Below are 225161 nucleotides of genomic sequence, written 5' to 3'. Positions count from 1 at the left end.
GTTGTCGTTGATGCCGGGACCCGCCGCCACGCCGTCGAGGTGCGCGCCGAACATGTAGACGTTGTCCGCGTCGCCCTGCGGCCATTCGGCGATCAGGTTGTTGCCCGCGCCCGCGGAACAGCCGGAGGCGCAGCTCTGCTCGGTGACCTTGTACCCGGCGGCCTCCAGCTTGCCCTTGACGTACGCGAGGGAGTCGCGGTAACCGGCGCCGGTGGCCCGGCGGTTGCCGCCGTTCTGGGTGGCGATGGTGTTGAGCTGCGTCAGGTGCGCCCGCACCTTCTCCACGTCGATGTCCGGCGGCTGCGTCGGGTTGCCGCCGCCGCCCACGGTCAGCGTGTACTGCGCGGTGTGCGACTTGGTGCCCGCGGTGCCCGTGACGGTGATCGGGTAGGTGCCGGGCGTGGTGGACGCCGAGGTGGTGACCTTCATGGTGGCGTTGGAGCCGGAGGTGACGGTCTTCGGGTCGAACGTGACGCCCACGCCGGTCGGCGCGCCCGCGGCGGTCAGCGAGATCTGCTGGGCGCTGCCGGTGACGGTCGTGGTGTTGACCGTGGCGGTGGTCGAGGCGCCCGCCTCGACCTTGCCCGAGGCCGGGCTGAGCCCGAGGGAGAAGTCGTTCTGCTGCCCGGTGCAGGTCGGGTCACCGCTCTGGGCCGGGATGCTGATGGCGTCCCAGGCCGCCTTGGTGGCGTTGAACAGGTCGCAGCTCGCGTCCAGGTTCTTCGCCGAGGTGAGCGTGGCGGTGCGGTAGCGCTTGTACGTCATGCCGCTGGTCTTGAGCAGCATGGCACCGTAGAAGATCTTGCCCGCGTTCTTGTTGCCCACGCCGGTCACCTGCTGGTTGTTGCAGGTGGGGCTGGAGGGCTTGCCGCCGCCGGGGTTGGATCCCTCGGCCAGGAGGTAGAACCAGTGGTTCATGGGCCCGGCCGCCTTGTGCTCCTCCGTGTTGGGGATCGAGGCGGAGTAACAGTTGGGGTCGTTGTTGACCCGGCTCGGGTCGTACATGTTCCGGATCGGGCCGCGCCCCTGGAGGTTGATCATTTCCCCGACGGTGTAGTCGGGGGTGTCGTAGGGGGCGGGTTCGTTGACGTACGCCTCGGTCAGGGCGCCCATGATGTCGCCGGTCGCCTCGCCGAGGCCGCTCTCGTGGTTCGCGCCGCCGGGGGTGTTGGAGTCCAGGCCGTGGCCGAACTCGTGGGCGACGACGTCGACTCCGGCGATCCACTCGTTGGCGCTGTTGTGGCCGATGGTGACGGAGGAGCCGTCCCAGTACGCGTTGAGCTCGTTGAGGCCCACGCTCACCGGCCAGCTGCCGCCGTTGCCGTTGTGACCGTTGCGGCCGAACCACTCCTTGAGCATGTTCGACTGGTTCTGCGCGGCGAACATCACGTCGACGCAGCCGGTCTCCCTGCTGGTGGGGTTGCCGGTGCCCCAGTCGTCGGTCGCCTTGCTGAACACGCTGCCCTGGTAGCTGGAGCACTGCAGACCCGGACGCGTGGTGTCGCGCAGCACGTAGTTGCTGCCGGACCGTGAGGTGTCGATGGTCAGCGGGTCGGGGCCGTTCCACTTGCTGTGGCCGCTGCCCGCGCGCACGTCGTCGTAGGTGTCGATGACCTTGCCGGTGAGCGCGTTGACGAAGACGTGCAGCTTGCTGGGATCGCCCGCCTTGGTGCGGCCGGACAGCTTGGTCTCCCAGGCGAGGGCGGGGGCGTCCTTCTTGACCCGGACCACCAGGCGCTTGGAGTCGACCTTCTTGACCGACGCCAGCTTCGTACGGCTCGTCCTGACCGCCTGCGCGGCCGTCACCTTCGCCTTGTCCGTGACCGAGATCCGCGCGTCGCTCGCGGCCCTGACCGAGCGGATCTTTCCCTTCCCGTCGGCGAGGACCACCGCGTCCCCGCCCACCACCGGCAACCCGCGGTAGGTGCGCTCGTACGCGACCGAGTAGAGGCCCTTGACCCAGGGGGTGACCTGCTGTCGGTCGTACTGCTCCTCGGGCCCTACGGCGAGCGAGTCGAGGCCGCTGCGCACCGCTTTGTCGGCGGCGGCGACGGCTCTCGCGAGGGGGTCCGGCTTGCCCGCGGCGGGCGCGGACCGCGCCGCCGCCGAGGCGAAGGAGGCCGGTACCGTCACCCCCGCGAGTGCCAGGGCCAGGGTTATCCCGGCCGCTGCGGATCGTCTGAGCATCACGGCTCCTTGTGAGAGGTGTTGAGGCTCCATCGGGCCAGGGGGGAGCACGTTGTGCGTCAGGCCGTGCGGTCGCGCCCGCTGCCCCCCGTTCCGGACTGGCGGTGACATGACACCCTCGTGGCAGGCGGAACCCTCACACCGGCCCGGTTCCCCGGTCAATGGATTCCGGGCCCGCGGCACGCCCTGTCAAGAACTGGCAAGCGCGCCGGACCGGCGCCGCCTCACTCCGACACGGCCCGCAGCCGCTCCCGGTACTCCCGGACCTCCGGCAGATCGCCCCAGCGCCCGGCCAGCCTGCTGTGCAGTCCGCGCAACTCGACGGTGACCATGAACTCCCGCGCGCGCACGGCCTCTTCCAGGACCGGCTGCGCCAGGGCGACCGCCGCGACGGGATCACCGGCGCACGCCCAGCTGTCCGCCAGGCGCAGGGTGAGCAGCAGGCGCGTGGAGTGCATCACGGGCGGAAGGAGCGCGTACGACCGGGCGGTGGCCTCGATCGCGCGCCGGGCCACCGCGCGGTCTTCCGTCACCACGGCGAGGTCGCGCAGCGCCCCGCCGATCGCCGACTCCAGGCGCAGCAGCCCCTCCGCGCCCGCGAGCCACGGCGCTTCGAGGAGGTCCCTGTCATCGAGGCGGGCGAACCTGCGCCGCGCCAGGGAGATGTGCTGTCGGCACGCGGCGGCGTCGTGGCTCAGCGCGTGGGCGCGCGCCTGATACAGGTCGGCCAGGGTCGTCATCCAGCGCCGCTTGGCGTCCACCGCCCCGATGGCCTCCGCGTACACGAGCATCGACGCGGCGTCCCCGTCGAGCCGGACGAGGGTCGACATGTCGCTGAGGAGGGTCGCCCTGGCCTCGGCGTCCTGGGCGGCGTCGGCCCACCGCAGGCCGTGCCCGAACCAGGCCATGGCCACGCCGCTCTGCCCGCGCTCCATCCGCAGCCGACCGGCGACCTGGGCGTACTGAGCGGCGAGCCGCAGCTGTCCGTACGGCAGGCGGCCCGTGGAGTTGACCGCTTCGGCCCAGCGGGCCATGCCGCGCAGCAGCCGCTCCACGGTGGTCGCGCACGCGTCGTTGACCCGGACGAACGCCTCGCGGATCAGACAGGCCAGCGCGGCGGTCAGGCCGTGCAGCAGCTCCGCCTCCGCGCCGACCGGCTCGTCGACGCCGCCGCCGGGACCGGTCAGGCCGGTCAGCAGGTCCGCCACCGAGCTCCGGTCGGGCGTGGCGCAGCCCACCCTGCCGTGCAGCGGGCAGGCCAGGCCCTCGGCGGGCAGCCGCGCGGGCCACGGCTGCGTGGTCAGCAGGGCCTCGTCGCCGGGGGTGTCCGCGCCGGGGATCGGGGAGAACAGCGTGGGCGCCGTCAGGAGGAGGCCGGGACCTCGCGGTGACGGGGACGGCGAGGCGAGGGCGGCGGCGAGCCGACCTCCGCTCTCCAGGACGGCGTCGAGCCGGTTCACCAGGTCGAAGGGCGGTTCCCGCAGCCCGCCTTCGAGCCTGCTGATGAAGCTGTGGTGGTACCCCACCCGCCTGCCGAGCTGCAACTGGGTCAGTCCGGCCCGCCGCCGGTGGAAGCGCAGCTGCCGACCGAACTCCACCCACCCCGGGTCAACCGCCTGTGACATGCCGACGGACATGGCCCCTCCCTGGCGCCCCGCCCTGACCGGGCTTTTCCTGAGAGCAGGGTGGCAGGTGAGGTTGCCGCCTCCAACCCTCCTGTCGCACAGGGGTGTTGGCGATATGCAACAGCGCGTCGCCCCTAGGGCCTGTCCGGCGGATCAGGGCGCTGTCGCGGGGTCTGGCACGCGCTCCCCCAAGCTCTCGGCTCCGCTCGAGCAGGGAGGTACCCCCTCCGGCGTTGTCGTCGGTTGCCAACTTCCCCAAGCTCTCGGCTTCGCTCGAGCAGGGGAGGCCCCACTGCGTTGCCGCCCTCCTCCGCCGTGCAGCTGCACGCACCAGACCCCGCTCGTGCCCACCGGACGGGGGGACGCCACCCGAGCGCGCCCTGATCCGCCGGACAGGCCCTAGCCCGCCAGCGCGGGCCAGGCGTCGGCAAGCATCTTGCGGGTGTCGGCGAGCAGCTGCGGCAGCACCTTGGTGTGCCCCACGACCGGCATGAAGTTGGTGTCGCCGCCCCAGCGCGGGACGACGTGCTGGTGCAGGTGCGCGGCGATGCCCGCGCCCGCCACGGTCCCCTGGTTCATGCCGATGTTGAAGCCGTGCGCGCCGGACGCGGTGCGCAGCGCCGTCATGGCCTGCTTGGTGAGCTCGGCGAGCTCGGCCGTCTCCGGGGCCGTCAGGTCCGTGTAGTCGGCGACGTGCCGGTAGGGCACGACCATCAGGTGCCCGCCGTTGTACGGGTAGAGGTTGAGCACCGCGTAGACCTGCTCGCCGCGCGCGATCACCAGGCCGTCCTCGTCGGACTTGGCCGGGATGGAGCAGAAGGGACAGCCGTCGTCGGCTCCTGGTCCCGTGGGTTTGTTCTCGCCCTGGATGTAGGCCATCCGGTGGGGCGTCCACAGGCGCTGGAACGCGTCCTGCGTACCCACTCCGATCTGCTGCTCCGGCTCACTCGTCATGAGGTGCAGCATATGACTTCATCCGTTCGGAGCGAGCCGCCGGGGCGGATGTGCGCGACGGCGCGAGGCCCCCGGGGGAAACTCCCCGGGGGCCTCGGAAGGTCTCTCGGCGCGCGATCAGACCTGGGCGCGGTCCTCGACGGCCTTGGTGATCTTGGCGATCGCCTCGTCGACCGGGATGCCGTTCTCCTGCGAGCCGTCGCGGTAGCGGAAGGAGACGGCGCCGTTGGCCATGTCCTCGTCGCCCGCGATGATCATGAACGGGACCTTGGCCTTCTGGGCGTTGCGGATCTTCTTCTGCATGCGGTCCGACGACGCGTCGACCTCGACGCGCAGCCCCTGCTCCTTCGCCTTGGCGGCGAACTCCTGGAGGTAGGGCACGTGCGCGTCACCGATCGGGATGCAGGTCGCCTGCACCGGGGCAAGCCACACCGGGAAGGCGCCCGCGTAGTGCTCCAGGAGCACCGCGAAGAACCGCTCGATGGAGCCGAAGAGCGCCCGGTGGATCATGACGGGCTGCTGCTTGCTGCCGTCCGACGCGGTGTACTCCAGGCCGAACCGCTTGGGCTGCTGGAAGTCGACCTGGATGGTCGACATCTGCCACGAGCGGCCGATCGCGTCCTTGGCCTGGACGGAGATCTTCGGGCCGTAGTACGCGGCGCCGCCCGGGTCGGGCACCAGCGGCAGGTCCTGCTTGGCGGCCGCCTGGCGCAGCGCCTCGGTGGCCTCCTCCCACTCCGCGTCCTCGCCGATGAACTTGTCGGACTCGGGGTCGCGGGTGGAGAGCTCCAGCTCGAACTCGTTCAGGCCGTAGTCGCGCAGGAGGTCGAGGACGAAGGTGAGCAGCGAGTCGAGCTCGCCCGCCATCTGCTCCTTGGTGCAGTAGATGTGCGAGTCGTCCTGGGTGAAGCCGCGCGAGCGGGTCAGGCCGTGCACCACGCCGGACTTCTCGTAGCGGTAGACCGTGCCGAACTCGAAGAGCCGCAGCGGCAGTTCGCGGTAGGAGCGGCCGCGCGCCTTGAAGATGAGGTTGTGCATCGGGCAGTTCATCGCCTTGAGGCGGTAGTTCTGCTCGTCGAACTCGATGGCCGGGAACATGCCGTCCGCGTAGTTCGGCAGGTGGCCCGAGATCTCGAAGAGGCGCTCCTTGGAGATGTGCGGGGTGTTCACGAACTCGTAGTCCGTGTCCTCGTGCCGCTTGCGGGAGTAGGTCTCCATCTCCTTGCGGATCACGCCGCCCTTGGGGTGGAAGACCGCGAGACCCGGGCCCAGCTCCTCCGGGAAGGAGAAGAGGTCGAGCTCGGCGCCGAGCTTGCGGTGGTCGCGCTTCTCGGCCTCCGCGAGGAACTCCAGGTGCGCCTTCAGCTCGTCCTTCGACGGCCACGCGGTGCCGTAGATGCGCTGGAGCTGCGGGTTCTTCTCGCTGCCCCGCCAGTAGGCGGCGGCGGAGCGCATCAGCTTGAACGCCGGGATGTTCCGGGTGGTGGGCAGGTGGGGACCGCGGCAGAGGTCCTTCCAGCACAGCTCGCCGGTCTTGGCGTCGAGGTTGTCGTAGATCGTCAGCTCGCCGGCGCCCACCTCGGCGTCGGCGCCGTCGGCGGCCTGCGCGGCGTTGCCCTTGAGGCCGATCAGCTCCAGCTTGTACGGCTCGCCCGACAGCTCCTCGCGGGCGTCGTCGTCCGTGGTGACGCGGCGCGAGAACTTCTGGCCGCGCTTCTGGATCTCCTGCATCTTCTTCTCGACGCGCTTGAGGTCCTCGGGCGTGAACGGCTCCGCGACGTCGAAGTCGTAGTAGAAGCCGTCCCGGATGGGCGGGCCGATGCCGAGCTTGGCCTCGGGGAAGAGCTCCTGCACGGCCTGCGCCATGACGTGCGCGGTGGAGTGGCGCAGGATGTTCAGGCCGTCCTCGGAGGAGATCTCGACGGGCTCGATCTCCTCGCCGTCGGCCACGGCGTACGCGAGGTCCCTCAGCTCACCGGCCACGCGCGCGGCGACGATGGTGCGCTCACCGGCGAAGAGCTCGGCCGCCGTAGTGCCCGTCGTCACCACGCGCTCTTCCCGCTCGGAATCGCGTTGGATGATCACACGGACGTCTGACACCGGTCTCTCCTAGCTGAAGGGGGGTGCGGCGCTTCCTGATGCGCGCGCACTAGGGATCGTACCGAGCCGGAGGGGCCCGCCGCGAAACGGATGTCCCCCACCCACCGGAAGCACCCCCTCCGACCGGGCTCCCCTACGGACTGTGCGGCACGCCCTTCAGTCCGTGCCGCACGCCTCCTCGAAGAAGTCCAGGTTCTCCTGGAGCGACTTCATGAGCCGGTCCCGCTCCGCCTCGTCCACCTGCACCGGCACCACGCCGGTCGCCCCGGTGAGCCTGCGGAACCCGCCCCGGCTCTCCAGCCGCCCGTGCACCCGGATCGGCAGCCCGACCAGGTGCGCATGGCCCGCTATGCGGTACGACTCCTCGTCCAGCGTCATCCGTACGTGCGGGACCTCCGCGCCCGCGATCACCCGGACCCGCACCGCGCCGTCACCGCCCGGCGAGGAACGCCGCATCCGCACCACGGCCCCGGTGATCCGCACCGGCACCGACGGCTCGGCGCGCAGGTACCGGGCGCCCGCCGCACGCAGGACGGCCAGGTCGCCCGGCGAGAACTCCACGGGCTCCGCGGGTGCCGCGCACCCCTCGGGCACCCCGGCGCCCGGCGCCCACTCCACCGCGATCCGCGCCCCTTCGGTGCCCCGCACCAGCGCCACGATCGCCTCGGTCAGCTCGTGGCTGACCCCCGCCTCGACCGCTCCGTCGAAGGCGTCCATGCCACCGGTCGCGCGCTGGTAGTCGACGGCCTCCCTGGCGGCGTGAAGGGCTTGGTGCAGCCGGACCGCGAGCGGCCGCCCGGTCAGGACGGGCACGAACGCGGTGAGCTGCCGCCCGCCGGTCGCGGGCCCCACCAGGACGTGCTCCAGGGACGCGGTGGCGGGGCCCCGGTGCCGCGCCCCGTAGTACCCGGCGCGGCCGCGCGCGGCGAGCGCCCCGGCGAGCAGCATCTGCCGCGCGGCGGAGCGCAGTTGCTCCTCGACCGGCCAGGTCGCGGCGCCCGCGGGCCCGGCCGGGACGTCGCGCCACCAGCGGATCTCGTCGCTGGGCACGGCGAGCCCGACGAGCACGTCGCGCGCGGCGGGCGAGGCGCTGCGCGTCAGCGCGACGAGGGCCTCGGCGATCAGGTCCTCGCAGTCGGGGAAGGCCCGGCTCTCCGGTACGAGCAGGCTGACGCCGCCGCCACCGGGTCCCGGCGGCGTCCACCGGGCGTAGCGTCCCGCGGCTCCCCCGCGCCGCTGCCAGCCGTGCCGCAGCAGCAGCGCGCCGAGCACGGCGGGGTCGACGCGGGCGGGCTCGGGCGGGTCCGTCCAGTGGCCCGCGACGGGCGCGGGGTGCGGGCGGACGGGAGGTACCGGCTCGTCGGAGCCGAAGGGGCGGTGCATCACGGTCTCCCTCCCGTACCGACCCGCGTCATGATCTCGCAGAGGGCGCGGTCGTCGAAGATCCGCGAGGTCGGTACGCGCACGGTGGTCCTGCGCCTGCCGGTCACGGGGTGCCCGGCGAGATTGGTCCAGTAGCAGCAGTGCCGCAGGTCGAGCCGGTCGTGCCCGGCCCGCAGCCAGTCGTCCTGCGACCGGGGCACGAGCATCACGACCAGGATCTTGTGCACCGAGACCGGGGTGCGGGCGAGCTTCTCCAGATGCGCGTTGTCGAGCGTGAAGGAGAAGGCGGGCCCCGCCGGGTTCGGCGGTATCTGGTACGTGCACTTGAGCTGGACCTTGATGGTGACCTCGTCGTCGACCGTATGCCCGGGGGCGCTGTGGCTGACGTGCCAGTCGATGCCGTTGTCCGGAAAGGGCTGGGAGAGCGAGCACCCCGCCGCGGCGGCGACGGCGTGCAGATAGCCCACCTGAAGTGTCTCCATGCAGGCGGTGGTGGCGAGTGTGCCGCGCGGCGGTGCGATCCGCTCGGGCAGCAGCCCACCCTGTTCGGGCTGCGCGAGCGCCATGTCCAACAAGCCTTCCGAACCCGGTAGTTCCCCGCTCGGGCCGTCGATGTCAAGGCCCCGTACCTCTGTTGTCTCCGGGCCGCGTACAGCGCAAACGGCCCGGGTATCACCAGCGTGGGCAGTGACTGACGTCATCTGCCGGACATGAACGAGGAGTTGCGTCACCATGACGTGCTGGTACGAGGGCCCCTTGGCCGCATTCGACACGGAGACCACGGGCGTCGACGTCGAGACCGACCGCATCGTGTCGGCCGCCGTCGTCGTCCAGCAGGGCGCGGGAACCCGTCCGCGCATCACCCGCTGGCTGGTGAATCCGGGCGTTCCCGTGCCCGAAGGAGCCACGGCCATCCATGGACTGACGGAGGATCACCTGCAGCGCAACGGCCGCTGGCCCGCGCCGGTGATGGAGGAGATAGCCCGCGATCTGGCCGAGCAGGGCGCGGCGGGCCGGCCGATCGTGGTGATGAACGCGCCGTTCGACCTGACCATCCTGGACCGGGAGTTGCGCAGGCACCGCGCCTCGTCCCTGGGCCGCTACGTGGAGGGATCGCCGCTCTGCGTGGTCGATCCCCGGGTCCTCGACAAACACCTGGACCGCTACCGCAAGGGCCGCCGCACGCTCACGGACCTGTGCGCGCACTACGAGGTGGAGCTCTCGGACGCGCACGACGCGGCGGCGGACGCGCAGGCCGCACTGGACGTCGTACGCGCGGTGGGGCGGCGTTTCGCGTCCCGCCTCGAGCGGCTCTCACCGGCCGAACTGCACTCGCTGCAGGCCGTCTGGCACGCGGCCCAGGCGCGCGGCCTCCAGGCGTGGTTCGCCAAGAGCGGCACGCCCGAAGCGGTGGATCCGGCCTGGCCGCTGCGGCCCGAGCTCCCCGCGGCGGCGTGACCACCGGGCCGTACGAACTGATCGGGGCAAGAAAAAAGGGGCAAGAAAAAACCGGTCCGTCTGCTGACGGACCGGCATTCTCCGGGTGGGCGATACTGGGTTCGAACCAGTGACCTCTTCGGTGTGAACGAAGCGCTCTCCCACTGAGCTAATCGCCCGGGAACGCACTGAACAATACAGGTCCGATCGCCGTTCCTTCAAACCGCTCCCAGGTACGCCGTCAGACCTCGCCGGCCCGCCCTCATCATCAGCGCGTGGTTGAGCAGGAACACGGGTCTTCCGGGCACGGCGAGGCGCCGCATCAGCGGCCTGCGCACCTCGACCTCCTGGTCGTAGACGGCGCGCGTTCCGCCGGGCCCACCCCCGACCGTCCAGCGCGCCCAGCCGTCCAGATCCCCCGTCATGGCGATCTCCAGGACCCCGGCCCCGGGATCACGGCGCCGCTCCTCGGCGGTGACGACCAAGTCGTACGGCAGGAAGGACCGGAAGCGCGCGACGCCGCTGCGCCCGTCGACCGGCGTCACCTCGCGCACCTGCGGCCACCACAGCGGATACTCCTCTACCCGTTCGAGGACGGCATAGACGTCCGCGGGTGCGCGGGGCAGATCCCAGACGCTGCGGAAGCGGTAGCGGCACCAGTCCATGACAGCAGTCTGCCCGGATCTGAGTACGTCCTGAGTATCCGCACCGATGTCGTGCGGCGTGGCGCGGGCCACACTCACCTGACATGACGAACCTTCCGCCACCGGCCGAGGAGCTCCGCATCCTCGACTGGGAGTTGCGCCAACTGGAGGCGCGCAGGTCGCAGTTGCTGCAGCGCCGGGCCTGGTTGCTCGGCGCCCTGCGCGCGGCGGGCCCGGCCGGGGAGCCCCCTCACCCGGCCGGCCCGCCCGCATCCGAGGCCACCCCGCCGAGCGTGCAGAACGTGCTGCTCGCCCTCGGCGGCGTGCTCCTGACCATCGCGGCGATCGCCTTCACGGTGGTCAGCTGGGGTCACTTGGGCATCGGCGGCCGCAGTGCGGTGCTCGGCGCGGTGACCCTCACCGCGCTCGGCGTGCCCGCGGTGCTGCTGTCGAGGAAGCTTCGCTCGACGGCCGAGACGGTGGCCGCCCTCGGCATGGCCCTGACCGTGCTCGACGCGTACGCGCTGCGTCATCTGGCGCTGGCCGATGTGGACGCCCTCGGCTTCGCGGCGGTCACCTCCGCACTGCTCGCCGCGGTGTGGGCGGGGTACGGACTGCTCCTCGGCGCGCTGCGCCTGCCGCCGCCGACGGCCGTGGCCACGGCCCAACTCCCGCTGATCCTCTGGGCGGGGGCCGCGGGCGCGGGCACGCACACGATGACGGCCGCGCTCCTGGTGACGGCGGCCTTCGACACCGCGCTCGCGCTGTGGGCGTCCGCCAGGTCCGTGCGCGTCACCGCCGCGGTCGGCGCCTGCGCGCTCGGGCTGTGGGGTGCGGCGAGCGCGGGCTGGCTGTCCGCGCAGGCCACGGACCCGGCAGGGGCGGCGCGCGCGGGCCTGCTGCTGCTCTTCGCCGCGTCGATCGCCCTGGTGACGGCATGGCGCTCGGGCCGCGCGGAGGCCGCGACCGGCGCCGCGTGCGCGGCCGGTCTGCTCGTGGTGGCCGCGTCCGGCGGAGTGCTGCGGACGGCGCTGCCCGCCGCGTGGGCGGTTCCGGCCCATCTGGCGTGCGGCATCGCGTTGTTGGCGGTCCTGCGCACCGCTCTTCCGTGGCCCGTGCGGCGCGGAATCGCCGGGGCGTCGGCCGCGGTGCAGGCGATCGCGGTGCTGTGGGCGGTGCCCGTCGCCGCCCTCGCGCTGCTCGGCCCCGTCGGCTGGGCCACCAGGGCCTGGTCGGGCGCGCCTTCGGACGCCAGGGACGCCCTGCTCGTCGCACTCCCCACGGCCCATCCGCTCCTGGCCCCGCTGGTGCTTGCCTCCGTCGCCGCGGTGTGCGCGGTCTCGGCGGGCCGGATCGGCGGCGCGGGGCAGCGCGCGGCCCGGTACGGCGCGGGGATCCTCGCCTGGTCCGCCGCGCTCGCGCTGCCGCCCGCGCTCGCCCTTCCGTACGCGGCGGGGGTGTCGGTCCACCTCCTGCTGACGGCGGCCGCGCTGATTTTCGCCGTGCGCGCCCGCTCGGCCGTCACGGCGCTGGCCGCGTCGGCCCTGGCACTCGCGTCCTCGGTGAGCGTCGCGTTCCTCTCCCTGGCCACCACGGCGGCGACCCTGGGCACGCTCGCCTTCCTGACGACGGCGTTCCTCGCCGCCTGCGTGGGCCTGACGCGGCGCGCGGAGCCCGCCCCCGGCGCCGCGGCCCTCGCCGTCTGCGCCACCCTCACCCACGCCACGGCGCTCGCCTGCGCCGTGGGCGCCTCCTGGGGACTGCGCGCGGAGCACACCGGTCTGCTGGCCCTCGCCGTGCCCGCGCTCGCGGCGCTCGTCGCGGCCCGCGTCGGCAGCCATCCGCTGGCCCTGCCCGTCGAGATCATGGCGGCCGCGTCGGGCGCGCTCGCCATCAGCCTCACCGCGCCGCACGCCCCGACCCTGGCACTGGCCCTCGGGCTCGGCGGGCTCATCGCTTCGAGCACGGCGCTGCGCGCGGAGCGCCGCTCCGTCGGGTACGCGGCCGCGGTCCTGCTGGTCCTGGCTAGCTGGGTCCGCCTCGCCTCCTGGGACGTGGCGACACCGGAGGCGTACGCCCTGCCCGTCACCGTCCCCGCGCTGTTCATCGGCGCGCTGCGACGGCGCCGCGACCCGGAGGTCTCCTCCTGGGCGGCGTACGGTCCGGGGCTCGCCGCGACGCTGCTGCCGAGCCTCGCCGCGGCCTGGGGCGATCTCCACTGGCACCGCCCGCTGCTGCTCGGCCTCGCGGCGCTCGCGGTCACGCTCGTCGGCGCCCGGTACCGGCTGCGGGCACCGCTGGTCATCGGCGGCGCGGTCCTCGCGCTCGCCGCGCTGCACGAACTGGCGCCGTACCTCGTCCAGGCCGTGGGTGTCCTGCCCCGCTGGCTGCCGCCCGCCCTCGCGGGTCTGCTGCTGCTCGCGCTCGGCGCCACCTACGAGCAACGCCTGCGCGACGCACGACGGTTCCGGAATGTACTGAACCGAATGCACTGAATGCGCAGGGCGACTTCGCGCGGGACCGCCGCGGAACCGCGTATGTGGACCCGTCAATTCCCGTGAAAGGCAAGGGAATACGAGAACGGCCCGGAGGCTCTAAGGCCTCCGGGCCGTAATCCGGGGTGGGCGATACTGGGTTCGAACCAGTGACCTCTTCGGTGTGAACGAAGCGCTCTCCCACTGAGCTAATCGCCCCGGGCGCAGAGAGAACATTACCGCATGTCAGCGGGTGCCTCCGACCGCCTCGGAGTCACCCGCGGGTCACTCCTTGATCTTCCACGGCATGGTGATGCCGAACTTCCACACATAGATGCCGACGAGCACCGCCACGATGACGAGACCGATCGTCGTCAAGATGATGTTGCGGCGGCGCACCTTGGGGTCGAGCGCACGCTGCGCGGCCTCGGTGACCTTGCGCTTGGTCCAGCGGAGCACCAGCTGGGCCCAGACGAACTCGGTCGCCCAGATCGCCATGCCGCCGAAGATCACCAGCCATCCCGGACCCGGCAGCGGGAGCATGATGATGCCCGCGACGACCACCGCGAGACCCACGATGAAGACGCCGACCTGCCAGCTGAGGTGCAGCGCCCTGCGCGACTGGATGTACTGCGGCGCCCGCGATCCGAGCGGCTGCTCGGCCTTCGCGTCCAACTGCTCGCCCACTGACGCGACGGTCGGTTCCGCGACCTTCGCAGGCTCGTTACTCCCCGTATTCATGCAGCCAAACCTTACCGGACGGAAACCCATCACCGGAATGGGTGCACACCCGGAAGGGACAACCCGCCATACGAGCTACCTAAAGACACGCAAAACCCTCAGAGGGGTTTACAACGGCACCGTAGGTGGCATGTCGATTTCGCCGACGTGCGAATCCCCGAGCGCACACTGAGCGAAAGGCCCTGGCGCTTATGAACACCACGGTCAGCTGCGAGCTGCACCTGCGCCTCGTTGTGTCGAGCGAGTCCTCACTGCCTGTACCCGCAGGACTGCGGTATGACACGGCCGATCCCTATGCCGTGCACGCCACCTTCCACACCGGAGCCGAGGAAACCGTCGAGTGGGTGTTCGCCCGCGACCTCCTCGCCGAGGGCCTGCACCGGCCCACGGGTACCGGCGACGTCCGAGTCTGGCCGTCCCGGAGCCACGGTCAGGGCGTCGTCTGCATCGCCCTGAGCTCTCCGGAGGGTGAGGCTCTGCTCGAGGCCCCGGCGCGGGCCCTGGAGTCCTTCCTGAAGCGAACCGACGCGGCAGTGCCGCCCGGTACCGAACATCGTCACTTCGACCTCGACACGGAGCTCTCGCACATCCTGGCCGAAAGCTAGCGCCAGGCGCTGTCGGGAGCCGCTCGACGCCGTCCGACTCGGGGCGACGGCGCACGGGCGTGCGACGCGACACAACGACACAAGGCGAACAGAGCAGGTACCGGCGCCGTCGCCGCGGATCTTCCGCGACGGCGGCGTCGGTGCGTCCTGACCCGGTGCGTCCCGGGAGGAAGCCGCTAGCATCGGCCAGCACCGGCGGGCGCACGCCCGCCCCCAGGCCAGGGAGCGCATCGTGCTGATCACCCATGACACCCGGTGTTCGCTGGACGCCGTGGTCGATCTGGTGAACACCACACCGGAGGAGGACGGCGCCGACGGACTCGCCCACGTGGCAGCGCTGAGTGACTTCGTACGAACCCACAACGTGAGCGACGTCGGGGTGCTCTCGGAGCGTGACCTCGCCGATGTGCGCCAGGTGCGGGCCCGGTTCGCCGAGGTCTTCGCGGACCCCGAGCCTCGGGCCACCGCCGCGATCATCAACGAGCTGATCGCGGCGGCGGGCACCACGCCCCGGCTCACCGACCACGACGGCTACGACTGGCACGTCCACTACTTCGCGCCCGGCGCCTCCGTCGCCGACCACCTGGCGGCCGACTGCGGGATGGCGCTCGCCTTCTTCGTGGTCGCCGGGGAACAGGACCGGCTGCGGCGCTGCGAGGCGCCCGACTGCCGACGCGCCTTCGTCGACCTCTCCCGCAACCGGTCCCGGCGCTACTGCGACAGCCGCACCTGCGGAAACCGCCTGCACGTCGCCGCCTACCGGGCCCGCCGCAAGGAAGCCGCGGGCTAGCCACGGCGTAGCCGCCGCGGCGGCTACAGCAAGAACAGGTCGTGCAGCGAAGCCATCAGGATCAGAGTGCCGATCACCGCCAGAAAGATCATCAAAGGTGGTTGGGAGAGGGCGAAGAGACAGCCCTGCCGCTCTTCGTCGGTGGCCCGCCACTCATCGTCGGTGACTCGTCGCTCATGTGCCGAAGCCGATCGCCGTCCGTCGTCCGGCGGGGCGGCATCGCCCTGTGTGGTGTCCAGCATCTCGCGGTGATGATGACGCAGGTGGCGCACCCCCGCCGACCAACACGCCCGGATTGGACAGGAGTTCGCCCCAACCCGTGAACGGGCGAAAGTCCAGCGCCCGGTGCGTTCCGTCCATGGCTGCGGACCCCCGCGCCTCGCGAGACTCCCCGATATCGCCCGCACTCGAACGAGGGAGCCGACCATGGCCATGGAACGCAGACGGCTGTTGACGACCGCGCTCGGCACGGCCGCCGTGGCGGCCGTGCCGCTCGGACCCGCCGCGGCCGCCCCGGCCGCCCCGGCCGCCCCGAGGACCACGGGCTCCTGGACGACCGTCCAGCACCGCGGGATCCGCCCGGACGATCCGGAAGGACGCGCCCCGCTCGCCAATCCACGCCGGGGATTCCGCTACGAGATGTCGTACAACGCCCTTGATCTGACGAGCCCTTGGCCGAACGAACAGGACCACTCCCCCGACGTCACCAAGACGCTCGAACTCCTGGAGCGCGAGTACGGCGCGGGCGCGAACCTGACCCAGCTGTACTTCTACCTCTGGGACTTCGCGACCTCCGAGATCCCCGCGGGCGCGCTCGCCAACATCGAGCGCGTCCTGCGGGGACTGCGCAGCAAGGGGTACGCGGCGGTCCTGCGCTTCGTGTACGACGACGGGGTGCGCGAGAACCGGCGCTACACCGTGCGGGACATCCAGCGCCACATAGGGCAGTTGGCGCCGCTGGTCGCCCGCAACAGCGATGTCGTCGCGGTCTGGCAGGCGGGGTTCCTCGGCACCTGGGGCGAGTGGCACGGGAGCCACTACGGGCACGAGACCTACCCCGACGCCGTCACCGCCATCATGACCACACTGGTCGAGGCGCTGCCGCCCGGCATGCACACCCAGGTCAGATACGCCGAGAAGCGCGACATGATCACCAACAGGGCGATCCTTGACCGGGTCGGCTTCCACAACGACTACGTGACCCTGGGCGAGGGACTCTGGGACTACTACGTTCCCGACAACCCCGGCTGGCCGCGCTATCTCCAGGTCTCGCAGACGGGGATGATGGACGGCGAGATGCCCTGGGACAAGGGGCAGAGCGCCGATCCGTACGCGTGGAGCACCGTGATTCCCGGGATCCCCGCCGCGCGCCGCCTCCAGACGCTCCGCTTCGACAGCCTCTCCCTGGTGCACAACGCCACGGTGACCGTTCCCGGCTGGAAGGCGGCCGGGCTGACCGAGCGACAGGTGACCGAGGCCCAACTTCCCGTATCCGACGGGTACTTCAGGGACCGCGCGGGGCGCCCCGTGGCCCGCACCCAGTTCGAGTACCTGCGCGACCACCTCGGCTACCGGGTGGAGGTGCGCGAAGAGCGGCACGACGTGTCGGCGCTGCGGCGGAGCGGGCGGCTGCCGGTGGAGGTGGACGTGGTCAACCGCGGGTTCGCCGCGCCGAAGCACCCCCGTCCCGTACGTCTGGTGCTGCTCGACGCGGCGGGGCGGACGGTGGCCTCGGCCGACACCGGTGCCGACTGGCGCGGGTGGCAGCCGCAGGGGCGCGCGGAGACCGGCGACGACCACGCGGCGCCCGCCGTCACCACGGTGCGCGCGGCGCTCGACGTGCCGAAGGGAGCACGGGGCCCGCACCGCATCGCTCTCGCCCTGCCCGATCCGGCCTTTCCCGGGCGCGGGCGCGCCGTGCGGTGCGCGAACGCCTCGACGGCGTGGGTCGACGGGGTGAACGTCCTGGCGCAGGTGCGCATCGGCGCGCGCTGAGCCGTGACGCGGCTGGCGTGACTCAGTGGGCGTGGCTCGGTCGGCGTGACTCAGCTGGCGTGACTCGGTCGGCGCGGCTCAGCTGGCGTGACTCGGTCGGCGCGGCTCAGCTGGCGTGACTCGGTCGGCGTGACTCGGTCGGCGTGACTCAGCTGGCGTGACTCGGTCGGCGTGACTCAGCTGGCGTGACTCGGTCGGCGCGGCTCAGCTGGCGTGACTCGGTCGGCGCGGCTCAGCTGGCGTGACTCGGTCGGCGCGGCTCAGCTGGCGTGACTCGGTCGGCGCGGCTCAGCTGGCGTGACTCGGTCGGCGTGACTCAGCTGGCGTGACTCGGTCGGCGTGACTCGGTCGGCGTGACTCGGTCGGCGTGACTCAGCTGACGTGACTCGGTCAGCGTGACTCGGTCAGCGTGACTCGGTCAGCGCGGCTCAGCTGGCGTGACTCGGTCAGCGCGGCTCAGCCGGCGTGGCTCAGATGCCGTGCTTCTTCAGGATCGCCTCGATGTCGCTGAAATCCTCCCCGGCCCCGGCGGCCTTCGGCTTGACCGCGGGCTGGGCGGCCGGGCGGGCCGCGCCGCCGAGCGAGGGCGCGGACGCGGCGGGGGCCACCGCCTCGCGCTGGGCGGCCTTCGCGGCCTTCCGCTCCTTGCGGGTCCCTCCCGTGCGGCGCTCGATCGCACGGGTCGTCATGAAGCCGAGCCAGGCCACGCCGAGCACGCCGAAGCCCACCCACGCCTTCAGGCTGAACGCGGTGTCGGCCGCCCACCCCACGACACCCGTGAGCACCAGGCCCACCGGGACCAGGGAGTACGCGGCGAGCCGCGCCGCGGACAGGAAGCGCTTGCGGTAGGCCGTGACCGCGGCGATACCCAGCCCTGCCGCGGATACGGCGGAACAGACGGTCTCGGCAATCATCCGGTCCTCCAGGCATACAGGCGTACGTAGGGATATGACGCTGTCGTCCCTTCCATCCTGCACCGAGTGGCCCCCGCGGAGCCACGTCCGGGGCGGACCCGGGGAACATCTCCGGGTCATTTCCGGGTCGGGCCTCCTCCGCAGGTCCCGGTTGGGCGGCTCCCGCACGGGCTGGAAGACTGGGCCCCATGAGCGACTCCTCCCCCGCCCGCCCCGTCGTCATCGACGTCTGGTGCGAGCTGCAGTGCCCCGACTGCCGTACCGCCCTCGACGACGTGCGCGCCCTGCGCGCCCGCTACGGCGACCGCGTCGAGCTGCGCCTGCGCCACTTCCCCCTCGAGAAGCACAAGCACTCTTTCGCCGCGGCGCAGGCCGCCGAGGAGGCTCTTGAGCAGGGGAAGGGCTGGCCGTACGTCGAGGCGGTGCTCGACCGGGTCGAGGATCTTGACCGCGCGGGCGAGCCGATCCTGGTCGACGTCGCCCGTGAACTGGGCCTGGACGCCGAGGAGTTGGACACCGCCCTGGTCGACGGCAGGCACATCCTGATCGTCGACGCCGACCAGGCTGAGGGCAAGGCGATCGGCGTCACCGGCACCCCGACGTACGTCGTCGACGGCGAGCGCCTCGACGGCGGCAAGAGCCAGGAGGGGCTGCGCGAGCGCGTCGAGGAGATCGCCGACCGGCTGCTCGGCGACGCCTAGAGCAGGTGCTTGTAGAGGTAGTACGAGGTCGGTTCGTAGCCGAGTGACTCGTACAGCCGCAGGGCCGGGGTGTTGCCCGCGAAGACGTTGAGTTCGAGGCGGTCCCGGCCCGCCGCGCGGGTCCGCGCCTCGGCGCACAGCATCAGGGAGCGCCCGTGGCCCTGGCCCCTGTGCTCCTCCCCGACCTCGATGTTGCAGACGAACGGCTCGCCGTCGATCGTGCCGAGCCACAGCGTGCCCACCCTGACGCCCCGGTGGGTCAGGACGCCCAGCCAGGCGCCCGGTGTCGCCAGGCCCTCGGGAAGGTTGCGCGCGTGGTCGGCCGCGGCCTTGGCGCGGGCCTCCGTCTCGGGCACACCGCGCTCGACCCAGTCGCGCGTGTAGCCCGCCTCCTTGTGCGCGAGCCACGGCCCGTACTCGTCCTCGGTCATCGACCGCCACGCCACCCCGTCGGGCAGCGCGGGCACGTCGCCGGTCAGCGACTTCGCCATCTGACGGTTGCGCTCGACGTATCCGAGCGCCGTGGCGAGGCGCAGCGCCCCTACGGCATCGGCGGGGACCGTCGCCTCGATGCGGCGGCAGCCCCAGCCGCGCGCCACCTCCTCGGCGGCGAGCGCGGCGACGGTGGCGCGCCCGCGCCCACGGTCGGGCTCGTCGATCCGCAGGTCCTTGACCTGGCAGACCTCGGGTCCGAAGACCGGATGGGTGGCCAGGGCTATCGAGCCCACAGGGCGGCTGTTCACACAGACGTCGTACGTGCGCGATCGCGCGCCGTCGGCGCCTTGTTTGAGCGGCGCTGTGGGCCGCAGGGTCGTGGTCATCACAGAGGTTCTACCCACCCCGCGGCCCGGTCGTCACCGGGATTCGAGCGGGCTCACGGATCCAGGTCGTCCGCGGCCCGCTCGGCGAAGACGCGCATCGCCTTGGCGGTCACCGGTCCTGGGGCGCCGGGCAGTTGGCGCCCGTCCACGCGGTGCACGCCCTGCACGTCGCGCAGCGTCGAGGTCAGGAAGACCTCGTCGGCGCGCGCCAGGACGTCCAGCGGCAGCTCGGTCTCGCGCGCACCCGTCCACTGGACGGTCAGCTCGCGGGTGATGCCCGCCAGACACCCGGAGGCGAGCGACGGGGTGTGGATCTCGCCGTCGAGGACGACGAAGACGTTGGTGCCCGTGCCTTCGCACAGCTGCCCGACGGTGTTGCCGAACAGCGCTTCGGACGCGCCCTGTTCGCGGGCGCGGGCGAGAGCGACGACGTTCTCCGCGTACGACGTGGTCTTCAGGCCGGTCAGCGCGCCGCGTTCGTTGCGGGCCCACGGCACGGTGATCACCGCCGTGGAGGCGGCGGGTTCGGCGGCGTCGGCGAGGGCCACGACGAGGGTGGTGCCCTGGTCGCCGCGGTCCGAGCCGAGCGGCGAGATGCCTCCGGTGTAGGTGATCCGCAGCCGGCCGAGCGCCAGCGGGTTGGCCGCCAGGACGGCGGCGCAGGCGCGGCGCACCTCGTCGAGGTCAGGGGCGGGCAGCCCGAGGCCGCGCGCCGACCCGGCGAGCCTGGTCAGGTGCCGGGTCAGCGCGAAGGGCCGCCCCGCCACGGACTTCACCGTCTCGAAGACGCCGTCGCCCACCGTGAGCCCGTGGTCGAGCACGGAGACACGGGCGTCGTCGATGTCCTGCAGCCCGTCATTGAGCCAGATCTTCACGTCGGGGTTCCTCCACTCGCTTCGTACGCGCCCGACGCTACCGCCAGGAGCCGCTCGGCCTTCAGCTCGGTCTCCCGCCACTCCCCCTCGGGGTCCGAGCCCCAGGTGATCCCGGCTCCGGTGCCGAAGCGCAGGACGCCGTCGGCGCGGTCGATCCAGAAGGTGCGGATGCCGACCGCGAGCTCCCCGGTGCCCCGGTCGGCGTCGACCCAGCCGATGCCGCCGCAGTAGGGGCCGCGCGGCGCCGTCTCCAGCTCGTCGATGATCCGCAGGGCGCTGGACTTCGGGGCGCCGGTGACGGACCCGGGCGGAAACGTGGCGTCGAACAGCTCGGGCCAGCCCGCGCCGGGACGCAGCTCGCCGTGGACGGTGGAGACGAGATGGACGAGCCCGGGGTGCTTCTCGATCACGCAGAGGTCGGGGACGGTCACCGAACCCGTCGCGCAGACCCGCCCCAGATCGTTGCGGACCAGGTCCACGATCATGACGTTCTCCGCGTAGTCCTTCTCCAGGAGATCCGCCTCGGTACGCCCGGTGCCCTTGATCGGCCCCGACTCCACGGACCGTCCCGCGCGGCGCAGGAAGAGCTCGGGGGACGCGGTGGCTATCTCCACGCCGTGCTCCGGCAGCCGGATCGTTCCGGCGTACGGAGCGGGGTTCCCGCGCGCGAGGAGCGCCGTCAGGGCGTCCACGTCGGCGTCGGGGGCCACCGGCGCCGAGAGGACCCGGCAGAGGTTCGCCTGATAGACCTCACCGGCCGCGATGTACGCCCGCACCCGCCGCACGCCCTCCGTGTACGCGGCGCGGTCCAGGGACGACGTCCAGTCACCGGCCGCGGGGCCGTGCCAGGCGCCGGGGACCGGCGCGGGCACCGGCTCCCTGCGGACGTCGGCGAAGCGGGCGCAGACCAGCTCCCCCTCGAAATCCGCGGACACCGCCCAGAAGCCGGTGGAGTCCAGGGCCGCCGGGTCGCTGGTCACGTCGCGCAGACCGGTGGCCACGAGGGGGCCGAAGCGCGCCAGGGGAGGGAGCGCCGAAGACGATGTCAGAGGGGGGTTGTGCACGGCTGCGAGTCTATGACCGGCGTCCCGGCGGCGCCCTGGACCGGTGACAACGCAGCACGCTGCGCAAACGCGTTTTTGTACTGGCCCAGGAATCCGCTAGAGTTCAACACGTCGCCGGGACGCGCAAGCGGGCCGGGAAAGACAAGCGGACGTAGCTCAGTTGGTAGAGCGCAACCTTGCCAAGGTTGAGGTCGCCAGTTCGAACCTGGTCGTCCGCTCGCAGGAAAGTGGGGGATCTTCCCGAACCCCTACGCTCCTGGTGGAGTGGCCGAGAGGCGAGGCAACGGCCTGCAAAGCCGTCTACACGGGTTCAAATCCCGTCTCCACCTCCAAGGACGATTAGCTCAGCGGGAGAGCGCTTCCCTGACACGGAAGAGGTCACTGGTTCAATCCCAGTATCGTCCACTGGATCTTCTCGAAGGCTTGCCTTCCCGAGGTCTGACCCCGCGCGATTAGCTCAGCGGGAGAGCGCTTCCCTGACACGGAAGAGGTCACTGGTTCAATCCCAGTATCGCGCACGCAGTACGCAGCACACGCAGGTTCACCTGCGCGATTAGCTCAGCGGGAGAGCGCTTCCCTGACACGGAAGAGGTCACTGGTTCAATCCCAGTATCGCGCACCATCCCTACGAAGCCCCGGCCGTTCCCACGGCCGGGGCTTCGTCGTTCCTCAGGACGAGAAGAGCATGTGCCCGAAGCTCTTGTGCCGGCTGTGTCCGCCGTAGTGACCTCCGTGGCCGCCGTGGCCGCCGTGCGGGGCGCCCCACGCGGGAGCCTGGGCCGCGGGGTAGCCCTGGGGGGCCGGAGGCGCGGGGTAGGCCTGGGGGGCCGGGGGCGGCGGGGCCTGCTGGCCGCCCCACTGGGCCTCGAGCCGGGTCAGGGACTCCAGCTCGCCGTAGTCGAGGAATATCCCGCGGCAGCCGTTGCACTGCTCGATCTGGACGCCATTGCGGTTGTACGTGTGCATCGGTGCGTGACACTTGGGGCACTGCATGGACGGCTCAACTCCTCGCCGGTGGTAACTGCTTCGCCGGATTACTGCCCGGCTTCGGTGCGTTGCACCCTACTTCGTGGTCTCGGGCGCCAACTCCGCCGGGCGAGGCGGCATTCGGGACATCCGGTCGCAGGCGTCGACCAGAGCCTGCTCGATCTCGTCCAGGGGGCGGTCGGCCGCGACGGACTTGGTGATCGCCAGGGCCGCGGTCTGCACGGTGAGGGCGCGGGCCGGGACGTCGAGCGCGGGCCAGGGGTCGGCGCCGTCGGCGGGGACCGCGGCGCCGCCCGCCCCTCGGTAGGTGTCCAGGAAGCGCGTCCACTCGTCGGGGGCGAGCAGGCCGCAGGCGTACCAGGCGGCGGGTCTGGCCAGGTCCCACGCGGGGTTGCCGGTGCCCAGGTCGTCCACGTCGATCAGGCGCCAGTGGCCCTCCGGGGTCCGGACCAGCTGGCCGAGGTGGAAGTCGCCGTGGCACAGGAGGTGGGGGCCTGGGGGCGGGGTCTCGGCGCGGGCCCACGGCGGGAGCGCCGCCCAGGCGCGCAGTACCGGGGGTGCGGCGGGGTGCGGGCCTGCCGCGTGCAGCCTGGCCACGGCGTGGGCGGCCTTGGCGGGGCCTCGCATGGGCGGGAGCGGGTGGGGCAGCGTGGTCGGGGGCGGCACGGTGTGCAGGCGGGCCAGGAGGGTGGCAGCCGCTTCCCAAGGGGCCGCGTCGGGGTCGTCTCGGTCGACGGGGGTGCCGTAGGGCCAGAGGGTGACGGGGCGGCCTTGCAGTTCGGTGGGCGTCAGGTGCAGTGGGGGGAGCAGGGTGGTGGCGAGTGTGGGGTGGGCTGCGGTCTGCAGGCGTGCGGTCAGGTCCGTGGGGGGTGTGTCCGGGGCGTGCGCCTTGGCGACGATGGTGCCGTGGCGGATGACTGTGGCGTCGGGGCGGGCTGTGAGTACGGGGGTTGCGCAGTCGCACGGGGTATCGGGGCGGGGGTTGGGGTGGGGGTTGGGGTGGGCGGCGGCGCTGGCCTTCGCGGTCAGGGCGGGCAGGAAGGCGGCGGTCACTGGTCCCCCGGGGGTGGTGCGGTGTCGGGTGCTTTGAGTGAGCGTACGCAGCGGGTTCCTCTGGGCTGGTGTCGCCTTGGGTTCGTCTTGGGGGCGGGGCCGCGGGGGTATGTGCGTACTCGCCATCCCGGGGCGGGGGCTACTGGGCTTGCTTCCGTGCCCCGGTCTCCACTGTGCTCCGTTCGCACATACCCCCACGTCCCCTCGGGAGCGCGGGCGGCTGCGGGCCGGTGGGGGTGTCCCCACCCACACCCGCGCCGTGGCCTGCGCCCCCGTCCTCGCTCCTCGGCGACGGGGACTGTGCCCACCCTTCCCCAAGCTCTCGGCTTCGCTCGAGCAGGGGAGACCCCACTCGCCCAGCGGCACGATTGCCCACAGCGGGAGCGGCCCTGCCCACCGGGTCCGGCCCATCGGCGCGGTCGCCCACAGCGGTAGCCCACCGGCGCGCGGTCGCCCACAGAGGGAGGCGGGGGCGGGGGCGGCAGCGGCCCGCAGTCGCCATCCGGCCCGAGGGGACGTGGCGGTATGTTCGCCCGGAGCACTGGGGGCCTCGTTCCGAGGTGCCCGAAGTGTGGCGGTGCGCCTGGGACGGCGAGGACGGACATACCGCCGCGGCCCCGCCCCACAGCCGAAGCCGAGGCGGGTTGCTCCTACAGGGACGGTCCGTCGCGGAGATACAGGCGGGCAGGCACGGAGCCCGTGGGGAAAAGAAACAACCCGCGCAGCTCCCCAGCTGCGCGGGTTGTCGTGCCGTCCGCCGCACCCCCGTCCCCACGGGGTTTCATGGCCGGATGTCCCCGCCCGGACCGCTCTTCCGGGCCTGGGGCGCCGCTCAGCGCCCTAGCATCACGCCCACGGACGACGCTTGTGTGACCACTGCTTCCCAGCCGCCGAAGACGACTACGAGCAGGGCTGCCAGGGGAAGGACCATGGCCGTCGCCACCAAGGGGTGGCGCGTGCCGGACGGGCGGACGCCGAACGCCGAGAACCTGCGCCCTTGCGTGCGGAGCATCGTCCGCGGTGCCGTGTCCGCCATGGTTCCTCTCCTGACCGATCTCGATGTGAATTTGGCAGCGGCGAGTAACTGACCTCGGGGGACGAGTGCTGCCACCCGCCGCTTGACCTCAAATCTAGGTGCGCGGGGCTTCCCCCACGTCATGCCCTCGTACCGATTGCCGGGCCTCCCGGAGGATGACCGACCGGGGTGCGTGTACTCCCGTGGGTGGAGACGGAGTCCTAGGACTCAGGGTCTTCCCGCAGGGGTCGGGGCACTACTTCCGAGCTGTCCTCCCTCGGGACCGGCTGTTCGACCAGGGCCAGGACGCGGGTCGCCATGAAGCGCGCCGTACGCACCACGGAGCCGCTGCGGGTGACTTCGCTCACTTCCACCACTCCCCTGCGCACCGCCGTCTCCACCCGGCGGCCCGCCCGGCTCGCCACCACTTCGTACGTACGCGTCGTGTCCCCGGCGTCCACGACTATCTCCACGCGATCACCCTTCACGGGATCAATCCCCCTTCAGCGATGGATGGTTGGGGATCGGGGTGGTGCTGACGGCCCCTCGTCCCCCGTGTTCTGACCACTCTTCAAGTTTCCCATCCGGCACTGACAATCGATCGGGCCGCGAGGGCGCGGCCTCTGCACGTGCTCGCCCGCGGAAACGTAAGCTGTGGCTCGTCAGACGGACCGGGTAGCGGGGATGGACATGGCGATGATGCGGCTCCGGCGCGAGGACCCGCGTGTCGTCGGCTCGTTCAGGCTGCACAGGCGCCTGGGCGCCGGCGGCATGGGGGTTGTCTATCTGGGGTCGGACCGGCGGGGGCAGCGCGTCGCCCTGAAGGTGATCCGGCCCGATCTGGCGGAGGATCAGGAGTTCCGGTCGCGGTTCGCGCGGGAGGTCTCGGCCGCCCGCCGCATCAGGGGCGGCTGCACCGCGCGGCTCGTCGCCGCCGATCTCGACGCCGACCGGCCGTGGTTCGCCACCCAGTACGTTCCCGGGCCCTCGCTGCACGACAAGGTCGCCGCCGAGGGCCCGCTCTCGGCCGCCGACGTGGCCGTGGTGGGTTCCGCGCTCGCCGAGGGGCTCGTGGCCGTGCACGAGGCCGGTGTCGTCCACCGGGATCTGAAGCCGTCGAACATCCTGCTGTCCCCCAAGGGGCCGCGGATCATTGACTTCGGCATCGCCTGGGCCACGGGCGCCTCGACGCTCACCCACGTCGGTACCGCCGTCGGCTCGCCCGGATTCCTCGCGCCCGAACAGGTGCGCGGCGCCGCCGTCACGCCCGCCACCGACGTCTTCGCGCTGGGGGCCACCCTCGCGTACGCGGGCATGGCGGACTCGCCCTTCGGGCACGGCAGTTCCGAGGTCATGCTCTACCGCGTCGTACACGAGGAGGCGCAGCTGGGCGGGGTGCCGGACGCGCTCGCCCCGCTCATCAGGGCCTGTCTCGCCAAGGACCCAGAGGAGCGGCCCAGCACGCTCCAACTGTCGCTCAGGCTCAAGGAGATCGCCGCCCGCGAGGCCCAGGGGCTCGGCGACGTGCGGCCGCCCGCGCCGCGCCAGGACCACGACCGGCCGACGGGGCGGCTCGCCGAGGACTACGCGGAGCAGCGCACCCAGCGGCGTGCGGCGCCCGGCGCCACTCCCCCGCCGCGGACCGGCGGCTCGGCGCGGCCCCACACGTCGCGGCCGAGTGCGTCGCGGTCAGGATCGCGCCCCGGCGCGCCCAGGAACACCACGCGCTCCGGCAACAGGCAGCCGCCGCGCAGCGGCACCGGGCGGCAGGGGCCGCGCACCACGGGTACGGGGCGGCGGGGGCCCGCCAACCCCCGGCTGCTGCGCCAGCGGCTCTTCGTGTTCGTGGTCGTGACGCTGCTTGTGGCCCTCGGTATCGCCGCGGCGCAGGGGTGCCAGGGGCCCGCGCGCGGCCTCGGGGACACCGACGTACACCCGGGCCAGTCGCAGCAGTCGCACGGCCTGCGGGTCGATTCCGGGGACGGCGCCCCTCAGAGCTGAGGGCGGCCCGTCGCCACCGCGTAGAAGGCGACCGCGGCCGCCGCTCCCACGTTCAGCGAGTCCACGCCGTGCGCCATCGGGATGCGGACCCATTCGTCGGCCGCGACCAGGGCCTGGGTGGAGAGCCCGTCGCCCTCCGCGCCGAGCATCAGCGCCACGCGGTCCATCCGGTGCGGTGCCACCTCGTCCAGGGACTTGGCCTTCTCGTCCGGGGTGAGGGCGAGGAGGTTGAAGCCCGCCTCGCGGACGCCTTCGAGGCCCTTGGGCCAGGACTCCAGGCGGGCGTACGGGACGGAGAAGACGGCGCCCATCGAGACCTTGACCGAGCGGCGGTAGAGCGGGTCGGCGCAGTCCGGCGAGAGCAGGACCGCGTCCATGCCGAGGGCCGCGGCGGAGCGGAAGATCGCGCCGATGTTGGTGTGGTCGTTCACCGCCTCCATGACGACCACGCGGCGGGTGGTGGCGAGGAGTTCGTCGGCGGTGGGCAGCGGCTTGCGCTGCATGGAGGCGAGGGCGCCACGGTGCACGTGGTAGCCGGTGACGCGCTCGGCGAGGTCCGGGCTCACCGCGTACACGGGGGCCGGGAGTTCGTCGATGACGTCGCGCATGACGTCGACCCACTTGGCCGAGAGCAGCATCGAGCGCATCTCGTACCCGGCGTCCTTGGCCCGTCTGATGACCTTCTCGCCCTCCGCGATGAACAGTCCCTCGGCCGGTTCGCGCTTGCGGCGCAGTTCGACGTCGGTCAGTCCGGTGTAGTCGCGCAGGCGCGGGTCGTCGGGATCGTCGACGGTGATGAGATCAGCCACAGGGTGATACTGCCTTGTCCTGGGTGTGGTGCCAACGGCTGGGGGCGGGTCGCGTTACCGCTGGTTACGTTCGGGGGCTTCCGGGCCTGTCGGGCGACGGCGCGGGGCCGGTCAGGCGGCGGGCGCCGGGCCGACCTTCACGACCTCGCCGACGACGATGACCGCGGGGGGCTTCACCTCGTGGGTGCGCACGGCGTCGGCGACCGTGCCGAGCGTCGCGTCGACGCGGCGCTGGGCCGCCGTCGTGCCCTCCTGGATCAGGGCGAGCGGGGTATCGGCCGCCTTGCCGTGGGCGATCAGGGCCTCGGCGATCTTGCCGATCTTGTCGACGCCCATGAGGATCACGAGGGTGCCGCGCAGCTTGGCCAGGGACTGCCAGTCGACCAGGGAGCGCTCGTCGTCCGGGGCCACGTGGCCGCTGACCACCGTGAACTCGTGGGCGACGCCGCGGTGGGTGACGGGAATGCCGGCGGCCGAGGGAACCGAGATCGAGCTGGAGATGCCGGGTACGACGGTGCAGGTGATGCCCGCCTCCGCGAGTGCCTGGAGCTCCTCCATGCCGCGGCCGTAGACGTAGGGGTCGCCGCCCTTCAGGCGGACGACGGCCTTGCCCTGCTTGGCGTGCTCGATCAGGGCGTTGTTGATCGCCTCCTGGGCCATGTAGCGGCCGTACGGGATCTTCGCCGCGTCGATCACCTCGACGTGCGGCGGGAGCTCGTCGAGGAGGTCGCGGGGGCCGAGGCGGTCGGCGATGACGACGTCCGCCGCGGCGAGCAGGCGGCGCCCTCGGACCGTGATCAGGTCGGGGTCGCCGGGGCCGCCGCCGACGAGCGCGACGCCCGGAGTGCGCACGCGCAGGTGCGGGGCGACGAGGCTGCCGTCGCGCAGGCCCTCGACGACCGCGTCGCGGATCGCCGCGGTGCGGCGCGGGTCGCGGTCGTGCAGGTCGCTGCTGAGTACGGCGACGGTCACGCCCTCGGAGCGGCCCGTGGCCGGGGTCCACGCGGTGGCCGCCTCCGCGTCGTCCGAGCGCACGCACCAGACGCGGTGCGCCTCCGCCTCCGCCGACGCCTGGGTGTTCGCCTCGGCGTCGCTGGTGGCGATCAGGGCGTACCAGGCGTTGTGCAGGTCACCGCTCTCGTAGCGGCGGCGCTCCCAGGTGAGCTCGCCCGCGTCGGCCATCGCCTCCACTGAGGGCGTCGCCGACGGGGATACGAGGAGGACGTCGGCGCCCGCGTTGAGCAGGGCGGGGAGGCGGCGCTGGGCGACCTGGCCGCCGCCGAGGACGACGACGCGGCGGCCGGTGAGGCGGAGGCCTACGGGGTAGGCGGGGTTTTCGGCCGTGGACATGGCTGGGGGCTCCTCGTGCGGGGCGTTCGGTGCGGCTGCCGCTGCGACGGTGGGGCGGCTCTTTGACGTGCGGGTTTCAGTATGGCGGCAGTCTCACGTCGCGGTCATGGTGCCCGACGACGGAGCGTTGTGCCCATCCGTGCCGCCCGTCATGGACGGGCGGCACGGATGGGGACCGCGAAACTACTTCTCCGTGACGCCCGCCGAGTCGAACGTCGCCACCTCGTGCATCGCACGGGCCGCGCTCTGGACCACCGGGAGGGCGAGCAGGGCGCCGGTGCCCTCGCCGAGACGGAGGTCGAGGTCGACCAGGGGGCGCAGGCCCAGCTTGTTCAGGGCCGCCACGTGGCCCGGCTCCGCGCTGCGGTGGCCCGCGATGCAGGCCGCGAGGACCTCGGGGGCGATGGCGCGGGCCACCAGGGCCGCGGCGCCCGCGCTGACGCCGTCCAGGATGACCGGGGTGCGCAGCGAAGCGCCGCCGAGCAGCAGGCCGACCATCGCCGCGTGCTCCAGGCCGCCGATCGCCGAGAGAACGCCGATCGGGTCCGCGGGGTCGGGCTTGTGGAGGTCCAGGGCGCGGCGGACCACCTCGACCTTGCGGGTGTGCATCTCGTCGTTGATGCCGGTGCCGCGGCCGGTGACCTCGGACGGGTCGGTGTCCGTGTAGACCGAGATGAGGGCCGCGGACGCCGTGGTGTTGGCGATGCCCATCTCGCCGGTGAGCAGCGCCTTGTTGCCCGCCGCCACCAGGTCGCGGGCGGTCTCGATGCCGACCTCGATGGCCGCCTTGACCTCTTCGCGGGTCAGCGCGGGTCCGGTCGTCATGTCGGCCGTGCCCGCGCGCACCTTGCGGGGCAACAGGCCCGGCGTGGCCGGGAGTTCACTGGCCACGCCCACGTCGATGACGCAGACCTCGGCGCCCACCTGGTTGGCGAAGGCGTTGCAGACCGCGCCGCCGCCGAGGAAGTTGGCGACCATCTGCGCGGTCACCTCCTGCGGCCAGGCGGTGACGCCCTGGGCGTGCACGCCGTGGTCGCCCGCGAAGATCGCGACGGCCGCGGGCTCCGGGATGGGCGGCGGGCACATCCGGGACAGGCCTGAGAGCTGGGCGGAGATGATCTCCAGCATGCCGAGCGCGCCCGGCGGCTTCGTCATCCGCTTCTGGCGCTCCCACGCCTCGCCGAGCGCCTTGGCGTCCAGCGGGCGGATGTTGGAGACGGTCTCGGCGAGCAGGTCGTGCGGGTCCTCGCCGGGCAGCGCGCGGCGGCCGTACGTCTCCTCGTGGACGACCCAGGAGAGCGGGCGGCGCTTGGACCAGCCCGCCTGCATCAGCTCGGGCTCGTCCGGGAACTCGTCGACATATCCGACGCAGAGGTAGGCGACGACCTCCAGGTGCTCGGGCAGGCCGAGGGCGCGGACCATCTCGCGCTCGTCGAAGAAGCTGACCCAGCCGACGCCGAGGCCCTCGGCGCGGGCGGCGAGCCAGAGGTTCTCGACGGCGAGCGCCGAGGAGTACGGGGCCATCTGCGGCTGGGTGTGCCGACCGAGGGTGTGGCGGCCGCCGCGGGTGGGGTCGGCGGTGACGACGATGTTCACCGGGGTGTCGAGGATCGCCTCGATCTTCAGTTCCTTGAACTGCTTCGCGCGGCCCTTGGGGAGCGACTTGGCGTACGCGTCGCGCTGGCGCATGGCCAGTTCGTGCATCGTGCGCCGGGTCTCCGCGGACTTGATGACGACGAAGTCCCAGGGCTGGGAGTGGCCGACCGACGGGGCGGTGTGCGCCGCCTCCAGGACGCGGAGCAGCACCTCGTGCGGGATGGCGTCGCTGCGGAAGCCGTTGCGGATGTCGCGGCGCTCGCGCATGACGCGCAGGACGGCCTCGCGCTCGGCGTCCTCGTAGGCCGGGGCGGGGGCGCCCACGGCGACGGGGGGCTCGGCGGCGGCCGGGTCGCCGGATTCGTCGACGGGTTCCTCGGCAGGCTGTTCGGCGACGGGCTGCTCATCGGCACCGAAGGTCTCAGGGACCTCGGGGGCCTCAGGGACCTCGAACACCTCGGCCGCGTCCGGGGTTCCTGCGGGCACGGGAGCCTCGGGGGCCGCGGGGGCATCGGCGATCTCGGTCGCCTCCTGCGCCGCGAGGGCCTCGGGTCCTTCCGGGGCTGCCGGTGCCGCGAAGGCTTCGGGCCCCTCGGGTGCTTCGGGGGCACCGAGCATCTCGGGTACTGCGGGCGCTTCCGGTACTGCGGGCGCTACGGGTGCTGCGGGCGCTACGGCCATCTCAGGTGCTTCGGCCACTTCCGTCACTTCGTTCGCATCGATCGGCTCGAACGAGATGACTTCGTCGGCCTCGTCCAACTCCTCGGCCAGGTCGGCCGTCTCGGGCGCCGCGGGGAACTCCGCCGGGGCGACCGGCGTGACCGGCGCCGCCTCGACGGTTCCCACGGCTTCGCCCGTGGTCTCGCTCTCCGGGGCCACGCTCCGCGGCGCGGCGGCCGCGTCGGGGCCCTCGGCGGTGGGTGCCGCCGCGGCATCGCCGCCTTCGCGCGGCGCGGGCACGGCTGCGGGGGCCTCTTCCGGCTCTCCCGACTCTTCCCGCTGTTCCGGCTGTCCCTGCTGCCCCGGCTGTTCCACCGGCGGTACGGCGATGGGGGTGGCGACCGCTTCGGCGGGTGCGCCCTGAACCGGGGCCTGCTCGGCGTCCACGGCGACTGCTTCGGCCTCGGCCGGCGGGTCCTCCTGGGGGACGAAGAGGGGGTGCGGCGGCGTCGGCGCCAGGTGCGGCGTCGTCGGGACCATGCCGTCCACCGGCACGAACTGGCCGATGGGCGTGGGTGCTTGGTGCGCACCGTGTGCCCCGTGCTGGCCGGGGAGCGACGTGGGCATGGGTGCCGCGACGTCCTGGGGGTCGGGAACGTGCGGGCCCTGGGCGGCGTGCCGGGCCTCCGCGGGGTGGCCGCCGTCGGCCGCGCGCATGCGCTGGGCGCCGACCGCGCCGATCCCGACGGGCACGCCCTGCGCGGCGTCGGGGGCGAAGACGGGCTGCTGACCCGACTCGTCGGCGTGCGGCATGCGCGCGCCGTCCCACGGCTGCGCGGACGCGACGGCGAACGGCGCCTGCGCGACGGCGGCGGCAGGCACGGCCTGGGCGAAGGCGGGCTGCTCGGCGTGGGCGCCGGGGGCGGCCTGCGCGTGGGCGGCGGCCCGTGCCATGGCGTCCGCCTGCGCGGCGGAGACGGCCTGGGCCTCGGCCATGGCCCTGGCCTCTTCGTCGGCGATGTCCGCGGCCTCCGCGGCATCGGCTGCCTGCGGGAAGGCGGCGTGCTCGGGCATGCCGGGGAGTACGGCGCCGGGAGCCGGGGTGCCGTGGGCGGGAGTGGACGGAGTGGTCTGGGAGACCGGAGAGACCGGCGCGGCCGGAATGCCCTGCGCGACATCCGCGCCCTGTGCGGCGTACTGCTCCTGCCCGTTCAGCACCTGCTCGGGCAGCGCTTGCTCGGACAGCCCCTGCTCAGGCGCCGCCACGGGCCGCTCGAAGGCGGACACCTCCGGTGCCTCTGTGGTCTGCGGTGCGGATGTGTCATCCGAGACCTCCGAGATCCCCGAGACCTCCGAGATCCCCGGGACCCCCGAGGCCCCCGAGGCCCCCGTGTCACCTGGGACGACCGTTTCTGCTGGTGCGGCGTATGCCCCCTGCGGCCCGGACGGCTGCGCCGTCCACGGCGTAGCCCCCTGCGAGGGCATCCCCGCCTCATCGCGCGGGATGTCGAGGTACTCGGGTCCCGTGGTCGGCGGACCGGCGTGACGTACGGGCACGGCGTGCTGCGGCGGCGTCGCCCCGGCGGGGCCGCGGTCGGCGAGCGAGCGCACGGGGCTGCCCGCGCCGTCGGGCACGGCGGGACCGGAGGGGCCGCGGTGCAGCGGGCGGCGGGCGGGGCCCGAGTGGGGCGAGGCGGGCGGGGAGCCGGGCATGCGGATGCCGTTCAGGTCGAAGGAGCCGCTGTCCCGGCCCGCGGTCTCGTGCGGACCGGGCTGGTGCACGGCCCCCGGACGGGCGTGCCCCGGAACCTGCACGTGGCCGGAGGCCTGGGCCTGCCCCGGGGCCTGCGCGTGGCCGGGAGCCTGGGCGTAGCCCTGGGCCTGCGCGTGACCGGGGGCCTGGGCGTGGCCCGGCGCCGGGGTGTGGCCCTGCTGCTGCGCCGACTGTGCCTCGCTCCACGCGCCCTGGGCGCCCGGCATCAGCAGCAGGTCGTCGTCATCGGCGGGGCTGTCGGAGGGGTCGAGGAAGGTGTACGCACCCGGCGCGGGGACGCCCGGCTGTTCCACCATGCCTGCGTTCTCCGGCAGCCCCTCGGCCGGGACCTGGCCGGTGTCGGTCATGCGTAACCCCTCGCCCATCGGTTAGTGCGTCTTCGACCGCCCCTCAGCCTTCGGCCGGGGAGGCCCCATTGCCCGGAGCGGCGCACCAACCGCCCGTCATCCTCAACGAGCGTGCGCGCCGCGCGGCACGAACCGCTTACCGGACAACAGGCATTGTCCCGGTCGGCCCGCCGCCGCGGCAGCTTGATCGGCCACGGCCCACTGTGGACTGCGCCACGTTGCGCGTCCTCCGGTCCTGCCGTACCACACACACCCCTCAAAACGGGCGAGCTTTCCGGACATTGGCCAACGAACTGCTGGACACCCGGGTGCGGTACAACGATCGGCCAGCCTACCCCGCGCCGTACGCCGACCGGGTCACGGGGAACGGTCCTGCAGCCGCCCGGAGAGCAGGAATACCACCGTCCGCTTCTCCTCGCGCCAGGCGCGTGTGTCGAGCTCCACGGACTGCAGGAGGGCACATTCGACGGCGTATCCGTGCTCGGTCAGATCCCTGCCGATGAGCTCGGCGGCGTGGCGTGTCGCGGCGTGCGTCACGATGCGCTCGGGGCGCCGGTCGGCGACCGCGGAGACCACCGCGACTCCCCCGCCGCCGACCCGTACGACGTCGGGTTCGGGCAGGTCCTCCAGGACGTGCGGGGCGACGCCGTGCACGGTCTGCGCCTGGACCCCGAAGCGGCGCACCGCCGCCGTGGTGCGGCCCAGGGCGTCGGGGTCGCGGTCGACGGCGATCACCGCGGCGCCGAACCTGGCCGCCTCCGCGGTGAAGGCGCCGCTGCCGCAGCCGATGTCCCAGACCAGGTCGCCCACGCGCGGGCCGAGGCGGGCGAGTTGGGCGGAGCGCAGCCGGTCGGTCTCGCCCTCGCCGAGCCAGATGTCGCCGCCGTACTCCGCGGCGGGCAGCGCCCAGCCGCGCGGCCCGGTGCCCGGCTCGCGTCCGGTGATCCAGCCGGTGTCCCGGGAGGCCGCGGCGCCGGGTCCCGAACCGCCGATGACGATGACGACGTTCGGGTCGCGCCAGGCGTGGTCGGCGGCCTTGTCGGAGGTGACCACGGAGACCTGCTCGCGGTCGGTGCCGAGCTCCTCGCAGATCACGAAGGTGCGGTGGACGCCGTCGAGCAGCAGTCCGAGCTCGGCGGGGCCCGCGCCCGGCGAGGTGAGGACGGCGACCTTGGGGTGGGCGCGGCAGACGTTCACGGCGCGGCGCAGGGTGCGGCGGTGGGCGACCACGACCTCGGCGTCGTCCCAGGGCATCCCGGCGCGGGCGAAGGCCTGGGCGACGGAGGAGACGGCGGGCACCACTTCGACCTCGAGGCCGAATTCGGGAGCGCGCAGGGTGCGTACGACGCCGAAGAAGCCGGGGTCGCCGTCGGCGAGGACCACGGCGGTGCCGCGGTGGGCGGCGATGCGGCGGGCGGCGAGCGAGACGCTGCCGAGGCGGATCCGTTCGGCGCGGGCGGGGACCTCACCCAGGGCCAGGTGGTGGGCGGCGCCCGCCACGAGCGTGGCCGCGCCGAGCGCGGAGCGGGCGGCGGCGGTCAGTGGCGTGCCGTCCCAGCCGATCACCGTGACCCGGTCGGCCATCGTCGTCTGTCTCCTGTTGGTCTCGCGGGGCGTCCGTGCGGGGCGGCGGTGGCAGGGGTGACCGCGCACGCGGCCAGGGGCGAGCGTACCTGGTGGCGCCCCGGCGGCGCCCCGGTGCTGCGGGGCGGGGGCCCCGACGGACCCGGCCCGGGCGGGCCCGGCTCAGTTCCAGTCGGAGTAGGCGGAGAAGCCGCTGTCGGCGAGGCTCTCGGAGACGCCTTCGATGTCCTCGGGGAGCAGGCTCCACACGATGAGGTCGGTGCGCGTGTCGAGCCAGCCGCCGAACGGGTCGCCGCCGTTTCTCGTACGCGCTATCCAGGCGCCGCGCAGGACGCCCTCGCTGATGCAGCCGATCTTCTGCGCGACCTGCTGGGCCGCGGTGTTGTCGGCGGCGGTGCGCAGCTCTATGCGTTCGAACTTCTGGTCGTGGAAGAGCCATTGGGCGGTGGCGAGCGCGGCCTCTGACGCGTAGCCCTCGCCGCGGGCCCAGGGCGCGACGACGTAGCTCAGCTCGCTGGAACGCACCCGCCAGTCGGTGGCGCGCAGTTGGATGATGCCGACAAGGCGCTGGGTGAGGAACTCGGTGACGGCGAGGACGATGCCGCGGCCCTCGGCGCGCTCGGCGGGGGCGAGGCGGGTGATCCAGGTGCGGGCGTCGGTTTCGGTGTAGGGCTCGGGCACGGAGGTCCAGGCCGTGACGAGTTCGTCGTTCATCATCTCCGTGTACGCGGAGACGTCCGCCTCTTCGAGGGGGCGCAGCACCAACCTCTCCGTGCTGATGGAGATGTCAGGAAACTCCGGGGACCCTGAGGAGGCCGTAGTCATGCGCCGCTCCATAACCTTCATAGAAACCTGAAGAGCCTTCACCTTCAGGCCTTCTGAAGTGACCAGCATGCAACATGTGCGGGCGCGGACGCACCACGGGGTCCTCTCCCGTCTCAGGAGAGGACCCCGTCGGTGTCTTGTTATGTGTCCCGCGCGCGGGAGGCCGTTCAGCCCGCCGCGACGGGCAGCACGGACCCCTTGTACGTGTCCTCGATGAACTTCTTCACCTCGGGCGACGTCAGCAGTTTCGCCAGCTTCTTGATCCGCGGGTCGTCCTCGTCGCCCTTCTTGGCGGCGAGGATGTTGTTGTAGGGATTGCCCTTCGCGGACTCCAGGAGGATCGCGTCCTTCTTGGGGCTGAGTCCGGCGTCGAGCGCGTAGTTGTTGTTGATGACCGCCGCGTCGAGGTCGTCGAGCGAGCGCGGCAGCTGTGCCGGGTCGATCGGCTTGACCGTGAGCTTCTTCGGGTTGGACGTGATGTCCTCGGGCGTCGCGGTGCCGCCGACGCCCTTCTTGAGCCCGATGACGCCCTTGGCGGCGAGCAGTTGGAGTGCCCGGCCCTCGTTGGTCGTGTCGCTGGGAACGCCCACGGTCGCGCCCGCCGGGAGGTCGGCGACGTCCTTGGTCTTCTTCGCGTACACGCCCATCGGCGGCAGGTACACCTCGGTGACCGGCACCAGGTCCGTCTTCTTGGACTTGTTGAAGTCCGTCAGGTACGGGGTGTGCTGGTAGAGGTTGGCGTCCAGGGAGCCTTCCTGGAGCGCGGTGTTCGGCGTGACGTAGTCCGTGAACTCCGTGATCTGGAGGTCGAGGCCCGCCTTCTTCGCGAGGTTCTTCTGGACGTACGCGAGGACTTCACCGGCCGGGGTCGGGGTGGCTCCGACGACGAGCTTGTCGCCGGAACCTCCCGAGCCGCTGTCGGAGCCCGCGCCGCAGGCGGTGAGGCCGAGCGCGAGGGCCAGGGTCCCCGCGGCAGCCGCTATGACGGACGTACGCATGATCAGAACGCGGCGACGACGGCGCCGTCGTACTTGTCGTCGATGAACTTCTTGACCTCGGGCGAGGTGAGGAGCTTGGCGAGCTTCTTCACGCGCGGGTCGTTCTCGTCGCCCTTCTTGACGGCGAGGAAGTTGCCGTAGGGGTTGCCCTTGGCCTTCTCGGCGACGAGGGCGTCCTTGGCGGGGCTGAGGGCGGGCTTGGCCTCGAGCGCGTAGTTGCCGTTGATCACCGCGGCGTCGACGTCACCCAGGCTGCGCGGCAGCGTGGGGGCCTCGAGCTCCTTGAACGTGAGGTTCTTGGGGTTCTTGGCGATGTCCTTGGGGGTGGCCTCGTAGCCGACGCCCTTCTTGAGCTCGATGAGGCCGTTGTCCGCGAGGAGCTTGAGCGCGCGGGCCTCGTTCGTGGTGTCGTTCGGGACGGCGACGGTGGCGCCGTCCTTCAGGTCACCGAGCTTCTTGAGGCTCTTGGAGTAGACGCCGAGCGGCTCCAGGTGAACCGTGGCCCCGGGGACGGGCACGATGTCCGTGCCGTTCTTCTTGTTGAAGTCGTCCAGGTACGGCTTGTGCTGGAAGTAGTTCGCGAAGACCTCGCCCTGCTGAACAGCGGTGTTCGGCGTGACGTAGTCGGTGAACTCCTTGACCTCGAGGTCGAGTCCGGCCTTCTTGGCGAGGTTCTTCTGGACGTAGTCCAGGATCTCGCCCTGCGGCATCGGGGTGGCGGCGACGATGAGCTTGCCGTCCTTGTCGCCTGCGGAGTCCTTGTCGGAGCCGCAGGCGGAGAGCCCGAGGGTGAGGGCGCCGGTGGCGAGGACAGCGGTGGTGATCTTGGCGGTGTTACGCACGAAAAGTGCCTTTCTCCATGGGTGGTGCAGCCCCGCTCAGATACACGGGGAAGTCTGCGGGTGGGGCCCTGGGCGGGCCCCGGTCAGCCGGTCTTGCTGGTCGTCTCGGCGGCGACGGTGCCGGGCAGCACGCCGCGCAGCGGCCGGAAAAGCAGCAGCGGGCCGGAGCCGCCGCCGCGCTTGTGCAGCCTGCGGGCGGCGTAGTCGCCCACGAACTGGATGATCGAGATGACCACGGCGAGGATCGCCACGGTGATCCACATCAGCTCGGTCTCGAAGCGCTGGTAGCCGTAGCGCAGCGCGAGGTCGCCGAGGCCGCCGCCGCCGACGGTGCCCGCCATCGCGGAGTAGCCGATGAGGGCGACGATCGTGGTGGTGGCGCCGGAGATCAGCGAGGGCAGCGACTCGGGGACGAGGACCTTGCGTACGACGGTCCAGGTGGAGCCGCCCATGGACTGCACGGCCTCGACGAGTCCGCCGTCGACCTCGCGGACCGAGGTCTCCACCAGGCGCGCGAAGAACGGGATGGCGCCGATGGCGAGCGGCACGAGGGCGGCCTCGCGGCCGATCGTGGTGCCGACGATCCAGCGCGTGAAGCCCATCAGGGCGACCATCAAGATGATGAAGGGCATCGAGCGCGCGATGTTCACGATCTGCCCGAGCACCTTGTTGAGCAGGGTGTTCTGCAGGAGTCCGCCGCGCTCGGTGAGGATGAGCAGGATGCCGATGGGCAGTCCGGCGACGATGGCTATCAGCGTCGCCCAGCCCACCATGTAGAGGGTGTCCCAACACGCCTGCTCCAGCAGGGGCTGCATCTCCGACCAGGTCACTTGGCACCTTCCTTGACCAGCGTGGCGTCCTGCGGGGCAGGCACGTCATGTCCCGCGATGTCGACCTGAAGGCCCTGCTCCCGCAGGAAGCCGATCGGGACGACGTTCTCCTCGAAGCGGCCGGGCAGTTCGATGCGCATGCGGCCGACCTGCTTGCCCGCGACGGTGTCCATCGCGGCGCCGAGGATCGAGATGTCGATGTTGTAGGTGCGCGACAGCTGGGAGATGACCGGCTGGGTGGCGGCCTCGCCGTGGAAGGTCACGTCGACGACGGTGCGGTCGGCGCCCGTGGCCTCGCCGCTGACGGGGAAGAGCGCGGCGGCGAGCTCGGATCCCGGCGTCGCGAGCAGCTCGCTGACGGTGCCGGACTCGATGATCCGCCCGCGCTCCATGAGGGCGGCGGAGTCGCAGACGCTCTTGACGACGTCCATCTCGTGCGTGATCAGCAGGACGGTCAGGCCGAGCTGCTGGTTGAGGTCGCGCAGGAGCTGGAGGATGGAGCGGGTGGTCTCGGGGTCGAGCGCGCTGGTCGCCTCGTCCGAGAGCAGCACCTTCGGGTCACCGGCCAGGGCGCGGGCGATGCCGACGCGCTGCTTCTGGCCGCCGGAGAGCTGACTCGGGTAGCTCTTGGCCTTGTCGGAGAGGCCGACCAGGTCGAGGAGTTCGAGGGCCTTGCGGGAGCGCTCCTGGCCGGAGAGGCCGAGGATCTCCAGGGGCAGCTCGATGTTGCCCTGCACGGTCCGCGAGGACAGCAGGTTGAAGTGCTGGAAGACCATGCCGATGCGGTTGCGGGCCTGCCGCAGTTCCCTGCCCGCGCGCGGGCCGCGTCCGGCCAGGGCGGTGAGGTCCTGGCCCGCGACGGTCACGGTGCCGGAGGTGGGGCGCTCAAGGAGGTTGACGCAGCGGATCAGGGAGGATTTGCCGGCGCCGGACTGGCCGATGACGCCGTACACCTCGCCCTCGCGGACGTGCAGGTCGACTCCGTCGAGGGCGGTTACTTCACGACCGCGTGAGCGGTAGACCTTGGTGAGGCCGGAAGTGGTGATCACAGGGGTTTCCGTCACTGTCGAGTGCGCGGCGGGATGAAGCCGGGCACGGGGCATTCGTTCGGAACGCGGCACGGTTCTCGCGGTGGTGGGGCGGTGGAACCGGAGGACGTGTGCGCGGGGCGGGCTCGCTTCCTGCGTCGACTTGTCGACTTCGTCGAGTACGTCGGTCAGGAGCGCGGCGCGGCGGCTTCGCTTCGGGGCGCGAGGCTCGGGGGTGGTGCGGGGGCCCTCAGAAGGCGCACATTCGACACATACAACGAGCACCGGGCGTCATCATCGCCTCGGTCGCAAGGGTGCGGCTGCTCGTCGTGGTCATGGGCCCAAGTAAAACACGCGTGAGGTGGCTGTCCACCATCGCTGTCCGTATAGCGGACAGCGGTGGGACAGTCACGGCGGTACGGAGCCGCTGGCTCACTCGGCGCAGGTGATCTCCACGCCACCCGCTGTGGCCTGCGCGGACACGGCGGAGAGGTCCGTGACGACGACGTCGGCGGAGAGCTCGGCGGCGGTGTGGGTTGTGGTCAACGCCACGGTCTTCATGCCCGCGGCCCGGCCCGCCTGGAGACCCGCGGGGGCGTCCTCGAAGACCACGCAGCGGGCCGGGTCCACACCCAGCTTGGCGGCCGCGAGCAGGAAGGGCTCCGGGTCGGGCTTGCCGCGCGTGATGTCGTCGGCGGCGATGACGAGGCCGGGCCTGACGCCGACCTCGGCGAGGCGGGCCTCGGCGAGCACCCGGGTCGCCGAGGTGACGACGGCCCAGCGGTCCACGGGCAGGGATTCGAGGAGCTCCCGGGTGCCGGGCAGCAGCACGACACCGCCCGCGACGTCGGAGACTTCGAGCTCCTCGATGCGGGCGACGGCCTCGACGATCTTCTCCGGGGGCAGCAGGTCGGCGGCGATCTCGGCGGCGGGTCGGCCGTGCAGTTCGACCCGCCCGAAGTCCTCCGCGGTGATCCCGTACTCCCCCGCCCAGCGCGTCCAGCAGCGGTACACCGACTCCATCGAGGAGATGAGGGTGCCGTCGTTGTCGAACAGGAGCGCGTCAGCCTGGATCTTCATGGCTCCCGACCCTACGTGGCACCCCTGGGCCGCGCGCATCGGGTCAAAGGACCCGTAATAAAGTCACGGGCATGCTTGATGCCCTGACGATCGCGACCTCGGTGGCCGCGCTCGCCCTCGCCGCCTGGTGCGGTTTCGCCGCCTACCGCGACCAGCCGACCAAGGACTGGCACTTCATCGGCATGGGTGTGGTGACCTTCCTCGCCCTGGTCCAGCTGATCGTCGGCATCGTCCAGCTCGCGCGCGGCGAGGAGGCCGAGCAGGGCACGACGATCTTCGTGGCGTATCTGCTCGGTTCCTTCGCGTGCGTGCCCGCGGCGGGCTTCATGTCCCTCGCGGAGCGCAGCCGTTGGGGTTCCCTGACGGTCGCGGCGGGCGGCGTGGTCCTCGCCGTGCTCGAAGTGCGGCTCTACGACATCTGGGGAGGCTGAGGTGACGGTGACCGAGCCCGACAAGAACACAGGCGCGGACGCGGCTCCCGCCCGGCAGAAGCTGATCTCGGGCCCCGGCATCCTGCTGGTGTGGCTGTACGGCGTGATGGTCGTCGGCGCGGTGTCGCGCTCCGCGGTGCAGATCTCCACGGACTTCCACAAGGCCCCGCTCGCGTACTCGCTGTCGGCGCTCGCCGGCCTCGTCTACGGCTTCATCACGTACTCACTGGTGCGCGGCGGGGACACGGCCCGCAGGGCGGCGCTGGTGTGCTGCGCCGCCGAGCTGGTCGGCGTGCTGGCCGTGGGCGCGTGGACCCTCGCGGAGCCCTCCGCGTTCCCCGATGCCACGGTGTGGTCGGACTTCGGGATGGGGTACCTCTTCATCCCGGTGATCTTGCCGGTGACGGCCATCTTCTGGCTCAGCAAGGCGCGTCGGGCTTCCGCCGGTTGAGCAGTTCGCCGCGGGCCGCATGTGGCTGGTCGCGCAGTTCCCCGCGCCCCTTACGGGGCCCTACGCACTCGTGACGTATGCGCTTGCCGGCACGTCCTTGGACAAGGTGACCTGCGTGAGCCGCTCGTTCACGCGCTGGCTGCCCACAGGGGCGTACCCGTGCTTGCGGTACAGCTGGAGATTCTGCTCGCTGCGGTGACCGGTGAAGAGCTGGAAGCACTTCGCCGTGCCGCCCGCGCCGAGCCGCTCCTCCACCGCCTCCAGGAGCCGCCCGCCCAGGCCGTGCCGCTGCATCCTGGGGTGGACGATGAGCTTGCCGATCCGCGCCGTGCCGTCGGCGTCGACCGTGCCGCGCACGGAGGCCACCACCTCGTCGCCGAGCCTGGCCACCAGGACCGTGCCCGTGGTCAGTTCGGCCTTGATGGAGTCGAGGCCCTGGGTCAGCGGCTCGATCGAGTAGTCGCCGTAGAGCTCGGCCTCGCTCTGGTAGCAGAGGTACTGCAGTTTGAGGATCTGCTCGGCGTCCGCTTCGGTCGCCGCCGAGATGGTCACGCTCATGCCCATGTGTGCATGCCTCCCGCTCACCTGCTCCACCGGTTGTCTATCGCTCCTTTCCCCAGGGTTCAGGAGCCGCAACCTCCGCCGCGAGCATTCTGCGCAGGCATCCCAGACATCGGGAACGTTCCGGCCCCAGGCTGCCCTGTGACATTCCCAACTCCCCCGCGATCTCCCGGTAGGTGAGGTCCTCGGGGGACAGCAGCGCGGCCATGATGCGGGGGCAGCGGCCCGGCAGTCTGCGCACCGCGGCGTGCAGGGTGCGGTGCCGGTCCGCGGTCAGGGCGCGCTGCTCGGGGCCGCGCTCGCCGTCGTCGGCGGGGTCGACGGGCTCGGCGGGCCCGGCCTCGTACGCCACTTCGCGCTGTGTCGTACGCCGGTTGCGGCGGGCCTCGGCCTGGACCGCGCCGCGCACCCACAGCGCGGGGTCGGCGGGCGGGCCCTCGGACTCCAGGCGCTCCAACAGCAGCAGCCAGACGTCCTGTTCGAGGTCACCGGGGTCGGTGCCCGAGCCGAGCGCCTCCGCGGACGCCTCGGCGGCGAGCAGCGGGCGCAGGGCGGGGATGAGCGTGGGGGCGAGGTCGTAGGTCACGCAGGGCGGGACGCGGCCGCTCCGGGAAGAGGTTTCCGGAGCGGCCGTCTCTCACCCCAACCGGGCTTCGGCGATCAGCCGTTGACGAAGTCCTCGCGGGCGAGGAGCGCGGTGTCGCAGTTGTCCGAGAACAGCCCGTCGATGCCCGTCTCGAAGTAGGCCTTGAAGGCGCCGAAGGCGTCGCCGTAGGCGTTCGGGTCGGTGCCCTTCCTGAAGTTGGTCGGCAGGAAGGTGTTCTCGTTGCGCATCGTGTACGGGTGCAGGATCAGGCCCGCCGCGTGCGCGTCCTTGACCAGGGTGGACGGGGTGCCGAGGCTGCCGTCCGGCTTCTTGGGGATGACCAGGTCGAGGGTGGGGCCGATGCCCTGCGCGAAACCGGCCATCCACTTCAGCCCTTCGGGCTTGATGAGGTCGGCGACGGTGCGCGGGTCGCCCGCCTCGACGAAGTCCCAGGGCCGGGAGTTCGCGGTGGACAGGAGCACCACGCGCGGCGCGGAGACCAGCTTGGCCAGGCGCTGGATGCTGCTGGGCTCGAAGGACTGCAGGAAGTTCGCCGAGTTCTTCTTGTGCCGTCCGTAGCGGCGAAGGAGCTTGGCGAGCGGCTCCTCCAGGCCGAGGCCCAGCTTGCGGAAGTACGTGGGGTGCTTGGTCTCGATGTGCAGCCAGATGGGCCTGCCGCGCTTGCGGCCCTGCTTGTCGGCCCACTTGAGGACCTCTTCGAGGGTGGGCACGTCCCAGCGGCCGTCGTAGAGGGTGTTGTGCTGGCGGGTGCCAGGGATGCGCTCCTTGGCACGCAGCGTCTTCAGCTCGGCGAGCGTGAAGTCCTCGGTGAACCAGCCGGTGAGCGAGGCGCCGTCCACCGACTTGGTGGTCTTGCGGGACGCGAACTCGGGGTGCGCCGAGACGTCCGTCGTCGCGGTGATGTCGTTCTCGTGACGGCATACGAGATGGCCGTCCTTGGTGGGTACGACGTCCTGCTCGATGACGTGCGCGCCCATGTCGAGGGCGAGCTGGTACGAGCCGAGCGTGTGCTCGGGCCGGTAGCCGCTGGTCCCCCGGTGCGCGACGATCGTGGGCACCGGCAGGTCCTTGTAGCCGCCGTGCCCGCCGTGTCCGCCGCCGTGCCGCTCATCGGCTCTCGCCACGCCGGGCAGCCCGACCACGGCCGTGCCCGCGCCGAGGATCGCCGCCCCCAGTACCGCTCGCCGCCCCCGGCTCGTCCCCGGCTGCTGCTGACCCGACTCCTGCGTCGCCATTGGCGCTCCTCCCGATGTACTGCCGCCTTGCACCTGACAAAGCGGGACGATCGTAGGTGGCCGCGAGTGACGTGTGGGAGTCCCTGGACGAAACGACGGGATGACGGCACATGGCGAGTGGGCGCACCATGGAGTTGGCGGCCCGTGCCGTACGGCCGCTACGCACAGAGAAGTGCGCGCGTGACAAGGACCACTACTTCGGGCCACACCCGTCCCCCGGGGATACCGTCGTCACAGAGGCGACGCCCCAGGGCAATACCGTGCAAACTCAGGTCAACACTGCGTATCGAGTGCATGAACCCGATGTGCAATCAACGGGGGCCCGCGAGTATCGTCCTCACCTGCATTTACTCGTCGTCGACCCGTTGACACCGGAGGGCCCGTTGTCCCGTCTAGCGCTCATCAAGGCAGTGCTCGGACCGATCTTGCGCCTGATGTTCCGCCCACGGGTAGAAGGCGCCGAGAACATTCCGGGGACAGGCCCGGTGATCCTGGCCGGAAACCACCTGACGTTCATCGACTCGATGATCATGCCGCTGGTGGCCAACCGACCGGTGTTCTTCATCGGCAAGGACGAGTACGTCACGGGCAAGGGGCTCAAGGGCCGCCTCATGGCGTGGTTCTTCACCGGCGTCGGCATGATCCCGGTGGACCGGGACGGCGGGCGCGGCGGTGTCGCCGCGCTGATGACAGGTCGGCGCATTCTCGACGACGGCAAGGTCTTCGGCATCTACCCGGAGGGCACCCGCTCCCCCGACGGGCGTCTGTACCGCGGCCGTACGGGCATCGCGCGGCTGACCCTGATGACGAACGCGCCCGTCGTCCCCTTCGCGATGATCGGCACGGACAAGCTCCAGCCCGGCGGCAAGGGGCTGCCGCGTCCCGGCAAGGTGACGGTGCGGTTCGGCGAGGCGATGGAGTTCTCCCGGTACGACGGGATGGACCGCGACCGGTACGTGCTGCGGGCCGTGACGGACTCCGTGATGACGGAGGTCATGCGGCTGTCCGGCCAGGAGTACGTGGACATGTATGCGACTAAGGCGAAGGCGGCCTAAGCCTCGGTTCTGGTGCGCCCGCGCCGGTGCTGGTGGGGACACCCCCCGGCACCGGGGCGGGCGTTCTTCGTTTCGCTTGCTCGGCACCGTGGGCTGTGCCCACCCGTTCCGCCGTGCGGAACGCCTGCCCACAGCGGGGCAGCGGGACGGGCCCCGTAAGGGGCGCGGGGAACTGCGCGCTCAGCCCCCTGCGGCCCGCAGACGAAGCAACCTGCACCCCGGAGGGCTAGTGCTGGACGCCGTCCTCCAGCTTCTGGCCCTTCAAGAGGAACCACGCCGCGACGGCCGTAGCGAACAAGACCGCCGAGCCGACCCCCGCAGCAACCTGGAACCCATCCGTGAACGCCCCGCGCGCAGCGGCAAGCATCGCGTCCGCCTGTCCGGGAGGCAACGTCCCCGCCGCCTCCACCGCGCCGCCGAGCGAATCGTGCGCCGCGGCGGCCACGTCGGCGGGGACGCCCTCCGGGGTGGTGAAGTCCCGGTAGATGCCGGTGACCACCGTGCCGAGCAGGGCGATGCCGAGGGCCGCGCCCAGTTCGTACGCCGTCTCCGAGACCGCGGACGCCGCGCCCGCCTGCTCCTTGGGGACGCTGGAGAGGATCACGTCGGCGGTGACGGTGAAGGCGAGGCCCGCGCCGAGGCCGCCAAGGAACAGCGCGCAGCCCAGGGCCACCACCCCGGTGTCCGCGCCGATCGCCATGCACGCGGCGAGCGCGAGGCCGACCGCGGCGAGGCCGCCGGAGACCGCGCTGCGCACGGATGCCTTGCGGGCCACGATCCCGGCCGTGAGGCCCGCGCCCACCGCGCCGACGGCGGCGGGCAGTTCGATCAGACCTGCCTCCAACGGTGAACGCACCTGGACCAGTTGCAGGAACTGGGAGAGGAAGAAGACGAGTCCGGACAGGCCGAGGATGGTCAGCAGATCGGCGAGTACGGCTCCGGAGAAGCCCTTGTGGTGGAAGAGCCGCATGTCCAGGAGCGGCGACTTCAGGGTCAACTGGCGTCGTACGAACCAGAACAGGGCCCCGATGCCGAGGGCGCCCGCCGCCGCGATGTCCCAGCGGAAGCCGTGCACCGCCGCTTCCTTCACGGCGTAGACGACCGCGACCATGCCGACGAGCGAGAGGCCGACGCTGATCAGGTCCCAGGGGCCCGGGTTCGGGTCGCGCGACTCGGGCAGCAGCTTGATGCCGACGAGGACGAGCACCGCCATCACGGGCAGGTTGATCAGGAAGACCGAGCCCCACCAGAAGTGTTCGAGCAGGAAGCCGCCGACCACCGGGCCGACCGCCGCGCCCGCGGAGGCCGCGGCGCCCCAGATGCCGACGGCGACGCTGCGCTCCTTGGGGTCGTGGAAGATGTTCCGGATCAGGGCGAGCGTGGACGGCATCAGCGTCGCGCCCGCGACGCCGAGCAGCGCCCGCGCCAGGATCATCATCTCCGGGCTGGTGGCGTACGCGTTCAGGACGGAGACGGCGCCGAACGCGACGGCTCCGGTGAGCAGCAGCTTCTTGCGGCCGATGCGGTCGCCGAGGCTGCCCATCGACACCAGGAGGCCCGCGATGACGAAGGAGTAGACGTCACCGATCCAGAGCAGCTGGGTGCCGGACGGCTTGAGGTCCTCGCTGAGGAAGGGCGTCGCGAGGCCGAGTACGGTCGCGTCCACGGCGACCAGGAGCACGGCGAGGACGAGTACGGCGAGGGCGAGCCAGCGCCCGGGACCGCGCTCGACATCCGCCTCTGCGGTCCGCTGTTGGGTGCTGGTCATGCTTCCACTCTCCGCTGTGCGCCGCCGATCAGCAGCTCGGCGATCATGTACGAGAAGTCCTTGGCCGCCACGCGGCCGTCGAGGACGGCCCAGGCGCCCGAGCCGATGAGCCCGTAGAGCGCCTCGGTGAGCCAGACGGGGGTCAGGTCGATGCGGAACTCGCCGTTCTCCTGGCCGCGCCGGAAGAGCGCGCTGATGTGGGAGTCCAGGCGGGCCCAGCCCTCGTTCTGGACGTCGCCCTCGAACAGCTGGTTCTCGGTGACGAGGAAGGCGAGCAGGCCCGCGGCGGGCTCGACCTCCTTCACCAGGCGGCGCAGGGCGTCCTGGGCGCTGTCCTCGCCGAGCCTGGCCCGTTCGAGTGCGGCTTCGCACTCCTGGAGTCCGAGCTCTTCGAGGGCCAGGACGAGTGCGTCGCGGCCCGCGAAGTGGCGGTGCAGGGTGGCCCTGCTGATGCCCGCGGCGCGCGCCACCTCGTCCATGGTGGAGGTGGCTTTTCGGGTGAGCAGGGCCGCGGCGCTGCGCAGGACCTGGTCGCGATCGACTGACATGAGACAACCATAAGCCACCTGAGACAAGGGCGTCTCATAGATTATGCGCCGGTCGACGCGTCCGGTGCCTCAGCGCCGGTCGACGCCCTGTGCCTCAGCCCGGTCGACGCGCCGCCCCTCAGTGCCAGGGCAGTCGGCCGCGCCGCTCCCAGTACGCGACGGGCTCCTCCACGAGCCCCGCGAGGCGTGCCAGCTGCTCGTCGTCCAGGTCGACCGCCGCGGCGTGCAGGTTCGACACGAGCTGGACCGAGGTGGCCGCGCCGGACAGCACGACGCCCGTCCACGGCTGTCGCAGCACCGCGGCGAGCGCCACCGCGTCGCAGCCGAGCCCGGTCTCCTCGGCGACCTCGCGCAGCGCGGCGGGCGCGTGCGCGGCGGCGAGCCTGCCGTTGGCCATGCCCTCCTTGACCAGCACGGTGAGGCCCGCGTCGTGCGCCTGGGCGAGCGCGGGGCCCGCCGAGGTGTCGAAGAGGTTGTACGTGGCCTGAACCGTGCGGAAGAGCGGCTCCCCGTCGACGGTCACTTCGAGCGCGGCACGGATCGCGGCCGCCTGCTCGGGGCCGCTCACGGAGAGACCGACCGTCACGCCTTCGGCAGTCAACTCGCCGAGCCTGGCGTGGAGTTCCTTGTCCGTGAGCGCCGGACTCTCGGGCGTCACGGAGTGGATCTGGTAGAGGTCGAGCCGGTCGCCGAGCTGCTCGGCGGTCTCGGCGCGCTGGCGGTCGTACGCGGCCGCGCTGTGGTCCTTGACCTCGTGCGGGCCCTCGGCGTCGGTGCGCCAGGCCGCGGTGTACGTATAGCCCCACTTGCTGCCGACGACCACGTCGCGAATGTCGGGCCTGGCGTGCAGCCAGTCGGCGAGGAACTCCTCGGAACGGCCGTAGGAACGCGCCACGTCGAGGTAGCGGACCCCCGAGGCGTAGGCGGCGTCGAGGAGTTCGAAGGTGCGCTCGCGCAGCGCCTCGACGCTGCGCGACGGCGGCAGGTCGGCCTCGCGGTCGAGCGTGATGTAGCCGGGCCTGCCGACGGCGGCGAGACCGAGCCCTATGTGCGCGGTCGGGGTGGTGGCTGCGGCCAGCCGGGCGAAGGGCATCGCGGGCTCCGTTCGGTCGGTTGCTTGCGGCTCCCGACCAACGTAACCCGCGCTGCCCGCCGCGCTACTTCTTCGCGTCCGCCCACGCCTGCTGGACGGCCAGATCCGCCTTGACCTCGGCGAGCTGGACGGCGACCGCGGAGGGCGCGGTGCCGCCGCGGCCGCTGCGCGAGGCCAGCGCGCCCGGCACGTTCAGGACGGTCCGCACCTCGGGCGTGAGGTGCTCGGAGATCTTGGCGAACTGCTCGTCGGTGAGCTGGTCGAGCTCGATGCCGTGCGCCTCGCACTCCTTGACGCAACCGCCCGCCACCTCGTGCGCGACACGGAACGGCACGCCCTGCTTGACCAGCCACTCGGCGATGTCGGTGGCGAGCGAGAAGCCTGCGGGGGCCAGCTCCTCCATGCGCTCGCGGTGGACGGTGAGCGTCGCCATCATGCCGGTGAAGGCGGGCAGCAGGACCTCGAGCTGGTCGCAGGAGTCGAAGACCGGCTCCTTGTCTTCCTGAAGGTCGCGGTTGTACGCGAGCGGCAGCGCCTTGAGGGTCGCCAGCAGCCCGGTGAGGTTGCCGATGAGGCGGCCCGACTTGCCGCGCGCGAGCTCGGCGATGTCCGGGTTCTTCTTCTGCGGCATGATCGAGGAGCCGGTCGAGAAGGCGTCGTGGAGGGTGACGAAGGAGAACTCCTTCGTGTTCCAGATGATGACCTCCTCGGCGATCCGGGAGAGGTTCACGCCGATCATCGCGGTGATGAAGGCGAACTCGGCGACGAAGTCCCGCGAGGCTGTCCCGTCGATCGAGTTGCCCACGCTGCCGTGCTCGAAGCCGAGGTCGGCGGCGACCGCCTCCGGGTCGAGGCCGAGGCTGCTGCCCGCGAGCGCGCCGGAACCGTACGGCGAGACGGCCGTCCGCTCGTCCCACTGCCGCAGCCGCTCGGCGTCCCGCGCCAGGGGCTGGACGTGCGCGAGGACGTGGTGCGCGAAGAGCACCGGCTGGGCGTGCTGAAGGTGCGTACGACCCGGCATGGCGACGTCCGGGTGTGCCTCGGCGAGGCCCACGAGGGCGCTCTGGAGGTCGGCGATCAGGCCGCCGATGATCCGCGCGTGGTCGCGCAGGTACATCCGGAAGAGCGTCGCCACCTGGTCGTTGCGCGACCGTCCCGCGCGCAGCTTGCCGCCGAGGTCGGCGCCGAGCCGCTCCAGGAGGCCGCGCTCCAGGGCGGTGTGCACGTCCTCGTCGGCGACCGTGCCGACGAACGAACCGTCGGCGACATCGGCCTCCAACTGGTCGAGTCCGGCCAGCATGCGGGTCAGCTCGTCCTCGGTGAGCAGTCCCGCCTTGTGGAGCACGCGCGCGTGGGCGCGGGATCCGGCGATGTCGTACGGCGCGAGGCACCAGTCGAAGTGAACCGAAGCCGACAGCCGCGCGAGGGCCTGTGCGGGACCGTCGGCGAACCGTGCGCCCCAGAGCCGGACGTCACCGCCGTTGTTGCTGCTCACTTGCACGTGCTCCTTCAAGGGGTAGTTACGCGAGGTCCCGCTGCGCGGCGATCTTCGACGACAGGCCGAAGATGTCGATGAATCCCTGCGCCTTGGACTGGTCGAACGTATCGCCCGAGTCGTAGGTGGCGAGGTTGAAGTCGTAGAGGGACGCACTGGACTTACGTCCGGTGACCACGGCGCGGCCGCCGTGCAGGGTCATCCGGATGTCGCCGGTGACGTGCTGGTTGGCCTCGTGGATGAAGCCGTCGAGGGCCCGCTTGAGGGGCGAGAACCACAGGCCGTCGTAGACCAGTTCGCCCCAGCGCTGCTCGACCTGCCGCTTGTAGCGGGCCAGTTCGCGCTCGACGGTGACGTTCTCCAGCTCCTGGTGCGCGGTGATGAGCGCGATCGCGCCCGGCGCCTCGTACACCTCGCGGGACTTGATGCCCACGAGGCGGTCCTCGACCATGTCGATCCGGCCGATGCCCTGCGCGCCCGCCCGCTCGTTGAGCTGCTGAATCGCCTGCAGGACGGTGACGGGCCCGCCGTCGATCGCGACCGGGACGCCCGCCTCGAAGGAGATGACGACCTCGTCGGCCGCGCGCGGCTCGGCGGGGTTCGAGGTGTACTCGTAGATGTCCTCGATCGGCGCGTTCCAGATGTCCTCCAGGAAGCCCGTCTCGACGGCCCGTCCGAAGACGTTCTGGTCGATGGAGTACGGGGACTTCTTGGTGGTCGCGATCGGGAGGTTCTTCGCCTCGCAGAAGGCGATGGCCTTGTCCCGGGTCATCGCGTAGTCACGGACCGGGGCGATGCACTTCAGGTCGGGGCCGAGGGCCTGGATGCCCGCCTCGAAGCGGACCTGGTCGTTTCCCTTGCCGGTGCAGCCGTGGGCGACGGTCCCCGCTCCGTGCTTCCGGGCGGCGGCGACCAGGTGCTTGACGATCGTGGGCCGCGAGAGGGCGGAGACCAGCGGATAACGGTCCATGTAGAGGGCGTTGGCCCGGATCGCGGGGAGGCAGTACTCCTCGGCGAACTCGTCCTTGGCGTCGGCGACTTCGGCCTCCACGGCACCGCAGGCGAGCGCGCGCTTGCGGATGACGTCCAGGTCCTCGCCGCCCTGGCCGACGTCCACGGCGACGGCGATGACCTCGGCGCCCGTCTCCTCGGCGATCCAGCCGATCGCGACGGAGGTGTCAAGGCCGCCCGAGTAGGCGAGTACGACGCGCTCGGTCACGGGTCTCTCCTTACGGTGCGTTCACTGTTATGCATGAGTATGCATTGCACCGTATGTTTCGTCAATCGAGCCGCCCGGACGGTCACGCCCCCGTCGTGGAGCCGGGGCGGACGATCATGAGGACGGTGACCGCGACCCACAGCACGTTGAAGATCCCGGTGGTCATGGCGAGCCGCCCGGTCGCGGCCGCGACGCCCTCGCCACCACCACCGCCGCCCTCGACGAGCCGCTCCTGGCCGGGCAGGACGAACACGATGAGCGCGGCCGCCGCCAGCATCGTGAGCACGAGCGACGCGATCACCCAGGCGTCCCCCATCACCCCCATGACACCGGCCGTGGCGAGACCGAGAACCGGTACCGCGATGCCGACACCGGCGTACACCCGGCAGATGCGGTGCAGCAGCCCGACCGTGGAGCGGGCCCGCACGTCGTCCGGACTCTCCGCGGCCCGCCGGGCGGCGGGGCCGAACATGCTGGCGGCGACGGCGACCGGGCCGACGGCGAGGATCGCGGCCAGGACGTGGAGGGTCAGGAGGAGCTTCGTCACGGAGGGGCCGCTTTCTCGCAAGGGGTGGGGCAGGCGGAGGGGTGGGACAGGCGGAGGGGTGGGACAGGCGGAGGGGTTGACCAATTCTTGACCCGACCGCGCGATGGCAGCAATGACGAGCACCCCACCTTTCCTGCCATCCGCCCACCACCTCTCAAAGTCGTTAGACAGGCGAAATGTTTGAGTGGATAATCATTAGGCATGGGAAAGACTTATGCGCGCATAGACGGCCGCCTCCGTACCTTCATCGAGGCACAGCCGATGTTCTTCACGGCCACCGCACCGCTCTCCGACGACGGCACGATCAACCTCTCCCCCAAGGGCCTCAAGGGCTCCTTCGTGGTCCTCGACGAACAGACCGTCGCCTACCTGGACTTCGCGGGCAGCAACGCGGAGACGATCGCGCACCTGCGCGAGAACGGCCGCATCACGGTCATGTGGTGCGCGTTCCAGGGCCCACCGAACATCGTCCGGGTGCACGGCCGGGGCGAGCCCGTCTTCCGTGACGACCCGCGATTCGGGGAACTGCTCGCCCGTTTCCCCGACATCGACCCGACCCCGCACGGGCTGCGCGCCATCATCGTCGTGACGGCCGAACTCATCCGTGACACCTGCGGATACGCGGTGCCCACCATGTCGTACGACAAGGACCGCGATCTGCACGGCAAGCGGTTCGCGCGCGAGGACGACGCGTCGCTCAGCGCGTACTTCGCCAAGAAGGAGTACATCGCACAGAGCATCGACGGGCTTCCCGGACTGCCGCTTCCGCTGCCTCCCAGTACCGTCTGAGCCATGCGCTTACGAGCCGCCGCCCTCACGACCTCCGCAGTCCTGCTCACCCTCGGCGCCGCGCCCGGCATCGACAGCGGCGCCCCGCTGCCCGAACGCATGGCCGACACCGGCGGCGGCAGCCAGCTCATCACCGCCGGGGCCGCGCGCACCGGCTCCACCACGGGCACCGTCACCTGGTGGGACCGGCGCGGCGGCCGGTGGACCGAGGCGGGCTCGGCACCCGCGAGGTTCGGCGCGAAGGGCCTGGTGGCGGGCGGCTCGCGCAAGCAGGGGACGAACACGACGCCGACGGGCCTGTACGGACTCCCGTACGCCTTCGGCATCAGCGCCCGGCCGACCGGCGCCGCCTACCCGTACCGCCGCGTCACGCCGGAGTCCTGGTGGTGCCAGGACAACTGGTCGCGCGCCTACAACCGCTGGACCGAGCCGCGCCCGGCCGACTGCCGTGCCGCCGAGTCGGAGCACCTCAGCACGTACGACCCGCAGTACGCGCACGCGCTGGTGGTCGGCTTCAACTACGACCGCCCCGTGCGCGGGCGCGGCGCGGGGATCTTCCTGCACGTCAACGGCCGTGGGGCGACGGCCGGTTGCGTGTCGGTGCCCCGGGACGCGATGCGGCGGATCCTGCGGTGGGCGGAGCCGGGGCGGCGGCCGCACATCGCGATCGGTACGGATTCGGGGCGGACGGCGCTCACGCGCTACTGACCGAATCGCCGCTGAACGAACCGCCGCGCACCACTCCCGTGTAGCGACCACATACCGAGACGGGGTTGCACGCGCGCGTGGCCGGGGCGTTGCATCGCGCCGTGCAATCCGAACAGACGATCCCCAGCCAGAGCGAGGGCCCCGGCTCCGCCGACAAGGCGGCCCGCCGTGCCGTCACCGTCTTCCCCGTCCTCGTCCTCGCCGCGGGCGCCCTCGGCCTCCTGGTGCCCGACGCCTTCGAGGGCTGGGGGACCAACGTCCCGTACCTGCTCGGCGTGGTGATGTTCTGCATGGGTCTCACCATGACCCCGCTGGACTTCCAGGGCGTGGTCAAGCGGCCCTGGGCCGTCGCGCTCGGGCTCGTCGCCCACTACGTGATCATGCCGGGGCTCGGCTGGCTGATCGCCCACGCGCTCGGTCTCTCCCCGCAGTTGGCGGCCGGTGTGATCCTGGTGGGCTGCGCGCCGAGCGGCACCGCGTCCAACGTCGTGACCTATCTGGCCCGCGGCGACGTGGCGCTCTCCGTCTCCGTGGCCACCGTCTCGACCGTCCTCGCGCCGCTGATCACGCCGCCGCTCACGCTGCTGCTCGCGGGTGAGTACCTGCCCGTGGACGCGGGTTCGATGGTCACGGACATCCTCAAGACCGTGCTGCTCCCGGTGCTCGCGGGTCTGGTGGTGCGATTCCTCTTCGGGCGGTACGTCGACCGGGTGCTCGGCGCGCTGCCGTGGCTGTCCGCGCTGACCATCGCCGCCATCGTGGCGATCGTCGTCGCGGGCAGTGCCGCGGCCATCAAGTCGGCCGCGGCACTGGTGTTCCTCGCGGTGTTCCTGCACAACGGGCTCGGCCTCGCGCTCGGCTACGGCGCCGGCAAGCTGGCCCGGCTCGGCCCACCGGCCTCGCGGGCGATGGCCTTCGAGGTCGGCATGCAGAACTCGGGCCTCGCGGCGTCACTGGCCACGGCCCACTTCAGTCCCCTGGCCGCGCTGCCTTCGGCGGTGTTCTCCGTGTGGCACAACGTGTCGGGGGCATTGGTGGCGGCGTGGATGGCGCGGAGGAATTCAAGCCCGTCCGGCGATTGAGGACGAACTCGGCGAAGCCGGTGACAGACAGGGCACCGGCGCCGAGAAACCGTCAATGCTCGTTCGAGGCCAACCGCAGCAAGTGGTCCGCAAGCGCCTGCCCCCCGGTGGCCTCCCGGCTGATCAGCATCAACGTGTCGTCACCCGCGATCGTCCCGAGAATGTCGTGCAGCTCCGCCTGGTCGATCGCGGACGCCAGGAACTGGGCCGCGCCCGGCGGCGTGCGCAGGACCACGAGATTGGCCGAGGCCTCCGCGGAGATGAGCAGCTCCGCGGAGAGACGCCGCATCCGCTCCTCCTTGGCCGACTCCCCCAGCGGCGCGCGCGGGGTGCGGAATCCGCCCTCGCTCGGCACCGCGTAGATGAGGTCGCCCTCGGCGTTGCGGATCTTCACCGCGTTCAGCTCGTCCAGGTCCCTGGAGAGCGTCGCCTGGGTGACGGTCAGACCGTCGTCGGCGAGCAGCTTCGCCAGCTGGCTCTGGGAGCGGACCGGCTGCCGGTTGAGGATATCCACGATCCGGCGGTGGCGTGCGGTGCGGGTCTGCGGCACGGCGGGCCCCGCGTGCTCCGCGTGGTCTCCGTGCTCGTTGCCTTGCGCCTGGCTCATCGTCGTCTCATTCTCCGGATCGTCCGTCCCCGTCGGCTTCAAGAGCCTTGTCCAGGATGCCGGGCAGTGCCTGGAGGAACGCGTCCACCTCGTCGTCGCGCACGTTCAGCGGGGGCATCAGCCGTACGACATCGGGGGCGGGCGCGTTCACCAGGAAGCCGGCGTCCTGAGCCGCCTGCTGCGCCCGTGGCGCGAGCGGCTCGGTGAGCACGATACCCAGCAGCAGGCCCGAGCCCCTGACATGACCGACGAGCCGGTGTCCCAGTGACTCGATTCCGTCGCGCAGCTTCTCGCCCGCCCGCTTGGTGTTCTCAAGGAGGCCCTCGGACCCGATGGTGTCGACGACGGCGAGTCCCGCGGCGCACGCGACGGGGTTTCCGCCGAACGTCGTGCCGTGGTGGCCGGGCTTGAAGAGCTCGGCCGCCGCGCCGAAGGCGACCGTCGCGCCGAGCGGCAGACCGCCGCCCAGACCCTTCGCGAGCGTGACGACGTCGGGCTCGACGCCCTCGTGGGCGAGGTACGCGAACCAGTGGCCGGTACGGCCGATTCCGGTCTGCACCTCGTCGAGGACGAGCAGCGTGCCGGTGGCGGCGGTGATCTCCCGGGCCGCCTTGAGGTAGCCCGCGGGCGGCACGACCACGCCGTTCTCGCCCTGGATCGGTTCGATGATCACGAGCGCGGTGTCGGTGGTGACCGCCGCGCGCAGCGCCTCGGCGTCGCCGTAGGGAACGTGCGTGACGTCGCCGGGCAGCGGCAGGAACGGGGTCTGCTTGCCGGGCTGTCCGGTGAGGGCGAGCGCGCCCATGGTCCGGCCGTGGAAGCCGCCCTGGGTGGCGACCATGTGCGAGCGCCCGGTCAGCCGCCCGATCTTGAAGGCGCCCTCGTTGGCCTCGGCGCCGGAGTTGCAGAAGTACACCCTGCCCGCGCGCCCGAAGAGCTGGAGCAGCTTCTCGGCGAGCGCGACGGGCGGCTCGGCGACGAAGAGGTTCGAGACGTGGCCGAGCGAGCCGATCTGCCGGGTCACCGCCTCGACGATCGCCGGATGGCCGTGGCCGAGGGCATTGACCGCGATGCCGCCGACGAAGTCGACGTACTCCTTGCCGTCGGCGTCCCACAGCTTGCTGCCCGCGCCACGCACCAGAGGGAGCCTGGGTGTGCCGTAGTTGTCCATGAGCGCGCCCTGCCAGCGCGTGGTCAGCTCCTGGTTGCTCATGACTCCCCCTGTGCGTCGGGCACGACCATCGTGCCGATTCCTTCATCCGTGAAGATCTCCAGCAGGATCGAGTGCTGGACCCGGCCGTCGATCACGCGGGCCGTCTCGACGCCGTTGCGCACGGCGTGCAGACAGCCCTCCATCTTCGGGACCATGCCGCTGGCCAGCTCGGGCAGGAGTTTCTCCAGCTCGGTGGCGGTGAGGCGGCTTATCACCTCGTCGCTGTTCGGCCAGTCCTCGTAGAGACCCTCGACGTCGGTGAGGACCATCAGGGTTTCGGCATCAAGCGCCGCAGCGAGTGCCGCAGCCGCCGTATCAGCATTGACGTTGTAGACATGTCCGTCGTCCTGGGAACGGGCGATCGAGGAGACCACCGGGATGCGGCCGTCGGCGAGCAGCGCCTCGATGGCGCCGGTGTCGATCTCGGTGATCTGGCCGACCCGGCCGATGTCGACCAGCTCGCCCTCGATGCGGGGCCGGTGCTTGGTGGCGGTGATGGTGTGCGCGTCCTCGCCGGTGAGGCCGACGGCGAGCGGGCCGTGCTGGTTGAGCAGCCCGACGAGCTCGCGCTGCACCTGTCCCGCGAGCACCATGCGTACGACGTCCATGGCGTCCTCGGTGGTGACGCGCAGGCCCGCCTTGAACTCGCTGACGATGCCGTGCCGGTCGAGGGCCTTGCTGATCTGCGGTCCGCCGCCGTGCACGACGACGGGCCTGAGGCCCGCGTGGTGCAGGAAGACGACGTCCTGCGCGAAGGCGGCCTTCAGCTCCTCGTCGACCATGGCGTTGCCGCCGAACTTGATGACGACGGTCTTGCCGCGGTGCCGGGTGAGCCAGGGCAGCGCCTCGATGAGGGTCTGTGCCTTGGGCAGGGCGGTGTGCTTGCGCGCGGTGGGAGTGCTCATGAGCTGTACGCGCTGTTCTCGTGGACGTAGTCGGCGGTGAGGTCGTTGGTCCAGATCGTCGCGGTCTCGGCACCGGCCGCCAGGTCGGCGGTGATGGCGATCTCCCGGTAGCGCATGTCGACGAGCTCGCGGTCCTCGCCCACGCTGCCGTTCCTGCAGACCCAGATGCCGTTGATGGCGACGTTGAGCTGGTCCGGGTCGAAGGCGGCGGACGTGGTGCCGATCGCGGAGAGCACCCGGCCCCAGTTGGGGTCCTCGCCGTGCAGCGCGCACTTGAGGAGGTTGTTGCGGGCGATGGACCGGCCGACCTCGACGGCGTCGGCCTCGCTCGCGGCGTTGATCACCTCGACCTTGATGTCCTTGCTCGCGCCCTCGGCGTCGCCGATCAGCTGCCGTCCGAGGTCGTCGCAGACCGCGCGTACGGCATCGGCGAACTCGGCGTACTCCGGAGTGACTTCGGAGGCGCCGGAGGCGAGCAGCAGGACCGTGTCGTTGGTCGACATGCAGCCGTCGGAGTCGACGCGGTCGAAGGTGAGCCGGGTGGCGTCGCGCAGCGCCCTGTCCAGGACGGCGGACTCCAGGTCGGCGTCGGTGGTCAGGACGACCAGCATCGTGGCGAGGCCGGGCGCGAGCATGCCCGCGCCCTTGGCCATGCCGCCGACGGTCCAGCCTCCCCCGGACTCCGTCCGGGGGGACCCCCCGGTGACGACGGCCGTCTTGTGCACGCTGTCGGTGGTCTTGATGGCGATGGCGGCCTTCTCGCCGCCGTGCGCGGAGAGTTCGCCCGCCGCGGCCTCGACGCCGGGAAGCAGCCGGTCCATCGGCAGGGTCAGGCCGATGAGTCCGGTCGAGGCGACGGCGACCTCGCCCGCGTTCACGCCGTCGAGGACCTCGGCGACCTTCTCCGCGGTGGCGTGCGTGTCCTGGAAGCCCTGCGGCCCCGTACAGGCGTTGGCGCCACCGGAGTTGAGGACGACGGCGGAGACGACGCCGCCCTTGAGGACCTGCTCCGACCAGATGACGGGGGCGGCCTTGACGCGGTTGGAGGTGAAGACGCCCGCGGCGGCCAGGCGGGGCCCTTCGTTGACCACGAGGGCCAGGTCCGGGTTGCCGTTCTGCTTGATCCCGGCAGCGATGCCCGCCGCCGTGAATCCCTTAGCTGCCGTGACGCTCACGGTGCCACTCCGATCGTGGGAAGTCCGGTGTCCTCGGGGAGCCCGAGGGCGAGGTTCATGCTCTGCACCGCGCCGCCCGCGGTGCCCTTGGCGAGGTTGTCGATGGCGCTGATCACCACGACGCGTCCCGCCGCTTCGTCGTACGCGACCTGGACCTGCACGGCGTTCGAGCCGTACACGGCGGCGGTCGCGGGCCACTGCCCCTCGGGGAGCAGCCGCACGAACGGCTCGTCGGCGAACGCCTTCTCGTACGCCGCGCGTACGGTCTCGGCGGTGACGCCCGCCTTGGCCTTCGCGCTGCACGTGGCGAGGATGCCGCGCGGCATCGGGGCCAGCGTCGGCGTGAAGGAGACGGTGACGGGGGTGCCCGCGGCGGCGCTCAGGTTCTGGATCATCTCCGGGGTGTGCCGGTGCCCGCCGCCCACGCCGTACGGCGACATGGAGCCCATGACCTCGGAGCCGAGCAGATGGGGCTTGGCCGCCTTGCCCGCGCCTGAGGTGCCGGACGCGGCGACGACCACCGCGTCGGGCTCGACGAGGTCCGCCGCGTACGCCGGGAAGAGCGCGAGCGAGACGGCGGTGGGGTAGCACCCTGGCACCGCGACGCGCTTGGCCCCTTCCAACGCCGCGCGGCCGCCCGGCAGCTCGGGAAGCCCGTAGGGCCAGGTGCCCGCGTGCGGGCTGCCGTAGAACTTCTCCCAGTCCGCCGCGTCCTTCAGCCTGAAGTCGGCGCCCATGTCCACGACGAGGACATCGGGTCCGAGCTGCTCGGCGACGGCGGCGGACTGCCCGTGGGGCAGCGCGAGGAAGACCACGTCATGCGGGCGGCCCTGCCCGGCGAGCACCTCGGGGGTGGTCGGCTCCAGGACGCGGTCGGCGAGCGGGAACAGATGCGGCTGGAGCGCGCCGAGGCGCTGGCCCGCGTTCGAGTTGCCGGTCAGTGCGCCGATCTCCACCTCGGGGTGAACGAGCAGCAGACGCAGCAGCTCGCCGCCCGCGTACCCACTCGCCCCTGCCACTGCTGCGCGTACCGCCATGGAACCCTCCTCTTGGATGGCATGACTATACGTTTCGCCGCAGTTTTATGCAATGAGACTTCTTTCGGGGCCGCCACGCGGTCCGTCGTCGACACGTGTCGTCATGCGCGGTCGGCGCGTTGATCAGCGCGTGCGCCCGGCGAACGTCAGGTTTCCGGCACGGGCGCATCGGAATGCCTACGACAAGGAGCTGTGCCAGTGCGAGGAAGTCTTGTTGCCGCGAGTGCCGTGGTCGCCGCGGGGCTGTTGACGGGAGTGACGGGGTCGGCGGGCGCGATCACGATCTGGTCCGGGTCGGTCTCCGCCGATGCGGAGGGGACCGTGTCCAGGGACGGGACGGTCACCGTCTCCGGTACCTACCGCTGCTCACCGCGGTCAGCCCCGGGGCCGGTGTTCGTGTCGTCGACGGTGCGGCAGGGCCCGGTGCGGCACGGCATCGGCGGGACGGCCGCGCGGTGCGACGGCGCCGAGCACACCTGGGTGAACCGGGAGAAGCCCGGGAACGGGACGTCCCTGACGCCCGGATCCGCCGAGGTCGAGGCGACCTTGATGCATCTGAACACCCGCGGCGGGCTGCCCATGCCGACCATCGTCGCGAGCGACCAGCACGACGTCGAACTGCGCCCGGCGAAGGGCTGAGGCCGCTCGGCCCCCACGCGCGGGCGAGTGCCGCGGTCGGCCACTCCTGCCGACCGCGGCGCTCGGCCAGGGCTGCTGATCGCGGCGCTCGGCCAGGACTGCTGATCGGCGCGTGACGGTCCTAGGGCCTGTCCGGCGGACCATGGCGCTGTCGCGGGGTCTGGCACGCACCGGACCGTGGACGCCACCCGAGCACGCCCTGACCTGCCGGACAGGCCCTAGGCTTCCCCCGGCATCAGCCCAGACCCCAGCCCAGGCCCCAGCCCCGACCTCAGGAGCGCCACCCATGTTCGATCCCGCATCCGGGCACCCGTTCCCCGACGGCCACCGCCCCGACGAGGCACCCGCGCCGCACCCGCTCCTCGCGCCGGTGCTCGGTCTCCTCGGCACCTGGCACGGCCGTGGGCGCGGTGAATACCCCACGCTCGAAGCGGACTTCTCGTACGCCCAGGAAGTGACCTTCAGCCATGACGGCCGCCCCTTCCTCCACTACGAGGCCCGGGCCTGGCTGCTCGACGCCGACGGTGCGCCGCTGCGCCCGTCCGCCCGCGAGAGCGGCTGGTGGCGGCTGCAGGAGGACGGCCGCGTCGAGGCGCTGATCACCCAGCCCACCGGCATCGCGGAGATCGCGGTCGGCCGCGCGGCGGACGGCACGGTGGAGATCGCCACCCACGAGGTGGCGCGCACCCCCACGGCCAAGGAGGTCGACGCCACCCGCCGCCGCTACACGCTCACCGACGCCGACGCGCTGGACTTCGCGCACGACCTCGCGGCGGTCGGACAGCCGTTGCAGCACCACCTCTCGGCCCAGCTCCGCCGCGGGGCGTAGGCCCCGGGCGGCGCCGCCTCCCCCGCGCGGGCGAGGCGGATACCCCCGTCGGCCGACGTCCGGCCGCCCGCCCGTACACAGGCTTGAACTCCGCACCGAGCGAGGGGAGTTCGCATGGACCTGTGGGACCGGACCGGGCGGATCGGCGGGTACGGTGCCGCGCTCGCGCTGACGCCCTATCTGGTGATCAAGGTGTCGTGGGTGATCGGCTCGCTGCTCGGGCTCGCGCCGATCGGCGCCGGGTTCGACGTGACGGGGTGGGTGGTGCTCAACACCGTGACCGTCGGCATGGCGGCGACCGGGATCGCGGTCGCCCTCGCGCTGGTACGGCCCTGGGGAGCGCGGCTCCCCGGGCGGCCGCTGGCCTTCTGCGCCTGGGTGGGCACGGGCTTCCTCGTGCCGCTGCTCCCCTACGCCGTACTCGGCTCCCTGCTGCTGCCGTCGGACGACGGGCCGAGGAGCGGCGCCGACGACGACCCGGCGATGCCCGGCTGGGAGGCCGTCCTCGTGCAGATCGGCTTCGTGGGCATGGGACTCGGCCTCGCCGTGGCGCTTCCCGCGTATCTGCGCCGCCGGTGGCCCGGCGTGTTCGCGGGGCGGACGGGCGACGGCGGGTCCGGGCCGCCGCGCGTACCGCCGTGGCCCGCCGTCACCGCCGTCGCGATCGCGGCGGTCTGGCTGTACTGGGCCGCGGGCGGCACCGCGGGCATCGCCCACCCGGCGGAGCGCGACCTCACCGGGCGGCTCCTGACGGGCGTACTCAGCGGCTGGTCACTGCTCGCCGCGGCGGCCACCTGGACGATCGCCCGGGGCCGCCCCGCCCGGCTGCCCCGCCGGGTGCCCCTGGCCCTGTGCTGGCTCGGCTCCGGGGCGCTCTTCGCCTGGAGCGCCTGGAAACTGCCGTTCACCCTCTACTTGGCCCTTGCCCGACCGGCCGACGCGGCCCTGCCGGAGAACCTGCTGGTCGCCGCGGTGCTGCACGTGGTGGCGGTGGGGACGGGGGCCGCGATGCTGCGGACGCTCGTCCGCGCCCGTGCCGGGCGGGAGGGGGTTCCTACTGGTCCTGAGCCTGCGCCCGGTCCTTCTCCTGCTGGTGCTTCTCCTTGATGCGGACCGTCTCCTTGCGGACCTCGGCCTGGGTGGCGCGCTCCTGGCGCAGCCACGAGGGGAACTCCTCCTTCAGGGCCTCGATCTGCTCCGTGGTGAGCGGCTCGGTGACTCCGCCGCGGGCGAGGCCCGCGATGGAGACGCCCAGCTTGGCCGCGACCACGGGGCGCGGGTGCGGGCCGTTGCGCCGCAGTTCCTGGAGCCACTCGGGCGGGTCGGCCTGCAGCGCGGCGAGCTCGCCGCGCGAGACGACACCCGCCTGGAACTCGGCGGGTGTGGCCTGGAGGTACACACCCAGCTTCTTCGCCGCGGTCGCGGGCTTCATGGTCTGGGTGGTCTGGTGCGACGTCATGGGTCCAGGGTATCGAGCGTGTGCGCTACTCCCGACCACGCCGGGTAGCCTGGCGAGGTGACAGGCTCGGATGTATCCCCTTCGTTCCGGCTCGCCTACGTCCCCGGGGTGACACCCGCCAAATGGGTGCGTATCTGGAACGAGCGGCAGCCCGGCGTCCCGCTGACGCTCCACACGGTGTCCGCCGCGGAAGCACCTGACGTGCTGCGCGGCGGCGGGGCCGACGCCGGATTCGTCCGGCTGCCCATCGACCGTACGGCGCTGAGCGCGATCCCCCTCTACACCGAGGCGACCGTGGTGATCGTCCCCAAGGACCACGTCGTGGCGGCGGTCGACGAGGTGTCCGCCGAGGACCTCGCCGACGAGATCGTGCTGCATCCGCTCGACGACGTCCTGGAGTGGGAGCGGCGCCCCGGACTGCCCGCGAACGAGCGGCCCGCCACGACCGAGGACGCCGTGGAGCTGGTGGCGGCGGGCATCGGCGTGCTCGTCGTACCGCAGTCGCTCGCCCGGCTGCACCACCGCAAGGACCTCACCTACCGGCCGGTCTCCGACGCGCCGGAGTCGCGCGTCGCGCTGTCCTGGCCCGAGGACGCGACCACGGACCTGGTGGAGGACTTCATCGGGATCGTGCGCGGGCGCACGGTGAACAGCTCACGGGGACGTACGCAGCAGCCCGCGCAGGCGAAGGCGAAGGACAAGCGCCCGGAGGCGGCGGGCGGCGCGCGGCGGAAGCCGTCCGGTGCGGGCAAGTCGGGCGCGGGGAAGTCGGGTGCGGGCAAGCCCGCGCGAGGGGGCGGCGGCACCGCACGGGCCAAGTCGGGGAAGCCGACCGCCAAGCGGGGCAAGCCCAAGCGCCGGTCCTGACGGGCCCCGGCGCCCCACCGAGGCGGCCCGCGCCGCCCCTCAGCCGTCCGTAACCCTCGGCACCACCAGGCCCGACTCGTACGCGGCGACCACCGCCTGCGTGCGGTCCCGCAGGCCCAGTTTGCCGAGCACGCGGCTCACGTGGGTCTTCACGGTCTCCTCGCCGACGTGCAGCCGCGCGGCGATCTCCGGGTTGGACAGGCCCTCCGCGATCAGCCGGAGCACCTCCGTCTCGCGCGGGGTGAGGGCGTCGACACGGGGCGCGCGGGCCGCCGTCCTGCCGGGCCGGATCCGGGCGAACTCGGCGATCAGACGGCGGGTCACCGTCGGCGCGAGCAGTCCTTCGCCCGCGGCGACCACGCGTACGGCGTCGAAGAGGTGCTCCGCCGTGACGTCCTTGAGCAGGAACCCGGCGGCTCCCGCGGCCAGGGCGTCGTACACGTGCTCGTCGAGGTCGAAGGTGGTGAGGATGAGGACGCGGGTGTCCGTGTCCGCGAGCTGCCCGGTCGCCTCGATGCCGTCCATCACCGGCATGCGGACGTCCATCAGGACGAGATCGGGCCGGAGTTCACGACAGACGCGGACGGCCTCGGCGCCGTCCGCGGCCGTGCCGACGACCGTGAAGTCGGGCTGGGTGGCGAGCAGCCCGGCGTAGCCGAAGCGGACGACCTCGTGGTCGTCGGCGATGACGATGCGCAGCGGCGCGGAGGCGTCCGGTACGGGGGTGGTCAGTCCGGGGGCGTCCGGTACGGGGGTGGTCATGCGGCCTGCTCTCGTGACGGGGTCGGGAACGTCGCCTCGATCAGGAAGCCGCCGAGGTGTGCGGGGCCCGCGCGCAGGTCGCCGCCCGCCATCGCGGCGCGCTCGCGCATGCCGAGCAGGCCGTGCCCAACGCCGCCGCCCTCCGTGGTCGTTCTCGGGCCGGGTCCGTTGTCGCGCACGCGCAGGATCAACGCCTCGCGGGCGTAACGGAGTTCGATGTCGACCGCGGCGCCCGGCGCGTGTCTGCGGGCATTGGTGAGGGCCTCCTGGACGATGCGGTACGCGGTGAGCTCGACGCCCGGGTCCACCGGGCGCATCGCGCCCTCGACGATCAGCCGCAGCGCCGCGCCCGACGCGTCGCGTGCCTCGTCGACGAGCTCGACGAGCTGCTCGATGCCGGGCTGCGGGCGCCGCTCGGGCACGTCCGCCGGGCCCGCGTCCCCGCGCAGGACGCCGAGCAGTCTGCGCATCTCGGTGAGCGCGGTGCGAGCCGTGTCGCCGATGGCGAGGAAGCGTTCGGCCCCGGCCGGGGGCAGGCCCTCGGTGGTCAGCCTGCCGGTCTCGGCCTGCACGGCGATCATCGAGATGTGGTGGGCGACCACGTCGTGCAACTCCCGTGCGATGCGCGCCCGTTCGCCACGTGCCGCGTGTTCGAGCAGGGTGTCGGCGATGGCCCGGTCGGTGGCGCCCTTGGCGAGCGCCGTGTCACGGGCGGTGCGGGCGAGCCCGGCGCCGGACGCGGCGGCCGCGCAGGCGGCGACCGCCACCGCGAGGAGGCGGGTCGCGGTGCCGGTGCCGGACGGCGCGGCGACCGCGTAGCCGACGAAGGGCAGCGCGAGCAGCACGGCGAGCGCCTTGGGGCCGTGGCGTCCGGTCCGGTACAGGGCGAACAGGAGCCCGCACAGACCGGCCGCGGTCAGCACGTGGAAGGGGGCGAGCGCGAGCATCCCGGCGGCGCCCGCCGTCAGGGCCGCTGCCCCTGCCGTCCTGCGGCCACTGCCTCGCGCCGGTGCCGCGAGCACCGCGACCGGGGCCGTCGCGCCGAGGGCGAGGCTGAGCGCGAGCGGCAGCGGGATCCTTCCGTCGGCGCGCAGCAGGACCTCTCCCGCGGCGGCGAGCGCGAGGAGGGCCGCCGCCACGACCGGGGCCTCCGGCGGACCCGCGCCGCCGGGCCGCCGCCAGGTGATGGGTGCCTTCACGGGTGTCATTGTCACCGGCGCGGGCGTTCGGGGAGTCCCTCACGTGAGGGATACGAAGACGGCTCCGGCGCGTGACGACCCGCGCCCTCGGCATCCCTAACCTCACTTCCCATGACGGGGAGTACGGGGAATCTCGGGGGAAGGGAAGCGGGGCGCATGGAAGCGACCATCGAAGTACGGGAGTTGCGCAAACGGTTCGGGTCCGTCGCCGCGTTGGACGGGCTCAGCTTCGACGTGACGCCGGGTCAGGTGACCGGGTTCGTGGGGCCCAACGGGGCGGGAAAGTCGACCACGTTGCGCATCCTGCTCGGCCTGGACACGGCCGACGAGGGCACGGCGCTGATCGGCGGGCGCCGCTACCAGGCCCTGCGCACCCCGCTGTTGGAGGTCGGCGCCCTGCTGGACGCGGCCGCCGTGCATCCCAGCAGGCGCGGGCGCGACCACCTGCTGTGGCTCGCGCACTCGCACGGCCTGCCGGTGCGCCGCGTGGACGAGGTGCTCGACGTGGTGGGGCTCGGCGGCGCCGCGCGGCGCAGGGCGGGCGGCTACTCGCTCGGGATGCGGCAGCGGCTCGGCATCGCCGCGGCGCTGCTCGGCGATCCGCCGGTGCTGCTGCTCGACGAACCGGTCAACGGCCTCGACCCCGAGGGCATCCGCTGGATCCGGGGGTTCCTCAGGACGCTGGCCGCCGAGGGCCGCACCGTGCTCGTCTCCAGCCATCTGATGGGCGAACTGGAGGACACCGCCGACCACTTGGTGGTGATCGGGCGCGGCCGGGTGATCGCCGACACCGGTGTGGCCGAGCTGCTCGCCGCCGCTTCCGGGGACCGGGTGGCGGTGCGCACAGCCGACCGGGCACGGGCGATGGCCGTCCTCTCGGGGGCGGGCGCGAGCGTCGCCGCCACCGGGCGCGACACGCTCACCGTCTCCTTGCTGCCCGCGGAGCGCGTCGTGGCGCTGCTCGGCAGTGCTGGCGTGGTGTTCTCGGGGGTCGCCGCGCACCGGGCGACGCTGGAGGAGGCGTACATGGAACTCACCAGGGACGCGGTGCAGTTCGCGGCGGACGAGACCGCTGTGGGGCCGGAGCGCGCGGCAGGCGCGGCCGGGGACGAGGACGCGGACGACGGCGGAGACGATGCCGCAGTTGCGGAAGGTGTGCGATGAGCACCGTTACGGAAGGTGTGCGATGAGCACCGTCACGCCCCGCCGCGCCTCGGCCGTGCCCGTCGCCCGCGACGGCTTCCCGCAGCTGCTGCGCGCCGAGTGGACCAAGCTGCGTACCGTACGCCGCTGGGGGATCACCCTGCTCGCCGCGGTCCTGGTGACCGTCCTCGTCTCCCTCTTCTCCGCCGTCAGTTCGGGCAGCGAGGTCTCGAACGGGGGACGCGGGAAGCCGCCCACCGGCCCCGAGGGACAGTCGATCGTCGACAACTTCCCCTTCGTGCACCGCACCCTCACCGGCGACGGCAGCGTCACCGCCCGCGTCGGGGCGCCCGCCGGGCAGGGCGACAGCGCGACGCCGCCGTGGGCGAAGGCGGGACTGCTCATCAAGGAGAGCACCCGGCCGGGATCCGAGTACGCGGCGCTGATGCTCACCGCCCGGCACGGAGTGCGCCTGCAGAGCGGATTCTCCCGTGACGTGGCGGGCTCCGCCGTCCCCCCGGGGACCTCCCGCTGGCTGCGGCTCACCCGCTCGGGCGCCACCGTCACCGGGTACGAGTCGGCCGACGGCAGCCACTGGCGCGAGGTCGGCACGGTCGAACTGGCAGGACCGCCGCGCGCGTTGCCCGTCGGCATGTTCGTCGCCTCGCCCGACATCCAGTCGGCCGAGCGGTCGTTCGGCAGCATGTCCCTTGACCAGAACCCCTCGCGGTCCGCCGCGCGCTTCGACCGGGTGGCGCTCGACGGCCGCGCCGGGGCGGCGGACTGGCGGCTCACCGACGTCGGCGAGCCGCACGTGCGGATGGGCGACCTCGACCGGTCGAAAGGCACCTTCACGCTCGCCGGGTCGGGCGACATCGCCCCCGCGCCGCCGCAGAACGACCTCGCCGTCATGGCCCTGGACGGCGCCCAGTTGGGGCTCGTCCTGATCGCCGCGCTCGGCGTCCTTTTCATCACGTCCGAGTACCGGCGCGACATGATCCGCACCACGTTCACGGCCAGCCCGCGGCGCGGCCGGGTGCTCGCCGCCAAGGCCGTCGTCATCGGCGCCGCCGCGTTCGTCGCGGGACTCGTCGCGTGCGTCGCCGCGTTCCTGGTCAGCGCGCCCGAGCTGAAGGGCGGCGATCCCCTGCCGATGCTCTTCGCCGACCTCTCGCTGACCGACGGGCCCGCGCTGCGCGCCGTCATCGGCACGGCCGCCGTACTGGCCCTGGTCGCCGTGCTCGCGCTCGGCCTCGGCGCCCTGATGCGCGGTACGGCGGCGGCGATCGCCACCGTCGTCGTCCTGTTCGTGCTGCCGCTGATCCTGCTCGGCGGCCTGCCGCTCGGCCTCGCCCACGGCATCCAACGCCTCACGCCCGTCGCGGGGTTCGCCGTGCAGAACACGCTGCCGCGCTACGACCAGGTGGCGACGGTGTGCCTGCCGGAGGAGAGCTGCTATCCGCAGGGCCCCTGGACGGGCGTCGCGACGCTCGCCCTGTACGCCGTGCTGGTCCTCGGCGCCGCGATGTGGCGGCTGCGGAGGCGGGACGCGTGACGGCGCCGACCACGCCGCTTCGCGCGAGCGGCGGCCGGGGGCTCGGCACGCTGCGCGCCGAGTGGACCAAACTCCGTACGCTGCACAGCACGTGGTGGCTGCTGCTCGCCCTGGTGGCGCTGACCGTCGCGGTGGGCGCGGTGACCTGCGCGGCGCTGTCCGCGGGTGACTGCCCTGATCCGGCCGCGTGCCACGAGGACACCGTGAAGCTCAGCCTCACGGGCGTGTGGGTGGGCCAGGGCGCGGCCGTCGTCCTCGCGGTGCTCGCGATGAGCGGCGAGTACGCCACGGGCACCATCCGTACGACGCTGGCGGCGGAGCCGGGACGGATGCGGATGCTGGCCGCCAAGGCGACGGTGGTGTGCGCGCTGACGGCTGCCGCGGCGGCCATCGGCGTCGCCGGGTCGCTGCTCGCGGGGCGCGAGCTGCTCGCCGACGAGGGTTTCGCGGTGCCGGGGCTCCTGGCAGGGGCCGTGCTCCGGGCGGCCTTCGGCTCCGTGCTCCATCTGGTCCTCGCGGCCCTGGTCGGCCTCGGCGTGGCCACGGCCCTGCGGGACACGGCGGCCGCGGCCACCTCCGCGCTCGCCCTGTTCTACGCCCTGCCGCTGCTCGCGGGGCTGCTCGCCGACCCCGACTGGCAGAAGTGGGCGCAGCGCCTCACCCCGTCGACGGCGGGCCTCGCGGTGCGGGCCACCCGGGATCTGGACCGGCTGCCGATCGGGCCCTGGGCGGGGCTCGGGGTGCTCGGCGCGTACGCGGCGGTGTCGCTCGCTCTGGGCGCGCTGGTGCTGCGGGCACGGGATGCCTGAGGAGACATCGGTGCGCGTACGCCGCCGCCCCGGCCGGAAGGTTCCGGCCGGGGCGGCGGCGCATGCCGTGCGTCAGCTCAAGGCGTCGGCACAGCGTGTTCAGCTCAGGGTCGACAGCGCCTGGTTGAACGTGGCGGACGGGCGCATGACGGCCGTCGCCTTGGCGGTGTCGGGCTGGTAGTAGCCGCCGATGTCGACCGGGTTGCCCTGCACGGCGACGAGCTCGGCGACGATGGTCTCCTCCTGCTCGGTCAGCGTCTTGGCCAGGGCCGCGAACGCCTCCGCGAGCTGCGCGTCGTCGGTCTGCTTGGCCAGCTCCTGCGCCCAGTACAGGGAGAGGTAGAAGTGGCTGCCGCGGTTGTCGATGCCACCGAGCTTGCGGCTCGGCGACTTGTTCTCGTTCAGGAACGTGCCGGTCGCCCGGTCGAGGGTGTCGGCGAGCACCTGGGCGCGCGCGTTGCCCGTCGTGGTGGCGAGGTGCTCGAAGCTGACCGCGAGGGCGAGGAACTCGCCCAGGCTGTCCCAGCGCAGGTAGTCCTCCTTGACCAGCTGCTGGACGTGCTTCGGGGCGGAGCCGCCCGCGCCCGTCTCGAAGAGGCCGCCGCCGTTCATCAGCGGGACCACCGAGAGCATCTTGGCGCTGGTGCCGAGCTCCAGGATCGGGAACAGGTCGGTGAGGTAGTCACGCAGGACGTTGCCGGTGACGGAGATGGTGTCCTCGCCGCGGCGGATGCGCTTGAGCGAGAACGCGGTGGCCTCGACCGGCGACATGATCTTGATGTCGAGCCCTGCGGTGTCGTGCTCGGCGAGGTAGGCCGCGACCTTCTCGATGAGCACGGCGTCGTGCGCGCGGTTCTCGTCCAGCCAGAACACGGCCGGGTTGCCGGTGGCGCGGGCGCGCGTGACGGCGAGCTTGACCCAGTCCTGGATCGGCAGGTCCTTGGTCTGGCACATGCGGAAGATGTCACCGGCGGCGACGGACTGCTCCAGGACGACGTTCCCGGCGCCGTCGACGACGCGGACGGTGCCGGCCGCGGCGACCTCGAAGGTCTTGTCGTGGCTGCCGTACTCCTCGGCCTTCTGCGCCATCAGGCCGACGTTCGGGACCGAGCCCATCGTCGAGGGGTCGTAGGCGCCGTTGGCGCGGCAGTCGTCGAGGACGACCTGGTACACGCCGGAGTAGCTGCTGTCCGGGAGGACCGCGAGGGTGTCGTGCTCGTCGCCGTCCGGGCCCCACATGTGGCCGGAGGTGCGGATCATGGCCGGCATGGAGGCGTCGACGATGACGTCGCTCGGGACGTGCAGGTTGCTGATGCCCTTGTCGGAGTCGACCATGGCGAGCTCGGGGCCCTCGGCGAGCTCGGCCTCGAAGGACGCCTTGATCTGCTCGCCCTCGGGGAGGGACTCCAGGCCCTTGTAGATGCCGCCGAGGCCGTCGTTCGGGGTAAGACCCGCGGCGGCCAGGGTCTCGCCGTACGCGGCGAAGGTCTTCGGGAAGAAGGCGCGGACCACGTGGCCGAAGACGATCGGGTCCGAGACCTTCATCATCGTGGCCTTGAGGTGCACCGAGAAGAGCACGCCCTCGGCCTTGGCGCGAGCGACCTGCGCGGTGAGGAACTCGCGCAGCTGGGCGACGCGCATGACGGAGGCGTCGACGACCTCGCCGGCCAGGACCGGTACGGACTCGCGCAGGACGGTGGTGGAGCCGTCCTCACCCGCGAGCTCGATGCGCAGCGAACCTGCCTCGGAGATCACCGCGGACTTCTCGGTGGAGCGGAAGTCGTCGGCGCCCATGGTGGCGACGTTCGTCTTGGAGTCGGCCGTCCAGGCACCCATGCGGTGCGGGTGGGCCTTGGCGTAGTTCTTGACCGACGCGGGGGCGCGGCGGTCGGAGTTGCCCTCGCGCAGGACCGGGTTGACGGCGCTGCCCTTGACCTTGTCGTAGCGGGCGCGGGTGTCGCGCTCCTCGTCGGTCTTGGGGTCGTCCGGGTAGTCGGGGAGCGCGTAGCCCTGGGCCTGCAGCTCGGCGACCGCGGCCTTCAGCTGCGGGATCGACGCCGAGATGTTCGGCAGCTTGATGATGTTGGCCTGGGGGGTCTTGGCCAGCTCGCCGAGCTCCGCGAGGGCGTCGGAGATCCGCTGGCTCTCCTCGAGGCGCTCGGGGAAGCTCGCGATGATGCGGCCCGCGAGCGAGATGTCGCGGGTCTCCACGCTGACACCCGCCGTCGAGGCGTAGGCCTGGACCACCGGCAAGAACGAATGGGTCGCCAGGGCCGGGGCCTCGTCAGTGTGGGTGTAGATGATGGTCGAGTCAGTCACCGGGTGCTCCGCTCCGCGTCTGCAACATTTCTCGACATCAAGATACCTCCTACCTCCCCCCTCGCGGACAGGGGGCCTCAGACTCGCGTTCGAAGTAGACACTGTCTACGCGGTGCGGTAGACAGTGTCTATGAACGAACAGGACGCCGGGCTGCGGGCCCGGCTTGTGGACGTGGGCGTCGAACTCGTCGCCGCACAGGGAGTACAGGCCCTGACACTGCGGGAGATCGCGCGCAGGGCGGGGGTCTCGCACGGGGCGCCCCGGCGGTACTTCCCCACGCACGTGGCGCTGCTGTCCGCCATCGCCCAGCGGGGCTTCGCCGAGCTGGCGGCCGGGGCGGAGCAGGCGACGGGTGAGGCGAGCGGGAGCGCGCGGGACCGGCTTCGGGCGCTGAGCCGCGCCTACCTCGACTTCGCCGCCGCCAACCGCGGCATGTTCGAGCTGATGTTCCGCCACGACCTCCTGGAGAGCAACCAGCTCGGCCTGCGGGAGACCAGCCTGCCGCTCTTCGACGTCCTGGTCGGCCTGGTCGCCGAGGCGCGCCAGGGGTCCGAAGGGGGCCCCGGGGCCCGGGTCGTCGCGGGCGCGCTCTGGGCGAACCTGCACGGCATCGCGCAGCTGTGGGCGTGGGGCAGCCTGCGCCTCGCGTCGGGGGCCGAGGACGCCGACGAGCTGCTCGCGGCCGCGCTCGACGCGCACCTGGGTCCGGCGGGTTCATGACGGCCGCCCCTGCGCTCCGGCGCCACCTCACCCTGGCCTGCAGCGTCGTCGGCGCCATGATCGTCGCCTTGGACGGCACCGTGCTGACCGTCGTGCAGCCCGTCCTGCAGCGCGATCTGGACGCCTCGTTCGCGCAGGTGCAGTGGACCAGCACCGGATATCTCATCGCCGTGGCGAGCCTGCTCGTCTTCGCGGGGCGGCTCGGCGACCGGTACGGGCACCGGCGGCTCTTCGCCGTCGGCACGCTCGGGTTCGCGCTCGCGTCGGCGGGCATCGGGCTCGCGTCCGGCATCGGCTGGGTGATCGCGCTGCGCGTCGTCCAGGGCGTCTGCGGCGCGCTGCTCCAGCCCGCCACCCTCGGGATGCTGCGAGCCGCGTTCCCGCCCGACAAGCTCGCCATGCCCATCGCGCTGCGGACCAGCGCCATCGGCCTCGCGGCCGCCACGGGCCCGCTGCTCGGCGGCGCGCTCGCCACCCACCTGGGCTGGCGTTCCGTCTTCTTCCTCAACGTCGTGCCCGCGCTGGCGATCGGCGTCCTCGCCCTGCTTGTCCGGGTGCCCGCGCCGCGCCGCCGGGGCCCCGCGCCCCGGCTCGACGTGCCGGGGGCCGTGCTGCTCGCGGTGACCCTGGCCGCTCTCGTGCACACGCTGGTCGCCGTCGCGGAGAGCGGTCCGACGGCGGGCACCTGGGCGGGGCTCCTGGTGACGGCGGTCGCGGGCGGCGCGTTCGCCCGGCACGAGCGGCGTACGCCCGGTCCCCTCGTGCCGCCCGGACTGCTCGCCTCCGCCGCGGTCGGCCCGGCGCTCTGCGTCCTGCTCGCCGCGTCCGCCGCGATGTTCGGGGCGCTCTTCGTCGCCACGTACTTCCTTCAGGACGTCCTCGCGCTCGACCCGCTGCGCAGCGCCGTCCAGGCGCTGCCCCTCGCCGTGCTGATGGTGGTGGCCGCGCCGCTGGCGGCCGTAATCCTTCGCGCGCACGGGCCGCGGCGCACGGTCATGACGGCGATGGCGGTGCTCACGGCCGGCGTGCTCGTCCTGTCGCGCCTCGGCCCCGATCCCGCCGCCGGGGCCGTCGGCGCCGGGTTCCTGCTCGTCGGTGCCGGGTTCGGCACCGTGATGGTCGCCGCGACCACCGTGGCCGTACGACATGCACCGGTGGGCGACGCCGGAGTCGCGGGCGGGCTCCAGCAGACCGCCATGAACATCGGCCCCGCACTCGGCGTCGCCCTCGCGACGGCGCTGATGACCCTTCTCACCCCCGCCACCACGCGGCCCGGCGCCACGGCGCCCCACTGGAGCGACGGGGACTTCGTCGCCGCGATGGGCCCGACGCTCACGGTGCTCGCGGTGGTCGCGGCGCTCGGCGCGCTGGTGGCGGCCCGGCTGCCGCGCCGGAACGCGGAGACCGCCGCGGCCGCGGGGACGGACGCGACGGACACCCCACCCCCCGTCAGCGCAGCGCCGCCTCCACCATCCGCAGGGTCCGCGCCGCCTGCTCATCCGACTCCGGGCCGCCGAGTCGTACGGTGAACGCGGCGCTGGTCACGGCCCTGGCACCGTCCCCGGTGACACCGCACTCGGAGACGCAGCCGAGGCTGGTCCCGCCGTGGAACCAGATGCCTTCGCCGATCCCCGCCACCGGGCGCCAGGCGATGCCGAGCCCGTAGCGGACACCGGGCGCCGCGATCCAGTCGGGGGCGGGCACCGTCCGGCGCATCGCCGCCAGTTGGGCCGGGCGCAGCAGCCGCCCGTCGAACAGGGCGCGCAGGAACAGCGCGTGGTCGTGGGTCGTCGAGATGACGCAGCCGTCCGCTCCCCCGCCCTGGGCGACGGTCGTGTCGGTGGGGCGGGTCTCCTTCGGGAAGTACGTGTATGCGGTGGCGGTCGGCATCGGCAGGTACGGCGACGTGCCCGGGGTGAACGTGTGGCGCAGGCCGAGCGGTTCGATGATCCGCTCGTGCACCTCCTGGGCCCAGGAATGCCCCGTGACCGCCTCGATGACCAGTCCGGCCGCGACGTAGTTGGTGTTGGAGTATCCCCAGCGCCGCTCCCCCGCGGGGTCGTCGGCGTCGGGCAGCCACTGCGGCGGTGCGCCGACGGCCGCCGCCAGCTGCTCCTCGGGGCGCTGCGCGCGGAACCGGTTGCGGCGGTAGGCATCCGGCGTGAACTCGCCGGGGTCCGCGCCGACGGCGAAGTAGTCGTTGAGACCGCTGGTCTGCCGCAGCAGGTTGGCGACCGTGATCCGGCGGCCGTCGTTGCCGTGGCCCCTGATGGCCCCCGGCAGCCACCGCTCGACGGTGTCGGTGAGCTTCAGGCGTCCCTCGCCGACGAGTTGGAGGGCGACGGTGGCGGTGAAGGTCTTGGTGTCGCTGCCGATCCGGTAGTACGCGTCCTGGGGCACGGGCTCCCGCGACGCGAGGTCGGCGACACCCGCGCGGGCCCTCGTGCTCCCGTGCGCGCTCTGCACCTCGGCGATGACACCGGACACTCCGGCGTCCCTGACGGCTTCGACGTTCTTCTGGAGCGCGGACCCGGCAGGGTCCGAGCGGCGCGCGCGGGACTCGGACGCCCTCGCCTCCGTCGTCATCACCGCCCCGCCGAGCAGCGCAGCGGCGGTGGCCGCGAGTCCGGTACGCCTGGTGATCATCGCTGTGCCCCCGTCTTCTTGTCGGGGTGCGCGCAGGTCACGTCGGCGGCGGGCAACTTGCCGTCCCGCAGGTACGCGTTGACGGTCCGGTCGGCGCACGGGATGGCCGTGTGGCCCTCGTTGCCGCGCCCGTACACGCCGTGCGAGCGGATGTCGGCCGTGAGCAGCCGGGATCCCTTGAGCTTGCGGTGCAGCGCGAGCGCGCCCTCGTAGGGGACGTTGTTGTCCAGGCGGGCCTGGAGCATCAGGACGGGCACCTTGTTGCCGATCTTCGTGCCGGGCTCGCGGGGCGCCGAATTCCAGAACGCGCACGGGGCGATCATCGAGTTCACATAGGGCCCGAAGACCGGCTGCGTGGCGCGGCTTCCCTCCATGTTCTTCCAGTACGTCTCCGGGTCCTTGGGCCAGCCGCCCGCGGGCCAGCCGCCGTCGCCGCACATGAACATCGCGCCGCCGAGCATGCTGTTCTCCACCTCGGGCGAATTGAGGAACGCCAGCATCGCGGCGAGCGCGGGCCCGGGCTCGACCTCCTCACCGGCGGCCGCCCTCGTCAGGTCGCTGACCATGCCCGCGAGCTGTTCGTCGTTCTCCTCGTGCTGCACGAGCTGCTTGAACATGACCCGCACCAGCTTCGCGTCCAGGCGCTGCCCGGCGATCGGGACGGGATGCCGCTCCGCCCGTGCGAGCAGCTTCTCCATGTCCGCCCGCATGCCGGGGGACAGTGCCGCCTCGGCGGGCGCCCCCGACCGCTGGAACAGCTCGTACTGCGTGGCCGCCGGATCGGTCGAGGAGTCGATCACGATCCGGTCGGCCCGGCGCGGGAACATCTGGGTGAAGACGGCGCCCAGGTCCGCGCCGTACGAGACGCCGTAGTACGACATCTTGCGCTCGCCGAGCGCGGCGCGGATCGCGTCCATGTCGCGGGCGACGTTGCGGGTCGAGGCGTGCGGCAGCAGCGCGGCGTTGTCGCCGTGCTCCTGGCAGCGGCGCGCGGTGTCGCGGGCGGCGCGCGTCGAGGCGTCGAAGTCGGCGCGCGGCGTCGTGGTCTCCGGGGGCGGCGTCGGGCGCGGCGCGGGGCCGCAGGTGAGCGGGGTGCTCTCGCCGAGGAAGCGCGGGTCGAAGCCGATCAGGTCGTAGCGGTCGGCGACGTCCTTCAGGGTGGGGCGCAGGGAGAGGGTGGTGGCCAGGCCGTTGCCGCCGGGGCCGCCCGGGTTGGAGAGCAGGATGCCGCGCCGCTGCCCGGGCGACTTCGCCTTGATCCGGGATATCGCGATGTCGATCGTACGGCCGCCGGGGTCGCTGTAGTCGAGCGGAACGGCCACCTTCGCGCACTGCGCGCCCGCCTCGTTCAGCTCCTTCTGGTCGGCGGAGCAGGCGCCCCAGTTCACCGTCTCGCGAGGGCCGCGCGGCGAGTCCTGCGGGGCGGCCGCCGCCCCTGTGGCGAGGAGTCCCGCGAGGCCGAGACCCGCTGTGACTGCTGACGCGATGCGCATCGTGCTCCTTGAGTGATTCCGGTGGGCGGAAGTGTGGGCGGAAGTGCTGATCATGACAGTAGGAGCACGCTCGGGGCCGGACCATCGGGCTCTCCGCCCGAACTCCCCTGGGGACAGCCCTACTTGCCTGCTCTGGATCTCTATGCTCCGCGCCCCGGCGAACGGCCGCCGCGTCCCGGTTGACCTGGAGTTCTCTCCAACTCATAGGGTCATGCACGTTCACCAGGAACGACCCAGGAGGTTTCACCATGACCAGCCTTCCCACGCGACACCTCGGCGCGCTGACGGTCTCGGCGCAGGGGCTCGGGTGCATGGGGATGAGCCATGGCTACGGCACGTCGGACGACGCGCAGTCGACAGCGACGATCCACCGTGCCCTCGACCTCGGCACCACCCTGCTCGACACCTCCGACTTCTACGGCTCGGGCCACAACGAGCAGCTCCTCGGCCGGGCGCTCGCCGGATCCCGCCGCGAACAGGCCGTCATCGCCACCAAGTTCGGCTTCGCCAACCGGCTCGGCGAGCCCTTGCACATCCGGGGCGACGCGGCGTACGTCCGCGAGGCGTGCGACGCCTCGCTGCGGCGCCTGGGCGTCGACCACATCGACCTGTACTACCTGCACCGGGTGGACAGGTCCGTGCCGATCGAGGAGACCGTCGGCGCGATGGCCGATCTTGTCGACGCGGGCAAGGTGCGCCACCTCGGGCTCTCCGAGGCGAGCGCGCGCACGATCGAGCGGGCGCACGCCGTGCACCCGATCGCCGCGCTGCAGAGCGAGTGGTCGCTGTGGACCAGGGACCTGGAGGCGGAGATCGCGCCGGTCTGCCGCGAGCTCGGCATCGGCATCGTGCCGTTCTCGCCGCTCGGCCGCGGCTTCCTCACCGGCCGCTACACCACGCTCGACGGGCTGCCCGAGGACGATCTGCGGCGCACCCAGCCCCGCTTCGCCGACGGCAACCTGGAGCGAAACCTGGGCATTGTGGACACCCTGAACGCGCTCGCCGCCGAGAAGGGCGTCACCGCGGGGCAGCTCGCGCTCGCCTGGGTGCAGCACCGCGGCGACGACGTCGTGCCGATCCCCGGCACGCGCCGCGAGAAGTACCTGGAGGAGAACCTCGCGGCCGTCGCGATCGAGCTCTCCGCCGACGAGCTCGCCGCGATCGACGCGGCGGCGCCCGCGGGCGGGGTCGCGGGCACGCGGTACGACGAGCGGAGCCTGTCCGTCGTCGACAGCTAGGCCCCGCCCCGTCCGGCGCCTCTCATCGGGGACGTAGCCTCGGTGGCATGCCCTTCCCCGATGAGAGCGCCCACCCCGCGATGACCGGGCATCCCGTACCCGACGTCCTCGCCCATCTCGCGGGCACCTGGCACGTGGAGCGCACGGTCCGCGACCTCACGGAAGGGCCCGAGGGCCGCTTCACCGGCACGACGCGCTTCACGCCGCTGCCCGCCCCGGACGACGGCGGTCTCCTCCACCACGAGTCGGGCACGTTCACCTGGCGGGGCACCGCACGCCCCGCCGAGCGCACCCTGCGCTTCCTGCCCGGCGACGAACCGGGCACCGCCCGCGTCGAGTTCGCCGACGGCCGTCCCTTCCACGACCTCGACCTGCGCACCGGGCGCCACACGGCGGACCACCCGTGCGTCGCCGACCTCTACCGCGGCGAGTTCGCGGTGTACGACGAGGACCGATGGCGTACGAGCTGGCGGGTCGGCGGACCCGCCAAGGACCTGCTGCTGGTCACGGAGTACCGGCGCTCGCCTCGAGGCGGAGGTTCCAGCGGCCGCCGTGACCGGTCAGGGTGACCGTCGAGAGCGGGCGGACGTCGATGTTCCAGTACGTCGAGGGGGGCGCCTTCAGGGCGTAGGTGAGCGCGGCGCGCACCACGGCGGGCTCCGCCACGGCGAGGACGCGGGCGTCGGGTCCTGTCGGCCGGGTGTCGAGCCAGCCGCCGACCCGCGAGATGAACCCGAGCAGCGACTCGCCGCCGTGCGGCGCGGCACGGGGGTCGCCGAGCCAGGCGTCGACCACGGCCGGTTCGCGCGCGGTGACCTCGGCGAGCGTAAGACCGCGCCACCGCCCCATGTCGCAGTCCCGCAGCGCGGGTTGGGCGAGCGGCGCGAAGCCGAGTGCGTCGCCGGTGGCGCGGCTGCGCGGGGTGGGCGAGCAGTAGCGCAACTCGGCCACGCCGAGCGGAAGCAGCGCGGGAGCGGCGGCCTGGACCTCCTGCCACCCGGCCCGGTCGAGCGGCCGGTCGTCGTCGAAGCGCTCCGCGAGCAGCGAGGCGCTGCGCGCGGCGGCGATGAGTGTGACGCGAGCATGCATGCGGTGATGTTGAGGCGCACGAGAGCGCAGGTCAAGGGCTCACCCAGGGTGCGCTCACTGGATACCGAGCGCCATCCACTTCTCCGGGTTGTCCAGGGGCGCGAAGCCGAGCTTCTCGTAGACGCCGTGCGCGTCGGCCGTGGCGAGCAGGACGCGGCGCACTCCGAACGGCTCCACGTGCGCGCGGACCTCGGCGACGAGTGCGGTACCGAGCCCCTTGCCGCGGGCGGCCGGGGCGACGTACACGTCGCAGAGCCAGGCGAAGGTGGCCCGGTCGGTCACCACGCGGGCGTAGGCGACCTGTTCGCCGGAAGCCTCCTCGTACACACCGAAGTTGACCGATCCGGCGATCGCCGCGTCCTGCTTCTCGCGGGTGCGCCCGAGGGCCCAGTACGCGTCCGTGGAGAGCCACTGGTGGACGCGCGCGGCGTCGATGCGGGCGGGGTCGGCGGATATCTCGTAGCCGTCGGCGATGCCGGGTGCTGTGCTGTCGCTCATCCCCCGACCCTGCCAGCTGCCCGACGCGCCGTCGAGCCCGTTTCTCACCCGAGGACTTCGTCGCAGGCGGCCCTGAGCCTGCGTACGCCCTCCGCGATCTCCCCCGTCCCCGCGACCGCCGCGAAGCTCAGCCTGATGTACGCCGCCGGGGGTTCGGCCGCGAAGTACGGGCGGCCGGGGGCGACGGCGACGCCCGCGCGCAGTGCCGCGGAGACCAGCGCCGCCTCGTCCGTGCCGTCGGGCATGCGCTGCCACAGGTGGTAGCCGCCCGCCGGGACGTGCGGCATCGCGAGCTCGGGGAAGCGCAGCCGCAGCGCCGCCGCCATCGCGTCCCTGCGGTCCTTCAACTCGCCTGCCACCGCCCGCAGATGGCGGGGCCAGGCGGGCGAGCCCACCAGTTCGAGCGCCGCCTCCTGCAAGGGCCGGGGCACGAAGAAGTGGTCGACGACCTGGATGGCGCGCAGCCGTTCGAGGACGGGGCCGCGGGCGACGAGCGCGCTCACCCGGAAGCTCGGCGAGGTGGCCTTGGTGAGCGAGCAGACGTGCACGACGACGCCGTCGCGGTCGTCGGAGGCGAGCGGCCGCGGCAGCGGTCCCGCGTCCTCGTGCACGAGTCGGCGTACGAAGTCGTCCTCGATGACGAACGCGCCTGCCGCGCGGGCGATCCGCAGCACCTCGGGGCGGCGCTCGGCGGAGAGCACCGCCCCCGTCGGGTTCTGGAAGAGCGGCTGGCAGACGAGGACGCGCGCCCCCGTGGCCCGGAACGCCGCCTCAAGCAGGTCGGGGCGCACGCCGTCGGTGTCCACCGGGACCGGCACGGGACGCAGCCCCGCGGCGCGGGCGATGGCGAGCATCCCCGGGTAGGTGGGCGACTCGACGAGCACCGGGGCGCCGGGCGGCGCGAGTGCCCGCAGCGCCGTCGTCAGCGCGCTCTGCCCGCCCGCCGTGATGAGCACCTCGGCCGCCGTGATCGCCCCGCCGATGCCCCGCGCGAACCACTCCCGCAGCTCCATGAGGCCGTCGACCGGCGGCCGCCCCCACGCGCCCGGCCGTCGCCCCGCGCGCGCGAGGGCCGCCGCCATCGCGCGCTCGGGCTGCAGCGAGGCGTCCAGATAGCCGCCGTTGAACTCGATGACGCCGGGCGCGGGCGCGGCCAGGGTGACCAGGACGCCGGAGGCGTCGACAGCGCGCGGCACCGGTTCCGCGGCGGCGTCGGCGCTCAGCGTCACCTCCTGCCAGGAGGTGTCACCGGCCGGGGCCGCGGCGGCCTGCGGTTCGGCGCGGAAGACCCCGGCGCCGGGCCGGGTGACGACAAGCCCTTCGGCGGCCAGCTGCCCCAGGGCCCGTGACACGGTCACCGGGCTGACCCTGAACCGCTCGACCAGGGCCCGGCTCGATGGGAGCTTTCCACCTGGAGAGTAGCGGTCCAGCTCATCTCGCAGCTGTTTCGCCAATTCGCCCACACTGCTACCGTCATGCATGACAGCACAGGATAGCGCTACTCGTCCGACCCGGATAGCGGTCGAGGTCACGGAGAAGCCCGGCACCGCCGCGCACGGCTCCCGCCGCACCGGCACCCTGCTCGCCGCGCTCGGCGTCACCGCCTTCTCGCTCACCTTCCCCGCCACCGCCTGGGGCCTGGAAGGCATCGGCCCCTGGAGCCTGGTGACGCTGCGGGGCGTGCTCAGCGCGCTCATCGCGGGCGGCTGTCTGCTCGCCCTGCGCGTCCCGGTCCCCGACCGCCGCCACTGGGCAGGGCTCGCGGTGGTCGGCGCCGGTGTCGTCGTCGGCTTCCCGCTGCTGACCACGCTCGCCCTGCAGACGTCCACCACCGCGCACGCGGCCGTCGTCGTGGGGCTGCTCCCCCTGACGACCGCCGTCTTCTCCGCGCTGCGCACCGGCGCCCGGCCCTCCCGCGCCTTCTGGGCCGCGGCGCTCGCCGGGGCCGCCGCGGTCATCGCGTTCACCGTGCAGCAGAGCGGCGGCGCGCTGACCACCGCCGACCTCTACCTCTTCGGCGCGCTCCTGATCTGCGCGGCCGGATACACCGAGGGCGGCCGCCTGGCCCGCGAGATGCCCGGCTGGCAGGTCATCGGCTGGGGCCTGATCCTCTGCCTGCCGCTCAACATCGTCGGGGCGAGCGTCGCCCTGCAGCACGAGTCCTTCCAGCCCACCGGGCACAGCACGGCGGGTCTGCTCTACTCCGCGATCGGCTCGCAGTTCCTCGGCCTGGTCGTCTGGTACCGGGGCATGGCGGCCATCGGCGTACCCAAGGCCAGTCAGCTGCAGCTCGCCCAGCCGCTCCTGACCCTCATCTGGTCGGTGTTCCTGCTCGGCGAGCACCTCACCGTCGCCGCCCCGCTCACCGCGGCCGCCGTGCTCGTCTGCATCGCCGTCACCCAACGGGCCCGCGGCTGACGGGTTACCGGCTCAAGGGGCCCCAACTCCCGTTGCCCGTCGTACACTTGCGGCCACGGATCGCGACCCTGGAACGGACGACAGAGCGGGACGAGGGGGCACTCCAGATGCGTGCAACCGTAGGCGACGAGCTGGTGGTGCACGGCAGGATCGTCGGGCAGCACGACCGCATCGCACGGATCGTCGAGGTGCTCGGCGCGGACGGCGGACCGCCGTACCGCGTCCGCTTCGAGGACGGTCACGAGACGCTGATGTCGCCGGGTCCCGACACCGTCGTACGGCATCAGGACCCGGCGTAACCCACCGGGTTCAGCGCGGCGGCTTGGCCGGCTCCTGGTAGTGGTCGGCCACCACCCGCGCCATCGCGCCGATCTTGTCGACGCCCACCTCCTTCGCCGAGAAGAAGACGTGCCCGCGCACCTCGCGGAACCCTTCGGCGTACGTGAGGTGGCGGGACAGCTCCGCCGGGTCCTGCCAGGCGGCGGGCTGCGCGGGGTCGCCCGCCTTGTAGAGGGCCTCGCCGATGTAGAGGCGCACGCCCGTGCCGCGCGCGACGTCGTTCCACCACGGGATCAGCTTCGCGTAGTCCGCGGCGGCGAAGCCGATGTTCCAGTAGACCTGCGGAACGATGTAGTCCAGCCAGCCCTTCTCCACCCAGCCCCGGGTGTCCGCGTACAGGTCGTCGTAGGTCTGTACGCCCGCCCTGGTGTCCGATCCCGTCGGGTCGGTCGCGATGTTGCGCCAGACCGCGAACGGGCTTATCCCGAACTGGGTGCGGGGCCGGACCTTCTTCACCCGCCGCGCCATCTCGCGCACCAGGCGGTCGATGTTGTCGCGCCGCCAGGAGGCCCGGTCGGGGAAGCCTTCGCCGTACCGCGCGAAGGCGTCGTCGTCGTCGAAGACCTGACCCGCGACCGGATACGGGTAGAAGTAGTCGTCCCAGTGCACCGCGTCGAGCGGGTAGCGCCGCACCGCGTCGAGCATCGCGTCCTGCACGAAACGGCGCACCTCGGGCAGGCCCGGGTTGTAGTAGAGCTTCCCGCCGTACGGAATCACCCAGTCCGGGTGCACGCGCGCGGGGTGTGTGGCCACGAGCCGGGACGGATCGGTGTGATTCGCCACCCGGAAGGGGTTGAACCAGGCGTGCAGCTCCAGACCCCTGCGATGCGCCTCCTTCACCGCGGTGCCCAGCGGGTCCCAGCCCGGGTCCTTGCCCTGCACGCCGGTGAGGTACTCCGACCACGGCTCGTACGGCGAGGCCCAGAGCGCGTCGGCGGTCGGTCTCACCTGGAAGACGACCGCGTTGAGCCGCCGCTCCACCGCGGAGTCCAGATGGGCGAGCAGCTCCGCGCGCTGCCGCTCCGCGGGCAGCCCCGGCTTGGAGGGCCAGTCGCGGTTGACCACGCTCGCCAGCCACATGCCCCGCAGTTCACGGCCCTTCTTGCGCCCCCGCTCGCCGATCGCCGCCGCGTCCCCGGCCATCGCCAGTCCCGCCACCGTCGCGATCGCCACCGCGGAGAACCCCCGACGTGACATACGCCTCATCAGTCCACCCCCAGAGCTCGCCGTACACCGGCACCCCTTGCCGATGCGCACAGCATGCCCGACCCGGCCCGCCATGCACCCGCCGTTGCGGAGTAACGTTCACGGCCGAGGCAGGCACCGAATCCGTACGGGGGGCCTGCCTGCCCCGTTGATCAGCGAAAGGCACGAGGTGACCGACTCCATGACCGATATCGCACGCGTCGGAGTGGTGGGCTGTGGGCAGATGGGCGCCGGAATCGCAGAGGTCTGCGCCCGCTCAGGACTGGACGTGAAGGTCGCGGAGACCACCGGCGAGGCCCTGGAGATCGGCCGTACCCGGCTGTACAACTCCCTCTCCAAGGCGGCCGAGCGCGGCAAGATCTCCGAGGAGGAGCGCGACGCCACGCTGGCCCGCCTCAGCTACACCACCGACCTCGGCGAGTTCTCCGACCGTGACCTGGTCATCGAGGCCGTGGTGGAGAACGAGCAGGTCAAGACCGAGATCTTCCAGGTGCTCGACCAGGTGGTGACCCGGCAGGACGCGATCCTCGCCTCCAACACCTCCTCCATCCCGCTGGTGAAGCTGGCCGTCGCGACGTCCCGTCCCGACCAGGTCATCGGCATCCACTTCTTCAACCCGGCGCCGGTGCAGCAGCTCGTCGAGCTGATCCCGGCCCTCACCACGTCCGAGGGCACCATCAGCCGTGCCCAGGTCATGGTCGAGAAGATCCTCGGCAAGCACGCGATCCGTGCCCAGGACCGCTCGGGCTTCGTGGTCAACGCGCTCCTCATCCCCTATCTGCTCTCCGCGATCCGGATGTTCGAGTCGGGCATCGCCTCGCGCGAGGACATCGACAACGGCATGGAGATGGGCTGCGCCCACCCGATGGGCCCGCTCAAGCTCGCCGACCTGATCGGCCTCGACACGGTCGCCTCGGTCGCCGACTCGATGTACGCCGAGTACAAGGAGCCGCTGTACGCCGCTCCCCCGCTGCTCCAGCGGATGGTCGACGCGGGCCGCCTGGGCCGCAAGTCCAGCTCCGGCTTCTACACGTACGCCTGACGACAGGCACCCCGACGGATCTCACTCTCCGTCACACACGGGCCCGGCACTCCTACGAGTGCCGGGCCCGCGGCGTTCACACACCGTGTGCGCAATGGGCTCGCATATGCCCTTCGCACACTCTCCCGCCTTGCCCACCAGGCGAGTTGACTTCCTGTGCGGATGAAGGGGGGACGCGCCACTACAGAGAGGAGTGGACTCGTGACCACCGACGGCGAGATTGCCGTGGTCCCGGAAGAAGTCGCCGAGTTACGCCGTAGCCAGGACGTGGGATTGGCCCGCGTCGACGGACGGCTGGCGTTGCTCACTCAGCACGACGAACAGACCGCCAAGAACGTGGAGGCCCTGGAGACCCGGGTCGCCGCCCTGGAACACACGCGCTGGCCCCTGCCCACGATCGTCGCTCTCGCGGCGGTCGCGGCACTCGCCGTGGCGGTCTGGCAGGCCCTCGGCCGCTAGCGCGCGTCCTGGCCGAGACGGACATGATGGAGGAGGAGAAGCGCCGCGGCCATGTTGGCGGCCGGGACCTCCCCGCGCGCCACCATGTCGGGGACGAGCTTGAGCGGGACCCACTCGCGGCGGTCCGACTCGAAGTCGTCCTCGGGGTGGCCGATGTAGGTCCCTTCGTCGGACCAGTAGATGTGGTGCCGGGCGTCGGTGAGCCCGTTCGAGGGCTCGACGCTCATCAGGTGCCGCAGCGGGCCCGGCCGCCAGCCGGTCTCCTCCTCCATTTCGCGTGCCGCCGCGTACGCGATGTCCTCGCCGTCCTCGACGACGCCTGCCGCGAGCTCCCAGCCCCAGCTGTCGGTGATGAAGCGGTGCCGCCAGAGCAGCAGCACTTCATTGGCGTCGTTGACGACGGTGGCCACGGCCACGGGCCGCATCCGTATGAGGAAGTGGTCGAGATGCCGGCCGTTCGGCAGCTCGACATCTGCGAGATTGACCGTGAACCATCGGTTTCCATACACAGTTTGTTCGCTCTGCTTCGTCCACTGCACGGTTCTGCCACCTTCCGCCGAATAGATGGCAATATCGCAGCAGGAGGATTCTCAGAGCAGAGTGTGCACAACGCCGTCGGTGCGGCGTACGACGCGTGTCACCAGCGCACTACAGCGGGACGCGCAGTGCCCCGTCGATGAGTTCGGCCGCCTCGGCAGTCCCCGCACAGTCGCTGCGCACCAGGTGCTCGCGCACCGCGCGCAGCCGGTCGCGCAGCCGCTGCGACTCCATCCCCCGTGCCTGTTCCGCCATTTCCACCGCGGTGGCCACCGCCTCGTCGGTGTTGCCCTGGCGCAGTTCGATCTGGCTGAGCATGGCGAGCCGGTGGACCCTGCCCCGGTCGTGCGCCGGAGTGTCCACCGCCGCCGCCGCGTGCTCGCGGGCGCTGGTCAGATCTCCGAGGCTGAGCAGTGCCTCCGCCACCTGCACGTTGACCAGGCCGGGCTGGACATAGCCCGTCTCGTCCGGCTCCCGGCCGCGCAGGATCCGGTCGGCCGCGGCCTCCGCACGCCGGATGCAGGACAGCGCGCTCCTGCCGTCGCCCAGATGCGCGTACGCCTTGGCCTGCATCGCGTACAGGTCGGAGGCGAGCGCCGGGGTGAGGTCCCGGCCCGCGGCCCGCAGCGCCGCCTCGGCGAACGCGACGGCCTGGCGGTATTCGCGCATGAACAGCGACTGGTTGACCAGGAGGGCGATGACGTACCCCCCGAGTCCTCTGTCCCCGCTGGCCTTCGCGAGGCGCAGCGCCTGGTGGAAGTAGCGCTGGGCGAGGCCGTGCGCGTCGGAGTCGTAGGCGCAGATCCCCGCTATCGCGACCAACCCGCCCGTCGAGCGGTGCAGTTGGCGGCCCATCTCGTCGGTGTAGCTGCCCCTCAGCAGGGGCGCCGCCTCGGCGTTGAGGAAGCCGACGATGCGGGTGCGCGTCGCGATGCCGCCGGTCTTGCGGTACATCTGCTCGTAGTGGGCGCGGGCGGCGCGCATCATCTCGATGTCGGCCGTACTGACGGGGTGCCGTCCGCCGCGGGACACGTCGACGTCCTCGGGCGGGTTCTCCCACTCCCAGACCGGCATCACGGCGGGGGTGCCGGTGACGGCGGGCGCCCCGAGCAGGTGCGGACGCTGCTGTTCGTCGGAACGCCACAGGGCCGTGGCGCGCTCGACGAAGCCGGACAACGTGGAGGACGCCGAGCCGAGGCGGGCCGCGGGCAGCCCCGGCACACCGAGGCCGATGTCGTCGAGGGTGACCTGCCGCTGCAGCCGGGCGGCGAGCACCTCGCAGATCAGGTCGGGGACCTGCCCGCGCGGCCGCTGGCCCTTCAACCAGCGTGCCACCGCGGTGTGTTCGTACCGCAGTGCGAGACCTCTTGCCTTGCCCGCCTGGTTCACGTGTGCGGCAAGTCCCGCGTGGGAGACGCCTGCTTCGTCGAGAATCGCGTCGAGCAGGGTGTTGGGCTGCATGGATGCCCTCCGGTGGCTCGGTGCTGTTCAGATTAGTGGAGGCGGCTTCACACGGGGTGTGAACGGAGTGCCCGGATCCGGGGGGTGTGCGCTCTGCCGCGTGCGGGGTGGGATCGCTTGACTGAGATGCCTCATCAGTTAAGGAGGCCGGCCGGGCCGCCGGTTCCCCCTCGTACAGCGCGGCGGCCCTCACAGGCGCCGTCCGTCCCGCCGTCTGCCCGACAACTCCATGGCGGGGCGGTCGGCGCAGTCCGACCTCCGGGCGCACCTTCCCGCACGGGCTCAGCTCATGGTTCCGGCCCTGCACCCGGACTCCGGGTACTGGAGGGGGACTCTCTTGCGGTCGTTGCGCAGGACGAGCAGCGCGGCGTCGTCGGACGGCGACTTCCCGGTGTGCCGCAGGAGTTCGGCGTAGACCGAGCGGATCAGGGACTGCGGCGAGACCGGTGGGACACGGGCGGCCTCGGTCAGCTCGTCCCGCAGCGGAAAGAACGCCCCCCTCGCGTCTCGCGCGTCCTCCATGCCGTCCGTGTGCAGGACGAGCGCCTGGCCCGGCAGCAGTCGGCCGCACCGCAGCACGTTCAGCTCGGCGGGGAGCGGGAACGGGCCGAGCGGCGGCAGCGGATCGCGATCCGTCAGGGGCCGCGCCTGACCGCTCAGCAGATGGGGCCAGGGGTGGCCGCAGTTGAGCGCCGAGATCTCGCCGTCCTGGTCGATCTCCAGGAGCAGTACGGTGACGAACTCCTCGGCCAGCGGGCTGTCCGGCGCCGCCCCGCCGCTCGCCGGGTGCTCGGCGCGGGAGCGCTCCCGCAAATGACGTCCCATCGCCCGCTCCAACCGCCGCAGCACCTGCGGCAGTTCGGCCTCGTCGTGCGCGGCCTCGCGGAAGCTGCCGAGGACGGCGGCGACGGTGGCCAGGGCTCCGAGGCCGTGACCGCGCACATCGCCCATGATCACGCGGACCCCGTGGTCGGTGGCGGCCACCTCGTAGAGATCGCCCCCGACGGAGGCGCCGCGCGAGGCGGAGAGCCGTCCGGCGGCGAGCGCGAGCCCCTCGATACGCGGTGGCAGCGGCCTGAGCAGTACGTTCTGGGCGGCGCCCGCGACCTCGCGGATCTGCCGCAACTCCCTGAGCAGCGCGCGGCGTACGTGCAATATCAGTCCGGTGCCGACGGCGAAGAAGACGGCGCTGCTGACGATGCGCGCGCCCATGCCGTCCTGCTGCGCGAGCGGGCAGGCCAGTTTGTACGTGATGGCGAAGGCTCCCCATATGGTCGGCAGGCCCAGGGAGAGCGCGCGCCCGGCCCGCTGCCCCTCGGCCCGGCGCGGCAACCGGGCCACTGCTCGGGGTGCCCTGTTCCGCACCCTCGCCCGCACCCTCGCCCGGAGCCTCGTCCGGGAGGGAACCCCAGCCTTGCTACGGATCATGCCGACGGCCCCCCTAAGGCCCTGTTCAGCGAGCAGGCCGGCGCCTACGGCCGGATTGATTCTGTCGACCGCATGGGCCCATCGGGCCAGAGTGAAAGGACTTGTCACTCAAACGAGTGAGGGGCTCACCCGGCGGTCCGGATAAGCCCCTCTTTGCGCCCCTTGTGCGCCTGTTCTCGCCTACGGGTGGTGACTACGCTCCGCGCAGCACCGCGCCCGTGGCCTCGGCCGCGCGCGCGACGGCGGCGTCCCTGGCCGCCGTCGCCTCGTCGACGGTCAGCGTGCGGTCGGCCGCGCGGAAGCGCAGCGCGTACGCCAGGGACTTCTTGCCCTCGCCGACCTGCTCGCCCTCGAAGACGTCGAACAGCCGGATGGACTCCAGGAGTTCACCCGCGCCGCCCTTCAGGAAGTACTCGACCACGGCGGCCGGCACCTCCTTGTCGACGACGAGCGCGACGTCCTGGGTGGCCACCGGGAAGCCGGAGATCCGCGGCGCGCGCGGCACACCGTCGGCGGCCTGCTCCAGGCGGTCCAGGTCGAGCTCCATGGCGCAGGTCCGCGCGGGCACCCCGAGCGCCTTGACGACGCGCGGGTGCAGCTCGCCCGCGTACCCGACGGAGACGATCTCGCCGTCGATGACGACCTTCAGCTCGGCGCAACGACCGGGGTGCCAGGGGCCGTACTGCCCCTGGTCCACGATGAGTTCGACACCGGCCTCGCGGGCGATGGTCCGCGCGGCCTCGACGGCGTCGGCCCAGTCGGCCGGGCGGCCCTTGCCCCACCAGCCGGCCTGCTCGCGGGCGCCCGCGAGGACGACGGCGGCGTGCCGGGGCTGGACGGGCAGCGCCTCGGTGAGGGAGGCGATCTCCTCGTCGGTGGGCCGCTGGTCGACGCGCAGGCGCGTCGCGACCTTGAGCTCCTCGCGCGGGTGGAAGACCAGGCCCGTCTCGAAGAGCGCGAGGTCGTGGCTGCCGCGGCCGTCGTTGCGGCGCAGGGCGTGGAGCAGCCCCGGCAGCAGCGTGGTGCGGAGCGCGGGCTCTTCGTCGGAGAGCGGGTTGACGAGCTTGACCACGCGGCGGTTCGCGTCGTCCTTCTCGAGACCCAGCTGGTCGAAGACGCCCTCGCCGATGAAGGGGTAGCTCGGCGCCTCGACGTACCCGGCCCCGGCGAGGGCGCGGCCGACGCGGCGGTGGGTGCGCTGCCGCTCGGTCAGGCCGCGGCCCGCGGGGGGCTTCGGCAGGGTCGAGGGCAGGTTCTCGTATCCCTCGAGACGGATGACCTCTTCGGCGAGGTCGTTCGGCTCGGCGAGGTCCGGGCGCCAGGACGGCACCGTGATGGTCAGGTCGTCCTGGCCGTACACGTCGCAGCCGACCTGCTGGAGGCGGCGCACCACGGTCTCGCGGCCGTAGTCCACACCGGCGACCTTGTCCGGGTGGTCGGCGGGCATCGCGATGGTGCGCGGCGCGGACGGGGCGATGACCTCGGTGACACCGGCCTCGGCGGTGCCGCCCGCGAGCAGCACGAGCAGGTCGACGGTGCGCTGCGCCGCGGCGGACGCGGCCTGCGGGTCGACGCCGCGCTCGAAGCGCTTGGCGGCCTCCGAGCCCAGCTTGTGGCGGCGCGCGGTGCGGGCGATGGAGAGCGCGTCGAAGTGCGCGGCCTCGATGACGACGTCGGTGGTCACACCGGCCTCGTCCTCGTCGTCCGCGATCTCGGTGTTCGCGCCGCCCATGACACCGGCGAGGCCGATCGGCCCGCGGTCGTCGGTGATGACCAGGTCCTCGGCGTCCAGGACGCGCTTGGCGCCGTCGAGCGTCGTGAACTTCTCGCCCTGCTCGGCCCTGCGCACGCCGATCGTCCCCTGGATGCGGGAGCGGTCGTAGGCGTGCAGGGGCTGGCCGAGCTCCAGCATCACGTAGTTGGTGATGTCGACGGCCAGCGAGATGGGGCGCATGCCCGCCTTCTGCAGGCGGCGCTTGAGCCAGATCGGCGAGCGGGTCTCGGGCTGAAGCCCGGTGACGGTGCGCGCGGTGAAGCGGTCGCAGCCGCGCGGGTCGCTGATCTTGACGGGGTAGCCGTAGGAATTCGGCGCGGGCACGTCCAGGAGCGCCGGGTCGCGCAGCGGCAGGCCGTACGCGATGGCGGTCTCGCGGGCGACGCCGCGCATCGAGAGCGCGTAGCCGCGGTCGGGCGTGACGGCGATGTCCAGGACCTCGTCGACCAGTTCGAGCAGCTCGATGGCGTCGGTGCCCGCCTCGTGCTCGGGCGGCAGGACGATGATGCCGCCGCTGCCGTCGTCGCCCATGCCGAGCTCGTCGCCGGAGCAGATCATGCCGTGCGAGGTCTTGCCGTACGTCTTGCGCGCGGCGATGGCGAAGTCGCCGGGCAGGACGGCGCCGGGCAGGACCACGACGACCTTGTCGCCGACGGCGAAGTTCCGGGCGCCGCAGACGATCTCCTGCGGTTCGCCGGTGCCGTTGGCGGTGCCGACGTCGACGGTGCAGAAGCGGATGGGCTTCTTGAAGCCCTCCAGCTCCTCGATGGTGAGGACCTTGCCCACGACGAGCGGGCCCTTGAGGCCGGTGCCGAGCGGCTCGACGGTCTCGACCTCCAGGCCGACGTCGATGAGCTTGGCCTGCACGTCACGGCCGGTCTCGGTGGCGGGGAGGTCGACGTACTCCCGCAGCCAGGAAAGCGGGACCCGCATCAGATCTCCATCCCGAACGGCCGGGTGAACCTGACGTCACCCTCGACCATGTCTCGCATGTCTTCGACGTTGTGGCGGAACATCAGCATTCGCTCGATGCCGAACCCGAAGGCGAATCCGCTGTACTTCTGGGGGTCGACGCCGCAGGCGGTGAGCACCTTGGGGTTGACCATGCCGCAGCCGCCGAGCTCGATCCAGCCCTCGCTGCCGCAGGTGCGGCAGGGGCGGTCGGGGTTGCCGACGGACTCGCCGCGGCACACGTAACAGACCATGTCCATCTCGGCGGACGGCTCGGTGAACGGGAAGTAGTTCGGCCGCAGCCGGGTCTTCATGTCCGGTCCGAAGAGCGCCTGGACCATGTGGTCGAGGGTGCCCTTGAGGTCGGCCATGGTCAGGCCCTCGTCGACGGCGAGCAGCTCGATCTGGTGGAAGACCGGGGTGTGCGTCGCGTCCAGCTCGTCCGTGCGGTACACGCGGCCGGGGCAGACGATGTAGACCGGCGGCTCGCGGCGCTCGATGAGCGCACGGGCCTGCACGGGCGAGGTGTGCGTGCGCAGCACGACACCGGATTCGTCGCCCTGGGCGCCCTCGGGCCCCTGGACGAAGAAGGTGTCCTGCATCTGCCGGGCCGGGTGGTCCGGGGTGAAGTTGAGGGCGTCGAAGTTGAACCACTCCGCCTCGACCTCGGGGCCCTCGGCGACCTCGTAGCCCATCGAGACGAAGACGTCGGCGACGCGCTCCATCATCGTGGTCAGCGGGTGCCGGGCGCCCGCGGGCGTGCGGTCGTACGGCAGCGTGACGTCGACCGCCTCCTCGACCAGGACGCGGGCGTCGCGCTCGGCCTCGAGCTCGCTCTGGCGGGCCGCGAGCGCCTTGCTCACGGCGCCGCGCGCCATGCCGACGCGCTTGCCGGCCTCGGCCTTGGCCTGCGGGGGCAGCGCGCCGATCTCGCGGTTGGCCAGCGCCAGCGGCGAGGTGCCGCCGGTGTGCGCGACCTTGGCCTCCTGGAGCGCGTCGAGGGAGTCGGCGGCGGTGAAGGCGGCCAGCGCCTCGTCCCGCATGCGCTCGATCTCTTCAGGTTTCAGTGCCTCGACCTCGACAGGGTCGTACGACTTGTTCGGTGCGGACATCTCTTCCCGTGCTTCCGGTTGGCTTGGCTGATGGTCCCCGTCTACGACTCGGAGACGAATCGTCCACATACGGGGACGCAAACGTGCCAAGGATCGAGTCTAACGGGGGTGACGCAGGTGAAAGAGCCCGCGGGCGGTGCTCGGGCGGATCAGAGAAGATACGCCGGAGTGCCCACGGGCAACGTAAATCGGAACTGGGCACCGCCGCCGGGGGCACGGCCGACGGTGATCGACCCGCCGTGCGCTTCCACGATGCCCTTCACGATGTAAAGACCCAGTCCTGTCCCGCCGCGCTTGCTGCCCCGCCAGAAGCGGGTGAAGACGCGGCCCATGGATTCCTCCGGAATGCCGGGACCCTCGTCGCTCACGGTCACGGCGGTCTCGGCGCCGCCCCGCTCGCGCGGTGACGAGAAGGGCGCCACGTCGATGGTGACGGTTCCCTCGCCGTGCCGCACCGCATTTTCGATCAGGTTGCTGAGCACCTGGTCGACCTTGTCGGGGTCCGCCCACAGATCGGGCAGCGGCTGCTGGATCCGCAGCAGGAAGCGGTCCGCGTCCTGTCCCGCGGCGACGTACGCCTGGATGTGCCTGCCGACCGCCGCGCCTATGTCGACGGGCTGACGGCGCAGCTCCAGGCGTCCGGAGTCGATGCGGGAGATGTCGAGGAGCTCGGCGATCAGCCGCGTGACGCGGTTGGCGTCCGCGTCCACCGTCTCCAGCATCAGCTTCTTCTGGTCGTCGGTGAACCGCTCCCACTTGGCGAGGAGGGTCGCCGTGAAGCCCTTGACCGAGGTGAGGGGCGAGCGGAGCTCATGGGCGACCGTGGCGATCAGCTCGGCATGGCTGCGCTCGGTGCGGCGGCGGGCCTCGGTGTCCCTGATCGAGACGACGAGGCGGCGGACGGGTCCGGTGCGTGCGGTGCGCACGTAGCGGGCGGAGACCAGGACCTCACGGCCGCCGGGCAGCAGCAGATTGCGCTCGGGCTGACGGACGCGGATGGCGAGGCCGCCGTAGGGATCGGTCAGCTGCCACCAGCGGCGGCCTTCGAGGTCCTCTAAAGGGAGCGCGCGCTCCAGCGGGGCGCCGAGGGCGTCGGCGGCGCGGACCGCGGTGATCCGGACCGCCGCCGCGTTGAAGCAGATGACGTGGCCCGTCTCGTCCGCGACGACGAGGCCGTCGGGCAGTTCGTCGGGGTCGAGGCCGAGGTCGCCGAGATCACCGGGACCGCCGCGGTCCGCGCGGGTCCGGACGAAGTCCGGTGCCCCCGGTGCTCTGCTCGTGCCGACACTCATTCCCCGTACCCCACCTCTCGGACCGTGCAGTGGGCCCCGAGCCCGTCACACTACTAGCTCGATGTGACGGAGCGGCACCCTCCGGCGGCGCGCTGTGCACGGGCGGAGGCATAGAGGCACACGGCGGCCGCGGTGGCGAGGTTGAGGCTCTCGGCTCTGCCGTGGATCGGAACGCGCACCACCGCGTCGGCGAGTGCGCGGGTCTCCTCCGGCAGCCCCCAGGCCTCGTTGCCGAAGACCCAGGCGGTGGGGGTGCCCATGGTGCCCTTGTCGAGCTCCGTGTCGAGGTCGTCCGCGCCCACGCCGTCGGCGGCCAGGATGCGTACGCCCGTGTCCTTCAGCCCCTGTACGGCCTTCTCGACGGGTACGCCGACGGCCACCGGAAGATGGAACAGCGAACCGACGGACGCCCGCACGGACTTGGGGTTGTAGAGGTCCACGGAGGCGTCGGTCAGGACGACGGCCTCGGCGCCCGCGGCGTCGGCGCAGCGCAGCACGGTGCCCGCGTTGCCGGGGTCGCGCACGTGCGCGAGGACGGCGACGAGCTTGGGCCGCGCGGCGAGGATCTCCTCGAACGGCGTGTCCACGAACCGGCAGACGCCGACGAGTCCCTGCGGCGTCACGGTCGTCGAGATGTCGGCGACGACGTCCTCGTCGGCGAGGTGCACCCGGGCCCCCGCGGCACGGGCCTCGCCGACGATGTCGGCGTAGCGCTCGGCGGCGTCGACGGTGGCGAACAGCTCGACGAGCGTCTCCGCGTGCGCGGCGGCCTCCCGCACGGCCTGCGGCCCCTCGGCGAGGAACAGCCGCTCCTTCCCCCGGAAATTCCGCTTGGCGAGCCGCCGTGCGGCGCTGACGCGGGGCGACTTGGGAGAGATCAACTCAGGAGCGTCGACCATGAACTCACCTTCGGGGATAGGGGGCCCCGTAAGGGGCGCGGGGCTGTGTCAATTTGCGGCTCCGCCGCGTGGGCGCGACCAGCCCGGCACGGCCCGCGGGGAACAGACGGCGGACGCACTCGGACCCGCAGGCCAATCTGGCCTACGGGTCCGGGGGGGCGCTCAGAAACGCACGGCTCAGGCAGCAGCCTTGGGCGCGTTGACGTCCGAGGGCAGCGCCTTCTGCGCAACCTCGACCAGCGCGGCGAACGCGTTCTGGTCGTTGACGGCCAGCTCCGCGAGGATCTTGCGGTCCACCTCGATGTTGGCGGCCTTCAGACCCTGGATGAGGCGGTTGTACGTCATGCCGTTCTGGCGGGCAGCGGCATTGATGCGCTGGATCCACAGCTGACGGAAGTCGCCCTTGCGCTTCTTGCGGTCGTTGTAGTTGTAGACCAGAGAGTGGGTGACCTGCTCCTTGGCCTTGCGGTACAGGCGCGACCGCTGGCCGCGGTAACCGCTGGCCGCCTCGAGGATCGCCCGACGCTTCTTGTGGGCGTTTACTGCCCGCTTGACGCGTGCCACTTTTTACTCCTTGTAGCGGGGCCGTGGTTGGACTCACACGACCCGGTATCGATTGGGTCCCGGTCAGAGTTCAGGTGCCGTGTCCGGCACCCGAACTCACTTGCCGAGAAGCTTCTTGATCTTCTTGGCGTCGCCCGGGGCCATCTCGGCGTTGCCGGTGAGGCGGCGCGTCAGGCGCGACGACTTGTGCTCGAGCAGGTGGCGCTTGCCGGCGCGCTCACGGAGCACCTTGCCGGAGCCGGTGACCTTGAAGCGCTTGCTGGCACCGCTGTGCGACTTGTTCTTCGGCATAGCGCCGTTCTCTCCTCGTCAGTGGCGCTCCGATGCCCGGTCGTGAAACCGGGCATCCGGGAGCGTCAGATGTGTCAGTTGGCATCCCCTGGACTCGCGTCCCGGGGATCAGGCCTCGGCGGGAGCCTCAGCCGGGGCCTCGGCGGGGGCCTCGGAAGGCTCCTCGTCCTCGGCGGAGTTCTGCGAGCGGCCCGGGTTGGCCTTCGCGTCCGCCTTGCGAGCCGCCTGGGCCTCACGGGCCTCGGCCATCGCCTCGGTCTTCTTCTTGTGCGGACCGAGAACCATGATCATGTTTCGGCCGTCCTGCTTCGGGTTCGACTCGATGAACCCGAGGTCCTCGACGTCCGAAGCGAGACGCTGCAGCAGTCGGAAGCCCAGCTCGGGGCGGGACTGCTCGCGACCACGGAACATGATCGTGATCTTGACCTTGTCGCCCTGCTTGAGGAACCGGACGACGTGACCCTTCTTGGTGTCATAGTCGTGCGGGTCGATCTTCGGCCGGAGCTTCATCTCCTTGATGACCGTGTGCGCCTGGTTCTTGCGCGCCTCACGGGCCTTCATGGCCGACTCGTACTTGAACTTCCCGTAGTCCATGAGCTTGCACACGGGCGGTCGGGCGTTCGCCGCGACCTCGACCAGGTCAAGGTCGTACTCCTGCGCAAGCTCCAGGGCCTTGGCAAGCGGAACAATCCCGACCTGCTCGCCGCTGGGACCGACAAGTCGCACCTCGGGAACGCGAATCCGGTCGTTGATGCGGGGCTCGGCGCTGATGGATCCTCCTCGGTAGCACCACGCGACCGTCTGGCGGACAGCCGCGTTACGTCTGTTATCTCGACCAACCGAGCGAGGCCATAAAAAATTGCCCCGACCGATCACTGAAGGGGCTCCACGTACTACCGGAGCACCTCCGCGGTGATCGCGGGGCGCACATCGGGCGGCCCGAAGCCTCGAAGACTTCGACCGCCTGACCGGTGACCCGCCGCTCCAGGGAGCAGCCAGGTGGGAGATCGGAGCCTCCACTTGTGGGCCGGATCCTTGCGTTGGCACGCGGGTCTCCGGCCGGTCGTTACACAAGGTTAGCAGTACCCGGGCCGTGCCGCTAACCAGTGGCCCGTCGGCCAGGGTCGACGGGCGCTCGGCTTATCGTGTGGGACATGAGCGACGCGACCCCCTCCCCCGAGTCCCCGAACAGCGACTCCCCCGATTTCGACACCCTGACCCGTGACATCGCGGACGTCCCCGCGGTCGAGGTGATCACCACGGTCGCGGTCCACCTGATGAGCGCCGCCGCCGTGAACCTGGGCCTCGCCGAGGGCGGCGAGGGCCACAAGGACCTGGACGAGGCCCGCAAGCTGATCCACTCCCTGGCCGGGCTGCTCGACGCGTCCGCCACGGAGATCAGCTCCTTCCACGCGGCCCCGCTGCGGGACGGCCTGAAGTCGCTGCAGCTGGCGTTCCGCGAGGCGTCGCTGGTGGCGGACGAGCCGGGTCAGGGTCCCGGCGAGAAGTACACGGGCCCGGTCTTCGGCTGAGGCTCCGGCGCCGTTCCTACGGCGTACGCACGTAGAAGGGCTCGCCCGGTGGCGTCGCCTCGGCAGGCAGCAGTGCCAGGTCGAGGCCGCGCACCAGGCGGGCCCTCAGTGTTTCGTCGGCGGCGATGTGCCGGGCCACGCGCTGGGCGGCCGCCGCCGGGTCCCCGGCGTCGAGGACCAGGGCGAGGATGCCGTCGGAGCTGCCGGGGCCCAGATGGGCGCGGAGCACGGCGGGCTCGGCGGCCACCGCGGCGCGCACCGCGTCGACGACGGCCGGGTCGGCGAGCGGGTCGGCGCTCGCGCGGCCCTCGGCGAGCGCGAGCAGCGCCGACCTGCCGAGCTCGTAGGGGACGGGTCCCGCGAGGTCGAGGACGATGGTGTCGGCCTTCTCGTGGGCGGCGGCCTGGAGCGCCTGGTGCAGGGGGACGGCGACGGGGCGCGCCGCGGGGTCCCACAGGGCGAGCGCCTCGGTCGAGGTGAAGGCGGGCAGCGCCTTGCGGTCACCGGCCTTCAGCGTCGGGACCGCCATGTCGCTGGTCTTCTCGCGACGGAGCCCGTTCTCGTCCTCCTCGACCTCGCCGAGTACGGCGACGACGGGGACCAGGAGCCGGGCCCCGGCCAGCGCTTCGAGGACCGGGCCGTGCGCCGTGCGCTCCTGCGACCAGGCGGCGAGTGCCGCGGCAAGCCGGGGGTCGGCCGTCCCGTCGTCGTCGGAGAAACCGGGGTCGGGAATGTTCTTGTTCGCCACGCCACGACCCTACAGAGGCAGGCCGGGGCGCCTTCTCGCCGGGCCGCGCCTGCCCCGCCACAGATAGACGGCGGCGGCGAGCAGGGCCACGCCGGTGCCGCCCGCGACCGGGCCCACCCAGCCCGCGGGTCCTTCGTCGAGTTCCGCGGGGTCGGGTCCCCCGCCGAAGTACTCCGGTGCGTACGCCGACGCGCGCAGCCCCTCCGGCTTGAGCTTGCCCGCCCGGGTGAGGGCGGCCGCCGGGTCGACGAGGCCGTAGCCGCGGGAGTCGTCGCGGCCGCCCGCCGGGGCGTCGCGCGCGGTGTCCTCCAGGAGCTGCTTGAGCTGCGCGGGGGTCAGATCGGGGTGCGCGGCGCGGAGCAGGGCGACGGCGCCCGAGACGAAGGCGGAGGCCGCGCTGGTGCCCCAGCCCTCGTAGTACTCGCCGTCCGGGTCGGCGATGACGATGTCGTCGCCGGGCGCGGCGACGGTGGCGTACCAGCGGCGGGTGGAGAAGGCGGCGCGCTCGCCGTTCTCGTCGACGGCGGTGGCGGCGATCACGCCGGGGTAGGCCGCCGGGTAGGAGACGTGGTCGCCCAGCTTGCCGCCGTTGCCCGCGGAGGCGACGACGGCGACGCCCTTCTTCAGGGCGTACTGCACGGCGGCGTCCTCGGCCGGTTCGGGGTGGGCGGACTTGGAGTCGTCGCCGAGCGAGAGGTTGATGACGTCGGCGCCGTGGTCGGCGGCCCAGCGGATGCCTTCGGCCAGTGCGTTGCCCCGGGTGCTGCGGGCCTTCTTGCGGGCCGGGTCGCCGTCTTCGAGGATCACGCGGACCGGCAGGATCTTGGCCTGGGGGGCGATGCCGAGCACGCCGTCACCGCGGCCGGGGCCGTGTCCGTGGCCCGCGATGATCCCGGCCATCGCGGTGCCGTGCCTGGCCCAGGGGCGATCGCCGCGGCCCGCGCCGAAGCCGACCATGTCCTTGCCCTCGATGACGTTGCCCGCGAGGTCGGGGTGGCTGGAGTCGACGCCGGTGTCCAGGACCGCGACGGTGACGCCCTTGCCCTTGGTGGTCTCCCACGCCTGCGACGTGTGCATGGCCGCAAGGCCCCACTGCTGGACGCGGATGCCGTCGTCGGCGTACGCGGTGGCGGCCGGTGCCACGGTCAGGGCGGCGGCGACCGCCGCGACGAGGAACGGCCGAGGGGTCCTCATCAGCTCTTCCCCTCCGCCTCGATGGTCTTGCGCAGGCCCCGCTCGACGCGGTCGGCGATGCCCTTGGCCTCGTAGCCGAGTCCGGACTGGGCGGGCGCCGATGTGGTGTCCGCGCCCATCGCCTCGGTGGCGGACTCCGGTTCGGTGACGGCGCGCCCGTCGGCGAAACCGGAGACGGCGTACGCCACGACAGGTGCGTCCGGGAGGACGGACACGATCCAGGAGGCGCGCTGCGCGTCGCCGAAGCCCGCGGCGGGGGTGCCCTTGGCGGCGTACGGACGGGGCATCAGATCGGGACGCCGGTCCAGGCCCTCCTCCGTGAAACGGTTCCGCAGGGACCGCATGCCCTCGGCGTTCGCCTTGGTGAACAGCAGCCCCACCGTGGTGACATGACTGCTGGTGGCGTCGGCGTAGGTGGCGCGCAGCAGCCGCAGACAGCCGACCGGGGCGAGTGCCTTCTTCAGGAGCGGGTCGAAGGCGGCCCGGCAGCCGCTGTCCGGGGCGATGGCGATCCGGGTCCAGGAGCGGTCGGCGCCGCCGGGGCCCGCGCCCTCGCCCTTGATGACGGGCGGGAAGAGCTTGTCGACCGGAACGCTGTGCCACAGCTCCCCGGTGACCGCGTACGAGCTGCGGGTGCCGCCCGCGGCGCCGGACTCGCCGGTCAGCCAACTCCCGGTCACCGCGCCGCCGATGAGGCCGAGCCCGATGACGAAACAGGCCGCCGCGGCGGCCGCGCGGGGGCGCAGGCCCACGGGTCGCAGCCGCGTGGTGCTGTCGTCGTACATCGCGGGCCGCGCGAACGACACGAAGGGCCGTCCCGTGCCGGGCCCCGGCGTCAGGTCGACGGCTCCGACGGCTCGGCGGGCAGCCGCCGCGCGGGGCCGGTTCTCGCCGGTACGAGGGGCGGGCAGGGCATCGGCGGCCGTACGGGGAGCGGCCGCGGGCGGCGCCAACTCCTCGGTGACGGGGCGCAGTCGGGCCGTGATCTCCTCGGGCGGCACACCGCGCGCGGGCGGCAGCCCGCTGCCGGTGCGGGTCGGCGCGGCGGGCAGCACGGGCGGGACCGGCGGCTCGGAGGGGTGCGGAGGGGCGGACGGCTGCGGGGGTGCGGACGGCTGTGGGGGCAGGGAGGGAGGTGTCACCCGCGCGGCCGCTTCGTCGACCGGGGTTTCGGGCGGAGTGCCGCCGTCGTCGTCGGCTTGGACTTCGCCGTCGCCGGACTCGCCCTCGTCGTCGCCCTCGTCCTTCGCGGGTGCGTCGGGGGGCAGCGTCGTGACCGTCGGCGGGGCGTCGGGCAGGCGGGCCGATGCCGGGGGCGGCGGCGGGGTTTCGGGGAGGGCGCCCGCGGCCTCGCGTTCCGCGCGGGCCTGTTCGAAGGGGGCCAGCAGGTCCTCTATGCGGGCCGCCTTGGCGGGCTCGTCGTCGGCCGTCGCCGATGCCTCGGCCGCCGCGCGCGGGCGCGGGCTGCCGAGGACCCAGTCGCGGTCGACCGGGGGCGGGACGTCGGGGAAGCGGGCCGAAGGGGCGGGCGGCGGTTCCGGATCGCGGTCCCGGTCGGCGGCGTCCGGCGGGGTGCCTGGACGGGGCGGCGGCGTGCTGCCGGGGCGGGGCGGCGGCGTGGTGGGGCGCGGGGGAATGGGGCTGCGAGGCGCCTCCGTGCTCATGCTCCCCCGTCTCCTCGCGCTCGGCCGCCGGAACGCTCGGCCCGGCGAGGCTCCGTGCGCGTCACTCTACGGGCAGACGCAGGTCGCGAGGGAACCCCGTCCGCGCCCCGGGCGATCTGCCCGGATCATCCCCCTACCCTCGGGTAATCGTGTCTGGCAAGCTTCGGCCATGACTGCCCGTGCCGCAGACCGGGCCCGCTACGACCGGGCCACCGCACATCTCGACGCCCCCGTCGCCATCGTCGACCTGGACGCCTTCGACGCCAACGCGGACGACCTGGTGCGCCGAGCCGGGGGGAAGCCGATCCGGGTCGCGAGCAAGTCCGTGCGCTGCCGGGCCCTGCTCGAACGGGTCCTCGCCCGCGAGGGCTTCGCCGGGATCATGTCGTTCACGCTCGCCGAGTCGCTGTGGCTGGCCCGCTCCGGCTTCGACGACGTGCTGCTCGCCTATCCGTCGGCCGACCGGTCCGGCTTCGCCGAGCTGGCCGCCGACCCGAAGCTCGCGGCCGCCGTGACCGTGATGGTCGACGACCCGGCCCAGCTGCGCCTCATCGACGAGGCGAGGAACGGCGGCACCGAAGAGGTGCGGGTCTGCCTGGAGTTGGACACCTCCTTCAAGGCCCTCGGCGGCAAGGTGCGGATCGGCGCGCTGCGCTCTCCGCTGCACTCGCCCGTCCAGGTCGCCGCGCTGGCCCGCGCCATCGCGCGTCGGCCGGGGTTCAAGCTGGTGGGCGTCATGGCGTACGAGGGCCATGTGGCCGGGGTCGGCGACGCGGTCGAGGGGCATCCCGCGCGCTCGCGGGCGATCCGGATGATGCAGGCCGCGGCCCGCAAGGAGCTCGCCGAGCGCCGGGCCGAGACCATCGCGGCGGTGCGCGGGGTCGCGCCAGAGCTGGAGTTCGTGAACGGCGGCGGGACCGGCAGCGTGCAGCACACCGCGGCCGAGCGCGCGGTGACGGAGATCGCCGCGGGGTCCGGGCTCTTCGTACCGCGGCTCTTCGACAACTACACGTCGTTCAGCGGGCGTCCTGCCGCGCTCTTCGCGCAGCCGGTGGTGCGCAGGCCGGGTGTGGGGATCGTGACGGTGCTGGGCGGCGGCTATCCGGCGTCGGGGGTCGCGGGCGCCGACCGCTCGCCGGTGCCGTACCTCCCCGAAGGGCTGCGGTACGACCCGCAGGAGGGCGCGGGCGAGGTGCAGACACCGCTGCACGGCCCGCCCGCCGACGATCTGCTGATCGGCGACAAGGTGTGGTTCCGGCACGCGAAGGCCGGTGAGCTGTGCGAGCGGTTCGACACGCTGCGTCTGGTCGAGGGCGACGAGGTGACGGCGAGCGTGCCGACGTACCGGGGCGAGGGCCACACGTTCCTCTGACGCTCACGTCCCTTCCGTACGGCGGAACGTCACGGCGTCAGGGCGTCGGCCCCACGTCACTGCCCACGCCGCCGCCGGTCGCGCTGTCGTCGACCGACCTGATCCCCCGGGTGATCTCGTCCATGACGGAGACCGGTGGCGCCCCGTCCCCCGCGCCGACGGAGAAGCGGACGATGATCATCGACTCCGAGCCGACGCTCGACGCGAACGACAGCGACTGGACGTAGCCGCCGTCCCCCTTCGCGGTGTGGACGCGCCAGCGCACGTAGTAGCCGGAGCGGCCCGCGACCGCGATCTGGCCCTCCTTGAGCTTCTCGTGCCGCGTGATGCCGCCGTAGGGGTGCTTGTCCAGCTTGTCCGTGTCGTAGGCGGCGTCCGCGGCGTCCTTGATGTCGCCGCGGGCGATGGCCTTGGGGTCGGTCTCGTCCGAATCCGTCACGGTGTTCGACGTGACGATGCCCTCGCGGCAGAGGCCGGAGTCGCCCGGGCAGTCGACGATGTCCGGGGTCTGGATGCTGGCGCCGCCGCCGATGGTGTCGCCGTCCTTCTCCCAGCCCTTGGGGACGGGGAGCGTGATGCCGTTGAGGTCGTCGACGAGGGTGTCCGGGTCGGGGTCGGCCGTCGAGGTCGCCGACGACTTCGTCGCCGTCGGCTCGGTGCTGCCCGCCACGGGCTCGGTCGGCGCGGGGGTGCCGCCCTGCGGGTCCCCGTCGTCGGTGAGGAAGAAGGCGCCGGTGACGATCGCCCCGACGAGGACGACACCCGCGACGGTCAGCGCGACGACCTTGGCTCGGCCGCCACCGGCCCTGGCCGGGGCCATCACCGTGGTCACGGCCGGGTCGGCGGGTCCGAACCCCTGCTGCGCCCCGGGCTGTTGGGCGGCTTCGGGGGTCCGGCGGTGCTCGGTCCAGGCGGTCCCGTCCCACCAGCGCTCGACGGAGGGCTGGTGGGGGTCCGGGTACCAGCCGGGCGGCGGCGACATGCTCATCCCGGCACTCTAGGCGCTTCGCTGGAAGCGCAGAGAAACAATCAGTAGACGGAGTCCTGCTGGTCCGGCACCACCGAGCCGTTGTCGCGCAGGACCGGCCCCTTGCTCCCGTCGTGCTCGTTGTACGCGGCGGTCGAGCAGGGGTAGGTGCCGCTCTTCCGCGGCAGCGGCTCGATGAACATGGGGTTCACGACCCAGCGGCCGTCCGCGTTGTCGTAGGCCCGGCACATGAACTCGCTCTTGTTGCGGTTCAGCACGAGGTGGGCGCCGGTGGCGTCGGCGACGAACGTCACGTCCGTGTCGGCGTCGCCGCCGCCGAGCGCGATGCGGTGCCGGAAGTCCTGCTGGTCCCAGGCCGCCTTGCCCTTGATCCCGTAGATCTCCTGGTTGATCCAGCAGCGCTTGCCGTCGATGTACGGGATGGCCTCGCCCTTGTTGACGGGGACGCCGCCGCAGCCCTGGTTCCAGGTGGTGATGCGGCCCTTGCGGTCCAGGACCGAGCGGATCGCGACGGTGTGCTCGCGGTCGATGCCCACGCCCTTGGACCACACCTCGGTGACCGGCTCCGAGCCCGCCGAGACGATGTAGACGTCGAACCCGGCCTTCTTGAGCGTACGGATCAGGTCGCGCTGCTGGTCGTAGTAGCGGACGTAGCCGGGGATCTCGTGGGTGCCGACGGTCTGGGTTGCGCCGATGGGGGCGGCGAGCGCCTCCTTGCGGGCCTTGGCGGCGTACGACTCCAGCTCGGGGACGGTGTGCCCGGCGAAGAGCTGCGGCACCCAGGCGTACTGCGGGACGGTGTGCCGGTGGTCCCACTCCCCCGCGAAGGCGGCGGCGCCGCTCATCGTCTTGCCGTCCTCGCGCACCTCGAAGATCTCGTCGGCGCAGGCGGTGTTGGTGGAGGTGGGCAGCGGCTTGCCGACGGGCACCTTCGTGCCGCACGCCTTGGTGAGCGCGCGGTCGGCGTCGTCGGTCATCCACTTGCTGGTGGACTTCCAGCTCGCCGGGCGCAGGATCTTGTCGTGCCGCAGCGACCAGGCGATGGTCGCGTCGGTCACGTCGTTCTTGGTGATGGTGTTGTCCCAGTCGAACGCGGCGACGGGACGCTTGCTCTTGCCGTGCCCCAGGTCCGGGTTCGCGCAGGTGCCGCGCTCGTCGATGGTCCGCTGGAGCTTGGCGCGGTTCTCGCCGTACCAGCTCAGCTTCTTCGACAGCTGCGGGCAATGGCTCCCTGCGGTGCGGGAGTTCGCGGGGTGCGCGGCCGTGGCGGCGGCCGCGGGGAGAGCCGTGGACGCGGCCGCCGCGAGGGTGGCGGCCGTGGCCAGGGTCAGCGCCAAAATGTTTCTGTTACGCATGTGAGTGGACCGTACATCAGTCCTACCGCGCTGACGATGCCGTCGACGCCCCGTACACCGTGTCCCGCTGATCGGGGATCACCGAGCCGTCCGCGCGGCGCACCGGGCCCTCCCGTCCGTCCCGTTCGGTGTAGCCGGTGGTGGCGCAGGGGTAGGGGTCGGCCTTCTTGCCCTTGGGCTCGATGAACATGGGGTTGACCAGCCAGCGGCCGTCGCCGTTCTCGTAGGCGCGGCACATCAGCTCGTTCTTGTTGCGGTTCAGGACGAGCCGCAGGGCGGTGGCGTCGCGCAGGAAGGAGATGTCCGTGTCGGAGTCGCCCGCCGCGAACACCTGGCGCTTCGCGGCCGGTTGGACCTTCTCGGCGGCCGCGCCGCGCACGCCGAAGATCTCCTTGTTGATCCAGCAGCGCTTGCCGTCGATGTAGGTGATCATCGAGTCGTCGCCGTCCCGCACGGTGCCGCAGCCCTTGAGACGGGCCGTGTGCCTGCCGTGCTCGGTGACGTTGCGGATGCCGATGGTGTGCTGGGCGTCGACGCCCACGCCCTTGCCCCACACCTCGGCGATCGGCTCGGGCGACGCGGAGACCACGTAGACGTCGAAGCCCGCCTTCTTGAGCGTACGGATCAGGTCGCGCTGCTGGTCGTAGTAGCGGACCCAGCCGGTGACCTTCTTGGTGCCGACCCGCTGTTCCGTGCCGATGGGCGCGGCGAGGTTCTCCTTGCGGGCGGCGGCCGCGAAGTGCTTGACCTGGCGGGTGGACCAGCCGCGGGTGAGCTGGGCGAGCCAGGCGTACTGCGGCTCCATGCGGCGGTGGTCGAAGCCGTCGAAGGCCGCCTTGCCCGCGGTGGTGGCGCCCTCGCTGTAGACGGAGAGGATCTCGTCGGCGCAGGCGGTGTCGTGGCGCGTGGGCAGGGTGGTGCCGGGGCCCGGGCAGGCCCTCGCCAGGGCCTTGGCCGCGGGGGCGGTCAGATAGCGGCTCGTGGTGCGCCAGTCGCCGCGCTCGGGCGTGCGGATCTTGCCGTTGCGCAGCAGCCAGAACATGGTGGCGTCGCCGATGTCGTTCTTGATGACGGTGTTGTCCCAGTCGAAGGTGGCGACCGGCTTGGCGCCGCCCTTGTGGCGCTGGGGGCCGCAGTGGCCGTACGCGTCGATCATCCGCTGGAGCCGCGCCTTGTTCGCGCCGTACCAGCCCTTCGAGACAGTGAGGTCGGGGCAGGACTCCGGCCGCGCGTGGGATGCGGGCTGAGTGGCTTCCGCGGTGGCCTGGACGGTGACGAGACCGGCTCCGGCGACGGCGAGGACTGCGGTGGCCGCGGCGGCGCGGCGCTTGAAGTTCACGAACACGCTCCAGTGTTTACGCAGGTCAGCCGGGCGTCGTGCGACGCCCGGCTGACGGGTGGATGACGGTGGGGTGAACTGCTAGAGCGGGGTGACGTACGCCCCGGTGAGGCCGCCGTCGACGAGGAAGTCCGTGGCGTTCACGAACGAGGAGTCGTCGCTGGCGAGGAACGCCACCGCGGACGCCATCTCCTCGGCCTCCGCGAAGCGGCCCACGGGGATGTGCACGAGGCGGCGCGCGGCCCGCTCGGGGTCCTTGGCGAACAGCTCCTGGAGGAGCGGGGTGTTGACCGGGCCCGGGCAGAGCGCGTTGACGCGGATGCCCTCGCGGGCGAACTGCACGCCCAGCTCGCGGGACATGGCGAGGACGCCGCCCTTGGAGGCCGTGTACGAGATCTGGGAGGTCGCCGCGCCCATCCTCGCCACGAACGACGCGGTGTTGATGATCGAGCCCTTGCCCTGGCGCCGCATGTAGGGGATGGCGGCCTTGCAGCACAGGTACACGGAGGTGAGGTTGACGTCCTGGACGCGCTTCCAGGCCTCAAGGCCCGTGTCCAGGATGGAGTCGTCATCGGGCGGCGAGATGCCCGCGTTGTTGAAGGCGATGTCGACGGAGCCGTAGGTGTCGAACGCCGTCTTGAAGAGCGCCTCGACCTGCTCGGCGTCGGTCACGTCGACCTTCACGAAGGTCCCGCCGACCTCCTCGGCGGCGGCCTTGCCCGCGCTCTCGTCGATGTCGCCGCAGACGACGTTGGCGCCCTCGGAGGCGAGGCGGCGCGCGGTGGCGAGGCCGATGCCGCTGCCCGCGCCGGTGATGACGGCGGTACGGCCGACCAGGCGGCGGCAGATGTTCTCTGACATGGGTTCAGGCCTCCGTGCTGATGAAGACGTTCTTGGTTTCCGTGAATGCGGCGAGCGCGTCCGGGCCGAGTTCACGGCCGAGTCCGGACTGCTTGTAACCCCCGAACGGGGTCCAATAGCGCACGCTGGAGTGCGAGTTGACGGACAGGTTGCCTGCCCTGACTCCCCCGGACACCCGCAGGGCCCGGCCGACGTCACGGGTCCAGATGGAGCCGGAGAGGCCGTAGTCGGTGGCGTTGGCGAGCCGGATCGCGTCGGCCTCGTCATCGAAGGGGATGACGACGGCGACGGGTCCGAAGACCTCCTCCGTGGCGACCGGGGCGGCCGGGTCCACGTCGGTGAGCAGCGTCGGCGGGAACCAGAACCCGGGTCCTTCGGGCGCCGTCCCGTGGATGCCGTCGCCGGGGGTGACGTGGGCGCGGACGCGGTCCAGCTGGGTCCTGGAGATCAGCGGGCCCATCTGGGTCTTCTCGTCGGCCGGGTCGCCCACCACGACGGACTCGATCGCGGGCGTCACGACCTCCAGGAAGCGGTCGTACACCGAGCGCTGGACCAGGACGCGGGTGCGGGCGCAGCAGTCCTGTCCCGAGTTGTCGAGGTACGACATGGGGGTGGCAAGGGCGGCGGCCTCCACGTCGGCGTCGGCGAAGACGATGTTCGGGCTCTTGCCGCCGAGTTCGAGGGTCAGGCGCTTCACGCGGTCGGCGCACCTGGCCATGATCTGCTTGCCGACGCGGGTGGATCCGGTGAACACGATCTTGGCGACGCCGGGGTGCTCCACCAGCGCGTTGCCCGCGACGCCGCCCTCGCCGGGCAGGACCTGGAAGAGGCCTTCGGGCAGGCCTGCCGCCAGGGCGAGTTCGGCTAGGCGGAGCGCGGTGAGCGGGGTCGTCTCGGCGGGCTTGAGGATCACCGCGTTGCCCGCCGCGAGAGCGGGGGCGGTGCCCCACGCGGCGATCGGCATCGGGAAGTTCCAGGGGGCGATGACGCCCACGACCCCGAGGGGTTCGAGGACGGTGACGTTCAGGCCGCCGGGCACGGGGATCTGCCGCCCGTTGAGGCGCTCCACGCCGCCGGCCGAGAAGTCGAGGAGGTCGCGGACGTTGCCCGCCTCCCAGCGGGCGTTGCCGATGACGTGACCGGCCTCCCGCACCTCCAACTGGGCGAGTTCTTCCAGGTGTTCGTCCACCTGGGCGGCGAAGCGGCGCAGCAGCCTCGCCCGGTCGGCGGGGGCGGCCGCGGCCCACTGTTCCTGGGCGCGCGCGGCACGGGCGACGGCGGCGTCGACGTCCTGCGGGGTGGCGGCGGGGACGGTCGCGACGACCTCTTCCGTCGCCGGGTTCAGTACTTCGAGGTTACGTACGTCGAGCAAGGGTGCCTCACATGCGTTCGAAGGAGCGGCGGAGCTCCCAGTCGGTCACCGCGGAGTCGAAGGCGTCCAGTTCGACCCGCGCCATGTTGCGGTAGTGCGCGACCACTTCGTCGCCGAAGGCGGCCTTGGCGATGGGGCTGTTCTCCCAGAGCTCGGCGGCCTCGCGCAGGGTGGTGGGCACGTGCTCGTAGTCGCCGGTGTAGGCGTTGCCCGTGCACTCGTCGGGCAGTTCGAGCTTCTGCTCTATGCCGTACAGGCCCGCGGCGACCAGACCCGCGACCGCGAGGTGCGGGTTGACGTCGCCGCCGGGAAGGCGGTTCTCGAAGCGCAGCGAGCGGCCGTGGCCGACGACGCGGAGCGCGCAGGTGCGGTTGTCGTAGCCCCAGGCGGCGGCGGTCGGCGCGAAGGAGCCCTGCTGGAACCGCTTGTAGGAGTTGATGTTGGGCGCGTAGAGGAGGGAGAAGTCGCGCAGCGCGGCGAGCTGGCCCGCGAGGAAGTGCCGCATGACGGGCGACATGCCGCCGGGGTCGTCCGCGGATCCCGCCATGACGTTGGTGCCGTCGGCGTCCTGGAGCGAGAGGTGGATGTGACAGGAGTTGCCCTCGCGCTCGTTGAACTTCGCCATGAAGGTGAGCGAGACGCCTTCCTGGGACGCGATCTCCTTGGCGCCGGTCTTGTAGATGGCGTGCTGGTCGCAGGTGACCAGGGCCTCGTCGTACTTGAACACGATCTCGTGCTGGCCCGGGTTGCACTCGCCCTTGGCCGACTCGACGATCAGTCCGGCGGCCGACATGTCGTTGCGGATGCGGCGGAGCAGTGGCTCGATCCGCCCTGTGCCGAGCACCGAGTAGTCGATGTTGTACTGGTTGGCCGGGGTGAGGTCCTTGTATCCGGCGTCCCAGGCCTGCTCGTAGGTGTCCTTGAAGACGATGAATTCGAGCTCCGTGCCGACGTGCGCGGTGAAGCCGAGTTCGGCCAGGCGCTCCAGCTGGCGGCGGAGGATCTGCCGGGGCGCGGCGACCACGGGCGAGGCGTCGTTCCAGGCGAGGTCCGCGATCAGCATCGCGGTGCCCTCGTTCCAGGGGACGCGGCGCAGGGTGGCGAGGTCGGCGTGCATGGCGAAGTCGCCGTAGCCGCGGTCCCAGGAGGACATCGCGTATCCGTCGACGGTGTTCATCTCGGTGTCGACGGCGAGGAGGTAGTTGCAGCCCTCCGTGCCGTGTTCGAGGACCTCGTCGAGGAAGAAGCGGGCGGCGAACCGCTTGCCCTGGAGCCGCCCTTGCATATCGGGGAAGGCCAGGACGACAGTGTCGATCTCGCCGCTCGCGACGAGGGCCTTCAGCTCCTCGACGGCGAGCGGGGGTGTGCGGTCTGCCACGGGAAAAGCCTCCTTGGGTCAGCCGGGAGCCATAAGGTATTGCGGAGAACCATTGCTTGGGAAGGGGGTACGGGCATGTCGCACACGGAAGAGGGCACGGAAGAAGGCGCGGCGGCGGCCGCGCCGGACGACGACCGGCTGGCACCGGTGCTTCGCCCGGTGCGGGCGGGCAACGGCTTCGAGGAGGCCCTGGAGCAGATCCTCCAGGTGGTCCGGCTCGGCCTGGTGCCTGGCGGCGAACGCCTGCCGTCGGAGCGGGAGTTGGCGGACCGGCTCGGCATCAGCCGGGTCACGCTGCGCGAGGTCCTGAAAGTGCTCCAGGACCAGGGCCTGGTGGAATCGCGGCGCGGCCGCTACGGCGGCACGTTCGTGCGGCAGCGCCCCGAGGCGCCCGGCGAGGACGAGCTGCGCCGCCGCATCAAGGACGTCGACGTGGAGGACGCGCTGCGCTTCCGCGAGGTGCTCGAAGTGGGCGCGGCCGGACTCTGCGCCGCGCACGGACTCACCGGCGAGCAGGCGGACCGGCTGCGCACGGCGCTCGCCCAGACGCATGACGCGCCCCTGTCGGAGTACCGCCGCCTGGACACCCTCCTGCACCTCACGCTCGCCGAGCTGTGCGGGTCGCCGACGCTCACCGCGCAGTACGCGGCGGTCCGCGCCACGGTCAACGACCTGCTTGACTGCATCCCGCTGCTGGTACGGAACTTGGAGCACTCGCAGCGTCAGCACACCGCACTCGTCGACGCGGTGCTCGACGGGGACGCGGACGGGGCGCGGGAGATGATGCGGGAGCACTGCGCGGGGACGGCGGCGCTGCTGCGGGGGTTCCTCACGTGAGGAGTGGTTAACCAACAGGTAACGCAGGGGGCTTGATTTCTCGCCCGCCGCACGGCAAAGGTATGGATCCGTTCCATTGAGTGCCCTGAGCTGATCCATATGCCTGCCGCCTGCCGCCGCATAGGAGCCGTGCCATGACCGTGGAGTCCACCAAGCCGAGTGCCGCCGAACCGGCGGACGACTATCTGGAACGCAGGACGCTCCGCAGGGGCAGCGCGGGCTGGCTGCTCCTCACCGGACTCGGCGTCGCCTATGTCGTCTCCGGTGACTACTCCGGCTGGAACTTCGGCCTCGCGGAGGGCGGCTTCGGCGGTCTCGCCATCGCGATGGGCCTCATGGGCGTGATGTACGCGTGCATGGTCTTCTCGCTCGCCGAGCTGTCGTCCGTGCTGCCCACCGCGGGCGGCGGCTACGGCTTCGCGCGCCGGGCGCTCGGCCCCTGGGGCGGCTTCCTGACCGGCACGGCGATCCTCATCGAGTACGTCCTGGCGCCCGCGGCCATCTCCATCTTCATCGGCGACTACGTCGAGTCGCTCGGCCTGTTCGGCCTGACCTCGGGCTGGCCGGTCTACCTCGCCTGCTTCGTCGTGTTCATCGGCATCCACCTGTGGGGCGTCGGCGAGGCGCTGCGCTTCAGCTTCGTCGTCACCGGCATCGCGGTGGCCGCGCTGCTCGTCTTCGCGGTCGGCGCCTTCATGGACTTCGACGCCTCCAAGCTCAACGACATCCCGGTGGACTCGTCCGCCTTCGGCGCCAACTCCTGGCTGCCGATGGGCCTGTTGGGCATCTGGGCGGCGTTCCCGTTCGGCATGTGGTTCTTCCTCGGCGTCGAGGGCGTGCCGCTGGCGGCCGAGGAGACCAAGGACCCCGCACGCACGCTGCCGCGCGCGATCCGCTGGTCGATGGCCATCCTCGTCGTGCTCGCGCTCCTCACCTTCTTCGCGTCCGCCGGGGCGCGCGGCGCGAACGCCCTCCAGGGCGCGGGCAATCCGCTGGTGGAGGCGCTGCAGCCGGGCGGCAAGGCGACCACGCTCAGCCGCATCGTCAACTACGCGGGTCTCGCGGGCCTGGTGGCGTCCTTCTTCTCCCTCATCTACGCGGGCTCGCGCCAGCTCTTCGCGCTCTCCCGCGCGGGCTACCTGCCCCGCTTCCTCTCCCTCACCAGCAGCCGCAAGGCGCCCTACCTGGGCCTGCTGGTCCCCGGCGCGATCGGCTTCGGGCTCGCGGCGGCGACCGGGGACGGCGCCCGCATGCTGAACGTCGCGGTGTTCGGCGCCACCATCTCGTACGCCCTGATGTCCCTCTCGCACATCGTCCTGCGCCGCCGCGAGCCGGACCTGGAGCGCCCCTACCGCACGCCCGGCGGCATCCTGACGTCGTCGGTGGCCCTGGTCCTCGCCTGTGCCGCGCTGGTCGCGACGTTCCTGGTGGACGTGACGGCGGCGCTCATCGCGCTCGGGGTGTACGTGGTCGCGATCGGCTACTTCGGGATGTACAGCCGCAAGCACCTGGTGGCGCGCGCACCGGAGGAGGAGTTCGCGGCGCTCGCGGCGGCGGAGGCAGAGTTGGCACGCGACTGATCACGACGCAACTGATCACCACGCAACTGATCACCTGGGTGAAGGAGAACGCAGTGAGCGGCAGGCCGCTGATCGGAGTCAGCACCTATCTGGAGTCCAAGGTGGGCTGGGGCGTGTGGGAGCTGCCCGCGGCCCTGCTGCCCGCCGGGTATCCCCGCCTGGTGCAGGCGGCGGGCGGCCTCGCCTCGATGGTGCCCCCGGACGATCCCTCGTACGCCGCCGATGTCGTCGCCCGCCTCGACGGCGTGGTCGTCGCGGGCGGGCCCGACGTCGAACCCGTGCGGTACGGCGCCGAGCGCGAGGAGCGCACCGGGCCGCCCGCGCGGGAACGGGACGCCTGGGAACTGGCCCTCATCGAGGCCGCGTTGGCGTCGGGGACGCCGCTGCTCGGCATCTGCCGCGGCATGCAGCTCCTGAACGTGGCGCTCGGCGGCACGCTGGTGCAGCACATGGACGGGCATACGGCGGGGACCGGCGTCTTCGGCACGCACGCGGTCACTCCGGTGCCCGGCACGCGGTACGCGAGCGTGGCCCCGGAGGAGACGGCCGTGCCGACCTACCACCACCAGGCGGTGGACCGGCTCGGCAAGGACCTCGTGGTGTCCGCGCACGCGGCGGACGGCACCGTCGAGGCCGTCGAACTCCCGGGCCCTTCCTGGGTGTTGGGCGTGCAGTGGCATCCGGAGATGGGCGAGGACACGCGCGTCATGGCAGCGCTGGTCCGAGCCGCTTCCTGAGCCAGTCGAGGGCGGCCGCGCCCTGGGCGGCCTGGAAGGCGCGCAGGGTCGGCAGCCCCGGCGGTTCGGGCTTCAGGGATCCCCGTACGAAGTAGCTCGCGAGGGCGGCGAGCGTGGCGCTCACGCCCGCCGGGTCCGCGTCCCTGCCCACGGGGTGGGCGGTGAACACGTCCTCCGGGTCGGGTCCGCCCTGGGCGCGCACGCACGGCAGCATGACGAGCAGGTCGAACCAGGGCGCGGCGCGCACGACGTGCGGCCAGTCGACGAAGACGACCCGCCCCTCGGGGGTGATCAGCATGTTGTCGGCGCGCAGGTCGGCGTGGGCGAGGGTGTCGCCCGACGCGAACTCGGGCCAGGGGGAGGCGAGTTCGGCGAGGCCGTGCAGGTTGCGGCGCGTCCACGGGTCGAGCCGTTCGAGCACTGCCCCGTCGGCCTCGATCAGCTGCTGCCAGCCCCGGAAGCTCTCCCCCTCCGTGTCCACGACGGACCGCGCCTCGATGGGCGCGGGCGTCAGCGCGGCCGAGAGCTCAGCCACCGCGTCGAGTACGAGGGCGAACTCGTCGGCGCGCCACGGCACGTGCGGCTGACGCCCTTCGACGTCCTCGAAGGCGAGGGCGACCCAGAGCCCGTCGTCGTAGGACGCGAGGAGCCGGGGCGCGGGCACGGAGTCCGGCAGGGCGGCGGAGTGCCGGGCCTCGGCGCGGTGCAGACGGGGACTGCCGGGGTTGGCATCGGCGCTGACGGCCTTGACGAAGGCGCGCCGCCCGTCGCCGAGCCGCACCCGCGCCGCGACGCCGGGCGAGAAGCCGCCGCGCTGCGTCGTCGCGGCCACCACGGTCCCGCCGAGCTCGGCCTCCAGCGCGCCCTTCACGTGCGCGGGGAGCTGCTCCCAGGGGGTACGGACGCCGGTGGCCGGGGGCGCGGTGGGAATCATGCCCCCTCCTCACCCTCGCCCGCCGTGCGCGAGGCCAGCCGTTCGTACCGCTGCCGCGCGGCCTGCGGGGTGCCGAGCCCGAGGCCGAAAGCGATCTCCGGCCAGGTCATGCCGCGCCCCCGCGCCATCTGGAGCAGCCCGGTCTCCAGCTCGTCCAGCTCGCCGCGGACCATCGGCAGCAGGGTGAGCGCCGCGGTGATGTCCGCGTGGTCCACCTCCGGCTCCCCTTCGACGGGCTTCGCCGCGCCGCTGAGCAGGAACGCCACCAGCCTGACCGCCTCGTGCGGACCGAGCACGGCGGGGTGGACCTGCCGCTTGCGCTGGTCCTCGTCGGCCGCGTGCCGCTCGGCGACGCGCATCAGCGAGGCGTAGACCCGGTGGGTGCGGGCCTGTTCGGGGTGCGGGGGCGTGAAGGGGTCGGCGGCCTGGGGCTGCTCGGGAGTCGGTGACATGGGTCCAGCATCGGGCGGGACACGACAAGAAGTCAACAGTTCGTTGTGAACATTTCGTTTGCACCGGGAAGGCGGAAGAGTAAATCGCATGCCCGACCCGCGACGGGCGCGTTACCCTCGGCCCCATGAACGTCACCGGCCCACGCACCACCGCGACCGCGCGAGCGACCAGCTCGCCGGTTGCCGCCGCCTGACCTTCCCCTTCCCCTCGGCGACCGGAAACGGCCCGCCGACGGTGCATGGCTCCCGCCCTGACTCCGGTGATCGTGCGGATCCGTTGTCCGGCGCCTCCCGCATTCACGCGAAGGAGCCCCCACCATGAACACCGAAGACGTCATCCGTACCTTCGTCGAGTACTTCGAGGAGCGCGGACACCGCCGTACGACCGGTTCGACGCTGCTGCCGCCGCCCGGTGACCCCGTCCTGTTCACCACCTCGGGCATGCATCCCCTCACGCCCTACCTGGAGGGGCGCCCACATCCGCTCGGCAACCGCCTGGTCAACGTGCAGCGCTGTCTGCGCACCACGGACCTGGAGGAGGTCGGCGACCTCACGCACCTGACGGTCTTCGAGATGCTCGGCACCTGGTCCCTCGGCGACTACGAGGGCCCGCGGAGCCTCAGTTGGGGATACGAACTCCTCACCGAGGGCTTCGGCATCGATCCGGGCCTGCTGCACGCCACGGTCTTCGGCGGCGACGACCAGGTCGGCCTCGACACCGCCTCCCTCGAGGTGTGGCAGGAGCGTGGCGTTCCGGTCGAACTCACCGTCGAGGACAACTGGTGGGACAACGGGCCGACCGGACCCTGCGGCCCCGACTCGGAGTTCTTCCTGTGGACCGGCGAAGGACCCCCTCGGTCGACGCCCACCCGCGACGACCGCTGGGTGGAGGTGTGGAACCACGTGATGATGCGTCACCGCAAGCTCCCCGACGGCTCCCTCGTGCCGCTCCCCCAGCGCAACGTCGACACCGGCCTCGGCCTGGAACGCCTCGCCTCGCTGCTGCAGGGCAGGACATCGGTGTTCGAGTGCGACGTCTTCACGCCCTGGCGCCGTCTCGTACCGCCCCTGTGGCCGCTGGACGAGGCCACGCTGCGGCTGGTCTGCGACCATCTGCGCTCGGCCATGGTCGTGATCGGCGACGGGGTGCGTCCCGCCAACACCGGCCGCGGCTACGTCCTGCGCCGACTGGTGCGGCGCCTGCTCACCGCCCTGTGGCGCGACGACCCCTCACGTACCGTCGGGGACCTGCCGGACGAACTGTTCCTGCACACCCGGGACCATTTCCGGCAGGAAACCGGCCTCGACGAGGTGCGCCGGGTGCTGTGCGAGGAGGAGCGCAGGTTCCTCGGACTCCTGGAACGCGGCAGGCAGGTACTCGCCAGGCCCCGCTTCCGCGGCCCGCTGGACGAGGAGGACTTCCACTACCTCCACGACACCCACGGGCTGCCGCGAGAGCTCGTCGTGAACTTGCGGCAGCAGTGAGACACGGGACGGGGCAGGGGGCTTGCTCGTCCTGTTCGGGTCATACCGTTCGGGGACTCACTCGTCCCGCGCCCCCGCCCCGCCCCGCGTCAGCGCCAGCAGATCCCTCCCCGGTCCCGCGGGGCGATGCCCCGTCGGCCAGACGGCGCGCAGCTCCCTGCCCAGGCGTACGTCCGCCAAGGGGATCTCGACCAGGCGCCTGGCCGCGAGTTCCTCGCCCACCGCGAGCTCGCTGAGGACCGAGGGGCCCGCGCCGCTGACCGCCGCGGCCTTCACCGCCGTCGTGGAGGAGAGCTCGATCAGCGGGCGGGCCAGGCCGCCGAGCGCCGCGTCGAGCACCTGGCGGGTGCCCGAGCCCTCCTCGCGCAGGATCAGCGGTGTCGCCGCCAACTCCGCGGCGGCCAGCGGCTTGCGCCGCCGCGCCCAGGGGTGCGTCGGCGCCGTCACCACCACGAGCCTGTCGTGCGCGATGACCACGCCGTCCAGCGCGTCCGGCACGGTGAGCCCCTCGACGAAACCGAGGTCCGCCTCGCCCGCGAGGAGGCGCTCGGCGACCGCCGCCGAGTTGCCCGCGAGCAGGGACACGGCCGTGTCGGGCCGCTGGGTGCGCAGCGCGATCAGCCAGCCGGGCAGCAGGTACTCGGCGATCGTCATGCTGGCCGCGACCCGCAGCCGCGAGTCCCGCCGGTCGCGCAGCGCCTGCGCCCCCGCGTCGAAGGCCTCCGCCGCCTCCACGATCCGCCCCGCCCAGTCGGTGACCAGCGCGCCCGCGTCGGTGAGCCGCGAACCGCGCGGTGAGCGGTCCACCAGCGCGACGCCCAGCTGCCGCTCCATGGCACGGACCCGGCTGCTCGCGGCGGGCTGGGTGATGCCCAGCTCCCGCGCGGCCCGCCCCAGGCTGCCGAGCCTGGCCACGGCGAGCAGGAGCTGCAGTGCCCCGAGGTCCGGCACCCGGTGTGCGAGCAGGGCCTCCGGGGGCCTGGCGCGGTCGGTCCCGGTGGGAGCTGCGGAGGCGGCGGGCCGCGGAGAAGTGCTCATAAAGACAGCTTATGACCCCATAGGGGAATGGTCCCTGGCGACCGGTGACCGGGCGCGGGACCGTGGACACATGGTCACCACCGCCCACCCCGCGCCCACCGCGCCCGCGGCCCCCGCGAGCCGCGCCGCCGCCGTCCGACACCTCGGACCGAACTGGTACGCCTCCGTCATGGGCACCGCCATCGTCGCCAACGCCGGTGCCACGCTGCCCTACCAGTTCACCGGGCTGCGCACGGCCTGCACCGTCGTCTGGGCGCTGTCCCTGGTGATGCTCGCCGTGCTGCTCACCGCCCGCGCCGCGCACTGGATCCACCACCGCGACCAGGCCCGCGCCCACCTGCTCGACCCGGCCGTGGCGCCGTTCTACGGCTGCCTCTCGATGGCGCTGCTCGCGGTCGGCGGCGGCACCCTGATCGTGGGCGTGGACTGGCTCGGCGCGGGCGCGGCCGTCCCGCTGGCCACCGTGCTGTTCGCCGCCGGTACGGCCATCGGGCTCGCCGCGGCCGTCGCCATCCCCTATCTGATGGTGGTCCGCCACAAGATCTCCGCCGACCAGGCCACTCCCGTGTGGCTGCTGCCCGTGGTGGCCCCGATGGTGTCGGCCGCCGTCGGCCCGCTGTTCATCCCCCACCTGCCGGCCGGACAGGCCCAGGAGACCCTGCTGTACGCCTGTTTCGCCATGTTCGGCCTGAGCCTGCTCGCCACCCTGGTGATGCTGCCGGTGATCTTCGCCCGCCTGGTGACCGCGGGACCCCTGCCGCTGGCCCTGACCCCCACCCTCTTCCTGGTGCTCGGTCCGCTCGGCCAGTCGGCCACCGCCGCCAACAAGTTCGCCGACTTCGCGCCCGGCGTCGTCCCCGCCCCGCTCGACCGCGGCTTCCTCGCCTTCGCCGTGCTCTACGGAGTCCCGGTGATCGGCTTCGCCCTGATGTGGCTGGCGCTCGCGGTCGCGATGGTGGCCCGCGCCCGGCGCCGCGGCATGGGCTTCGCGATGACCTGGTGGGCCTTCACCTTCCCCGTCGGCACCTGCGTGACCGGCGCCGAGGGCCTCGCCAAGCACACCGGCCTCGTCGCCTTCGAGTGGCTCGCCACCGGCCTGTACGCCCTGCTCCTTACCGCCTGGGCGATCGCCCTCGCACACACCCTGCGCGGCCTGGTCAGCGGCAGGCTGCTCGCGGCGCCCCGACCGGCGAAGTAGTCACAGGACCGGCGGATACGCCGCCCGCAGCGCCGCCCCGAGCACGGCGGGCGCCTCCGCGAGCGAGGGCCCGTACCAGGTGAGGTGGCGGCCGCTGACCAGCGCGACCGGCGTGCGCGTCGAGAACGCCTCGGGGCCGTCGTCGCGGGTGAAGCGGTACGGCTCGTCGGGCAGCACCACCAGGTCGAGGTCCGCGGCCCGCAGCTCCTCCAGCGGGATCCGCGGATAGCGCTCGGCATGACCGGCGTACGCGTTGTCGACGCCCATGCGTGCCAGGAGGTCCCCCGCGAAGGTGTCGCGCCCGAGGACCATCCACGGCCGCCGCCAGATCGGGATCGCGGCGCGCTGCCGGATGTCCGGGCGCGGGGGTCCGCCCGCGCCCGTCAGGTGCGGGGGCGGCTCCCACCACGCGGCCTCGGCCTCCTCCAGCCACCGGGGCCGGTCCGCGCCGCATGCCGCGAGGACCCGGGCCAGCTCACGGAAGGCCTGGTCCAGGTCGCGCACCTCCGTGACGAGCACCTGGAGGCCCGCCGTGCGCAGGGCCGCCAGGTCGGGTGCGCGGTTCTCCTCCTCGTTGGCGATCACCAGATCGGGCGCGAGCGCGAGGATCCGGGGCACGTCGGGGTTCTTGGTGCCGCCCACCCGGGTGACGTCGAGATCGGCCGGATGGCTGCACCAGTCGGTCGCCCCGACAAGGGCGCCCGGCACGGTCACGGCGACGGCCTCGGTCAGCGAGGGCACGAGCGAGACGACCCGCGGCGGGGTCCCGGAGACGGGCGCCATCAGCGCCCCCCGTCGTCCACCGCCTCGATGTGGTCGCCCACGGCGACCACCAGGACCCGGGTGTCCGGCACGGTGGCCCGCCACCGGTGCCGCACCCCGCCGGTCAGGAACAGGCTGTCGCCGCGCCCCAGGCGGTAGGCGCGGCCCTCCGCCTCCATCTCCACGCCGCCCTCGACGACGTACATCAACTCGTCGTTGCGGTGCTGGAATTCGCGGCCCTCGTCATGGTCCCCGATGAATTCCAGGGCGTGCAGCTGATGGTGACCGCGTGCGAGCTCGCGCACCCGGGCGGCCGGTTTCGAGGTGTCCAGATCCGTGTCGTCGTCGGCGCGCACCACCTCGACCGTGCGGGCCGGGTCGGCCGCGGCGAGCAGCTCCACGTCGGTCGTGCACAGCGCGTCGGCGACGCGCTGCAGGGACCGGCTGCTGGGGCGGGCGCGCTCGTTCTCGATCTGGCTGAGGAAGGGCACCGAGAGGCCGCTGCGCTCGGCGACGACGGCGAGGGTGAGCTCCAGCTGCCGGCGGCGGCGCCGCACGGCCGAGCCCACCCGGAGGGTCTCCTTGTGCTCGTCCATCGCCTCGGCTCCCTTCAGCGCATCGGTCCACTCTCAACCCTGAGGGGTTCTCTGCACCCTACGCATGTTCGCCAAACGGTTTTGCCCCGTTGACCCGACCGGGGGTCACAGCTTGTGCCAGTAGAGCAGTTGCCCGGACTCCCCGGGCGCGGAACCCTCGTCCGGCACGAACAGGCTGACGAGCAGGGCGGGTTGCCCCCGCGGATCGGTGAGCAGGGTCGCCGAGGGGTTGGCGAAGGCGCGGCTGCCGCCGTGCGTGCGGATGTCCAGCCGGTCCGCACGCCCGCTGGAGGGGTCGTACGCGTAGGTGCTCCAGCTGCCGAAGTCGCCGCGCCTGCGCTGGCCCTCGATGAGCAGCACGCGCTGCCCGCCGAGTTCGAGGGGCGCGCGGTCGCCGATGTTGCCGCCGTTGCCCCAGCGGCGCAGCGCGCGGTCGAGCCGCCGGTCCGGCTCGGCGTGCCAGTGCCGGAAGCCGGTGAGCGTGGCGCGCAGCTGGCGGTCGGTGTCGCAGCCCGCGCGGTAGTGCCCGGTGAGCTGGATGGTCTCGCCGCGTACGGCGGTGATGGCGGGCGTGCCCTCGGCGCAGCGCGAGAGGGTGAGCGGCGCGTCGAACGCCCGCGCCGCGCGCCCGGCGAGGAGCGCCGCCCCGTCGTCGTACGCCCGCACCGCGATGTGGTTGCGCGGGTCCTTCTCGTACGCGAGGACGTAGCCGCCGCGTCCGTCGTGCGCGAGCGAGGCCTGGTGGGTGCCGGGCCCGAAGTCGTGGCGGCGCTGCCAGTGGCGCAGGTCCGTGGAGGTGGCGACGGCGGCGTGGAAGCGTCCATCGGCCAGGAGCGAGTGGTAGACGGCGAGGTAGCTGCCGTCCTGGGCCTGCTGGATCTGGGCCGCGTCCATGGTGCGCCCGGTGTGGTCCCGCGCGTCGTAGCGGTGCCCTTCGGAGGAGGGCACGTCGTCGGCGAGCGCGGCGAGGCGTGCGGTGGCGGGGGATGCGGGGGTGGCGTCCGCCCGCGCCAGCTCCGCGACGAACAGGGCCGCGGCGAGGGCGAGCACGGCGGCGACGGTGAACAGCGCCGTCCTGGGGGGCCTCGCGGTCACGGGCGGGATCTCCCGTTCGCATGGTCGGGGTTCGGGCGGGGGCCCAGTCGAGGTTAGGGACCGGGCGGCCCCGCCGGAACGCCGAAAGGGGTGGGCTTCGCCACAAGGCGAGGCCCACCCCTCGGAGTGCTGACCGCGTGCGGCTACCGCGCGGTCGTCGTCCCGGCTACTTCGCGGACGTCATCTTCGACTCGAAGCCGGGGTTCTTCTTGAGCCAGGCGTCGACGGCCTTGGGCTCGTTGTTCTTGCCCGCCTTGTTGATCTCGTTCTCCAGGCTGGCCAGCTCCTGCTCGCTCATCTTGAAGTTCTTGAGCCACTTCGTGAGCTGCGGGTACTGGCTGGGGAAGTCCTTGCTGGAGAGCGTGCGGATCGTGTCGCCCTTGCCGAAGCCGCCCTTGGGGTCCTTCAGCTTGGTCAGGTCGTACTCGTTGTACGCCCAGTGCGGCGACCAGAGGAGCACCGCGACGGGCTCCTTCTTGGAGTAGGCGGCCTTGAGCTCGGAGAGCATCGCGGGGGTCGAGCCCGCGGCGATCTCGTACTCGTCCTCCAGGCCGTAGCCGGGCAGGACCTTGTCCTTGAGCGCCTGCATCACGCCGGTGCCCGGCTCGATGCCGATGATCTTGCCCTTGAACTTGTCGCCCTTGCCCTTGAGGTCCTCCAGGGACTTCACGTCCTTGACGTAGGACGGGACGGCGACCTCCAGGGACGTCGGGCTGTACCAGGAGCCCAGGTCGTTGAGGTTCGCCTTGTTCTTGTCCCAGTACGTCTTCTGGGCGGTGGGCAGCCACGCGTCGAGGTTGAGGTCGAGGTCGCCCTGCGCGAGACCGGTGTAGGCGGGGCCCACGTCGGCCGGCGTCAGGTCCATCTTGTAGCCGCGCTTCTCCAGGACGCGCTTCCACAGGTTGCTGACGGCGATGTTCTCGTCCCACGCGAAGTACGCGGCCTTCAGCGGGCGCTTGTTCTCGTCGCTGCCGGAGTTCTTGGGCAGCGGGGCGAGCTTGTCGACGACGCCCGGGTTCTTCTTCAGCCAGGCGCGCACGGCCTCCTGCTGCTTGCCCTTGCCCGCCTTGTTGATCTCCGCCTCAAGACCGGTGAGCTGCTTCTCGCTCATCTTGAAGTCCTTGAGCCACTTGCCGACCTCGGGGTTCTCGTCCGAGAAGCCCTTGCGCGCCAGTGTGTGCACGCCGTCGCCCTTGCCCCAGGCGCCCTTCGGGTCCTTGAGCTTCTTCAGCTTGAAGTCGCTGTAGGCCCAGTGCGGCGACCACAGGGTGGTGACGATCGGCTCCTTCTTGGAGTACGCGGCCTTCAGCTCGGCCAGCATCGCCGGGGTCGAGCCGTCGACGACCTTGTACTCCTTCTTCAGGCCGTACGCGTCGAGGACCTTGTCCTTGAGCAGGCCCATCATTCCGGCGCTCGACTCGATGCCGGTGATCTTGCCCTTGAAGGTGTCGCCCTTGCCCTTGAGGTCCTCGAGGGAGTTGAAGTCCTTCATGTACGCGGGAACGGCCAGCTCCAGCGAGGTGGGCCCGAACCAGGAGCCCATGTCCTCGAGGTCCTTGCCGTACTTCTTCCAGTACGAGGCGTGCGTCGTCGGCAGCCAGGAGTCCGTCTGGAAGTCGATGTCACCCTGCGCCAGGGAGGTGTAGAGCGGACCGGCCTCCAGCTGGCTGGTGGTCACCTTGAAACCGCGCTGCTCCAGGATCTCCTTCCAGAGGAAGGTGGAGGCGACGCCCTCGTCCCAGGGGATGTAGCCGACCTTGAGCTCCTTGCCGTCGCCGACGTTCTTGGCGTCGGCCACGGACTCGGACTTGGTGCCGCCGAAGATGCCCATGCCGCCCGCGACGAGCGCGAGGACGACGACGCCGACCATCGCGACGACGGGCCGGGGACGGTAGTTCCAGATGTTCAGACCCTGCGCGGCCCGCAGCTTGGCGAGCGCGCGGCGGCCCAGCGGCGAGACCTGGCCGCCCAGACCGCTGGTGACGCGGTCCAGGTAGATGGCGAGGATCACGATGGAGACGCCCGCCTCGGCGCCGAGACCGACGTCGAGCTGGCCGATGGCCGCGTTGACGTCGGCGCCGAGCCCCGGGGTGCCGACCATGCCGGTCAGTGCCGCCATGGAAAGGCCGAGCATGATGACCTGGTTGACACCGGCCATGATCGTCGGCAGCGCGAGCGGCAGCTGGACCCGGAAGAGGGTGTTGCGGGGCGTGGTGCCGAACGCGTCGGCGGCCTCGACCAGCTCCTTGTCGACCTGGCGGATGCCGAGCTCCGTCATGCGCACACCGGGGGCGAGCGCGAAGACGATCGTGGCGACGATGCCCGCGGGGGCGCCCATGCGGAAGAACAGCAGCGCCGGGATGAGGTAGATCATCGCGGGCAGCGTCTGCATGAAGTCGAGGACGGGCCTGACGATGCCGCTGACCGTCTTGGAACGGGCCGCCCAGATGCCCACGGGCACGGCTATGACCAGCGCCACGAAGGTCGAGACGAGCACCAGGGCCAGCGTCATCATCGCGTTGTCCCACAGCTCCAGGGACACGATGAAGGAGAAGCCGACGAAGGAGAGGACGCCGCCGAGCAGGCCGCGCAGCCAGAACGCGATGACCGCGAGGATGCCCGCCATCAGCAGCGGCTCGGGACCCGAGAGAACGTCGAAGACGCCGTCCCACATGTTCTGGAAGATCGTCTTGATGAACGAGAACAGCCAGTCCATATGGGTTCTGGACCATTCGACCGCGTCATTGACCCAGTCGCCGAAGGGAATCCTAGGCACCGCTGCTCACCTTGCCCACGTTCTTGCCGTTGTCCTGCCCGGGGACGGAGGCGGGCGCCGCGTCCTGCGGCTCCGCCGGCGTCTCCGACTTCATCGGCTCGCCGAGCACCGCGAGGAGCCTGGCCCGCGGCACGACACCGACGAGCTTGCCCGCCTCGTCGGTCACGGCCACCGCGACACCGCTGGTGGAGCAGGGCGTGAACAGCTCGATGATGGGGGTGTCCTCGGTGACCGTCGCGGGGGCGTCGGCCAGCACGAAGTCCTCGTCGGGGTCAGCCATGATCGCGCCCGCGGAGAGCACCCGGGAACGGTCGACGTCCTGTGTGAACGCGGCGACGTAGTCGTTGGCCGGGGTGACGAGGATGTCCTCGGCGTTGCCGATCTGGACGATCTGCCCGTCGCGCATGACGGCGATCTGGTCGCCCAGGCGCATGGCCTCGTTCAGATCGTGGGTGATGAAGACGATGGTCTTCTTCAGCCGCTTCTGGAGCACCAGGAGCTGGTCCTGCATGTCACGGCGGATCAGCGGGTCGAGCGCGCTGAACGACTCGTCCATGAGGAGCAGGTCGGCGTCGGTGGCGAGCGCGCGGGCCAGGCCCACGCGCTGCTGCATGCCGCCGGACAGCTCGTCGGGCCAGGACTTCTCCCAGCCCTTGAGACCGGCCAGCTCCAGCGCCTCGGTGGCCCGCTTCTCGCGCTCGGCGCGCGGCACGCCCTGTACCTCGAGGCCGTAACCGGCGTTCTCGAGCACGCTCCTGTGGGGGAAGAGCGCGAAGTGCTGGAAGACCATGCTGATCTTCTTGGAACGCACCTCCCGCATCTCCTTGGCGCTCAGCTCGGTCAGGTCCTGACCGTCGAAGCGGACGTGACCGGCCGTCGGCTCCGACAGTCCGTTGAGCATGCGCAGCAACGTGGACTTGCCGGATCCGGAGAGACCCATGACGACGAAGATCTGGCCCGGTTCGACCTCGAAGGAGGCATCGATCACGGCGGCGGTGGTGCCGTCGGCGCGCAGCTCCTCTCGGTCGGCTCCGTGGCGGAGTCGCTCCACCGCGTCATCGGGTCGTCTGCCGAACACTTTGTACAAGTGCTCGGCTTGCAGCCTGGACACATACACCTCTCGGGTCGAACCAAGACGGCCCGCCTCCCCCGCCGGCGGGCCGTGGAACGCAGTGGCTTCTGCCCACTTGCCCGATCGAATAGTTGAATACTCGACCGGGTTCGCTCCGGATGCGCGCCTTCCCGCACTTACACGAATCAAACCGAGGAGTGTTCCAGCTCACATTTGTTGCACTCTCGGCAAGGCTTCTGCGTGATGCGCAACGCGGTTCCGGCAGCCGCACGGAGGGTCCCTCGCCCCGCGGCGCCGTACGGCTCCACTGTCGGTGCCGTGCGGCATGATGCGCAACGTGACTCAGCGAACTCGACGCCTCATGCTTCTTGACACGGCCTCCCTCTACTACCGTGCCTACTTCGGGGTACCGGAGTCGATGAAGGCCCCGGACGGCACCCCGGTGAACGCCGTGCGCGGACTCCTCGACTTCATCACGCGCCTCGTCCAGGACCACCGGCCCGACGACCTGGTCGCCTGCATGGACGCGGACTGGCGCCCGCACTGGCGGGTCGAGCTCATCCCCTCCTACAAGGCGCATCGCGTCGCCGAGGAGGTCCCCGAGGGCCCGGACGCCGAGGAGACCCCGGACACGCTCGCGCCGCAGGTCCCGATCATCGAGGACGTGCTCGACGCGATCGGCATCGCGCGCGTGGGCGTACCGGCGTACGAGGCGGACGACGTGATCGGCACCTTCGCGGCCCGCGCGAGCGGCCCGGTCGACATCGTCACCGGCGACCGCGACCTCTACCAGCTGGTGGACGACGAGCGCGGCATCCGCGTCCTCTACCCCCTCAAGGGCGTCGGCTCCCTCCAGATCACCGACGAGAGCTGGCTGCGCGAGAAGTACGGCGTGGACGGCCCGGGCTATGTGGACCTGGCCCTGCTGCGCGGCGACCCGAGCGACGGCCTGCCCGGCGTCCCCGGCATCGGCGAGAAGACGGCGGCCAAGCTCCTGGACGCCTTCGGCGACCTGGCCGGGATCATGGCGGCGGTGGACGACCCGAAGGCGAAGCTCACGCCGTCGCAGCGCAAGCGGCTCGACGAGGCGCGGCCGTACGTCGCGGTCGCGCCGAAGGTCGTCCGGGTCGCGGGCGACGTACCGCTGCCCGACGTGGACCTCGCGCTGCCGCACGAGCCGCGCGACCCCGCGACGCTCGACGAGCTGGCGGCCCAGTGGAACCTGGGCGGCTCTCTGCAGCGGCTGCTCTCCACTCTCCACGCCTGAGGTGTTAACTTAGGCTTGCCTAAGTAATAGTGGATCAGGGGAGGCCGTCGCCATGGCAGAACGTCCGGCACGCAAAGCACCGCAGACCCATGTCGCCCACGTGGTGCGCACCGAGCGGCTCACCCCGCACATGCAGCGCGTGGTCCTCGGCGGGGAAGGACTCGCCCAGTTCACCGCGGGCGAGTGCACCGATCACTACGTGAAGCTGCTCTTCGACGCCGAGGGCGTCACCTATCCCGAGCCCTTCGACATGCAGCGGATCCGCGAGGAGTTCCCGCGCGAGCAGTGGCCGGTGACGCGGACGTACACCGTGCGCTGGTGGGACCCCGAGGCCCGCGAGCTCGCCGTGGACTTCGTGATCCACGGCGACCAGGGCCTCGCGGGACCGTGGGCACGGGACGCCCGCCTCGGCGACACGATCCGCTTCCTCGGCCCCGGCGGCGGCTACGCCCCGGACGCGGACGCGGGCTGGCACCTCCTGGCCGGTGACGAGAGCGCCCTGCCCGCGATCGCCGCCGCCGCGGAGGCGCTCCCGAGCGGCGCGGTCGCCCGGATCTTCGTGGAGGTCGAGGGCCCCGAGGAGGAGCAGAAGATCGCGACGGACGCCGAGGTCGTCTGGCTGCACCGGGGCGAGCGTCCGGTCGGCGAGCTCCTCGTCGAGGCCGTGCGCGCCCTGGAGTTCCCCGCGGGCGAGGTGCAGGCCTTCGTGCACGGCGAGGCGGGCTTCGTGAAGGAGCTGCGCCGCTACCTGCGCGTCGAGCACGAGGTGCCGCGCGAGCGCCTGTCCATCTCCGGCTACTGGCGCGTGGGCCACAACGAGGACGGCTGGCAGGCGTCCAAGCGCGAGTGGAACGCACAGGTGGAGGCGGAGCAGGAGCAGGCGGCCTGACCGCCCGCCCGCACGGGCTGCCATGCGGACAGCCGTACGGGCGAAGGGGAAGCGGCGCCCGGTCCCGCCGTCACACCGCGGCGACCGGACCGTCTCCCCTGATCCGCGCGTGCAGATGCATGTCGTGCCAGCCGTCCTCGTGCAGCCCGGCGCCGCGCTTGGTGCCCTCCACCGCGAAGCCGGTCTTCAGAGCGACCTTGCAGGACGCCTCGTTGGCCGTCGCATGGGTCAACTCCAGGCGGTGCAGGCCCACTTCGTCGAAGGCCCAGCGCGTGAGCGCGACGACGGAACGCGGCGCGACGCCCCGGCCGCGCGCCGACGGCATGGTCCAGTAGGCGACTTCGCCCTGCCCGTCGGCGAGGAGGAGGGACTTCAGGGCGATCCGGCCCGCCACCTCGTCCGTCCCGGCGTCGGCGACCGCCCAGTACGCGTCGCGCTCCTCGGCCCAGCTCGCGCGCCACTCCTCGATCCAGCCGAGCGCCTCGCTCTCGGACTCGGCCACGCGCGCGTGCCAGCGCTGGATCACGGGGTCCTGGAACGCCTCGTACACGGCGGGCGCGTCGGTGGCCGCCCACGGGCGGATGACCAGACCGCCGGGGACCGGGATGGCGGGCTGCTCCTGGCGGGCGAACGTACCGGACTCGACAATGTCCTGGATCTTGAAGGGCATGCCCTCATCGTGTCAGCGGGGCGCACCGAGGGGCAGCGATTTTCCCCGCCCACGAGCCGCGCGGGCCGACCGGCACCGCCCCGTACCCTGACCTCCTGATGAGACGAAAGCCCCGCGTTCCCCCCGCGCCCCTCCCCCAGCGCGACGGCATCGACCCCGTCCGGGTCAAGCTGCCGCCCGAAGGCCCGTGGCCCACCGTGCGGGACCACCTCGTGGAGCGGCTCGCCGCCGGGGCCGGGGTCATCGACGCCCTGCTGCGGGACGGCAGGATCGTCGGCGCCGACGGGATCGCGGTGGCCCCGGACGCGCCGTACGCGCCCGGGGCCTTCGTCTGGTTCCACCGGGACCTGCCGCACGAGGTGCCGGTCCCCTTCGCGCTCGACGTCGTCCACCGCGACGAGCACATCGTCGTCGTCGACAAGCCGCACTTCATGGCGACGATGCCGCGCGGCTCCCACGTCACCCAGACCGCCCTCGCCCGGCTGCGCGCCGAGCTCGGCATCCCGACGCTCGGCGCGGCGCACCGCCTGGACCGGCTCACCGCCGGGCTGCTCCTGTTCACCGTGCGCCCCGAGGAACGCGGCGCCTACCAGACGCTGTTCAGCGCCCGCCGCGTCCACAAGGAGTACGAGGCGATCGCCCCGCACGATCCGGCCGTGCCGCTCCCGCGCACCGTGCGCAGCCACATCGAGAAGGTGCGCGGGATCATCGCGGCGTACGAGGTGGCGGACGCGGAGCCGAACAGCGAGAGCCGGATCGAGCTCGTCGAGCACCGCGCGGGACTCGGCCGCTACCGACTGACCCCGCACACCGGCCGCACCCACCAACTCCGCGTCCACATGAACGCGTTGGGCCTGCCGATCCTCGGGGACCCGGTCTACCCGGTGGTGGCGGACCCGGCGGCGCCCGGCGACTTCCGGCGGCCCTTGCAACTCCTCTCCCGTGTCCTGGAGTTCACCGACCCGGTGACCGGAGCCGCGCACCGCTTCGTCAGCGACCGGACGCTGGGCGCCTGGTCGGCGTACGACACCTGGGCTCAGTAGCCCCGCCACCAGGTCAGGAAGCGGCGCCAGGCCCCCTTGGGCCGTTCGGGCCCGGCGACGGGCACGGGCACGGCCTGCTGCGGCTCCGGCGGGACCGCGGGCTCCGGCCTGCGCGGCGGCGGGGACGACACGTGCCAGTCCCTGCGCGGCGGGGGCACCTGTGCCGATGGCCGGGCCATCACGTCCTGCGGCGGGCGCGGCGCGAAGCGCACGGGCAGCTGCACCAGATGCCGCGACAGGATCGACGACGTCCAGCGCAACTCGCTCTCGTCCACGTCGAGTTCGACGTCGGGAAGCCGCATCAGGAGCGCGTCGACCCCGGTGTCGGCGATGGCGCGTCCGATGTCCTGTCCCGGGCATTCGTGCGGTCCGCTGCCGAAGGCGAGGTGTGAGCGGTTGCCCTGCATGTTGGCGGCGAGGTCGGGACGGACCACCGGGTCGACGTTGCCCGGCGCGATGCCGAAGATCAGGCCGTCCCCCGGCCTGATCCGCTGGCCGCCGAGCTGGGTCTCCTGCTTGGCGAAGTAGCCGACCATCGCACTGAACGGCGGCTCGTCCCAGAGGGACTGCTCGACCGCCTCGGGGACCGTCATCTGGCCGCCGCTGAGCTGGGCGCGGAAGCGCGGGTCGGTGAGGACCATCCGCAGCACGTTCGCGATGAGGTTGGCGGTGGCCTCGTACGCCGCGATGAGCACCAGGCGCAGGTGCGCGCCGACCTCGTCGTCGGTGAGCTGGGCGGGGTGCGCGATGAGGCTGCTGGTGAAGTCCTCCTCGGGGTGGGCACGGCGCCGCGCCACCAGACCCATCATCACTTCCATGATGTACGCGTTGCTGGCGATGGCGGTCTCGGTGCCCTTGATCATGTCGCGGGCCGACTGCACCATGCGCTCGTTGTACTCCTCGGGCATGCCGAGGATGTGACACATCACCATCATCGGCAGGTGCTCGGCGAACTGGCTGACGAGGTCGGCGTGGCCGTCCTGGCAGATGTCGTTGAGGAGGTGGTTCGTATACCGGTTGATGTAGCGGCGGACGCCGCGGTGGTCGATGCCCGACATGGCGCCGGTGACGGCGCCGCGCAGCCGCTGGTGCTCGTCGCCCTCGGCGAAGGTGGCCATCGGCTGCCAGGTGAAGACGGGCGCGAGCGGGTTGTCCGGCCGTGCGGTGCCGTCCCGCACGGCCCGCCAGATGCGCGAGTCGCGGGTGTACTGCGAGGGGGTGCGGACCATGTGGAGGTTCTCGCTGTGGCCGAGCACCGCCCAGATCGGCACGTCGTTGTGGATCAGGACGGGCGCGACCGCGCCGTGCTCGGCGCGCAGCTTCTCGTAGAGGCCCGCGAGATCGGTGTCGGCCTCGGGTCCGTACAGACGGCGCAGGCCGCCGGGTCCGAGGCCGTGGGCGGGGCAGCCGGGCGGCGGCGCGGCCGAGTCGTCGGTGCCGGGCCAGGAGGAGGAGGGAGTCGTCACGTGCGTCGCTCCGGGTTCGCGGAAGGGGGTTGCGGTGGAGGGGGGTTGCAGTGGGGGGCTGAGGGCCGCGGTCAGGCGCGGGCCACGGCCAGCGAGTGGAGATAGCGCATCAGCGTCATCAGGACGTCTCTGCTCGACTCCCTGCGACGGGCGTCACAGCTGAGGATCGGCACGGCGGGTTCCAGGTCGAGGGCCTTGCGCAAGGTCTCGACCGGGTGGTCGGGCGCGTCGGGGAAGGAGTTGACGGCGACGACGAAGGGCACGCCGCGCTCCTCCAGACGTCCGATCACGTCGAAGCTGACCGCGAGCCTGCGGGTGTCGATGAGGACGACCGCGCCGAGCGCGCCTTCGAAGAGGCCGTTCCACAGGAACCAGAAGCGCTCCTGCCCCGGGGTCCCGAAGAGATAGAGGACCAGCTCTTCGGAGATGCTGATCCGCCCGAAGTCCATGGCCACGGTGGTGGCCGTCTTGGATTCCGAGCCGTAGTTGTCGTCGACACCGATGCCCGCCTGGGTCATGGTCTCTTCGGTCGTCAGCGGCCTGATCTCGCTGACCGAGCCGACCATGGTCGTCTTGCCGACCCCGAACCCGCCCACGACCACGACCTTCACTGCGGCGGCTGCCGTGTGCGGCAGGACGTCCTCACTGCGCGGTCCGGTGATCGTGTCGGTGTTCTTAAAGTTTCTGGAGTCCATGCATCACCGCTTCGAGGAGGGACCGGTCGGGGAGCGCGGAGCGGACGACGGGGGCACGCGCCTGAATGAGCTCGGTCGCCAGTAACTCCGTCAGGACGACGGTCACGACGCTGAACGGCAGCGCCATGTAGGCAGAGAGTTCGGCGACGGAGAGTGGCGTCGTACAGAGCCGCAGGATCGCGGAGTGCTCCGGCTGCGCCGTGGGGGCCGCCTCGCCCGCCGCCACGATCAGGGTGACGAGATCGAGCGGCGCGCGGTCGGTCCCCTCACCCGTGAGGATGTACAGCCGCTCGGGGTTCTCCGGGCTGCGGCGTTCGCGCTGGGGCGGGGCGTCGCAGGCCGGGGCGCCGTCCTTGGCGGGGGTCTCACTGTGCGGGGGGCTGTGCGAGGAGCCTTGCGGAGGAGTCATACGGCCTGCCCGTCACGCCGGGGCGGGCTCGTCAGGTGGGCGCCGATGCGTACGACGAGGTCGCGCATGCGGGTGCCGATGAGGCCCGCGTCGACGGTCTCGTCTGCGAGCACCGCGAGATAGGCCCCTGCCCCGGCGGCCATCAGATAGAAGTAGCCGCCGTTGATCTCGATGATGACCATCTTCATGCCGCCGTCGCTGTGCGGGATCTCCGTGGCCACGGCGGCGGCCAGGCTCTGCAGGCCGGCGCAGGCGGCGGCGATGCGGTCGGCCGCGTCCGGGTCGCCGCCGTAGCGTGCGATGCGCAGGCCGTCGGCGGAGAGCACCACGATCTGCCGCGTCTGCGGCACCCCGTCGGCGAGCTCCTTGAGCATCCAGTCGAAATTGGCGCGTTGCTGGATCACTTCCAGCCCCCCTCGTCGGCGTTGCCGTGGTCGTTCTGGCTGGGTCCCTGCGGAGGGATGTGTCCCTGCGGGGCGGACGGGTCGGGGTCCTGGGGCTCATCGCCCTTGACGCCCTTCATGAACGCCTCGATCCACAGGCCCGGTTCGGGCTCTTCCCGCTTGGGCGCGGGCGGCGGGGGCGGTGCGGTCGCGGCGGCGTGCGCCTCGGCGATCCGCTGGGCCTCGGCCTCCTGGGCGTACCGCTCGCTCAGGGAGATCTTGACGCGACTGCGCCGCTGCGGCAGGCCGTTCGGCGTCCACTCGGTGACCTCGGGGACGTCGTCCTCCATGGTCGCGGTGAGCGGGGAGCGCAGCGGCGGTCCCGCGGTGACGACCCGGGGCTTCTTGCGCCGGATGTTGCGCGCGGGCTCCTCGATGGGCCGTCCGCCGTTGTCCACGCGGGGTACGGCGGAGGCGCCGATGCCGTGGGCGAGACCGGGCGCGGGCCCGGTGGTCATCATCTCGCGCGGCACGATGAGCACCGCGCGCACGCCGCCGTAGGCGGACTGGCGCAGGGAGACCTGGAGGTTGTACATCTGCGAGAGCCTGCCGACCACGGCCATGCCCAGGCGCGGGGTCTCACCGAGGTCGTTGAGGTCGATGCCGGCCTGCGCCTGCTCCAGCATGCGCTCGGCCCTGGCCCGGGCCTCCTCGCTGAGGCTGACGCCGCCGTCCTCGATCTCGACGGCGATGCCGGTCTGCACCTCGACGGCGGTGACGTGCACCTTGGTCTGCGGCGGCGAGTACCGGGTGGCGTTGTCGAGGAGTTCCGCGCAGGCGTGGATGAGCGGTTCGACGGACGTGCCGTGGATGGCGACGTTCGCGATCGAGTGCAGCTCGACGCGCGGGTAGTCGAGGATCCGGGACATCGCGCCGCGCAACACGCTGAACAGCGGTACGGGCTTGGGCCATTGGCGTCCTGGGCGGGCTCCGCCGAGCACCGCGATGGAGTCGGCGAGACGGCCGATCAGCGCGGTGCCGTGGTCGATGCGGAGCAGGTCGTCGAAGACCTCGGGGTTGCGCCCGTGGAACTCCTCCATGTCGCGCAGTTCCGCGGCCTGTTGGTGGACGATGGACTGCACGCGCCGCGCGATGTTGACGAAGGCGCGCTGCGCGGACTCGCGCATGGCCTCTTCGCGGTCCAGGGTGTCGAGCACGGAACGCAGCAGTTCGCGCTGCGAGTCCGGGAGTTCGCGGTAGGCCTCGTCGTTGTCGACGACGTTGCGGACCACTTCCACGGGTGATTCGCCCTGGCGCAGTCGCCAGAGCGCCTCGGGCAGGATCTCCCTGCCCAGGCGGACGGTCTCGTCGTCATGGGATGCGATGCGCCGTTCGAGGAAGGCGAGCCGCTGTGCGTACTGCGCGCGCAACCCCCGGATGGTCCGGCCGCGCCGCACGGCTTCGGTGCCGACCACGATGACCATGAGGGTCGCGACGGTGCCGCACAAGCCCACGGCGGGGCGGGCCGGCTCCGTCACCGCGGCGACGGCCGCTCCGGTCGCCGCGGCCATCAGCATGGCGGGCAGCAACAGCACACGCGCGTAAGGGATTTCTCGGCCACCGGGAGGCGATTGAACACTCACCATGTATGCCCTCTGAACACTCGTCTTGGGGGGAAATCGGGGGACTCTGTGGGAATGGGGGTGGTACTGGGGGATGTGGTGCTGGGGGTGGTGGAGCGATGGAGCCGTGGAACAAAACGAACCTTCGAAAGATCTCAGAACAAGCGCGCGAATTTATCGCAACTCGTTTCAACTCGCCGCGCTCCGGGCGAGCTTAGTCCGCCGGAATCATCGCCGAGTCATATTCGGCAACCCCCTGCAGATGCCCGTCCCAGGGGCATACACTCGCCCCATTTACACGCCCGGCGATCACTCGAACACCTTGAGTGACCGCTTCGAACGGCGGGCAAGGCTCTTCGGCGAGAGCGGGAATGGGCTCCGCCGCACCGTGGTTGACGCTCCGTATGGACGACTGCTCCGTCGTGAACCCGGGCCCCCGGCCGCGCCTGGTCACCCGCGACCACATCGACTTCGGTCGTGTGTGGTCGGCGGCGTGTTGCTGACAGCGCCACGCCGCCGCCCGCAACGACCACTCGCCACCGGCCGGTTCACCGCAGCCGGAGCAGCAGGAGATGAGGCTTCGCCATGCCCGTCGAGTTCCTCGGCATCGCCGCCACCAACGAAGGATCCGAAGTCACCGCGCGCTCCGGCGCCTCCTTCGACAAGGACTACACCCTCAGGCTCGCCAGGGCCCACGAGGACCACGGCTGGGACCGGGTCCTGTTCGCCTACGGTTCGGGCTCCCCCGACCCCTCCCCCGCGGCCGCCTACATCGCGGCCCGCACCGAGCGGCTCCAGATCCTGGTCGCGCACCGCCCCAACGTGTCGTACCCGACGTTCGCAGCGAAGACCTTCGCGACCCTCGACCAGATCAGTGAAGGGCGCCTCGCGGTGCACTTCATCACCGGCGGCAACGACCACGAGCAGCAGCGCGAGGGCGACTTCCTCACCAAGGACGAGCGCTACGCACGCACCCGCGAGGCCATCCAGATCATCAAGAAGGCCTGGACGTCACACGAACCCTTCGACCACGAGGGCACGCACTACCGCTTCAACGACTTCGTCAGCGACACCTTCCCCGTCCAACAGCCGCATCCCCGCGTCTCGTTCGGCGGCTCATCGCCCGCCGCGTACGCCGCGGGCGGCGCCGAGGCCGACATCTACTGCCTGTGGGGCGAGCCCCTGGCGCAGACCGCCGAGCAGATCGAGTCGGTGAAGGCGGCGGCGAAGGCCGCGGGCCGCACCGACGTCCCCACCATCCAGGTGGCGTTCCGCCCGATCATCGCGCCGACCGAGGAGCTGGCCTGGGAGAAGGCGTACGCGACCCTCGACCGGATCAAGGCCCGCGCCGCGGGCGCCACGCTCTCCCGGCGCCGCCCGCCCGGCGAGCCGCAGAACGCGGGATCGCAGCGGCTCCTCGCGGCGGCCGCGGCCGGTGAGCGCCACGACCGCGCGCTGTGGACGCCGACCGCCGCTGAGACCGGCGGCGCGGGCAACTCGACGGCCCTGGTGGGGACTCCGGAGACGGTCGCGCAGGCCCTGCTCGACTACTACGACCTGGGCGTGGAAATCCTCTCCGCCCGCGGCTACGACCTGCTGGACGACGCGATCGACTTCGGCCGCCACGTGATCCCGATCGTGCGCGAGGAGGTGGCGAAGCGGGACGCTGCGCGGGCCTGAGACATGTGCGGCCCCGTCCCGCGACGCGCCTGAACGCTCCGCTGGACGACCAGCCACATCCGCGGGCCGGATGTGGCTGGTCGCGCGGTTCCCCGCGCCCCTGACGGGGCGGACCTCTCACCCGACCGAGCTGTACGCCACGACCCCCCGCAACAGCTGATCAACCGCCTTGCGCGCGTTCTTCGCGACCGTGCTGCCCTCCCGCGGCGCCGCCGCCGCGATCTGGCCGAGCACGTCGATGACCTGCTTGCACCAGCGCACGAAGTCACCGGCCGGCATCTCCGCCTCGCGCAGGACCTCGTCGAGCCCCTTGTCGTTGGCCCACATGTACGCCGCCCAGGCGAAGCCCAGGTCCGGCTCGCGCTGCCCGACGCCCTCGGTCTGGCTGATCTTGAAATCCTCTTCGAGACCGTCGAGGCGGCCCCAGATCCGCACCATCTCGCCGAGCGCCGCCTTCGCCGCGCCGGACGGCAGCTTGGGCGCGAGCGCGTCGTCGCCCACCCGCGCCTCGTAGACCAACGCGGAGACGCACGCGGCCAGTTCGGCGGGGCTGAGCCCCTCCCAGACCCCGGCGCGCAGGCACTCGCTGGCGAGCAGGTCCAGCTCTCCGTAGAGCCGGGCGAGCCGCTTGCCGTGCTCGGTGACCTCGTTGCCCCGCAGGTAGTCGAGCTCGGTGAGCAAGGCGACGATGCGGTCGAAGGTGCGGGCGATGGTGTTCGTCCGCCCCTCTATGCGCCGCTCCAGCTGCGAGGTGTCGCGCTTGAGGCGGTGGTACCGCTCGGCCCAGCGCGCGTGGTCCTCGCGCTCGTCGCAGCCGTGACAGGGGTGCGCGCGCAGCTCCGTGCGCAAGCGGGCGATCTCCTGGTCGTCGGCGGCCGCCGCGCGCCCCTTGCGGTGCCGGTCGGGGACGATGTGCCCCGCCTTGGTGCGCAGCGCGGACGCCAGGTCACGGCGGGACTGCGGCGAGCGGGCGTTGAACGACTTCGGGATGCGCATCCGCTCCAGGGCCTCGACGGGCACCGGGAAGTCCATCGCCGCGAGCCGCTTGACCTGCCGCTCGGCGGTGAGCACCAGCGGCCGCGGCCCGTCCACGTGGTCGAAGCCGCGCTGCCCGCTGGCCCGCCCGGCGGGCAGCCCCGGGTCGAGCACGAGCGCGAGGCCCGCGTACTTCCCCGTCGGAACGTGGATGACGTCGCCCGGCTTGAGCTTCTCCAGGGCGGCGGCAGCGGCGACCCTGCGCTGGGCCGCACCCTGCTTGGCCAGCTCGGTCTCGCGGTCCTTGAGTTCGCGACGCAGTCGCGCGTACTCCTCGAAGTCCCCCAAGTGACAGGTCATGGAGGCCTGGTAGCCCTCCAGGCCCTCCTCGTTCTTCTGCACCTGCCGGGAGATCCCGACGACCGACTTGTCGGCCTGGAACTGCGCGAAGGACGTCTCCAGAAGCTCGCGCGAGCGGTGCCGCCCGAACTGGTCGACCAGGTTCACCGCCATGTTGTACGACGGCTTGAAGCTGGAGCGCAGCGGGTACGTGCGCGTACCGGCGAGCCCGGCCAGGTGCTCGGGGCTCATGGCGCGCTGCCACAGGACCACCGCATGGCCCTCGACGTCGATGCCTCGGCGGCCCGCACGACCCGTCAACTGCGTGTACTCGCCGGGGGTGATGTCGGCATGCTGCTCGCCGTTCCACTTGACGAGCTTTTCGAGGACCACGCTGCGCGCGGGCATGTTGATGCCGAGCGCGAGCGTCTCGGTCGCGAAGACGGCCTTGACCAGGCCGCGCACGAACAGCTCCTCGACGACCTCCTTGAAGCTGGGCAACATGCCCGCGTGGTGCGCCGCGATGCCGCGCTCCAGTCCTTCGAGCCATTCGTAGTAGCCAAGGACGTGGAGGTCCTCGTTCGGGATCGAACCCGTGCGCTCCTCGACGATCTCGCGGACCCTCATCCGCGCGCCGTCGTCGTTCAGCCTGAGGCCCGCGTACAGACACTGCTGGACGGCGGCCTCGCACGCGGCGCGGCTGAAGATGAACGTGATGGCGGGCAACAGGCCCTCGGAGTCGAGCCGTTCGATGACCTCGGGGCGGCCCGGCGTCCAGATCCGTGAGCGCTGTCTGCGCTCGCGCTCGCGGTCGGCCTCGCGGATCATCTTGCCCTTGCGGCGATCGCGCGGGTTGTACGAACGGCTGGCCTCCATCCGCGCCATGCGCGTGAGGTCGGGGTTGACCGCCTTCTTCTGGCCCTCGCCCTCCTCGAAGAGGTCATACATCCGACGCCCCGCGAGGACGTGCTGGAAGAGCGGCACGGGCCGGTGCTCGGAGACGATCACCTCGGTGTCGCCGCGCACCGTGTCGAGCCAGTCGCCGAACTCCTCGGCGTTGGACACGGTGGCCGACAGGGAGACGAGCGTGACCGACTCCTGGAGGTGGATGATCACTTCCTCCCAGACGGCGCCGCGGAAGCGGTCGGAGAGGTAGTGCACCTCGTCCATGACCACGTATCCGAGGTTGAGCAGCGACTGCGAGCCCGAGTACAGCATGTTCCGCAGGACTTCGGTGGTCATGACGACCACCGGGGCATCGGAGTTGACGCTGTTGTCGCCGGTGAGCAGGCCGACCTTGTCCGCGCCGTACCGCTTGGCGAGGTCGGCGTACTTCTGGTTGGAGAGCGCCTTGATGGGCGTGGTGTAGAAGCACTTCTTGCCCTGCAGCAGAGCGAGGTGCACGGCGAATTCGCCGACGATCGTCTTGCCCGAGCCCGTGGGGGCGGCGACGAGCACGCCCTTGCCCGCCTCGAGCGCCTGGCAGGCCTCGATCTGGAAGGGGTCGAGGCCGAATTCGTACATCTCGCGGAAGGACGCGAGTGCGGTGGCCTGCTCGACAGCGCGCTTGCGCGCCGCCGCGTACCGCTCGGCCGGTGAGAGGTCCTCTGTCATCGTGCTTTCGAGACTACCGGGGACCACTGACAACGCACGATCATTAATGGAACGGGAGCGGGACACAGCAGCTCACCAGGTGCGCGGCGGGGCCGCGCCCCGGCGCGCGGGACGCGCACGACGGCGTCATCCGGCCACCGCTCGCGGCGCCAGGACCCGCACCGCCCCCGGCACGCACTCGGCGGTCAGCGGCAGCGCGCCGAGCGGCTCCCCGTCCGCGTATCCGGTGATGTCCGGCGCGGCGATCTCGACCTTCGCGGCCCGGTACACGGTGACCTTGGGATGGTCGAGGTGCGTGCCCTTGTAGACGCGCGGAAAGACCTTCAGGAGCGTCGTACGACTGCAGTCCCCGACCACGGTGACGTCGAAGAGCCCGTCGCTCATGTCGGCCGCCGCGCAGATCTTCATGCCGCCGCCGTACGACGATCCGTTGCCGACCGCCACGAGCGTGGCCTCGACCTCGTGGACCGTCTCGCCGTCGAGGACGATGCGGTAGGGCACGGTCCTGAACGCGGCGAGTTCGGCGATCATCGCGAGGTCGTACTTGAAGCGTCCGGTGGGCCACCGCATCCGGTTGCCCCGGTCGTTGACCCGCGAGTCGAAGCCGGACGCGAGCACGGTCCCGAACCACGTGCCCTCGACCCGCCCCAGATCGACGTCGCGGGTGTGCGCGCCCTTGAGCGCCTCGGCCACCGCCTCCCCCGCGGCGGCGGGCTCGCGCACCGGCAGGCCGAGTGCCCTGGCGAAGTCGTTTCCGGTGCCCACGGCGATCACGCCGAGCGGGGTGCGGGTCCCGGCGACGGCCTGCAGGGCGAGGCTCGCCATGCCGTCGCCGCCGACGGCTATCAGCGCCCCGGTGCCGCCGTCGACGGCCTCACGGGCCCGTCGCAGCGCATCGGGGGCGTCCACCCCGATGACCGTGCGTACGGAGAAGCCGCGGGCCCGCAACGCGGCAGCGGCCGGCTGCGCCGCGTGAGCGCCCCGGCCGCGGCCCGCGGTGGGATTGACGAAGAGGGTGATCTCGCTGGTCACGGGCGGACCATACAAGGTCGGGTCACTTCGCAGGAACCGTTTATGTCACGTCGTCGAAGCCGTTCACACGCTGATCGGACCGTCCGGTACCCGCCTGCTCGGGCAGCGCCCTGGGCGGCCGTACCCCTTCGACCTGGTCGATCGGCTCGGGCGTCAGGTCGAGGTCGGAGGCCTCGTCGTCGTCAAGATCGGCGTCGGGATTCTTCCGTGCCCGCCGCTTGTCGTTCACGAGCGAGAAGGCGACGGCGATGAAGTACAGGACGACGATCGGCCCCGCGAGGGCCATCATGCCGAACGGGTCGGTGGTCGGCGTCGCGACCGCACCGAAGATGAACACGCCCATGACGACACCGCGCCACCAGCCCGCCATCCGCCGACCTGTCACCATGCCCGTCAGGTTCATCATGATCAGGATCAGTGGCAGCTCGAAGGCCGCACCGAAGATCAGGATCATCCGGACCGTGAAGTCGAGGATCTTGTCCATCGGCAGGATGTTCGCCGAGCCGTCGGGGGTGATCCCGAGCAGGACGCGCACGCTGATGGGCAGGATCGTGTAGGCGAGCAGCGCGCCGCCCGCGAAGAGCGGTACCGCGGCGGACACGAAGGCGTACGTGTACTTGCGCTCGCTCTTGTGCAGTCCGGGCGCGATGAACGCCCACAGCTGGTACAGCCAGATCGGGCTGGCGATGATGATGCCCGCCATGACGCTGACCTTGACCGTGGTGGTGAACGGCGAGAGCAGGTCGGTGTAGGCGACGACGGCGCACTCGCCGCCCTTGCTCTCCAGGCCGCCGTCAGGGCAGCGCGGCACCGGGGAGGCGAGGAACTTCATCAGCTCTTCGCTGTAGTACGCGGCGGCGATCGACACGATCGCGATCGCCAGCATGCCCTTGGCGAGCCGGTTGCGGAGCTCGCGCAAGTGCTCCGCGAGGGGCATCCGCCCCTCGGGGTCCTTCTCCTTCTTGCGGGCAGACTTGAGCAACCCACGTCCTCATCTCGTGCGGCAGGCCGGTCGTCACCGACCTTGGATCAGCGCTGCGTCGTACGGTCGGTCGGCTCGGTGACCGGGCGCGAGCTGCTCACGTCGCCGGGGGCCGCCTGGATGGTGCGCTGCTGGACGGCGGGGTCGCTCGGCGGGTCGGCCGGCGCGGCCTCGTCCTTCTTGCCTTCGGTCTTCATGGCCTTGGCCTCGCTCTTGAGGATGCGGGCCGACTTGCCGAGGGAGCGTGCCATGTCGGGCAGCTTCTTGGCTCCGAACAGCAGGACGATGACGACGAGGATGAGAATGATCTCGGTGGGGCCGAGCCTACCCATAGCTGTATACCTTCTTCACCGAGGCGACAGGAGTCTGGTTGCTCGGGGACCGGACATACATCCGATCTCCGCGCTGGCAGCGATCGTAACCCCCCGGGGTAAACGCTCGGCAATCCCCGCGCATACTCCGAGTACGGCCCCCGCCTCGATCCCGGGCCGCCTTCGCAGCGTACCCGCCCTCCCTGGGGAGTTGACAGGTCGCGGAGGCTAAAGGGCCTCTCCGCCCGCACGGACCACACCGGCCGCCGCCTGCTCCAGGTCCTCGGCGGCCTGGTTGATCTTCCGCGTCGTCTCACTCACCTGACGTCCCAGGCGCTGCGCCTCCACAAACACCTTGATCGCCAGTACGCCGAGGACGGCGAGACCCAAGAAGCCCGCCGCGATCGCGAGCATCGCCCAGAACATGCGCCGAGCCTAGACGGTCGAGTGCAGACGCAGCGTCCGCACCCCTCCGCCGGTGAGGAGTTCCACAATGCGCTCGCCCGCGGGCTTGCGCACCGCGACCCCGCACTCGGGGCAGGTGAAGGAGTAGAAGGTGGTGCGGCGGCTGGCGCCGATCGCCAGGCGCAGGGCCCCCGCGGAGAGCTCGAAGCGGGCACGGCAGTCGGGGCAGGAGGCGGTGAAGAAGACGGGCCCGCGCTTCGACTGCGCGGGCACCCCCGGCAATCCGGACATGGTCGGTGTGCTCAACGCCCCTGCTCCTGCCTGTCGTGCCGCTCGTAGTCCCTCTCGTACGCGTCGAGGGCCTCGCGTGCCGCCTGCCGCGCGCTGTCGGCGAGCTGCGTCGGCGAGACGATCCGTCCGTCCCCGCCGAGCCGCAGCGCGAGCCTGCGCAGCGAGGCGGGATCGGGCGTGCGCAGCGTGATCCGCAGACCGCCGTCGGGCAGCTCGTCGGCGCTGTCGTGTGGGTAGTACTCGGCGACCCAGCGCCCGCCGGGGCCGACCTCGACGACCACCTCGGGGTCCTCGGCGGCGGGCTGCACCAGTCCTTCGGAGAGGTCGCGCAGCTCGACCTCGGGCGGCGCGGAAGGCTCGTCGAGGATCTTGATCTCGGCGACCCGGTCGAGCCGGAAGGTGCGGCGCGCCTCGGAGCGACGGCACCACGCCTCCACATAGGTGTGGCCGACGCTCACCAGCCGGATCGGGTCGATCTCGCGCTCGGTGAGCTCGTCGCGGGCGGGCGAGTAGTAGCGGATCCAGAGCCTGCGGCGCTCGGAGATCGCCCGGTCGACGTCGGCGAAGACACCGCCCTCGGACTCGAAGGTGACCGAGAGCCGGGAGCTGGCGCCCGCCGCCTCGCCCGCCGCCGTCTCCAGCTTGGCGGTGGCGCGCAGCAGCGCGAGCCGGTCGCTCTCGCGAAGGCCGGGCAGCGTGGATACCGCGCGGGCCGCCACGAGCAGCGCGGTCGCCTCGTCTGCGGCGAGCCGCAGCGGCGCCGCGACGTCGTCGGGGTTGTGCCACCAGATGCGGTCGCCGTCGGTGTCGATGTCGAGCAGATCGCCGCCGCGGAAGCTGGTCCCGCACAGCGGCAGGACGTCCAGGTCGGAGATCAGTTCGTCGGGGGTGATGCCGAAGGCGCGGGCGACGTCCCCCACGTGGGCGCCGGGGCGCTCGCGCAGATACGTCACGAGCGACAGCATGCGTCGGGTCTGGTCGATGGCGTTCGAGGCCATGGTCTTTCCGTTCCCCCTCAGCCCTTGGCCACGGCGCGCAGCCGGTCCACGACGTCGGCCCGCAGCTCGGCGGGCTCCAGGACCACCACGTCGGGCCCGAACTCCACCAGCCAGGCATCGAGCCCATGGCCGTACGGAATCTCCAACTCGTCCCACCCGTCGCCCAGTTCCCGCACCGAACCCGCCTTGGCGCGCAGCGGGTAGCCCGCGCCCGCCCGCAGCCGGATCAGGGCGGTGCGGTCGGCGGTCTCCCCCGCCCAGCTCGCGACGGTCTCGCGGACCGTGACGACGTCCGGGACGTCGGCGGTGTACTTCCCCGCGCGGGCCCGGACCTTGCCGGTGATCCGCGAGAGCCGGAAGACGCGCTCGGCGCCCCGGTCCCTGTCCCAGCCCGCGAGGTACCAGTGGCCGCGCCAGCACTCGAGCGCCCAGGGCTCGACGTGGCGCTGCTCGGGGCGGGCCGCCGTGGCCTTGCGGTAGTCGAAGACGACGGGGCGGCGGTCGCGGCAGGCCAGCATCAGCGGCTCGAAGGACGCGTCGTGCGCGGGGATGCGCGGCTCGAGAGCGCCGTGCGACTCGTAAGGGTCGACGTCCTCGGGCAGCCCGGCCGCGCGCAGCTTCTGCAGGGCGCCGCTGGCCGCTCCGGCGAGACGGGCCTGCTGCCAGACCTTCGCGGCGAGGCCCAGGGCGGCGGCCTCCTCGGCGTCGATGGTGATGGGCGGCAGCCGGTTGCTGTCCCTGCGGGCCAGGTAGCCGACCTCGCCGTCGAGGTTCTCCACGGTCTCGATGACCAGGCCGAGCTCACGGAGATCGTCCTTGTCACGCTCGAACATCCGGTTGAAGGAGTCCTCCGACCCCGCCGCCCGGCCGCCGGACCCGAAGGCCTCGACGTACGCCTCGATGGAATCGCGCAGCTCGCGCTTGCTGAGCGGCCGCCGGGTCCCGAGCAGACACAGCGCCAGATTCATCAGCCGCTCGGCCTTGGCAATGGCCATCGACGCCCTTTCTCGGCCTTACAACAGACAGTGCTTCCGACCGATGACCGTACCGCCCCGGGGTGTCGTGGCAAAAGCCAAAGACCAGGGGCGCATCCCGAAGGGATTCCGTTGAGGGCGGTGGTGGGAGACGGGAGGGCCCATGCCGGACAGGCATGGGCCCTCCACGAACACATCAGGTCACAGGCGTCCTCAGACGGAGACCAGGTCGCAGACGAAGATCAGCGTCTCGCCGGGGGCGATGCGGCCGCCACCGGCGCCGCGGTCGCCGTACCCGAGGTGGGCCGGGATGGTCAGCTCGCGCCGGCCACCGACCTTCATGCCCTGCACGCCCTGGTCCCAGCCGGAGATGACCTGTCCGGCACCCAGCTGGAACTCCAGCGGGTTGCCGCGGTTCCAGCTCGCGTCGAACTCCTCGCCGGTGCTGAAGGCGACGCCCACGTAGTGGACCTTGACGAAGTCGCCCGCCTTCGCGACCGCCCCGTCACCCTCCCAGATGTCCTTGATCTGCAGCTCGGTCGGCGGCTCGCCGACGGGGAAGTCGACCTCGGGCTTGTCAATGCTCACGAAAATGCTCCTGCTTGATACGAAAGGTCAGCGCGGACAGTCTTGCATCCCCGGAAGAGGATCACTTCGCGAGGATGTCCACACAGAAGACCAGCGTCGAGTCCTTCTTGATGGTGCTGCCCTGCGGCGGCTGGTCGCCGTACCCGAGCTCCGGCGGGATGACGATGAGTACGCGGCTGCCGACCTTCTTGCCGGTCAGACCCTGCGCCCAGCCCTTGACGACCTGCGCCAGCTGGAACTGGGCGAGCTGACCGCTCTTGTACGAGGAGTCGAACTCCTTGCCGTCCGCCCAGAGCACGCCCTTGTACTGGCACAGGAGGCTGTCGGTCTCCTTGACCACGTCGCCGTCGCCCTCCAGGACGTAGCTGGAGACGAGCTTCTTGGGGGCTGCGGTCTTCGGGACGTCGATCGAAGGGGCCTTGCCGTCGGTGTTCGTACCGACCTTGGGCAGGTCCTTGTTCGACTGCGCGACCTCCTTGCCCTTCGACGAGCTCTTGGCGTTGAAGGAGTCCACCAGGTCGACGACGAACACGAGGGTGTCCGAGCCCTTGATGCCCGCCTGCTTGTTGCCCTCCTCGCCGTAACCCACCTTCGGCGGGATGGCGAGCTCCACGCGGCTGCCGAGCTTCTTGCCGACCAGGGACTGGTCCCAGCCCGGGATGACCTTGCCGACGCCGATCGGGAAGACCGTCGGGTTGCCCCGGTCGTAGGAGTTGTCGAAGACCTTGGCGGTGGCCCAGATCTGGCCGAGGTAATCGGCCTGCAAGTAGTCACCCTTGGCGACCTCCTTGCCCTTGCCCTGGATCAGCGTCTTCACCGCGAGATCGGAGGACGGCTTGCCCGAGCCCTTGGCGATGGTCGGCTTCTGACCGAACTTGTCGCCCTTGGTGATCTCGGGCACGGGACCGTCGACGATCTTCGCCGTCGGCGGGGCCGACGCGGAGTTGGTCGGGCTGTCGCTGGGCTTGGACTTGGCCTTGTCGGCCTTGTCGTCACCACAGCCTGCCAGCGTGAGCAGGCCGGCCGGGACGGCAAGAAGAAGTGAGCGTCGGCGCACGGTGGGGGCCTCGTATCGGTCGATCTTGTGGGTTGGCGTGCGCGCAACTCTACGGCGTGAGAAGGGCGCCGTACGAGGAACGTACGGCGCCCGTGTTGCGTTCCCACGACGCAACTGGCCTCACAGGGCCCCCATCGGCTCACATGCCGGCGATGAGCTTCTCCACCCGGTCGTCGACCGACCTGAAGGGGTCCTTGCACAACACGGTGCGCTGCGCCTGGTCGTTGAGCTTGAGGTGCACCCAGTCGACCGTGAAGTCACGGCGCTGTTCCTGGGCCCGCCGGATGAAGTCGCCGCGCAGCCTCGCGCGTGTCGTCTGCGGCGGCACCGACTTGCCCTCGAAGATCTTCAAGTCGTTGCAGATGCGGGCGGCTTGGCCCTTCCTCTCCAAGAGGTAGTAGAGACCCCGGCGACGGTGGATGTCGTGGTAGGCGAGGTCTATCTGCGCGACCCTGGGATGCGACATGGTCATGTTGTTCTTCGCCCGGTACCGCTCGATGAGCTTGTACTTCATCACCCAGTCGATCTCGGTGCCGATCCGGTCGAGGTCCTCGGCCTCGATCGCGTCGAGCGTGCGGCCCCACAGCTCGAGGACCTGCTCGACCGTGCCGGTGCGGATGCCCCTGCGGTCGACGAAGTCCACGGCCTTCTCGTAGTACTCGCGCTGCACTTCGAGGGCCGAGGCCTCGCGGCCGCTGGCCAGGCGCACCTTGCGGCGGCCCGTGATGTCGTGGCTGACCTCGCGGATGGCCCGGATCGGGTTCTCCAGGGTGAGGTCACGCATGACGGTGCCCGCCTCGATCATGCGCAGCACGAGGTCGGTGGCGCCGACCTTCAAGAGCATGGTCGTCTCGGACATGTTCGAGTCGCCGACGATGACGTGCAGCCTGCGGTAGCGCTCGGCGTCGGCGTGCGGTTCGTCGCGGGTGTTGATGATCGGACGGGAGCGGGTCGTCGCCGACGACACGCCCTCCCAGATGTGCTCGGCACGCTGGCTCACGCAGTACACGGCGCCGCGCGGAGTCTGCAGCACCTTGCCCGCGCCGCACAGCAGCTGCCGCGTGACGAGGAACGGAATGAGGATGTCCGCGAGCCGGGAGAACTCTCCATGACGGGCCACCAGATAGTTCTCGTGGCAACCGTAGGAGTTTCCCGCCGAGTCGGTGTTGTTCTTGAAGAGATAGACGTCGCCCGCGATTCCCTCCTCGTGCAGGCGGCGTTCGGCGTCGACGAGCAGGCCTTCCAGAATGCGCTCGCCCGCTTTGTCGTGGGTGACCAGCTCGGTCACGTTGTCACATTCGGGTGTTGCGTATTCCGGATGTGATCCCACGTCAAGATAGAGGCGGGCGCCGTTCCGCAGAAAGACGTTGCTGCTGCGGCCCCATGACACAACACGGCGGAAGAGGTAGCGCGCCACCTCGTCAGGCGACAGGCGGCGCTGTCCCCTGAACGTGCACGTGACGCCGTACTCGTTCTCCAGCCCGAAAATGCGGCGGTCCATGACTGAACATTACGCCTGATGCCCGGCACTGAAACCGGGTTCGACGGCACCGTTTCGATCATTTTCCGATGAACCCGCAACAACCTCCGTTTCCACGGGCGTCTCCAGTACCCGCCCTGTGGCCAGCAAAACTAGAAGTGCGCCCGCGCCCGCGAGCCCCGGGACCGCGAACCCCCAGGCCGTCCCGCCCCACTCGACGACCGGGCCTGCGGCGGCCGTTCCCAGTGAGGCGCCCACCGTGAACGTCGTCACCAGCCAGGAGAACGCCTCGGTGACCGTCCCGCGCGGGGCGTGCCGGTCCACGATGATGAACGCGCACGCGAGCGCGGGCGCGAGGAAGACACCCGCCAGCGCGACGAGCCCGGTCATGGCGACCGCCCCCGGCGTCAGCGTCAACGGCGCGTAGCAGACGGCGAGCAGGGCCACGAGCACGGTCAGCCGCCGCTCCGGCACACCACTCCACTGCCGCGCCCCGTACACCGAACCGCCGACCAGCGCGCCGAGTCCCAGCGCCGCCATCAGCCAGCCGTACACCGCGTCGCCGCCGTGCTCGTCGGCGTACGACACGCCCGCGACGGTGATGGAGCCGAGCGCCATGCCGATGAAGAGGAACGCCCCGAGGAGCGCGAGGAGACCCGGCGAGCGCAGGGCACCGAGCCAGTGCGCCTCCCGGGGCGCCGAACGCCACGCGCGCGAGGGCTGGGACATCACCACGGAGAGGGCCCCGAGCACGCCGACGGCGTTCACGACGAGCAGCGCGGCCTGCTCCGACCAGAGGGCGACGCAGCCGGTGACGAGCAACGGGCCGACGGTGAACATCACTTCCTGCGCGATGGCGTCCATGGCGTACGCCGTGTGGACCTGCTCCTCCTTGCCGAGGACGCTCGGCCACAGCGCGCGCAGGCCGCCTTCCAGAGGCGGCGTGAAGAGCCCGGCGGCGCCCACGGCGACATAGGCCAGGGCGAGCGAGTCCGGCCCGGTGAAGGCGAAGAGGGCCATGCCCAGGGCGGACAGGAGCGCGGCGGGCAGCTGCACGCGCGGCTGCCCTCGCAGATCGACCAGGCGCCCCAGGAGCGGCTGGCCGACCGCGTTGGCGACCCCGTACACCGCCGCGAACGCGCCGGCGAGGCTGTAGGTCCCGCCCTCGGCGCGGACGAACAGCACGATGGCGATCGCCGCGGTGGCGTTCGGGAGCCGACCCACCAGCGTCCCGGCAAGGAGCCGCATCGCATATCTCGTCCGGAGGATCTCCGCGTATCCGGCTGCCATGACTGCCCGCCCCTTCCCCCGGCGCCGTCGCCCGGGGTTTTACGTATAACGTCGAGCGTCATACGTACCATGAGCGCTGTCCACTGTCCACGGGAGGCCACCGATCCGACCCCCGAGGACACGAGCCGGGAGGTACCAGTGGCCGGGCCACTACAGGAATCCGGGAGCACCCGCCCCACCAGCCGCGACGTCGCACGCGCGGCCGGGGTCTCCCAGGCCACGGTCTCCCTCGTCCTCGGCGACAAGTGGCGCGGCCGGGTCGCCGAACCGACGGCCGAGCGGGTCCGGTCGGCCGCGCGGGAACTGGGCTACCGCCCCAACCTCGCCGCCCGCAACCTGCGCCTCGGCCGGACCAGGACAGCCCTCCTGGTCGTCCCCGAACTCACCAACGAATTCTTCGCCCACGTCTACACTGGCGTGGCCCGCGTCGCCGCCCGGCACGGCTTCGGCGTGGTCCTCTACCCCTCCCCCGACGGCATCGGCCCCGCCCGCGACCCCTTCGCCTCGGCACGCGCCTCCCTGGACGGCGTACTCGCCTCCTCCATGGCCTCCGACGCACTCGCCACCATCCGCGGCGACGACCTGCCCCTGGTGATGCTCGACAGCGACCCCGCGGGCAGCCTGGGCGCGGCCACCGTCAACCTCGACCTCGCCGACGGCATGCGCCAAGTGACAGAACATCTGCTGTCCCTCGGCCACCGCGACTTCCTGCACCTCGCCGCGGACGTCGACTCCTGGACCTTCGACGTACGCGCCGAAGCCCTCGCACGGGCCCTGCACGGCACCGACACCGCCGTACGCCGGGTCGCGGCACCCCTGAACGTCGAAGGCGCCCGCGCCGTCGCCGAGGCCGCCCTGTCCGCCCCCGGACCCCGGCCCACCGCCGTCGTCTGCGACGACGACTTCCTCTCCGCGGGCGTCTGCAAGGCCGCACGACGACTCGGCCTGCGCGTACCCGAAGACGTCTCCGTGACCGGCTTCGACGACCTGACCCTCGCGACCGCCGTCGAACCGGAACTCACCACCGTCCGCCTGCCCGCCGAACGCTTCGGCGAACGCGGCATGGAAACCCTCGTCGCCGTCCTGGAAGGCCGGGCCCCCGACGCCACCCCCCTCGACGTCCACCTGGTCGTCCGCGGCTCCACCGGCCCCGCCCACTGACCCCCCGGCACACGACAACGCCCCGCGCCCCGGCCAACAGGCCGGAACACGGGGCGCTCCACACAAGGGGCTGAAGCAGAGGGCTAATGCAGGGGACTACTCGACGTCGCCGCCGGAATCCCGCGCCGACCCGGTCTCCCCGTCCGCCTCCGCGTCCGTCTCCGTGTCGCCCACCGCGTCCGTGGCGCCGCCCTCTTCGAGCAGCCGGGACAGCTGACGCCCCACGATCCGCTTGAACTTCCGCTGCTGAGGCCGCGCCCGGTCCAGGATCGCCACCTCGAGCCGCTCCGCGGGGATCTCCCGCTCGCTGCCGTTGGTGTCGCGGGACAGCGACTGCACCGCGAGCTTGAGCGCCTCCGCCAGCGTCATCCCGTCCTCGTGACGCTGGTCGAGGTAGGTGCTGATCTGCTCCGCGTTACCACCGACCGCGACCGAACCGTGCTCGTCCACGATCGAACCGTCGTGCGGCAAGCGGTAGATCTGATCGCCGTCCGGCGTCGCACCGACCTCGGCGACGACCAACTCGACCTCGTACGGCTTCTCGGCATTGCTCGAGAAGATATTGCCGAGGGTCTGGGCATAGACGTTGGCGAGCCCACGGGCCGTCACATCGTCACGGTCGTAGGTGTACCCACGGAGGTCGGCGTAGCGCACGCCACCGATCCGCAGATTCTCGTACTCGTTGTACTTACCGGCGGCCGCGAAGCCGATCCGGTCATAGATCTCGCTGAACTTGTGCAGCGCGCGGGACGGATTCTCGCCGACGAACACGATGCCGTCGGCATATTGCATCACGACAAGGCTGCGACCGCGGGCGATGCCCTTGCGGGCGTATTCCGCCCGGTCGGCCATGGCCTGCTGGGGTGAGACATAGAACGGCGTCGACACCGGATCCGTCCCTTTCTGTCAAAACTTCAGTCAGTGGCGAATTCGGAGCGATCAGAGCAGCGCGGCACGCGGGCCGTCGGGCTGTTCCAGACGCTTCTCCAGGACCGAGCGCGCGATCACGGAGGACTCCTCCTCCGTCAGCCGCCGGAAACCCTCGTCGGAGATCACGGTGACGATGGGGAAGATCCGACGGGCCATGTCGGGACCACCGGTCGCCGAGTCGTCATCGGCCGCGTCGTACAACGCCTGGATGACCAGGGTCGTCGCCTGCTCCTCCGTCAGAGCGTCGTGGTACAGCTTCTTCATCGCACCGCGCGCGAAGACCGAACCCGAACCGGTCGCCGCGAAACCGTGCTCCTCCGAACGCCCGCCCGTGACGTCGTACGAGAAGATGCGCCCCTTCTCGCGGTCCACGTCGTACCCCGCGAAGAGCGGCACCACGGCGAGGCCCTGCATGGCCATGCCGAGGTTGCTGCGGATCATCGTGGAGAGGCGGTTCGCCTTGCCCTCCAGCGAGAGCGTGGCACCCTCCACCTTCTCGAAGTGCTCCAGCTCCAGCTGGAAGAGCTTGACCATCTCCACGGCGAGCCCTGCCGTGCCCGCGATGCCCACCGCCGAGTACTCGTCGGCAGGGAACACCTTCTCGATGTCGCGCTGCGCGATGACGTTGCCCATCGTCGCCCGCCGGTCACCGGCGAGCACCACGCCGCCGGGGAACGTCACGGCCACGATCGTCGTACCGTGCGGAGCCTCGAGCACGCCCTGGGTGGGCGGCAGCTGCCGGTTGCCCGGCAGGATCTCCGGCTGGTGCTCGGACAGGAAGTCCATGAAGGACGACGAACCAGGCGTCAGGAAGGCAGCTGGTAGACGCCCGGTGCTACGAGGATTGGCTTCCACGAGTTTCCTTCCGGGTAAGCGGTGGCTCGGCGGGTGTTGTCGGGGTCGTCCCCCAACTTGCCGATGCCCGAATTGCAGTTGAAGCACAGTACGCCACGGACCTTACCCGTCTCGTGGCAGTGATCCACATGGATTGCGGGAGCGCTGAGACGGATCACGCAGAGCCCCGTCCGAGAGGCGATCAGCTCGTCGCGCTCGGCTTCGGTCGTGCCGAACTGGCGCTTGAGGTGACCCGCGCCGTTCCGCGCGAAGGCCGCTCGCGGTTCGTCTTCATGACACCGCGAGCAGCGCTTCACCTCGCCGCCTTCAGGCACTCCCCGACCCTTCCATTCAACCTTGAATTCGAAGGGAAGGGTGGCCTATTGCCCACCCTTTTGAACGAAGGAGCGCACGAAGTCCTCGGCATTCTCCTCGAGGACATCGTCGATCTCGTCCAGGACGGAGTCCACATCGTCGCTCAGCTTCTCCTGGCGCTCCTTGAGGTCCTCGGAGCCCTGCGCTTCCTGCGTCTGCTCCTCGGTCTCCTCGGTGGAACGCGTCGCCTTCTGCTGCCCGCCGCCGGTGTCCTTGGTCGCCATCTACCTCACCCCGCTCGGTTAGACGTTCTTGATCAGACCCTACAAGCGCGGTCTGACATCGGCCCCTTACTTCCTCAACGTCCGGGGACCACCTCGATGATTCCCACACTGTGGGCCTTTCAGCCCCCGGACAGCACCCGTACCAGGTCTTCCGCCGTACGGCAGCGGTCCAGAAGTTCCTTGACGTGGTTCCTCGTGCCGCGCAGGGGCTCCAGCGTGGGTACCCGTTGCAGCGAGTCACGGCCCGGGAGGTCGAAGATGACCGAGTCCCAGGACGCCGCGGCCACGTCGTCCGCGTACTGCTCGAGGCAGCGCCCGCGGAAGTACGCGCGCGTGTCCTCGGGCGGCTTGCTCCTGGCCCGCTCGACGTCCGCCTCGTCCAGGAGGCGCTTCATCTTGCCCCGGGCCACCAGGCGGTTGTACAGGCCCTTCTCGGCCCGTACGTCGGCGTACTGGAGGTCGACCAGGTGGAGCCGCGCGGCGTCCCAGTCGAGGCCGTCACGGCGGCGGTAGCCCTCCATCAGCTCCCGCTTGGCGACCCAGTCGAGCTCTCCGGAGAGGCTCATCGGATCGGTCTCCAGGCGCCCGAGGACGTCCTCCCAGCGGGCGAGCACGTCCTTGGTCTGCTCGTCCGCGTCGGCTCCGTAGCGCTCCTCGACGTACTTGCGGGCCAGCTCGAAGTACTCCATCTGGAGCTGGACCGCGGTGAGTGAGCGGCCGCTGCGGAGCGTGACCAGGTGCTTGAGCGTGGGGTCGTGCGAGACCTGGTGCAGGGTGCGCACCGGCTGGTCGACCGCGAGGTCCACCGCGATGAAGCCGTCCTCGATCATCGCGAGGACGAGCGAGGTGGTGCCCAGCTTGAGGTACGTCGAGATCTCGGAGAGGTTCGCGTCCCCGATGATCACGTGCAGCCTGCGGTACTTCTCGGCGTCCGAGTGCGGTTCGTCGCGGGTGTTGATGATGGGCCGCTTGAGCGTCGTCTCCAGGCCGACCTCGACCTCGAAGTAGTCGGCGCGCTGGCTGAGCTGGAAGCCGTGCTCGTGGCCGTCCTGGCCGATGCCGACGCGTCCCGCGCCGGTGACGACCTGCCGGGAGACGAAGAACGGCGTCAGGTGCCGCACGATGTCCGAGAAGGGGGTCTCCCGCTTCATCAGGTAGTTCTCGTGCGTGCCGTAGGAGGCGCCCTTGTTGTCGGTGTTGTTCTTGTAGAGGTGGATCGGCTGGGCGCCGGGGAGCTGTGCCGCGCGCTCGGCCGCCTCGGCCATGATGCGTTCGCCGGCCTTGTCCCACAGGACCGCGTCCCAGGGGTTGGTGATCTCCGGCGAGCTGTACTCGGGGTGTGCGTGGTCGACGTACAGGCGTGCGCCATTGGTCAGGATGACGTTGGCGAGGCCGATGTCCTCGTCGGTCAGCTGGCTGGCGTCGGCGGCCTCGCGGGCGAGGTCGAAACCCCGCGCGTCCCGCAGCGGGTTCTCCTCCTCGAAGTCCCAGCGGGCGCGTCGCGCCCGGTGCATCGCCGCGGCATAGGCGTTGACGATCTGGGACGAGGTGAGCATGGCATTGGCGTTGGGGTGGCCGGGGACGGAGATGCCGTACTCCGTCTCGATGCCCATTACTCGCCGTACGGTCATGCGGCCCTCCTTGCCCGGCGGCGCTCCCCTTCGGGAACGGCGCTCAAGTACCGCTGGTTCTCCGGTGCGTGTGCGGTGCCCGTCCCCGCACTGCGCGACTCGGCGGTACCGAAGAGCCTAGAACGCCTTTGCGCTGGTGGGGAGATCATTGCTGTCATTGAAAAACAGACGGCTGCGGGTACCCGTGAAGGACACCCGCAGCCGCCCTGCGTTCTACAGGTACTGACCGGTGTTGGCCACCGTGTCGATGGAGCGTCCGGTGTCCGCGCCCTGCTTTCCGGTGACGAGGGTACGGATGTACACGATCCGCTCGCCCTTCTTTCCGGAGATCCTGGCCCAGTCGTCCGGGTTGGTGGTGTTGGGCAGGTCCTCGTTCTCCTTGAACTCGTCGATGCAAGCCTGGAGGAGGTGAGCGACCCTGAGGCCCTTCTGGTTCGCCTCGAGGAAGGCCTTGATGGCCATCTTCTTGGCGCGGCCCACGATGTTCTCGATCATGGCGCCGGAGTTGAAGTCCTTGAAGTACAGGACTTCCTTGTCGCCGTTGGCGTACGTGACCTCGAGGAAGCGGTTCTCCTCGGATTCCGCGTACATCTGCTCGACGACGGACTGGATCATGCCGTGCACCGTGGCGCGCCGGTCGGCGCTGTGCTCGGCGAGATCGTCCGCGTGGAGCGGGAGCCGCTCGGTGAGGTACTTGGCGAAGATGTCCTTCGCCGCCTCGGCGTCCGGGCGCTCGATCTTGATCTTCACGTCGAGTCGTCCGGGGCGCAGGATCGCGGGGTCGATCATGTCCTCGCGGTTGGAGGCGCCGATGACGATGACGTTCTCCAGGCCTTCCACGCCGTCGATCTCGGCGAGCAGCTGGGGGACGATGGTGTTCTCCACGTCCGAGCTGACGCCGGATCCGCGGGTGCGGAAGAGGGATTCCATCTCGTCGAAGAAGACGATGACGGGGGTGCCCTCGCTCGCCTTCTCGCGGGCACGCTGGAAGACCAGGCGGATGTGGCGCTCGGTCTCGCCGACGTACTTGTTGAGGAGTTCGGGGCCCTTGATGTTGAGGAAGTAGCTCTTCCCCGCGGGCTGTCCGGTGACCTCGGCGACCTTCTTGGCAAGGGAGTTGGCGACGGCTTTCGCGATCAGCGTCTTGCCGCAGCCGGGGGGCCCGTAGAGCAGGACTCCCTTGGGCGGGCGCAGTTCGTGCTCTTTGAAGAGGTCGGGGTAGAGGTACGGAAGCTCTACCGCGTCCCTGATCATCTCGATCTGGCCGCCGAGGCCGCCGATCTTCTCGTAGCTGATGTCGGGGACTTCTTCGAGGACGAGCTCTTCGACCTCGCTCTTGGGCACGACCTCGTAGACGTAGCCGGAGCGGGGTTCGAGCAGGAGGGCGTCGCCGGGGCGGATGGTGACGTCGAGGAGGGGTTCGGCGAGCCGTACCACTCGTTCTTCGTCGGTGTGTCCGACCACCAGGGCTCGATCGCCGTCCTCGAGGATTTCCTTGAGGGTGACGATGTCGCCGACGCTCTCGTACTCCATGGCCTCGACCACGTTGAGCGCTTCGTTGAGCATCACTTCCTGGCCGCGCCTGAGCTCTTCGAGCTCCACGCTGGGGCTGACGTTCACCCGGAGCTTGCGGCCCCCGGTGAAGATGTCCGCCGTGCCGTCCTCGTTCGCCACGAGGAAGACTCCGAAGCCGGCCGGTGGCTGTGCGAGCCGGTCGACTTCTTCCTTGAGGGCCACGATCTGGTCGCGGGCCTCGCGGAGCGTGTTGGCGAGCCGCTCGTTCTGCGCGGACACGCCGGCCAGGTTGGTCTGCAGCTCGACGATCCGCTCTTCGAGAATCCTCGTATGACGCGGAGAGTCGGCGAGCTTGCGTCGCAGGACGGCGATTTCCTGCTCGAGATAGGCAACCTGTCCGGCGGGGTCCTCAGACCCTCGCCCGGGCCGGATGCCGCGGTTGATGTCGTCGTCGTGGGCTGCCACGGTCCTCACCTCCTCCAAGGGGAGCTGGACGCTTCCAGACCCTACCTGGGTGGGTGTCGATTGAAACCCCTAGATCACAAAGACGATGGGGGTGTGTCCGATCTTCACCCTTGCGCTCTCCCTCACGTCAGGGGAATACCCACCCAACAACATCGGAAAGCGGGCGGTTGTATCGTCGAAGTGTTCAACACCCGTCAGGGCTGGCCCGACTTGCACATCAACCGGGCCGCTCGGCGCAGCAAACGGCAGGAGAGATGACCGTGCGGCACGACGCCGAGACCGGCAGTGAGGGCCATGATCTGCTGGAGGTCTGGATCGACCAGGACCTCTGCACCGGAGACGGCATCTGTGCGCAGTACGCGCCCGAGGTCTTCGAGCTGGACATCGACGGCCTGGCCTATGTGAAGAGCGGCGACGACGAGCTGCTGCAGGCTCCGGGGGCCACAACGCCCGTGCCGCTGCCGCTTCTGCGTGACGTCGTGGACTCCGCGAAGGAGTGTCCCGGCGACTGCATTCACGTGCGCCGCGTCTCGGACAGCGTCGAGGTCTACGGGCCCGACGCGGAGTGACCCGCCGGCCGCCGCGGCGTCAGATGCTGCGCGCCGCGGCGGGATCTGTTCGCTCGAATGTGCCGTCGTTCCATCGCCACTTGGCCTTGTCCTCGCGGTCGGGGCAGCAGCGGGGCACGTTGGGCGAGGAGTAGCCGAGCAGGGTGGCGGTGACCGCGCCGTCGCGTACGGCGAAGGCGCTGACGTTCAGCCGCTCCTTGGGGTCGACCAGTGTGGCGACCAGGCGGGGCTTGCCCGATCCGGCGCGGGTGATCACGTAGACCGCGTCGGGTGGGGTGCCGGAGCCTGCCTTGCAGTGCACCACGGCGACGGTTTCCGGCTTGCCGTCCCCGTCGAGGTCCCCTGATGCCTTCTTCTTGACGACGGGCCCGACGGAGCCGCAGTCCAGGGGGAAGTCGACGGAGGCGGGGTCGGGCGCGGGAGCGGGGGCCGGGGCGGTCCCGCTGTGTGCCTTCGGTCCTGTCGGTGCGGCGTTCGCCGGGTCGGGCTGCAGGGCGGCCGAGCCTCCGATGACGGCGGCCAGCGCCGCCGCGGTGGCCAGCCAGTGGATGGGGCGCGCGGTGGTGTGTGCCAGTTCCGGGACGGCGGGGTGCTGCACGAGGAAGTGTCTCCTGTGAGGGCTGTGCCGGTGGGGGAGGTGGCCAGCATCGTGCCATACCTCACAGTGAGGTGGAACACCGGGGTCCGGTGGGTTGGTCGGTCCTGTCGGTACGCCGCTGGTGTCCTGTCAACGAAACGACGCCGCCGCCGAGTTCCCTGGTCGGTCAGGGAACTCGGCGGCGGCGCCTGCTTCTTGGGGGTCGGCCCGCGCGGTCAGCGCGGCGAGCCGCCGTCGGCGTTGGGTCCTGAGTAGTCCTCGCCGTACGCGCCCTTGGCGGGGCGGCGGCGGCGCATGGGGGGCTCGACGCCGTCCGCGAGGCGGCGGGCGGTGAGCAGGAAGCCGGTGTGGCCGATCATGCGGTGGTCGGGACGGACCGCGAGGCCCTCGATGTGCCAGTTGCGGATCATCGACTCCCAGGCGGTCGGCTCGTTGAAGCCGCCGATCTCGCGGATGGACTCGACGGTCCTGGCGAGCTGGGTGGTGGTCGCCACGTAGCAGCACATGATGCCGCCGGGGACGAGCGCCTTGGAGACGACCTCCAGGCACTCCCAGGGGGCGAGCATGTCGAGGATGACGCGGTCGACCTCGGTGTCGCTGAGGTTGTCCTGGAGGTCGCCGACGGTGAGCTGCCAGGCGGGGTGGGGGCCGCCGAAGTAGCGCTCCACGTTCTGCTGGGCGATCTCGGCGAAGTCCTCGCGGCGCTCGTAGGAGTGCAGCATTCCCTGGTCGCCGATGGCGCGCAGCAGGAAGCTGCTGAGCGAGCCGGAGCCGACGCCCGCCTCCACGACGCGCGCGCCGGGGAAGATGTCGGCGAAGGCCAGGATCTGCCCCGCGTCCTTGGGGTAGACCACGGCGGCACCGCGGGGCATGGACAGGACGTAGTCGGGGAGCAGGGGTCGCAGCGCCAGGTAGGCGACGTTTCCCGTGGTACGGACAACACTGCCCTCGGGAGCGCCGATCAGCTCGTCGTGGGGGAAGGAACCCTTGTGGGTGTGGAAATTCTTCCCGGCCTCGAGCGTGAACGTGTAGTGGCGTCCCTTGGGGTCGGTGAGCTGGACCTGGTCCCCGACCTTGAAGGGCCCGCGTCGGCGGGCGGCACCGGTCGGTTCGGACATGTGACCAGCCTACCGGCCGCGGCGGAGCCCGCGGACCACGGGCGTGGGGACGCGGCGGTCAGCTGGGGCGTGCCATCGCCTTGACGAAGGCGCGCTCCACGTCGGCGGCGGACAGCACTCCGTAGATCTCGCCGGAGTCCTCGACGACCAGGTACTCCGTGGCGGGCGTGGCGCGCAGGGTGTCCAGGAGCTCCTCCCCAGCGAGCTCGGCGGAGACCCGCATGCCCTCGGTGATGTCCTGGGCGAGGCCGCTGACTGTGACCCAGGGACGGCGGTGCTCGGGTACGGAGACGATGGCGGCCTCGCGGACGACGGACATGGGGTCGCCGTCGGGGTCGACCACGACGAGGGCGCGGGCACCGGCGTCATTGGCCCTGCGCAGCGCTTCGGAGAGCGGGGTGTCGCTCTCGACGGGGACGGCGCGGCGGGTCAGGGTGCGGGCCCGCAGTTCGGGCAGGTGTTCGCGCAGACGGGCCACGCGGAGGCTGTTTCCGGCGCCGGTCCAGATGATCGCGGCGAGGATCGCGGCGAGCAGGGCGTCGGTGACGGTGTCCATGCCGCCGATGTCCTGGGCCTCGCCTCCGAGCGCGCCGGACTGGTTGAGCAGCGGCAGACCGATGAGTACGGAGACGGCGAGGGCGCGGCCGACCCAGGCTGCGGCGATGGTGCCGCTCATGGGCTTGCCGGTGATCTTCCAGACGACGGCGCGCAGCATGCGGCCGCCGTCCAGGGGCAGGCCCGGCAGGAGGTTGAAGGCGGCCACGATGAGGTTGGAGATCATCAGGCCCGCGAGCAGGACGCCGGGGACGGTGCCCGGTTCGACGGCGCGCATGCCCGCGTAGAACACTCCGGCGAGCACCAGGGACAGGAGCGGGCCGACGAAGGCGAGGACGAATTCGCGGCCGGGGGTCTCGGACTCCTTCTCGATCTCCGAGACGCCGCCGAAGAACTGCAGCTGGATCCGGCGTACCGGCAGCTTGAAGCGGAGGGCCGCGACGGTGTGGGCCAGTTCGTGGACGAGCACGGAGGCGTAGAAGGCGACGGCGAAGAAGAGCGAGACCAGGTAGCGGGCGCCGCCGAGCTCGGGCAGGACGCGGTCGAGCTGGCCGCCGAAGACCCAGGTGATGAGGGCGGCGACGAGGAACCAACTGGGCGCGACGTACACGGGGACGCCGAAGGGCTTGCCCATGAGCAGTCCGCCGCCGGGGCCGCGCCGCGATTTGGCGGGCGGTGTCGCCTTGCCCGTCGGGCCGTGGGTGGCGTGGGAGCGCTCGGCGGGTGGGTCCTGGGGCGCCGCCTTGGTCAGGCGGTCGCGCACCGGGGTCTCGCGGGTTTCGCGGGCCTCGCGGGTCTCGTGGGTTTCGCGGGCCTCGGGAGTCTCCTGGGTCTCAGAGGTTTCCGAGGCCCCCGGACCCTCCTGGGCCCCCTGGACCTCAGGGATCTTAGGGGTCTTAGGGGTCGCGTCTCTGGGCACCGGCGAGGGTCCTTCCGCCTCGTCGTGCCGGGGCCGTGCCGTGTCGACCGGATGCGACGGCTCCACGGAACCGTCCGTTCCGCTCGACTGTCGGCCCTCGGCGCCGTCGGACTGCGGCCTGCCGCTCCCGCCGCGTTCGTCCACGATGTCCCCTCGTTCGAAGCGTCCCTCGCCCCGGGCTGGCGCGGTCACCCGCACGATCATGCAGGGCGAGAGGGTCTGTCGTCGATGGTATGCGGCTGTTGTCAGTGGCGGGTCGTAGGGTCTGTCCTCATGGAAACCAGCACCGACGGTGCCGTGGCGGCCGTGCGCCCGGCGTCCTTGTCGCCCTCGCGCGCGGGTGACTTCATGCAGTGCCCGCTGCTCTACCGGTTCCGGGTGATCGACAAGCTGCCCGAGAAGCCGAGCGAGGCGGCGACCCGGGGCACCCTGGTGCACGCGGTCCTTGAGCGGCTCTTCGACGCCCCGGCGGGCGAGCGCACCGCGCCGCGCGCCAAGTCGCTCATTCCCGGTCAGTGGGACCGGCTGCGCGAGGCGAAGCCGGAGCTGACCGAGCTGTTCGCGGACGATCCGGAGGGCACGCGCATGACGCGCTGGCTCGCCGACGCGGAGAAGCTCGTCGAGCGCTGGTTCACCCTGGAGGACCCCACCCGTCTGGAGCCCGCCGAGCGCGAGCTGTTCGTGCAGGCGGAGCTGGAGTCGGGCCTGAAGCTGCGCGGCATCATCGACCGGGTGGACGTGGCTCCTTCGGGTGAGGTCCGCATCGTCGACTACAAGACGGGCAAGGCCCCGCGTCCGGAGTACGCGGAGGGCGCCCGGTTCCAGATGACGTTCTACGCACTGGTGGTGTGGCGCCTGAAAGGTGTCGTGCCGCGCCGTCTGCAGCTGGTCTACCTCGGCAGCGGCGACGTGATCACGTACGACCCGGTGGTGGCCGATCTGGAGCGGGTCGAGCGCAAGCTGCTGGCGCTCTGGGAGGCGATCGAGCTCGCCACCGAGACGGGCGACTGGCGGCCGCGGCCCACGAAGCTGTGCGGCTGGTGCGACCACCAGGCCGTCTGTCCGGAATTCGGGGGGACTCCCCCGCCGTATCCCCTTCCGGTGAGGGTGCCCGAGTCCACCGAGGCCGAGCAGGGCAGAATGGGCCCGGCCTAGCGAAGGAGAGTTACGTGGCCATCCGCGTCCTACTGGTCGACGACCAGCCGCTGTTGCGCACCGGTTTCCGGATGATTCTGGAGGCCGAGCAGGACATCGCGGTCGTCGGCGAGGCCGGAGACGGCCTGCAGGCTCTGGATCAGGTGCGGGCGCTGCAGCCCGATGTGGTCCTGATGGACATCCGCATGCCCCGGATGGACGGCGTCGAGGCGACCCGGCAGATCACCGGGCCAGGACGGGACGGTCCGGCGAAGGTCCTGGTCCTGACCACCTTCGACCTCGATGAGTACGTGGTGGAGGCGCTGCGCGCCGGTGCCAGTGGCTTCCTCCTCAAGGACGCCCCGGCCAACGAGCTGGTGCAGGCGATCCGCGTGGTCGCCGCGGGCGAGGCGATGCTCGCGCCGAGCATCACGCGCCGGCTGCTCGACAAGTACTCCGCGCACCTGCCCTCCGGGGACGAGCCGGTGCCCGACACGCTGCACACGCTCACCGATCGCGAGGTCGAGGTCCTGAAGCTGGTGGCCCGCGGCCTGTCGAACGCGGAGATCGCGGCGGACCTCTTCGTGAGCGAGACGACCGTGAAGACCCATGTGGGCCACGTGCTCACCAAGTTGGGCCTGCGCGACCGGGTGCAGGCCGCGGTGTACGCGTACGAGAGCGGTCTGGTGCGGCCCGGCGCGCAGTAGCGGCGCGGTACGGACCACGGCGAAGGCGGCCGCCCCCGAGGGCGTGGCCGCCTTCGCCATGAGTACGGGCCCGGGCGGGCTCAACCCTTGCTGATCTCCCAGAAGCGGAACACCGTCGAGGCGTCCAGACAGGATTCGAGGCCGTAGACGCTGTCGCGCGCGACCGCGTACTGCTTGGCCTGCCAGACCGGCAGAATCGGCACCTGGTCGGCGACGACGTCCTGCAGTTCGGCGTACTGCTTGGTGGTCTTGGCCCGGTCGCTCTGCCGCGCGGTGCCGGGAATGATCTTCCCGGTGATGTCGCGGTTCTCGAAGTGGTTGCCGAGGACGTTGCCCTTGCCGAAGAACGGCTGGGTGAAGTTGTCCGGGTCCGGGTAGTCCGGCACCCAGCCCTTGACGTACACGCCGTACTTGCCCGCCGCGATGTCCTTCTCGTACTGCTCGAAGCCGACGGACTTCACGTCGGCCGCGAAGAGGCCGGAGGCGTTGAGCTGCTTGGCGATCGCGCGCAGTTCGTGGTCGGTGGCCGGGCCGTAGCGCGAGGGCGTCGACCAGAGCGTGAGCTTGACCTTGCCCTGGATGCCGTCGCCGCGCAGGGCGGAGGCGGCCTTGGCGCGCTGCGGGCGGTCGCCGTAGGTGTCGAAGAACGCGGTGTTGTGGCCGCCGATGCCCGCGGGGACGATCGAGTAGAGCGGCGTGGCCGTGTCCTGGTAGACCTCCTTGACCAGGGCGTCCCTGTCGAGCAGGTAGGCGATGGCCTTGCGCACGCCGAGCTTGCCCGCGACCGGGTCCTTCATGTTGAAGACCAGGTGCTGCACCTCGGCGCTGGTGCCCTCGACGATGTCGAGGTCCTTGGAGGTGTCGCGCTCGATGTCGGCGATGTCGGCGGCGGCCAGGCCGCGGTAGGCGAGGTCGACCTCGTTGTCCATGAGGGCCTGCTTGAGGCCCTTCTGGTCACCGTGGAAGAACTTGATCGCCACGCCTTCGTTCTTGACCTTCGCGGTGCCCCGGTAGTCGGAGTTCACCGAGAACCTCGCCTGCTCCTCGCCGAACGAGTCGAGCTCGTAGGGCCCGGAGCCGACGGCCTTGCCGTCCGTACGCAGCCGGTTGATGTCGTACTCGCGGTGGTCCACGATCGAACCGGCGCCCGAGGCGATCTTGCTGGGGAAGGTCGCGTCGGGGTACTTCAGCTGGAAGACGACGGTCTTGGCGTCCGGAGTCCGCACGTGGTCCAGCATCGGGAACATGAGGGCCGGGCCCGCGTCGTCCTTGATGTTCCGCATGCGGTCGAAGGAGAACTTGACGTCCTTCGACGTGAGCGCGTCGCCGTTGCTGAACTTCAGCCCGTCACGCAGCTCGCACTTGAAGACCTTCGCCTCGGTGTCCGTGAACCCGCACGCCTTGGCGGCCTCGGGCTCCGGCTCCGTGGCGCCCTTGGGGAAGCTCAGCAGGGACTGGAAGACGTTGTTGAAGAGGAGCCACGACCCGGGGTCGTAGCCTGCGGCCGGGTCGGTGGCCAGGACGTCGTCGGACATCCCCATCACGACCGCGTCGCCCGTGTCCCCCGCGCCGCCCGTTTCCGTCCCGCATCCGGTCAGCAGGGCGGCGGCCAGTCCTCCGGTGAGCGGGAGGGCCAGCCACTGGTTACGACATTTCACTTACGTGCCTTTTGGTGTGGTGGTCGTTCGGTGGAGCCGAGGGGGCGGAGGTCGCCCGCCCCCTCATGGGAGCGTCAGCCCCCTCACGTCAGCGTCAGCCGCTGACGCCGCGGGCCAGCTCCCACAGCTGGAGGTTGGACGCCGAGTTGAGGGCCCACTCGACACCCGTGATGTCGTCGCGCGCGGCGATGTACTGCTTGCCCTGCCAGAGCGGGAGGATCGGGACGTCGTCGGCGACGATGTCCTGGATCTTGCGGATGCTCTTGGATGCGGCGAGCCGGTCGGCCTCGCGGCGCGAGGTGGGGATCAGCTGGTCGTTGATCGACCGGTTGACGTACGGCGAGCCGAGGAAGTTGTCCTTGTCGAGGAAGGGCGCGAGGAAGTTGTCGGCGTCGGGGAAGTCGGGGAACCAGCCCATGCCGTACACCGCGTACTTGCCGTCGCGCTCGGCCGCGCGGAAGGTGCTCCACGGCACGCCCTTGATGTCCACGTCGAACAGGCCGGAGTCGTTGAGCTGCTTCCGCAGGATCTCGAACTCCTTCTTGGTGCCCGGACCGTAGTGGTCGGTGGTGTAGTGCAGCGTCAGCTTCACCGGCGTGGAGATGTTGGCCTTCTCCAGGAGCTGACGGGCCTTGGCGGGGCTCGCGTTGCCGTACTTGTTGAAGAACGAGTTGGCGTGGCCGGTGATGGTGGTCGGCACCAGCGAGAACAGCGGGTCGGCCGTCGAGCCGTACACCTGCGAGGCGAGCGCGCCGCGGTCGACGATCTGTGCCATGGCCTGGCGGACGGCCTTGGTCTTGACCGTCGGGGCATCGGTGTTGAAGGCGAGGTAGCGGATCTCCAGACCCTGCATCTCGACCAGGTCGATGTTCTTGTCCGGGGTCGCGTCGAGCTGCTTGACCTGCTCGGGCGACATGGTGCGGGTCATCAGGTCGATGTCGCCGTCCTTGAGCGCCTTGCCCATGGCGTCGGTGTCCGCGAAGTTGCGCAGCTCGATCTTGCCGCTCTGGGGCTTGAACTGCCCCTTGTACTCGGGGTTCTTGGTGAAGACCGTCTTGACCAGGCGGTCGTCCTTGACCTCCTGCTCCGCGGTGTAGGGGCCGGAGCCCGACACCTCGAAGCCGTCGCGCAGCTTGTTCTTGCTGTAGTGGTCCTTGCTGATGATGCCCGCGGTGGGGGTGGCCAGCTTGTACGGGAACGTCGCGTCGGGCGTCTTGAGGTGGAAGACGACCTCGCGGTCGCCCTCGGTCTCGATCTCCTCGACGTTCGACACCAGACCGTCCGAACCACTGGGGTCCTTGATCTTGATGTCGCGGACCCGCTCGATGGAGAACTTCACATCGGCGGCCGTCAGCGGCTTGCCGTCCGAGAACTTCAGGCCCTTGCGCAGGGTGCAGGCGTAGCGCTCGTTGCCCGTGTCGGTGAAGCCGCACTGCTCGGCGGCCTCGGGCTGCGGTTCGCCGTCGCCGCGCGGCAGGGCCATCAGCGTCTGCACGGTCTGACGCAGGATGTTCCAGGACCCGGCGTCGTAGGCGTAGGCCGGGTCGAAGGGTGCCGGGACCTCCTTCGAGATGGCGAACGCGTCCGTGGTGCCGACAGCGATGGCGTCGTCGCCGTCTCCGCTGCCGGAACCGCCACACGCGGCGAGCGCGGGGGCGAGCAGACCTATGACAGCCGGCAGCACCAAAGTCTTGCGGTTCATGCTCGACGTTCTCCAGAGCTCTTGGATCCCGTGAATCCCGCAACGCGGGGTGTGGGTTGGTGGGGCACGGGGGGTGGGGCGATGTTCTCGCGATGAGATTAGTCCGCACCAGGCGGGCGCCGGAGAGGGTGGGAGGTATACGGCCAATCACGCTGCGAAACCGGGCGCGGACGCACCGATAACCCAACAGTGGAAGGTTTCGTGCACGCTCCCACCAATCGGGACACAACGTCACTCCCCCGCATGCCCCACCAGGGGTCACGGCACACAAGGGCCCCACTGTCGACCCCGATTGACGTGGGAAACGTCACACCTTCAACCGTGTCGGGGACGGAACTGGCGGACCCTCAGAACGTCATGAGCCCTTGCAGGAAAGGCAGGTTGACGTGTTCCAGCGAGGGCACGACGGTGCGGCCCGCCGCCGCGGCGATGGGCGCGACCGACGGCACGGCCACCACCCGGCAGCCCGCGGCCTCCGCGGCGGCCACACCGGTGGCGGTGTCCTCGATCACGGCGCATCTGGCGGGGTCGGCGCCCAGCCCCGCGGCCGCGAGCAGATAGGGGTCGGGGTGCGGCTTGGTGCGGGCCACCTCGTCGCCCGCGACGGTCAGTTCGAAGTGGTGGGCGCCGATCGAGTCGAGCACGCGGTCGATGATGCGCCGGTGGGACGCGGAGACGAGGGCCATCGGCACGCGCTGCGCGGCGAGTTCGGCAAGGAGCCTGGCGGCGCCCGGCATCAGCGGCAGGGAGCGGCTGATGCGGTCCTCGAAGCCGTCGTTGAGCAGCACGGTGAGCTCGGGCAGGGTGATGTCGGCGCCGGTGGACTCGATGAGGAAGCCCGCGCTGCGCGTCATGGGACCGCCGACGACCACGTCGCGCCAGGCCTCGTCGAGCGCGTGGCCCAGGGAGGCGAAGACCTCGACCTCGGCGTCCCACCAGAAGCCCTCGGTGTCGACGAGTGTGCCGTCCATGTCGAGGAGGACGCCTTGCAGGGCGGAGCCCTCGGCCGTTCGAATACCAAGCGCGGGGACCGTACTGGTCATCCGGCACACCTCCATGAGGGACGAGAAGGCCGGTTCCCCGAGGGGAACCGGCCTGAGCTGGACCGACCAGTGTACGACTGGTCCCAGGAACGCGCGCTGTAGTTAAACGCGGCCTTAGCGCGCGTTGAAGTACTTCGCCTCGGGGTGGTGGATGACGATCGCGTCGGTGGACTGCTCGGGGTGCAGCTGGAACTCCTCGGAGAGCTGTACGCCGATCCGCTCCGGCTGGAGCAGCTCGGCGATCTTCGCGCGGTCCTCCAGGTCGGGGCAGGCGCCGTAGCCGAGGGAGAAGCGGGCACCGCGGTACTTCAGGGCGAACATGTCCTCGACGTCGGCGGGGTCCTCGCCGCCGAAGCCGAGCTCGCCGCGCACGCGCGCGTGCCAGTACTCGGCGAGCGCCTCGGCCAACTGCACGGACAGGCCGTGCAGTTCGAGGTAGTCGCGGTAGGAGTCGGCGGCGAAGAGCTCGGCGGTGGCCTCGCCGATCTTCGAGCCGACGGTGACGACCTGGAAGCCGACGACGTCCCGCTCGCCGGACTCCTCGGGGCGGAAGAAGTCGGCGAGGCACAGGCGGCGGCCGCGGCGCTGGCGCGGGAAGGAGAAGCGGGTCCGCTCCGAGCCGTCGTCGTTGAGGATGATCAGGTCGTCGCCCTTGGACACGCAGGGGAAGTAGCCGTGCACGACGGCCGCTTCGAGCATGTTCTTGGTGTGCAGATCGTCCAGCCAGCCGCGCAGGCGCGGGCGGCCCTCGGTCTCGACGAGCTCCTCGTAGGTGGGTCCGTCGCCGGTCCTGGCCTGCTTCAGGCCCCACTGGCCCTTGAAGAGGGCGCCCTCATCCAGCCAGGAGGCGTACTCCTTGAGCTGGATGCCCTTGACGACGCGGGTGCCCCAGAACGGCGGTGTGGGGACCGGGTTGTCGATGGCTACGTCGGAGCGGGCGGGCCCCTCGTCCTCGTTGACCTCGAGGACGGCCGCGGATGCCTTGCTCGCGACGCGGCGCTGCTTGAGCTCGGGCAGGGTCGCCCCCGGCACGCCGCGCTTGACGGCGATGAGGGCGTCCATCAGGCGCAGGCCCTCGAACGCGTCGCGGGCGTAGCGCACTTCGCCCTCGTAGATCTCGTGCAGGTCCTGCTCCACGTAGGCACGGGTCAGGGCCGCGCCGCCGAGGATCACCGGGAAGTCGGCGGACATGCCGCGCTGGTTGAGCTCCTCCAGGTTCTCCTTCATGATCACGGTGGACTTGACCAGGAGGCCCGACATGCCGATGACGTCGGCCCTGTGCTCCTCCGCGGCGTCCAGGATCGCGGCGACGGGCTGCTTGATGCCCAGGTTGACCACGTTGTAGCCGTTGTTCGACAGGATGATGTCGACGAGGTTCTTGCCGATGTCGTGGACGTCGCCGCGGACGGTGGCCAGCACGATGGTGCCCTTGCCCTCGGCGTCGGACTTCTCCATGTGCGGTTCGAGGTGGGCCACCGCGGTCTTCATGACCTCGGCGGACTGCAGCACGAACGGCAGCTGCATCTGTCCCGAGCCGAAGAGCTCGCCGACGACCTTCATGCCCTCCAGGAGGATGGTGTTGACGATGTCGAGGGCGGGCAGGCCCTGGAGGGCCTCGTCGAGGTCGGCCTCCAGGCCGTTCTTCTCGCCGTCGATGATGCGGCGCTGGAGGCGCTCGTCGAGCGGCAGGGCGAGGAGTTCCTCGGTCTTGCCCGCCTTCATCGACTTGGTGGAGACGCCTTCGAAGAGCTCCATGAGCTTCTGGAGCGGGTCGTAGCCCTCGGAGCGGCGGTCGTAGATGAGGTCGCTGGCGACGGTGACCTGCTCTTCGTCGAAGCGCGCGATGGGCAGGATCTTGGAGGCGTGCACGATCGCCGAGTCGAGGCCCGCCTTGACGCACTCGTCCAGGAAGACGGAGTTGAGCAGGACGCGGGCGGCCGGGTTGAGGCCGAAGGAGATGTTGGAGAGGCCGAGCGTGGTCTGCACGTCGGGGCGGCGGCGCTTGAGCTCGCGGATCGCCTCGATGGTGGCGATGCCGTCGCCCCGGGACTCCTCCTGGCCGGTGCAGATGGTGAAGGTCAGGGTGTCGATGAGGATGTCGGACTCGTGGATGCCCCAGTTGCCCGTGAGGTCCTCGATGAGCCGTTCGGCGATGGCGACCTTGTGCTCGGCGGTGCGGGCCTGGCCCTCCTCGTCGATGGTCAGCGCGATGAGCGCGGCGCCGTGCTCCTTGGCGAGCGCGGTGACCTTGGTGAAGCGGGACTCGGGTCCGTCGCCGTCCTCGTAGTTGACGGAGTTGATGACGGCGCGGCCGCCGAGCTTCTCCAACCCGGCCTGGAGCACGGGGAGTTCGGTGGAGTCCAGGACGATGGGCAGGGTGGAGGCGGTGGCGAAGCGGCCCGCGAGCTCGGCCATGTCCTTGACGCCGTCGCGGCCCACGTAGTCGACGCAGAGGTCGAGCATGTGCGCGCCCTCGCGGATCTGGTCGCGGGCCATCTCCACGCAGTCGTCCCAGCGGCCCTCCAGCATGGCCTCGCGGAACTTCTTGGAGCCGTTGGCGTTCGTGCGCTCGCCGATCGCCATGTACGAGGTGTCCTGGCGGAACGGGACACTCTGGTAGAGCGAGGCGGCGCCGGGCTCGGGGCGCGGCTCGCGGGCGGTCGTCTCGACCCCGCGCACCCGCTCGACGACCTGGCGCAGGTGCTCGGGGGTGGTGCCGCAGCAGCCGCCGACCAGGGACAGGCCGTACTCGCGTACGAAGGTCTGCTGTGCGTCGGCGAGCTCGGGCGCGGTGAGCGGGTAGTGCGCGCCGTTCTTGCCGAGGACCGGCAGTCCCGCGTTGGGCATGCAGGAGATCGGGACGCGCGAGTGGCGGGCGAGGTAGCGCAGGTGCTCGCTCATCTCGGCCGGGCCCGTGGCGCAGTTCAGGCCGATCATGTCGATGCCGAGCGGTTCGAGGGCGGTCAGCGCGGCGCCGATCTCGGAGCCCAGGAGCATGGTACCGGTGGTCTCGACGGTGACCGAGCAGATCACCGGGAGGTTGGCGCCGGTGGCGTCCAGGGCGCGGCGGGCGCCGAGGATCGCGGCCTTGGTCTGCAGGAGGTCCTGGGTGGTCTCCACCAGGAGCGCGTCGGCGCCGCCGGCGATCATGCCCTCGGCGTTGATCTGGTAGGCGTCGCGCAGGACCGTGTAGGGGGCGTGGCCGAGGGTCGGCAGCTTGGTGCCGGGGCCCATCGAGCCGAGCACCCAGCGCTGCTGGCCGGTGCTCGCCGTGAACTCGTCGGCGACCTCGCGGGCGATGCGGGCGCCGGATTCGGAGAGCTCGAAGTTCCGCTCGGGGATGTCGTACTCGCTCAGGGCGGCGAAGTTCGCGCCGAACGTGTTGGTCTCCACGCAGTCGACGCCGACCGCGAAGTACTCCTCGTGCACCGAGCGGACGATGTCGGGCCGGGTGATGTTGAGGACTTCGTTGCAGCCTTCGAGGTTCTGGAAGTCCTCGAGCGTGGGGTCCTGCGCCTGGAGCATCGTGCCCATCGCGCCGTCGGCCACCACCACGCGGGTGGCCAGGGCCTCGCGGAAGGCCTCGACTCGGGCCCTGCTCTCGGGCGGGAAGTCCACGGACTGGGCGGACTGCGCGGACTGCGACGACGGGGTTGGCGACGAGGCCATGAAAGAGCTCCCTGGAGTGCGACGGCTGTCGGCTTTGCGCCTTCTGTTGGAGGGCGCACTCGGCCAGGGTAGCCGGGACCAAGGTCCCGTTGGGAAGACGTCCACGGGACGGACGTGCGGGCCGAGGCTGGCTCACGGGTGCTCTTGACAACGAAGAAGGGTGCAACACGGGGTGTCCGCGCATTAGCGGGAGGTCGACAACGACCGATAGTGTTCAGCATTGTCGAACGTCGAATGTGGTGCGAGGGGACGGAGGTCGGGACTGCGATGGCACGCAACATCCAGTCGCTCGAACGGGCCGCGGCGATGCTGCGGCTGCTCGCGGGCGGTGAGCGGCGGCTCGGCCTCTCCGAGATCGCCTCCTCGCTCGACCTGGCCAAGGGCACGGCCCACGGCATCCTGCGCACCCTCCAGGCCGAGGGCTTCGTGGAGCAGGACTCCGCGTCGGGCCGCTATCAGCTCGGCGCCGAGCTGCTGCGCCTGGGCAACAGCTACCTGGACGTGCACGAGCTGCGGGCCCGCGCCCTGGTGTGGACCGACGACCTGGCCCGCTCCAGCGGCGAGAGCGTCCACCTCGGCGTCCTGCACCAGCAGGGCGTGCTCATCGTCCACCACGTCTTCCGGCCCGACGACAGCCGCCAGGTCCTGGAGGTGGGGGCCATGCAGCCACTGCACTCCACCGCCCTGGGCAAGGTCCTCTCCGCGTACGACCCGGTCGCGCACAACGAGGCCTTCGAGGCCGAGCGCAAGGTGTTCACGGCGCACACCGTCACCGACCCCGACGGCTTCGAGGGCGTCCTGGACCTCACCCGCGCGCGCGGGTACGCGGCGGACGTCGAGGAGACCTGGGAGGGCATCGCCTCCGTCGCGGCCCCCATCCACGACCGGCGGCGCATGCCGGTGGGCGCGGTCGGCGTCACCGGCGCCGTGGAGCGCGTATGCAGGGACGGGGAGCTGCGGCCCGAGCTGATCGCCGCCGTACGCGACTGCGCGCGCGCCGTCTCCCGCGATCTGGGCGCCGGTCGTTTCTGAGCTGCGGCCGCACCCTCTCGGGCTGCGGGATCACCGATAACGCGAAACGATCAATAACGATCGTGTTTTCAATAACAGAACTCTTGACGACTGAGTAACACCAGGGCGAGACTCGCGTCCATCGGTCGGCATTGTCGAACACCTACCGGCATTACGCGCTAGAGTGTGACAAGGCCAAGGGCCGGCAACGACCTCACCTGAGGTCGCGGACCACCGGAGGGACCCGGGGTTCGCCTTCCCCTGGACGAAGGACAAAGGAGTCGCGGGTGTCCAGCTCCGACATCTTCATCGGCGAGACCATCGGTACCGCCGTGCTCATCCTGCTGGGCGGTGGCGTGTGCGCCGCCGTCACGCTCAAGCGCTCAAAGGCCAAGGACGCCGGCTGGCTCGCCATCACCTTCGGGTGGGGCTTCGCCGTACTGACCGGCGCCTATCTCGCGGGTGGCGTCTCCGGCGCCCACCTCAACCCGGCGGTCACGCTCGGCCTCGCGATCGAGGGCGGCACCAAGTGGAGCGACGTCCCGATCTACCTGGGCTCGCAGCTGCTCGGCGCGATGATCGGCGCCCTCCTCGTGTGGGTCGCCTACCTGGGCCAGTTCAAGGCCCACCTGACCGACCCCGAGATAGCCAAGGCGTCCGGCGGCGAGCAGGGCCCCGTGCTCGGTGTCTTCTCCACCGCTCCGGAGATCCGGAACTACGCGCAGAACGTGGCCACCGAGATCATCGCGACCGTCGTACTGGTCCTGGCGATCCTCACGCAGGGCCTCAACGACGGCGGCAACGGCCTCGGCACCCTCGGTGCCCTGATCACCGCGCTCGTCGTGGTCGGCATCGGCCTCTCGCTCGGTGGCCCCACGGGCTACGCGATCAACCCGGTCCGTGACCTCGGTCCGCGCATCATCCACTCCGTGCTCCCGCTGCCGAACAAGGGCAGCTCGGACTGGTCGTATGCCTGGGTGCCGATCGTCGGTCCGCTGATCGGCGGCGCCATCGCGGGCGGTCTCTACAACATCGCGTTCAAGTAGACCCGCGACAGCGACCGAACACCGCCTCAGAGCCCGAGAGCCAAAAGCAAGAACTTCTGGAGCACACCGTGACCGACGCACACACCGCAGGCCCCTTCATCGCGGCCATCGACCAGGGCACCACGTCGAGCCGCTGCATCGTCTTCGACAAGGACGGACGGATCGTCTCCGTCGACCAGAAGGAGCACGAGCAGATCTTCCCGAAGCCGGGATGGGTGGAGCACGACGCCACCGAGATCTGGACCAACGTCCAGGAGGTCGTCGCCTCCGCCGTCTCCAAGGCCGGGATCACCCGCGACGACATCAAGGCGATCGGCATCACCAACCAGCGTGAGACCACGCTGCTGTGGGACAAGAACACCGGCGAACCGGTGTACAACGCCATCGTCTGGCAGGACACCCGCACCGACGCGCTCTGCAAGGAGCTCGGGCGCAACGTCGGCCAGGACCGCTTCCGCCGCGAGACCGGCCTGCCGCTGGCGTCCTACTTCGCCGGGCCCAAGGCCCGCTGGCTGCTCGACAACGTCGAGGGCCTGCGCGAGCGCGCCGAGGCGGGCGACATCCTCTTCGGCACCATGGACTCCTGGGTCATCTGGAACCTGACCGGCGGCGTCAACGGCGGCAAGCACGTCACCGACGTCACCAACGCCTCGCGCACGATGCTCATGAACCTCCACAAGATGGAGTGGGACGAGCGCATCGCCGAGTCCATCGGCGTCCCGATGCAGGTCCTCCCCGAGATCCGCTCCTCCGCCGAGGTCTACGGCGAGGTCACCGGCGGCCCGCTCGGCGACCTCCTCGGCGGCATCCCCGTCGCCTCCGCGCTCGGGGACCAGCAGGCGGCCCTGTTCGGCCAGACCTGCTTCGACGAGGGCGAGGCCAAGTCCACGTACGGCACCGGCACCTTCATGCTGATGAACACCGGTGACAAGGCCATCAACTCGTACTCGGGCCTGCTGACCACGGTCGGCTACCAGATCGGCGACCAGAAGCCGGTCTACGCCCTCGAGGGTTCCATCGCCGTCACCGGTTCGCTGGTGCAGTGGATGCGCGACCAGATGGGTCTGATCAACTCCGCCGCCGAGATCGAGACGCTCGCGTCGTCGGTCGAGGACAACGGCGGCGCCTACTTCGTACCGGCCTTCTCCGGCCTGTTCGCCCCGTACTGGCGCTCCGACGCCCGCGGTGTGATCACCGGCCTGACCCGGTACGTCACCAAGGCGCACATCGCGCGCGCCGTCCTGGAGGCCACGGCCTGGCAGACCCGTGAGATCACCGACGCCATGACGAAGGACTCCGGCGTCGAGCTCGCGGCCCTCAAGGTCGACGGCGGCATGACCTCCAACAACCTGCTGATGCAGACCCTCTCGGACTTCCTCGACGCACCCGTGGTGCGCCCGATGGTGGCCGAGACGACCTGCCTCGGTGCCGCCTACGCCGCCGGGCTCGCCGTCGGCTTCTGGTCTTCCACCGACGAGCTGCGCGCCAACTGGCGCCGGGCCGCGGAATGGACCCCCCACATGGACGCGGACACCCGCGACCGTGAGTACAAGAGCTGGCTCAAGGCCGTCGAGCGGTCCATGGGTTGGCTCGATGAGAGTGGCGAGGAGTAAGACAATGACCACCCTGCAGAGCGTCCCTGCCCTCGGGACGCATCCGGCTGCCGGTTCACGTGCTGCTTTTGGAGTGGCGAGCCGCGCCGAGACCCGGGAGCAGCTTTCCAAGGCGACGTACGACCTCCTGGTGATCGGCGGCGGGATCCTGGGCATCTCCACTGCCTGGCATGCCGCGCAGTCGGGCCTGCGGGTGGCCCTGGTGGACGCCGGTGACTTCGCCGGCGCCACCTCCTCCGCCTCCTCCAAGCTGCTCCACGGCGGTCTGCGCTACCTGCAGACCGGCGCGGTGAAGCTGGTGGCGGAGAACCACTTCGAGCGTCGCGCGGTGTCGCGTCAGGTGGCCCCCCACCTGGCGAACCCGCTCACCTTCTACCTGCCCGTCTACAAGGGCGGTCCGCACGGCGCGGCCAAGCTGGGCGCGGGCGTCTTCGCGTACTCGGCGCTGTCCGCGTTCGGCGACGGCGTCGGCCACCTGCTCTCGCCCTCCAAGGCCGCGCAGGACGTGCCCGAGCTGCGCACGGACAACCTCAAGGCCGTCGCCGTGTACGGCGACGACCAGATGAACGACTCCCGCATGGCCCTGATGACGGTCCGCGCGGCCGTCGAGGCCGGTGCCGCCGTCCTCAACCACGCCGAGGTCACCGGCCTTCGCTTCACCAAGGGCCGGGTCACCGGCGCGGAGCTCAAGGACCGCATGGACGGCACCGAGTTCGGCGTCAACGCCCGCCTGGTGCTCAACGCGACGGGCCCCTGGGTCGACCACCTGCGCAAGATGGAGAACCCGGACTCGGCTCCCTCCATCCGCCTCTCCAAGGGCGCGCACCTGGTCCTCAAGCGCACCGCCCCGTGGAAGGCCGCGCTGGCGACCCCCATCGACAAGTACCGCATCACGTTCGCGCTGCCGTGGGAGGACATGCTCCTGCTCGGCACCACGGACGAGGAGTTCGAGGGCGACCCGGCGGACGTCAAGGTCACCGAGGCCGACACCGCGCAGATCCTGGACGAGGCCGCGTTCTCCATCCGCGACCAGCAGCTGTCCCGCGACCTGATCACGTACTCCTTCGCGGGTCTGCGGGTCCTTCCCGGCGGTCCCGGCGACACCTCGAAGGCCAAGCGCGAGACGGTCGTCACCGAGGGCGCGGGCGGCATGCTGTCGATCGCGGGCGGCAAGTGGACGACCTTCCGCCACATCGGCCGGACGATCATGAAGAAGCTGGAGTCGCTGCCGGGCCACCCGCTGGGCGACGACTACGAGCCGATCTCCTCGCTGCCGAAGAAGCTGCCGCTGCCCGGCATCGCCAACCCGCGCGCCGTCGCCCACCGCCTCCTGGTGGACGGCCCGGCGCCGGGGCCGCGCATGGCCGCCGACACCGCCAAGCACCTGGCGACGCACTACGGATCGCTCTCCTTCGACATCGCCCGCCTGGCGAACGAGAACCCGGAGCTCGCCGAGCGCGTCCACCCGGACGCCCCGGAGATCTGGGCGCAGGTCGTCTACGCCCGCGACAACGAGTGGGCCGAGACGGCGGACGACGTGCTGCGCCGTCGTACGACGCTGACGATCCGCGGTCTGGCGACGGACGACGTCCGCGGCAAGGTCGAGGACCTGCTGGGCAAGAAGGCCTGACACCCGCCTTCTTGAGACCCTGGTAAGGGGCGGTCGCCATGGCGACCGCCCCTTACTCATGCCCCTCCTCGCGCCCCTCCTCATGCCACACCGCCGCCACAGCGCCGCAACGTTCCGCGCGCACATTTGAAAGCATGAAGTTCCAGGTGCTTTCCCTCATCTCCCACGCCCCGCACCCGCTGACAGGGCGGCTCCCCTCCCCCGCCGACCGGTTCGACGAGGTGATCGAGGTCGGGGTGGCCGCGGAGCGGCTCGGCTACGACGCGTACGCCGTGGGCGAGCGGCACGCGGGCGCCTTCCTGTCGTCGAGTCCGACGGTCGTGCTCGGCGCGGTGGCGGCGCGCACCTCCCGCATCCGGCTGCTCACCGGCGTCACCGTCGTCGCGATCCTCGACCCGGTGCGGGTCGCGGAGGACTACGCGACGCTCGACCAGATCTCGCGCGGCCGCGTCGAACTCGTCGTCGGCAAGGGCGCGGAGGCCGGGCACTTCGACCTGTTCGGGCTCGACGAGGAGCGGCAGTGGGATCTGCAGCGCGAGAAGTACGAGCTCCTGCGCCGCCTGTGGACGGAGGAGAACGTCGACTGGGAGGGCGAGTTCAGGCCGCCGCTGAAGAACGTGACGACGGTGCCGCGTCCCTACGACGGGGCGCCGCGCGTCTGGCACGGCTCGGCGACCTCCCTCAACTCCCCCGAACTCGCGGCCAAGCACGGCGATCCGCTGTTCACGGCCAACGCCATCCAGCCGCGCTCGGCGTACGCGTCGCTCATCGCCCACTACCGCGAGCGCTTCGCGGCGTACGGCCACGATCCGGCCCGCGCCCGGGTCGCGGCGGGCTCGGGCGGGCTGCTCATCGCGGACACCGCGGAGCAGGCCGTCGCCCGCTACAAGGAGCTGTACGAGGCGAAGGTCGTGCAGACCTTCCGGCCCGACCTGGCGGGCAAGGCGGGGTACAACACCCCCTTCCGTACGATCGAGGACGCGATCGCGGACGGGCCCCAGCTCATCGGCTCCCCGCAGCAGATCATCGACAAGCTCCTCGGCTACCACGAGGTGTACGGGCACGATCTGCAGTCGATCTCGGTGGACGGCTTCGGGCTCGCGCGCGCCGAGCAGATCGAGACCCTCCAGCGGTTCGCGGAGGAGATCGCGCCGGTGGTGCGCAGGGCCGCGCCGTCCACGCTGTGGGACACCCCGTGACGTGTCCGCACCGGCGGCTACGATCCGAAGAACAGCCCTGACCTGCCCTGGAGTGATCAATGACCCTCCTGACGACCTGGCCGGAGACCGGCCCCGACGCCCTGGTGCGGCGCACCTCCGACCCGGTGGAGATCGCCGCCGCCCTTGCCCCCATAGGCGTGCGCTACGAGCAGTGGCCGGTGCGCGAGGACGTGCCCGCCGACGCGGACAGCGACACGGTCTTCACCGCGTACCGCGCGGAGATCGACAAGCTCAACGCCGAAGAGGGCTTCCAGACCGTGGACGTCGTGGCGCTGCACCCGAGCGAGGACCCGCAGTGGCCCGCGAAGGCCGCGGCGGCCCGGCAGAAGTTCCTGGCCGAGCACACCCACGACGACGATGACGAGGTGCGCTTCTTCGTCGCGGGCGCAGGGATCTTCTACCTGCACGTGGCGGGCGAAGTGCACGCCGTGTACTGCGAGAAGGGCGATCTGCTCGGGGTGCCGCGCGGCACGACGCACTGGTTCGACATGGGCACGTCGCCCGCGTTCACCGCCATCCGCTTCTTCCACGAGGAGGACGGCTGGATCGGCAACTTCACGGGCAGCCCGATCGCGGAGCGCTTCCCCGACTTCGACGAGATCCACGCGGGGTACGCCGCGTGACGGACCGGATCCACGCCGACGTGGACGCCGTGGTGCTCGACATCGAGGGCACCACGAGCGCCACGGGGTTCGTGGTGGACGTGCTGTACCCGTACGCGCGCGCACGCTTCGGCGCGCTCCTCGCCGCGCGGGGCGCGGAGCCCGAGGTGGCGCGGGCCGTCGCGCAGGTGCGGGCCGAGGCCGGTGAGCCCGACGCGGATGCCGCGCGCGTGGAGGAGGTACTCGGCCGGTGGGTCGACGAGGACCGCAAGGCGACGCCTTTGAAGACGCTGCAGGGCATCCTCTGGGCGGAGGGCTTCGCCCGCGGTGACCTCGTCTCGCACTTCTACCCCGACGTCATCGAGGTGCTGCGGCGCTGGCACGCGGACGGGGTGCGGCTGTACGTCTACTCGTCCGGCTCGGTGGCCGCGCAGCGCGCGTGGTTCGCGCACTCCCCCGAGGGCGATCTCCTCGGCCTCGTCAGCGGGTTGTACGACACCGAGAACGCGGGGCCCAAGCAGGAGGCGGACTCCTACCGGACGATCGCCTCGTCCACCGGCGTCGCCCCCGAGCGGCTGCTCTTCCTCTCCGACCGGCCCGGCGAACTGGACGCGGCGCGGGCCGCGGGCTGGCGTGCGGTCGGGGTGCGCCGGGCGGGAGAGCCCTACGCGGACGCCGACTTCGGCGGCCACCCGCGGGCCGCGGCCTTCTCCCAGATATCCCTTGCCGCTAGGAGCAGTTCATGACTTGGAGCAGTTCATGACCGAGACCACCGCCGCCGTCACCGCTCTCGATCTGGAGGAGGCGGGCGCCGTGCTCGCCGCCGAGGCCGCGCGGTTCGCGTCGTTCGGCTGGATGCGGGGCACGTCGGGGAACCTGTCGCTCGTGCTGTCCCGTGATCCGCTGCGGCTCGCCGTCACGGCGAGCGGCCGGGACAAGGGCGAACTGACGTCGTCCGACGTGGTGTTGACGGACGGGGCGGGCGCCGCGGTCGGCCCCGGCAGGCCGTCCGCCGAGGCCGCGCTGCACGCGCGCGTGGCACGGCTCACCGGCGCGGGCGCCGTGGTGCACGTCCACACGGTGGCGTCCGTGGTCATGGGGCAGCGGTCCCCCGAGGGGCTCGTGTTCGAGGGCCTGGAGATGCTGAAGGGGCTCGGGCATCCGACGCACGAGGTGTCGGTGACGCTGCCGGTGATCGCGAACAGCCAGGACATGGCGGTGCTCGGGGACCGTCTTGAGGCGGCGCTCGCTCCGGGGATGCCCGCGGTCGTCGTGGCCGGGCACGGGATCTACGTGTGGGGCGCGGATGCCCGCGAGGCGCGGCACCGGGCCGAGGTCGTGGAGTGGCTGCTTGAGCTGGAGTTGGCGCGGCGCTGAGGCACACCGCGCGCAACGGCCGCGCCGGAAGGTGGAGTTGGCTACACCTCTGGAGTGGCACTGGGCCGCTGGCGAGCCCAACGGGACGTCCTTAGCGTCCTGTTCATGATGAATGACATGAACGAGGAACGGCCCGGTGCCACCAGGAGGACCGCGCTGCGCGGACTCGGACTCGCGGTGGGGGGCGCGGCGCTGGCCACCGGGCTCGGCGCCTCTCCCGCCGCCGCGGACCCGCGTCGCGGGCCCACCACCTTCGTCCTGGTGCACGGGACACACAGCGCCGGTGCGTTCTGGATGCCGATCGCGCGGGAGCTGACGCTGCGCGGTCACCGCGTGGTCATGGTGGACCAGCCGGGGCACGGCGCCGAGGCCTTCGTGCCGGAGTCGTACCAGCGCCAGGACCTCGAAGCGATGGCGGTCGAGCCTTCCCCGCTGAAGGGCCTCGACCTCGACGACTACGAGGCGCGCGTCACGGGCATCGTGCGGCGGGCGGCGCGGCACGGCCCGGTGGTGCTCGTCGGGCACAGCCTGGGCGGCGTATCGGTCAGCCGCGTCGCCGACGCCGTCCCGCACCTGCTGCACCACATCTGCTACATGGCGGCCTTCTGCCCGAGCCGCGTCCTGCCCACGGCGGACGCCTGCACGGCGGCGCCCGAGAACGCGAACGCCGTCAGTCCGGTCGAGCTGATGGTGGGCGACGCGGACCGGCTCGGTGCGCTGCGACTGAACTTCCGGACAGGCCGCAGCCATGACCTCGCCCTCCTGAAGGAGATGATCTGCGCGGACTACCCCGACGCCGCGTTCCGCCGGACGCTGGCCGACATGCAGACCGACGAGCCGATCGCCGCGTACGCGGGCCGCGCGGTCGGCCGGGCCGAAAGCTGGGGCCGGGTGCCCCGCACCTACCTGCGGTTCGGCAAGGACCGGACGATCGCCACCGCGCTCCAGGACAGGATGATCGCCGAGGCGGACGCGGCCACGCCCGGCAACAGGTTCCGCGTACGCGACTTCCCCAAGGCGTCACACGTCGGGCCGCTGGATCCCGCCCCGGTCGCGGACGCCCTGGACTCGCTGGCGGGACGGGGCTAGTCCGCTCAGGCGCCGGACGCGCCTGACTCGCCGGACGGATCGGACAGACCGGGCACCGGCAGCTCCCCCGCCGCCACCTCCCGTACGCCCCTCTCCGTGACGAGCGCCGTCACCAGGGATCCTGGCGTCACGTCGAACGCGGGGTTGTGGCCGCGGGACGCCGCCGGAGCCGTGCGCACGCCCGCCCACTCCAACACCTCGGCCTCGCCCCGGAGTTCGATGTGGATGGCGTCGCCCGACGGCGTGGCCAGATCGACCGTCGTGGTGGGCGCCGCCACCATGAAGGGGATGCCCGCGTACGCGCACGCGAGGGCTATGCCGACCGTGCCGACCTTGTTGGCGGTGTCGCCGTTCGCGGCGACGCGGTCCGCGCCGACGATCGCCGCGTCGACCTCGCCGCGCAGGATCGTGCCCGCTGCCGCGCCGTCCGCCTGGACGTAGTGCGGTATGCCCTCCTGGGCGAGCTCCCAGGCGGTGAGCCGTGCGCCCTGGAGGAGCGGGCGGGTCTCGTCGGCGTAGACCGTCTCGATCCGGCCCCTGGCGTGCAGTTCGCGGATGACGCCGAGCGCCGTGCCCCAGCCCGCCGTGGCGAGCGCGCCGGTGTTGCAGTGGGTGAGGATGCGCAGCGGGCGCTCCTGCGCGGCCGCCACGCGCTTGAGGAGCCAGTCCGCGCCGTACGCGCCCATCGCGCGGTTGGCCGCCAGGTCCTCGCGGACGATCGCGTCGGCCTCGGCGAGGACCGCGGGCAGCCCTTCGCCGATGCGGGGCTTGACGCGGTCGACGCACACCATGAGGTTCACCGCGGTGGGCCTGGCCTCGCGGATCCGTGCGACCTCGGCGTCCAGGCGCGCGCGGTCCCAGCCCTCGCGCTCGGCCTGCGCCATGGCGAGCGCCACTCCGTACCCGCCCGCCGCGCCGATCGCGGGGGCGCCGCGCACGACGAGGCGCACGATCGCGTCGATCAGTCCGTCGACCGTGGTGACGGCGAGGCGCTCCAGGGTGTGCGGGAGCGCCGTCTGGTCGATGAGGGAGAGGGCGGGACGGCCGCCCTCCGCGGCCGCCGTCCACGTCACGGCGCGCAGTTCCTGGCTGTTCATGGGCTCAACTCCGAATGAAGAGGGGCGATTCCGGCCACGGGAGGAGGGGTGCCGTCACCGTACCTGACATGCTCGAACCACATTTCGAGACGTTCGTGCGGCTGTCCGAAATCCGGTGTTACCCTCACCGCCACCCAGGACAGATCGGTCCGATCCACGGTGCGAGGAGGACAGCCATGACCGCGAAAGCGGACGCGACGCGCTGCCCCGCCGTGTCCTGCGGCCACCGCATGTGCCGCTGTCGCCGAATGTGCCGCTGTCGCCGCTGTTGTCGCTGAGCGACGCTGGTCGACAACGCAGTTCCGACAGCGCTGTTCCCGCACGTACGACTCTCCTGTCACCGCCCGGGCCGCACCCGGGCACCTCCACGAAGGCGATCCCATGTCCCTGCGTACGCGTACGTCACTGAGACTCACCGCCGCGACCGTCGGCGCCGTCCTCCTCGCGACCGGCTGCAACGCCGCGGCCAAGAACGACGATGCGGGCAAGGGCGCGAAGGGGAAGGCGTTCACGCTCGTCACACCCGACCCCGTCGCCCAGAACGAGTTCCTCAAACTGGCCGTCACCGGGGTGAAGGCGGCGGCGAAGGCGCAGGGCGGCTCGCAGAAGGTGTTCCAGAGCAGCGACAACGACTCGCGGCAGCAGAACGTCGCCTCGGCGGTCGACTCGGCACCCGACGTCATCGCGCTGGTCGGCTTCGAGTTCGCGGACATCGTGGCGCAGCAGGCCGAGTCGCACCCCGAGCAGCAGTTCCTGCTGGTCGACGCGTGCACCAAGAAGACGTACGAGAACGTCACCTGCGCCGTCTTCCGCGAGCACGAGGCGGTCTATCTCGCGGGCGCCGAGGCGGGGCTGCTCACCAAGAGCAAGAAGGTCGGCGCGGTCGACGTGCTCGACACCCCGCAGTTCCGGCGCTACAGCGAGCCGTTCGAGGCGGGCGCGGAGAAGGTGCGGCCCGGTGTCACGTCCCGGACGCTGTTCGTCGGCGGGCAGTCGCCGTTCAACGACGCGGCGCGCGCCAAGGACCAGGCGGCGACGCTCGCTTCGGGCGGCGCCGACCAGGTGATGGCGGCCGCGGCGGGCGGCAACACGGGCGTGTTCCAGGCCGCGAAGGGCAAGGGGTTCCAGGCGTACGGCGTCGACGCCAACCAGTGCGTGGGCAACCCCGGTGTGGTCGTCGACAACGTCCTGAAGAAGACCGACGTCGCCGTGGAGAAGGGCATCGCGCAGATCCTGGACGGCAAGGGCGGCACGACCGTGTCGTACGGCCTGAAGGAGGGCGGCATGTCGCTGACCGGCCTGGAGCCGGGCGTCGCGGACTCCGGGTGCCTGATCGCGAAGCCCGCCAACAAGGACGTGCTGAAGCGCGTCGAGAAGCTGCGCGAGGCCATCGTCGCCGGGAAGCTGACGGTCGATGACCCCGCCGCCTGAGGACACCGACGGCATACCCGCCGTCGAACTGCGGGGCATCACCGTCGAGTTCCCCGGCACGCTCGCCAACGACCGGGTGGACCTGACGGTGCGGCGCGGCGAGATCCACGCCCTGATGGGCGAGAACGGCGCGGGCAAGTCCACGCTGATGTCCGTCCTGTACGGTCTGCGGCGGCCCGACGCGGGGCAGATCCTGCTCGACGGGCGCGAGGTGTCCTTCGCGAGCCCGAGCGAGGCGATCGCGGCGGGGCTCGGGATGGTCCACCAGAGCTTCAAGCTGTTCCCCTCGTTCACGGTCGCCGAGAACGTCGTGTACGCCGCCGAGCCGCGCCGCTTCGGTCTCACCGACCGGGCGGAGGCCGTGCGCCGGGTGGCGGCGCTCGCCGACGAGCACGGCCTCGCCGTGGATCCCGCGGCGAAGGTCGGTGACCTGCCGGTGGGCGTGCGCCAGCGCGTGGAGATCCTCAAGCTCCTCTACCGCGGCGCCCGTACGCTGATCCTCGACGAGCCGACGGCGGTGCTCACGCCTCCGGAGGCCGACGCGCTCTTCCGCGTGCTGCGCTCCCTCACCGACGAGGGCCGCACCGTCCTCCTGGTCACGCACAAGCTGCGCGAGGTCATGGAGGGCAGCGACTCCGTGACGGTCCTGCGTGACGGGCGGGTCGCCGCGCGGCTGCGGACCGCCGACACGAGTGCGGACGGCATCGCGGCGGCCATGACCGGGCGCGCGGTGGAGCTCGACCGGATGCATCCGGCGGGCTCGCCGGGCGGCGTGGTCCTCTCGGTCACCGGGCTGACGACGGACGCGGTGCGCAACGTGTCCTTCGACGTGCGCGCCGGTGAAGTCGTCGGCATCGCGGGCGTCGCGGGCAACGGGCAGTCCGAACTGGTCGAGGCCGTCGCGGGGTTGCGTCCGGTGGGCGCGGGCCGTACCACGCTCACCGGCCAGGACATCACGGACGCGTCGGCGGCGCGGCGCCGTGCGGCGGGCCTCGCCTACGTCCCCGAGGACCGCACGGCGGTCGGCACCGCACCGGCCGCGACGATCGCGGAGAACCTCGCCATGGGCCACCACCGCGGGCACGGCCTGCTCAGGCCCGGCTGGCTGCGCGAGCACGCGCGCGTGCTCATCGAACGCTTCGGCATCAAGGCGGCATCGAGCGGGCACCCGGCGGGCTCGCTCTCCGGCGGCAACCTCCAGAAGCTGGTCATCGGCCGTGAACTCGCCCATGAATCGCCCCTGTTGATCGTCGAGCAGCCCACCCGCGGGGTGGACATCGGCGCCATCCAGACGATCCACGACCAGCTGATCGCGCACCGCGACGCGGGCCACGCGATCCTGCTCGTATCGGCCGAACTCAGCGAGATACGGGGCCTCTCCGACCGGATCCTCGTGATGTACGAGGGGGAGATCGCCGCCGAGTTCACCCGCGAGGAGGCGGACGAGCGAAGGATCGGTCTCGCGATGGCGGGCGCGGGGGCTCCTGCCGATTCCGCTGAACCCGCCGAACCCGCCGAACCCGCCAAGGAGGCGAGCTGACATGGCCGTCGAGTCTCTCACCGGGGCCCGCTCGGTCGCGGGGCGCGTCCTGCGCTCCCCCGCCCTGCACTCCGTCGTCGCCGCCGTGCTCGTCGGCGCGCTGTTCCTCGTCGGTACGGGCGCCGACCCCCTCGGCGCGTACGGCTCCGTGCTCAGCGGCGCGCTAGGGCCCGACGGCATCGGGCCCGCCCTGACGACGGGCACCAGCATCATCGGGCTCGCCGTCGCGCTCGCGATCCCGATGCGGGCCGGGCTGCTCAACCTCGGCGGCGACGGCCAGCTGGTGCTCGGCGGCATCGCCGCCGCGGCCACCGGGCTCTACGTCCCGCTGCCCGCCCCGCTGGCCGTGCTCGCCGCGCTGCTCGCCGGGATGCTGGCGGGCGCCGCCTACGCCGCGCTCGCCGCCGTGTGCCAGAACCAGTTCGGCGTACCGCTGCTTGTGAGCAGTCTGCTGCTCGGCTATCCGGCGATGTCGTTCGCCTCCTATCTCGCGCGTTTCCCGCTGAAGGAGGAGGGCTCCAGCCTGCCGCAGACCCGGCGCCTCCCCGACGGCGTCGAGCTGCCCGCCTTCGGGTCGTCGACGGTCACGGTGGGCCTGCTGCTCGTCCTGCTCGCCGCGGCCCTCTTCCTGTTCGCGGACGCCCGCACCGCCACCGGTTACGAGATCCGCATGACGGGCCTCAACCCGCGCTTCGCGGCGTACGCGGGGGTCGAGAGGCCCCGGCTCACGCTGCGCCTGATGGGCCTGTCGGGGGCCGTCGCCGGGCTGGTCGGCGCGATCGGCGTGCTCAGCTTCCCCTACCGCTTCATCGACGGTTCGCTGACCGCCGCCGGGCACACCTGGACGGGCCTGACCGCCGCGCTCCTCGCCTCCGCGGCGCCGCTCGGCACGGCGCTCGCCGCGCTGTTCTTCGCCGCGCTCGACGTCGGCGGGCTCGCCATGGAGCGGACCACCGAGGTGCCGCGCGAGCTGACGCAGGTGCTCCAGGCCGTCGTCATCGTCTTCCTCGCCGCGCGGCTGCGGCTGACCTGGCGGCGGGCCAAGAAGCCGACGGGTACCAAGCCTTCCGTCCGCACCGAGGGGGACCTCTGATGTCCGTCGACTCCGCGCTCTTCCATTCGGCGCTCCTGGCCCTCACACCGATCCTGCTCGCCGCGCTCGGCGGCGCGATCTGCGAGCGCGCGGGCGTGTTCAACATCGGCCTGGAAGGCATGATGCTGATCGGCTGCTTCAGCGCGGTCGCGGGCAGTTGGTTCACCGGCAGTGCCTGGCTCGGTGTCCTGTTCGGCGCCCTCGCCTCGGCGGCGTACGCGATGATCCTCGCCGTGGGAACCATCACCCTGCGCGGTGACGCCGTCGTCCTCGGCGTCGCGCTCAATCTGCTCGCGGTCGGCCTGACCGGATTCCTGCTGCGTACGGTGTTCGGCGTGCAGGGCACCTTCTCCGACCCCGGGCTCGCGGGCCTCGACGGCATCGACCTGGGCTTCCTCGGCCCCGTCCTGTCCGGCCACTCCGCCCTCGTGTACCTCTCGTGGGCGGCCGTCGCCGTCGCCGCCGTGTTCCTCGCGCGCCACCCCTGGGGGCTGCGGCTCCGCGGGGTCGGCGAGGCGCCGGAGGCAGCCGCGACGCTGGGGGTGAGCCCGGCGAAGTACCAGTACGCCGCCGTGCTCACCAGCGGCCTGCTGTGCGGGCTCGCGGGCGCTCAACTCGCCCTCGGCAACGTCACGTTGTTCTCGGAGAACATGACGGCGGGCCGCGGCTGGATCGCCGTGGTCGCGGTCATGCTGGGCCGGGCCCTGCCGGTCGGGGTGCTGCTCGCCGCGCTGCTCTTCGGCATCGCGGAGGCGGTCGGCTTCCGGCTGCAGGGCAACGGTCTGCCGCAGCAGGCGACCGACGCCGCCCCCTATGTGGTGACCCTGATCGCCCTCTTCCTGACCACCGCGCGCCGCAAGCGCCGCAAGCGTCCCGAGCCCCTGGTAGGAGCAACCTCATGACGACGTCCCCCGACACCCTGCCCATCACCCGCGTGCCCCGCACCGGACTGCCCGCGCGGGCGGTCGTGGTCGGCGACCCGGGCCGCGCGGCCGCCGTCGCGGACCTCCTCTCCGACGCGAAGGAGGTGTCCTACCACCGCGAGTACCGCGTGTTCACCGGCAGCTGGCAGGGCACCGACGTGGTCGTCGCCTCGCACGGCGTCGGCGCCCCCGGCGCGATCCTGCTCTTCCAGGAGCTCGCGGAGGCGGGAGTCAGCACGCTGATCCGGCTGGGCACCGCGGGCGCGATCCGCCCCGGCATCCGCGACGGCGACCTCGTCATCGCGGACGCGGCGGTGCGCGACGACGGGGTGACGCAGCAACTGATCCCCGCCGAGTACCCGGCGTTCTCGGCCCCCGAGGCGGTCCTCGCGCTGCAGCGCGCGGCGCGGGCCGCCGACGCGCCGTACCACCGCGGTGTGGTCTGGACGCGGGCCGCGTTCCAGCCCGGCTTCCTGCCGCTGCCCGGCGAGGCGTACACGGCGGCGGGCATCGCCGCCATCGAGATGGAGCTCTCCGCGCTGTACGTCTTCGCCTCCACGCACGGCCTGACCGCGGGCGGCGCCCTGGTCGTGGACGGCGCCAACGCCGACGAGCTGGTCGACACGGAGGCGACGGGCGGTTACGACCCGCACCGGAACGTGGTCGCCGAAGGGGTCGACCGGGGCGCCCGGATAACCTTGGACGCGCTGCGCCTGCTGGCCTCGGCCGAGCGCTGAACACCACCCCCGACCCCGAGAACGGATCCGATGTACGCCACTGACCTGCCGGCCCAGGACCGGGGCGGCTCCATGGACCTCCTCGTGCACGGCGGCGACGTCCTGACCGTCGACGACGCGGGCACCGTCGTGCCGGACGGCGCCGTCGCCGTCCGCGCGGGCCGGATCGTCGAGGTGGGGCCCGCCGACCGGCTGCGCGCGGCCTACGAGGCGGCCGAGGAGATCGACGCGCGCGGCTGCCTCGTCCTGCCGGGCCTGATCAACACGCACACGCACCTCGCGATGAACCTGATGCGCGGCATCGCCGACGACGTCACGCTCCAGGGCTTCCTGGAGCGGGTCGTGCCGCGCGAGGCCGCGATCCTCTCTCCGGAGACGGTGGCGACCGGCATGCGGGCCGCGGTCGCCGAGTCCCTGCGCGGCGGTGTGACCACCGCGCTCGACATGTTCTGGTTCCACGAGGCCGCCGAGGCCGCGGCCCGCGAGGCCGGGTGGCGGCTCCTCACCGGGCCCACCTTCATGGACGTGCCGGGCCCGCCGGACGGCAGGCCCTACGCCGAGCGCATGGAGTGGGCGGCCGGGCACCTCAAGGCGTACGTCCCCGCGCCCGGCACCCGCCCGGTCCTCTGCGCGCACTCCGCGTACACCCTGAATCCCGCGCAGCTCACCGAGATCGCCGCGCTCGCCAGGGAGCACGGCGCGCTGCTCCACATCCACGCCTCCGAGAACGCGGCCGAGGTCGAGACCGTCGTCGCGCAGCACGGCATGCGCCCCGTGGAGCTGCTCGACTCGCTCGGCGTGCTCGGGCCCGACACTCTGCTCGCGCACGCCGTCGACCTCACGGACGCCGAGATCGCGACCCTGGCCCGCACCGGCACGCCGGTCGCGCACTGCCCGGTCTCCAACCTCAAGCTGGGCTGCGGCATCGCCCGCGTGCCCGAGCTCCTGGACGCGGGCGTCACGGTCGGCCTCGGCACGGACGGCGCGGTGTCCTCCAACACCCTCGATCTGCTCGGCGCGGTGAAGATCGCCGCCCTGGTGCACAAGGCGGGCGGCGACCCGACGGCGGTCGGCGCCGAGCAGGCCGTGCGGATGGCGACCGTCGAGTCGGCGCGGGCCCTCGGCCTCGGCGACCAGCTCGGCTCCCTCGAGGCGGGCAAGCGCGCCGACCTGATCGTGCTCGACCTGGACCGGCCGCATCTGCTGCCCCGGCACGACCCGTGGTCGACGCTCGCGTACGCGGCGGCGGCCTCCGACGTCCGGGACACCGTCGTCGAGGGGCGCGTCCTGATGCGCGACCGCGCGCTGCGCACGCTGGACGAGGCCGCGGTGCTGCGGGACCTGGCCGTCGCGGCGGCCGCCGAGGCGGAGGCGAGCACGGCATGAGCCCCGACACCGACTTCGCGCCGACCCGCGGCTTCACGGGGCGCGCCCGCGCGGCGGACCGAGACCCGCGGCTGCCGCCGGGGCAGTACGACGCGCGCGACGGCTGGCCCGTGCTGTCCGCCGAGGTGACGCCCGAACTGGCCGCCGCCGACTGGACGTTCCGCGTCGACGGCCTCGTCGCTTCGCCGCGCACCTGGACCTGGGACGAGGCGCACGCGCTGCCCGCGTCCGAGTACCGGGGCGACATCCACTGCGTGACCAGCTGGTCCAAGTTCGGGGTGCGCTTCGGCGGGGCGAGCCTGGACTCGTTCCTGGCCGCCGCGGGCCCGCTGCCCGGCGCCACGCACGTGGTCGCGTACTCCCACACCGGCTACACCACGAACCTGCCGCTCGCCGATGTGACGGGCGGCAAGGCGTGGATCGTGTGGGAGTACGAGGAGGGGCCGCTGCCCGCCGAGCACGGCGGGCCCGCCCGCCTCATCGTCCCGCACCTGTACTTCTGGAAGAGCGCCAAGTGGGTCGCGGGGCTGCGCCTCCTGGACCACGACGAGCCCGGCTTCTGGGAACAGAACGGCTATCACCACCGGGGCGACCCGTGGGCGGAGGAGCGCTACTCCGGTGACTGACACCCTTCGAACCCCGGGGGGCTTCGTGCCGCCGAGCCGGTTCGCCGTCCCCGGCCGCATCGCGGTCAGCAACCGCGCCGCCGCCACCTGGCAGCGCGCGACCGTCCTGGAGATCCGCCGGGAGACCCCCGCCGTCTCGACGTTCCGCCTCAAGGTGCCCGAGTGGCAGGGCCACCTGCCGGGCCAGCACCTGATGCTGCGGCTCACCGCCGAGGACGGGTACGTCGCCCAGCGGCACTACTCGATCGCGTCCGCGCCCGACGGCAGCGGGGAGATCGAGCTGACCCTGGACCACGTGCCGGGCGGCGAGGTCTCCGGACACCTGCACACCGTCGCCCGCGTCGGCGACACGGTCGAGGTGCGCGGGCCGCTCTCCGGGTTCTTCGCCTGGCCGGGCGACCGGCCCGCGCTGCTGCTCGGCGCGGGCTCCGGCGTGGTGCCGCTGATGTCGATGGTCCGCCACCACCGGGCCGCCGGGCTCGACCTGCCGCTGCGCCTGGTCGTCTCGGCGCGCACCCGGCAGGACCTGATCTACGCGGCCGAGTACGCCGAGGAGACCACGGCCGTCCTGACCCGCGCCGAGGGCCGCCTGAACGCCGCCCATCTGGCGCCCTTCCTGGGCGCGGAAGGGCAGCCCGAGGGCGGCTGGGAGGCGTACGTCTGCGGCTCCAACGGGTTCGCGGAGCACGCGTCGCGGCTGCTTGTGGCGGGCGGCCAGCCGGTCGACCGGATCAGGATCGAACGCTTCGGCTGACCGCCGCTGAGGTGTCGCCGGTCCTACGGGGACACCTCCTCCAGGCGCCGTCCCGCCGTCTCCTCCGCGCCGAGCGCCGCGACGACGGCGCCCACGACGGCCACCGCGCCCAGCATCACGAACACGGTCGAGACGCTGCCGTCGGCGTAGACCGCGCCCACCACGATCGGGCCGAGGATCACGCCGAGCCGGTTCATCGCGCCGCCCACGCTGCTGCCGAGCGCCCGCATGCGGGTGGGGAACAGCTCGGGCGTGTACAGGTACAGGCAGATGTTGGAGCCGAAGAAGAAGACCGCGGCGAGCGAGGTCCAGATCAGCACCTCGACCGGGGTGCGGGCGCCGAGGAACGCGAGGACGAGCAGCATCGCCGCGGCCCCGCCGAGACAGCCGGTGATCACGCGCCTGCGCCCGGCCGTGTCGACGGTGAGCGCGGCGACGAGACAGCCGAGCAGGCCCGCGCAGGACGTGACGGTGGAGTAGAGGAGCGCGTCCGAGAGGGACAGGTCGTAACGGTTCTGGTAGATCGTCGGCAGCCAGGACGTGATGCCGTAGTTGACGAAGTAGCCGGTGAACCAGAGGACGCCGATGACGAGGGTGCGGCGGCGGTAGCGGCCGGTGAACAGGCCGCGCAGGCCGCTGGTGTCGGTGGCCTTGGCGTTGGCGCTGGCGTTGGCGGTCGGCACCGGCTCGGGCACCGCGTCGGGCACCGGCGGCAGCGGCTTCCCCGTGATGCGCTCGACCTCCCTCTCGATGCCGGTCATCACCTCGGCGGCCTCGGCCGTCCTGCCGTGGTCGGCGAGCCAGCGCGGCGACTCGGGGACCTTGCGCTGTACGAGGATGCAGAGCAGCCCCGGCAGTGCGGCGATGGCGTACATCCAGCGCCAGCCGAGCATCGGCACCACCCAGGCGGCGACGAGGGCGCCGACGGTGAGTCCCGCCGGGAAGACCAGTTCGTACAGGAGCACGAAGCGGCCGCGCCGGTGGCTGCGGGTGATCTCGGCGATGAAGGTGGCGGCCACCGGGACCTCGCCGCCGATGGCCAGGCCCTGGACGAAGCGCAGGCCCATGAAGAGGTCCAGGGACGGGGCCGCGGCCAGGGCGAGGTTCGCGGCGCTGGAGACCGCGACGCAGATCGCGATCACCTTGACCCGGCCGACGCGGTCGGCGAGCCGCCCGGAGAGCAGGGCGCCGATCAGCATGCCGATCGAGCCCATGGTCAGCAGCAGGGTGGCCCCCGAGGTGCTGAGGTGGAACTCGTGGCGCAGCTCGGGCAGGGCGTAGGCGATCAGGAGCTGGTCGAAGGCCTCGAAGAAGGTGACGGCGCCGACGATGAGGCGGACGGTGACGTGCCAGCGGCACAGCGGCAGCCGTTCGAAGCGGGCGGCGATCGCGGCGCGCGCGGCCGGGACGGCGTGGTTCGGCGAGGCGTCTGAAGCGTTGAGCGTCATGCAGGTACTCCGCGGCGATGAGGGGACGGGAGCGGGGTCTCGACGTCCCGAGACCGGGGGCGAGTTAGCGCAAAGTTTCTAAGCGCTTAAGTTGTACCGCCCGTCGACCGGATGGCGTCAAGGGTCTGAGCGCGGAAAGAACCGGCGGCCGGGTCTTGCGTCGCAGATATTTAAGCCCTTAGATTTCTAGCACTTACTCAAATGGCGAGAGCGCGCCAGTCGCTCCGCCATGAGCGCACCCGTTGCTCCGCCATGAGCGCGCCAGCCGCTCGCCCCTCCCCGGGTCCCTTGGACCCCGCTCCGTCAGGAGGCTCCTCATGCCCCGCATCCCGGCCGACGAGGCACGCATCGCGGGCCGGTGGCGACGCGGCGCGGGCGCCCCCGTCCGGACCGTCGACCCGGCCACCGGGCACGTGCTCACCACCGTGCACGCGGTCACCGTCGAAGAGGTCGCGGAGGCGGCCGAGGCCGCGGTCCGCGCCGCGGCCGACCCGCGCTGGCGGGATCTGCCGCCGCACCGGCGCGCCGAACTCCTGCACCGCGTCGGCCGGTTGATCGACGCATCGGCCGAGGACCTCGCCGCGCTGCAGACCGCCGACACCGGCAAGACGCTCACCGAGACCCGCGCCCTGGTGGCCAGCGCCGCGGGCACGTTCCGCTACACAGCGGCCGCCCTGGAGACCGCCGAGGAGTCGATCACGCCCGCGCGCGGCGACTACGTCACGATGAGCGCGTACGAGCCGATCGGCGTGGTCGGCGCGATCAACCCCTGGAACTCCCCCGTCGCCAGCGACGCGCAGAAGCTCGCCCCCGCGCTCGCGGGCGGCAACGCGGTGCTGCTCAAGCCCGCCGAGTGGACCCCGCTCGTCTCCCTCGCGCTCGGCCGCCTGATCGGCCGGGCACTGGACGAACTCGGCCTGCCCGCCGCCCTGTTGTCCGTACTTCCCGGGCGCGGCAGCACCGTCGGCGACGCGATCGTGCGCGATCCGCGGGTCGGCAAGGTCACCTTCACCGGCGGCACGGCGACCGGGCGGACGATCGCGCACGCGGCCGCCGAGAAGCTGATGCCGCTCTCCCTGGAGCTCGGCGGCAAGTCGCCGACGGTCGTCCTCGCCGACGCCGACGTCGAACAGGCCCTGGCCGGGGTGATGTTCGGGGTGTTCTCCTCCAGCGGACAGTCCTGCGTCGCGGGCTCGCGGCTCTTCGTGGCACGCGAGCTGTACGCGGAGTTCGTCGGTCAACTGGTCGAGCGCACCAGCGCGTTGCGGGTCGGCCCCGGCACCGACCCCGACACCCAGGTGGCGCCGCTGGTGCACCACGAGCACCGGGACGCGGTGGCCGCGCGCGTCGACCTGGCGCGCGAGGAGGGCGCGCGGATCCTGTGCGGCGGCGCCGTGCCCGACGGCGCGGAGTACCGGGACGGGGCGTACTACCTGCCCACGGTCCTCGAAGGGCTGCCGAACTCCGCGCGCACCTGCCAGGAGGAGATCTTCGGCCCGGTCCTCGTCGCCCTGCCCTTCGACGACGAGGAGGACCTCGTCGCGCAGGCCAACGACTCCGTCTACGGCCTGGCCTGCGGGATCTGGACCCGCGACCACCGCGCCGCGTGGCGGATCGCGCGCCGGGTCGAGGCGGGCACCGTCTGGATCAACACCTACAAGCAGTTCAGCATCTCCACCCCCTTCGGCGGCATGAAGGACAGCGGCCTCGGCCGCGAGAAGGGCCGCGACGGCATCCGCTCCCACCAGCGCCAGAAGTCCCTGTACTGGGGCACCGCCGAGACCCCGCTGCCCTGGGCCAACTGACCACACCCCCGGAGTACTTGATGTCCCATCCCCCGATAGCCCGGCTGCGCGCCCTGCGCTCCGTCGAGCTGCTCACCCCCTCCTTCGCCCAGGCCACCGACTTCTACGAGGACGCCTGGGGCCTTGAGGTCGTCGAGTCCGAGCACAGCGCGAGCTGGCTGCGCGGCACCGGCGAGGAGCACCACGCCCTCCAGCTCACCCGCTCGGAGCGGACGGGCCTCGGCCGTCTCACCTTCTCCGTCGCCACCCCGGCGGAGATCGACGAGGCCGCGCGGCGGCTCGAAGCGCGCGGCATCACCCCGGTGGCGGGTCCTGGCCCGCTCGACCAGGTCGGCGGCGGCTACGGCCTTCGCTTCACCGACCACGAGGGCCGCCTGATCGAACTCTCCGCGCAGACCTGGGCCGTCGCCCCGCGCGGCCGCGCCGCCGCCGTGCCCGTCGGCGTCACGCACGCCGTCCTGAACACCACCGACATCGACGCCTCTGTCGCCTTCTACACCGACGTCCTCGGCCTGCGGGTCTCCGACTGGTCCGAGCACCAGATGGCGTTCCTGCGCTGCAACGCCGACCACCACTGCGTCGCGTTCAACCAGGCCGAGTGGGTCTCCCTCAACCACGTGGCGTACGAGATGAGTTCGGTCGACCACTTCATGCGGGGCCTGGGCCGCCTGCGCCACCACGGGGTCGTCCCGCAGTGGGGTCCTGGACGGCACGGCCCCGGCAACAACACCTTCTCCTACTTCACCGATCCGACCGGTCTCGTGTGCGAGTACACCTCCGAGGTGGCGCAGGTCGTCGAGGACCGCTGGATCGCCAAGGTGTGGCGGCGGGTGCCCGAGCTGTCCGACCTGTGGGGCACGGCGGGCCCGCCGTCCGAGAAGATCCGCTGTCACATGGCCGGTTCGCCGGAAGGGGCACGGGCGTGAACGCCATCAGGAAGGTCGGACTCGTCGGCTGGGGCGCCATCGGCCGCGTCGTCGGCACCGCGCTCACCGAACACCGCGTCCCCGGCGCCGAGTTGGTGTGCGTGGTCGACAACCGCCCGCTCGGCGAGGCGGCGCCCGCGCCGCAGCTCTCCTTCGACGAGGCGCTGGAGCGCTGCGATCTGATCGTGGAGGCGGCGGGCCAGGGCGTCGTACGGGAGTGGGGCGAGCGCGTGCTCGCCGCCGGGACCGACCTGCTGATCGCCTCGACCGGCGCGCTCACCGACGAGGCGCTGGCCGAGCGCCTGCTCGCGGCCGGGCCGGGGCGGGTGTACTTCACCGGCGGCGCGGTCGGCGGGCTCGACCTCCTCCAGGCCGTACGCGCCCTGGGCCCCCTCGACGAGGTGCGGCTGACCACCACGAAGCTGCCCGCCACGCTCGAACAGCCGTGGATGGACGCGGAGTTGCTCGCCCGGATGCGGACGGCGACCGGACCGGTCGAGGTGCTTTCGGGGACCGCGCGCGACGTTCCGGTGAAGTTCCCCAAGTCGACGAACGTCGCGGCCTCGGTCGCCCTCGCCGTCGGCGACCTGGACACCGTGCGGGTCCAGGTCGTCGCCGATCCGGGCGCGCACCACACGCGGCACGTCGTCGAGGCGTCCGGCGCGCACGGCGCGTACCGCTTCGAGGTGGCCCATCTGCCGGATCCGGACAACCCCGCGACCAGCCAGGTCGTGCCGTACGCGGTGCTGCGCTCGCTCGCGGCGCTCGCCGGGCGGACGGGGCAGATCCTGTGAGCGTCCACCTGGAGAAGGCGGGAGCGAAGGGCCCGCTGCTGCTGTGCCTGCACGGCATCGGCTCCTCGTCGGCCGCGTTCGCGCCGCAGCTCGCCGAGCTCTCCGGATACGCGCGGGTCCTCGCCTGGGACGCGCCCGGATACGCCACGTCGCCTGATCCGGCTGGCCCGTTGGACCTGGACGGCTTCGCGGACGCGGCAGCCGACGTGATCCGCTCCCACGGCACGTCGGCGCACGTCCTCGGCGTCTCCTGGGGCGGCGTGATCGCGCTGCGGCTCGCCGCCCGCCACCCGGAGCTCGTCGACTCGCTGGTCGTCGCGGACTCCAGCGCGGGGTCGGGGACCGATCCGGCGAAGGCCGACGGCATGCGGCGGCGGGCCGCCGAGCTGGCCGAGCTCGGGCCGCGCGAGTTCGCCGAGCGGCGCGGCCCCCGGCTCCTCTCGCCGGACGCGCCGCCCGATCTCGTACGCAGGGTCGTCGACACCATGGCCGCCTCGGTGCGGCTGCCCGGCTACGCGTACGCCGCCGAGGCGATGGCCGCCGCCGATCTGCGCACGGAGCTGCCCGCGATCTCCGCGCCCTCCCTCGTCCTCTGCGGCGACCAGGACCGGGTCACCGGCGTCGAGGCCTCGCAGGTCCTCGCCGGGGCCCTGCACAAGACCGCCTACGTGATCGTCAAGGACGCCGGTCACCTGGCCAACCAGGAGCAGCCCGAGCGCTTCAACGCCTGGGTCCTCTCCCACCTCCGCATCACCGACCGCCTTCCCGAGACCGCCCACCTTCCTGAGACCGACCGCCTTCCCGAGCAGGAGTTCACGCCATGCCTCTGACCACCACCGCGTACGACAACGGCGACGACCTCGCCCAGTACACCGACTCCCTGATCGCCTCCAAGGCGTCCCGCGTCGCGGACTTCGACACGCTCTCCTTCCAGGAGAAGGCGGGCCCGCAGTACCGCCGGGGCCAGATCCGCTACGTGGGCTCCGGCGCCACCGGCAACCACGAGGGCGACAGCCGCATCCTGCCGTCCGGCGGCTTCACCTTCTCCAACATGCTCCTGCCGCCCGGCGCCGAGGGGCCCGCGCACACCCACCACGACGTGGAGGAGGCCTTCTTCGTCCTGGAGGGCGAGGTCCGCGTCGGGGTGCACCGGGGTGCCGACGAGGTCGAGTACCGCACGCTCGGCTACCGCGACATGATCGTCGTCCCGGCCGGGGTGACCCGCTCCCTGAAGAACGAGGGCGACACGGACGCCCTGTTCTGCGTCGTCATCGGCACCCGGAAGCCGCAGGTGCCGTCCTACCCCGAGTACTCGCCGATGCACGGCGTCACCCGTGACTGATCCGCGCACGGTGGTCGTCACCGGAGCGGGCCGTGGGCTTGGATTCGCCATGGCCCGCCGGGCGGCCGAGGACGGCTTCCGGGTCGTCGTCGCCGAGGTGGACCCCGAGCGCGGCGAGCGGGCCGCCGCCGATCTGCGCGCCGAGGGCCTGGCCGCCCGCTTCGTACGCTGCGACGTGGGCGATCCCGCCTCGGTCGACGAACTGGCCGCCTCCGTGGGGGACATGGGCCCGCTGTACGGCCTGGTCAACAACGCGGCGCTCGCCAACGGCGTCGGCGGCGAGGAGTTCCAGGACATCGACGTCGCGGCCTGGGACCGGCTGATGGCGGTCAACGCGCGCGGGCCGTGGCTGGTGACGAAGGCGCTGCACCCGCTGTTCGGTCCCACCGGCCGCATCGTCAACATCGCCTCCGACGCGGCCCTGTACGGATCCCCGCGGCTCGCCCACTACATCGCGTCCAAGGGCGCCGTCATCGCCCTGACCCGGGCGATGGCACGGGAACTCGGCGAGCGCGGCATCACCGTCAACGCGGTCGCGCCCGGCATCACGGAGGGCGAGGCCACCGCGTCCGTCCCGGCCGAACGGCACGAGCTGTACCGGCTCGGGCGCGCTATCTCGCGCCCGCAGCGGGCGGATGACCTCGTCGGCCTGGTCGCCTTCCTGCTCGGCGACGAGTCCCGCTATCTCACCGGACAGGTGATCGCCGTCAACGGCGGCTTCACCATGAACTGACCCACAGGAGCCATCAGTTATGGATCTGGGCCTCGCCGACCGGACCGTCCTGGTCACCGGCGGCAGCTCGGGCGTCGGCCTGGCCACGGTCCGCGCCCTGCTCGACGAGGGCGCGAACGTCGCCACCTGCGGGCGCGACGCCGGGCGTCTGAAGCGGATCGGCGACCACGAGCGCCTGTTCACGGATGTGTGCGACGTGCGCGACGCCGCCGCCGTAGGCGACTTCACGCGGCGCGCGGCCGAGGAGTTCGGCGGCATCGACGGACTCGTCAACAACGCGGGGCAGTCCCGCATGAAGGGCTTCGCCGAGTCGAGTGCCGAGGACTGGCGCGACGAGCTGGAGCTGAAGTTCGCGGGCGTCCTCCATCCCGTGCACGCGGGTCTGCCGTGGCTGCGCCGCTCGCCCGCCGCCTCCGTCGTGAACGTCAACGCGGTCCTCGCCAAGCAGCCGGAGACCCGGCTGATCACGACGAGCGCCGCCCGCGCGGGCATCCTCAACCTCTCCAAGTCCCTCTCGGCGGAGCTCGCCGCGGACGGCATCCGCGTCAACTCGGTCTGCCTCGGGCTCGTCGACACCGGCCAGTGGACGCGTCGGCACGCCGCGTCCGGTAGCGGGCTCGGCTACGACGAGTGGCAGGCCGGGCTCGCCGCCGACCGGGGCATCACGCTCGGGCGGCTCGGACGGGCCGACGAGGTGGCGTACGCGATCGTCGCCCTGCTCTCGCCGCGCGCCTCCTACATCACAGGAACCAGCATCGACGTCTGCGGCGGAGTCGGCCGCGGCATCCTCTGAGGAGCCCTTCATGCATTACGACACCGGAGGCGATCTCCTCGTCGCCGTCCTGCGCGAACTCGGCATCGACACGGTGTTCGGCATCGTCAGCGTGCACAACCTGCCACTGGTCGAGGCCGTCGACCGGGAGCTGCGCTTCGTGCCCGTGCGGCACGAGGCGAGCGCCGTGAACGCCGCCGACGCCTACGGCAGGGCCCGCGGCTCGATCGGCTGCGCGCTCACCTCGACCGGCACCGGCGCGGGCAACGCCGCGGGCTCGCTCGTCGAGGCGCTCAGCGCGGGCACGTCCGTGCTGCACGTCACGGGGCAGGTGGAGAGCGCCTACCTGGGCAGCGGGCGCGGCTTCATCCACGAGACCAAGGACCAGCTGGGCATGCTGAAGTCCGTGTCGGCGTACGCGGCCACCGTGCCCTCCGCCTCGGACGCGGGCCGGGTGCTGCGCGCGGCGGCCCGCGCGGCGCTCGCCGCGCCGGGCGGCCCCGCGAGCGTGGAGTGGCCGGTCGACCTCCAGTACGCGGCGCAGACCGATGCCGCCATCGACCTCCCCGAACCGATCTTCACACCGCCGCTCGGCACCGAACTCGCCGCCGCCGGGGAGCTGTTGGCGTCCGCGAGGCGCCCCCTGATCTGGGCGGGCGGCGGCGCCGTCCGCGCGGGCGCCCCGCTGTCCGAGCTGCTCGACGCCACCGGGGCCGGGCTGCTCACCTCCAACTCCGGGCGCGGCACGGTCCCCGAGGACGACCCGCGCGTCATCGGGAACTTCGCCACCACCCCGGCCGGGCGCGCCCTGCTCGCCGACGCCGACGTGCTCCTCACGGTCGGCACGCACTTCCGGTCCAACGAGACCGCCGATTACGGGCTCGAACTGCCCGCCGCCCACCTCCAGATCGACATCGACCCGGCGGCGCTCGGCCGCGTGTACCCGGCGACGCACTCCCTGTGCGGTGACGCCTCGGACGTCCTGGCGGCGCTCCTTCCGTACGCCCGGCGCGGTGCGGCCGAGTCCGGCTGGGACACCCGCATCACCGCCGTACGCGAAGAGGTACGGGCGAACCTGCGCGACGCCATCGGTCCGCAGGCCGCGATCTGCGACGCCATCCGGGCCGCACTGCCCCGCGACGCGGTGATCGCCCGCGACGTGACCATTCCGTCCAGCAGCTGGGGCAACCGGCTGCTCGAGATGTACGACCCGCGCGACAACGTCTTCCCGCGCGGCGGCGGCATCGGACAGGGCCTGGGCATGGGCATCGGCGCCGCGCTCGCCAGGCCCGGGGCGCCCGCCGTGGTGATGGCGGGCGACGGCGGCCTCGCGGTGCACCTCGGCGAGCTGCTCACCCTCGCCCAGGAACGGCCGCGACTGACCCTGATCCTCTTCAACGACGGCGGCTACGGCGTGCTCCGCAACATGCAGGACCGCTACAGCGAGCGCCGCTCCGGCGTCGACCTCGCCACACCCGACTTCGAACTCCTCGCCAGGTCCTGCGGGTTGGCGTACGCCAAGATCGCCGCCGAGGAGCACGCGGGGCCCGCGATCGGCCGGGCCGTCGCGTCCGAAGGGCCGACCCTCGTCGAGGTCGACCTGGCCGGGCTCGGGCCGATGAAGAGCCCTTTCACCCCGCCCGTGAAGATCCCCACCGCGTAGGGAGGCCGCAGCCATGACCTCTGAACCCCTTCTCGACCTGCGGGTGCGCCGCATGACCTGGGAGGCCGAGGGAGTCCTCTCCGTCGAGCTCGCCCACCCGGACGGCAAGCCGCTGCCCGCCTGGGCCCCCGGCGCGCACCTCGACGTCCACGTGGGCGGGCAGGTCCGCCAGTACAGCCTGTGCGGCGATCCGCGGGACCCGGCGACGTACCGCGTCGGCGTGCTCAACGAGCCTTCCTCGCGCGGTGGTTCGCGCTACGTCCACACGCGACTCCGCCCCGGCCAGCCGGTCACCGTGTCCGAACCGCGCAACCACTTCGCGCTGGAGGAGGCACCGGCCTATGTGTTCGTCGCGGGCGGCATCGGGATCACCCCCCTTCTCGCGATGGCCCGCGAGGCGGCGCGGCGCGGCATCCCCTGGCGTCTCGCGTACGGCGGACGCACCCGCGACTCGATGGCGTTCACCGAGGAACTCACCTCCCTGGGCGGCGCGTTGACGCTCGTACCGCAGGACGAGTGCGGGCACATCGATCTGGCCGCCGCACTCGAAGGGGCTCGCGACGACGCCCTCGTGTACTGCTGCGGGCCCGAGCCGCTGCTCGCCGCCGTGGAGGCCGTCTGCCCGGCCGAGCGGCTGCGCGTGGAGCGGTTCGCCGCGCCCGTCGTGGCGCGGACCGGGGACGACTCCGCGTTCGAGGTGGAGTGCCGCGCGTCGGGCCGCACCCTCACCGTCGGCGCCGACACCTCCATCCTCCAGGCCGCCGAGGCCGCGGGCCTGAGCGTCAACAGCTCCTGCCAGGAAGGCATCTGCGGCAGCTGCGAGACCCGGGTGCTCGACGGCACCCCCGACCACCGCGACTTCCTGCTCAGCGAGGCCGAGCACGCGGCAGGCGCCTCGATGATGATCTGCGTCTCGCGCTGCGCGTCAGGACGACTCGTCCTCGACCTGTAATTCCCCACCGGAGGCAACAGTGACCACCACCTGGCCGTACCTGGACGTCCACCAGTCCCGTACGCACGAGCCGACCCCCTACGAGTCCAAGCTCGCCGCCACCCTCGAAGAGGTCTTCACCAAGGACGGACACGAACTCACCGATGTCGTACGCGGCTTGAACGCCCGTCAGGTGCACGCGCCCGACGGCGCCCAGTGGACCGAGGAGTCCTTCCGTGCCGAGATGAACCGCCTGGGAGCCTGAGATGACCCTGTCCGTGAAAGACACCGCCGCGGCCGTGAAAGACACCGCCGACCACATCTACGCGACCGGCCTGCGCAACCAGTGGCACCCCGTCGTACCCTCCTCCTTCGTCGCGCCCGGCGCGATGCGCAAGGTCACCGCCCTCGGCGAGCAGTGGCTCCTGTTCCGCCGCTCCGACGGCACCCTCTCGATGCTCGCCGACCGCTGTCCGCACCGCGGCGCGCCCCTCTCCCTGGGCAAGCACCTGGGCGACCGGGTGGCCTGCTGGTACCACGGCGTGGAGGTCGAGACCGACGGCACCGTCTCCTCCGTGCCGGGTCTGCCCGGCTGCAACCTGGAGGGCAAGAAGCTGGTGACCTCGCTGCCGGTGCGCGAGATCGGCGGCGCGGTCCTCGCCTACTTCGGCGACGAGCGGCACCCCGAACCGGCCGAGCTGACCCTGCCCGAGCCGCTCACCGACCCCGAGGTGGACGCGATCCTCTGCTACGCGGAGTGGAACGGCCCCTGGCGGTTCGCGGTGGAGAACCTGCTCGACCCGATGCACGGCGCGTTCCTGCACCACGAGTCGCACACGATGTACGACGGCGACACCACCGCCAAGTTCCGCATCCGCGAGACGGACCGCGGCTACTTCTTCGAGAAGACCGACCAGCGGGGCGTCAACTTCGACTGGGTCGAGCTGTGCCGCACCGGCGTCGACTGGGTGGACCTGACCATCCCGTACCCGCCCTCGGCCGGGCCCGGCGGGCCCTTCGGGATCGTCGGCATGGTCTGCCCGGTCGACGAGAACCGCACCGGCGTCTTCTTCTGGCGCTACCGCCGCGTCCAGGGGTGGCAGCGCGACACCTGGCGCTTCCTCTACAAGACCCTCATCGAGGAGCGCCACTGGCAGGTACTCGAACAGGACCGGGTGATGCTGGAGGCGATGCCCGCCGACGCCGACCAGCGGGAGAACCTCTACCAGCACGACCTGGGCGTGGTGCGGCTGCGCCGGATGTACCGGGCGGAGGCCGAGGCCCAGGCGCGGGCCGCTCAGCCCGCGGTGTCCGCTCCCGGTCCCGTGCCCGCTTCCGCTTCCTGAGGCGCGTCTGAGTCCGTGATGGACCGCTCCAGCTTGGACATGAGCCGGGCCAGCTGGCGGCACTCGGCGGGCGAGAGTCCGCCGAGCATCCGGCGCTCGTTGTCGAGGTGCTCGGCGAACACCTCGTCGATCTTGGCGAGCCCGGTGTCCGTGAGCCGCGAGTAGACGACGCGGCGGTCCTCCGCGTCGCGCTCGCGCACGATCAGACCGTCCTTCTCCAGGCGGTCGATGCGCAGCGTCACCCCGGCCGACGAGACCAGGCCCGAGTCGGCGAGCTGGCCCGCCGTGAGCCGGTAGGGCGCCCCCGCCCTGCGCAGCGCGGTCAGCACGTCGAAACCGGCGACCGCGAGGCCGTGCCGCTCGATCGCGGAGGTGAGCCGGGTGTTGTACCGGATGAAGGTGCGGTGCAGGCGGGCCAGGACCTCCAGGGGCGCGGTGTCGAGGTCGGGCCGCTCCCGCGCCCAGTCCTCGATGATCGACGCCACCGCGTCCGGCTGGTGCGCCGCCTTCTTCTGGGCCATCTGTCGCCGCCCTCCCTGCCGTCTGCCGTCCGGTCCGGTGGTCCGCCGGGCCCGTGCGGAAATCTTAGCCCTCAAGGATCACGGGCAATCCCCCTACCCTGGTGCGCAACGGCTGCGCGACGGGCCATAATCGCCTGATACATCGGATGTCTATTCCGACACCTTTGACACGTGAGGCGAGGTCCCCATGGCTGTCACCGACGAGGCCATCGAGAAGATCAAGGGCATGATCGTCTCCGGCGCGCTGCGTCCCGGCGACCGGCTGCCCAAGGAGAGCGAACTCGCCGCCGACCTGGGCCTTTCGCGCAACTCCCTGCGTGAGGCGGTGCGCGCGCTCTCGCTGATCCGCATCCTCGACGTACGCCAGGGCGACGGCACCTACGTCACCAGTCTGGACCCGCAACTCCTCCTGGAGGCCCTGAGTTTCGTCGTCGACTTCCACCGCGACGACACGGTCCTGGAGTTCCTCGCGGTGCGCCGCATCCTGGAGCCCGCGGCGACGGCGATGGCCAGCGCGCACATCACCGAGGCCGAACTCGACACGCTGACACAGCAGTTGGACGCCCTGGGGGCGAGCCCTTCGGTGGAGGAGCTGGTCGCCTGCGACCTGGAGTTCCACCGGGGCATCGTGCAGTCCTCCGGGAACTCGGTGCTCTGCTCCCTGCTCGACGGCCTCTCGGGACCCACCACCCGGGCCCGCGTCTGGCGCGGGCTCACCCAGGAGGACGCCGTCAGCCGGACCCTCCACGAGCACCGCGCGATCCTCACCGCGCTGCGCGACCGCGACGCCGAAGCGGCCAGGGCATGGGCGACGGTGCACATCGCGAGCGTGGAACAGTGGCTGCGCTCCACCTTGTGAGCCCGTGGCTCCGCCATGAGTGACGCACGGATGACCTGGGCAGTGTTCCCGTCACTCCCCCACGCAAGGGGGCTGCGGAGGGCCCCTGCCGACGCCGTAAGGTTGGGGCGTACGCAAGGGAACGTCGGAAGGAGGCCTGGGTGATCGAGCTCGAGGGGGTTCCCGAGCTGGTCGACCCGGTCATGGTGGCCGCGTTCGAGGGCTGGAACGACGCCGGCGACGCCGCCTCCACCGCGGTCGCGCATCTCGACAAGGAGTGGAAGGGCGAGGTGTTCGCGGCGCTGGACGCCGAGGACTACTACGACTTCCAGGTCAACCGGCCCACCGTCTGGCTCGACGGCGGGGTGCGCAGGATCACGTGGCCCACGACCCGCCTTTCGGTGGTGCGCGTGGGCGGCGACAAGCCGCGTGACCTGGTCCTGGTCCGTGGCATCGAGCCGTCGATGCGCTGGCGCTCGTTCTGCAACGAGATCCTGGGCTTCGCGCACGAGCTGGGCGTCGAACTGGTCGTGATCATGGGTGCGCTGCTCGGCGACACCCCGCACACCCGGCCCGTGCCGGTCAGCGGCGTCACCTCCGACCCGGACCTGGCCCGCACGATGGACCTGGAGGAGACCAAGTACGAGGGCCCGACGGGCATCGTCGGCATCCTCCAGGAGGCCTGCACGCACGCGGGCGTACCGGCCGTCAGCCTCTGGGCCGCCGTCCCGCACTACGTCTCGCAGCCGCCCAACCCCAAGGCGACGCTGGCGCTCCTCAACCGCCTGGAAGACCTCATCGACCTGCGCATCCCGCTGGGCGAGCTGGCCGAGGACGCGCGCGCCTGGCAGCTGGGCGTGGACCAGCTGGCCGCCGAGGACAGCGAGGTCGCCGAGTACGTCCAGTCCCTCGAGGAGGCCCGGGACACCGCCGAGCTCCCCGAGGCGTCGGGCGAGGCCATCGCCCGCGAGTTCGAGCGCTATCTGCGCCGCCGCGACGGCGGCGGGCCGCCGGGCCCCGGCCAGACCGCGGGCCACGCCACGGACGGCGAAGGGGCGGCCTACCTGCGCGATGCGCCCAGCGACCGCACCCGGCCGCCGAAGCCGAAGCCTTCGCAGCGCCCGACGGAGCAGAGCGCCGGGGAGCCGGAGGCCACGGAGGGGCCGGGGAGCGCCGAGAACGCCGAGAGCGCTGAGAGTGACAACGGCAGCGGCGACAGCGGTGATGATTCGGGCGATTCCGGGACGTCCGAGTCCTCGGACGACTGACGCGGCCGAGCACGTAGTAGATCGCCACGCGAGGGGGGGGCGGCACCCACTAGGGTGCCGCCCCCCCCTCGCGTTGTGCCCGCCGCGCCGTCACCCCTCGCGCCACTGACACCTCGTACGTGTTTGGCGTGTTGAGGGCGTGACATCGCCTTCCAGCCGAATTGCCCGGGGTTCCCTCTTCAACTTCTCTTCAAACTCCGTTGCGCAAAAGAGGGGTGGACGAGTCGGCGTGCCAGTAGCAAGGTGTGCCCCGAAGGCGCGGCTGCGCAGAGCACGGCACCCGAAGGACCGAAGGGAGCGGTGGAGCGATGACCGAGCAGGCGAACCCGGCACGGGACCCCGGAGCCGGTGGGCCGGGCCCCGACGGAATGGGATTCACCTACCGAGGAGCCGAGCAGGAGCTGATCGTCGTCGCGAGGCCCGAGGCCCGGCTGCGCGCCGGGGAGGCCGAGGTCCGCTCGGCGTCAGGCTCCGACGTGTCGGCCCTGAACATGTTCCTCACCGACGAACAGCTCTCCCTGGAGCCGCTGTTCGGCAACGAGGAGCGGCTGCGGGCCGCCGCCCCCACCGGCGAGGCCGAGGAGGACATGCCCGATCTGGCGCTCTTCTACCGGGTGCGCGGCGGCGACGACCGGGCCCAGGAGCTGCGCTCGCGGATGGCGGCGCTGCCGGGCATCGACACGGCGTACGTCAAGCCGGGGGCCGTCCCCGCATCGATCGATCCCTCGCCGTCCCGGCCGCGGGACCTCGACGAGGCGACCCGGCGGCGCAAGGAGGGCATGCCCGTCACGCCCGACTTCACCAGCAGGCAGGGCTACTTGAACCCGGCGCCCGAGGGCATCGACGCCCGGTGGGCCTGGCAGCGGCTCGGCGGGTCCGGCGAGAGCGTCACGATCATCGACGTCGAGGGCGCCTGGCAGCTGCGCCACGAGGACCTGTCGGCCAAGCTCGCGGGCGTCGTCATCGGCACCCCCCTCCAGGACGTGGCCTGGCGCAACCACGGCACCGCGGTGATCGGCGTCATCGGCGGCGACCGCAACAGCCTCGGCATCACCGGCATCGCCCCCGAGGCCGTGACCGCGACCGCCTCCTTCCAGCCGCTCGGCACGGCGGCCACCATCCGCGCGGCGGCCGACCGGCTGCACCCCGGCGACATCATCCTGCTCGAACTGCACCGGCCCGGACCGAAGTTCGACTTCGAGCAGCGCGACGACCAGAAGGGCTACATCGCCATCGAGTGGTGGCCCGACGACTACGCCGCGGTGCGCTACGCCACCGCCAAGGGCGTCCTCGTCGTGGGCGCCGCGGGCAACGGCGCCGAGTCCCTGGACGACGCGGTGTACGAGCGCAGGCCGGACGGCTTCCCGTCCTGGTGGCGCAACCCCTTCAACTCCTCCAACCGCTCCTCCGGCGCGGTCCTGGTGGGCGCGGGCGCGCCGCCGCCCGGCACGCACGGCCGCGACCACGGGCCCGACCGCTCGCGCCTCGCGTTCTCCAACTACGGCGCCCGCGTGGACGCGCAGGGCTGGGGCCGCGAGACCACGTCGACCGGCGGCTTCTGGGACCGGCCGGGGGATCTGCAGGGCGGCGCCGAGGAGATCGCCTGGTACACGGACACGTTCTCCGGCACGTCGTCGGCGTCGCCGATCGTGGTCGGCGCGCTGGCCGCGCTGCAAGGCATGCTGAAGGCGTCGGGCCAGCAGCCGATGACACCCGACCGGGCACGCGCGCTGCTGCGCTCCACCGGATCGCCGCAGCAGGACGCCCCGGGCAGGCCCGCCTCGCAGCGGATCGGCAACCGCCCCGACCTGAAGGGGGCGGTCACGAACCTGCTGCCGTCGGCGGTGGGTTCGGGCCGCGCCGAGAGGTTCTGGGACGAGCTGCTCCCCTATCCGCCGGAACTCCCGCCGCGGCTGAGGCTGTTCGTGGCCGGGGAGTGGCGCAACCTCAACAACCCGTCCCCCGAGACGCGCCAAGCGGTACACGCCGCGTTCGCGGGGGGTCAGCCGGACGTACGCGTCTGGTACTCGGACGACGAGGTCGTCGGCCTGGTCGTCACGGGCTGAAGCACGACCAGCACTGCTGAAGGACCACAACCATTGAGGGAAGGTGGCACACGCATGAGCACCACCCCGCAGATGAGTCAGTCGAGCCGGCACCAAGGCCAGCAGTACGGGCAGCAGGGCCAGCAGTACGGCCAGCAGCAGTACGGGCAGCAGGGACCGAGCACGGCCCCGCCGCAGCAGGAGCAGTCCCAGCAGCAGCCGTTCGGCCAGCAGCAGTACGGTCAGCAGCCGTTCGGCCAGCAGGGGACGCTCGGCCAGCAGGGCTTCCAGAGCCCGCAGGGCATGCACAGCCAGCAGGGCATCCAGGGCCAGCAGGTCCCGCCGCAGCTGCGTCAGCAGCTTCAGCAGCTCGGTCAGCAGCAGCCCTTCCAACAACTGCTCCAGCAGTTCGGCCAGGAGCAGATCCCGCAGGCGCAGGCGCCCGACGTCTCCACCCAGGCGCTCGCGTCGAACGTGGCGACGGCGTTCTGGGACGTCGTCCAGCCCCTGCCCGGCCAGGCGTCGATCCTCTACCTGTACGTCGACGGCAACTGGCGCGCGTTCATCAACCCCAACCCGCAGACCCACGACGAGGTCCAAGAGGCCTTCGCCTACGGTCAGCAGGTGATCGGCTACTACGACACCAACAACCCGTCGTACCTGCTGGCCATCGTGGTCACCAAGTAGCGGGCTGAGAGACGGCGGCGCCGGGCGGAGATCCTTCCCGCCCGGCGCCGCTCACGCGTGCGCTAGGCGCAGTTGAACCTCGCGGCCGCCCAGTCCGCGTGGTCCCCGCTCTTGGAGCCGTTGGTGTCCTTCACCTTCAGCACCACGTGCCGGGCGCCGCTGACGTCCACGTCGACCGGCACGGTCGCCGACGCGCCCGTCACCTTCGGTGAGGTCCACAGCACCTTGCCGTCGGCCTCGACCGAGAAGGCCACCTCTCCGTAGCCGTTGATCTCGTCGTCGATGCCCGCGTCCGCGGTGAACTTCGAGCAGCGGCCGCCCGGATAGACCTCGATGACGGAGTCGGCGTGCGTGCCGATGCCCTTCTCGTAGGTCTTGCCCGCCAGGGTTAGCGGGTGCCCGTCGGCGGCGCCCGACTCGCCGTTGCTACGGTCGCGTTCGGCGGGACCGTAGCCGTTTGTGGACGTGAGCCAGACCATGTCGCTCGCCCAAGTGTCCTTGGCGGGCGCCTCGGGCAGCACGCCGACCGCGAACCGCCCGGTGGCGGTGCGCTCCTGGCCCGCCGAGCGGTAGCGGGCGGCCGCGGTGAGCGACCGCTCGCCGGTGTCCGCGTCCTCGGCGGGCGTGACGGCCACCTCCACCCGGCGCGTGGCGCCCGCGGGGACGCGGTCGATCTCGGCGGTGCCGACGGTCCAGCCCTTGGGGGCGTCGAGGGTGACGTCGACGCCGGTGGCGTCCTTGGTGCCCGCCGTGACCTCGACGGCGACCTTCCCCGCGGTGCCCGCGCCGAGCTCCTGCCCGGCGGCGGCACTCACCGCGGCCTGCGCCCCGGGCACGGCGCCGCCGACGGCGCTGGTGTCGTCGAGCGTCAACGCGAAGCCGCGGTCGGTGCGTTGGGCGGTGGTCTTCACCTTGACGACGCCGCCGCGGTCGTCCCTGTCGTAGAACCAGCCCTGCCCGGCCTTCTCGTACGCGTCCTTCGACGCGAGCTTCGGCAGCTTGCGCCCGTCGAGTTCCACGCGGCTCGGCGCGTCCCCGGTGTGCAGCGTGAACGCGTAGGGCCGCGCGCTCTGCTTCCCGGCGAACCGCCCCTCGCTCGCGCCGATCCGTACGTTCACGTCACCCGCGCCGGAGCGCGGCGCCCGCACTTCCGCCCGCTGCGTGGCGTACTTCCCCTCGCGGTGCTGACGGGTCACGCCGTCGTCCTCGTACAGCTCGAAGGAGGACTTCCCCTGCGGGTAGATGTCCCAGGCGAGCGGCGAGTCGGCCTTCCTGTCCTCGTAGGAACGGATGCCGCCCGGCCACATGGGCACGCTGGCACCGCCCTTGACGAAGAGCGGCAGGGTGTCCAGGGGCGCGCTGTAGCCGTCGATCGTGGTCGGCCCCTGGTAGGTACGCCCGCTCCAGTAGTCGGTCCACGTCCCCTTGGGGAGATAGATGCCGTCGCGGGTGGTGGAGTCCTTGTAGACGGGCGCGACGAGGAAGTCCTCGCCGGTCAGGAACTCGTACTTGGCGGCGTCGGTCGCGGCCTTGGGGTCATGGGGGTACTCCAAGGCCAGCGGCCGCACCGCGCCCACACCGGTCTTCGTCGCCTGGTGGGCGTACGAGTACAGGTAGGGCAGCAGCGACTCGTGCAGTTTCAGGTACTTGCGGTTGATGGAGGTGTAGGGCTCGCCCTGGCGGAAGGGCTGCTTGTCGCTGGCGGCCCAGCCGTCCATCGTCATCGTGACCGGCAGGAACATCTTCCACTGCAGATCGCGTACGTACGTCTTGGGGCTGCCGCCGAAGATGCCGTCGACGTCACCCGTCGTATAGGCGAGCCCGGACATGGTGGACCCGGCGTACGTCGGGATCTGCCAGCGGATGTACTCCCAGCTGCCGCTCTGGTCGCCCGACCACTGCACGCCGCAGCGCTGCGCGCCCGACCAGCTCTCGGGGGCCCAGGTGAAGCCACGGGCATCGCTGTTGTCCTCGATGCCCTGATAGGCGTCCTTGCAGCCGTCGAGCGCCTTCTTGTAGCCGTCGCCGACCCAGGCGACGTCGAGCTTGGCGACGCGCTGGCCCGCCTTGACCTGGTCGGCGATCTTGTCGATGCCGTCCTCGGTCCACAGGCCCATCTTCATCTTGCGCTCGGCCAGGCCCTTGGAGGTCTCGGCGAGGTTCTCGTAGCCGCAGCCGTAGCCGTCGTTGACCAGCATCCAGCCGTTGGGCATGTCGTTCTCTACGTAGCCGTCGGCGACCTTCAGGGAGTCCAGGGTGTGCCGCTCGCCGCGGTTGGCGTTGTGCAGGTAGCAGTCGGCGTCGCCGATCTCCATGCCGTATATCGGCGGCAGGAAGGGCTTCCCGGTGAGCTTCGTGTACTGCCCGATGACGTCCTTGGCCGCGTCGTCGCCGCGCCCCGCGAAGTAGTAGGCGTCGAAGCGCTGTTCCTTCGCGGTGGCGGTCACGGGCTCGGCGAAGTCATAGGTGTTGGGTGCGTAGGTGTTCCGGAAGACCCCGTACCCCGCCGAAGACAGGTAGAACGGCACCGAGTTGGGGTGCCCGCCGTCGTCCCAGTTGTAGTCGACGCCGACCTCGACCTTCTTGTCCCGGTGCGAGGTGTTGCCGCGGCCGTTCTGCATCCCGGCGCCGTAGAACTGCTCGTCGGCGCCGCGCGCCAGGCTCTGCGTGGTGGCGTCCTTCGTCCAGGACAGGCCCTTGGACTCGGCCCAGACGCGGCTGCCGTCGGCGCGGTACAGGGCGAAGCGCAGCGGCGACTTGTAGGCGCGCAGCGTCACCTTCGATGTGCTCAGCTCGTAGCGGTCGCCCTTGTCCGCCCACGTGGTGCGCGGCGCCTTGCCCTGCGGCAGGACGATGTCCTTGCCCGCCGGGTCAGTGAACGTCCCGTCGGGGGCGAGTTCGAGCCGGAAGGTCTCTTCGGCGACGAAGCTGACGCGGGCCTCGGCGCGGCCCGCGGTCAGCCGGTACACGGATCCGTCGTGGGCGAACCCGGTGACGTCACCGACGGTGGTCGAGGGCTCGTCGGCGGCTTGCGCGAAACCGCCGCCGGGACCCGCGAACACCGCGAGGAGGCCCAGCAGAGCGGCCGCGGCCGCCGATCTGAAGCGCGTGGGAGATCTCATGGCGGAGGTCTAGCGCGAGGACTGGCCCCGGGGCCATGGACTTTGCTGCCTTGCTCGTGGATTTCCGGAGCACCGGGCGGTCCTGCACACGAAAAGCCGGACGGGCGGAAGATTCCAGCCCGTCCGGCGTTTGAGGACGAGCCCGCAGGGCGATCGACCTCAGCCGAAGCCGACCGAACCGCTACAAGGCCACGCCAAGCAACGCGTCGACGGCGCGGGACACGACACCGGGCGCGCCCTCGTCCGAACCGCCGTCGGCGTCCTGGCGCGCGGCCCAGGCGTCGACCGCCGCGAGAGCGGCAGGCGCGTCCAGGTCGTCCGCGAGCGCCTCGCGGATCTCCTCGACGAGCGCGTCGGCGGAAGGCCCGTCGGGACGGGACACCGCCGCACGCCAGCGGCCGAGCCGCTCGACGGCCTCCTCCAGGACGGAGTCGGTCCACTCCCAGTCCGCGCGGTAGTGGTGCGCGAGCAGGGCGAGGCGGATCGCCGCCGGGTCGACGCCGTCGCGGCGCAGCTTGGAGACGAAGACGAGGTTGCCCTTGGACTTGGACATCTTCGCGCCGTCCAGGGCGACCATGCCCGCGTGGACGTACGCCTTGGCGAACGGGAACTCGCCGGTGAGCGCCTGGGCGTGCGACGCGCCCATCTCGTGGTGCGGGAAGGCGAGGTCGGAGCCGCCGCCCTGCACGTCGAAGCCCATCCCCAGGTGGTCGAGGGCGATGGCGACGCACTCGATGTGCCAGCCGGGCCTGCCGCGGCCGAGCGAGGCCCCGTCCCAGCTCGGCTCGCCCTCGCGGGCCGCCATCCAGAGCATCGGGTCGAGCGGGTCCTTCTTGCCCGGACGCTCCGGGTCGCCGCCGCGCTCGGCGGAGAGCAGCTTCATGGCGGCCGCGTCGAGCCCGGACACCGCCCCGAAGTGCGGGTCGGACTCGACCGAGAAGTAGACGTCGCCGTCGAGCTCGTAGGCGGCGCCCATGTCCCTGAGCCGTTCGACGAGCGGCACGATGCCGGGTATCGACTCGACGGCTCCGATGTAGTGCTTCGGCGGCAGGAGTCGCAGCGCGGTCATGTCCTCGCGGAACAGCGCGGTCTCGCCCTCGGCGAGCTCGACCCAGTCCTTGCCGTCGCGGTTGGCGCGTTCCAGGAGCGGGTCGTCCACGTCGGTCACGTTCTGGACGTAGTGAACCTGCCGCTTGGTGTCGAGCCACACGCGCTGCACGAGGTCGAACGCGTTGTAGGTCGCCGCGTGACCCATGTGGGTCGCGTCGTACGGAGTGATGCCGCAGACGTAGATACGGGCGACGGGACCGGGGTCGAGGGTGACGAGTTCACCGGTCGCGGTGTCGTGGATCCGGAGGTCGCGGCCCTTGCCAGGAAGGGCGGGGACCTCAGAAGCGGGCCAGGCATGCATGCCATGAGCCTAACCGGACGAGGCATCCGTATACGAGTGGGGGATCAAGGAGAATCGGCCGCGCGGGATTCCGGGTGGCCGATTCGCCCCGCCTACACCGGTGGCCAGGGGATCGGGGGCCAGTCTCCGCCCGGCTCCGGATGTCGTCCTGAGGTCAGCAGTGCGGCGACCCGCGCGCGGGTGGCGTCCAGCTCGGCGGGGGTGATCAGACCGGCCAGGCGCTCGGCGAGGTCCGCGCCCTCCTTGAGGGCGTCACGCAGGGTCCGCAGGGCCCCCAGGGCCTCCTCGGGCAGGGGCTCCCCCGCCCACCCCCACAGGAGCGTGCGCAGCTTGTCCTCGGCGTTGAACGTGACGCCGTGGTCGATGCCGTGCAGCCGTCCCTCCGCGGTGAGCAGGTGGCCGCCCTTGCGGTCGCCGTTGTTGATCACCGCGTCGAGCACCGAGAGGCGCCGAAGGCGCACGTCGTCGGCGTGCACGAGGAGCGCGGTCCGCTCCTCGTCGACCTGCGCGAAGCCGATCGCCTTCCAGCCCTCGCCCGGCTCGTCGCCGTCGACCAGGGCGAGCAGCTCCGTCTCGTCGGACGCCTCGATCCACAGCTGGCACATGCCCTCTCCGTAGGGCCCGTCGCGCCACACGGTCGGCGGCACCAGGTCCCAGCCGTCCTGGGTGATCGCCCGCGACACCTCGTACGCGGCGACCTCGCGCCCCGCGAGGGTGCCGTCGGGGAAGTCCCACAGCGGCCGCTCGCCCGCGACGGGCTTGTAGACGCAGGCGGCTTCCTCGCCCTCGTAGGACACCGTGCAGTAGAGCACCGCGTTCGATGCCTCGCGGATCCGTCCGCGCACGGTCAGCTCCCCGCGGGTCAGGAGCGTGACGGGGTCGGCGCTCACGCTCCCCGCCGGTATCCGTTCTGGCGCGGGCATACGTGTCCTTCCGGGTCGAGCGGGAGGCTGCACAGCGGGCACGGCGGGCGGCCCGCGTTCACGACGTCGAGGGCGCGCTTGGCGAACGCTCTCGCCTGGGCCCCCGTGAGCCGGACGCGGAGCATCGGCGGGCCGTTCTCCTCGTCCTGGAGGAGCCTCTCCTCGGCCTCCGCCAGGTCGTCCTCGGACTCGGCTTCCAGCTCGACGAGCGCCTGCGCCTCGACGATCATCCGCTCTTCCTCGCCGTCCCAGGCGAGCGCCATCGTGCCGACCCGGAACTCCTCCTCCACGGGGGAGTCGAGCGGCGCGCTGTCGGTGATCTCGGCGGGTGCGACGGCCGGCACCGCGGCATTGCCCCCACTGCGGCGTACGACCTCGTCGAGGAGCTCTTCCATGCGCTCGGCGAGCGCGGCCACCTGGGTCTTCTCCAGGGCGACGCTGGTCACCCTGATGCCCGCCGAGGCCTGGAGGAAGAAGGTACGCCGTCCGGGCAGCCCGACCGTTCCGGCGACGAAACGCTCCGGCGGGTCGTAGAGGAACACCTGACGGGACACGTCCTGTCTCCATTGGGATCGACTGCAAGTACTCGTGCCACGACCGGTGACACGACGACTACGGGGCCTGCTTCAACCGCTTCACCCTACTGCGGGCGACGATCACGGTGCGCCCGCACCGCCACCGACCGTCGCGTCGTCGCCCGGCGGCACCTCACGGGGCGCCAGCGACGCGAAGTCCCCGGTGTCCCCCAGGCGTACGAGGAAGGGGCGTAGCCGCGTGTACCGGATGACGGTGACCGAGCAGGGCTCCACGGAGATCCGCTGGAAGAGGTCCAGGTGGAGCCCGATGGCGTCCGCGACAAGGGACTTGATGATGTCGCCGTGCGAGCACATCAGATAGACGGCGTCCTCGCCGTGCTCGCGCTCCACGCGCGCGTTCCACTCGCGGACCGCCTCGGCCGCCCGCGTCTGCATGGCCCGCATGGACTCGCCGCCGGGGAAGGCGGCGGCCGACGGGTGCCGCTGGACGACCTCCATCAGCGGCTCGTCGGTGAGCTCGGCGAGCTTGCGGCCCGACCATTCGCCGTAGTCGCACTCCCCGATGCGGTCCTCGCTGTGCGCCTGGAGGCCGGGCCTGGCCGCGAGCAGCGGTGCCACGGTCTCGGCGCAGCGCTGCAGGGGGCTGGTGACGACCTCGGTGATCGGCAGGGCGGCGAGGCGCCCGGGCAGCGCGGCGGCCTGCGCGGCGCCCCGCTCGTCGAGGGCCACGCCGGGGGTCCACCCGGCGAGCAGACCCGCGGTATTGGCGGTGGAACGTCCGTGCCGGACGAGGATCAGCGTGGGCATGCGGTTCAGCCTAAGCGCCCGTGGGGGTGCGACAGGTGGGCGGGTTGGGAACAATGCCGGTGTGATCGTCGACTGCGCCATCTACCGCGAGGGGCGCCGGACCGAGGGCCCCGAAGACTTCTCCGCTGCCCTCGCCGAGGCGAGGGCAGCGGGCCACGCCTTCGTCTGGATCGGCCTGCACGAGCCGACGGAGGCCGAGTTCGAGAAGGTCAGCCAGGAGTTCGGGCTGCATCCGCTGGCCGTCGAGGACGCCCTCAAGGCCCATCAGCGGCCGAAGCTGGAGGTCTACGACGACTCGTTGTTCATGGTCCTCAAGCCGGTCGTGTACGAGCAGGACAGCGACACCGTCTCCTCCGGAGAGGTCATGGTGTTCATGGGTGACTCCTTCGTGGTGACCGTCCGGCACGGCGAGGGCGCGCCGCTCGGCGTCGTGCGCCACCGCCTGGAGGCCGACCCCGACGTCCTCAAGCACGGCCCCACGGCGGTCCTGTACTCGATCGCGGACGCCTCCGTGGACCACTATCTGGAGGTCGCCGACGAGCTCCAGGCGGATCTGGAGCTCCTGGAGGCGGAGGTCTTCTCGCCGGACGTCGGCGGCTCCCGCAACACCGCTTCGCGGATCTATACGTTCAAGCGGCAGATCCTGGAGTTCCGCAGGGCCACGGGCCCGCTCGCGCTCCCCCTGGCCCGTCTCTCCGGAGCGGGCCCTTTCGGTCCCGCCGTCCCCTTCGTGGACGAATCGGCACAGCCCTTCTTCCGGGACGTCAACGACCACCTGACGCGCGTCAACGAGTCCGTGGAGGGCCTTGACCGGCTCGTGTCGGACATCCTGTCCGCTCATCTGGCCCAGATGAGCGTCCGGCAGAACGACGACATGCGGAAGATCTCGGCGTGGGCCGCCATGGCCGCGGTCCCCACGATGATCGCGGGCATCTACGGCATGAACTTCGACCACATGCCCGAGCTGCACTGGGTGTGGACCTACCCGGCCGTGATCGGGCTGATGGTCGTCCTGGAGTTCGGCCTGTACCGCATGTTCAAGCGCCGCGGCTGGCTGTGACGAAGTCCACCAGCGCGGCGGTGACGGCTTCGGGCTGCTCGTCCGGGATGAAGTGTCCGGCGTCGGGCACGACGATTCCGGTGGTGTTGTCGGCCCACGGGCTGAGGGAGGCGGCCATGTCGGGAACGGAGCCGTGGCTGCTGGAGATGCCGAGGACCGGCACCGTCAGGCGCCGCCGCCCGAGCGCCTCGCGGTTCTTGCGCGCCGACTCCGCGGCGTCCCGGTAGTACGCGAGGGAAGCGCGCAGGCCGCCGTCGGCGGCGACGGACGCCGCGTAGTGGTCGAGCTCGGCGTCGTCGAACGTGCCGGGAGACAGGGCCTTCGCCTTCAGGAACCAGCCGACGTAGTCGCGTTCACGGCCCGCGAGCAGCGTCTCGGGCAGGTCGGGCACGAGGTGGAACGCGAAGTGCCAGGTCTTCCACGCCCGGTCCGGGTCGGTGGGAATCGCCTCCGGGAGGGTGATGCCGGGAATTCCGGCGTCGAGCAGGGCGACCCCGCGCAGGTCGCTCTCGAAGGTGAGGGCGAGGGAGAAAGCGACCCAGGCGCCGATGTCGTGGGCGACCAGGGAGTACGTCGAGACTCCGAGAGCTTGCACCGCGGTGTGGACGTGCGCGGCGACCGCGTGCGTGTCGTAGCCGCGCTCCGGACGCTCGGAGTGGCCCTGACCCGGCAGGTCGATCGCGATGACGCGGAACCGGTCGGCAAGGCCGGGCATCACCTTGCGCCAGGCCCACCAGGTCTGCGGGAATCCGGCGAGCAGGACGACGACCGGGCCGCTCGCCCTGCCGCCTTCGACGGCATGAAGGCGGACCCCGTCCGCGTCGACCCAGCGGTGCGTGAATCCGGCCAGCTGCCGCAGGGGCAGGTCGCGGACGGGGTTGCCTTCGGAGACCTGCGCGGTGCTGGTTGCCGGGTCGGTCACGGGGATCCTCCATCGGTGTCAGACGTGCGGTGGGGACGGTGCGACCGAAGGCTAACGCATCTTGAACTGACCAGTTCAAGATAGGATGGCGCGCAACACGGTCCGCACCATCGGCACATCGGCACATCGGCACATCGGCAAGGAAGGCCGCGTGGCAGGCAAGAAGCAGTTCGACATGGAGACGGCGCTCGACGCCGCGATGATCCAGTTCTGGCGCGACGGCTACGCCGACACCTCATTGGACGATCTGTCCCGGGCAACCGGCCTGAACCGCAGTTCCATCTACTCCTCCCTCGGCGACAAGGAGACGCTCTTCCTGCGCTGCCTGGATCTCTACGCCGCGCGCTACGGGGAGAAGTACGACGACGCCCTGTCGGGTGCGGCCTCGGAACCCGTTGCCGCCGTCCGTGCGTTCTTCGACGTCACCCTTGAGCGCATCGCCGATCCCGGAGTACCCGACGGATGCCTGATCGCCCAGTCGGCCATGGCCGTTCCCGTGCTGAGCCCGAGCGTCGCGGCGCACGCCAAGCAGGCGCTCGGCCGCCAGCTCCAACGCCTGCGCGCCGCACTGAAGGCAGGCGGACTGACCGACCAGGGCGCCGAGGCCTTCGCCGTGCACGCGGCGGCCGTGAACCAGTCGCTCGCCGTCATGAGCAGGGCGGGGGCGAGCCCCGCGCAGCTCCTGGCCATCGTGGGCGTGACCGTTGACGCGCTGTCGCGGACGTCGCGCGCGTAGCGCGTCCGTTGGCGCGTAGCTCGTCCGTTGAGGCGCCGTACTAGGCGAACCCGGGCGCCGATGTCGCGGCGCCGCCCAGGGCGTCACGGCGCTCCGGCATCGTCAGGGACACCATCCGCCGCCAGCCGACGAGCCGTTCGTACGCGTACACGCCGTGGATCCCCGTGGCGAGCGCCTGTCGCTTGACCGGGGGCCAGCCGAGGAGGCGCCCCATGTGGTCCATCACGGCGAGGCTCACGTCGCGGTAGACGCGGATCTCGGCGAGCGCGCACTCGCGCAGGGCGCGCTGGATGGCGCGGCCGTGCCCGGCGCGGGCGAAGCGCAGCAACTCCTCGTGGCAGTACGCCAGATGGTTGTCCTCGTCGTTCGAGATCATCCGCACCGCGCGGCCGATGTCCGGGTGGTCGGCGAAGTACTTGAGCAGCAGCCGCATCTGCTCGGAGGCGCGCTGCTCGGTGACCCTGCTGTGCGCGAGGTAGGTGACGACGTCCCGCACGGCGAGCGGTCTGTCGGCCTTCAGCTGTTCGTGCGCGAGGCCGATGCCGTGCTTCTCCAGGAGCATCGTGTAGTCGGTCTCGTGCGGGACCTCGACGGGGGCGAGCCCGCGCTTGCGCAGCAGTGCGTCGAAGATCCGGCCGTGCTTGTCCTCGTCGGCGCCGTGCCGGGCGATCTTGGGGGCGAGGGCCCGCTCGCCCTCGGGCACGAGTGCGGCGATCCGGCCGTTCTCCCAGCCGCCCTGGGCCTCGCCGCTGGCGGCGATGGAACAGAAGAGCCGGAACGACTCGTCGTTGTCGAGGATTTCCCCGAAGACACTCTTGGCCGACAGCATCACTGGCACCTCCATGCCCCGCGCACGAACCTCCGCAAAGGGATAGTCAAATGCGAGGTTCGACGCTGAGCAACAGGTGTGCCGGTCGGCTCCGCCGAACGAAGGACGACGGCGGACGACGACGGACGACGACGGCGTGCCGCAGGCCGTAACCGGGGGCCCCGTGGCGCGTTGTGCTCCGTGACGGCCGTGGCGGGGAAGACCCCCCGAGCCCCCACCACGGCCGCAGAAAATTCTCCCTCCCGCCCTACGCCAGTCCGGCGCGTTCCAGCGCCTGGGTACCGGCCCGCAGCGCGGTGAGCCGCTCCTCCAGCGTGAAGCCCGCGGGCGCCAGCGTCAGCGTGGTCACCCCGGCCGCCGCGTACGCCCGCATCCGGTCCGCGATGCGGTCCACGGAGCCCAGCAGGGTCGTCGAGTCGATCAGCTGCTTCGGCACCGCGGCGGCCGCGCCGTCCTTGTCGCCCGCCAGGTACTTGTCCTGGATCTCGGCGGCCTCCTTCTCGTACCCCATGCGCCCCGCGAGCTGGTTGTAGAAGTTCTGCTTGCGGCTGCCCATGCCGCCGACGTACAGCGCGGTGTAGGGCCGGAACATGTCCGCGAGGGCGTCCACCTGGGAGTCCTCGCCGACGGCCAGCGGCAGTGTCGGGACGATGTCGAAGCCCTCCATCGTCCTGCCCGCCTTCTCGCGCCCGGCCCGCAGGTGCTTGACGGCCGTCTCCTCCAGGTGCTCGGCGGCCGGGAAGATCAGCAGGGCGCCGTCGGCGATCTCGCCCGTCTGCTCCAGGTTCTTGGGGCCGATCGCCGCGATGTACAGCGGGATGTGCTCGCGCTCGGGGTGGACGGTGAGCTTGAGGGGCTTGCCGGGGCCGCCGGGCAGCGGCAGCGTCCAGTGCTCGCCCTCGTGGGAAAGGCGCTCGCGGGTCATCGCCTTGCGGACGATCTCGACGTACTCGCGGGTGCGGGCCAGCGGCTTGTCGAACTTCACGCCGTACCAGCCCTCGGAGACCTGCGGGCCCGAGACGCCGAGCCCGAGTCGGAAGCGGCCGCCGGAGAGCGAGTCGAGGGTGGCCGCCGTCATCGCGGTCATCGCGGGCTGGCGGGCCGGGATCTGGAAGATCGCGGATCCGATGTCGATGCGTTCGGTCTGGGCCGCGACCCAGGACAGCACCGTCGCGGCGTCCGAGCCGTACGCCTCGGCGGCCCAGCAGACCGCGTAGCCGAGCTTGTCGGCCTCCCTGGCGACGGCGAGATTGTCCGCGTCCATCCCGGCGCCCCAGTAGCCGAGGTTGATACCGAGCTGCATGGCCGATCCCCTTACCGCTGTACTCATGAGTAACGTCCCTGTGCCCGGGACTGTAGCGCGCGGGTGACCAAGTTCTCCACAGTCGATGGTTTGTCCACAGGCCCGCCCGCCGCAGGGATCCGGCCAGTAATCTCAGCGCCCATGGAGCAGAGGCATCTCGGCCGGACCGGCCTGCGCGTGTCCCGCATCGGACTCGGCACCCTCACCTGGGGGCACACCGACGAGAACGACGCCGCCGACCTCATGAAGGCGTTCTGGGAGGCGGGCGGCACCCTCGTCGACACGGCCGACGTGTACGGCGACGGGGAGGCCGAGTACCTGCTCGGGCGCCTGATGGAGCGGCTCGTGCCCCGGCACGACCTGGTCATCGCCACCAAGGCGGGCAGCGTGCCGGACCCCGAGCGGCGCGTCGACGGCTCGCGCGGCCATCTGCTCGCCGCGCTCGACGCCTCGCTCGCCCGCCTGGGCACGGACCACGTCGACCTGTGGCAGGTCCACGCGTTCGACCCGGACGCGCCCCTGGACGAGACCCTGCAAGCGCTCGACATCGCGGTCAGCAGCGGCCGGGCCCGCTATGCGGGAGTCGCCAACTTCTGCGGCTGGCAGCTCGCCAAGGCCGCGACCTGGCAGCTCGCCGCGCCGGGCATACGCACCCGTCTCGCCAGTACGCAGATGGAGTACTCCCTGCTGCAGCGCGGCATCGAGCGTGAGGTGCTGCCCGCGGCCGTCGACCTCGGCGTGGGCCTGCTGCCCTCGTCGCCACTGGGCCGCGGCGTGCTCACCGGCAAGTACCGCCACTCGACCCCGGCCGACTCGCGCGGCGGGTCCGACCAGTTGGCGCCCTTCGTCGCGCCGTATCTGGACGACGCGGCGAGCCGGATCGTGGACGCGGTCGCCACCGCCGCAGACGGCCTGGCGGCGACCCCGCTCCAGGTCGCCCTCGCCTGGGTCCGGGACCGCCCCGGAGTGACCGCGCCGATCGTCGGCGCGCGCAACGCGCAGCAGCTCACGGCCGCTTTGTCAGTGGAGACCCTTAGTCTTCCTGACGAGATCTGCCAGGCGCTCGACGATGTGTCGGCGCCCGTGCACCGCTATCCCGATCAAGACTGGAGCACGCTGTGAGTACGGAGCCCGAAGCCGCTGCCGCGGAGGAAGCGGAGACCGCTGCCGCGGAGGAAGCCGGGCCGGGCACGCCGGACGCCGCCCCGGACGCGACGGACACCACGGACGACGCGGAGGCCACGGACGACGCCGAGGACGGCGACGGGGACGGGGACGGGGACGGCACGGACAGCGCAGATGGCGCGGACGGTGAAGGCGAGAGCGCCGAAGCCACCGAGCCCGCCGCGCCCGCCGAGCTGTCGGAGACCGAGGCGGAGATCGCCGCGCAGCGCGAGCTCCGGGAGCGGATCGAGCAGCGCAAGGCGTCCAAGGAAGGCCCGATCGACGCCGGGACGAAGCTGAGCGGGACCGCCGCCGACCTCCTTGCCGCCGTGCGCGCCGTGGAGAGCGGCGAGCAGCCCGTCGCCAGTGCCTTCCGTGAGCCGGAGCCCGCTCCGCGCAGGCCCGCGCCCTCCCCCGCCGCCGAGCCCGTGCGCGCCCAGCTGTCGTCGGCGCCGTCGGCTCCCGCGGAGGAGTCCGTCGAAGCGGTGCGGACCGTGCTCACCGAGGGAGGGGCCCCCGCCGCGCTCGCGGCGCCGACGGCGGCCGCGCTCGGCGAGGGCGCCGAGGGCCAACTGCGCGAGGACCCCTGGCAGTTGCTGCGCGTTCCCGGCGTCAGGACCGAGCAGGCCGACGGGTTCGCGCGGGCGCTGCTCGGTGCCGAGTGCGGGCCCGACGACGAGCGCAGGGGCCGTGCGATCACCGTCTGGCTCCTGGAGCAGGCCGCCGCCGCCGGGCACACGGCACTCGACTCCTCGGCGCTGACCGCCGCGCTCGGCCAGCGCGCGGTGCCGGATCCGGACGCGGCGGTGCAGAGCGCCCTCGCCGAGGGCGAGGCCCTGGTCTTCCAGGACGCCGTCGAGGGCGCCGACGTACCGGTCCAGCGCTCGGACGACGAGGACGCGCAGGACGGCGCGGAGGAGGAGCCGGAGCGCCCCGTCCGCGTCCTGATCGGACTCGAGCGGTACGCGCTGGCGGAGGAGAGCCTGGCCGACGGGCTCGCCCGAGTGATCAACTCCCTCACCAAGGACGACGCTTCGGGCCCGTCGGCGGACGACTGGGAAGCCGCGGCCGCCGAGCTCTCCGGTTCCGCGGCCGAGCTGGTCCGCGCCGTGGCGGGGCACGGCCTGGTGCTGCACACCGGCGGCGAGACGGCGCGGACGGAGCCCGCCGCCCTGGTGGCGGCCGCCGCGGCGATGGGCCTGCGGGTCTGCGTGGCCACCCACAGCGCCGACGGACGCCACCGCGCGGCGCGGGCACCGGGCGTGCCCGAGGCGGCCGCGGTGACCGTGGCGGGCCTGCTCGCCGGGGCCGAGGGCCCCGGTCGGGACGCGGACGGCGCGTTCGCGCTCGACCTCCTCGTGGTCCTGGACGCACCGCAGCTGGACGTGGAGACGGCGGCGATGCTCGCGGAGTCCCTGCCGGACGGCGCCCGCCTGGTGCTCAGCGGCGACCCGGGCGTGCTGTGGTCGGCGGGTCCCGGTCGGGTCTTCGCGGATCTCCTCGCGGCGCGCTGCTGCCCCCAGGTCGTCTCGCGCACCCCGGACCCGGGCCCCATCGGCGAGCTGGTCTCCGGCATCGGCATCGGCGAGCTGAACCAGGTCGAGGCGCCCGGCAAGGAGGTCGTGATCGTCCCGGTGCGCGACGCCGCCGAGGCGATCCACCGCACCGTGCAGCTCGTCGCGGACTCGGTGCCGCGGGCGATCGGGGTGCCCGCCGAGCAGACCCAGGTGATCACCCCCGGGCACGGCGGCGCCGCGGGCACACGCGTGCTCAACGCCGCCCTGAAGGAGCGGCTGAACCCAGGACCCGGCCGGTTCGGCGGCTTCGACCCCGGCGACCGGGTCGCCCACGTCCCAGCGGCGGGGCGTACGACGCTCGGCCGTGTGGTGCGGGCCGACGCCGAAGGACTGCACCTGGAGTGCGACGGCGCCCCCGTCGTCGTAGGCAAGGAGCGGGTCGAGCAGGAGGTGCGGCACGCGTGGGCGCTCACCGCGCACCAGGCGACGGGGCTGCGCTGGCCCGCGGCGGTCGTGGTGCTGCCGGGCGACGCCGGGCAGGCGCTGACCCGGCCGTGGGTCTACACCGCGTTCAGCCGCGGTGAGCGCCACCTCTCGGTGGTGCAGGGCGTGGAGCAGGCGCTGCCGCGCGCGGTGGCGGAGCGCCTCTGGAAGGACCGTACGACGCGTCTGCGGACGCTGCTGCGCCCGCAGGTGCCGTCGGTGGCCGTCTGAGCGGACGGCCGCTCCCGGCCCCGGACACGGACAAGCGCGCCGCCCCTTCGAGGAGCGGCGCGCTTGTCGGTGCCGGTGTCCGTATCGGTGCCGGTGTCAGCGGGCTCTCGCCCTCAGTGCCCGACGCCCCGGTCCGCCGCGTCCGCTTCGCCCGCCGCGTCCTCGATCTCGTCGAGGGGCACCACCAGGTCGGGGTCGATGTCCACGTCCACGTCGACCCCGTCCAGGGCGTCGTCGTCCAGCTCGTCGTCGAAGACCGCGCTGACGTCGAAGCGGCACACCACCCGGTGCGGGTCGGCCTGGTCGAAGGGGGCGTCGAGCCACTCCCCCGGATCGGCGGGCGCGTCCGCGGCCGTGACCCAGAGCGTGGAGTCGCCCTCCTCCAGACCGAACTCCTTGTGCCGGGAGGCGATTTCGTCCGGTTCGAACTCGCCGAAGAGGACCCCGAGCGCGCCGTGCACGGTGTCGGCGGGACCCGCGCCCTCGCCCTCGCCCTCCTCGTCGAGGTCGGCGACCCGCTGGGCCTGGGCGAGCAGCCGCTGCGGCTCCACCACGGCGTAGTCGCGGCGGATCAGCACGCTCAGGGCGTTCGCCTCCGCCGGGCCCTGGTACGGCGGCAGGGCGTCCTCCGTGCCGGGGATCTCGAAGGGTGTGACCTCGTCGTAGCGGTCGTAGAGGAGTTCGTCGTACTCCTCGGCAGCGGCGGCGAGCTCGTTGAACGCCTCGTAGACGGCCGGATCGTCCTCGCCCGACCTGCGTTCGACCGCGGCCAGGTGTCGGTCGAGCGCGGTCTTGACCGCCTCGGCGGCGGCACGTACCTCGGCAGCGGTGGGCTGCGCAGCATCAGACATAGTGCAGACGCTATCCGTACCGGGCCCATGCCCGCACAATAGATGCGATGCCGGAATACGAATTTGTCGACGTGTACGTACCGCGCGGGGTGACCCGCAAGGAAGCCACCCGCTTGCTGACGGACCACGCGGAGTACGGGCACTGGGAGTTGGATCGCCTGAGCCTGCACTCCGACGGGAGCCGTCGGGTGCGGCTGAAGCGGCGGATCATCCGCCAGCTGAGGGCCACCTGGTGAGAAACGGGAGAAACGGAGCGGGCCCCGCAACAGCGGGGCCCGCTCCGTTTCGGCGTGCTCGCACGCGGGGTCACTCAGGCGTTCGCCCGAGCCCTGCGGTACAGCACGGTGCCCGCGAGCAGTGCGCCCGCGCCCACCGGCAGCGCGAGGCCGACCGGCATCGAGGTGCCGGTCTCCGCGAGCTGCGAGGTCCCCTCAGGCGGGGTGATGCTCTGCGTGCCCGGGTGGTTCGGCATGGCACGGTCGGACGGGCTCACCGGAGAGTGCGCCTTGCCGGGCTGGTGGGGCTTGCCCGGCTGCTCCGGCTTGCCGGGGTGCTCCGGCGAACCCGGGTGTTCCGGCTTACCGGGGTGCTCGGGCGTGCCTGGCTGCTCCGGCTTACCGGGGTGCTCCGGACTCCCCGGCGGCTTGGAGCCGGGCGGGGTCACCGCCTCGCCCCCTTCGTTGGCGCAGTCGTTGCCGGTGGCCGCGTTGCCGAGGCCGCCGACGGTGACGCTGTTGCCGCAGACGTTCACCGGCGCGTTGACCGGCACCTGCACGGTGTTGCCGGAGCCGACGCCGGGTGAATCGCTGGTGTGGCCGTTCGCCGTGGACCCGCCGCCCGGCTTGTGCGAGCCGCTGCCGCCCCCGTGGTGGGAGCCGTTGGCGCAGTCGTTGCCCATCGCGGGGTTGAGGACTCCGACGACGTTCACCGTGTTGCCGCACGCGTTGACAGGAGCGTCAACCGGGAGCTGGACGGAATTGCCCGACAGCACACCGGGCGATTGCGAGCTGCTGCCCTCGGCACCGGAGTCCGCGTGCGCGTAGCCGCCGGTCACGGCGAGTACGCCGGTCGCGGCCGCCACGGTCATCAGACCTTTGCGCGTGACCTGTCGCATAGCTGTTCCCTGCCTTTTGCCTTCCGGAAAACGCCCGGGCCTCCTTGCCCGGGCGCGAAATGCCCGTCGGCCCCGGAGCGCATGGCACGCACTCCGGGGCCGACGGACTCAGACCCTCAAGGGGTGAGGCACAACAACGTCACTTGTTGATGCAGGTGTTGCCGAAGGCGGGGTTCAGCAGCCCGATCACGGAGACCGTGTTGCCACAGGCGTTCACCGGCACGTGCACGGGCACCTGGATGACGTTGCCCGAGACGACACCGGGGGACTTCACGGCGGCACCCTGGGCACCGGCGTCGGCAGCGGCGATGCCCGCGCCAGCGAGCACGAGACCACCAGTGGCAGCCGCAGCAGCGACGACCTTCTTGATCATTATTCCTCCTTGTTGGCAAATGCAGTCCCAGCCGCGGACTGCATCACCTGTAACGAGGGGGAAGTTGTGGGGCTACGAGCCCATGACTCCTTTCACTCTTTTCAGTCAAGTACGTACGCGCTGGCGATTGTTGGAAAGTCGTTTCAGCGCGCAAATCGGACGGTTCCCGTCAAGAAGTGTCTCCGGTCAGGAGGCGTCGATGAAACGGTCGAGCACCCGCACCCCGAACTTCAGGCCGTCCACCGGCACCCGCTCGTCGACGCCGTGGAACATGCCCGCGAAGTCCAGCTCCGGCGGCAGCTTCAGCGGCGCGAAGCCGAAGCCCCGGATCCCCAGGTCGTCGAAGGACTTGGCGTCCGTACCGGCCGAGAGCATGTACGGCACGGCGCGCGCGATCGGGTCCTCGGCGCGCAGGGCGATCTGCATGGCGTCGACCAGGGCGCCGTCGAACGTGGTCTCCAGCGCCTTGTCCGCGTGCACGTCCTCGCGCCGCACGTTCGGGCCGAGGATCCGGTCCAGGTCGGCGAGGAACTCCTCCTCGTAGCCCGGCAGGTAGCGGCCGTCGACGTGCGCGGTGGCCTGCCCGGGGATCACGTTCACCTTGTAACCGGCGCCGAGCTGCGTCGGGTTGGCGGTGTTCTGCAATGAGGCGCCGATGAGCTTGGCGATGCCGCCGAGCTTGGCGAGCGTCTCGTCCATGTTCTCCGGGTCGAGCTCGGTGCCGAGGGCGTCGCCGAGCTCGTCGAGGAAGTGCCGCAGCGTCTTGGTGACGCGCACCGGGAACTTGTGCCGTCCCAGGCGCCCGACGGCCTCGGACAGCTCGGTGATCGCGTTGTCCTTGTGGATCATCGAACCGTGGCCTGCGGTGCCGTCCACGGTCAGCTTCATCCAGTGCATGCCCTTCTGCGCCGTCTCGACGAGGTAGAGCCGCAGGTTCTCGTTGACGGTGAAGGAGAAGCCGCCGACCTCGCTGATCGCCTCCGTGCATCCTTCGAAGAGGTCGGGGTGGTTGTCGACGAGGTGCCGCGCCCCGTACGTACCGCCCGCCTCCTCGTCCGCGAGGAACGCGAGGACGATGTCGCGCGGGGGCTTGCGGCCCGTGCGCATGCGCTCACGGATGACCGCGAGGGTCATCGCGTCCATGTCCTTCATGTCGACGGCGCCCCGGCCCCACACACAGCCGTCCGCGATCTCCCCGGAGAAGGGGTGGTGCGTCCAGTCCGCGGCGTTGGCGGGCACGACGTCCGTGTGGCCGTGGATGAGCAGCGCGGGCCGCGACGGGTCCTCGCCCTCGATCCTGGCGACGGTGGAGGCCCTGCCTGGGCGGGACTCGAAGATCTTCGGTTCGAGCCCGACCTCGGCGAGCTTCTCGGCCACGTACTCGGCGGCCTTGCGCTCCCCCGGGCCCGAGTGGTCGCCGTAGTTGCTCGTATCGATCTGGATCAGTTCACGACAGAGGTCGACGACCTCGTCCTCGCCGGTGACGGCCTTGCCCGTGCTGGACCCGCTCACGCTGGCTCCTCCCGCATTCGCAGCTGGTGGTCCCCCTCATCCTCTCTCTCCCGACCTCATCACCCAAGGCCGGGCGGGTGTCGTCATGCGCCGTTCACAGCGGAGGACGGGTGATCGAGTGCCCCCGGAAGCCTGGTAATGTTCTCTCTGTCGCCGCGGGGAAAACCCCGCGAAGACAGACACCTTGTCCGGGTGGCGGAATGGCAGACGCGCTAGCTTGAGGTGCTAGTGCCCTTTATCGGGCGTGGGGGTTCAAGTCCCCCCTCGGACACCAGCTGAAGACCCCACATCACGTGGGGTCTTTTGCGTTACTCCGACCGGGCCGCCCACAGCGTGAGGGCCATCGTGAGGCCGCCGCCGGGGGTGTCCTCGGCGGTGAGCGTGCCGTTCATCGACTCCGTGAAGCCGCGGGCGACCGCGAGGCCCAGGCCCACTCCCGCGCCGCGCGGCGCGTCTCCGTAGCGCTGGAACGGTTCGAAGATGCGGTCCTTGGCGGTGTCGGGGACGCCGGGTCCTCGGTCCACCACGCGGAGTTCGACGTGGTCGCCGATGGCGCTCGCCGAGACCAGGACGCGGGCGCCCTCGGGGCTGTACTTCACGGCGTTCTCGACGATGTTGGCGACCGCGCGCTCCAGGAGGCCCTTGTCGACCGTGACCATCGGGAGGTTCTCCGGGATGTCCAGGTCGACGCTGTCCTCCGGTACGCCGCCCAGCGCCATCGGCACGACCTCGTCGAGGTCGATCTCGCGGATCAGCGGGGACACCGTGCCGGTCTGCAGGCGGGACATGTCGAGGAGGTTGCCGACCAGGTGTTCCAGGCGGTCGGCGCCGTCCTCGATGCCCTCCAGGAGTTCCGCCTCGTCCTCCTCGGACCATTCGACGTCGTCGGAGCGCAGTGAGGAGACGGCGGCCTTGATGCCCGCGAGCGGCGTACGCAGATCATGGCTGACGGCGGCGAGCAGCGCGGTGCGGATGCGGTTGCCCTCGGCGAGCGCGCGGGCCTCCTTCGCCTCCCCTTGGAGCCGCTGGCGGTCCAGGACGACGGCGGCCTGCGCGGCGAACGCGGCGAGGACGCGGCGGTCCTCCGCGGGCAGCACCCGGCCCGAGAGCGCGAGGGCCATGTGGTCGCCGACGGGCATGTCCACGTCGGCGTCCTCGGGGCGGTCGAGTGGCAGGGCCGTGCCGACCCGGCCCGCGCAGGTCCAGGGTTCGACGTCGCTCGCGCGTTCCAGGAGGGCGACGGACTCCATGGCGAAGGTCTCGCGGACCCGTTCCAGGAGGGCCTCCAGACTGGTCTCGCCGCGCAGCACGCTGCCCGCGAGGAAGGAGAGGATCTCCGATTCGGCGCGCAGCCTGGCCGCCTGATGGGTGCGCCGGGCGGCGAGGTCCACGACCGACGCGACGGCCACCGCGACCCCGACGAAGATGACCAGAGCGACGATGTTCTTCGGGTCGTTGATGGTCAACTTGCCGATGGGTGGCGTGAAGTACCAGTTCAGGAGCAGTGAGCCGACGCCCGCCGAGACGAGCGCGGGCCAGGCGCCGCCCAGTATCGCGGCCGCGACGGTCAGCGACAGATAGAGCAGCATGTCGTTGGCGAGGCCCACGCCGGGCGCCCAGGTGCTGAGCAGGTAGGTGAGCAGCACCGGGCCCGCCACGCCGATCAGCCAGCCGCCCAGGCGCCGGGCACGGCCGAGTCTGAAGCTCCTGGCCACCGGGAGTCCGCGTCCGGTGCCGACCGCGTCGTGCGTGACGAGGTGGGCGTCGAGGTCGGGGCCCGATTCGCGGGCCACGGTGGCGCCGACGCCGGGCCCGAAGACGTACTGCCAGGTCTTGCGGCGCGAGACGCCGAGGACGATCTGGGTGGCGTTGACGCCGCGCGCGAAGTCGAGGAGCGCGGCCGGTATGTCGTCGCCGACGACGTGGTGGAAGGTGCCGCCGAGGTCTTCCACCAGGGTGCGCTGGACGGCGAGTTCCTTGGGCGAGCCCGAGCTGAGGCCGTCGCTGCGGGAGATGTAGACGGCGAGCACCTCGCCGCCCGCGCCCTTCTCGGCGAGGCGGGCCGCGCGGCGCAGCAGGGTGCTGCCCTCGGCGCCGCCGGTGAGGCCGACGACGATGCGTTCGCGCGAGCCCCAGATCTTCTTGACGCGGTGTTCGGCGCGGTACTCGGTGAGGTACTCGTCGACGCGGTCGGCGGTCCACAGGAGCGCGAGTTCGCGCAGGGCGGTGAGGTTGCCGGGCCTGAAGTACTTGGAGAGCGCGGCGTCGACCTTGTCGGGCTGGTAGATGTTGCCGTGCGCCATGCGGCGGCGCAGCGCCTGGGGCGACATGTCGACCAGCTCGATCTGGTCGGCGCGGCGCACCACCTCGTCGGGCACCGTCTCCTTCTGGCGTACGCCGGTGATGGATTCGACGACGTCTCCGAGGGACTCCAGGTGCTGGATGTTGGCCGTGGAGACGACGTCGATGCCCGCCTGGAGGAGTTCCTCGATGTCCTGCCAGCGCTTGGCGTTGCGCGATCCGGGGATGTTGGTGTGCGGGAGTTCGTCGACGAGGGCGACGGCGGGGCGGCGGGCGAGGACCGCGTCGAGGTCCATCTCGGTGAAGGCCGTGCCGCGGTACTCCAACTGGCGGCGCGGGATGACTTCGAGGCCGTGCAGCATCACCTCGGTGCGCGGCCTTTCGTGGTGCTCCACGAACGCGACCACGCAGTCGGTGCCGCGCTCGACGCGACGGTGTGCCTCGGAGAGCATCGCGTACGTCTTGCCGACGCCGGGTGCGGAGCCGAGGTAGATCCTGAGGGTGCCGCGTGCCATGTGTTCTGGAATCCGTCCGCCGGTCGTCAGCTCTCGAAGCGGTATCCCATGCCCGGCTCCGTGATGAGGTACCGGGGATGGGAGGGGTCCGCTTCCAGTTTGCGTCTCAACTGGGCCATGTAGACCCGGAGATAGTTGGTCTTGGTGCCGTGGGAGGGGCCCCACACGTCGAGCAGGAGCTGGCGCTGGGTGATGAGCCGTCCCGGGTTGCAGATCAGTATTTCGAGGAGCTGCCACTCCGTCGGGGTCAGGCGTATGTCGCGGCCGCGCCGGGTGACCCGCTTGGCCACCAGGTCGACGGAGAAGTCGTCGGTGGTGACCACGACGCTCTCCTGGGAGACCGGGGTGGACTCGGTGCGGCGGACCGCGGCGCGCAGCCGGGCGAGGAGTTCGTCCATGCTGAACGGTTTGGTGATGTAGTCGTCGGCTCCCGCGTCGAGGGCCTCGACCTTCTCGTCGGAGGCGCGCCGCGCGGTGAGCACGAGGACCGGTACGCGGGTCCAGCCGCGCAGGGCCTTCAGTACGTCGATGCCGTCCATGTCGGGCAGGCCCAGGTCCAGGACGATGACGTCGGGCTGCCCGGCGGCGGCGAGCCGGAGCGCGGTGGCTCCGTCGGGGGCCGCGTCCACGGCGTAGGCGCGCGCCTCCAGGTTGATCACGAGAGCCCGTACGAGCTGTGCGTCGTCCTCCACCACAAGGACCCGGGTCATCGGAGTGCCTTCTTCCTCGTGGCGGGAGCCGAGGGACCCGGGCGTGTGCCAGGGCCCTCGGCTCCCGCCTGTGACGGTTAAGCCCATCAGCCCTTCTCGGTCAGTTCCTTGAGGGCGATGTTGAGCTGGAGGACGTTGACGCGCGGCTCGCCCACGAAGCCGAGGATCCGTCCGTCGGTGTGCCCGTCGACCAGCTTCTGGACCTGCTCGACGCCCAGGTGGTTCCTGGCCGCGATGCGGTGCACCTGGAGGTCGGCGTACTGCGGGGAGATGTGCGGGTCAAGGCTGGAGCCCGAGGAGGTGACCGCTTCGGCGGGCACGTCGGAGGGCTTGACCTTGTGGTCCGCGGTGGAGTTGTCCTTGATGACGGCCGCCTTGGCGTCCTTCACCTGCTGGATCAGGTCCTTGTTGTCACCGGCGAGGTTGGTGGCGCCGGAGACGAGCAGGTTGTACTGCGTGTTGACGCCGTTGGCCTGGTTGGAGCCGAGGCCGTTGGAGGGGCGCGGCTGGAACCACTTGAGGTCGGGCTCGGGCGTCTCCTGGCCCTTCTTGAGCGGCAGGTCGTAGCGCTGGCCGATGAGTTCGGAGCCGACGACCTTGCCGTCCGCGCTCACCTCGGAGCCGTTCGCCTTGCCGGGGAACAGGGCCTGGGCGACGCCGGTCACCGCGAGCGGGTAGATGACGCCGCAGATCACGGTCAGGACGAGCAGGGCGCGAAGGCCTGCTCCTATCAACCGGGCTGTGTTTCCTACGGAGTTGTTCATGGCGATCAGCCGATCCCGGGGATGAGGGAGATGAGTACGTCGATGATCTTGATGCCGATGAACGGGGCGACGAGCCCGCCCAGGCCGTAGATCCCGAGGTTGCGCCGGAGCATCTTGTCGGCGCTCATCGGCCGGTAGCGCACGCCCTTCAGCGCGAGCGGCACGAGCGCGATGATGATCAGCGCGTTGAAGATGACCGCGGAGAGGATCGCCGACTCGGGCGACGACAAGTTCATGATGTTGAGCTTGTCGAGCGAGGGATAGGCGACCGCGAACATGGCGGGGATGATCGCGAAGTACTTCGCGACGTCGTTGGCGATCGAGAAGGTCGTGAGCGCGCCCCGGGTGATGAGGAGTTGCTTGCCGATCTCGACGATCTCGATGAGCTTGGTCGGGT

Annotated in this window: 208 protein-coding genes and 8 tRNA genes (2 of these 216 running past the window's edge); 86 read left to right on the top strand and 130 right to left on the bottom strand. The window is 71.6% G+C overall.

The features are described 5' to 3' along the window. The 6 genes from CP970_RS36080 to CP970_RS36055 all read right to left on the bottom strand — a co-directional run. Nucleotides 1–2187, bottom strand: partial view of a M20/M25/M40 family metallo-hydrolase gene (locus tag CP970_RS36080; RefSeq protein ID WP_055543964.1) — the 5' portion only. 1005 nt of this gene lie to the left of the window's left edge; 2187 of the gene's 3192 nt are visible here — the first part of the coding sequence; its start codon is at nucleotides 2185–2187; its stop codon lies beyond the left edge, outside the window. Between the two features lie 224 nt (nucleotides 2188–2411). Next, nucleotides 2412–3824, bottom strand: coding sequence for a helix-turn-helix domain-containing protein (locus tag CP970_RS36075; protein WP_055543963.1), 1413 nt, complete (start codon nucleotides 3822–3824; stop codon nucleotides 2412–2414). A gap of 387 nt (nucleotides 3825–4211) precedes the next feature. Then, the gene (locus tag CP970_RS36070; protein ID WP_055555750.1) at nucleotides 4212–4778 is read right to left on the bottom strand and encodes an HIT family protein; all 567 of its coding nucleotides are present in this window, start codon (nucleotides 4776–4778) and stop codon (nucleotides 4212–4214) included. A gap of 105 nt (nucleotides 4779–4883) precedes the next feature. Then, the gene (gene thrS, locus CP970_RS36065; protein ID WP_055555752.1) at nucleotides 4884–6866 is read right to left on the bottom strand and encodes a threonine--tRNA ligase; all 1983 of its coding nucleotides are present in this window, start codon (nucleotides 6864–6866) and stop codon (nucleotides 4884–4886) included. 156 nt (nucleotides 6867–7022) lie between these two features. After that, the gene (locus tag CP970_RS36060; RefSeq protein ID WP_150494413.1) at nucleotides 7023–8252 is read right to left on the bottom strand and encodes a hypothetical protein; all 1230 of its coding nucleotides are present in this window, start codon (nucleotides 8250–8252) and stop codon (nucleotides 7023–7025) included. After that, complete coding sequence (locus tag CP970_RS36055; protein ID WP_055553844.1) at nucleotides 8249–8815, bottom strand: DUF4365 domain-containing protein; 567 nt, start codon at nucleotides 8813–8815, stop codon at nucleotides 8249–8251. The genes CP970_RS36060 and CP970_RS36055 overlap by 4 nt, the downstream gene beginning before the upstream one ends. A 166-nt stretch (nucleotides 8816–8981) precedes the next feature. Here CP970_RS36055 and CP970_RS36050 point away from each other — a divergent pair, with 166 nt between their 5' ends. Then, a complete protein-coding gene (locus CP970_RS36050) occupies nucleotides 8982–9707 on the top strand; it encodes a 3'-5' exonuclease (protein ID WP_055553841.1) in 726 nt (241 codons plus the stop codon). Between the two features lie 86 nt (nucleotides 9708–9793). Here the strand turns inward: CP970_RS36050 and CP970_RS36045 are convergent. Continuing rightward, nucleotides 9794–9865: transfer RNA gene (locus tag CP970_RS36045), tRNA-Val, on the bottom strand. A gap of 39 nt (nucleotides 9866–9904) precedes the next feature. After that, on the bottom strand, nucleotides 9905–10351 hold the full coding sequence (locus CP970_RS36040; RefSeq protein ID WP_055553839.1) for an SRPBCC family protein: 447 nt from the start codon (nucleotides 10349–10351) through the stop codon (nucleotides 9905–9907). Between the two features lie 83 nt (nucleotides 10352–10434). Between CP970_RS36040 and CP970_RS36035 the strand changes: the two genes are divergently transcribed. Next, nucleotides 10435–12825 (top strand): SCO7613 C-terminal domain-containing membrane protein, encoded by a 2391-nt coding sequence (locus tag CP970_RS36035; RefSeq protein ID WP_055553837.1) that lies wholly within the window; start codon nucleotides 10435–10437, stop codon nucleotides 12823–12825. A gap of 126 nt (nucleotides 12826–12951) precedes the next feature. On the opposite strand, the gene CP970_RS36030 is transcribed toward CP970_RS36035, so the two are convergent. Both CP970_RS36030 and CP970_RS36025 read right to left on the bottom strand, forming a co-directional pair. After that, a tRNA-Val gene (locus tag CP970_RS36030) sits at nucleotides 12952–13023 on the bottom strand. 66 nt (nucleotides 13024–13089) lie between these two features. Then, nucleotides 13090–13545, bottom strand: coding sequence for a TIGR02611 family protein (locus CP970_RS36025; protein WP_055553835.1), 456 nt, complete (start codon nucleotides 13543–13545; stop codon nucleotides 13090–13092). Between the two features lie 191 nt (nucleotides 13546–13736). Here CP970_RS36025 and CP970_RS36020 point away from each other — a divergent pair, with 191 nt between their 5' ends. Continuing rightward, entirely contained in the window at nucleotides 13737–14150 is a 414-nt protein-coding gene (locus CP970_RS36020; protein WP_003959770.1) for an SsgA family sporulation/cell division regulator, read from the top strand. A 232-nt stretch (nucleotides 14151–14382) separates the two neighbouring features. Further along, nucleotides 14383–14940, top strand: a complete 558-nt coding sequence (locus CP970_RS36015; protein WP_055553833.1) for a CGNR zinc finger domain-containing protein — start codon at nucleotides 14383–14385, stop codon at nucleotides 14938–14940. A 23-nt stretch (nucleotides 14941–14963) separates the two neighbouring features. On the opposite strand, the gene CP970_RS36010 is transcribed toward CP970_RS36015, so the two are convergent. Next, nucleotides 14964–15182 carry a hypothetical protein gene (locus CP970_RS36010; RefSeq protein ID WP_079043896.1) on the bottom strand — a complete coding sequence of 73 codons (219 nt, stop codon included), beginning with the start codon at nucleotides 15180–15182 and terminating at the stop codon, nucleotides 14964–14966. A gap of 184 nt (nucleotides 15183–15366) precedes the next feature. Between CP970_RS36010 and CP970_RS36005 the strand changes: the two genes are divergently transcribed. Next, entirely contained in the window at nucleotides 15367–16935 is a 1569-nt protein-coding gene (locus tag CP970_RS36005; RefSeq protein WP_055553831.1) for a DUF4874 domain-containing protein, read from the top strand. A 470-nt stretch (nucleotides 16936–17405) separates the two neighbouring features. On the opposite strand, the gene CP970_RS36000 is transcribed toward CP970_RS36005, so the two are convergent. After that, entirely contained in the window at nucleotides 17406–17849 is a 444-nt protein-coding gene (locus CP970_RS36000) for a hypothetical protein (protein ID WP_055556834.1), read from the bottom strand. A 188-nt stretch (nucleotides 17850–18037) separates the two neighbouring features. Between CP970_RS36000 and CP970_RS35995 the strand changes: the two genes are divergently transcribed. Then, the gene (locus CP970_RS35995) at nucleotides 18038–18550 is read left to right on the top strand and encodes a DsbA family protein (RefSeq protein WP_191094992.1); all 513 of its coding nucleotides are present in this window, start codon (nucleotides 18038–18040) and stop codon (nucleotides 18548–18550) included. Here CP970_RS35995 and CP970_RS35990 read toward each other — a convergent pair. From CP970_RS35990 to CP970_RS35980, 3 genes are read right to left on the bottom strand one after another with little or no spacing between them, the layout of a single operon-like run. Continuing rightward, the gene (locus CP970_RS35990; RefSeq protein ID WP_055556830.1) at nucleotides 18547–19371 is read right to left on the bottom strand and encodes a GNAT family N-acetyltransferase; all 825 of its coding nucleotides are present in this window, start codon (nucleotides 19369–19371) and stop codon (nucleotides 18547–18549) included. The two genes, CP970_RS35995 and CP970_RS35990, sit on opposite strands and share 4 nt — an antisense overlap. A 53-nt stretch (nucleotides 19372–19424) precedes the next feature. Beyond that, on the bottom strand, nucleotides 19425–20246 hold the full coding sequence (locus CP970_RS35985; RefSeq protein WP_055556828.1) for an aminotransferase class IV: 822 nt from the start codon (nucleotides 20244–20246) through the stop codon (nucleotides 19425–19427). Beyond that, entirely contained in the window at nucleotides 20243–21310 is a 1068-nt protein-coding gene (locus CP970_RS35980; RefSeq protein WP_224058907.1) for a chorismate-binding protein, read from the bottom strand. Before CP970_RS35980 ends, CP970_RS35985 begins: the two co-directional genes overlap by 4 nt. A 145-nt stretch (nucleotides 21311–21455) precedes the next feature. On the opposite strand from CP970_RS35980, the gene CP970_RS35975 reads away from it, so the two are divergent. The 5 genes from CP970_RS35975 (at nucleotide 21456) to CP970_RS35955 (ending at nucleotide 21932) form a co-directional block, all read left to right on the top strand. Continuing rightward, nucleotides 21456–21528: transfer RNA gene (locus CP970_RS35975), tRNA-Gly, on the top strand. Nucleotides 21529–21568: 40 nt separating this feature from the next. Beyond that, a tRNA-Cys gene (locus tag CP970_RS35970) sits at nucleotides 21569–21642 on the top strand. Nucleotide 21643: 1 nt separating this feature from the next. Beyond that, nucleotides 21644–21715: transfer RNA gene (locus CP970_RS35965), tRNA-Val, on the top strand. A gap of 41 nt (nucleotides 21716–21756) precedes the next feature. Beyond that, nucleotides 21757–21828 (top strand) — tRNA-Val (locus CP970_RS35960). Between the two features lie 29 nt (nucleotides 21829–21857). After that, nucleotides 21858–21932, top strand: a tRNA-Val gene (locus CP970_RS35955). Nucleotides 21933–21979: 47 nt separating this feature from the next. Here CP970_RS35955 and CP970_RS35950 read toward each other — a convergent pair. The 4 genes from CP970_RS35950 to CP970_RS35930 all read right to left on the bottom strand — a co-directional run bounded on the left by CP970_RS35950 (nucleotide 21980) and on the right by CP970_RS35930 (nucleotide 24853). Continuing rightward, nucleotides 21980–22303, bottom strand: coding sequence for a TFIIB-type zinc ribbon-containing protein (locus tag CP970_RS35950; protein ID WP_150494411.1), 324 nt, complete (start codon nucleotides 22301–22303; stop codon nucleotides 21980–21982). A gap of 69 nt (nucleotides 22304–22372) precedes the next feature. Then, nucleotides 22373–23350 carry an aminoglycoside phosphotransferase family protein gene (locus CP970_RS35945; RefSeq protein WP_224058906.1) on the bottom strand — a complete coding sequence of 326 codons (978 nt, stop codon included), beginning with the start codon at nucleotides 23348–23350 and terminating at the stop codon, nucleotides 22373–22375. Between the two features lie 832 nt (nucleotides 23351–24182). Next, nucleotides 24183–24386: a hypothetical protein gene (locus CP970_RS35935; protein WP_055556485.1), complete on the bottom strand. Its 204-nt coding sequence runs from the start codon at nucleotides 24384–24386 to the stop codon at nucleotides 24183–24185. Between the two features lie 200 nt (nucleotides 24387–24586). Then, complete coding sequence (locus tag CP970_RS35930) at nucleotides 24587–24853, bottom strand: hypothetical protein (RefSeq protein ID WP_055556483.1); 267 nt, start codon at nucleotides 24851–24853, stop codon at nucleotides 24587–24589. A gap of 196 nt (nucleotides 24854–25049) precedes the next feature. Here CP970_RS35930 and CP970_RS35925 point away from each other — a divergent pair, with 196 nt between their 5' ends. Then, nucleotides 25050–26366: a serine/threonine-protein kinase gene (locus CP970_RS35925; protein ID WP_055556481.1), complete on the top strand. Its 1317-nt coding sequence runs from the start codon at nucleotides 25050–25052 to the stop codon at nucleotides 26364–26366. Here CP970_RS35925 and CP970_RS35920 read toward each other — a convergent pair. The 10 genes from CP970_RS35920 to CP970_RS35875 form a co-directional block, all read right to left on the bottom strand. Beyond that, nucleotides 26357–27175, bottom strand: a complete 819-nt coding sequence (locus CP970_RS35920; RefSeq protein WP_055556479.1) for a TrmH family RNA methyltransferase — start codon at nucleotides 27173–27175, stop codon at nucleotides 26357–26359. The genes CP970_RS35925 and CP970_RS35920 overlap by 10 nt on opposite strands. Nucleotides 27176–27286: 111 nt before the next feature. Next, the gene (gene cobA, locus CP970_RS35915; RefSeq protein ID WP_055556477.1) at nucleotides 27287–28525 is read right to left on the bottom strand and encodes a uroporphyrinogen-III C-methyltransferase; all 1239 of its coding nucleotides are present in this window, start codon (nucleotides 28523–28525) and stop codon (nucleotides 27287–27289) included. Nucleotides 28526–28708: 183 nt separating this feature from the next. After that, complete coding sequence (gene cobT / locus CP970_RS35910) at nucleotides 28709–32902, bottom strand: nicotinate-nucleotide--dimethylbenzimidazole phosphoribosyltransferase (protein WP_150494406.1); 4194 nt, start codon at nucleotides 32900–32902, stop codon at nucleotides 28709–28711. Between the two features lie 357 nt (nucleotides 32903–33259). Further along, nucleotides 33260–34486: a precorrin-6y C5,15-methyltransferase (decarboxylating) subunit CbiE gene (cbiE, locus tag CP970_RS35905; protein WP_055548352.1), complete on the bottom strand. Its 1227-nt coding sequence runs from the start codon at nucleotides 34484–34486 to the stop codon at nucleotides 33260–33262. 162 nt (nucleotides 34487–34648) lie between these two features. Continuing rightward, complete coding sequence (locus CP970_RS35900) at nucleotides 34649–35311, bottom strand: GNAT family N-acetyltransferase (protein WP_055548359.1); 663 nt, start codon at nucleotides 35309–35311, stop codon at nucleotides 34649–34651. Between the two features lie 167 nt (nucleotides 35312–35478). Further along, complete coding sequence (locus CP970_RS35895; RefSeq protein WP_055548349.1) at nucleotides 35479–36309, bottom strand: MetQ/NlpA family ABC transporter substrate-binding protein; 831 nt, start codon at nucleotides 36307–36309, stop codon at nucleotides 35479–35481. Between the two features lie 2 nt (nucleotides 36310–36311). Continuing rightward, nucleotides 36312–37151, bottom strand: a complete 840-nt coding sequence (locus tag CP970_RS35890; RefSeq protein WP_055548348.1) for a MetQ/NlpA family ABC transporter substrate-binding protein — start codon at nucleotides 37149–37151, stop codon at nucleotides 36312–36314. An 83-nt stretch (nucleotides 37152–37234) separates the two neighbouring features. Beyond that, complete coding sequence (locus CP970_RS35885; protein WP_055548346.1) at nucleotides 37235–37981, bottom strand: methionine ABC transporter permease; 747 nt, start codon at nucleotides 37979–37981, stop codon at nucleotides 37235–37237. Then, nucleotides 37978–39030 carry a methionine ABC transporter ATP-binding protein gene (locus CP970_RS35880; protein WP_055548345.1) on the bottom strand — a complete coding sequence of 351 codons (1053 nt, stop codon included), beginning with the start codon at nucleotides 39028–39030 and terminating at the stop codon, nucleotides 37978–37980. Before CP970_RS35880 ends, CP970_RS35885 begins: the two co-directional genes overlap by 4 nt. A gap of 411 nt (nucleotides 39031–39441) precedes the next feature. Further along, nucleotides 39442–40089: an HAD family hydrolase gene (locus CP970_RS35875; protein WP_055548344.1), complete on the bottom strand. Its 648-nt coding sequence runs from the start codon at nucleotides 40087–40089 to the stop codon at nucleotides 39442–39444. Nucleotides 40090–40160: 71 nt separating this feature from the next. On the opposite strand from CP970_RS35875, the gene CP970_RS35870 reads away from it, so the two are divergent. Both CP970_RS35870 and CP970_RS35865 read left to right on the top strand, forming a co-directional pair. Then, nucleotides 40161–40520: a hypothetical protein gene (locus tag CP970_RS35870; protein ID WP_055548343.1), complete on the top strand. Its 360-nt coding sequence runs from the start codon at nucleotides 40161–40163 to the stop codon at nucleotides 40518–40520. 1 nt (nucleotide 40521) lies between these two features. Further along, nucleotides 40522–40971, top strand: a complete 450-nt coding sequence (locus tag CP970_RS35865; RefSeq protein WP_224058905.1) for a hypothetical protein — start codon at nucleotides 40522–40524, stop codon at nucleotides 40969–40971. Nucleotides 40972–41031: 60 nt separating this feature from the next. Here CP970_RS35865 and CP970_RS35860 read toward each other — a convergent pair whose 3' ends face one another. The 3 genes from CP970_RS35860 to CP970_RS35850 all read right to left on the bottom strand — a co-directional run bounded on the left by CP970_RS35860 (nucleotide 41032) and on the right by CP970_RS35850 (nucleotide 43374). Further along, nucleotides 41032–41535: a GNAT family N-acetyltransferase gene (locus CP970_RS35860; RefSeq protein WP_055548342.1), complete on the bottom strand. Its 504-nt coding sequence runs from the start codon at nucleotides 41533–41535 to the stop codon at nucleotides 41032–41034. Between the two features lie 37 nt (nucleotides 41536–41572). Next, nucleotides 41573–42118, bottom strand: coding sequence for an RNA polymerase sigma factor (locus CP970_RS35855; RefSeq protein WP_055548341.1), 546 nt, complete (start codon nucleotides 42116–42118; stop codon nucleotides 41573–41575). Between the two features lie 74 nt (nucleotides 42119–42192). After that, the gene (locus CP970_RS35850) at nucleotides 42193–43374 is read right to left on the bottom strand and encodes a glycerophosphodiester phosphodiesterase (protein ID WP_055548339.1); all 1182 of its coding nucleotides are present in this window, start codon (nucleotides 43372–43374) and stop codon (nucleotides 42193–42195) included. A gap of 365 nt (nucleotides 43375–43739) precedes the next feature. Between CP970_RS35850 and CP970_RS35845 the strand changes: the two genes are divergently transcribed. Next, a complete protein-coding gene (locus CP970_RS35845; RefSeq protein WP_079043563.1) occupies nucleotides 43740–44429 on the top strand; it encodes a lysophospholipid acyltransferase family protein in 690 nt (229 codons plus the stop codon). A 226-nt stretch (nucleotides 44430–44655) separates the two neighbouring features. Here CP970_RS35845 and CP970_RS35840 read toward each other — a convergent pair whose 3' ends face one another. The 6 genes from CP970_RS35840 to CP970_RS35815 all read right to left on the bottom strand — a co-directional run bounded on the left by CP970_RS35840 (nucleotide 44656) and on the right by CP970_RS35815 (nucleotide 51099). Then, nucleotides 44656–46197 (bottom strand): MFS transporter, encoded by a 1542-nt coding sequence (locus CP970_RS35840; RefSeq protein ID WP_055548337.1) that lies wholly within the window; start codon nucleotides 46195–46197, stop codon nucleotides 44656–44658. Continuing rightward, nucleotides 46194–46745, bottom strand: coding sequence for a TetR/AcrR family transcriptional regulator (locus CP970_RS35835; protein ID WP_055548336.1), 552 nt, complete (start codon nucleotides 46743–46745; stop codon nucleotides 46194–46196). Before CP970_RS35835 ends, CP970_RS35840 begins: the two co-directional genes overlap by 4 nt. 118 nt (nucleotides 46746–46863) lie before the next feature. After that, complete coding sequence (locus CP970_RS35830) at nucleotides 46864–47838, bottom strand: aldo/keto reductase (RefSeq protein ID WP_055548335.1); 975 nt, start codon at nucleotides 47836–47838, stop codon at nucleotides 46864–46866. 64 nt (nucleotides 47839–47902) lie between these two features. After that, a complete protein-coding gene (gene argH, locus CP970_RS35825) occupies nucleotides 47903–49333 on the bottom strand; it encodes an argininosuccinate lyase (protein WP_055548334.1) in 1431 nt (476 codons plus the stop codon). A 25-nt stretch (nucleotides 49334–49358) separates the two neighbouring features. Beyond that, entirely contained in the window at nucleotides 49359–50552 is a 1194-nt protein-coding gene (locus CP970_RS35820; RefSeq protein ID WP_055548332.1) for an argininosuccinate synthase, read from the bottom strand. An 82-nt stretch (nucleotides 50553–50634) separates the two neighbouring features. Beyond that, the gene (locus CP970_RS35815; RefSeq protein WP_055548354.1) at nucleotides 50635–51099 is read right to left on the bottom strand and encodes a hypothetical protein; all 465 of its coding nucleotides are present in this window, start codon (nucleotides 51097–51099) and stop codon (nucleotides 50635–50637) included. Nucleotides 51100–51300: 201 nt separating this feature from the next. On the opposite strand from CP970_RS35815, the gene CP970_RS35810 reads away from it, so the two are divergent. The 3 genes from CP970_RS35810 to CP970_RS35800 all read left to right on the top strand — a co-directional run bounded on the left by CP970_RS35810 (nucleotide 51301) and on the right by CP970_RS35800 (nucleotide 53678). Then, entirely contained in the window at nucleotides 51301–51888 is a 588-nt protein-coding gene (locus CP970_RS35810; RefSeq protein WP_055546661.1) for a pyridoxamine 5'-phosphate oxidase family protein, read from the top strand. Between the two features lie 3 nt (nucleotides 51889–51891). Next, nucleotides 51892–52596: a L,D-transpeptidase family protein gene (locus CP970_RS35805; protein WP_055546658.1), complete on the top strand. Its 705-nt coding sequence runs from the start codon at nucleotides 51892–51894 to the stop codon at nucleotides 52594–52596. 101 nt (nucleotides 52597–52697) lie between these two features. Next, nucleotides 52698–53678 (top strand): bile acid:sodium symporter family protein, encoded by a 981-nt coding sequence (locus CP970_RS35800; RefSeq protein WP_055546672.1) that lies wholly within the window; start codon nucleotides 52698–52700, stop codon nucleotides 53676–53678. A 52-nt stretch (nucleotides 53679–53730) separates the two neighbouring features. Here CP970_RS35800 and CP970_RS35795 read toward each other — a convergent pair whose 3' ends face one another. Genes CP970_RS35795 through argC form a run of 5 tightly spaced genes read right to left on the bottom strand, consistent with a single transcriptional unit; the run spans nucleotide 53731 to nucleotide 58615 of the window. Next, nucleotides 53731–54285: an arginine repressor gene (locus CP970_RS35795; RefSeq protein WP_055546656.1), complete on the bottom strand. Its 555-nt coding sequence runs from the start codon at nucleotides 54283–54285 to the stop codon at nucleotides 53731–53733. Nucleotides 54286–54292: 7 nt separating this feature from the next. Beyond that, the gene (locus CP970_RS35790; RefSeq protein ID WP_055546654.1) at nucleotides 54293–55498 is read right to left on the bottom strand and encodes an acetylornithine transaminase; all 1206 of its coding nucleotides are present in this window, start codon (nucleotides 55496–55498) and stop codon (nucleotides 54293–54295) included. Continuing rightward, nucleotides 55495–56403: an acetylglutamate kinase gene (gene argB, locus CP970_RS35785; RefSeq protein WP_055546652.1), complete on the bottom strand. Its 909-nt coding sequence runs from the start codon at nucleotides 56401–56403 to the stop codon at nucleotides 55495–55497. Before argB ends, CP970_RS35790 begins: the two co-directional genes overlap by 4 nt. After that, complete coding sequence (argJ, locus tag CP970_RS35780) at nucleotides 56400–57578, bottom strand: bifunctional glutamate N-acetyltransferase/amino-acid acetyltransferase ArgJ (RefSeq protein WP_055546650.1); 1179 nt, start codon at nucleotides 57576–57578, stop codon at nucleotides 56400–56402. Before argJ ends, argB begins: the two co-directional genes overlap by 4 nt. Then, nucleotides 57575–58615: an N-acetyl-gamma-glutamyl-phosphate reductase gene (gene argC, locus CP970_RS35775; protein ID WP_055546648.1), complete on the bottom strand. Its 1041-nt coding sequence runs from the start codon at nucleotides 58613–58615 to the stop codon at nucleotides 57575–57577. Before argC ends, argJ begins: the two co-directional genes overlap by 4 nt. 198 nt (nucleotides 58616–58813) lie before the next feature. Here argC and CP970_RS35770 point away from each other — a divergent pair, with 198 nt between their 5' ends. From CP970_RS35770 to CP970_RS35760, 3 genes are all read left to right on the top strand, one after another. Beyond that, nucleotides 58814–59254, top strand: a complete 441-nt coding sequence (locus tag CP970_RS35770) for a DUF6299 family protein (protein ID WP_317987174.1) — start codon at nucleotides 58814–58816, stop codon at nucleotides 59252–59254. A gap of 286 nt (nucleotides 59255–59540) precedes the next feature. Further along, the gene (locus CP970_RS35765) at nucleotides 59541–60083 is read left to right on the top strand and encodes an FABP family protein (RefSeq protein WP_055546644.1); all 543 of its coding nucleotides are present in this window, start codon (nucleotides 59541–59543) and stop codon (nucleotides 60081–60083) included. A gap of 114 nt (nucleotides 60084–60197) precedes the next feature. Next, nucleotides 60198–61190 carry a hypothetical protein gene (locus CP970_RS35760; RefSeq protein ID WP_055546642.1) on the top strand — a complete coding sequence of 331 codons (993 nt, stop codon included), beginning with the start codon at nucleotides 60198–60200 and terminating at the stop codon, nucleotides 61188–61190. Here the strand turns inward: CP970_RS35760 and CP970_RS35755 are convergent. Further along, entirely contained in the window at nucleotides 61138–61542 is a 405-nt protein-coding gene (locus tag CP970_RS35755) for a DUF5997 family protein (protein ID WP_055546640.1), read from the bottom strand. The genes CP970_RS35760 and CP970_RS35755 overlap by 53 nt on opposite strands. 57 nt (nucleotides 61543–61599) lie before the next feature. Here CP970_RS35755 and CP970_RS35750 point away from each other — a divergent pair, with 57 nt between their 5' ends. Continuing rightward, nucleotides 61600–62409 (top strand): LysR family substrate-binding domain-containing protein, encoded by an 810-nt coding sequence (locus CP970_RS35750; protein ID WP_079043438.1) that lies wholly within the window; start codon nucleotides 61600–61602, stop codon nucleotides 62407–62409. Between the two features lie 39 nt (nucleotides 62410–62448). On the opposite strand, the gene CP970_RS35745 is transcribed toward CP970_RS35750, so the two are convergent. Together CP970_RS35745 and CP970_RS35740 are read right to left on the bottom strand one after the other, a co-directional pair. Next, nucleotides 62449–63171, bottom strand: coding sequence for a response regulator transcription factor (locus CP970_RS35745; protein ID WP_055546636.1), 723 nt, complete (start codon nucleotides 63169–63171; stop codon nucleotides 62449–62451). After that, the gene (locus CP970_RS35740; RefSeq protein ID WP_055546633.1) at nucleotides 63168–64379 is read right to left on the bottom strand and encodes a sensor histidine kinase; all 1212 of its coding nucleotides are present in this window, start codon (nucleotides 64377–64379) and stop codon (nucleotides 63168–63170) included. The genes CP970_RS35745 and CP970_RS35740 overlap by 4 nt, the downstream gene beginning before the upstream one ends. Before the next feature lie 147 nt (nucleotides 64380–64526). Between CP970_RS35740 and CP970_RS35735 the strand changes: the two genes are divergently transcribed. Genes CP970_RS35735 through CP970_RS35725 form a run of 3 tightly spaced genes read left to right on the top strand, consistent with a single transcriptional unit; the run spans nucleotide 64527 to nucleotide 67877 of the window. Beyond that, on the top strand, nucleotides 64527–65534 hold the full coding sequence (locus CP970_RS35735; protein ID WP_079043437.1) for an ATP-binding cassette domain-containing protein: 1008 nt from the start codon (nucleotides 64527–64529) through the stop codon (nucleotides 65532–65534). Between the two features lie 22 nt (nucleotides 65535–65556). Further along, nucleotides 65557–67068 carry an ABC transporter permease subunit gene (locus CP970_RS35730; RefSeq protein ID WP_055546631.1) on the top strand — a complete coding sequence of 504 codons (1512 nt, stop codon included), beginning with the start codon at nucleotides 65557–65559 and terminating at the stop codon, nucleotides 67066–67068. Next, a complete protein-coding gene (locus tag CP970_RS35725; protein WP_224058902.1) occupies nucleotides 67065–67877 on the top strand; it encodes an ABC transporter permease subunit in 813 nt (270 codons plus the stop codon). Before CP970_RS35730 ends, CP970_RS35725 begins: the two co-directional genes overlap by 4 nt. Before the next feature lie 99 nt (nucleotides 67878–67976). On the opposite strand, the gene CP970_RS35720 is transcribed toward CP970_RS35725, so the two are convergent. Beyond that, on the bottom strand, nucleotides 67977–70196 hold the full coding sequence (locus tag CP970_RS35720) for an NADP-dependent isocitrate dehydrogenase (protein WP_055546629.1): 2220 nt from the start codon (nucleotides 70194–70196) through the stop codon (nucleotides 67977–67979). A gap of 130 nt (nucleotides 70197–70326) precedes the next feature. Here CP970_RS35720 and CP970_RS35715 point away from each other — a divergent pair, with 130 nt between their 5' ends. Continuing rightward, on the top strand, nucleotides 70327–70917 hold the full coding sequence (locus CP970_RS35715; RefSeq protein ID WP_055546626.1) for a TetR/AcrR family transcriptional regulator: 591 nt from the start codon (nucleotides 70327–70329) through the stop codon (nucleotides 70915–70917). After that, entirely contained in the window at nucleotides 70914–72446 is a 1533-nt protein-coding gene (locus tag CP970_RS35710) for an MFS transporter (RefSeq protein WP_063806062.1), read from the top strand. The genes CP970_RS35715 and CP970_RS35710 overlap by 4 nt, the downstream gene beginning before the upstream one ends. Here the strand turns inward: CP970_RS35710 and CP970_RS35705 are convergent. Next, nucleotides 72367–73563: a serine hydrolase domain-containing protein gene (locus tag CP970_RS35705; protein ID WP_079043436.1), complete on the bottom strand. Its 1197-nt coding sequence runs from the start codon at nucleotides 73561–73563 to the stop codon at nucleotides 72367–72369. The two genes, CP970_RS35710 and CP970_RS35705, sit on opposite strands and share 80 nt — an antisense overlap. Beyond that, nucleotides 73560–75056, bottom strand: coding sequence for an alpha/beta hydrolase (locus CP970_RS35700; protein ID WP_055546624.1), 1497 nt, complete (start codon nucleotides 75054–75056; stop codon nucleotides 73560–73562). Before CP970_RS35700 ends, CP970_RS35705 begins: the two co-directional genes overlap by 4 nt. Before the next feature lie 248 nt (nucleotides 75057–75304). On the opposite strand from CP970_RS35700, the gene CP970_RS35695 reads away from it, so the two are divergent. Further along, nucleotides 75305–76294: an aldo/keto reductase gene (locus CP970_RS35695; protein WP_055546622.1), complete on the top strand. Its 990-nt coding sequence runs from the start codon at nucleotides 75305–75307 to the stop codon at nucleotides 76292–76294. Nucleotides 76295–76341: 47 nt separating this feature from the next. After that, the gene (locus CP970_RS35690) at nucleotides 76342–76863 is read left to right on the top strand and encodes a DUF6314 family protein (RefSeq protein WP_224058900.1); all 522 of its coding nucleotides are present in this window, start codon (nucleotides 76342–76344) and stop codon (nucleotides 76861–76863) included. On the opposite strand, the gene CP970_RS35685 is transcribed toward CP970_RS35690, so the two are convergent. Genes CP970_RS35685 through CP970_RS35675 form a run of 3 tightly spaced genes read right to left on the bottom strand, consistent with a single transcriptional unit; the run spans nucleotide 76799 to nucleotide 79362 of the window. Then, nucleotides 76799–77383, bottom strand: coding sequence for a histidine phosphatase family protein (locus CP970_RS35685; protein WP_055546618.1), 585 nt, complete (start codon nucleotides 77381–77383; stop codon nucleotides 76799–76801). The two genes, CP970_RS35690 and CP970_RS35685, sit on opposite strands and share 65 nt — an antisense overlap. A gap of 54 nt (nucleotides 77384–77437) precedes the next feature. After that, nucleotides 77438–77881: a GNAT family N-acetyltransferase gene (locus CP970_RS35680; RefSeq protein ID WP_055546666.1), complete on the bottom strand. Its 444-nt coding sequence runs from the start codon at nucleotides 77879–77881 to the stop codon at nucleotides 77438–77440. A gap of 44 nt (nucleotides 77882–77925) precedes the next feature. Then, the gene (locus CP970_RS35675) at nucleotides 77926–79362 is read right to left on the bottom strand and encodes an aminotransferase-like domain-containing protein (RefSeq protein WP_055546616.1); all 1437 of its coding nucleotides are present in this window, start codon (nucleotides 79360–79362) and stop codon (nucleotides 77926–77928) included. Between CP970_RS35675 and CP970_RS35670 the strand changes: the two genes are divergently transcribed. Together CP970_RS35670 and CP970_RS35665 are read left to right on the top strand one after the other, a co-directional pair. Then, entirely contained in the window at nucleotides 79361–80299 is a 939-nt protein-coding gene (locus CP970_RS35670; protein ID WP_055546614.1) for a DMT family transporter, read from the top strand. The two genes, CP970_RS35675 and CP970_RS35670, sit on opposite strands and share 2 nt — an antisense overlap. 107 nt (nucleotides 80300–80406) lie before the next feature. Further along, on the top strand, nucleotides 80407–80598 hold the full coding sequence (locus CP970_RS35665; protein WP_055546612.1) for a DUF1918 domain-containing protein: 192 nt from the start codon (nucleotides 80407–80409) through the stop codon (nucleotides 80596–80598). A 10-nt stretch (nucleotides 80599–80608) separates the two neighbouring features. Here the strand turns inward: CP970_RS35665 and CP970_RS35660 are convergent, their stop codons facing one another. Beyond that, nucleotides 80609–81844 (bottom strand): glycoside hydrolase family 10 protein, encoded by a 1236-nt coding sequence (locus CP970_RS35660; RefSeq protein ID WP_055546610.1) that lies wholly within the window; start codon nucleotides 81842–81844, stop codon nucleotides 80609–80611. 181 nt (nucleotides 81845–82025) lie between these two features. Here CP970_RS35660 and CP970_RS35655 point away from each other — a divergent pair, with 181 nt between their 5' ends. Together CP970_RS35655 and CP970_RS35650 are read left to right on the top strand one after the other, a co-directional pair. Beyond that, on the top strand, nucleotides 82026–82886 hold the full coding sequence (locus CP970_RS35655) for a 3-hydroxybutyryl-CoA dehydrogenase (RefSeq protein WP_055546664.1): 861 nt from the start codon (nucleotides 82026–82028) through the stop codon (nucleotides 82884–82886). Between the two features lie 201 nt (nucleotides 82887–83087). After that, nucleotides 83088–83345: a hypothetical protein gene (locus tag CP970_RS35650; RefSeq protein WP_055546607.1), complete on the top strand. Its 258-nt coding sequence runs from the start codon at nucleotides 83088–83090 to the stop codon at nucleotides 83343–83345. On the opposite strand, the gene CP970_RS35645 is transcribed toward CP970_RS35650, so the two are convergent. The 10 genes from CP970_RS35645 to infC form a co-directional block, all read right to left on the bottom strand. Continuing rightward, nucleotides 83342–83884 carry an NUDIX hydrolase gene (locus tag CP970_RS35645; RefSeq protein WP_055546606.1) on the bottom strand — a complete coding sequence of 181 codons (543 nt, stop codon included), beginning with the start codon at nucleotides 83882–83884 and terminating at the stop codon, nucleotides 83342–83344. The two genes, CP970_RS35650 and CP970_RS35645, sit on opposite strands and share 4 nt — an antisense overlap. Before the next feature lie 109 nt (nucleotides 83885–83993). Further along, a complete protein-coding gene (locus CP970_RS35640) occupies nucleotides 83994–85343 on the bottom strand; it encodes a tetratricopeptide repeat protein (protein WP_055546603.1) in 1350 nt (449 codons plus the stop codon). A 282-nt stretch (nucleotides 85344–85625) separates the two neighbouring features. Beyond that, a complete protein-coding gene (locus tag CP970_RS35635; protein WP_079043435.1) occupies nucleotides 85626–86771 on the bottom strand; it encodes a PP2C family protein-serine/threonine phosphatase in 1146 nt (381 codons plus the stop codon). Nucleotides 86772–86964: 193 nt separating this feature from the next. Next, on the bottom strand, nucleotides 86965–89478 hold the full coding sequence (gene pheT / locus CP970_RS35630; protein ID WP_055546601.1) for a phenylalanine--tRNA ligase subunit beta: 2514 nt from the start codon (nucleotides 89476–89478) through the stop codon (nucleotides 86965–86967). Next, nucleotides 89478–90608: a phenylalanine--tRNA ligase subunit alpha gene (gene pheS, locus CP970_RS35625; RefSeq protein WP_055546599.1), complete on the bottom strand. Its 1131-nt coding sequence runs from the start codon at nucleotides 90606–90608 to the stop codon at nucleotides 89478–89480. Before pheS ends, pheT begins: the two co-directional genes overlap by 1 nt. A gap of 149 nt (nucleotides 90609–90757) precedes the next feature. Then, nucleotides 90758–91900, bottom strand: a complete 1143-nt coding sequence (locus tag CP970_RS35620; protein WP_055546598.1) for a sensor histidine kinase — start codon at nucleotides 91898–91900, stop codon at nucleotides 90758–90760. 53 nt (nucleotides 91901–91953) lie between these two features. After that, a complete protein-coding gene (locus tag CP970_RS35615) occupies nucleotides 91954–92799 on the bottom strand; it encodes a TrmH family RNA methyltransferase (protein WP_055546596.1) in 846 nt (281 codons plus the stop codon). Nucleotides 92800–92976: 177 nt separating this feature from the next. Beyond that, nucleotides 92977–93363 (bottom strand): 50S ribosomal protein L20, encoded by a 387-nt coding sequence (gene rplT / locus CP970_RS35610; RefSeq protein ID WP_055546593.1) that lies wholly within the window; start codon nucleotides 93361–93363, stop codon nucleotides 92977–92979. Nucleotides 93364–93459: 96 nt separating this feature from the next. Next, on the bottom strand, nucleotides 93460–93654 hold the full coding sequence (gene rpmI, locus CP970_RS35605) for a 50S ribosomal protein L35 (protein WP_007829094.1): 195 nt from the start codon (nucleotides 93652–93654) through the stop codon (nucleotides 93460–93462). Between the two features lie 108 nt (nucleotides 93655–93762). Continuing rightward, nucleotides 93763–94425 carry a translation initiation factor IF-3 gene (infC, locus tag CP970_RS35600; protein ID WP_107098909.1) on the bottom strand — a complete coding sequence of 221 codons (663 nt, stop codon included), beginning with the start codon at nucleotides 94423–94425 and terminating at the stop codon, nucleotides 93763–93765. 383 nt (nucleotides 94426–94808) lie between these two features. Here infC and CP970_RS35595 point away from each other — a divergent pair, with 383 nt between their 5' ends. After that, a complete protein-coding gene (locus CP970_RS35595; protein ID WP_055546589.1) occupies nucleotides 94809–95186 on the top strand; it encodes a DUF1844 domain-containing protein in 378 nt (125 codons plus the stop codon). A 16-nt stretch (nucleotides 95187–95202) separates the two neighbouring features. Here the strand turns inward: CP970_RS35595 and CP970_RS35590 are convergent, their stop codons facing one another. From CP970_RS35590 to CP970_RS45205, 3 genes are read right to left on the bottom strand one after another with little or no spacing between them, the layout of a single operon-like run. Continuing rightward, entirely contained in the window at nucleotides 95203–95934 is a 732-nt protein-coding gene (locus CP970_RS35590) for an SseB family protein (RefSeq protein ID WP_055546587.1), read from the bottom strand. A gap of 9 nt (nucleotides 95935–95943) precedes the next feature. Beyond that, the gene (gene mycP, locus CP970_RS35585) at nucleotides 95944–97128 is read right to left on the bottom strand and encodes a type VII secretion-associated serine protease mycosin (protein WP_055546585.1); all 1185 of its coding nucleotides are present in this window, start codon (nucleotides 97126–97128) and stop codon (nucleotides 95944–95946) included. Beyond that, a complete protein-coding gene (locus CP970_RS45205) occupies nucleotides 97128–98792 on the bottom strand; it encodes a hypothetical protein (RefSeq protein WP_224058898.1) in 1665 nt (554 codons plus the stop codon). Before CP970_RS45205 ends, mycP begins: the two co-directional genes overlap by 1 nt. A gap of 169 nt (nucleotides 98793–98961) precedes the next feature. Between CP970_RS45205 and CP970_RS35575 the strand changes: the two genes are divergently transcribed. Further along, the gene (locus CP970_RS35575; protein WP_150494404.1) at nucleotides 98962–100164 is read left to right on the top strand and encodes an amino acid deaminase/aldolase; all 1203 of its coding nucleotides are present in this window, start codon (nucleotides 98962–98964) and stop codon (nucleotides 100162–100164) included. Nucleotides 100165–100201: 37 nt separating this feature from the next. Here the strand turns inward: CP970_RS35575 and CP970_RS35570 are convergent, their stop codons facing one another. The 6 genes from CP970_RS35570 to CP970_RS35545 form a co-directional block, all read right to left on the bottom strand. Then, nucleotides 100202–101152 (bottom strand): DUF2510 domain-containing protein, encoded by a 951-nt coding sequence (locus CP970_RS35570; protein WP_055556231.1) that lies wholly within the window; start codon nucleotides 101150–101152, stop codon nucleotides 100202–100204. Between the two features lie 41 nt (nucleotides 101153–101193). Next, entirely contained in the window at nucleotides 101194–102507 is a 1314-nt protein-coding gene (locus tag CP970_RS35565; protein ID WP_055556233.1) for an HAD family hydrolase, read from the bottom strand. A 22-nt stretch (nucleotides 102508–102529) separates the two neighbouring features. After that, nucleotides 102530–103846, bottom strand: a complete 1317-nt coding sequence (locus CP970_RS35560) for a haloacid dehalogenase-like hydrolase (protein WP_055556255.1) — start codon at nucleotides 103844–103846, stop codon at nucleotides 102530–102532. Nucleotides 103847–103927: 81 nt separating this feature from the next. After that, on the bottom strand, nucleotides 103928–104707 hold the full coding sequence (locus CP970_RS35555; RefSeq protein ID WP_055556235.1) for a 3-oxoacyl-ACP reductase: 780 nt from the start codon (nucleotides 104705–104707) through the stop codon (nucleotides 103928–103930). A gap of 4 nt (nucleotides 104708–104711) precedes the next feature. Next, nucleotides 104712–106079: an aldehyde dehydrogenase family protein gene (locus tag CP970_RS35550; RefSeq protein WP_055556237.1), complete on the bottom strand. Its 1368-nt coding sequence runs from the start codon at nucleotides 106077–106079 to the stop codon at nucleotides 104712–104714. Nucleotides 106080–106086: 7 nt separating this feature from the next. Then, nucleotides 106087–107457 (bottom strand): glutamine synthetase family protein, encoded by a 1371-nt coding sequence (locus tag CP970_RS35545; protein ID WP_055556240.1) that lies wholly within the window; start codon nucleotides 107455–107457, stop codon nucleotides 106087–106089. A 75-nt stretch (nucleotides 107458–107532) separates the two neighbouring features. Between CP970_RS35545 and CP970_RS35540 the strand changes: the two genes are divergently transcribed. The 3 genes from CP970_RS35540 (at nucleotide 107533) to CP970_RS35530 (ending at nucleotide 110611) form a co-directional block, all read left to right on the top strand. Next, nucleotides 107533–108294 (top strand): FadR/GntR family transcriptional regulator, encoded by a 762-nt coding sequence (locus CP970_RS35540; protein WP_055556242.1) that lies wholly within the window; start codon nucleotides 107533–107535, stop codon nucleotides 108292–108294. 134 nt (nucleotides 108295–108428) lie between these two features. After that, nucleotides 108429–109874 carry an ethanolamine permease gene (gene eat, locus CP970_RS35535; protein ID WP_055556245.1) on the top strand — a complete coding sequence of 482 codons (1446 nt, stop codon included), beginning with the start codon at nucleotides 108429–108431 and terminating at the stop codon, nucleotides 109872–109874. A 53-nt stretch (nucleotides 109875–109927) separates the two neighbouring features. After that, nucleotides 109928–110611 (top strand): gamma-glutamyl-gamma-aminobutyrate hydrolase family protein, encoded by a 684-nt coding sequence (locus tag CP970_RS35530; RefSeq protein ID WP_055556247.1) that lies wholly within the window; start codon nucleotides 109928–109930, stop codon nucleotides 110609–110611. Here CP970_RS35530 and CP970_RS35525 read toward each other — a convergent pair. After that, the gene (locus tag CP970_RS35525) at nucleotides 110580–111545 is read right to left on the bottom strand and encodes an aminoglycoside phosphotransferase family protein (protein WP_055556249.1); all 966 of its coding nucleotides are present in this window, start codon (nucleotides 111543–111545) and stop codon (nucleotides 110580–110582) included. The two genes, CP970_RS35530 and CP970_RS35525, sit on opposite strands and share 32 nt — an antisense overlap. Continuing rightward, nucleotides 111542–111997 (bottom strand): hypothetical protein, encoded by a 456-nt coding sequence (locus tag CP970_RS35520; protein ID WP_055556251.1) that lies wholly within the window; start codon nucleotides 111995–111997, stop codon nucleotides 111542–111544. The genes CP970_RS35525 and CP970_RS35520 overlap by 4 nt, the downstream gene beginning before the upstream one ends. Nucleotides 111998–112315: 318 nt before the next feature. On the opposite strand from CP970_RS35520, the gene CP970_RS35515 reads away from it, so the two are divergent. Continuing rightward, entirely contained in the window at nucleotides 112316–113482 is a 1167-nt protein-coding gene (locus CP970_RS35515) for an alanine--tRNA ligase-related protein (protein ID WP_055556253.1), read from the top strand. 57 nt (nucleotides 113483–113539) lie between these two features. Here the strand turns inward: CP970_RS35515 and CP970_RS35510 are convergent, their stop codons facing one another. Further along, a complete protein-coding gene (locus tag CP970_RS35510; RefSeq protein WP_150494402.1) occupies nucleotides 113540–114520 on the bottom strand; it encodes a LysR family transcriptional regulator in 981 nt (326 codons plus the stop codon). Nucleotides 114521–114590: 70 nt separating this feature from the next. On the opposite strand from CP970_RS35510, the gene CP970_RS35505 reads away from it, so the two are divergent. Further along, a complete protein-coding gene (locus CP970_RS35505) occupies nucleotides 114591–115718 on the top strand; it encodes a TDT family transporter (protein WP_055554721.1) in 1128 nt (375 codons plus the stop codon). Here CP970_RS35505 and CP970_RS35500 read toward each other — a convergent pair whose 3' ends face one another. From CP970_RS35500 to CP970_RS35480, 5 genes are all read right to left on the bottom strand, one after another. Next, complete coding sequence (locus CP970_RS35500; protein WP_055554719.1) at nucleotides 115719–116501, bottom strand: helical backbone metal receptor; 783 nt, start codon at nucleotides 116499–116501, stop codon at nucleotides 115719–115721. Next, the gene (locus tag CP970_RS35495; protein ID WP_055554717.1) at nucleotides 116501–117076 is read right to left on the bottom strand and encodes a helix-turn-helix domain-containing protein; all 576 of its coding nucleotides are present in this window, start codon (nucleotides 117074–117076) and stop codon (nucleotides 116501–116503) included. Before CP970_RS35495 ends, CP970_RS35500 begins: the two co-directional genes overlap by 1 nt. 105 nt (nucleotides 117077–117181) lie before the next feature. Then, a complete protein-coding gene (locus CP970_RS35490; protein ID WP_055554715.1) occupies nucleotides 117182–118171 on the bottom strand; it encodes a hypothetical protein in 990 nt (329 codons plus the stop codon). Between the two features lie 166 nt (nucleotides 118172–118337). After that, nucleotides 118338–120947: an ABC transporter permease/substrate binding protein gene (locus CP970_RS35485; RefSeq protein WP_055554713.1), complete on the bottom strand. Its 2610-nt coding sequence runs from the start codon at nucleotides 120945–120947 to the stop codon at nucleotides 118338–118340. Continuing rightward, on the bottom strand, nucleotides 120940–122058 hold the full coding sequence (locus CP970_RS35480) for a quaternary amine ABC transporter ATP-binding protein (RefSeq protein WP_079043950.1): 1119 nt from the start codon (nucleotides 122056–122058) through the stop codon (nucleotides 120940–120942). Before CP970_RS35480 ends, CP970_RS35485 begins: the two co-directional genes overlap by 8 nt. A 322-nt stretch (nucleotides 122059–122380) precedes the next feature. On the opposite strand from CP970_RS35480, the gene CP970_RS35475 reads away from it, so the two are divergent. After that, on the top strand, nucleotides 122381–123286 hold the full coding sequence (locus CP970_RS35475; protein WP_191094991.1) for a 5'-3' exonuclease: 906 nt from the start codon (nucleotides 122381–122383) through the stop codon (nucleotides 123284–123286). 52 nt (nucleotides 123287–123338) lie between these two features. After that, entirely contained in the window at nucleotides 123339–124175 is an 837-nt protein-coding gene (locus CP970_RS35470; protein WP_055554706.1) for a siderophore-interacting protein, read from the top strand. Nucleotides 124176–124245: 70 nt separating this feature from the next. Here CP970_RS35470 and CP970_RS35465 read toward each other — a convergent pair whose 3' ends face one another. Next, complete coding sequence (locus tag CP970_RS35465) at nucleotides 124246–124845, bottom strand: GNAT family N-acetyltransferase (protein WP_055554705.1); 600 nt, start codon at nucleotides 124843–124845, stop codon at nucleotides 124246–124248. 98 nt (nucleotides 124846–124943) lie between these two features. Between CP970_RS35465 and CP970_RS35460 the strand changes: the two genes are divergently transcribed. After that, on the top strand, nucleotides 124944–125888 hold the full coding sequence (locus CP970_RS35460) for an RluA family pseudouridine synthase (RefSeq protein ID WP_150494400.1): 945 nt from the start codon (nucleotides 124944–124946) through the stop codon (nucleotides 125886–125888). On the opposite strand, the gene CP970_RS35455 is transcribed toward CP970_RS35460, so the two are convergent. The 5 genes from CP970_RS35455 to CP970_RS35435 all read right to left on the bottom strand — a co-directional run bounded on the left by CP970_RS35455 (nucleotide 125882) and on the right by CP970_RS35435 (nucleotide 130487). Beyond that, nucleotides 125882–127354, bottom strand: coding sequence for a cytochrome P450 (locus tag CP970_RS35455; RefSeq protein WP_150494398.1), 1473 nt, complete (start codon nucleotides 127352–127354; stop codon nucleotides 125882–125884). The two genes, CP970_RS35460 and CP970_RS35455, sit on opposite strands and share 7 nt — an antisense overlap. Nucleotides 127355–127425: 71 nt before the next feature. Further along, a complete protein-coding gene (locus CP970_RS35450) occupies nucleotides 127426–128049 on the bottom strand; it encodes a GTP-binding protein (protein WP_055556822.1) in 624 nt (207 codons plus the stop codon). After that, the gene (locus CP970_RS35445) at nucleotides 128030–128458 is read right to left on the bottom strand and encodes a DUF742 domain-containing protein (protein WP_055556819.1); all 429 of its coding nucleotides are present in this window, start codon (nucleotides 128456–128458) and stop codon (nucleotides 128030–128032) included. The genes CP970_RS35450 and CP970_RS35445 overlap by 20 nt, the downstream gene beginning before the upstream one ends. Beyond that, nucleotides 128455–128862 (bottom strand): roadblock/LC7 domain-containing protein, encoded by a 408-nt coding sequence (locus tag CP970_RS35440; RefSeq protein ID WP_055556816.1) that lies wholly within the window; start codon nucleotides 128860–128862, stop codon nucleotides 128455–128457. The genes CP970_RS35445 and CP970_RS35440 overlap by 4 nt, the downstream gene beginning before the upstream one ends. Next, complete coding sequence (locus tag CP970_RS35435) at nucleotides 128859–130487, bottom strand: ATP-binding protein (RefSeq protein ID WP_079044076.1); 1629 nt, start codon at nucleotides 130485–130487, stop codon at nucleotides 128859–128861. The genes CP970_RS35440 and CP970_RS35435 overlap by 4 nt, the downstream gene beginning before the upstream one ends. Before the next feature lie 561 nt (nucleotides 130488–131048). Between CP970_RS35435 and CP970_RS35430 the strand changes: the two genes are divergently transcribed. After that, nucleotides 131049–132143, top strand: coding sequence for an LLM class flavin-dependent oxidoreductase (locus CP970_RS35430; protein WP_055550724.1), 1095 nt, complete (start codon nucleotides 131049–131051; stop codon nucleotides 132141–132143). A 117-nt stretch (nucleotides 132144–132260) separates the two neighbouring features. On the opposite strand, the gene CP970_RS35425 is transcribed toward CP970_RS35430, so the two are convergent. From CP970_RS35425 to CP970_RS35370, 12 genes are all read right to left on the bottom strand, one after another. Further along, nucleotides 132261–135071, bottom strand: a complete 2811-nt coding sequence (locus CP970_RS35425; RefSeq protein ID WP_055550722.1) for a DEAD/DEAH box helicase — start codon at nucleotides 135069–135071, stop codon at nucleotides 132261–132263. A 126-nt stretch (nucleotides 135072–135197) separates the two neighbouring features. Then, entirely contained in the window at nucleotides 135198–136103 is a 906-nt protein-coding gene (locus CP970_RS35420) for a diacylglycerol kinase (protein ID WP_055550720.1), read from the bottom strand. 40 nt (nucleotides 136104–136143) lie between these two features. Next, nucleotides 136144–137040, bottom strand: coding sequence for a twin-arginine translocase subunit TatC (gene tatC / locus CP970_RS35415; protein ID WP_055550725.1), 897 nt, complete (start codon nucleotides 137038–137040; stop codon nucleotides 136144–136146). A 92-nt stretch (nucleotides 137041–137132) separates the two neighbouring features. Further along, nucleotides 137133–137417 carry a Sec-independent protein translocase subunit TatA gene (gene tatA, locus CP970_RS35410; RefSeq protein WP_055550718.1) on the bottom strand — a complete coding sequence of 95 codons (285 nt, stop codon included), beginning with the start codon at nucleotides 137415–137417 and terminating at the stop codon, nucleotides 137133–137135. A gap of 207 nt (nucleotides 137418–137624) precedes the next feature. Next, entirely contained in the window at nucleotides 137625–137822 is a 198-nt protein-coding gene (locus CP970_RS35405) for a hypothetical protein (protein ID WP_055550716.1), read from the bottom strand. A 9-nt stretch (nucleotides 137823–137831) separates the two neighbouring features. Further along, the gene (locus CP970_RS35400) at nucleotides 137832–138092 is read right to left on the bottom strand and encodes a CpXC domain-containing protein (RefSeq protein ID WP_055550714.1); all 261 of its coding nucleotides are present in this window, start codon (nucleotides 138090–138092) and stop codon (nucleotides 137832–137834) included. 11 nt (nucleotides 138093–138103) lie between these two features. After that, complete coding sequence (locus tag CP970_RS35395; RefSeq protein WP_055550711.1) at nucleotides 138104–139090, bottom strand: helix-turn-helix transcriptional regulator; 987 nt, start codon at nucleotides 139088–139090, stop codon at nucleotides 138104–138106. A gap of 17 nt (nucleotides 139091–139107) precedes the next feature. Beyond that, nucleotides 139108–140085 (bottom strand): helix-turn-helix transcriptional regulator, encoded by a 978-nt coding sequence (locus tag CP970_RS35390; protein WP_055550709.1) that lies wholly within the window; start codon nucleotides 140083–140085, stop codon nucleotides 139108–139110. Nucleotides 140086–140277: 192 nt separating this feature from the next. After that, on the bottom strand, nucleotides 140278–140652 hold the full coding sequence (locus CP970_RS35385) for an FKBP-type peptidyl-prolyl cis-trans isomerase (RefSeq protein ID WP_055550707.1): 375 nt from the start codon (nucleotides 140650–140652) through the stop codon (nucleotides 140278–140280). A 61-nt stretch (nucleotides 140653–140713) separates the two neighbouring features. Next, nucleotides 140714–141709 carry an FKBP-type peptidyl-prolyl cis-trans isomerase gene (locus CP970_RS35380; RefSeq protein ID WP_055550705.1) on the bottom strand — a complete coding sequence of 332 codons (996 nt, stop codon included), beginning with the start codon at nucleotides 141707–141709 and terminating at the stop codon, nucleotides 140714–140716. A 139-nt stretch (nucleotides 141710–141848) separates the two neighbouring features. Then, nucleotides 141849–143210, bottom strand: coding sequence for a Pup--protein ligase (pafA, locus tag CP970_RS35375; protein WP_055550703.1), 1362 nt, complete (start codon nucleotides 143208–143210; stop codon nucleotides 141849–141851). Nucleotides 143211–143219: 9 nt separating this feature from the next. Further along, nucleotides 143220–144479 (bottom strand): MFS transporter, encoded by a 1260-nt coding sequence (locus CP970_RS35370; RefSeq protein WP_055550701.1) that lies wholly within the window; start codon nucleotides 144477–144479, stop codon nucleotides 143220–143222. A 138-nt stretch (nucleotides 144480–144617) separates the two neighbouring features. Between CP970_RS35370 and CP970_RS35365 the strand changes: the two genes are divergently transcribed. After that, a complete protein-coding gene (locus CP970_RS35365; protein ID WP_055550699.1) occupies nucleotides 144618–145640 on the top strand; it encodes a LacI family DNA-binding transcriptional regulator in 1023 nt (340 codons plus the stop codon). Between the two features lie 96 nt (nucleotides 145641–145736). Here CP970_RS35365 and prcA read toward each other — a convergent pair whose 3' ends face one another. From prcA to arc, 6 genes are all read right to left on the bottom strand, one after another. Then, nucleotides 145737–146528, bottom strand: a complete 792-nt coding sequence (gene prcA, locus CP970_RS35360) for a proteasome subunit alpha (protein WP_055555571.1) — start codon at nucleotides 146526–146528, stop codon at nucleotides 145737–145739. A 51-nt stretch (nucleotides 146529–146579) separates the two neighbouring features. After that, nucleotides 146580–147425: a proteasome subunit beta gene (gene prcB / locus CP970_RS35355; RefSeq protein ID WP_055555573.1), complete on the bottom strand. Its 846-nt coding sequence runs from the start codon at nucleotides 147423–147425 to the stop codon at nucleotides 146580–146582. After that, nucleotides 147377–147739 carry an endonuclease VII domain-containing protein gene (locus CP970_RS35350; protein WP_224058896.1) on the bottom strand — a complete coding sequence of 121 codons (363 nt, stop codon included), beginning with the start codon at nucleotides 147737–147739 and terminating at the stop codon, nucleotides 147377–147379. The genes prcB and CP970_RS35350 overlap by 49 nt, the downstream gene beginning before the upstream one ends. A 45-nt stretch (nucleotides 147740–147784) precedes the next feature. After that, nucleotides 147785–148003 (bottom strand): ubiquitin-like protein Pup, encoded by a 219-nt coding sequence (locus CP970_RS35345; RefSeq protein WP_055555575.1) that lies wholly within the window; start codon nucleotides 148001–148003, stop codon nucleotides 147785–147787. A 119-nt stretch (nucleotides 148004–148122) separates the two neighbouring features. After that, complete coding sequence (gene dop / locus CP970_RS35340) at nucleotides 148123–149634, bottom strand: depupylase/deamidase Dop (RefSeq protein WP_079044007.1); 1512 nt, start codon at nucleotides 149632–149634, stop codon at nucleotides 148123–148125. Nucleotides 149635–149847: 213 nt separating this feature from the next. After that, nucleotides 149848–151614 carry a proteasome ATPase gene (gene arc, locus CP970_RS35335; protein ID WP_055555579.1) on the bottom strand — a complete coding sequence of 589 codons (1767 nt, stop codon included), beginning with the start codon at nucleotides 151612–151614 and terminating at the stop codon, nucleotides 149848–149850. A gap of 254 nt (nucleotides 151615–151868) precedes the next feature. Here arc and CP970_RS35325 point away from each other — a divergent pair, with 254 nt between their 5' ends. Beyond that, nucleotides 151869–152183: a ferredoxin gene (locus CP970_RS35325; RefSeq protein WP_055555581.1), complete on the top strand. Its 315-nt coding sequence runs from the start codon at nucleotides 151869–151871 to the stop codon at nucleotides 152181–152183. Between the two features lie 19 nt (nucleotides 152184–152202). Here CP970_RS35325 and CP970_RS35320 read toward each other — a convergent pair whose 3' ends face one another. The 3 genes from CP970_RS35320 to CP970_RS35310 form a co-directional block, all read right to left on the bottom strand. Next, on the bottom strand, nucleotides 152203–152781 hold the full coding sequence (locus tag CP970_RS35320) for a hypothetical protein (protein WP_150494396.1): 579 nt from the start codon (nucleotides 152779–152781) through the stop codon (nucleotides 152203–152205). 215 nt (nucleotides 152782–152996) lie between these two features. Next, complete coding sequence (locus CP970_RS35315; RefSeq protein ID WP_055546497.1) at nucleotides 152997–153899, bottom strand: tRNA (adenine-N1)-methyltransferase; 903 nt, start codon at nucleotides 153897–153899, stop codon at nucleotides 152997–152999. Nucleotides 153900–153957: 58 nt separating this feature from the next. Then, nucleotides 153958–155565 (bottom strand): site-2 protease family protein, encoded by a 1608-nt coding sequence (locus CP970_RS35310; protein ID WP_224058887.1) that lies wholly within the window; start codon nucleotides 155563–155565, stop codon nucleotides 153958–153960. An 81-nt stretch (nucleotides 155566–155646) separates the two neighbouring features. On the opposite strand from CP970_RS35310, the gene CP970_RS35305 reads away from it, so the two are divergent. Then, on the top strand, nucleotides 155647–156528 hold the full coding sequence (locus CP970_RS35305) for a RecB family exonuclease (RefSeq protein WP_055546499.1): 882 nt from the start codon (nucleotides 155647–155649) through the stop codon (nucleotides 156526–156528). A gap of 14 nt (nucleotides 156529–156542) precedes the next feature. Further along, nucleotides 156543–157214, top strand: a complete 672-nt coding sequence (locus tag CP970_RS35300) for a response regulator (RefSeq protein ID WP_030782872.1) — start codon at nucleotides 156543–156545, stop codon at nucleotides 157212–157214. Nucleotides 157215–157294: 80 nt separating this feature from the next. Here the strand turns inward: CP970_RS35300 and CP970_RS35295 are convergent, their stop codons facing one another. The 4 genes from CP970_RS35295 to metH all read right to left on the bottom strand — a co-directional run bounded on the left by CP970_RS35295 (nucleotide 157295) and on the right by metH (nucleotide 165286). Further along, nucleotides 157295–158872: an ABC transporter substrate-binding protein gene (locus tag CP970_RS35295; protein ID WP_055546501.1), complete on the bottom strand. Its 1578-nt coding sequence runs from the start codon at nucleotides 158870–158872 to the stop codon at nucleotides 157295–157297. A 94-nt stretch (nucleotides 158873–158966) separates the two neighbouring features. Beyond that, nucleotides 158967–160574, bottom strand: a complete 1608-nt coding sequence (locus tag CP970_RS35290; RefSeq protein WP_055546505.1) for an ABC transporter substrate-binding protein — start codon at nucleotides 160572–160574, stop codon at nucleotides 158967–158969. Nucleotides 160575–160921: 347 nt separating this feature from the next. Further along, the gene (locus CP970_RS35285; protein WP_150494394.1) at nucleotides 160922–161617 is read right to left on the bottom strand and encodes an HAD family hydrolase; all 696 of its coding nucleotides are present in this window, start codon (nucleotides 161615–161617) and stop codon (nucleotides 160922–160924) included. Between the two features lie 114 nt (nucleotides 161618–161731). Next, on the bottom strand, nucleotides 161732–165286 hold the full coding sequence (gene metH / locus CP970_RS35280) for a methionine synthase (protein ID WP_055544730.1): 3555 nt from the start codon (nucleotides 165284–165286) through the stop codon (nucleotides 161732–161734). Nucleotides 165287–165553: 267 nt separating this feature from the next. Between metH and CP970_RS35275 the strand changes: the two genes are divergently transcribed. The 9 genes from CP970_RS35275 to CP970_RS35235 all read left to right on the top strand — a co-directional run bounded on the left by CP970_RS35275 (nucleotide 165554) and on the right by CP970_RS35235 (nucleotide 174874). After that, nucleotides 165554–166318, top strand: a complete 765-nt coding sequence (locus CP970_RS35275; protein ID WP_055544731.1) for an IclR family transcriptional regulator — start codon at nucleotides 165554–165556, stop codon at nucleotides 166316–166318. A gap of 266 nt (nucleotides 166319–166584) precedes the next feature. Continuing rightward, the gene (locus tag CP970_RS35270) at nucleotides 166585–167343 is read left to right on the top strand and encodes an MIP/aquaporin family protein (protein ID WP_055544732.1); all 759 of its coding nucleotides are present in this window, start codon (nucleotides 166585–166587) and stop codon (nucleotides 167341–167343) included. Nucleotides 167344–167411: 68 nt separating this feature from the next. After that, nucleotides 167412–168956, top strand: a complete 1545-nt coding sequence (gene glpK / locus CP970_RS35265; RefSeq protein WP_055544733.1) for a glycerol kinase GlpK — start codon at nucleotides 167412–167414, stop codon at nucleotides 168954–168956. Between the two features lie 4 nt (nucleotides 168957–168960). Then, a complete protein-coding gene (locus tag CP970_RS35260) occupies nucleotides 168961–170586 on the top strand; it encodes a glycerol-3-phosphate dehydrogenase/oxidase (RefSeq protein ID WP_191094990.1) in 1626 nt (541 codons plus the stop codon). Nucleotides 170587–170720: 134 nt separating this feature from the next. Beyond that, on the top strand, nucleotides 170721–171785 hold the full coding sequence (locus CP970_RS35255) for an LLM class flavin-dependent oxidoreductase (RefSeq protein ID WP_055544735.1): 1065 nt from the start codon (nucleotides 170721–170723) through the stop codon (nucleotides 171783–171785). 59 nt (nucleotides 171786–171844) lie between these two features. After that, nucleotides 171845–172429: a 1,2-dihydroxy-3-keto-5-methylthiopentene dioxygenase gene (locus tag CP970_RS35250; protein ID WP_055544736.1), complete on the top strand. Its 585-nt coding sequence runs from the start codon at nucleotides 171845–171847 to the stop codon at nucleotides 172427–172429. Beyond that, entirely contained in the window at nucleotides 172426–173154 is a 729-nt protein-coding gene (gene mtnC, locus CP970_RS35245; RefSeq protein ID WP_079043252.1) for an acireductone synthase, read from the top strand. Before CP970_RS35250 ends, mtnC begins: the two co-directional genes overlap by 4 nt. Before the next feature lie 13 nt (nucleotides 173155–173167). Beyond that, nucleotides 173168–173785: a methylthioribulose 1-phosphate dehydratase gene (mtnB, locus tag CP970_RS35240; RefSeq protein ID WP_055544746.1), complete on the top strand. Its 618-nt coding sequence runs from the start codon at nucleotides 173168–173170 to the stop codon at nucleotides 173783–173785. A gap of 99 nt (nucleotides 173786–173884) precedes the next feature. Continuing rightward, complete coding sequence (locus CP970_RS35235) at nucleotides 173885–174874, top strand: alpha/beta hydrolase (RefSeq protein ID WP_055544747.1); 990 nt, start codon at nucleotides 173885–173887, stop codon at nucleotides 174872–174874. Between the two features lie 5 nt (nucleotides 174875–174879). On the opposite strand, the gene mtnA is transcribed toward CP970_RS35235, so the two are convergent. Then, nucleotides 174880–175971 carry an S-methyl-5-thioribose-1-phosphate isomerase gene (mtnA, locus tag CP970_RS35230; protein WP_055544737.1) on the bottom strand — a complete coding sequence of 364 codons (1092 nt, stop codon included), beginning with the start codon at nucleotides 175969–175971 and terminating at the stop codon, nucleotides 174880–174882. A 381-nt stretch (nucleotides 175972–176352) separates the two neighbouring features. Between mtnA and CP970_RS35225 the strand changes: the two genes are divergently transcribed. From CP970_RS35225 to CP970_RS35190, 8 genes are read left to right on the top strand one after another with little or no spacing between them, the layout of a single operon-like run. Further along, the gene (locus CP970_RS35225; RefSeq protein WP_055544738.1) at nucleotides 176353–177402 is read left to right on the top strand and encodes a BMP family ABC transporter substrate-binding protein; all 1050 of its coding nucleotides are present in this window, start codon (nucleotides 176353–176355) and stop codon (nucleotides 177400–177402) included. Further along, a complete protein-coding gene (locus tag CP970_RS35220) occupies nucleotides 177386–178942 on the top strand; it encodes an ABC transporter ATP-binding protein (protein WP_055544739.1) in 1557 nt (518 codons plus the stop codon). The genes CP970_RS35225 and CP970_RS35220 overlap by 17 nt, the downstream gene beginning before the upstream one ends. A gap of 1 nt (nucleotide 178943) precedes the next feature. Continuing rightward, on the top strand, nucleotides 178944–180035 hold the full coding sequence (locus CP970_RS35215; RefSeq protein ID WP_055544740.1) for an ABC transporter permease: 1092 nt from the start codon (nucleotides 178944–178946) through the stop codon (nucleotides 180033–180035). Next, the gene (locus tag CP970_RS35210; RefSeq protein WP_055544741.1) at nucleotides 180035–180937 is read left to right on the top strand and encodes an ABC transporter permease; all 903 of its coding nucleotides are present in this window, start codon (nucleotides 180035–180037) and stop codon (nucleotides 180935–180937) included. The genes CP970_RS35215 and CP970_RS35210 overlap by 1 nt, the downstream gene beginning before the upstream one ends. After that, entirely contained in the window at nucleotides 180934–181695 is a 762-nt protein-coding gene (locus CP970_RS35205; RefSeq protein WP_055544742.1) for a phosphorylase family protein, read from the top strand. Before CP970_RS35210 ends, CP970_RS35205 begins: the two co-directional genes overlap by 4 nt. A 30-nt stretch (nucleotides 181696–181725) precedes the next feature. Continuing rightward, nucleotides 181726–183081: an amidohydrolase gene (locus CP970_RS35200; RefSeq protein WP_055544743.1), complete on the top strand. Its 1356-nt coding sequence runs from the start codon at nucleotides 181726–181728 to the stop codon at nucleotides 183079–183081. Continuing rightward, nucleotides 183078–183707, top strand: coding sequence for a sulfite oxidase-like oxidoreductase (locus CP970_RS35195; protein ID WP_055544744.1), 630 nt, complete (start codon nucleotides 183078–183080; stop codon nucleotides 183705–183707). Before CP970_RS35200 ends, CP970_RS35195 begins: the two co-directional genes overlap by 4 nt. Further along, nucleotides 183700–184461: a ferredoxin reductase gene (locus CP970_RS35190; protein ID WP_150494393.1), complete on the top strand. Its 762-nt coding sequence runs from the start codon at nucleotides 183700–183702 to the stop codon at nucleotides 184459–184461. Before CP970_RS35195 ends, CP970_RS35190 begins: the two co-directional genes overlap by 8 nt. Before the next feature lie 23 nt (nucleotides 184462–184484). Here CP970_RS35190 and CP970_RS35185 read toward each other — a convergent pair whose 3' ends face one another. After that, complete coding sequence (locus CP970_RS35185) at nucleotides 184485–185909, bottom strand: MFS transporter (protein ID WP_055544507.1); 1425 nt, start codon at nucleotides 185907–185909, stop codon at nucleotides 184485–184487. Nucleotides 185910–186226: 317 nt separating this feature from the next. Between CP970_RS35185 and CP970_RS35180 the strand changes: the two genes are divergently transcribed. From CP970_RS35180 to CP970_RS35130, 11 genes are read left to right on the top strand one after another with little or no spacing between them, the layout of a single operon-like run. Then, entirely contained in the window at nucleotides 186227–187714 is a 1488-nt protein-coding gene (locus CP970_RS35180) for an aldehyde dehydrogenase (RefSeq protein ID WP_055544508.1), read from the top strand. A gap of 20 nt (nucleotides 187715–187734) precedes the next feature. Then, the gene (locus CP970_RS35175) at nucleotides 187735–188640 is read left to right on the top strand and encodes a VOC family protein (protein WP_055544509.1); all 906 of its coding nucleotides are present in this window, start codon (nucleotides 187735–187737) and stop codon (nucleotides 188638–188640) included. Continuing rightward, entirely contained in the window at nucleotides 188637–189434 is a 798-nt protein-coding gene (locus tag CP970_RS35170; protein ID WP_079043227.1) for an aspartate dehydrogenase domain-containing protein, read from the top strand. Before CP970_RS35175 ends, CP970_RS35170 begins: the two co-directional genes overlap by 4 nt. Beyond that, on the top strand, nucleotides 189431–190264 hold the full coding sequence (locus CP970_RS35165) for an alpha/beta fold hydrolase (RefSeq protein WP_055544510.1): 834 nt from the start codon (nucleotides 189431–189433) through the stop codon (nucleotides 190262–190264). Before CP970_RS35170 ends, CP970_RS35165 begins: the two co-directional genes overlap by 4 nt. Next, nucleotides 190255–190776, top strand: coding sequence for a cupin domain-containing protein (locus CP970_RS35160; RefSeq protein WP_055544511.1), 522 nt, complete (start codon nucleotides 190255–190257; stop codon nucleotides 190774–190776). The genes CP970_RS35165 and CP970_RS35160 overlap by 10 nt, the downstream gene beginning before the upstream one ends. Further along, complete coding sequence (locus CP970_RS35155) at nucleotides 190769–191509, top strand: SDR family oxidoreductase (protein ID WP_055544512.1); 741 nt, start codon at nucleotides 190769–190771, stop codon at nucleotides 191507–191509. The genes CP970_RS35160 and CP970_RS35155 overlap by 8 nt, the downstream gene beginning before the upstream one ends. A 19-nt stretch (nucleotides 191510–191528) precedes the next feature. Then, a complete protein-coding gene (locus CP970_RS35150; protein WP_055544513.1) occupies nucleotides 191529–192302 on the top strand; it encodes an SDR family oxidoreductase in 774 nt (257 codons plus the stop codon). Between the two features lie 10 nt (nucleotides 192303–192312). Further along, nucleotides 192313–193944, top strand: coding sequence for a thiamine pyrophosphate-binding protein (locus CP970_RS35145; RefSeq protein WP_055544514.1), 1632 nt, complete (start codon nucleotides 192313–192315; stop codon nucleotides 193942–193944). 13 nt (nucleotides 193945–193957) lie between these two features. Beyond that, the gene (locus CP970_RS35140) at nucleotides 193958–194896 is read left to right on the top strand and encodes a PDR/VanB family oxidoreductase (protein WP_055544515.1); all 939 of its coding nucleotides are present in this window, start codon (nucleotides 193958–193960) and stop codon (nucleotides 194894–194896) included. A gap of 19 nt (nucleotides 194897–194915) precedes the next feature. Continuing rightward, the gene (locus CP970_RS35135; RefSeq protein ID WP_055544516.1) at nucleotides 194916–195140 is read left to right on the top strand and encodes a recombinase-like helix-turn-helix domain-containing protein; all 225 of its coding nucleotides are present in this window, start codon (nucleotides 194916–194918) and stop codon (nucleotides 195138–195140) included. Between the two features lies 1 nt (nucleotide 195141). Next, nucleotides 195142–196221 (top strand): aromatic ring-hydroxylating oxygenase subunit alpha, encoded by a 1080-nt coding sequence (locus tag CP970_RS35130; protein ID WP_055544517.1) that lies wholly within the window; start codon nucleotides 195142–195144, stop codon nucleotides 196219–196221. On the opposite strand, the gene CP970_RS35125 is transcribed toward CP970_RS35130, so the two are convergent. Then, nucleotides 196173–196742, bottom strand: coding sequence for a MarR family winged helix-turn-helix transcriptional regulator (locus CP970_RS35125; RefSeq protein WP_055544518.1), 570 nt, complete (start codon nucleotides 196740–196742; stop codon nucleotides 196173–196175). The two genes, CP970_RS35130 and CP970_RS35125, sit on opposite strands and share 49 nt — an antisense overlap. A 187-nt stretch (nucleotides 196743–196929) precedes the next feature. On the opposite strand from CP970_RS35125, the gene CP970_RS35120 reads away from it, so the two are divergent. The 4 genes from CP970_RS35120 to CP970_RS45595 all read left to right on the top strand — a co-directional run bounded on the left by CP970_RS35120 (nucleotide 196930) and on the right by CP970_RS45595 (nucleotide 201580). After that, nucleotides 196930–197601: a FadR/GntR family transcriptional regulator gene (locus tag CP970_RS35120; protein ID WP_055544519.1), complete on the top strand. Its 672-nt coding sequence runs from the start codon at nucleotides 196930–196932 to the stop codon at nucleotides 197599–197601. A gap of 140 nt (nucleotides 197602–197741) precedes the next feature. Beyond that, on the top strand, nucleotides 197742–198848 hold the full coding sequence (locus tag CP970_RS35115) for a PAC2 family protein (RefSeq protein ID WP_079043228.1): 1107 nt from the start codon (nucleotides 197742–197744) through the stop codon (nucleotides 198846–198848). 308 nt (nucleotides 198849–199156) lie between these two features. After that, nucleotides 199157–200914, top strand: a complete 1758-nt coding sequence (locus CP970_RS35110; RefSeq protein WP_055544520.1) for a S8 family peptidase — start codon at nucleotides 199157–199159, stop codon at nucleotides 200912–200914. Between the two features lie 54 nt (nucleotides 200915–200968). Beyond that, nucleotides 200969–201580, top strand: a complete 612-nt coding sequence (locus CP970_RS45595) for a hypothetical protein (RefSeq protein WP_079043229.1) — start codon at nucleotides 200969–200971, stop codon at nucleotides 201578–201580. A gap of 62 nt (nucleotides 201581–201642) precedes the next feature. On the opposite strand, the gene CP970_RS35100 is transcribed toward CP970_RS45595, so the two are convergent. The 5 genes from CP970_RS35100 to CP970_RS35080 all read right to left on the bottom strand — a co-directional run bounded on the left by CP970_RS35100 (nucleotide 201643) and on the right by CP970_RS35080 (nucleotide 208379). Then, the gene (locus tag CP970_RS35100; protein WP_055544522.1) at nucleotides 201643–204702 is read right to left on the bottom strand and encodes an NPCBM/NEW2 domain-containing protein; all 3060 of its coding nucleotides are present in this window, start codon (nucleotides 204700–204702) and stop codon (nucleotides 201643–201645) included. A 181-nt stretch (nucleotides 204703–204883) separates the two neighbouring features. Then, complete coding sequence (mshC, locus tag CP970_RS35095; RefSeq protein WP_055544523.1) at nucleotides 204884–206113, bottom strand: cysteine--1-D-myo-inosityl 2-amino-2-deoxy-alpha-D-glucopyranoside ligase; 1230 nt, start codon at nucleotides 206111–206113, stop codon at nucleotides 204884–204886. 92 nt (nucleotides 206114–206205) lie between these two features. Continuing rightward, nucleotides 206206–207036: an SCO1664 family protein gene (locus CP970_RS35090; protein ID WP_055544524.1), complete on the bottom strand. Its 831-nt coding sequence runs from the start codon at nucleotides 207034–207036 to the stop codon at nucleotides 206206–206208. Next, nucleotides 207000–207590: a DUF3090 domain-containing protein gene (locus CP970_RS35085; protein WP_055544525.1), complete on the bottom strand. Its 591-nt coding sequence runs from the start codon at nucleotides 207588–207590 to the stop codon at nucleotides 207000–207002. Before CP970_RS35085 ends, CP970_RS35090 begins: the two co-directional genes overlap by 37 nt. A gap of 102 nt (nucleotides 207591–207692) precedes the next feature. Further along, nucleotides 207693–208379 carry a histidine phosphatase family protein gene (locus CP970_RS35080; RefSeq protein WP_055544526.1) on the bottom strand — a complete coding sequence of 229 codons (687 nt, stop codon included), beginning with the start codon at nucleotides 208377–208379 and terminating at the stop codon, nucleotides 207693–207695. Between the two features lie 61 nt (nucleotides 208380–208440). On the opposite strand from CP970_RS35080, the gene corA reads away from it, so the two are divergent. Next, a complete protein-coding gene (gene corA, locus CP970_RS35075) occupies nucleotides 208441–209439 on the top strand; it encodes a magnesium/cobalt transporter CorA (RefSeq protein WP_055544527.1) in 999 nt (332 codons plus the stop codon). Here the strand turns inward: corA and CP970_RS35070 are convergent. After that, the gene (locus tag CP970_RS35070) at nucleotides 209417–210361 is read right to left on the bottom strand and encodes an alpha/beta fold hydrolase (protein WP_055544528.1); all 945 of its coding nucleotides are present in this window, start codon (nucleotides 210359–210361) and stop codon (nucleotides 209417–209419) included. The genes corA and CP970_RS35070 overlap by 23 nt on opposite strands. A gap of 151 nt (nucleotides 210362–210512) precedes the next feature. Here CP970_RS35070 and CP970_RS35065 point away from each other — a divergent pair, with 151 nt between their 5' ends. After that, entirely contained in the window at nucleotides 210513–211097 is a 585-nt protein-coding gene (locus tag CP970_RS35065; protein ID WP_055544548.1) for a TetR/AcrR family transcriptional regulator, read from the top strand. Between the two features lie 40 nt (nucleotides 211098–211137). Here CP970_RS35065 and CP970_RS35060 read toward each other — a convergent pair whose 3' ends face one another. Further along, nucleotides 211138–211926 (bottom strand): hypothetical protein, encoded by a 789-nt coding sequence (locus tag CP970_RS35060; protein WP_055544529.1) that lies wholly within the window; start codon nucleotides 211924–211926, stop codon nucleotides 211138–211140. 247 nt (nucleotides 211927–212173) lie between these two features. Continuing rightward, complete coding sequence (locus CP970_RS35055; RefSeq protein ID WP_055544530.1) at nucleotides 212174–213229, bottom strand: LLM class F420-dependent oxidoreductase; 1056 nt, start codon at nucleotides 213227–213229, stop codon at nucleotides 212174–212176. A gap of 141 nt (nucleotides 213230–213370) precedes the next feature. On the opposite strand from CP970_RS35055, the gene CP970_RS35050 reads away from it, so the two are divergent. Together CP970_RS35050 and CP970_RS35045 are read left to right on the top strand one after the other, a co-directional pair. Continuing rightward, nucleotides 213371–214351, top strand: a complete 981-nt coding sequence (locus CP970_RS35050; protein ID WP_055544531.1) for an aldo/keto reductase — start codon at nucleotides 213371–213373, stop codon at nucleotides 214349–214351. After that, nucleotides 214348–216624: a helix-hairpin-helix domain-containing protein gene (locus tag CP970_RS35045; RefSeq protein ID WP_055544532.1), complete on the top strand. Its 2277-nt coding sequence runs from the start codon at nucleotides 214348–214350 to the stop codon at nucleotides 216622–216624. Before CP970_RS35050 ends, CP970_RS35045 begins: the two co-directional genes overlap by 4 nt. Before the next feature lie 113 nt (nucleotides 216625–216737). On the opposite strand, the gene CP970_RS35040 is transcribed toward CP970_RS35045, so the two are convergent. Continuing rightward, on the bottom strand, nucleotides 216738–217475 hold the full coding sequence (locus tag CP970_RS35040; RefSeq protein WP_055544533.1) for a hypothetical protein: 738 nt from the start codon (nucleotides 217473–217475) through the stop codon (nucleotides 216738–216740). A gap of 47 nt (nucleotides 217476–217522) precedes the next feature. Here CP970_RS35040 and CP970_RS35035 point away from each other — a divergent pair, with 47 nt between their 5' ends. Next, complete coding sequence (locus CP970_RS35035; RefSeq protein WP_055544534.1) at nucleotides 217523–217711, top strand: DUF5703 family protein; 189 nt, start codon at nucleotides 217523–217525, stop codon at nucleotides 217709–217711. Between the two features lie 74 nt (nucleotides 217712–217785). On the opposite strand, the gene CP970_RS35030 is transcribed toward CP970_RS35035, so the two are convergent. The 3 genes from CP970_RS35030 to CP970_RS35020 form a co-directional block, all read right to left on the bottom strand. Continuing rightward, nucleotides 217786–218589: a chaplin gene (locus CP970_RS35030; RefSeq protein ID WP_055544535.1), complete on the bottom strand. Its 804-nt coding sequence runs from the start codon at nucleotides 218587–218589 to the stop codon at nucleotides 217786–217788. 139 nt (nucleotides 218590–218728) lie between these two features. Beyond that, nucleotides 218729–218962: a chaplin ChpH gene (gene chpH / locus CP970_RS35025; protein ID WP_055544536.1), complete on the bottom strand. Its 234-nt coding sequence runs from the start codon at nucleotides 218960–218962 to the stop codon at nucleotides 218729–218731. Nucleotides 218963–219148: 186 nt separating this feature from the next. Then, nucleotides 219149–220474: a M20/M25/M40 family metallo-hydrolase gene (locus CP970_RS35020; RefSeq protein ID WP_055544537.1), complete on the bottom strand. Its 1326-nt coding sequence runs from the start codon at nucleotides 220472–220474 to the stop codon at nucleotides 219149–219151. 186 nt (nucleotides 220475–220660) lie between these two features. Here CP970_RS35020 and CP970_RS35015 point away from each other — a divergent pair. Further along, nucleotides 220661–220748, top strand: a tRNA-Leu gene (locus CP970_RS35015). 34 nt (nucleotides 220749–220782) lie between these two features. Here CP970_RS35015 and CP970_RS35010 read toward each other — a convergent pair. The 4 genes from CP970_RS35010 to kdpB form a co-directional block, all read right to left on the bottom strand. Then, nucleotides 220783–223290, bottom strand: a complete 2508-nt coding sequence (locus tag CP970_RS35010) for a sensor histidine kinase (protein ID WP_055544538.1) — start codon at nucleotides 223288–223290, stop codon at nucleotides 220783–220785. Between the two features lie 26 nt (nucleotides 223291–223316). Continuing rightward, nucleotides 223317–224000: a response regulator gene (locus CP970_RS35005; protein ID WP_055544539.1), complete on the bottom strand. Its 684-nt coding sequence runs from the start codon at nucleotides 223998–224000 to the stop codon at nucleotides 223317–223319. 86 nt (nucleotides 224001–224086) lie between these two features. Further along, nucleotides 224087–224764 (bottom strand): potassium-transporting ATPase subunit C, encoded by a 678-nt coding sequence (locus CP970_RS35000; protein WP_055544540.1) that lies wholly within the window; start codon nucleotides 224762–224764, stop codon nucleotides 224087–224089. A gap of 5 nt (nucleotides 224765–224769) precedes the next feature. After that, a protein-coding gene (gene kdpB, locus CP970_RS34995; RefSeq protein WP_055544541.1) for a potassium-transporting ATPase subunit KdpB crosses the window boundary here: on the bottom strand, nucleotides 224770–225161 show its end. Its footprint extends 1750 nt past the window's final position; 392 of the gene's 2142 nt are visible here — the last part of the coding sequence; the start codon falls outside the window, past its right edge; its stop codon occupies nucleotides 224770–224772.

The organism is Streptomyces kanamyceticus (assembly GCF_008704495.1).
GTDB classification, from domain to species: Bacteria; Actinomycetota; Actinomycetes; order Streptomycetales; family Streptomycetaceae; genus Streptomyces; species Streptomyces kanamyceticus.
Note: the sequence above shows the minus strand (reverse complement) of the source record. Positions and strands in the feature narration are given on the sequence as shown.

Excerpts from the sequence above, each read along its gene's own strand:
- CP970_RS36075 (WP_055543963.1), bottom strand. The coding sequence starts at position 3,824 with ATGTCCGTCGGCATGTCACAGGCGGTTGACCCGGGGTGGGTGGAGTTC.
- CP970_RS36070 (WP_055555750.1), bottom strand. The coding sequence starts at position 4,778 with ATGCTGCACCTCATGACGAGTGAGCCGGAGCAGCAGATCGGAGTGGGT.
- CP970_RS36055 (WP_055553844.1), bottom strand. The coding sequence starts at position 8,815 with ATGGCGCTCGCGCAGCCCGAACAGGGTGGGCTGCTGCCCGAGCGGATC.
- CP970_RS36050 (WP_055553841.1), top strand. The coding sequence starts at position 8,982 with ATGACGTGCTGGTACGAGGGCCCCTTGGCCGCATTCGACACGGAGACC.
- CP970_RS36040 (WP_055553839.1), bottom strand. The coding sequence starts at position 10,351 with ATGGACTGGTGCCGCTACCGCTTCCGCAGCGTCTGGGATCTGCCCCGC.
- CP970_RS36035 (WP_055553837.1), top strand. The coding sequence starts at position 10,435 with ATGACGAACCTTCCGCCACCGGCCGAGGAGCTCCGCATCCTCGACTGG.
- CP970_RS36025 (WP_055553835.1), bottom strand. The coding sequence starts at position 13,545 with ATGAATACGGGGAGTAACGAGCCTGCGAAGGTCGCGGAACCGACCGTC.
- CP970_RS36020 (WP_003959770.1), top strand. The coding sequence starts at position 13,737 with ATGAACACCACGGTCAGCTGCGAGCTGCACCTGCGCCTCGTTGTGTCG.
- CP970_RS36010 (WP_079043896.1), bottom strand. The coding sequence starts at position 15,182 with ATGCTGGACACCACACAGGGCGATGCCGCCCCGCCGGACGACGGACGG.
- CP970_RS36005 (WP_055553831.1), top strand. The coding sequence starts at position 15,367 with ATGGCCATGGAACGCAGACGGCTGTTGACGACCGCGCTCGGCACGGCC.
- CP970_RS36000 (WP_055556834.1), bottom strand. The coding sequence starts at position 17,849 with ATGATTGCCGAGACCGTCTGTTCCGCCGTATCCGCGGCAGGGCTGGGT.
- CP970_RS35995 (WP_191094992.1), top strand. The coding sequence starts at position 18,038 with ATGAGCGACTCCTCCCCCGCCCGCCCCGTCGTCATCGACGTCTGGTGC.
- CP970_RS35990 (WP_055556830.1), bottom strand. The coding sequence starts at position 19,371 with ATGACCACGACCCTGCGGCCCACAGCGCCGCTCAAACAAGGCGCCGAC.
- CP970_RS35950 (WP_150494411.1), bottom strand. The coding sequence starts at position 22,303 with ATGCAGTGCCCCAAGTGTCACGCACCGATGCACACGTACAACCGCAAT.
- CP970_RS35935 (WP_055556485.1), bottom strand. The coding sequence starts at position 24,386 with ATGGCGGACACGGCACCGCGGACGATGCTCCGCACGCAAGGGCGCAGG.
- CP970_RS35925 (WP_055556481.1), top strand. The coding sequence starts at position 25,050 with ATGGACATGGCGATGATGCGGCTCCGGCGCGAGGACCCGCGTGTCGTC.
- cobA (WP_055556477.1), bottom strand. The coding sequence starts at position 28,525 with ATGTCCACGGCCGAAAACCCCGCCTACCCCGTAGGCCTCCGCCTCACC.
- cobT (WP_150494406.1), bottom strand. The coding sequence starts at position 32,902 with ATGACCGACACCGGCCAGGTCCCGGCCGAGGGGCTGCCGGAGAACGCA.
- cbiE (WP_055548352.1), bottom strand. The coding sequence starts at position 34,486 with ATGGCCGACCGGGTCACGGTGATCGGCTGGGACGGCACGCCACTGACC.
- CP970_RS35900 (WP_055548359.1), bottom strand. The coding sequence starts at position 35,311 with ATGACTACGGCCTCCTCAGGGTCCCCGGAGTTTCCTGACATCTCCATC.
- CP970_RS35895 (WP_055548349.1), bottom strand. The coding sequence starts at position 36,309 with ATGCGTACGTCCGTCATAGCGGCTGCCGCGGGGACCCTGGCCCTCGCG.
- CP970_RS35875 (WP_055548344.1), bottom strand. The coding sequence starts at position 40,089 with ATGAAGATCCAGGCTGACGCGCTCCTGTTCGACAACGACGGCACCCTC.
- CP970_RS35870 (WP_055548343.1), top strand. The coding sequence starts at position 40,161 with ATGCTTGATGCCCTGACGATCGCGACCTCGGTGGCCGCGCTCGCCCTC.
- CP970_RS35860 (WP_055548342.1), bottom strand. The coding sequence starts at position 41,535 with ATGGGCATGAGCGTGACCATCTCGGCGGCGACCGAAGCGGACGCCGAG.
- CP970_RS35850 (WP_055548339.1), bottom strand. The coding sequence starts at position 43,374 with ATGGCGACGCAGGAGTCGGGTCAGCAGCAGCCGGGGACGAGCCGGGGG.
- CP970_RS35840 (WP_055548337.1), bottom strand. The coding sequence starts at position 46,197 with ATGACCAGCACCCAACAGCGGACCGCAGAGGCGGATGTCGAGCGCGGT.
- CP970_RS35835 (WP_055548336.1), bottom strand. The coding sequence starts at position 46,745 with ATGTCAGTCGATCGCGACCAGGTCCTGCGCAGCGCCGCGGCCCTGCTC.
- CP970_RS35830 (WP_055548335.1), bottom strand. The coding sequence starts at position 47,838 with ATGCCCTTCGCCCGGCTGGCCGCAGCCACCACCCCGACCGCGCACATA.
- CP970_RS35810 (WP_055546661.1), top strand. The coding sequence starts at position 51,301 with ATGGGAAAGACTTATGCGCGCATAGACGGCCGCCTCCGTACCTTCATC.
- CP970_RS35805 (WP_055546658.1), top strand. The coding sequence starts at position 51,892 with ATGCGCTTACGAGCCGCCGCCCTCACGACCTCCGCAGTCCTGCTCACC.
- CP970_RS35795 (WP_055546656.1), bottom strand. The coding sequence starts at position 54,285 with ATGAGCCAGGCGCAAGGCAACGAGCACGGAGACCACGCGGAGCACGCG.
- CP970_RS35790 (WP_055546654.1), bottom strand. The coding sequence starts at position 55,498 with ATGAGCAACCAGGAGCTGACCACGCGCTGGCAGGGCGCGCTCATGGAC.
- argB (WP_055546652.1), bottom strand. The coding sequence starts at position 56,403 with ATGAGCACTCCCACCGCGCGCAAGCACACCGCCCTGCCCAAGGCACAG.
- argC (WP_055546648.1), bottom strand. The coding sequence starts at position 58,615 with ATGGCGGTACGCGCAGCAGTGGCAGGGGCGAGTGGGTACGCGGGCGGC.
- CP970_RS35765 (WP_055546644.1), top strand. The coding sequence starts at position 59,541 with ATGTTCGATCCCGCATCCGGGCACCCGTTCCCCGACGGCCACCGCCCC.
- CP970_RS35760 (WP_055546642.1), top strand. The coding sequence starts at position 60,198 with ATGGACCTGTGGGACCGGACCGGGCGGATCGGCGGGTACGGTGCCGCG.
- CP970_RS35755 (WP_055546640.1), bottom strand. The coding sequence starts at position 61,542 with ATGACGTCGCACCAGACCACCCAGACCATGAAGCCCGCGACCGCGGCG.
- CP970_RS35745 (WP_055546636.1), bottom strand. The coding sequence starts at position 63,171 with ATGACCACCCCCGTACCGGACGCCCCCGGACTGACCACCCCCGTACCG.
- CP970_RS35740 (WP_055546633.1), bottom strand. The coding sequence starts at position 64,379 with ATGACACCCGTGAAGGCACCCATCACCTGGCGGCGGCCCGGCGGCGCG.
- CP970_RS35735 (WP_079043437.1), top strand. The coding sequence starts at position 64,527 with ATGGAAGCGACCATCGAAGTACGGGAGTTGCGCAAACGGTTCGGGTCC.
- CP970_RS35730 (WP_055546631.1), top strand. The coding sequence starts at position 65,557 with ATGAGCACCGTCACGCCCCGCCGCGCCTCGGCCGTGCCCGTCGCCCGC.
- CP970_RS35715 (WP_055546626.1), top strand. The coding sequence starts at position 70,327 with ATGAACGAACAGGACGCCGGGCTGCGGGCCCGGCTTGTGGACGTGGGC.
- CP970_RS35710 (WP_063806062.1), top strand. The coding sequence starts at position 70,914 with ATGACGGCCGCCCCTGCGCTCCGGCGCCACCTCACCCTGGCCTGCAGC.
- CP970_RS35705 (WP_079043436.1), bottom strand. The coding sequence starts at position 73,563 with ATGATCACCAGGCGTACCGGACTCGCGGCCACCGCCGCTGCGCTGCTC.
- CP970_RS35700 (WP_055546624.1), bottom strand. The coding sequence starts at position 75,056 with ATGCGCATCGCGTCAGCAGTCACAGCGGGTCTCGGCCTCGCGGGACTC.
- CP970_RS35695 (WP_055546622.1), top strand. The coding sequence starts at position 75,305 with ATGACCAGCCTTCCCACGCGACACCTCGGCGCGCTGACGGTCTCGGCG.
- CP970_RS35690 (WP_224058900.1), top strand. The coding sequence starts at position 76,342 with ATGCCCTTCCCCGATGAGAGCGCCCACCCCGCGATGACCGGGCATCCC.
- CP970_RS35685 (WP_055546618.1), bottom strand. The coding sequence starts at position 77,383 with ATGCATGCTCGCGTCACACTCATCGCCGCCGCGCGCAGCGCCTCGCTG.
- CP970_RS35680 (WP_055546666.1), bottom strand. The coding sequence starts at position 77,881 with ATGAGCGACAGCACAGCACCCGGCATCGCCGACGGCTACGAGATATCC.
- CP970_RS35670 (WP_055546614.1), top strand. The coding sequence starts at position 79,361 with ATGACAGCACAGGATAGCGCTACTCGTCCGACCCGGATAGCGGTCGAG.
- CP970_RS35675 (WP_055546616.1), bottom strand. The coding sequence starts at position 79,362 with ATGCATGACGGTAGCAGTGTGGGCGAATTGGCGAAACAGCTGCGAGAT.
- CP970_RS35665 (WP_055546612.1), top strand. The coding sequence starts at position 80,407 with ATGCGTGCAACCGTAGGCGACGAGCTGGTGGTGCACGGCAGGATCGTC.
- CP970_RS35660 (WP_055546610.1), bottom strand. The coding sequence starts at position 81,844 with ATGAGGCGTATGTCACGTCGGGGGTTCTCCGCGGTGGCGATCGCGACG.
- CP970_RS35655 (WP_055546664.1), top strand. The coding sequence starts at position 82,026 with ATGACCGATATCGCACGCGTCGGAGTGGTGGGCTGTGGGCAGATGGGC.
- CP970_RS35640 (WP_055546603.1), bottom strand. The coding sequence starts at position 85,343 with ATGCAGCCCAACACCCTGCTCGACGCGATTCTCGACGAAGCAGGCGTC.
- CP970_RS35635 (WP_079043435.1), bottom strand. The coding sequence starts at position 86,771 with ATGATCCGTAGCAAGGCTGGGGTTCCCTCCCGGACGAGGCTCCGGGCG.
- pheT (WP_055546601.1), bottom strand. The coding sequence starts at position 89,478 with ATGCGGGTCCCGCTTTCCTGGCTGCGGGAGTACGTCGACCTCCCCGCC.
- pheS (WP_055546599.1), bottom strand. The coding sequence starts at position 90,608 with ATGTCCGCACCGAACAAGTCGTACGACCCTGTCGAGGTCGAGGCACTG.
- CP970_RS35620 (WP_055546598.1), bottom strand. The coding sequence starts at position 91,900 with ATGAGTGTCGGCACGAGCAGAGCACCGGGGGCACCGGACTTCGTCCGG.
- CP970_RS35615 (WP_055546596.1), bottom strand. The coding sequence starts at position 92,799 with ATGGTCGACGCTCCTGAGTTGATCTCTCCCAAGTCGCCCCGCGTCAGC.
- rpmI (WP_007829094.1), bottom strand. The coding sequence starts at position 93,654 with ATGCCGAAGAACAAGTCGCACAGCGGTGCCAGCAAGCGCTTCAAGGTC.
- CP970_RS35595 (WP_055546589.1), top strand. The coding sequence starts at position 94,809 with ATGAGCGACGCGACCCCCTCCCCCGAGTCCCCGAACAGCGACTCCCCC.
- mycP (WP_055546585.1), bottom strand. The coding sequence starts at position 97,128 with ATGAGGACCCCTCGGCCGTTCCTCGTCGCGGCGGTCGCCGCCGCCCTG.
- CP970_RS45205 (WP_224058898.1), bottom strand. The coding sequence starts at position 98,792 with ATGAGCACGGAGGCGCCTCGCAGCCCCATTCCCCCGCGCCCCACCACG.
- CP970_RS35575 (WP_150494404.1), top strand. The coding sequence starts at position 98,962 with ATGACTGCCCGTGCCGCAGACCGGGCCCGCTACGACCGGGCCACCGCA.
- CP970_RS35570 (WP_055556231.1), bottom strand. The coding sequence starts at position 101,152 with ATGAGCATGTCGCCGCCGCCCGGCTGGTACCCGGACCCCCACCAGCCC.
- CP970_RS35565 (WP_055556233.1), bottom strand. The coding sequence starts at position 102,507 with ATGCGTAACAGAAACATTTTGGCGCTGACCCTGGCCACGGCCGCCACC.
- CP970_RS35555 (WP_055556235.1), bottom strand. The coding sequence starts at position 104,707 with ATGTCAGAGAACATCTGCCGCCGCCTGGTCGGCCGTACCGCCGTCATC.
- CP970_RS35540 (WP_055556242.1), top strand. The coding sequence starts at position 107,533 with ATGTCGCACACGGAAGAGGGCACGGAAGAAGGCGCGGCGGCGGCCGCG.
- eat (WP_055556245.1), top strand. The coding sequence starts at position 108,429 with ATGACCGTGGAGTCCACCAAGCCGAGTGCCGCCGAACCGGCGGACGAC.
- CP970_RS35525 (WP_055556249.1), bottom strand. The coding sequence starts at position 111,545 with ATGATTCCCACCGCGCCCCCGGCCACCGGCGTCCGTACCCCCTGGGAG.
- CP970_RS35520 (WP_055556251.1), bottom strand. The coding sequence starts at position 111,997 with ATGTCACCGACTCCCGAGCAGCCCCAGGCCGCCGACCCCTTCACGCCC.
- CP970_RS35515 (WP_055556253.1), top strand. The coding sequence starts at position 112,316 with ATGAACACCGAAGACGTCATCCGTACCTTCGTCGAGTACTTCGAGGAG.
- CP970_RS35510 (WP_150494402.1), bottom strand. The coding sequence starts at position 114,520 with ATGAGCACTTCTCCGCGGCCCGCCGCCTCCGCAGCTCCCACCGGGACC.
- CP970_RS35505 (WP_055554721.1), top strand. The coding sequence starts at position 114,591 with ATGGTCACCACCGCCCACCCCGCGCCCACCGCGCCCGCGGCCCCCGCG.
- CP970_RS35500 (WP_055554719.1), bottom strand. The coding sequence starts at position 116,501 with ATGGCGCCCGTCTCCGGGACCCCGCCGCGGGTCGTCTCGCTCGTGCCC.
- CP970_RS35495 (WP_055554717.1), bottom strand. The coding sequence starts at position 117,076 with ATGGACGAGCACAAGGAGACCCTCCGGGTGGGCTCGGCCGTGCGGCGC.
- CP970_RS35475 (WP_191094991.1), top strand. The coding sequence starts at position 122,381 with ATGCTTCTTGACACGGCCTCCCTCTACTACCGTGCCTACTTCGGGGTA.
- CP970_RS35470 (WP_055554706.1), top strand. The coding sequence starts at position 123,339 with ATGGCAGAACGTCCGGCACGCAAAGCACCGCAGACCCATGTCGCCCAC.
- CP970_RS35465 (WP_055554705.1), bottom strand. The coding sequence starts at position 124,845 with ATGCCCTTCAAGATCCAGGACATTGTCGAGTCCGGTACGTTCGCCCGC.
- CP970_RS35460 (WP_150494400.1), top strand. The coding sequence starts at position 124,944 with ATGAGACGAAAGCCCCGCGTTCCCCCCGCGCCCCTCCCCCAGCGCGAC.
- CP970_RS35450 (WP_055556822.1), bottom strand. The coding sequence starts at position 128,049 with ATGGACTCCAGAAACTTTAAGAACACCGACACGATCACCGGACCGCGC.
- CP970_RS35445 (WP_055556819.1), bottom strand. The coding sequence starts at position 128,458 with ATGACTCCTCCGCAAGGCTCCTCGCACAGCCCCCCGCACAGTGAGACC.
- CP970_RS35435 (WP_079044076.1), bottom strand. The coding sequence starts at position 130,487 with ATGGTGAGTGTTCAATCGCCTCCCGGTGGCCGAGAAATCCCTTACGCG.
- CP970_RS35430 (WP_055550724.1), top strand. The coding sequence starts at position 131,049 with ATGCCCGTCGAGTTCCTCGGCATCGCCGCCACCAACGAAGGATCCGAA.
- CP970_RS35425 (WP_055550722.1), bottom strand. The coding sequence starts at position 135,071 with ATGACAGAGGACCTCTCACCGGCCGAGCGGTACGCGGCGGCGCGCAAG.
- tatC (WP_055550725.1), bottom strand. The coding sequence starts at position 137,040 with ATGCCCCTCGCGGAGCACTTGCGCGAGCTCCGCAACCGGCTCGCCAAG.
- tatA (WP_055550718.1), bottom strand. The coding sequence starts at position 137,417 with ATGGGTAGGCTCGGCCCCACCGAGATCATTCTCATCCTCGTCGTCATC.
- CP970_RS35405 (WP_055550716.1), bottom strand. The coding sequence starts at position 137,822 with ATGTTCTGGGCGATGCTCGCGATCGCGGCGGGCTTCTTGGGTCTCGCC.
- CP970_RS35400 (WP_055550714.1), bottom strand. The coding sequence starts at position 138,092 with ATGTCCGGATTGCCGGGGGTGCCCGCGCAGTCGAAGCGCGGGCCCGTC.
- CP970_RS35395 (WP_055550711.1), bottom strand. The coding sequence starts at position 139,090 with ATGGCCTCGAACGCCATCGACCAGACCCGACGCATGCTGTCGCTCGTG.
- CP970_RS35390 (WP_055550709.1), bottom strand. The coding sequence starts at position 140,085 with ATGGCCATTGCCAAGGCCGAGCGGCTGATGAATCTGGCGCTGTGTCTG.
- pafA (WP_055550703.1), bottom strand. The coding sequence starts at position 143,210 with ATGGACCGCCGCATTTTCGGGCTGGAGAACGAGTACGGCGTCACGTGC.
- CP970_RS35370 (WP_055550701.1), bottom strand. The coding sequence starts at position 144,479 with ATGGCAGCCGGATACGCGGAGATCCTCCGGACGAGATATGCGATGCGG.
- CP970_RS35345 (WP_055555575.1), bottom strand. The coding sequence starts at position 148,003 with ATGGCGACCAAGGACACCGGCGGCGGGCAGCAGAAGGCGACGCGTTCC.
- dop (WP_079044007.1), bottom strand. The coding sequence starts at position 149,634 with ATGACCGTACGGCGAGTAATGGGCATCGAGACGGAGTACGGCATCTCC.
- CP970_RS35325 (WP_055555581.1), top strand. The coding sequence starts at position 151,869 with ATGACCGTGCGGCACGACGCCGAGACCGGCAGTGAGGGCCATGATCTG.
- CP970_RS35315 (WP_055546497.1), bottom strand. The coding sequence starts at position 153,899 with ATGTCCGAACCGACCGGTGCCGCCCGCCGACGCGGGCCCTTCAAGGTC.
- CP970_RS35305 (WP_055546499.1), top strand. The coding sequence starts at position 155,647 with ATGGAAACCAGCACCGACGGTGCCGTGGCGGCCGTGCGCCCGGCGTCC.
- CP970_RS35290 (WP_055546505.1), bottom strand. The coding sequence starts at position 160,574 with ATGAACCGCAAGACTTTGGTGCTGCCGGCTGTCATAGGTCTGCTCGCC.
- CP970_RS35285 (WP_150494394.1), bottom strand. The coding sequence starts at position 161,617 with ATGACCAGTACGGTCCCCGCGCTTGGTATTCGAACGGCCGAGGGCTCC.
- metH (WP_055544730.1), bottom strand. The coding sequence starts at position 165,286 with ATGGCCTCGTCGCCAACCCCGTCGTCGCAGTCCGCGCAGTCCGCCCAG.
- CP970_RS35275 (WP_055544731.1), top strand. The coding sequence starts at position 165,554 with ATGGCACGCAACATCCAGTCGCTCGAACGGGCCGCGGCGATGCTGCGG.
- CP970_RS35260 (WP_191094990.1), top strand. The coding sequence starts at position 168,961 with ATGACCACCCTGCAGAGCGTCCCTGCCCTCGGGACGCATCCGGCTGCC.
- CP970_RS35255 (WP_055544735.1), top strand. The coding sequence starts at position 170,721 with ATGAAGTTCCAGGTGCTTTCCCTCATCTCCCACGCCCCGCACCCGCTG.
- CP970_RS35250 (WP_055544736.1), top strand. The coding sequence starts at position 171,845 with ATGACCCTCCTGACGACCTGGCCGGAGACCGGCCCCGACGCCCTGGTG.
- mtnB (WP_055544746.1), top strand. The coding sequence starts at position 173,168 with ATGACCGAGACCACCGCCGCCGTCACCGCTCTCGATCTGGAGGAGGCG.
- mtnA (WP_055544737.1), bottom strand. The coding sequence starts at position 175,971 with ATGAACAGCCAGGAACTGCGCGCCGTGACGTGGACGGCGGCCGCGGAG.
- CP970_RS35225 (WP_055544738.1), top strand. The coding sequence starts at position 176,353 with ATGTCCCTGCGTACGCGTACGTCACTGAGACTCACCGCCGCGACCGTC.
- CP970_RS35220 (WP_055544739.1), top strand. The coding sequence starts at position 177,386 with ATGACCCCGCCGCCTGAGGACACCGACGGCATACCCGCCGTCGAACTG.
- CP970_RS35215 (WP_055544740.1), top strand. The coding sequence starts at position 178,944 with ATGGCCGTCGAGTCTCTCACCGGGGCCCGCTCGGTCGCGGGGCGCGTC.
- CP970_RS35210 (WP_055544741.1), top strand. The coding sequence starts at position 180,035 with ATGTCCGTCGACTCCGCGCTCTTCCATTCGGCGCTCCTGGCCCTCACA.
- CP970_RS35205 (WP_055544742.1), top strand. The coding sequence starts at position 180,934 with ATGACGACGTCCCCCGACACCCTGCCCATCACCCGCGTGCCCCGCACC.
- CP970_RS35200 (WP_055544743.1), top strand. The coding sequence starts at position 181,726 with ATGTACGCCACTGACCTGCCGGCCCAGGACCGGGGCGGCTCCATGGAC.
- CP970_RS35195 (WP_055544744.1), top strand. The coding sequence starts at position 183,078 with ATGAGCCCCGACACCGACTTCGCGCCGACCCGCGGCTTCACGGGGCGC.
- CP970_RS35185 (WP_055544507.1), bottom strand. The coding sequence starts at position 185,909 with ATGACGCTCAACGCTTCAGACGCCTCGCCGAACCACGCCGTCCCGGCC.
- CP970_RS35180 (WP_055544508.1), top strand. The coding sequence starts at position 186,227 with ATGCCCCGCATCCCGGCCGACGAGGCACGCATCGCGGGCCGGTGGCGA.
- CP970_RS35175 (WP_055544509.1), top strand. The coding sequence starts at position 187,735 with ATGTCCCATCCCCCGATAGCCCGGCTGCGCGCCCTGCGCTCCGTCGAG.
- CP970_RS35160 (WP_055544511.1), top strand. The coding sequence starts at position 190,255 with ATGCCTCTGACCACCACCGCGTACGACAACGGCGACGACCTCGCCCAG.
- CP970_RS35150 (WP_055544513.1), top strand. The coding sequence starts at position 191,529 with ATGGATCTGGGCCTCGCCGACCGGACCGTCCTGGTCACCGGCGGCAGC.
- CP970_RS35145 (WP_055544514.1), top strand. The coding sequence starts at position 192,313 with ATGCATTACGACACCGGAGGCGATCTCCTCGTCGCCGTCCTGCGCGAA.
- CP970_RS35140 (WP_055544515.1), top strand. The coding sequence starts at position 193,958 with ATGACCTCTGAACCCCTTCTCGACCTGCGGGTGCGCCGCATGACCTGG.
- CP970_RS35130 (WP_055544517.1), top strand. The coding sequence starts at position 195,142 with ATGACCCTGTCCGTGAAAGACACCGCCGCGGCCGTGAAAGACACCGCC.
- CP970_RS35125 (WP_055544518.1), bottom strand. The coding sequence starts at position 196,742 with ATGGCCCAGAAGAAGGCGGCGCACCAGCCGGACGCGGTGGCGTCGATC.
- CP970_RS35120 (WP_055544519.1), top strand. The coding sequence starts at position 196,930 with ATGGCTGTCACCGACGAGGCCATCGAGAAGATCAAGGGCATGATCGTC.
- CP970_RS35110 (WP_055544520.1), top strand. The coding sequence starts at position 199,157 with ATGACCGAGCAGGCGAACCCGGCACGGGACCCCGGAGCCGGTGGGCCG.
- CP970_RS45595 (WP_079043229.1), top strand. The coding sequence starts at position 200,969 with ATGAGCACCACCCCGCAGATGAGTCAGTCGAGCCGGCACCAAGGCCAG.
- CP970_RS35100 (WP_055544522.1), bottom strand. The coding sequence starts at position 204,702 with ATGAGATCTCCCACGCGCTTCAGATCGGCGGCCGCGGCCGCTCTGCTG.
- mshC (WP_055544523.1), bottom strand. The coding sequence starts at position 206,113 with ATGCATGCCTGGCCCGCTTCTGAGGTCCCCGCCCTTCCTGGCAAGGGC.
- CP970_RS35090 (WP_055544524.1), bottom strand. The coding sequence starts at position 207,036 with ATGCCCGCGCCAGAACGGATACCGGCGGGGAGCGTGAGCGCCGACCCC.
- CP970_RS35080 (WP_055544526.1), bottom strand. The coding sequence starts at position 208,379 with ATGCCCACGCTGATCCTCGTCCGGCACGGACGTTCCACCGCCAATACC.
- CP970_RS35060 (WP_055544529.1), bottom strand. The coding sequence starts at position 211,926 with ATGCTGTCGGCCAAGAGTGTCTTCGGGGAAATCCTCGACAACGACGAG.
- CP970_RS35055 (WP_055544530.1), bottom strand. The coding sequence starts at position 213,229 with ATGCAGCTCGGTATCAACCTCGGCTACTGGGGCGCCGGGATGGACGCG.
- CP970_RS35050 (WP_055544531.1), top strand. The coding sequence starts at position 213,371 with ATGGAGCAGAGGCATCTCGGCCGGACCGGCCTGCGCGTGTCCCGCATC.
- CP970_RS35040 (WP_055544533.1), bottom strand. The coding sequence starts at position 217,475 with ATGTCTGATGCTGCGCAGCCCACCGCTGCCGAGGTACGTGCCGCCGCC.
- CP970_RS35035 (WP_055544534.1), top strand. The coding sequence starts at position 217,523 with ATGCCGGAATACGAATTTGTCGACGTGTACGTACCGCGCGGGGTGACC.
- CP970_RS35030 (WP_055544535.1), bottom strand. The coding sequence starts at position 218,589 with ATGCGACAGGTCACGCGCAAAGGTCTGATGACCGTGGCGGCCGCGACC.
- chpH (WP_055544536.1), bottom strand. The coding sequence starts at position 218,962 with ATGATCAAGAAGGTCGTCGCTGCTGCGGCTGCCACTGGTGGTCTCGTG.
- CP970_RS35010 (WP_055544538.1), bottom strand. The coding sequence starts at position 223,290 with ATGGCACGCGGCACCCTCAGGATCTACCTCGGCTCCGCACCCGGCGTC.
- CP970_RS35005 (WP_055544539.1), bottom strand. The coding sequence starts at position 224,000 with ATGACCCGGGTCCTTGTGGTGGAGGACGACGCACAGCTCGTACGGGCT.
- CP970_RS35000 (WP_055544540.1), bottom strand. The coding sequence starts at position 224,764 with ATGAACAACTCCGTAGGAAACACAGCCCGGTTGATAGGAGCAGGCCTT.